The 196,735-nt window shown below is 57.5% G+C and carries 164 protein-coding genes and 7 pseudogenes (1 of these 171 only partly in view); 69 read left to right on the forward strand and 102 right to left on the reverse strand.

All coding sequences use genetic code 11. The features are described from left to right. Together PCPL58_RS27720 and PCPL58_RS27725 are read right to left on the reverse strand one after the other, a co-directional pair. Positions 1 to 961, reverse strand: partial view of a CaiB/BaiF CoA transferase family protein gene (locus PCPL58_RS27720; protein WP_173926092.1) — the 5' portion only. The gene continues 263 nt to the left of window position 1, outside the view; the window shows 961 of its 1,224 coding nt (coding positions 1–961); the start codon lies at positions 959 to 961; its stop codon lies beyond the left edge, outside the window. Positions 962 to 970: 9 nt separating this feature from the next. Continuing rightward, entirely contained in the window at positions 971 to 2,152 is a 1,182-nt protein-coding gene (locus PCPL58_RS27725) for an acyl-CoA dehydrogenase (RefSeq protein ID WP_003368026.1), read from the reverse strand. A 153-nt stretch (positions 2,153 to 2,305) separates the two neighbouring features. On the opposite strand from PCPL58_RS27725, the pseudogene PCPL58_RS27730 reads away from it, so the two are divergent. From PCPL58_RS27730 to PCPL58_RS27775, 10 genes and pseudogenes are all read left to right on the forward strand, one after another. Continuing rightward, positions 2,306 to 3,229, forward strand: a pseudogene (locus tag PCPL58_RS27730) (LysR family transcriptional regulator). A gap of 405 nt (positions 3,230 to 3,634) precedes the next feature. Continuing rightward, a complete protein-coding gene (locus PCPL58_RS27735) occupies positions 3,635 to 4,756 on the forward strand; it encodes a Re/Si-specific NAD(P)(+) transhydrogenase subunit alpha (protein ID WP_003368022.1) in 1,122 nt (373 codons plus the stop codon). Between the two features lie 10 nt (positions 4,757 to 4,766). Continuing rightward, positions 4,767 to 5,090, forward strand: a complete 324-nt coding sequence (locus tag PCPL58_RS27740) for an NAD(P) transhydrogenase subunit alpha part 2 (RefSeq protein ID WP_002555867.1) — start codon at positions 4,767 to 4,769, stop codon at positions 5,088 to 5,090. Next, positions 5,087 to 6,541, forward strand: coding sequence for an NAD(P)(+) transhydrogenase (Re/Si-specific) subunit beta (locus tag PCPL58_RS27745; RefSeq protein ID WP_003432845.1), 1,455 nt, complete (start codon positions 5,087 to 5,089; stop codon positions 6,539 to 6,541). Before PCPL58_RS27740 ends, PCPL58_RS27745 begins: the two co-directional genes overlap by 4 nt. A 179-nt stretch (positions 6,542 to 6,720) precedes the next feature. Beyond that, positions 6,721 to 8,214, forward strand: a complete 1,494-nt coding sequence (locus PCPL58_RS27750) for an acetyl-CoA hydrolase/transferase family protein (RefSeq protein WP_065350924.1) — start codon at positions 6,721 to 6,723, stop codon at positions 8,212 to 8,214. 320 nt (positions 8,215 to 8,534) lie between these two features. Then, complete coding sequence (locus PCPL58_RS27755; RefSeq protein WP_002555870.1) at positions 8,535 to 8,750, forward strand: DUF1127 domain-containing protein; 216 nt, start codon at positions 8,535 to 8,537, stop codon at positions 8,748 to 8,750. 312 nt (positions 8,751 to 9,062) lie between these two features. Next, on the forward strand, positions 9,063 to 9,380 hold the full coding sequence (locus PCPL58_RS27760) for a DUF2388 domain-containing protein (RefSeq protein ID WP_065350925.1): 318 nt from the start codon (positions 9,063 to 9,065) through the stop codon (positions 9,378 to 9,380). 86 nt (positions 9,381 to 9,466) lie between these two features. Continuing rightward, positions 9,467 to 9,772 (forward strand): DUF2388 domain-containing protein, encoded by a 306-nt coding sequence (locus PCPL58_RS27765; protein WP_003368014.1) that lies wholly within the window; start codon positions 9,467 to 9,469, stop codon positions 9,770 to 9,772. A gap of 38 nt (positions 9,773 to 9,810) precedes the next feature. Further along, the gene (locus tag PCPL58_RS27770; RefSeq protein ID WP_003368012.1) at positions 9,811 to 10,131 is read left to right on the forward strand and encodes a DUF2388 domain-containing protein; all 321 of its coding nucleotides are present in this window, start codon (positions 9,811 to 9,813) and stop codon (positions 10,129 to 10,131) included. After that, positions 10,128 to 12,089 (forward strand): DUF7844 domain-containing protein, encoded by a 1,962-nt coding sequence (locus PCPL58_RS27775; RefSeq protein WP_054082245.1) that lies wholly within the window; start codon positions 10,128 to 10,130, stop codon positions 12,087 to 12,089. Before PCPL58_RS27770 ends, PCPL58_RS27775 begins: the two co-directional genes overlap by 4 nt. Here the strand turns inward: PCPL58_RS27775 and PCPL58_RS27780 are convergent, their stop codons facing one another. The 5 genes from PCPL58_RS27780 to PCPL58_RS27800 form a co-directional block, all read right to left on the reverse strand. Further along, positions 12,090 to 12,467, reverse strand: coding sequence for an SCP2 sterol-binding domain-containing protein (locus PCPL58_RS27780; protein WP_065350926.1), 378 nt, complete (start codon positions 12,465 to 12,467; stop codon positions 12,090 to 12,092). Between the two features lie 166 nt (positions 12,468 to 12,633). Then, entirely contained in the window at positions 12,634 to 13,077 is a 444-nt protein-coding gene (locus PCPL58_RS27785) for a hypothetical protein (protein WP_003432842.1), read from the reverse strand. 247 nt (positions 13,078 to 13,324) lie between these two features. Then, the gene (locus PCPL58_RS27790; protein ID WP_003316110.1) at positions 13,325 to 13,600 is read right to left on the reverse strand and encodes an HU family DNA-binding protein; all 276 of its coding nucleotides are present in this window, start codon (positions 13,598 to 13,600) and stop codon (positions 13,325 to 13,327) included. Positions 13,601 to 13,792: 192 nt separating this feature from the next. Next, complete coding sequence (locus PCPL58_RS27795) at positions 13,793 to 14,941, reverse strand: NAD(P)/FAD-dependent oxidoreductase (RefSeq protein WP_065350927.1); 1,149 nt, start codon at positions 14,939 to 14,941, stop codon at positions 13,793 to 13,795. Between the two features lie 63 nt (positions 14,942 to 15,004). Next, positions 15,005 to 15,172, reverse strand: coding sequence for a rubredoxin (locus PCPL58_RS27800; RefSeq protein ID WP_002555879.1), 168 nt, complete (start codon positions 15,170 to 15,172; stop codon positions 15,005 to 15,007). Between the two features lie 188 nt (positions 15,173 to 15,360). Here PCPL58_RS27800 and PCPL58_RS27805 point away from each other — a divergent pair, with 188 nt between their 5' ends. The 5 genes from PCPL58_RS27805 (at position 15,361) to PCPL58_RS27825 (ending at position 20,491) form a co-directional block, all read left to right on the forward strand. Beyond that, on the forward strand, positions 15,361 to 15,921 hold the full coding sequence (locus PCPL58_RS27805) for a chorismate--pyruvate lyase family protein (RefSeq protein ID WP_065350928.1): 561 nt from the start codon (positions 15,361 to 15,363) through the stop codon (positions 15,919 to 15,921). Further along, a complete protein-coding gene (gene ubiA, locus PCPL58_RS27810; protein WP_054082248.1) occupies positions 15,921 to 16,814 on the forward strand; it encodes a 4-hydroxybenzoate octaprenyltransferase in 894 nt (297 codons plus the stop codon). The genes PCPL58_RS27805 and ubiA overlap by 1 nt, the downstream gene beginning before the upstream one ends. A gap of 163 nt (positions 16,815 to 16,977) precedes the next feature. After that, positions 16,978 to 17,667, forward strand: a complete 690-nt coding sequence (gene phoB / locus PCPL58_RS27815) for a phosphate regulon transcriptional regulator PhoB (protein ID WP_002555882.1) — start codon at positions 16,978 to 16,980, stop codon at positions 17,665 to 17,667. A gap of 96 nt (positions 17,668 to 17,763) precedes the next feature. Further along, on the forward strand, positions 17,764 to 19,050 hold the full coding sequence (gene phoR / locus PCPL58_RS27820; protein ID WP_232002964.1) for a phosphate regulon sensor histidine kinase PhoR: 1,287 nt from the start codon (positions 17,764 to 17,766) through the stop codon (positions 19,048 to 19,050). 100 nt (positions 19,051 to 19,150) lie between these two features. Next, the gene (locus PCPL58_RS27825; protein WP_003367992.1) at positions 19,151 to 20,491 is read left to right on the forward strand and encodes a hemolysin family protein; all 1,341 of its coding nucleotides are present in this window, start codon (positions 19,151 to 19,153) and stop codon (positions 20,489 to 20,491) included. Positions 20,492 to 20,552: 61 nt separating this feature from the next. Here PCPL58_RS27825 and PCPL58_RS27830 read toward each other — a convergent pair whose 3' ends face one another. From PCPL58_RS27830 to PCPL58_RS27865, 8 genes are all read right to left on the reverse strand, one after another. Then, positions 20,553 to 21,455: a peptidoglycan DD-metalloendopeptidase family protein gene (locus PCPL58_RS27830; RefSeq protein ID WP_003367990.1), complete on the reverse strand. Its 903-nt coding sequence runs from the start codon at positions 21,453 to 21,455 to the stop codon at positions 20,553 to 20,555. A 190-nt stretch (positions 21,456 to 21,645) separates the two neighbouring features. After that, entirely contained in the window at positions 21,646 to 22,533 is an 888-nt protein-coding gene (locus PCPL58_RS27835) for a response regulator (RefSeq protein ID WP_003432838.1), read from the reverse strand. A gap of 204 nt (positions 22,534 to 22,737) precedes the next feature. Next, the gene (gene phoU / locus PCPL58_RS27840; protein ID WP_002555887.1) at positions 22,738 to 23,499 is read right to left on the reverse strand and encodes a phosphate signaling complex protein PhoU; all 762 of its coding nucleotides are present in this window, start codon (positions 23,497 to 23,499) and stop codon (positions 22,738 to 22,740) included. A gap of 70 nt (positions 23,500 to 23,569) precedes the next feature. Then, positions 23,570 to 24,403: a phosphate ABC transporter ATP-binding protein PstB gene (pstB, locus tag PCPL58_RS27845; protein ID WP_003401255.1), complete on the reverse strand. Its 834-nt coding sequence runs from the start codon at positions 24,401 to 24,403 to the stop codon at positions 23,570 to 23,572. Between the two features lie 66 nt (positions 24,404 to 24,469). Continuing rightward, positions 24,470 to 26,086 carry a phosphate ABC transporter permease PstA gene (pstA, locus tag PCPL58_RS27850; protein WP_173926094.1) on the reverse strand — a complete coding sequence of 539 codons (1,617 nt, stop codon included), beginning with the start codon at positions 26,084 to 26,086 and terminating at the stop codon, positions 24,470 to 24,472. A 69-nt stretch (positions 26,087 to 26,155) separates the two neighbouring features. Continuing rightward, the gene (locus PCPL58_RS27855) at positions 26,156 to 28,441 is read right to left on the reverse strand and encodes an ABC transporter permease subunit (protein WP_054082249.1); all 2,286 of its coding nucleotides are present in this window, start codon (positions 28,439 to 28,441) and stop codon (positions 26,156 to 26,158) included. A gap of 142 nt (positions 28,442 to 28,583) precedes the next feature. Then, the gene (locus PCPL58_RS27860; protein WP_003367977.1) at positions 28,584 to 29,582 is read right to left on the reverse strand and encodes a phosphate ABC transporter substrate-binding protein PstS; all 999 of its coding nucleotides are present in this window, start codon (positions 29,580 to 29,582) and stop codon (positions 28,584 to 28,586) included. 166 nt (positions 29,583 to 29,748) lie between these two features. Continuing rightward, a complete protein-coding gene (locus PCPL58_RS27865) occupies positions 29,749 to 31,038 on the reverse strand; it encodes an MFS transporter (RefSeq protein WP_003432834.1) in 1,290 nt (429 codons plus the stop codon). Positions 31,039 to 31,468: 430 nt separating this feature from the next. Here PCPL58_RS27865 and PCPL58_RS27870 point away from each other — a divergent pair, with 430 nt between their 5' ends. After that, entirely contained in the window at positions 31,469 to 31,870 is a 402-nt protein-coding gene (locus tag PCPL58_RS27870; RefSeq protein WP_065350930.1) for an acyl-CoA thioesterase, read from the forward strand. Positions 31,871 to 31,961: 91 nt separating this feature from the next. Continuing rightward, positions 31,962 to 32,873 carry a D-hexose-6-phosphate mutarotase gene (locus PCPL58_RS27875; protein WP_003432833.1) on the forward strand — a complete coding sequence of 304 codons (912 nt, stop codon included), beginning with the start codon at positions 31,962 to 31,964 and terminating at the stop codon, positions 32,871 to 32,873. 20 nt (positions 32,874 to 32,893) lie between these two features. Here PCPL58_RS27875 and PCPL58_RS27880 read toward each other — a convergent pair whose 3' ends face one another. The 4 genes from PCPL58_RS27880 to purE all read right to left on the reverse strand — a co-directional run bounded on the left by PCPL58_RS27880 (position 32,894) and on the right by purE (position 35,685). Continuing rightward, complete coding sequence (locus PCPL58_RS27880) at positions 32,894 to 33,436, reverse strand: DUF3299 domain-containing protein (RefSeq protein WP_003367971.1); 543 nt, start codon at positions 33,434 to 33,436, stop codon at positions 32,894 to 32,896. Between the two features lie 83 nt (positions 33,437 to 33,519). Beyond that, positions 33,520 to 33,765, reverse strand: a complete 246-nt coding sequence (locus tag PCPL58_RS27885) for a GlsB/YeaQ/YmgE family stress response membrane protein (RefSeq protein WP_002555896.1) — start codon at positions 33,763 to 33,765, stop codon at positions 33,520 to 33,522. Positions 33,766 to 34,101: 336 nt separating this feature from the next. After that, the gene (locus tag PCPL58_RS27890; protein ID WP_003349746.1) at positions 34,102 to 35,184 is read right to left on the reverse strand and encodes a 5-(carboxyamino)imidazole ribonucleotide synthase; all 1,083 of its coding nucleotides are present in this window, start codon (positions 35,182 to 35,184) and stop codon (positions 34,102 to 34,104) included. 9 nt (positions 35,185 to 35,193) lie between these two features. Beyond that, positions 35,194 to 35,685 carry a 5-(carboxyamino)imidazole ribonucleotide mutase gene (gene purE / locus PCPL58_RS27895; protein ID WP_003340324.1) on the reverse strand — a complete coding sequence of 164 codons (492 nt, stop codon included), beginning with the start codon at positions 35,683 to 35,685 and terminating at the stop codon, positions 35,194 to 35,196. Between the two features lie 385 nt (positions 35,686 to 36,070). Here purE and PCPL58_RS27900 point away from each other — a divergent pair, with 385 nt between their 5' ends. Continuing rightward, positions 36,071 to 36,562: a zinc metalloprotease gene (locus PCPL58_RS27900; protein ID WP_232002868.1), complete on the forward strand. Its 492-nt coding sequence runs from the start codon at positions 36,071 to 36,073 to the stop codon at positions 36,560 to 36,562. 166 nt (positions 36,563 to 36,728) lie between these two features. On the opposite strand, the gene PCPL58_RS27905 is transcribed toward PCPL58_RS27900, so the two are convergent. After that, entirely contained in the window at positions 36,729 to 37,640 is a 912-nt protein-coding gene (locus tag PCPL58_RS27905) for a LysR substrate-binding domain-containing protein (protein WP_003367967.1), read from the reverse strand. Positions 37,641 to 37,955: 315 nt separating this feature from the next. On the opposite strand from PCPL58_RS27905, the gene aspA reads away from it, so the two are divergent. From aspA to PCPL58_RS27920, 3 genes are all read left to right on the forward strand, one after another. After that, positions 37,956 to 39,380, forward strand: a complete 1,425-nt coding sequence (gene aspA / locus PCPL58_RS27910) for an aspartate ammonia-lyase (protein WP_003432831.1) — start codon at positions 37,956 to 37,958, stop codon at positions 39,378 to 39,380. A gap of 282 nt (positions 39,381 to 39,662) precedes the next feature. Beyond that, positions 39,663 to 41,114 (forward strand): alanine/glycine:cation symporter family protein, encoded by a 1,452-nt coding sequence (locus PCPL58_RS27915; protein WP_003367965.1) that lies wholly within the window; start codon positions 39,663 to 39,665, stop codon positions 41,112 to 41,114. A gap of 29 nt (positions 41,115 to 41,143) precedes the next feature. Then, positions 41,144 to 42,148, forward strand: coding sequence for an asparaginase (locus tag PCPL58_RS27920; RefSeq protein ID WP_065350931.1), 1,005 nt, complete (start codon positions 41,144 to 41,146; stop codon positions 42,146 to 42,148). Positions 42,149 to 42,203: 55 nt separating this feature from the next. Here the strand turns inward: PCPL58_RS27920 and PCPL58_RS27925 are convergent, their stop codons facing one another. From PCPL58_RS27925 to pdxR, 3 genes are all read right to left on the reverse strand, one after another. Continuing rightward, entirely contained in the window at positions 42,204 to 43,091 is an 888-nt protein-coding gene (locus PCPL58_RS27925; protein ID WP_065350932.1) for a bestrophin family protein, read from the reverse strand. A 119-nt stretch (positions 43,092 to 43,210) separates the two neighbouring features. Continuing rightward, positions 43,211 to 44,422 (reverse strand): YeeE/YedE family protein, encoded by a 1,212-nt coding sequence (locus tag PCPL58_RS27930; RefSeq protein WP_065350933.1) that lies wholly within the window; start codon positions 44,420 to 44,422, stop codon positions 43,211 to 43,213. Positions 44,423 to 44,476: 54 nt separating this feature from the next. After that, complete coding sequence (pdxR, locus tag PCPL58_RS27935) at positions 44,477 to 46,039, reverse strand: MocR-like pyridoxine biosynthesis transcription factor PdxR (RefSeq protein WP_065350934.1); 1,563 nt, start codon at positions 46,037 to 46,039, stop codon at positions 44,477 to 44,479. Positions 46,040 to 46,128: 89 nt separating this feature from the next. Here pdxR and PCPL58_RS27940 point away from each other — a divergent pair, with 89 nt between their 5' ends. The 3 genes from PCPL58_RS27940 to PCPL58_RS27950 are packed head-to-tail and all read left to right on the forward strand — an operon-like array spanning position 46,129 to position 47,894. Then, the gene (locus PCPL58_RS27940) at positions 46,129 to 46,767 is read left to right on the forward strand and encodes an FMN-binding negative transcriptional regulator (protein WP_044310358.1); all 639 of its coding nucleotides are present in this window, start codon (positions 46,129 to 46,131) and stop codon (positions 46,765 to 46,767) included. Then, entirely contained in the window at positions 46,764 to 47,210 is a 447-nt protein-coding gene (locus PCPL58_RS27945) for a GNAT family N-acetyltransferase (protein ID WP_003367956.1), read from the forward strand. Before PCPL58_RS27940 ends, PCPL58_RS27945 begins: the two co-directional genes overlap by 4 nt. A 15-nt stretch (positions 47,211 to 47,225) precedes the next feature. Further along, a complete protein-coding gene (locus PCPL58_RS27950) occupies positions 47,226 to 47,894 on the forward strand; it encodes a GNAT family N-acetyltransferase (protein ID WP_065350935.1) in 669 nt (222 codons plus the stop codon). Between the two features lie 151 nt (positions 47,895 to 48,045). Here PCPL58_RS27950 and oadA read toward each other — a convergent pair whose 3' ends face one another. Together oadA and PCPL58_RS27960 are read right to left on the reverse strand one after the other, a co-directional pair. Beyond that, a complete protein-coding gene (oadA, locus tag PCPL58_RS27955) occupies positions 48,046 to 49,854 on the reverse strand; it encodes a sodium-extruding oxaloacetate decarboxylase subunit alpha (RefSeq protein WP_065350936.1) in 1,809 nt (602 codons plus the stop codon). Between the two features lie 11 nt (positions 49,855 to 49,865). Further along, positions 49,866 to 51,281, reverse strand: coding sequence for an acetyl-CoA carboxylase biotin carboxylase subunit (locus PCPL58_RS27960; RefSeq protein ID WP_065350937.1), 1,416 nt, complete (start codon positions 51,279 to 51,281; stop codon positions 49,866 to 49,868). A 161-nt stretch (positions 51,282 to 51,442) separates the two neighbouring features. Here PCPL58_RS27960 and PCPL58_RS27965 point away from each other — a divergent pair, with 161 nt between their 5' ends. After that, a complete protein-coding gene (locus PCPL58_RS27965) occupies positions 51,443 to 52,393 on the forward strand; it encodes a LysR family transcriptional regulator (protein WP_065350938.1) in 951 nt (316 codons plus the stop codon). Here PCPL58_RS27965 and PCPL58_RS30345 read toward each other — a convergent pair. Continuing rightward, the gene (locus PCPL58_RS30345) at positions 52,347 to 52,532 is read right to left on the reverse strand and encodes a PA3496 family putative envelope integrity protein (RefSeq protein WP_003316061.1); all 186 of its coding nucleotides are present in this window, start codon (positions 52,530 to 52,532) and stop codon (positions 52,347 to 52,349) included. The two genes, PCPL58_RS27965 and PCPL58_RS30345, sit on opposite strands and share 47 nt — an antisense overlap. A gap of 254 nt (positions 52,533 to 52,786) precedes the next feature. Here PCPL58_RS30345 and PCPL58_RS27970 point away from each other — a divergent pair, with 254 nt between their 5' ends. Then, on the forward strand, positions 52,787 to 53,098 hold the full coding sequence (locus PCPL58_RS27970) for a hypothetical protein (protein WP_003432821.1): 312 nt from the start codon (positions 52,787 to 52,789) through the stop codon (positions 53,096 to 53,098). A gap of 302 nt (positions 53,099 to 53,400) precedes the next feature. Here the strand turns inward: PCPL58_RS27970 and hexR are convergent, their stop codons facing one another. Then, the gene (gene hexR, locus PCPL58_RS27975; RefSeq protein ID WP_003367945.1) at positions 53,401 to 54,267 is read right to left on the reverse strand and encodes a transcriptional regulator HexR; all 867 of its coding nucleotides are present in this window, start codon (positions 54,265 to 54,267) and stop codon (positions 53,401 to 53,403) included. A gap of 307 nt (positions 54,268 to 54,574) precedes the next feature. Between hexR and uvrD the strand changes: the two genes are divergently transcribed. The 3 genes from uvrD (at position 54,575) to PCPL58_RS27990 (ending at position 58,341) form a co-directional block, all read left to right on the forward strand. Then, positions 54,575 to 56,758, forward strand: coding sequence for a DNA helicase II (gene uvrD, locus PCPL58_RS27980; RefSeq protein WP_065350939.1), 2,184 nt, complete (start codon positions 54,575 to 54,577; stop codon positions 56,756 to 56,758). A 202-nt stretch (positions 56,759 to 56,960) separates the two neighbouring features. After that, entirely contained in the window at positions 56,961 to 57,803 is an 843-nt protein-coding gene (locus PCPL58_RS27985; RefSeq protein ID WP_065350940.1) for a Tim44 domain-containing protein, read from the forward strand. Positions 57,804 to 57,933: 130 nt separating this feature from the next. After that, positions 57,934 to 58,341 carry an SMI1/KNR4 family protein gene (locus PCPL58_RS27990; RefSeq protein WP_003316056.1) on the forward strand — a complete coding sequence of 136 codons (408 nt, stop codon included), beginning with the start codon at positions 57,934 to 57,936 and terminating at the stop codon, positions 58,339 to 58,341. A gap of 38 nt (positions 58,342 to 58,379) precedes the next feature. Here the strand turns inward: PCPL58_RS27990 and PCPL58_RS27995 are convergent, their stop codons facing one another. Further along, positions 58,380 to 60,143: a cation:proton antiporter gene (locus PCPL58_RS27995; protein WP_003432818.1), complete on the reverse strand. Its 1,764-nt coding sequence runs from the start codon at positions 60,141 to 60,143 to the stop codon at positions 58,380 to 58,382. A 291-nt stretch (positions 60,144 to 60,434) separates the two neighbouring features. On the opposite strand from PCPL58_RS27995, the gene PCPL58_RS28000 reads away from it, so the two are divergent. Then, on the forward strand, positions 60,435 to 60,920 hold the full coding sequence (locus tag PCPL58_RS28000) for an acyl-CoA thioesterase (RefSeq protein WP_003367933.1): 486 nt from the start codon (positions 60,435 to 60,437) through the stop codon (positions 60,918 to 60,920). 46 nt (positions 60,921 to 60,966) lie between these two features. On the opposite strand, the gene pdxY is transcribed toward PCPL58_RS28000, so the two are convergent. Beyond that, complete coding sequence (gene pdxY / locus PCPL58_RS28005; RefSeq protein WP_065350941.1) at positions 60,967 to 61,833, reverse strand: pyridoxal kinase PdxY; 867 nt, start codon at positions 61,831 to 61,833, stop codon at positions 60,967 to 60,969. A 118-nt stretch (positions 61,834 to 61,951) separates the two neighbouring features. Between pdxY and PCPL58_RS28010 the strand changes: the two genes are divergently transcribed. Then, the gene (locus tag PCPL58_RS28010; protein WP_003367929.1) at positions 61,952 to 62,344 is read left to right on the forward strand and encodes a DUF3301 domain-containing protein; all 393 of its coding nucleotides are present in this window, start codon (positions 61,952 to 61,954) and stop codon (positions 62,342 to 62,344) included. Between the two features lie 135 nt (positions 62,345 to 62,479). Here PCPL58_RS28010 and PCPL58_RS28015 read toward each other — a convergent pair whose 3' ends face one another. Continuing rightward, positions 62,480 to 63,451: a CobW family GTP-binding protein gene (locus PCPL58_RS28015; RefSeq protein ID WP_065351124.1), complete on the reverse strand. Its 972-nt coding sequence runs from the start codon at positions 63,449 to 63,451 to the stop codon at positions 62,480 to 62,482. A gap of 52 nt (positions 63,452 to 63,503) precedes the next feature. On the opposite strand from PCPL58_RS28015, the gene PCPL58_RS28020 reads away from it, so the two are divergent. Beyond that, entirely contained in the window at positions 63,504 to 63,878 is a 375-nt protein-coding gene (locus PCPL58_RS28020) for an NADH:ubiquinone oxidoreductase (protein ID WP_065350942.1), read from the forward strand. 3 nt (positions 63,879 to 63,881) lie between these two features. On the opposite strand, the gene PCPL58_RS28025 is transcribed toward PCPL58_RS28020, so the two are convergent. Further along, on the reverse strand, positions 63,882 to 64,532 hold the full coding sequence (locus tag PCPL58_RS28025; RefSeq protein WP_058416441.1) for a DUF1826 domain-containing protein: 651 nt from the start codon (positions 64,530 to 64,532) through the stop codon (positions 63,882 to 63,884). Continuing rightward, entirely contained in the window at positions 64,532 to 65,740 is a 1,209-nt protein-coding gene (gene zigA / locus PCPL58_RS28030) for a zinc metallochaperone GTPase ZigA (RefSeq protein ID WP_065350943.1), read from the reverse strand. The genes PCPL58_RS28025 and zigA overlap by 1 nt, the downstream gene beginning before the upstream one ends. Positions 65,741 to 65,880: 140 nt before the next feature. On the opposite strand from zigA, the gene PCPL58_RS28035 reads away from it, so the two are divergent. Beyond that, a complete protein-coding gene (locus PCPL58_RS28035; protein WP_032609357.1) occupies positions 65,881 to 66,264 on the forward strand; it encodes a hypothetical protein in 384 nt (127 codons plus the stop codon). A gap of 5 nt (positions 66,265 to 66,269) precedes the next feature. Here the strand turns inward: PCPL58_RS28035 and PCPL58_RS28040 are convergent, their stop codons facing one another. Both PCPL58_RS28040 and PCPL58_RS28045 read right to left on the reverse strand, forming a co-directional pair. Then, on the reverse strand, positions 66,270 to 67,496 hold the full coding sequence (locus PCPL58_RS28040) for an N-acetylmuramoyl-L-alanine amidase (protein WP_054082259.1): 1,227 nt from the start codon (positions 67,494 to 67,496) through the stop codon (positions 66,270 to 66,272). 200 nt (positions 67,497 to 67,696) lie between these two features. Beyond that, positions 67,697 to 68,218, reverse strand: coding sequence for a DUF3617 domain-containing protein (locus tag PCPL58_RS28045; RefSeq protein WP_003367913.1), 522 nt, complete (start codon positions 68,216 to 68,218; stop codon positions 67,697 to 67,699). A gap of 169 nt (positions 68,219 to 68,387) precedes the next feature. Here PCPL58_RS28045 and cls point away from each other — a divergent pair, with 169 nt between their 5' ends. Continuing rightward, on the forward strand, positions 68,388 to 69,827 hold the full coding sequence (gene cls / locus PCPL58_RS28050) for a cardiolipin synthase (RefSeq protein ID WP_065350944.1): 1,440 nt from the start codon (positions 68,388 to 68,390) through the stop codon (positions 69,825 to 69,827). Between the two features lie 46 nt (positions 69,828 to 69,873). Here the strand turns inward: cls and cfaB are convergent, their stop codons facing one another. The 5 genes from cfaB to hflK (PCPL58_RS28075) form a co-directional block, all read right to left on the reverse strand. After that, a complete protein-coding gene (cfaB, locus tag PCPL58_RS28055; RefSeq protein ID WP_065350945.1) occupies positions 69,874 to 71,061 on the reverse strand; it encodes a C17 cyclopropane fatty acid synthase CfaB in 1,188 nt (395 codons plus the stop codon). Between the two features lie 236 nt (positions 71,062 to 71,297). Then, positions 71,298 to 73,262: a heavy metal translocating P-type ATPase gene (locus tag PCPL58_RS28060; protein WP_065350946.1), complete on the reverse strand. Its 1,965-nt coding sequence runs from the start codon at positions 73,260 to 73,262 to the stop codon at positions 71,298 to 71,300. Next, positions 73,259 to 74,329 carry a protease modulator HflK gene (gene hflK / locus PCPL58_RS28065; protein ID WP_003367903.1) on the reverse strand — a complete coding sequence of 357 codons (1,071 nt, stop codon included), beginning with the start codon at positions 74,327 to 74,329 and terminating at the stop codon, positions 73,259 to 73,261. The genes PCPL58_RS28060 and hflK (PCPL58_RS28065) overlap by 4 nt, the downstream gene beginning before the upstream one ends. After that, complete coding sequence (hflC, locus tag PCPL58_RS28070) at positions 74,326 to 75,363, reverse strand: protease modulator HflC (RefSeq protein ID WP_065350947.1); 1,038 nt, start codon at positions 75,361 to 75,363, stop codon at positions 74,326 to 74,328. The genes hflK (PCPL58_RS28065) and hflC overlap by 4 nt, the downstream gene beginning before the upstream one ends. Before the next feature lie 11 nt (positions 75,364 to 75,374). Beyond that, positions 75,375 to 77,321: a protease modulator HflK gene (gene hflK / locus PCPL58_RS28075; protein WP_065350948.1), complete on the reverse strand. Its 1,947-nt coding sequence runs from the start codon at positions 77,319 to 77,321 to the stop codon at positions 75,375 to 75,377. A gap of 528 nt (positions 77,322 to 77,849) precedes the next feature. On the opposite strand from hflK (PCPL58_RS28075), the gene PCPL58_RS28080 reads away from it, so the two are divergent. The 3 genes from PCPL58_RS28080 to PCPL58_RS28090 all read left to right on the forward strand — a co-directional run bounded on the left by PCPL58_RS28080 (position 77,850) and on the right by PCPL58_RS28090 (position 83,094). Next, the gene (locus tag PCPL58_RS28080) at positions 77,850 to 79,469 is read left to right on the forward strand and encodes a glucan biosynthesis protein D (protein ID WP_065350949.1); all 1,620 of its coding nucleotides are present in this window, start codon (positions 77,850 to 77,852) and stop codon (positions 79,467 to 79,469) included. A gap of 361 nt (positions 79,470 to 79,830) precedes the next feature. Beyond that, positions 79,831 to 81,114: a hypothetical protein gene (locus tag PCPL58_RS28085; RefSeq protein ID WP_065350950.1), complete on the forward strand. Its 1,284-nt coding sequence runs from the start codon at positions 79,831 to 79,833 to the stop codon at positions 81,112 to 81,114. A 96-nt stretch (positions 81,115 to 81,210) separates the two neighbouring features. Continuing rightward, positions 81,211 to 83,094 (forward strand): acyltransferase family protein, encoded by a 1,884-nt coding sequence (locus tag PCPL58_RS28090; RefSeq protein ID WP_065350951.1) that lies wholly within the window; start codon positions 81,211 to 81,213, stop codon positions 83,092 to 83,094. A gap of 129 nt (positions 83,095 to 83,223) precedes the next feature. Here PCPL58_RS28090 and PCPL58_RS28095 read toward each other — a convergent pair whose 3' ends face one another. The 8 genes and pseudogenes from PCPL58_RS28095 to PCPL58_RS28125 form a co-directional block, all read right to left on the reverse strand. Continuing rightward, positions 83,224 to 83,862, reverse strand: a complete 639-nt coding sequence (locus PCPL58_RS28095; RefSeq protein WP_058398177.1) for a response regulator transcription factor — start codon at positions 83,860 to 83,862, stop codon at positions 83,224 to 83,226. Continuing rightward, entirely contained in the window at positions 83,862 to 84,929 is a 1,068-nt protein-coding gene (locus PCPL58_RS28100) for a sensor histidine kinase (RefSeq protein WP_003432777.1), read from the reverse strand. Before PCPL58_RS28100 ends, PCPL58_RS28095 begins: the two co-directional genes overlap by 1 nt. A 51-nt stretch (positions 84,930 to 84,980) precedes the next feature. Next, a complete protein-coding gene (locus PCPL58_RS28105; protein WP_173926096.1) occupies positions 84,981 to 86,285 on the reverse strand; it encodes an ABC transporter ATP-binding protein in 1,305 nt (434 codons plus the stop codon). A 22-nt stretch (positions 86,286 to 86,307) separates the two neighbouring features. Then, positions 86,308 to 88,062, reverse strand: a complete 1,755-nt coding sequence (locus PCPL58_RS28110) for an ABC transporter permease (RefSeq protein ID WP_065350953.1) — start codon at positions 88,060 to 88,062, stop codon at positions 86,308 to 86,310. Between the two features lie 296 nt (positions 88,063 to 88,358). Further along, a pseudogene (locus PCPL58_RS28115) lies at positions 88,359 to 90,268 on the reverse strand (HAMP domain-containing methyl-accepting chemotaxis protein). A 181-nt stretch (positions 90,269 to 90,449) separates the two neighbouring features. After that, positions 90,450 to 91,319: a methyl-accepting chemotaxis protein gene (locus PCPL58_RS32840; RefSeq protein ID WP_374938114.1), complete on the reverse strand. Its 870-nt coding sequence runs from the start codon at positions 91,317 to 91,319 to the stop codon at positions 90,450 to 90,452. Then, positions 91,320 to 92,480: pseudogene (locus PCPL58_RS32845) on the reverse strand (HAMP domain-containing protein); the annotation flags it as partial. It abuts the gene before it with no gap. A 414-nt stretch (positions 92,481 to 92,894) separates the two neighbouring features. Beyond that, positions 92,895 to 93,119 (reverse strand): DUF6555 family protein, encoded by a 225-nt coding sequence (locus tag PCPL58_RS28125; RefSeq protein WP_003316018.1) that lies wholly within the window; start codon positions 93,117 to 93,119, stop codon positions 92,895 to 92,897. 429 nt (positions 93,120 to 93,548) lie between these two features. On the opposite strand from PCPL58_RS28125, the gene PCPL58_RS28130 reads away from it, so the two are divergent. The 3 genes from PCPL58_RS28130 (at position 93,549) to PCPL58_RS28140 (ending at position 95,266) form a co-directional block, all read left to right on the forward strand. After that, positions 93,549 to 94,430, forward strand: coding sequence for a manganese catalase family protein (locus tag PCPL58_RS28130; protein ID WP_065350955.1), 882 nt, complete (start codon positions 93,549 to 93,551; stop codon positions 94,428 to 94,430). Between the two features lie 35 nt (positions 94,431 to 94,465). Continuing rightward, positions 94,466 to 94,663, forward strand: coding sequence for a hypothetical protein (locus PCPL58_RS28135; RefSeq protein ID WP_003367888.1), 198 nt, complete (start codon positions 94,466 to 94,468; stop codon positions 94,661 to 94,663). 105 nt (positions 94,664 to 94,768) lie between these two features. After that, positions 94,769 to 95,266, forward strand: a complete 498-nt coding sequence (locus PCPL58_RS28140; RefSeq protein ID WP_065351125.1) for a YciE/YciF ferroxidase family protein — start codon at positions 94,769 to 94,771, stop codon at positions 95,264 to 95,266. 68 nt (positions 95,267 to 95,334) lie between these two features. Here the strand turns inward: PCPL58_RS28140 and PCPL58_RS28145 are convergent, their stop codons facing one another. After that, entirely contained in the window at positions 95,335 to 95,853 is a 519-nt protein-coding gene (locus PCPL58_RS28145; RefSeq protein WP_065350956.1) for a DUF4142 domain-containing protein, read from the reverse strand. A gap of 333 nt (positions 95,854 to 96,186) precedes the next feature. Here PCPL58_RS28145 and PCPL58_RS28150 point away from each other — a divergent pair, with 333 nt between their 5' ends. From PCPL58_RS28150 to PCPL58_RS28215, 14 genes are all read left to right on the forward strand, one after another. Beyond that, positions 96,187 to 97,638 carry an iron-containing redox enzyme family protein gene (locus tag PCPL58_RS28150; RefSeq protein WP_065351126.1) on the forward strand — a complete coding sequence of 484 codons (1,452 nt, stop codon included), beginning with the start codon at positions 96,187 to 96,189 and terminating at the stop codon, positions 97,636 to 97,638. Beyond that, the gene (locus tag PCPL58_RS28155) at positions 97,635 to 98,582 is read left to right on the forward strand and encodes a methyltransferase (protein WP_065350957.1); all 948 of its coding nucleotides are present in this window, start codon (positions 97,635 to 97,637) and stop codon (positions 98,580 to 98,582) included. Before PCPL58_RS28150 ends, PCPL58_RS28155 begins: the two co-directional genes overlap by 4 nt. A gap of 159 nt (positions 98,583 to 98,741) precedes the next feature. Then, positions 98,742 to 99,155 carry a VOC family protein gene (locus PCPL58_RS28160; RefSeq protein ID WP_065350958.1) on the forward strand — a complete coding sequence of 138 codons (414 nt, stop codon included), beginning with the start codon at positions 98,742 to 98,744 and terminating at the stop codon, positions 99,153 to 99,155. Between the two features lie 275 nt (positions 99,156 to 99,430). Beyond that, positions 99,431 to 100,210, forward strand: a complete 780-nt coding sequence (locus PCPL58_RS28165; RefSeq protein ID WP_044310272.1) for an ABC transporter ATP-binding protein — start codon at positions 99,431 to 99,433, stop codon at positions 100,208 to 100,210. Between the two features lies 1 nt (position 100,211). After that, entirely contained in the window at positions 100,212 to 101,162 is a 951-nt protein-coding gene (locus tag PCPL58_RS28170) for an ABC transporter substrate-binding protein (RefSeq protein WP_065350959.1), read from the forward strand. After that, positions 101,159 to 102,202, forward strand: coding sequence for a FecCD family ABC transporter permease (locus PCPL58_RS28175; protein ID WP_065350960.1), 1,044 nt, complete (start codon positions 101,159 to 101,161; stop codon positions 102,200 to 102,202). The genes PCPL58_RS28170 and PCPL58_RS28175 overlap by 4 nt, the downstream gene beginning before the upstream one ends. 185 nt (positions 102,203 to 102,387) lie before the next feature. Beyond that, a complete protein-coding gene (locus tag PCPL58_RS28180; RefSeq protein WP_065350961.1) occupies positions 102,388 to 103,716 on the forward strand; it encodes a UDP-glucose dehydrogenase family protein in 1,329 nt (442 codons plus the stop codon). Continuing rightward, positions 103,713 to 104,708 (forward strand): NAD-dependent epimerase, encoded by a 996-nt coding sequence (locus PCPL58_RS28185; RefSeq protein ID WP_044310276.1) that lies wholly within the window; start codon positions 103,713 to 103,715, stop codon positions 104,706 to 104,708. The genes PCPL58_RS28180 and PCPL58_RS28185 overlap by 4 nt, the downstream gene beginning before the upstream one ends. An 11-nt stretch (positions 104,709 to 104,719) precedes the next feature. Continuing rightward, the gene (locus PCPL58_RS28190; RefSeq protein ID WP_054082273.1) at positions 104,720 to 105,463 is read left to right on the forward strand and encodes a glycosyltransferase family 2 protein; all 744 of its coding nucleotides are present in this window, start codon (positions 104,720 to 104,722) and stop codon (positions 105,461 to 105,463) included. After that, positions 105,460 to 105,744 (forward strand): lipid-A-disaccharide synthase N-terminal domain-containing protein, encoded by a 285-nt coding sequence (locus tag PCPL58_RS28195; protein WP_044310277.1) that lies wholly within the window; start codon positions 105,460 to 105,462, stop codon positions 105,742 to 105,744. Before PCPL58_RS28190 ends, PCPL58_RS28195 begins: the two co-directional genes overlap by 4 nt. Further along, on the forward strand, positions 105,741 to 107,270 hold the full coding sequence (locus PCPL58_RS28200) for an ArnT family glycosyltransferase (protein ID WP_065350962.1): 1,530 nt from the start codon (positions 105,741 to 105,743) through the stop codon (positions 107,268 to 107,270). Before PCPL58_RS28195 ends, PCPL58_RS28200 begins: the two co-directional genes overlap by 4 nt. Positions 107,271 to 107,311: 41 nt before the next feature. After that, complete coding sequence (locus PCPL58_RS28205; RefSeq protein ID WP_065350963.1) at positions 107,312 to 108,292, forward strand: SdiA-regulated domain-containing protein; 981 nt, start codon at positions 107,312 to 107,314, stop codon at positions 108,290 to 108,292. Positions 108,293 to 108,642: 350 nt separating this feature from the next. Further along, entirely contained in the window at positions 108,643 to 109,368 is a 726-nt protein-coding gene (locus PCPL58_RS28210; protein WP_065350964.1) for an NAD-dependent epimerase/dehydratase family protein, read from the forward strand. A gap of 98 nt (positions 109,369 to 109,466) precedes the next feature. Further along, complete coding sequence (locus PCPL58_RS28215) at positions 109,467 to 110,273, forward strand: isocitrate lyase/PEP mutase family protein (protein WP_065350965.1); 807 nt, start codon at positions 109,467 to 109,469, stop codon at positions 110,271 to 110,273. A gap of 677 nt (positions 110,274 to 110,950) precedes the next feature. On the opposite strand, the gene PCPL58_RS28220 is transcribed toward PCPL58_RS28215, so the two are convergent. The 6 genes from PCPL58_RS28220 to PCPL58_RS28240 form a co-directional block, all read right to left on the reverse strand. Continuing rightward, positions 110,951 to 112,516 carry an Hsp70 family protein gene (locus tag PCPL58_RS28220; protein WP_044310946.1) on the reverse strand — a complete coding sequence of 522 codons (1,566 nt, stop codon included), beginning with the start codon at positions 112,514 to 112,516 and terminating at the stop codon, positions 110,951 to 110,953. A gap of 550 nt (positions 112,517 to 113,066) precedes the next feature. Further along, positions 113,067 to 113,312 (reverse strand): hypothetical protein, encoded by a 246-nt coding sequence (locus tag PCPL58_RS32475; RefSeq protein ID WP_017683954.1) that lies wholly within the window; start codon positions 113,310 to 113,312, stop codon positions 113,067 to 113,069. A gap of 1,119 nt (positions 113,313 to 114,431) precedes the next feature. Further along, positions 114,432 to 114,551, reverse strand: a complete 120-nt coding sequence (locus tag PCPL58_RS32850; protein WP_110455622.1) for an HNH endonuclease — start codon at positions 114,549 to 114,551, stop codon at positions 114,432 to 114,434. Between the two features lie 136 nt (positions 114,552 to 114,687). Continuing rightward, complete coding sequence (locus PCPL58_RS31290; protein ID WP_144106548.1) at positions 114,688 to 115,098, reverse strand: hypothetical protein; 411 nt, start codon at positions 115,096 to 115,098, stop codon at positions 114,688 to 114,690. Positions 115,099 to 115,107: 9 nt separating this feature from the next. Next, positions 115,108 to 123,942 carry a two-partner secretion domain-containing protein gene (locus tag PCPL58_RS28235; RefSeq protein WP_065350966.1) on the reverse strand — a complete coding sequence of 2,945 codons (8,835 nt, stop codon included), beginning with the start codon at positions 123,940 to 123,942 and terminating at the stop codon, positions 115,108 to 115,110. Between the two features lie 24 nt (positions 123,943 to 123,966). Beyond that, positions 123,967 to 125,670, reverse strand: coding sequence for a ShlB/FhaC/HecB family hemolysin secretion/activation protein (locus tag PCPL58_RS28240; protein ID WP_157893934.1), 1,704 nt, complete (start codon positions 125,668 to 125,670; stop codon positions 123,967 to 123,969). A gap of 452 nt (positions 125,671 to 126,122) precedes the next feature. Between PCPL58_RS28240 and PCPL58_RS28245 the strand changes: the two genes are divergently transcribed. From PCPL58_RS28245 to PCPL58_RS28255, 3 genes are all read left to right on the forward strand, one after another. After that, positions 126,123 to 126,398, forward strand: a complete 276-nt coding sequence (locus tag PCPL58_RS28245) for a BPSL0761 family protein (RefSeq protein ID WP_024419913.1) — start codon at positions 126,123 to 126,125, stop codon at positions 126,396 to 126,398. Further along, positions 126,395 to 127,156 (forward strand): SIR2 family NAD-dependent protein deacylase, encoded by a 762-nt coding sequence (locus PCPL58_RS28250; RefSeq protein ID WP_065350967.1) that lies wholly within the window; start codon positions 126,395 to 126,397, stop codon positions 127,154 to 127,156. The genes PCPL58_RS28245 and PCPL58_RS28250 overlap by 4 nt, the downstream gene beginning before the upstream one ends. A 103-nt stretch (positions 127,157 to 127,259) precedes the next feature. Continuing rightward, complete coding sequence (locus PCPL58_RS28255; RefSeq protein WP_232002869.1) at positions 127,260 to 128,378, forward strand: AAA family ATPase; 1,119 nt, start codon at positions 127,260 to 127,262, stop codon at positions 128,376 to 128,378. Between the two features lie 21 nt (positions 128,379 to 128,399). Here PCPL58_RS28255 and PCPL58_RS32270 read toward each other — a convergent pair whose 3' ends face one another. The 10 genes and pseudogenes from PCPL58_RS32270 to PCPL58_RS28300 form a co-directional block, all read right to left on the reverse strand. Further along, the gene (locus PCPL58_RS32270; RefSeq protein ID WP_232002965.1) at positions 128,400 to 129,128 is read right to left on the reverse strand and encodes a hypothetical protein; all 729 of its coding nucleotides are present in this window, start codon (positions 129,126 to 129,128) and stop codon (positions 128,400 to 128,402) included. A 126-nt stretch (positions 129,129 to 129,254) separates the two neighbouring features. Beyond that, a pseudogene (locus PCPL58_RS32275) lies at positions 129,255 to 129,815 on the reverse strand (TniQ family protein); the annotation flags it as partial. 188 nt (positions 129,816 to 130,003) lie between these two features. Continuing rightward, a complete protein-coding gene (gene istB / locus PCPL58_RS28265; protein WP_005741073.1) occupies positions 130,004 to 130,813 on the reverse strand; it encodes an IS21-like element ISPsy4 family helper ATPase IstB in 810 nt (269 codons plus the stop codon). Beyond that, positions 130,810 to 131,832 (reverse strand): IS21-like element ISPsy4 family transposase, encoded by a 1,023-nt coding sequence (istA, locus tag PCPL58_RS28270; RefSeq protein WP_002551322.1) that lies wholly within the window; start codon positions 131,830 to 131,832, stop codon positions 130,810 to 130,812. The genes istB (PCPL58_RS28265) and istA (PCPL58_RS28270) overlap by 4 nt, the downstream gene beginning before the upstream one ends. A 460-nt stretch (positions 131,833 to 132,292) precedes the next feature. Continuing rightward, complete coding sequence (locus PCPL58_RS28275; RefSeq protein ID WP_065350968.1) at positions 132,293 to 133,858, reverse strand: Hsp70 family protein; 1,566 nt, start codon at positions 133,856 to 133,858, stop codon at positions 132,293 to 132,295. A 610-nt stretch (positions 133,859 to 134,468) separates the two neighbouring features. Further along, on the reverse strand, positions 134,469 to 134,909 hold the full coding sequence (locus tag PCPL58_RS31295; protein WP_147470654.1) for a hypothetical protein: 441 nt from the start codon (positions 134,907 to 134,909) through the stop codon (positions 134,469 to 134,471). 63 nt (positions 134,910 to 134,972) lie between these two features. Further along, the gene (locus tag PCPL58_RS28280) at positions 134,973 to 135,500 is read right to left on the reverse strand and encodes a hypothetical protein (protein ID WP_232002871.1); all 528 of its coding nucleotides are present in this window, start codon (positions 135,498 to 135,500) and stop codon (positions 134,973 to 134,975) included. A 364-nt stretch (positions 135,501 to 135,864) separates the two neighbouring features. Beyond that, positions 135,865 to 136,254: a hypothetical protein gene (locus PCPL58_RS28290; protein WP_083188513.1), complete on the reverse strand. Its 390-nt coding sequence runs from the start codon at positions 136,252 to 136,254 to the stop codon at positions 135,865 to 135,867. A 2-nt stretch (positions 136,255 to 136,256) separates the two neighbouring features. Then, positions 136,257 to 146,096: a hemagglutinin repeat-containing protein gene (locus tag PCPL58_RS28295; protein ID WP_083188514.1), complete on the reverse strand. Its 9,840-nt coding sequence runs from the start codon at positions 146,094 to 146,096 to the stop codon at positions 136,257 to 136,259. A 24-nt stretch (positions 146,097 to 146,120) separates the two neighbouring features. Continuing rightward, the gene (locus tag PCPL58_RS28300) at positions 146,121 to 147,824 is read right to left on the reverse strand and encodes a ShlB/FhaC/HecB family hemolysin secretion/activation protein (RefSeq protein ID WP_157893934.1); all 1,704 of its coding nucleotides are present in this window, start codon (positions 147,822 to 147,824) and stop codon (positions 146,121 to 146,123) included. Positions 147,825 to 148,276: 452 nt separating this feature from the next. On the opposite strand from PCPL58_RS28300, the gene PCPL58_RS28305 reads away from it, so the two are divergent. The 3 genes from PCPL58_RS28305 to PCPL58_RS28320 all read left to right on the forward strand — a co-directional run bounded on the left by PCPL58_RS28305 (position 148,277) and on the right by PCPL58_RS28320 (position 150,309). Then, a complete protein-coding gene (locus PCPL58_RS28305; protein ID WP_024419913.1) occupies positions 148,277 to 148,552 on the forward strand; it encodes a BPSL0761 family protein in 276 nt (91 codons plus the stop codon). Beyond that, complete coding sequence (locus PCPL58_RS28310; protein ID WP_065350967.1) at positions 148,549 to 149,310, forward strand: SIR2 family NAD-dependent protein deacylase; 762 nt, start codon at positions 148,549 to 148,551, stop codon at positions 149,308 to 149,310. The genes PCPL58_RS28305 and PCPL58_RS28310 overlap by 4 nt, the downstream gene beginning before the upstream one ends. Positions 149,311 to 149,796: 486 nt before the next feature. Next, positions 149,797 to 150,309 (forward strand): DUF6367 family protein, encoded by a 513-nt coding sequence (locus PCPL58_RS28320; protein ID WP_162273824.1) that lies wholly within the window; start codon positions 149,797 to 149,799, stop codon positions 150,307 to 150,309. Positions 150,310 to 150,486: 177 nt separating this feature from the next. On the opposite strand, the gene PCPL58_RS28325 is transcribed toward PCPL58_RS28320, so the two are convergent. From PCPL58_RS28325 to tnpA, 8 genes and pseudogenes are all read right to left on the reverse strand, one after another. Further along, positions 150,487 to 151,464: an IS5 family transposase gene (locus tag PCPL58_RS28325; RefSeq protein WP_065348561.1), complete on the reverse strand. Its 978-nt coding sequence runs from the start codon at positions 151,462 to 151,464 to the stop codon at positions 150,487 to 150,489. Positions 151,465 to 152,259: 795 nt separating this feature from the next. Beyond that, the gene (locus PCPL58_RS32855) at positions 152,260 to 152,370 is read right to left on the reverse strand and encodes an integrase core domain-containing protein (protein WP_080268260.1); all 111 of its coding nucleotides are present in this window, start codon (positions 152,368 to 152,370) and stop codon (positions 152,260 to 152,262) included. A 19-nt stretch (positions 152,371 to 152,389) separates the two neighbouring features. Beyond that, a pseudogene (locus PCPL58_RS28330) lies at positions 152,390 to 152,689 on the reverse strand (transposase); the annotation flags it as partial. Positions 152,690 to 152,950: 261 nt separating this feature from the next. Then, positions 152,951 to 153,976, reverse strand: coding sequence for an IS110 family RNA-guided transposase (locus tag PCPL58_RS28335; RefSeq protein ID WP_065350971.1), 1,026 nt, complete (start codon positions 153,974 to 153,976; stop codon positions 152,951 to 152,953). 283 nt (positions 153,977 to 154,259) lie between these two features. Further along, positions 154,260 to 155,267 (reverse strand): hypothetical protein, encoded by a 1,008-nt coding sequence (locus PCPL58_RS31300; RefSeq protein ID WP_157893935.1) that lies wholly within the window; start codon positions 155,265 to 155,267, stop codon positions 154,260 to 154,262. A 91-nt stretch (positions 155,268 to 155,358) separates the two neighbouring features. Then, positions 155,359 to 156,828: a DUF3696 domain-containing protein gene (locus PCPL58_RS28340; RefSeq protein WP_158662836.1), complete on the reverse strand. Its 1,470-nt coding sequence runs from the start codon at positions 156,826 to 156,828 to the stop codon at positions 155,359 to 155,361. 677 nt (positions 156,829 to 157,505) lie between these two features. Next, positions 157,506 to 157,820: an IS66 family insertion sequence element accessory protein TnpB gene (tnpB, locus tag PCPL58_RS28345; RefSeq protein ID WP_032618707.1), complete on the reverse strand. Its 315-nt coding sequence runs from the start codon at positions 157,818 to 157,820 to the stop codon at positions 157,506 to 157,508. Then, positions 157,817 to 158,134, reverse strand: coding sequence for an IS66-like element accessory protein TnpA (gene tnpA / locus PCPL58_RS32860; protein WP_083188515.1), 318 nt, complete (start codon positions 158,132 to 158,134; stop codon positions 157,817 to 157,819). The genes tnpB and tnpA overlap by 4 nt, the downstream gene beginning before the upstream one ends. Positions 158,135 to 158,718: 584 nt before the next feature. Between tnpA and PCPL58_RS30370 the strand changes: the two genes are divergently transcribed. After that, positions 158,719 to 158,964, forward strand: coding sequence for a hypothetical protein (locus PCPL58_RS30370; RefSeq protein WP_015062113.1), 246 nt, complete (start codon positions 158,719 to 158,721; stop codon positions 158,962 to 158,964). 1,225 nt (positions 158,965 to 160,189) lie between these two features. Next, positions 160,190 to 160,384 (forward strand): hypothetical protein, encoded by a 195-nt coding sequence (locus tag PCPL58_RS28350; RefSeq protein WP_065350973.1) that lies wholly within the window; start codon positions 160,190 to 160,192, stop codon positions 160,382 to 160,384. Here the strand turns inward: PCPL58_RS28350 and PCPL58_RS28355 are convergent, their stop codons facing one another. The 4 genes from PCPL58_RS28355 to PCPL58_RS28370 are packed head-to-tail and all read right to left on the reverse strand — an operon-like array spanning position 160,385 to position 161,397. Further along, the gene (locus tag PCPL58_RS28355) at positions 160,385 to 160,594 is read right to left on the reverse strand and encodes a hypothetical protein (protein ID WP_015062117.1); all 210 of its coding nucleotides are present in this window, start codon (positions 160,592 to 160,594) and stop codon (positions 160,385 to 160,387) included. After that, positions 160,572 to 160,850 carry a hypothetical protein gene (locus tag PCPL58_RS28360; protein WP_065350975.1) on the reverse strand — a complete coding sequence of 93 codons (279 nt, stop codon included), beginning with the start codon at positions 160,848 to 160,850 and terminating at the stop codon, positions 160,572 to 160,574. The genes PCPL58_RS28355 and PCPL58_RS28360 overlap by 23 nt, the downstream gene beginning before the upstream one ends. Next, positions 160,847 to 161,092: a hypothetical protein gene (locus PCPL58_RS28365; protein WP_015062119.1), complete on the reverse strand. Its 246-nt coding sequence runs from the start codon at positions 161,090 to 161,092 to the stop codon at positions 160,847 to 160,849. Before PCPL58_RS28365 ends, PCPL58_RS28360 begins: the two co-directional genes overlap by 4 nt. After that, entirely contained in the window at positions 161,089 to 161,397 is a 309-nt protein-coding gene (locus PCPL58_RS28370; RefSeq protein ID WP_015062120.1) for a hypothetical protein, read from the reverse strand. The genes PCPL58_RS28365 and PCPL58_RS28370 overlap by 4 nt, the downstream gene beginning before the upstream one ends. Before the next feature lie 352 nt (positions 161,398 to 161,749). On the opposite strand from PCPL58_RS28370, the pseudogene PCPL58_RS31630 reads away from it, so the two are divergent. From PCPL58_RS31630 to PCPL58_RS31310, 3 genes and pseudogenes are all read left to right on the forward strand, one after another. Continuing rightward, a pseudogene (locus PCPL58_RS31630) lies at positions 161,750 to 161,869 on the forward strand (tyrosine-type recombinase/integrase); the annotation flags it as partial. Positions 161,870 to 162,226: 357 nt separating this feature from the next. Then, the gene (locus PCPL58_RS28375; RefSeq protein WP_015062137.1) at positions 162,227 to 162,889 is read left to right on the forward strand and encodes a hypothetical protein; all 663 of its coding nucleotides are present in this window, start codon (positions 162,227 to 162,229) and stop codon (positions 162,887 to 162,889) included. Positions 162,890 to 164,435: 1,546 nt separating this feature from the next. After that, complete coding sequence (locus PCPL58_RS31310; protein WP_144106529.1) at positions 164,436 to 165,098, forward strand: hypothetical protein; 663 nt, start codon at positions 164,436 to 164,438, stop codon at positions 165,096 to 165,098. Between the two features lie 456 nt (positions 165,099 to 165,554). Here the strand turns inward: PCPL58_RS31310 and PCPL58_RS28380 are convergent, their stop codons facing one another. Further along, positions 165,555 to 167,126: a TnsD family Tn7-like transposition protein gene (locus PCPL58_RS28380; RefSeq protein WP_024669698.1), complete on the reverse strand. Its 1,572-nt coding sequence runs from the start codon at positions 167,124 to 167,126 to the stop codon at positions 165,555 to 165,557. Positions 167,127 to 168,012: 886 nt separating this feature from the next. Here PCPL58_RS28380 and PCPL58_RS28385 point away from each other — a divergent pair. Together PCPL58_RS28385 and PCPL58_RS28390 are read left to right on the forward strand one after the other, a co-directional pair. Continuing rightward, complete coding sequence (locus PCPL58_RS28385; protein ID WP_173926084.1) at positions 168,013 to 168,810, forward strand: PDDEXK family nuclease; 798 nt, start codon at positions 168,013 to 168,015, stop codon at positions 168,808 to 168,810. After that, entirely contained in the window at positions 168,807 to 169,214 is a 408-nt protein-coding gene (locus PCPL58_RS28390; protein ID WP_065350977.1) for a hypothetical protein, read from the forward strand. Before PCPL58_RS28385 ends, PCPL58_RS28390 begins: the two co-directional genes overlap by 4 nt. Before the next feature lie 32 nt (positions 169,215 to 169,246). Here PCPL58_RS28390 and istB (PCPL58_RS28395) read toward each other — a convergent pair whose 3' ends face one another. Both istB (PCPL58_RS28395) and istA (PCPL58_RS28400) read right to left on the reverse strand, forming a co-directional pair. Continuing rightward, on the reverse strand, positions 169,247 to 170,056 hold the full coding sequence (gene istB, locus PCPL58_RS28395) for an IS21-like element ISPsy4 family helper ATPase IstB (RefSeq protein ID WP_005741073.1): 810 nt from the start codon (positions 170,054 to 170,056) through the stop codon (positions 169,247 to 169,249). Beyond that, a complete protein-coding gene (gene istA, locus PCPL58_RS28400; RefSeq protein ID WP_002551322.1) occupies positions 170,053 to 171,075 on the reverse strand; it encodes an IS21-like element ISPsy4 family transposase in 1,023 nt (340 codons plus the stop codon). Before istA (PCPL58_RS28400) ends, istB (PCPL58_RS28395) begins: the two co-directional genes overlap by 4 nt. Before the next feature lie 152 nt (positions 171,076 to 171,227). Here istA (PCPL58_RS28400) and PCPL58_RS28405 point away from each other — a divergent pair, with 152 nt between their 5' ends. Beyond that, complete coding sequence (locus PCPL58_RS28405; RefSeq protein WP_232002873.1) at positions 171,228 to 172,775, forward strand: transposase; 1,548 nt, start codon at positions 171,228 to 171,230, stop codon at positions 172,773 to 172,775. After that, positions 172,772 to 174,106, forward strand: a complete 1,335-nt coding sequence (locus PCPL58_RS31315; protein ID WP_157893937.1) for an AAA family ATPase — start codon at positions 172,772 to 172,774, stop codon at positions 174,104 to 174,106. The genes PCPL58_RS28405 and PCPL58_RS31315 overlap by 4 nt, the downstream gene beginning before the upstream one ends. Positions 174,107 to 174,127: 21 nt before the next feature. On the opposite strand, the gene PCPL58_RS32280 is transcribed toward PCPL58_RS31315, so the two are convergent. The 23 genes and pseudogenes from PCPL58_RS32280 to rpmH all read right to left on the reverse strand — a co-directional run bounded on the left by PCPL58_RS32280 (position 174,128) and on the right by rpmH (position 196,151). Then, positions 174,128 to 174,856, reverse strand: a complete 729-nt coding sequence (locus PCPL58_RS32280) for a hypothetical protein (RefSeq protein WP_232002967.1) — start codon at positions 174,854 to 174,856, stop codon at positions 174,128 to 174,130. Between the two features lie 126 nt (positions 174,857 to 174,982). Then, positions 174,983 to 175,543 (reverse strand): annotated as a pseudogene (locus PCPL58_RS32285) (TniQ family protein); the annotation flags it as partial. A 168-nt stretch (positions 175,544 to 175,711) separates the two neighbouring features. Continuing rightward, positions 175,712 to 177,547, reverse strand: coding sequence for a glutamine--fructose-6-phosphate transaminase (isomerizing) (gene glmS, locus PCPL58_RS28420; RefSeq protein WP_065350978.1), 1,836 nt, complete (start codon positions 177,545 to 177,547; stop codon positions 175,712 to 175,714). Positions 177,548 to 177,556: 9 nt separating this feature from the next. Then, the gene (locus tag PCPL58_RS28425; RefSeq protein WP_003367861.1) at positions 177,557 to 178,324 is read right to left on the reverse strand and encodes a DeoR/GlpR family DNA-binding transcription regulator; all 768 of its coding nucleotides are present in this window, start codon (positions 178,322 to 178,324) and stop codon (positions 177,557 to 177,559) included. Positions 178,325 to 178,657: 333 nt separating this feature from the next. Continuing rightward, complete coding sequence (glmU, locus tag PCPL58_RS28430) at positions 178,658 to 180,025, reverse strand: bifunctional UDP-N-acetylglucosamine diphosphorylase/glucosamine-1-phosphate N-acetyltransferase GlmU (protein WP_065350979.1); 1,368 nt, start codon at positions 180,023 to 180,025, stop codon at positions 178,658 to 178,660. Positions 180,026 to 180,150: 125 nt separating this feature from the next. Next, positions 180,151 to 180,576 carry a F0F1 ATP synthase subunit epsilon gene (locus tag PCPL58_RS28435; protein ID WP_003413751.1) on the reverse strand — a complete coding sequence of 142 codons (426 nt, stop codon included), beginning with the start codon at positions 180,574 to 180,576 and terminating at the stop codon, positions 180,151 to 180,153. A gap of 43 nt (positions 180,577 to 180,619) precedes the next feature. Next, complete coding sequence (gene atpD, locus PCPL58_RS28440) at positions 180,620 to 181,999, reverse strand: F0F1 ATP synthase subunit beta (protein ID WP_002555982.1); 1,380 nt, start codon at positions 181,997 to 181,999, stop codon at positions 180,620 to 180,622. A 27-nt stretch (positions 182,000 to 182,026) separates the two neighbouring features. After that, the gene (gene atpG, locus PCPL58_RS28445) at positions 182,027 to 182,887 is read right to left on the reverse strand and encodes a F0F1 ATP synthase subunit gamma (RefSeq protein ID WP_065350980.1); all 861 of its coding nucleotides are present in this window, start codon (positions 182,885 to 182,887) and stop codon (positions 182,027 to 182,029) included. A 50-nt stretch (positions 182,888 to 182,937) separates the two neighbouring features. Continuing rightward, a complete protein-coding gene (gene atpA, locus PCPL58_RS28450) occupies positions 182,938 to 184,482 on the reverse strand; it encodes a F0F1 ATP synthase subunit alpha (RefSeq protein WP_065350981.1) in 1,545 nt (514 codons plus the stop codon). 21 nt (positions 184,483 to 184,503) lie between these two features. Continuing rightward, positions 184,504 to 185,040, reverse strand: a complete 537-nt coding sequence (locus PCPL58_RS28455; protein WP_003315956.1) for a F0F1 ATP synthase subunit delta — start codon at positions 185,038 to 185,040, stop codon at positions 184,504 to 184,506. A gap of 12 nt (positions 185,041 to 185,052) precedes the next feature. Then, positions 185,053 to 185,523: a F0F1 ATP synthase subunit B gene (locus tag PCPL58_RS28460; protein ID WP_002555986.1), complete on the reverse strand. Its 471-nt coding sequence runs from the start codon at positions 185,521 to 185,523 to the stop codon at positions 185,053 to 185,055. Positions 185,524 to 185,580: 57 nt separating this feature from the next. Beyond that, positions 185,581 to 185,838: a F0F1 ATP synthase subunit C gene (gene atpE, locus PCPL58_RS28465; RefSeq protein WP_002555987.1), complete on the reverse strand. Its 258-nt coding sequence runs from the start codon at positions 185,836 to 185,838 to the stop codon at positions 185,581 to 185,583. Positions 185,839 to 185,976: 138 nt separating this feature from the next. Then, on the reverse strand, positions 185,977 to 186,846 hold the full coding sequence (atpB, locus tag PCPL58_RS28470) for a F0F1 ATP synthase subunit A (RefSeq protein WP_003315954.1): 870 nt from the start codon (positions 186,844 to 186,846) through the stop codon (positions 185,977 to 185,979). 16 nt (positions 186,847 to 186,862) lie between these two features. Then, positions 186,863 to 187,270: a F0F1 ATP synthase subunit I gene (locus tag PCPL58_RS28475; protein WP_002555989.1), complete on the reverse strand. Its 408-nt coding sequence runs from the start codon at positions 187,268 to 187,270 to the stop codon at positions 186,863 to 186,865. Between the two features lie 146 nt (positions 187,271 to 187,416). Then, the gene (locus PCPL58_RS28480) at positions 187,417 to 188,289 is read right to left on the reverse strand and encodes a ParB/RepB/Spo0J family partition protein (RefSeq protein WP_003315951.1); all 873 of its coding nucleotides are present in this window, start codon (positions 188,287 to 188,289) and stop codon (positions 187,417 to 187,419) included. Between the two features lie 9 nt (positions 188,290 to 188,298). Further along, positions 188,299 to 189,090, reverse strand: coding sequence for a ParA family protein (locus tag PCPL58_RS28485; protein ID WP_002555991.1), 792 nt, complete (start codon positions 189,088 to 189,090; stop codon positions 188,299 to 188,301). Positions 189,091 to 189,108: 18 nt separating this feature from the next. Then, complete coding sequence (rsmG, locus tag PCPL58_RS28490; RefSeq protein WP_065350982.1) at positions 189,109 to 189,753, reverse strand: 16S rRNA (guanine(527)-N(7))-methyltransferase RsmG; 645 nt, start codon at positions 189,751 to 189,753, stop codon at positions 189,109 to 189,111. Continuing rightward, complete coding sequence (mnmG, locus tag PCPL58_RS28495; protein ID WP_065351133.1) at positions 189,750 to 191,642, reverse strand: tRNA uridine-5-carboxymethylaminomethyl(34) synthesis enzyme MnmG; 1,893 nt, start codon at positions 191,640 to 191,642, stop codon at positions 189,750 to 189,752. The genes rsmG and mnmG overlap by 4 nt, the downstream gene beginning before the upstream one ends. A gap of 575 nt (positions 191,643 to 192,217) precedes the next feature. Further along, positions 192,218 to 193,588, reverse strand: a complete 1,371-nt coding sequence (gene mnmE / locus PCPL58_RS28500; RefSeq protein ID WP_065350983.1) for a tRNA uridine-5-carboxymethylaminomethyl(34) synthesis GTPase MnmE — start codon at positions 193,586 to 193,588, stop codon at positions 192,218 to 192,220. Between the two features lie 78 nt (positions 193,589 to 193,666). Continuing rightward, positions 193,667 to 195,358: a membrane protein insertase YidC gene (gene yidC / locus PCPL58_RS28505; RefSeq protein WP_003367838.1), complete on the reverse strand. Its 1,692-nt coding sequence runs from the start codon at positions 195,356 to 195,358 to the stop codon at positions 193,667 to 193,669. Between the two features lie 2 nt (positions 195,359 to 195,360). Continuing rightward, positions 195,361 to 195,606 (reverse strand): membrane protein insertion efficiency factor YidD, encoded by a 246-nt coding sequence (gene yidD, locus PCPL58_RS28510; protein ID WP_003367836.1) that lies wholly within the window; start codon positions 195,604 to 195,606, stop codon positions 195,361 to 195,363. Continuing rightward, entirely contained in the window at positions 195,599 to 196,000 is a 402-nt protein-coding gene (rnpA, locus tag PCPL58_RS28515; protein ID WP_002551314.1) for a ribonuclease P protein component, read from the reverse strand. The genes yidD and rnpA overlap by 8 nt, the downstream gene beginning before the upstream one ends. A 16-nt stretch (positions 196,001 to 196,016) precedes the next feature. Continuing rightward, on the reverse strand, positions 196,017 to 196,151 hold the full coding sequence (gene rpmH / locus PCPL58_RS28520) for a 50S ribosomal protein L34 (protein ID WP_002551315.1): 135 nt from the start codon (positions 196,149 to 196,151) through the stop codon (positions 196,017 to 196,019). Positions 196,152 to 196,735 lie beyond the last annotated feature (584 nt).

Here is a 196,735-nt window from a genome sequence, read left to right on the forward strand (position 1 = left end):
CGGCTGCCTCCAGCTCACTGACCCACTGGGCAGTGGCCTTGAACACTGTCACCTGGCGAATCAAAGGAATCAGCTCGGCACGATGAGCCACTCGCAGCTTGTTGGTCAGGAAGCGAGGATCTTCCGCCCACTGCGGCTGCCCCGCCACAGCGGCAAACTTCCTGAACTGACTGTCATTGCCGACAGTAAGGATCAGGTCGCCATCGGCAGTGGGAAAATCCTGATAGGGCACGATGTTGGGATGAGCATTTCCCAAACGCTTGGGCGCTATTCCGGTAGTCAGGTAGTTCATGCCCTGGTTGGCCAGACAGGCCACCTGTACATCCAGCAGCGCCATATCAATGTACTGGCCGATATCGCTTTGATCAAGATGGGCCAGAGCGGCGAGAATGGCCGTCGTCGAATACAGACCCGTCAGGATGTCGGTCAATGCGACGCCGACCTTCACCGGCCCCGCACCCTCTTCACCATCGGGCAAGCCGGTAAGACTCATCAAGCCACCCAGCGCCTGAATCATGAAATCGTAACCCGGACGCCGCGCATACGGCCCGCTTTGCCCAAAGCCGGTAATGGAGCAATAGATCAGCCTCGGGTTGACCGCCTTCAGCGACTCGTAATCCAGCCCGTAAGCCGCCAGCCCGTCGACCTTGAAGTTTTCGATCACGATGTCGGACTTCGCCGCCAGCTCGCGCACCAGCCTTTGCCCTTCAGGGCGCGTGAAGTCGATAGTGACTGACTGTTTATTACGATTGGCGGACAGGTAATAGGCCGCCTCGGTAGTGTTCTGCCCCGCAGCATCCTGAAGGAACGGCGGCCCCCATGAGCGAGTGTCATCGCCGCCCCCTGGGCGCTCGACCTTGATCACATCGGCGCCAAGGTCAGCAAGGATCTGTCCGGCCCATGGCCCGGCCAGGACTCTCGACAGGTCGAGCACCCGGATATGCGAAAGCGCGCCCATGATCAGCCCTCCTTAATAGAAAGCCTGAATGCCGGTCTGCGCACGCCCCAGAATCAACGCATGCACGTCGTGCGTGCCTTCGTAGGTATTCACAACCTCCAGGTTGACCAGATGCCTGGCGATGCCGAACTCATCCGAGATGCCATTGCCGCCCAGCATGTCGCGAGCCATGCGCGCGATATCCAGCGACTTGCCGCACGAGTTGCGCTTCATGATCGAGGTGATCTCCACGGCAGCCGTACCTTCGTCCTTCATGCGCCCCAGACGCAGGCAACCCTGCAAGGCCAGAGTGATTTCGGTCTGCATGTCTGCCAGCTTCTTCTGGATCAGCTGATTGGCCGCCAACGGACGGCCGAATTGCTGGCGATCCAGGGTGTACTGCCGCGCGGTGTGCCAGCAGAATTCTGCAGCACCCAGCGCGCCCCAGGAAATGCCATACCGTGCCGAGTTGAGGCAGGTGAACGGCCCCTTCAGACCGCGCACGTCGGGGAAGATGTTCTCTTCGGGCACGAACACGTTATCCATGACGATCTCGCCGGTGATCGATGCGCGCAAACCGACCTTGCCGTGGATGGCCGGAGCGCTCAGGCCTGCCCAGCCTTTTTCGAGAACGAAACCGCGGATATCGCCGGCATCGTCCTTGGCCCACACCACGAACACATCAGCGATCGGGCTGTTGGTGATCCACATCTTGCTGCCGCTCAAGCGGTAACCACCCTCGACGCTCCGGGCGCGGGTGATCATCGCCCCAGGGTCGGACCCATGATCGGGCTCGGTCAGGCCGAAGCAACCGATCCATTCGCCAGAAGCCAGTTTGGGCAGGTACTTCTGTTTCTGGGCCTGCGTACCGAACTCGTTGATCGGCACCATGACCAGCGAGGACTGCACACTCATCATCGAACGGTAGCCCGAATCGATACGTTCGACTTCACGCGCGATCAGCCCATAACACACGTAATTCAGACCGCTGCCACCGAACTCTTCCGGGATGGTCGCCCCCAAGAGCCCCACCTCGCCCATCTCGCGAAAGATGGCCGGGTCGGTTTTCTCGTGACGGAATGCTTCCAGCACGCGCGGGGCCAGCTTGCTCTGGGCGAACTGCTCGGCCGTGTCGCGGACCATGCGCTCTTCTTCGGTGAGCTGTTGATCCAGCAACAAGGGGTCAATCCAGTTAAAGCTTGCCTTACCGCTCATGCCAGTTCCTCGCGTTCAGATGAAATCCTGCAGTGATCCTAGTCCTGGCCCATGCCAGCGACAAACGAGGTTTTATCAAGCATGTGTGCTAATTTCTCACTCCGAGGCACAGAAAGGCGCTCCAAAACAAAAATACCAGTGAGAAGAAAGTACATGAGACGCAAGATACCCAGCACGATTGCACTGGTCAGCTTCGAGGCAGCCGCCCGCCACGAGAGCTTCACCAAGGCCGCTCATGAGCTGTCCCTCACGCAAGGCGCCGTGTGTCGGCAAATCGGCGGGCTGGAAGAGTTTCTCGGCGTCGAGCTGTTCCGGCGTTAGCGCAGGGGCGTAAAGCTCACGGAAGCCGGGCTTTCCTATAGCCGTCGTGTTTCCCAGCAACTGGACGCGGTCGAGCGCGATACACTGTCGGTCATGGGCCAACAAGGCGCCAATGCCATCGAGCTCGCCGTGGTGCCGACCTTCGGCACTCAATGGCTGCTGCCGCGCCTGAAGGACTTCCAGCACAAGCATCCCGACGTCACGGTCCACCTGACCAACCGCACCCGCCCATTCCTGTTTGCCGACACCGACTTCGATGCCGCCATCTATTTTGGCGATGCCGACTGGTCCGGCACCCAGTCGCATCGACTGATGAGCGAAAACTCCATGCCGGTCTGCAGCCCCTCTTTTCTTGAAGGTCGCGACAGTCTGGGAGCACGTGAACTGGCCGAACTGCCGCTGCTGCAACAGACCACCCGGCCCTACGCCTGGCGCCAATGATTCAATGCGCAGGATCTGGATGTCGCACGCGACATGACCGGTCCGCGCTACGAGCTGTTCTCGATGCTGGCGCAGGCGGCCATGCATGACATGGGCATTGCTCTGATTCCCCCCTTCCTCATTCAACGCGAACTGCAGGAAAAGCGTCTGGTGATCGCGAACACTCGGTCGCTGCCCGGCAGCAAGGCCTATCACCTGATGATTCCTGAGCGCAAAGTTGAATCGGCATCGCTGACTGCGTTTCGTGACTGGCTAATCGAACAGGCCAGGACTTACCAGTTGCCCCAGGAAAAATCCGACCAATATCTCAGGTAGCCCATAGCTGTTGGCACCTACAGATATAAACTTATGTCGCCCTTAAGTAACTTCAGATCGCGCACAGAAAACGGGACATAACCCTTTATTTATAGGGTCTATAGGTCGATACGGCGCATTTATCGGATTTTCGGCAGAAAAACTTTTATCACCTGTTTTTCGTAAGGAATATCGCCGCAACCCATACAGACAAAGGGCCCTGTCGAATAAGTGCGACAATAGGTCACAGTGTGACTTGTAGTTCACCTATAGTTTCGTTACAGAATGTATTGAAGCCTGCAAACTTCGCCTGCAAAATGCCCCGCCCCTGCTGCAAAGGGGTGTGCTGATTGGCCAAGCCAGACGCACCAGCCGTAGTGCACTGGCCTACATACGAACGATAAAAAATCGCGCAGGAGATTTGTCGTGCACATTGGCGTTCCTCTCGAAACACAAGCGGGCGAAACCCGGGTAGCTGCTACTCCGGAAACCATCAAAAAACTGATCAGCCAGGGTCACCGGGTTACGGTGCAAAGCGGCGCAGGCCTTCATGCCAGCGTTCCAGACAGCGCTTACGAGGCTGCTGGCGCGGTGATCGGTGACACGCACCAGACCTATGCGGCCGAACTGATTCTCAAGGTCGTCGCACCTGACGAAGAGGCGCTGAGCCTGATCAAAAGCGGCTCGGTGGTCATCGGCATGCTCAACCCCTTCAACAACGAACTGATCGGCAAGATGGCCGCACGTGGCATTACCGCGTTCGCCCTGGAAGCCGCGCCGCGCACATCGCGGGCGCAAAGCCTTGATGTGCTGTCTTCGCAAGCCAACATTGCGGGCTATAAGGCAGTACTGCTCGCCTCGCATCACTACCCGCGCTTCATGCCTATGCTGATGACCGCTGCCGGCACCGTCAAAGCTGCCCGGGTGCTGATCCTCGGCGCAGGCGTTGCCGGCCTGCAGGCCATTGCCACCGCCAAAAGACTTGGCGCCGTGGTAGAAGCTTCGGATGTGCGCCCGGCAGTGAAGGAGCAGATCGAGTCGCTGGGCGCGAAATTCATTGATGTGCCCTACGAGACCGACGAAGAGCGCGAATGCGCCGAAGGCGTTGGCGGCTACGCGCGCCCTATGCCGGCCAGCTGGATGCAACGCCAGGCCGCCGCCGTGCATGAGCGCGCGAAACTGTCGGACATCGTCATCACGACCGCACTCATTCCCGGCCGCAAAGCCCCGGTGCTGCTCGGCGCAGAAACCGTGGCGCAGATGAAGCCCGGCTCGGTGGTGATTGACCTGGCCGCTGCACAAGGCGGCAACTGCCCGCTGACCGTTGCCGATCAAGTGGTTGTCGAGCACGGCGTGACCATCGTCGGCCACACCAACCTGCCCGCTCTGGTCGCCGCCGATGCATCGGCGCTCTACGCCCGCAACCTGCTGGACTTCATGAAGCTGCTGTTCGACAAGGACGGCACATTCTCGATCAACCTCGAAGACGACATCGTCGCCGCATGCCTGATGTGCCGCGACGGACAAGTTGTCCGCAAGAACGGCTGAGGACACACCAATGGAAGAGCTGATTTCCCCCGGCGTCTACAACCTGATCATTTTCGTACTGGCGATTTATGTCGGCTACCACGTGGTCTGGAACGTCACGCCTGCGCTGCACACGCCACTCATGGCGGTCACCAATGCCATCTCTGCCATCGTTATCGTAGGTGCCATGCTAGCCGCCGCGCTCACGGTCACACCGCTGGGCAAGACCATGGGCACGCTGGCGGTCGCACTGGCAGCCGTGAACGTGTTTGGCGGGTTTCTGGTCACTCGGCGGATGCTGGAAATGTTCAGGAAAAAGGCCCCCAAGGCAAAGGATGAGGCGCCCAAGTCATGAGCATGAATCTGGTTACCCTGCTGTACCTGATCGCATCGATCTGCTTCATCCAGGCACTCAAAGGCTTGTCGCACCCGACCACCTCGCGCCGTGGCAACCTGTTCGGCATGCTCGGTATGGGCCTGGCGGTCATCACCACGATCGGCCTGGTCTTCAAGCTCGCGGCACTGTCTACCGCTGAAGGGACCAGCGCGGGGATCGGCTACATCGTAGTCGGCCTGCTGGTGGGCGGAACCGCTGGCTCGATCATGGCCAAGCGAGTCGAGATGACCAAAATGCCGGAGCTGGTGGCATTCATGCACAGCATGATCGGCCTGGCCGCGGTGTTCATCGCTATCGCTGCAGTCGTCGAGCCTCAATCACTGGGCATCGTTCGCAATCTGGGCGATGCGATTCCGGCCGGCAACCGTCTGGAGCTGTTCCTCGGGGCAGCCATCGGTGCGATCACCTTCTCGGGTTCGGTCATCGCTTTCGGCAAACTCTCGGGCAAGTACAAATTTCGCCTCTTTCAAGGCGCACCGGTACAGTTTTCCGGCCAGCACACGCTCAATCTGGTCCTTGGCCTGGCCACGCTGTTCTTCGGCCTGACCTTCATGTTCACCGGCAGCCTCACTGCCTTTGCGATCATGCTGGCGCTGGCCTTCGTCATCGGTGTGTTGCTGATCATCCCGATTGGCGGGGCCGACATGCCGGTAGTGGTCTCGATGCTCAACAGCTATTCAGGCTGGGCAGCCGCCGGTATCGGCTTTTCGCTGAACAACTCGATGCTGATCATCGCGGGCTCGCTGGTGGGCTCCTCGGGCGCGATTCTCTCCTACATCATGTGCAAGGCGATGAACCGCTCGTTCTTCAACGTGATCGGCGGCGGCTTCGGCGGCGCAACGGACTCGGCAGGCCCGGCGGGTGCAAAGGAAGCACGCCCGGTGAAGTCCGGCTCGGCAGACGACGCAACCTTCTTGCTGACCAACGCCGACACGGTGATCATCGTGCCCGGTTACGGCCTGGCAGTGGCTCGCGCCCAGCACGCGCTCAAGGAACTGACCGAGAAGCTCGTCCACCGCGGCGTCACCGTGAAGTACGCCATTCACCCGGTGGCCGGACGCATGCCTGGGCACATGAACGTGCTGCTGGCCGAAGCCGAAGTGCCTTACGACCAAGTGTTCGAGATGGACGACATCAACTCCGAATTCGGTCAGGCCGATGTGGTGCTGGTGCTCGGTGCCAACGACGTGGTCAACCCGGCCGCCAAGAACGATCCGAAATCCCCTATCGCCGGGATGCCCATCCTGGAGGCGTTCAAGGCCAAGACCATCATCGTCAACAAACGCTCGATGGCCAGTGGTTACGCGGGTCTGGATAACGAATTGTTCTACCTGGATAAAACCATGATGGTGTTCGGAGACGCCAAAAAGGTGATCGAGGACATGGTGAAGGCCGTCGAAAACGCCTAGCCTGACCCCGCTCCATTGAAGCCCCGGCTCGCTTGGCGACCGGGGCTTTTTACATTCCGCGTAACAGTGTTTTGCGCTGGAACCCGCTAATTAGAGCGGTCAAATGCGACCTTGGTAGCAGGACGAAGATCGGCCAAGGCTCTAGACTTGTCGTTCGCTTCTATCTACGAGACAGACCCATGTACCGTGACCGTATCCGCCGGCCCTCCCTGATGAGCAAGGTTATGAGCGCAGCCGACGCTGCCGCCTTGATTGAAGACGGCATGACCGTCGGCATGAGTGGCTTCACCCGTGCAGGCGAAGCCAAGGCTGTGCCCCACGCGCTGGCCGAGCGCGCCAAAGTGACGCCGCTGAAAATCAGCCTGATGACCGGCGCCAGTCTGGGCAATGACCTGGACAAGCAGCTGACCGAGTCCGGTGTACTGTCCCGGCGCATGCCCTTTCAGGTCGACAGCACGCTGCGCAAGGCGATCAACAACGGCACGGTGATGTTCATCGATCAGCATTTGTCCGACACCGTCGAGCTGCTGCGCAATCGGCAGATCAAGGCGGTGGACCTGGCCGTGATCGAATGCGTGGCGATCACCGAAGAGGGCCATCTGGTGCTGAGCACCTCCGTGGGCAACTCGGCCAGCTTTGCCATCCTGGCCAAACAGGTCATCGTGGAAATCAACCTGTCACAGCCACTCGAGCTTGAAGGTCTGCACGACATCTATATACCCAGCTACAGACCGACACGCCTGCCGATTCCAGTCCTGGAGGCAGATTCGCGTATCGGCAGCCACGCGGTGAAGATCGATCCGGCAAAAATAGTCGGCATTGTCATCAGCAACCAGTCTGACTCGCCCTCCACGGTAACGCCGCCTGACGCCGACACTCAGGCCATTGCCAATCATCTGGTGGAGTTCTTCAAGAAAGAAGTGCGCGAAGACCGGCTGACCGACAAGCTGATGCCATTGCAGGCCGGGATAGGCAACATTGCCAACGCCGTGATGCACGGCCTGCTGGCGTCTCCCTTCACCGACCTGACGATGTACTCCGAGGTGCTGCAGGACTCGACATTCGACCTGTTCGATGCAGGCAAACTGACCTTTGCCTCGGGCAGCTCCATGACCTTGTCGGCGGCCAAGCACGCTGAGGTCTTTGCCGACTTCAATCGCTACAAATCCAGGCTGGTACTGCGCCCGCAGGAAATCTCCAACCACCCCGAGGTGATCCGTCGCCTGGGTATCATCGGGATCAATACCGCGCTGGAGTTCGACCTGTACGGCAATGTGAACTCCACCCACATCTGCGGGACTCGCATGATGAACGGCATTGGCGGTTCCGGGGACTTCTCGCGCAACGCGCACCTGGCGATCTTCGTCACCAAATCGATCGCCAAAGGTGGCGCGATCTCCAGCGTCGTGCCGATGGTCAGCCATGTCGACCACACCGAACACGATGTCGACATCCTGGTCACCGAGCAGGGCCTGGCGGACCTGCGCGGTCTGGCGCCACGCGAACGTGCGCGAGTGATCATCGATAACTGCGTGCATCCGGATTATCGCGATGCGCTGAACACCTATTTCAGTGCCGCTTGCGCCGTGGGCGGACATACCCCGCACATCCTGCGCGAAGCACTGAGTTGGCACATCAACCTGGAAGAAACCGGGCGCATGCTGCCAGCCTGAACAGGACAGTTGGAAGTGAGCAAGCGCTTTTCCGATTCACTTTCAGCTGGCACCCAAGGGCTTATGGAAAAACTGTACTGCTGTACCGGTCATAAAACTGCCTTGAAAGGTCAAAATCACCACAATCGACCACAAAATGCACTCATAAAGTGCAGACCGGTACAGTTGCCCCATTTATGAACAAAACAGTGTCCAATCACAGTTAACTGAACCCTCACAATACAGGTGAACTGTGTCTATGGAAGCTGGACGCACGCGAGGAAAATGGGCACCAGTCAAGCAACTCACTTATCCCGCCACAAGCGGAAGGAAGTCACACCATGGAACGTACAATCAGTTCCGATCTGTTCAGCGAAAGCACCGTTACCACCGCAAAAGCCTCTCTGCCTCTGCGCGTATTCGCCAACCTGATGCTCTGGCAGCGTCGCCTGTCCAGCCGCCACCAGCTGGCCCGTCTGGATGCACGCCTGCTGGCTGACGCCGGTATCAGCGAATCCCAGCGTTATGAAGAGCTGAGCAAGCCGTTCTGGCGCTAAACATGCGCCCGCTGGTCCTTGACCTCTAGGTCTCCCACCAGCAACCCGAATTGCTTCATACAAAACCCGTCTCAGGCAACCGAGACGGGTTTTGTCGTTTCAGGGGCAGATTCAGAGCGCGCCCGCCAAACCAGTACAGATTTAACAAAATCAAAATACGGCAGGTACAGTCATCAAATATTGCAAACTGTGTAAGCCGAAACCGTCGACCTTCATGACAACTGCAGTATGGGTGGGATAGTCTAGCGCTCTACCTCAGCCCTTCGGCTTCGCAGGCAGTATGTGCCCACTTTTCCACAACGGAACTCGATCATGTCTCTGCTACGTAACCTTGGCGCTGTCTTTCTGTTGACCGCCGCAGCCGGTGCAAACGCCTCCAGCTTCATCGTCACCACCGACGCAGTGGTCGATGCCGTCAATGCATCGACCCGCGCGACCTCCAACGTGTCCTCGTCCCTGAAAGACGACAAGATCATTCTTGCCGCCCGTGACGACGCCGCCAGCTTCGTGGCCAGCTCCGGCGACATCCGCAGCGCCCGCCTTGAAGGCGCCTTGCAGCATATCCGCCAAGTCCTGCCTGAATTGCAAGCCAGCGACAGCCAGCTGGCTCAGGCCATTCTGGCCATCTGACCGCTGCGCCCCGGCTACGTGCCGGGGTAGCTCTGGCCCGCGCATTGCGCTAGCCTTGGAGCCTGTTTTGCCGGTTCGTGAAAGTCATGCGTTTAGTGCACCTTCTGTATATCGCTCCCTTTGCCAGCCTGATGTACGTCAGTCAGGTTCAAGCGTTCGATACGACCACGCAAGGCCTGGTCAAGACCGCCTATGCCACCAGTCAGGTCTCGACAGGACCGTTCGATAACAAACTGATCATGGCTGCCCGTGACGATGCGGCTGCATTCATTGCCAGCGACGGAGAAATGCGTGGCGCCCGGCTTGAGTCAGCGCTGCACGCCCTGCGTCAGGCAGATGCAAAACTTCATGCCAGCGACCTTGAACTGGCGCAGGCAATCCTCGTCCAATAGCCACTTTCCCCTCTTCGCGTAACTGGAGACGTCACTACATGCGTACCCCGCTGATTGCTGCTTCCCTTGGCCTGCTCTTGCTGGCCGATTTTGCCCAGGCCCAGACTGTTGTGGCCACGAGCAACATCATCGTTCGTGCGTTCGGCCGTACCATCGATTTCACTTCCGACACCACCACATCGATCCGCGACTCCAAGGTCGTTCTCCAGGCCAAGGACGATGCTGCCAGCTACGTTGCTACCGGTGGTGATATCCACGGTGCCCAACTGGATGCTGCGTTCGACACGCTGCGTAGCCGCGTGCCGGAAGCGCGTGATGCAAGCGATCAGACCCTGGCTGAAGCAATCCTCGCATTGTGAGGCGGTTTCGCGCCTGGCTGCTTGCTGGCGCGCTGTCGCTGGTTGGTACGCATGCCTTTGCCAGCCTGAAGCTGGAACTGCACACCGACGGCCTCGATGCGCCCCAACAACAAGCCAGCCAGGCGCTGCTCGACGAAGCCCTGCACGCCTTACCGCCCAGCTTCGTCGCAGCACTGGACCGCACCGTCGAGGTGAGCTGGTCCGCTGACATGCCGCAGAACGCCTACGGTCAGGCCGCCGGTCCCTATCAGCTGTACCTCAACAGCCACCTGCTGACGTCCTTGACGGACGGCTCGGCAGCCACCGCCCAGACGGGCCGGCCACACGGTACGGTGCGCCGGGAGTTGCTCGCTACTGTCCTGCACGAGCTGACCCACGTCTACGACCGCGCCCGCCTGTGGTCTCCCAGCGAGCGAGCGGCGATTTTTCGCTGCACATCACGTAGCAGTTCACTGGGCAAGGTCGGTCTGCCTGACGACTGCCGCGGCCAGACCGAGCGACGCTTCACCCTGAGTGACGATCCACGCTTGCTGGACCTGGCGGGCTGGCAGCAATATGTCGGACGTCGTGGCGAACGCGAGGAACATAACGGCCAGGTCGCCCGCAGCCCGGACATCTACGAAACCACCAGCCCGCTGGAGTTCGTGGCGGTGAACATGGAGTACTTCCTCCTCGATCCGGCCTACGCCTGCCGTCGCCCTGCCCTGTATGCCTATTACAAGGAGCGTTTTGGCTGGGCACCTGCAGCCCATAATGAATGCCCGACGTTTTACCCTTACCTGAATGCCGGCAGCGACTTCGGCCGAGAGCCACTGGGCAAGCTGGACCCGGAGCGGGTGTATGCGGTGGATTATCTACTGGCCGAGGCGAACCAGAACTGGGCAAGCCGCTGGGGCCACAGCATGTTGCGCCTGGTGATTTGCAAACCCGGCCGCCCGCGTGGTCCGGATTGCCGACTGGACCTTGATCAGCACCTGGTGCTGTCATACCGGGCGTTTGTTGGCGACGTGCAGTTGTCCAGCTGGGACGGCCTGATGGGCGCCTACCCGTCGCGCCTGTTCGTCCTGCCACTGGCGCAGGTCATCGATGAATACACCAAAACCGAGCTGCGCAGCCTGGCGTCGGTACCAATCAAGCTGTCGCGTCCGGAAATAGAAGGGCTCGTGCAGCACGCCGCCGAGATGCACTGGAGCTACGACGGCAACTACTACTTCCTCTCGAACAACTGCGCCGTTGAAAACCTGAAGCTGTTGCGCGCCGGTACGCACAACCCCAAGCTCGTCGGCCTGGACAGCATCTTGCCCAACGGTTTGCTTGAAGTCCTCGAAGGCCGCGGGCTGGCTGACACCAGCGTACTGGACGATCCCAAGGAAGCGCTGCGTCTGGGCTATCGGTTCGACTCCTACCGGGATCGCTATCAGGCGATGTTCGAAGTGCTGAAGAAGCACCTGCCGATCAAACAGAACAGCGTGGAAGACTGGATGGCGCTACCCGCCAGTGAACGCAGCCAGTGGTTCGCTAAAGCCGATCTGCGTACCAGCGCTGCGATTCTGCTGCTGGAGCAGGCCAGCCTGCGCAGGCAACTGTTGTTGGCCCAGGACGAAGTGAAACAGAGCTATCTGGGTGCACGGGAGTTGAAAGACGGCAAGGTTTCCAACGCCACCAAAACGCTGCAGGAGATCCTCGCCAGCAGCGGGTTCCTCAGTCGGCCTGCCGAGCTGCTGGGCAGCGACGGGTACGGTTTGCCACAGGCAGGAGAATGGCAGCGCCTTGAAGCAGAAAGCAGTCAGCGCCAGAAGCAGCTCAAGCGTCTGACCGGTGATCTCGACAAGGAAGTGAGGGCCCTGCTGGAGCCTGAGCGCGCCAAAGAGATTGCCGCCAACGAAGCCAACCTCAAACAGGTGTCGGAGCACCTGAGGGCGTTGCACAAGGCTGCAGGCGGGCTGCAGCTGCCGTGATCAGGCTGCTTTCTTTTTCGGTTTGAGGTATTTGACCAGGCCCTGGAACCAGATCACCAGGGCCGGGTTGCCCTTGATCTGAATATCCTTGTCCTGAATGCCCTTCATGAACGCCAGCTGCTTGTTCTTAGCCTGGAGAGTATCAAAGCCAAAGGCTGCATCACGAAACACGATGGCAAAGGCCGGCTCTGCAACCGTACCACTTGCACTGCGGACCCGTTGATCATGGACCACGAAGTGACGTGAAATCTTGCCATCTGCAGTCTGCAACTGAAAGGTCAGGTCCTTGCCAGCCAATTGCTGCTGGAACGCCGGATTGTTACGACTGGCGCGGGCCATCAGCAGGCCCACCATCCACAACAGGAAACGAAATTTCATACACGGCCTCTGAACACGCGGGTTCCGACTCGGAATCGGCGTAGCAGTGTAGCGGGTTATCGGCGCAAAACCTGTAGGACAAAAATGGATTTCGAGGGAGATCGGCACAAAACAGCCCTCGAATATGAGGATGCTGCTCCGCGTGGGGAGCAGCATCACACTGACATCAACGAATGCTGTTGATGCTGCCTTTGTTACCCGTGACCTTTACATCGACCTTCTTGAAGATGAAGTAGTCTTTGACGCTGACTTCGTAGCGCGGCGCAACAATCAGGTCGGCACCGGAGGATTTAACCGCCTTGAAGGCAGCTGCCGCTTTGGTCGTCGAGACAGGATCAGGCAACGCCAGACCCAGGCCGCCACCGCCAGCTGCGCCACCGTAGGTCACGCCGTCGGCGAACTGATTATCGCCGCCGAAGCTCAGGAAATTGAACAGCACGTTGGTGGACGACTCGCCGCTGATGGTGCCGCCAACCTTGACGTCAGCCTTCAGGTCGGTTTTGACCGTGCCTTCCAGCGGCGCGCTTGGCTGGCTGACGTTGTAGCTCACACAACCGCTGGTTGTGGCGATCAGAGCCGCAACAGCAGCAAACTTCCATGGCTTTTTCATTCTGGATTTCCCAAGAGTAATTGAAGGGGTGCAGCAGGGGCGGCACTCTAAGGGAATCAGCAACAAGAAAAAGTCAGGCAAAGCTGGGGCTTTGGAAGGCAATTACACGCAATGGAGTAGGACAATTCTCACAGGGAGCGAGAGGCATCATCGGCGTCATACGGCAGAAACAAGAAACGGGCACCCAATCCGATTGGTGTGCCCGCCTGTGGGTCTTGCGCCTCCCGCCGAGGCGCACACCGGGGTATCAAGGGTTGACGCTGTCTTTCAGGGCTTTCCCCGGCTTGAAGGCAACCGTGTTGCTTGCCTTGATTTTGACCGGCTCCCCGGTCTGAGGGTTCTTGCCAGTGCGGGCGCCACGGTGGCGTTGCAGAAAAGTACCGAAACCTACCAGCGTGACACTGTCCTTGCGGTTCAGTGCGCCAGTAATCTCTTCAAGGATGGCATTGAGAACGCGATTGGATTGCTCTTTGGTGAGATCCGCCTTTTCAGCGATGGCGGCTGCAACTTCTGGTTTACGCATATGAAGCCTCTTTTACGGTTTTTTGTTTTTATGTCCCGCGCCGCTTTTGTAAAACAACGGCCACAAGGCGCCGCGACAGCTCTACGTAGCGGCAGACACGACCGAGGATGGCATGCCGAACTGACCCGCGCCAGTGCATGAGCGCGGTTTATTGGCAGAAATACGGGGTCAATCCGACAAAATGACGAGAAATCACGCCAATAACGCGGGCAGCACCTTGTTGAGTGCGAGTTTTTCCATAACCGCAGCGCCTGTCAGGGCATAGCCCAGCAGATGGCCGTCGGCGTCGTGACACAGCGCCTTGATATCAGCGCCCTGCCCTTCGACGCTCCAGTGGCCATCGCTGCCACGCGGCGGCGGCGAAACCACCAGCGGGCAGGCTGGCGTCTTCACGGTGATCGGCATGGGCCCGTATTTGACTGAGGTCGGGTTTCCGGCCAGCGTCTGGGCCAAGGCACGAGCGCAGCTCATCAACGGCATCACGTAGAGCAGGTTGAGACCATCGACTTCAGCGCAATCACCCAGCGCATGGATATTGGCGTGGGAGGTTTGCAGCAGGCGGTCGACCAGAATGCCGCGCCCAGTCTGCAGGCCGGCAGCAGCGGCCAGCTCGATGCGAGGACGCAGGCCGATGGCTGAGACCACCAGATCGCAGTCAATCACCTGCCCGTCCGACAAGTGCGCTTGCAGGCCCCCACCATTGCGATTCAGACGGGTCAGCACCGGCCCCAGATGGAAACGTGCACCCAGGCTTTCAAGGCCGGTTTTCACCGCAGCCGCCGCTTCAGGGGGCAACAGGGTCGGCATGACCTGTTCGCACGGCGCCACCAGATCCACTTCATAGCCGCCCAGGATCAGGTCGTTGGCGAATTCACAGCCAATGAGCCCTGCGCCGAGAATCAGCACCCGACGCTTGCCCGACGCAGCCGCACGGAAACGGGCGTAATCCTGAAGATCGTTGATCGGGAAAATCGCGTCGCCTGCATCGCCTTCCACCGGTACACGAATGGCTTCGGCGCCCCAGGCCAGCACCAGATCGCGGTAATACACCGCCTCTTCGCCGATCCACAGGCGTTTGTGCCCGGCATCGATCCCGCTGATGCGCGTGTGCGTGCGGATCTCGGCCTTGAGCTGATCGGCCATGGCGCCGGCTTCAGCCATGCTCAGGCCGTCGGCTTCCTTGTTTTTGCCAAAGCCGGTAGAGAGCATCGGCTTGGAGTAGGAACGGCCATCATCGGCCGTGATCAATAGCAGCGGCGTGTCTGCGTCCAGCTTGCGAAACTCCCGAGCAAGGTTATACCCCGCAAGGCCGGTGCCGATGATGACGACAGGTGCGCTCATTGTTCTTCCCTATTTCACTGTGCCTGGTGCTCGTTGTTGCCAGCCCTTGTCTGCAGGCAGCAATCAACCGATTTCGATCATTTCAAAGTCCATCTTGCCCACGCCGCAATCCGGGCACAGCCAGTCTTCCGGCACATCCTGCCAGAGGGTGCCGGGCGCAATTCCGTCATCCGGCCAGCCATCGGCTTCGTTATAGATCAGGCCACAGACGATGCATTGCCATTTCTTCATGTCAGGTTCTCTCGTTTATCAGGCTCAATAGCGTACGACGGTCGGTTGCCGTCTTCTGAAGGGGCGTTGTACTGATCGACAGGCGCGGATGCAAGTCTGATTCTATAACTCAGGCTCTACCGACCGTCGGTCGAGACCGGCAATCATGCTAAGCTCGCGGCCTCGTTGGCTGCCGGAACTGGCTTACCGTGACCCAGCAATCCCCCGCATTCATTGGCCCTGTCTGGTTTGAGCGCGAGCAATTGATCGACGTGCCGGACCCGGTAATGCTCGAGTGGTTGTTCAATCAGGACTCCCTCTCTCGCCGCTTGGACCGTTTGTCTGATGGTCGTTTCAGCGTATTTCCGCAGTTTGAAGGCTGGCAGCTGTTGCGCCCTGACGAGTGCCTGGCGCTGGGCCTGCCAGAGGCTGGCGAGGGCTGGGTGCGCGAGGTGTATTTGCGCGGCAACGGCAACCACTGGGTGTTCGCGCGCAGCGTCGCCGCCCGTAGCGCCCTGCAGGATGGCGGCCTGAATATGGATGAGCTGGGCACTCGTTCTCTGGGTGAGTTGCTGTTCAGCGACCCGGCGTTCGTGCGCGGCACACTTGAGGTGTGTCATTACCCCGAGGCCTGGCTACCCGCTGCCGACGCAGCGCGCGGACTGTGGGCACGCCGCTCGCGATTCGATCGCGGCGCATTGAGCGTGCTGGTCGCCGAAGTTTTCCTGCCAGCCCTGTGCACTGCGATCCACGACAAGGACCACGCCTGATGTACCTGTCCCTCCTCAAATCCCTCAATCGTCTGAGCCCGCGCGCCTGGGACTTCATCCAGCTGACACGCATCGACAAGCCCATCGGCGTCTACCTGCTGCTGTGGCCGACCCTGTGGGCGGTCTGGATTGCAGGCAAGGGCGCGCCCTCGCTGCAGACCGTGTTCATTTTTGTGCTCGGCGTGTTTCTGATGCGGGCGGCAGGCTGTGTGATCAATGACTTCGCCGACCGCAAGGTGGACGGCCACGTCAAACGCACCGAGCAACGTCCGCTGGTCAGCGGCAAAGTCAGCTCCAGGGAAGCGCTGGTGCTGTTTGCGGTGCTGGTCGGCCTGAGCTTTGTGCTGGTGCTGTTTACCAACGCGACGACCATCTGGCTGTCGTTCGGCGGTCTCGCCCTGGCGGCCAGCTATCCGTTCATGAAGCGCTACACCTATTACCCGCAAGTGGTGCTGGGTGCTGCGTTCTCGTGGGGCATGCCGATGGCCTTCACCGCCGAAACCGGCGAGTTGCCCGCTGCAGCCTGGTTGCTGTACATCGCCAACCTGCTGTGGACGGTGGGCTACGACACCTACTACGCCATGGTCGATCGCGACGACGACCTGAAAATCGGCGTGAAATCCACGGCAGTACTGTTCGGCGATGCCGACCGGGTCATCATCCTGACCCTGCAAGGGCTGGCACTGGGCTGCCTGATACTGGCCGGTGCGCGCTTCGAACTGGGCGCGTGTTTCTACATCGGCCTGCTGGCAGCGGCAGGCTGTTTCGCCTGGGAATTCTGGAGCACCCGTGAGCGCGGGCGAGACGCCTGCTTCAAGGCCTTCCTGCACAACCACTGGGCCGGGCTGGCGATATTCCTGGGCATCGTCGCCGACTACGCGGTGCGCGGATAACGACACTGCCAGCCTGCGCACGACTGAAATAAATTCATGATCGCGAGGCCTGCGGGCCCCCGCAGCCTGTCAGCGTGCTAGCCTCATTCAGACCTGTCACACGACTGCAATAATTCCGTTATCTAATGCGCCCCAAGACAGTTAAATGACAAGAGGTTCGAGCATGGCTGGCAGGAGCATCCTGATCGTTGACGACGAAGCGCCAATTCGCGAAATGATCGCCGTTGCGTTGGAAATGGCTGGATACGACTGTATTGAAGCCGAAAATTCTCAGCAGGCCCACGCGATCATCGTGGACCGCAAGCCTGACCTGATTCTGCTCGACTGGATGCTGCCTGGCACATCCGGCATCGAACTGGCCCGGCGCCTCAAGCGTGATGAACTGACCGGGGACATCCCGATCATCATGCTTACCGCCAAGGGTGAAGAGGACAACAAGATCCAGGGCCTGGAAGTGGGCGCCGACGATTACATCACCAAGCCTTTCTCGCCCCGCGAACTGGTGGCGCGCCTCAAAGCCGTGCTGCGTCGTGCCGGCCCGACTGACGGCGAAGCGCCCATCGAAGTCGGCGGCCTGCTGCTCGACCCGATCAGCCACCGTGTCACCATCGACGGCAAACCCGCCGAAATGGGCCCGACCGAATACCGTCTGCTGCAGTTCTTCATGACCCACCAGGAGCGCGCCTACACACGCGGTCAGCTGCTGGATCAGGTATGGGGCGGCAACGTCTACGTCGAAGAACGCACCGTCGATGTTCACATCCGCCGCCTGCGCAAGGCCTTGGGGGATGCGTATGAAAATCTGGTACAAACCGTGCGCGGCACTGGCTATCGTTTCTCGACCAAGAGCTGACAACCGCTGCGTCGATGCAAGGCAATGGCCAGTGCAGACCAGACAAGGATTTACCCCTAATTGAATCAAAATTGGCACGGCACTCTGATACGCCACATGTTGTTGCTGGTCACCGCCTGCCTGTTGGTCGGTCTGATCAGTGGGCAGTATGCCTTGAGCCTGGCCGCCGGGCTGGGACTGTATCTGGCCTGGACCCTCAAGCAACTGTTACGCCTGCACGACTGGCTGAGCAGCCACAAGGCTGACGAGCCGCCTCCGGATGGTTATGGTCTGTGGGGCGAAGTCTTCGACAGCATCTACCACCTGCAACGTCGGGATCAGCGCGTCCGTGGCCGCCTTCAGGCCGTTATTGACCGCGTGCAGGAGTCCACCGCCGCGCTGCGTGATGCAGTGATCATGCTCGACAGCGATGGCAACCTGGAGTGGTGGAACCGTGCCGCTGAAACCCTGCTGGGCCTGAAGACGCCACAGGACAGCGGTCAACCCGTGACCAATCTGGTGCGGCATCCACGCTTCAAGGAATACTTTGCGCTGGGCGACTACAGCGAACCGCTGGAAATCCCGTCGCCAACCAACGATCGCCTGCGCATTCAGTTGCTGATCACCCGTTACGGCAACAACGAACACCTGATGTTGGTCCGCGATGTGACGCGCATCCATCAGCTGGAGCAGATGCGCAAGGACTTCGTCGCCAACGTGTCGCACGAGTTGCGGACACCGCTCACGGTGATCTTCGGCTATCTGGAAACGCTGCTCGACAACGTCGACGAGGTCAATCCGCGCTGGGTACGTGCGCTGCAACAGATGCATCAGCAAGGCGGGCGCATGCAGACGCTGCTCAATGACCTGCTGTTGCTGGCCAAGCTCGAGGCCACCGATTACCCGTCGGACAATCACCCGGTGGTCGTCAATACACTGCTCAAGACCATCACCGCCGATGCAAACGCGCTGTCGGGCAGCAAGAACCAGCAGATCCACCTCAGCCTGGAAAGCGACATGCGCCTCAAGGGCAGCGAAAGCGAGCTGCGCAGCGCGTTTTCCAACCTGATCTTCAATGCCGTGAAATACACACCGGCCGAGGGCGTGATCCGTATTCGCTGGTGGGCCGACGAACGGGGCGCGCACCTGAGCGTGCAGGATTCAGGAATCGGCATCGAGACCAAACACCTGCCGCGCCTGACCGAGCGCTTCTACCGGGTCGATACCAGCCGCGCGTCCAATACCGGCGGTACAGGGCTCGGTCTGGCCATCGTCAAACATGTGCTGCTGCGCCATCGCGGCAACCTCGAGATCAACAGTGTTCTCGGCAAGGGCAGTGTTTTTATCTGTCACTTTGCCAGCGCTCAGTTGTCCAAACCCGCGAGCGACGATTCAGACTACTAGGCAATCCTGCTTCGAGCCGCTACATTGCCGGGTTCATGGCGTCTTCTCTGACGTGACACGACCCTCTTCCTGATTAATACGGACCCTGCAAAACCCCATCATGGACCCTTCCCCTAGTTTTAACCTGTCTTCACTCTTCGCCGATTTCGGCATGATTCTTTTTGCTTTGTTCCTGGTCCTGCTCAACGGCTTTTTCGTTGCGGCAGAGTTCGCCATGGTCAAACTGCGCTCGACCAAGGTTGAAGCCATTGCCGACAAGAACGGCTGGCGCGGGCACATCCTGCGCAAGGTCCATGGCCAGCTGGACGCCTACCTTTCGGCCTGCCAGCTGGGTATCACCCTCGCCTCTCTGGGTCTGGGCTGGGTCGGTGAACCGGCCTTCGCGCACCTGCTGGAGCCGTTGCTCGCGGCGATGGGCGTGGACACACCGGAATTGATCAAGGGCGTGTCGTTCTTTACCGCCTTCTTCATCATTTCCTATCTGCACATCGTGATCGGCGAGCTGGCCCCCAAATCCTGGGCGATCCGCAAGCCGGAGCTGCTGTCGCTGTGGACAGCGGCGCCGTTGTACTTCTTCTACTGGTTGATGTACCCGGCCATCTACCTGCTCAACGCCAGCGCCAACGCCATTCTGCGCATCGCTGGCCAGGGTGAGCCCGGCCCGCACCATGAACACAGCTACAGCCGCGACGAACTGAAACTGATCCTGCACTCCAGCCGTGGCCAGGACCCCAGCGATCAGGGCATGCGCGTGTTGGCGTCGGCGGTGGAAATGGGCGAGCTGGAAGTGGTCGACTGGGCCAACTCCCGCGAAGACATGGTGTCGCTGGACTTCAATGCGCCGCTCAAGGAAATCCTCGCCTTATTCCGCCGTCACAAATTCAGCCGTTATCCGCTGTATGACGCTGAACGTGGCGAGTTTGTTGGCCTGCTGCACATCAAGGACCTGCTGCTGGAGCTGGCAGCGCTGGACCATATTCCGGAGTCGTTCAACCTCGCCGAGCTGACCCGCCCGCTGGAACGTGTTTCCCGGCACATGCCTTTGTCACAGTTGCTCGAGCAGTTCCGCAAGGGTGGCGCGCACTTCGCCGTGGTAGAAGAAGCCGACGGCAAGATCGTGGGCTACCTGACCATGGAAGACGTGCTCGAAGTGCTGGTGGGCGACATCCAGGACGAACACCGCAAGGTTGAACGCGGCATTCTCGCCTATCAGCCCGGCAAACTGCTGGTACGGGGCGATACGCCATTGTTCAAGATCGAGCGCCTGCTGGGCGTCGACCTGGATCACATCGAAGCAGAGACGCTGGCCGGTCTGATCTACGACACGCTCAAGCGTGTGCCGGAAGAAGAGGAACAGCTGGAAGTCGAAGGCCTGCGCATCATCATCAAAAAGATGAAAGGCCCGAAAATCGTTCTGGCCAAGGTACTGAAGCTGGACTGACCCGATCAGCGCCGCCTGCCCAAGGGCGGACGCAGGGCGTGGAGCTATGAATAGCTCCCCCTCAATTCCCGCCGACGGCGAAGTTGGGCAGACTCTGTACCGGTGTGGCGAATTCGTAGGGGATCGAGACCAGTTCGTTGCCCGAGTTGCGCTGCACGACGAAGTGCAGGTGCGGGCCGGTGCTGTTGCCGGTGTTGCCCGAACGTGCCAGCGCTGTTCCAACACTCACCCGTTGACCTTCCCTGACACTCACCGAGCCGCGCATCAGGTGCAGGTAGACGCCCATGGTGCCGTCGTCGTGCAGAATGCGCACAAAGTTGCCTGACGCATTCGAGCCGCGCCCTGACTGGCTGTTTTCGATCTTCACCACCGTGCCGCCGCGCGCGGCAATGATCGGCGTGCCCTCCGGCATGGCGATGTCCATTGCATAGCGCCCCTTGACGCCGTAATGGCTGTATCGGCCATTCGGGCCCTGCGTCAGGCGAAACGGCCCGCCAATCCAAGGCAGCGGGTATTTATAGGCTTGCACCGAGCCCTTGGGATCACCCAGGGTTGAAGTCAGCACCGAGGCGTAGTTCATCGGCTTGCTCCCCACCTTGGGGCTCAAGACCACCACGCGCTGGTTGCTGCGCGCAGGGATCGTGCGACGCAACGTTGCCGACGAGCCAGAGACCCCCAGCACGTTGGTCACACTGGAAAGCCTGAGTTCGACTTCGACCGGGGCGTACAGATCGTTGCGCACATACAGGCTGTGTACGCCCTTTTCACGCCTGACACTCAAGTGCACCTGGCCGTCGATACGCTCGACCATGCGGTCCCGAAACACCATGACCGATGCGCCGGGCGTCGGCCGGTCCGAAAAGGACACCACGCCATTGGCATCGGTGAATTTATAAATCGTGACAGCCCCGGCCGACTGCACAGTCAACGTCAGGGCAAACAGGATAAGCAGGCGTTCAAGCATCGGAGATGTTCGGGTTCAAGGGCACTGGGTGCAAAGCCTAGCAGCCTTGCAGGCAGAAGAGGACGCAAGGGTATCAATCGGACATGAATGAAGCGTCAAGGAAGGCGCGCCAGAGGCTCGGTACGCGGTGTCGTGTAACACCGCGCAAGGCTGACGCGCATGGGCATGCCACTCAGCTCAGAGGCAGATATCAGGCGCCCGGGATGAAGTGCTTCTGCGCCGTGCCACGAGCAATCAGACGCGACAGGTAATCAAGCTTCTGCGCGTCGTGATCGACAAAGCGGAAGGTTACTTGCAACCATTCGCTGTCGGGCTTTTGCTCGAACGCGGCAACAGAGTGCAGATAGCCGTTCAGGCGTGCGACCTCGTTTTCCTCGCCCTGCTCAAGGTCCAGCACCGCGCTATCGAGTACCTGTGGCAGGTTTTCGCTGACGCGAATCACCAGTGTGGCGTCTTTCAGGGTGAGGGCCTTGATCACACACGACTGAGTGCCGTTGGGCAGACGCAACTGGCCCTGGCCGCGACCGGTCGGCTCTGCCGATCTGACGGGTGCAGGGGCTGGCTTGGGAGCAGCGGCGGCGGCAACAGGCGCGGCACGAACCACTTCGGCCTTGCCACCGGTCAATGCGCTCAGCGAGTCATTGAGCGGCGAGTTCATGCGTGCCGGGGCTGTCGACATGACGGCGTCGAGCTTGCCGACTTTTGCCAGTGCTTTCTTGACCTTGGTCAGCAGCTGTTCATTGGTGAACGGCTTGCCGACAAAATCGGTCACACCGGCCTGAATGGCCTGCACGACGTTTTCCTTGTCACCACGGCTGGTCACCATGATGAACGGCACGGTTCTCAGGTAATTGTCTTGCTGACGGCACCATGTCAACAGCTCCAGGCCGGACATTTCTGGCATTTCCCAGTCGCACAGAATCAGGTCGAACGCCTCTTTGCCCAGCAACGTCTGAGCCTTGCGACCATTGACCGCGTCCTCGGTATGAATCCCGGGAAAATAATTGCGCAGCCCTTTCTTGACCAAGTCGCGAATGAAAGTCGCGTCATCCACCACCAATACACTGACCTTACTCATCGACGCTCCTGCGGGCGTGTTCACCTGGAGGCGAACTGCGGTATGCCAACACGCCCTTTGTTTCGGCAAGCATAGCGTTGACCGATAGCCAACTGCCATATTGATTGACTGCGCCGCGACATTTAATCCGCAGGCGACGGGAAATACTGATCTGCGTAACGAAAAACGCCCAGCGCGTGCTGGGCGTTTTTCTCGCAGGCAATCTTACTTATCGTCAGCGTCGCCCGGAACATTAGCGGTTTCGCTCGATATACCCTGCACTTCTTCCTTCATGCGCTTGAGACCCATGTGCCGCACGTCGGTCCCACGCACGAGATAGATCACCAGCTCGGAAATGTTGCGCGCATGGTCGCCGATTCGCTCCAGAGAGCGCAGCACCCAGATGACGTCCAGTACCCGGGAGATCGAGCGTGGATCTTCCATCATGTAGGTCGCCAGCTCGCGCAGGGCCGTCTTGTACTCGCGGTCGATGGTCTTGTCGTACTGCGCCACCGACAGGGCCAGCTCGGCGTCGAAACGGGCGAACGAATCCAGCGCATCGCGCACCATGTTGCGCACCTGATCGCCGATGTGACGTACCTCGACGTAGCCGCGTGGTGCCTCGCCCTCTTCGCAGAGCTTGATGGCACGGCGCGCGATCTTGGTCGCTTCATCACCAATGCGCTCCAGGTCGATCACCGACTTGGAAATGCTGATGATCAGGCGCAGGTCGGACGCCGCAGGCTGACGACGAGCCAGAATGCGCAGGCATTCCTCGTCGATGCTGCGCTCCATCTGATTGATCCGGTCGTCGACCTCGCGAACACGTTGGGCTAGACCGGAGTCTGCCTCGATCAGCGCTGTGACCGAATCGTTCACCTGCTTCTCGACCAGGCCACCCATTTCGAGCAAATGGCTGCGAACGTCTTCGAGTTCAGCGTTGAACTGTTGGGAAATGTGATGCGTATGGCTGTCTTTGTGGATCATGCTGGGTGTCCTTGGAACGTCCGGTTAATTGCGAAAACGCAGCGGTGGTTCAGGGCTGACGAAGCACGTACTACCCGTAACGACCGGTGATGTAGTCTTCTGTCTGTTTTTTTGCCGGGTTGGTGAACAAGGTATCCGTATCACCAAACTCGACAAGCTTGCCCATGTACATAAACGCGGTGTAATCCGACACCCGAGCCGCCTGCTGCATGTTGTGGGTAACGATCACAATGGTGTATTTCGATTTCAGTTCGTAGATCAGTTCTTCGACTTTAAGGGTCGAAATCGGATCGAGTGCCGAACAGGGTTCGTCGAGCAGCAGGACTTCCGGCTCCACGGCGATCGTTCGGGCAATGACCAGACGCTGCTGCTGCCCCCCGGATAAACCCAATGCCGACTCATGCAGTCGATCCTTGACTTCATCCCAGAGCGCAGCGGCTTTCAGCGCCCACTCGACAGCTTCATCGAGCACGCGCTTCTTGTTGATCCCCTGAATACGCAGCCCGTAGACCACGTTTTCATAAATCGTCTTGGGGAACGGATTGGGCTTCTGAAACACCATGCCGACGCGGCGACGCAACTCGGCGACTTCCTCGCCCTTGGTGTAGATGTTGTGCCCGTACAGGTTGATCGCACCCTCGACCCGGCAACCATCGACCAGGTCGTTCATGCGGTTGAAGCAGCGCAACAACGTCGATTTGCCACACCCGGACGGACCGATGAACGAGGTCACCTTCTGCTTCGGGATATTCAGGGCAATATCGAACAGCGCCTGCTTGTCGCCATAGAACAGATTCAGGCCCGGCACTTCGATGGCCACGCTCTCGTCGGCCAGATCCAGACGTTGCTTGTGACGCCTCAGGGCCGACATGTTCATGCCACTCGTCGGGCTTTCATGCTGCATGGATTGCTCCTGTGCGAACTGTTCGCGTCATCGCACGGCCGCGTTTGCCAAAGGGCGAATTCGGGATCAATTGTCGAGCGCCTTGTACTTTTCCCGCAAATGGTTACGGATGCTCACCGCCGACAGATTGAGCAAGGCGATGACCAGCACCAGCAGCAGCGCGGTGGCATACACCAGCGGGCGTGCGGCCTCGACGTTGGGGCTCTGGAAGCCGACGTCGTAAATGTGGAAACCCAGGTGCATGATCTTCTGATCGAGGTGCAGATAAGGATAGTTGCCGTCCAGCGGCAGCGACGGCGCCAGCTTGACGACGCCCACCAGCATCAAGGGCGCAACTTCCCCGGCGGCACGCGCCACCGCGAGGATCAACCCGGTCATCATCGCCGGGCTGGCCATTGGCAGTACGATTTTCCACAGCGTCTCGGCCTTGGTTGCACCCAGTGCCAGCGAACCTTCACGCAGGGTCAGCGGAATGCGCGCCAGCCCTTCTTCCGTCGCGACGATCACCACCGGCACGGCAAGCAGTGCCAGGGTCAGCGAGGCCCATAACAGGCCCGGCGTACCGAACTTCGGGGCCGGCAGCGCTTCAGGAAAGAACAGCCGATCCACCGAGCCGCCCAGCACATAGACGAAGAATCCCAGGCCAAACACGCCGTAGACAATCGCAGGCACACCGGCAAGGTTGTTCACAGCGATGCGAATCAACCGGGTAACCGGCCCCTGGCGCGCATACTCACGCAGGTAGACCGCCGCCAGCACACCGAACGGCGTGACAATCACGGCCATGATCAGGGTCATCATCACCGTGCCGAAGATCGCCGGGAAGATACCGCCCTCGGTGTTGGCTTCGCGTGGGTCGGCGCTGAGAAACTCCCACAGTTTCTCGAAGTAGAAGCCAAGCTTGGTCACCGTGCCCATCGCATTGGGCTGATAGGCACGCACCACTTTGCCCAGGCTGAGCTCGATCTCTTTACCGTTGCCATCGCGTGCGGTCAGGCTGTCGCGATCAAAGGCCTGGTGCAGCCCGTCAAGGCGCGCCTCGATCACCTTGTAACGCGCATCCAGCTCGGCCCGCTCGGCAGCCATGTCCGCTTGCGCGGCGGCATCCAGTCGGCCATCGAGTTCCAGCTTGCGGGCCTGCAGGCGCAGGCGCTCGATACCGTGATTGATGGCACCAATGTCTTTCTTTTCCAGGCTGTAGAGCTCGTCAGCCAGCTTTTCGACGCGTTTGATGCGCTCTTGCAGGACTGGCCATGCCGCCTCGCCTTCGGCCACGACACGCCCGTCTTCCTTGACGTTGACCAGATAGCCGTAGAAATTGCCCCACTCGCGACGCTCCAGCGTCATCAGGTCTGCAGGCCGGCTCTGCCCGGTCAGCCATTCGCCTACCACCCAGTTGAAGTCACTGGGGTTGAGATCGCGATTGCCGACCTTGAACAGCTCGCGGGTCATGAATTCCGGCCCTTGATCAGGCACCGGCAGGCCCGCGCTTTTCAGGCGCGCACGAGGTACTTGCTCCTGCTCGACCCGCTCGCCGACCAGAACGCTCGATTCCTGATTGGGCACCGCGTACTGCGCGCTCACCAGATCGGCGGGCCAGAAATGCCCAAGGCCACGCACGGCGATCACCGCCAACAGGCCGATGGTCATGATCACAGCGATGGATACGGCACCCGCACTCATCCAGACGCCGGGGGCGCCACTTTTGAACCAGTTCCTGAGGGAGTTCCGCTTCACCAACGCCTACCTTCCTTACAGCGACGAGTATTGCTTGCGCAGACGCTGACGAATCAGCTCTGCGAGGGTGTTCATCACGAAGGTGAACATCAACAGCACCAACGCCGCGAGAAACAGCACCCGATAATGGCTGCCGCCCACTTCCGACTCCGGCATCTCCACCGCGACATTGGCCGCCAGCGTACGCATGCCTTCAAACAGGTTCATGTCCATGATCGGCGTGTTACCGGTCGCCATCAGCACAATCATGGTTTCCCCCACGGCCCGGCCCATGCCGATCATCAAGGCGGAAAAGATGCCGGGGCTGGCGGTCAGGATCACCACCCGCGTCAGGGTCTGCCACGGCGTCGCGCCCAGTGCCAGCGAACCCAGCGTCAGGCTGCGCGGCACGCTGAACACGGCGTCTTCGGCAATCGAATAAATGTTGGGGATCACCGCGAATCCCATGGCGATGCCGACTACCAGTGCATTGCGCTGATCGTAGGTGATACCCAGGTGGTCACGAATCCAGGTGCTCATGTCACCCGCGAAGAACCAGTTCTCCAGATGCGGGCTCATGCTCAGTGAAAACCAGCCCACCAATAGCACGACCGGAATCAGAATCGCGCCTTCCCAGCCATCGGGAATACGCAAGCGAAACGAATCAGGCAGGCGGGTCCAGAAAAAGCCCACCAGCAAAATGCCGATCGGCGTAAGCAGCAACAGGCTGAAGATGCCGGGCAGATGCCCTTCCAGATACGGGGCCAGAAACAATCCGGCAAAAAAGCCGAGAATCACCGTCGGCATCGCTTCCATCAATTCGATCACCGGCTTGACCTTGCGGCGCATGCCCGGGGCCATGAAGTAGGCGGTGTAGATCGCGGCAGCCACGGCCAGCGGCGCGGCCAGCAGCATGGCGTAGAACGCCGCTTTCAGCGTGCCGTAGGTCAACGGCGCCAGGCTCAGCTTGGGCTCGAAGTCGGAGTTGGACGCCGTGGACTGCCAGATGTACTTGGGTTCATCGTAATTCTCGTACCAGACCTTGCCCCACAGCGAACTCCAGGAGACTTCCGGGTGCGGGTTGTCCAGCGTCAGCGGCAGCAGCTTGCCAGCGCTTTCAATCAGAATCCGGTTGGCGCGTGGCGATAACGCCAGAATACCGGGCCCCTCGGCGACCTTGTCGATCAGCAGGGTGCGGTGCGCTGTGCTGTGAAATACGCCCAGCTTGCCGGAAGCATCCAGAGCGATGAACCCCTTGCGGCGCTGCTCGGCCTTGATCTGCGCGATCGGTGCGCTGCCCAGGCTGAAATCGCGGATGCGCATCAGGCGCTGCTCACCGTCAGTGTCCCGGGCCATGAACCACTGGGACATACTGCCCTTCGAGTTGCCGATGATCAGCGAAATGCCGCCGACCAGTTGAGCGCTCGCCGTGATCTCGGCGTTGCCGTCTTCCAGCAATTTATAGCGGCCATTGAGGCTGCGATCGCGCAGGCTGAACACATCCGCCTGCGCGCGCCCGTTGATGACATACAACCATTGCTGACGCGGGTCGATGTAGATCGCCTTGACCGCTGCGGACATCTGCGGCAACTCGACACGCGTCTGCTCGCGGGTCATCTCGCCGGTCATCATGTTTTCTTTCTGTTCGAGCGAGATGACATGCAACTGAGTGCCGGTAGACCCTGCCAGCTTCAGGCTGTCGCCATCGGCACTGACGGTGACATGCTCGACCGCACGCCCGGCCTCATCCAGTACCAGGGGCGCTTCGCCGTAAGGCCAGGCCACGCTCGGGGTGATGGTTTTCTGATCGTTCGGGTAGGTCGTCAGGTAAGAATGCCTGAACACCAGCACCTGACCGTTGGACAAACCAAGGGCTATCAAGGGCGCGCCGGGCTGATCCTTGCCGATGGACGCAACGGACACGCCCGCAGGGAGCGGCAAGGCAATGCGCCGCAGCTCTGCGCCGTCCTCGCTGTTGAAAAAAACCACTTCGCCCTTGTCGGAAATGCGCATGCCGATTTGGTTCTGCTCTTCGATGGTAATCATCAGCGGAGCGCCGGCATCCTGCAGCCAGGCGGTATTCAGCGCAGGTTCGGCGGTCAGGCTGGCGCCTTTGAAGAGCGGCGCAACGACATAGGCCAGGTAGAAAAAGATCAGCGTAATGGCAGCCAGCACGGCAAGGCCGCCAATGGCGACGTACCAGTGAGTGAGCCGGTCGGTAAACGCACGGACACGACGCTTGCGCACCATCGCGGGCGTATTGAAATCAATACGCGCTGGAGGCGAGCTCTGGTCCATCGTCGATTTGAACAGCTCATTCATGCGCACACACCGTAGACGCCTTGTATGACAGAAACATTACAGCAAGGTGACGCAAGAAAGCCCGCTGCCTGCGAAACCGGCGGCGGACTGTTCAATTTGTATGCAGGCCAGTCCATTGAGCCCCGCTCCAACGCGTACGTGACTACTTTACCGCCACGCCGCCCGCGCCCTGCAGGCCAAGATCGGCCAGCGTCTTCTCGACGACACGGGCGGGCAGCGGGATGTAACCGTCCTTCATCACCACTTCCTGGCCCTGTCTCGACAGCACCAGTTTTACAAACTCGGCCTCCAGCGGCGCCAAGGGCTGGTTCGGCGCCTTGTTCACGTAGACATAAAGGAAGCGCGACAGGGGATAACTGCCGTTCAGGGTATTGGCTTCGCTGTCTTCGACAAACTCGCCCCCTTCCTTCTTCGCCAGCGGCACAGTTCTGACGTTGGATGTCTTGTAACCGATGCCCGAATAACCGATGCCGTTAAGCGAATTGCTGATCGCGCTGACCACCGAAGCAGAGCCGGGCTGCTCGTTGACGTTGGCCTTGAAGTCGCCTTTGCACAGCGCTTCTTCCTTGAAATAACCGTAGGTACCCGACACTGAGTTACGACCGAACAACTGGATCGGTTTCCCTGCCAGATCGCCGGTCACGCCGACATCACCCCAGGTTTTCGCATCTGCCCTAGCGCCGCACAGGCGGGTCGCGGAAAAGATCGCGTCCACTTGCTGCAGGGTCAGGCCCTTGATCGGGTTGTCCTTGTGCACAAAAACCGCCAAAGCATCCACCGCGACCGGGATGGCAGTGGGCTTGTAGCCATGCTTCTGCTCGAAAGCCGACAGCTCGCCGTCCTTCATCCTGCGGCTCATCGGGCCCAGATTGGCCGTGCCCTCGGTCAGCGCGGGTGGCGCCGTGGAGGAGCCGGCCGCTTGAATCTGGATGTTCACGCTCGGGTATTCTTTCTTGTAGGCCTCGGCCCACAGGGTCATCAGATTTGCCAGGGTATCGGAGCCGACACTGGAGAGATTGCCCGACACACCGGAGGTCCTGGTATAGGCCTGGATGGCAGGGTCGACCGCAGCCAGCGTATTGGCTGCCGTCACTCCGGCGGCAACCAATGTCAGTGCAGTCATCAAACGCTTGAGTGTCATCCTTGCGCTCCTGGCAGGGTGTGTAGGTGTCCACGAGCCTTTTTGGGCCAGTCTTATGACTACTCTATGAATTGATTATGACAATAAGATGAAAAGGCTATCGACCTATGCAGGTAGATAGCCTTTGGCTGTAGCGGTGCCCGAGCGATTCAGCAGCGGCTGATGATCAGCGCTTTCGGCTCAGCAAAAACACACCGATGGCCATGCCCAGACCGCAGAGGATCGCGACATACCACGCCGGCCCCATCGGACTGCTCTTGAGCATGAAGGTCACGACCATCGGCGTCAGACCGCCGAAGATCGCGTACGCCAGGTTGTAGGAGAACGACAGCCCCGAGAAGCGCACCACAGGCGGGAATGCCTTGACCATGACGTAAGGAACCGCGCCGATCGTACCGACGAACAGGCCCGTCACGGCATACAGCGGGAACAGCACTTCCGGATGGCTGCCGAGGATGTGATAGAACGTCCAGGAACTGACCAGCAAACCTGCGCTGCCCAGCAGAAACACCCAGCCTGCGCCGAAACGATCCGCCAGCGCGCCCGCAGCGATGCAACCCACGCTCAGGAAGACAATCGCCAGGCTGTTGGCTTTCAGCGCGGTAGCGGCCGGAAAGCCATAGATGGTTTGCAGGATGGTCGGTGTCATCAGGATCACGACGATGATGCCGGCAGACAGCAACCAGGTCATCAACATCGACAGCGCAACGGCGCCACGATGATCACGCAGTACCGCCTTGAGCGGCACCTCTTCGGCCAGTGCCTTGCGCAGTTGCAGCTCGGCAAACACCGGCGTTTCATGCAGCAGGCGACGCAGATACACCGACATCAGACCGAACACGCCACCCAGCAGGAAAGGGATACGCCATGCGTAATCCGATACCTCGACGGGGGTATAGATGCTGTTGATCGCCGTGGCGACCAGCGAGCCCAGCAGGATGCCCGCGGTCAGGCCCGCGGTCAGGGTGCCGCAGGCATACCCGACACGCCGTGCAGGCACATGCTCGGACACGAAGACCCAGGCGCCAGGCACTTCACCGCCGATGGCGGCACCTTGAATGACGCGCATCAACAACAGCAGAATCGGCGCCCACATGCCGATCTGTGCGTAGGTCGGCAGCAGACCCATGATCAGGGTCGGCACCGCCATCATGAAAATGCTCAGCGTGAACATTTTCTTGCGCCCCAGCAGATCGCCGAAGTGCGCCATGATAATGCCGCCCAGGGGTCTCGCCAGATAACCGGCGGCGAAAATGCCGAACGTCTGCATCATGCGCAGCCAGTCGGGCATGTCCACCGGGAAAAACAGTTTGCCGACCACCGCCGCGAAAAACACGAAAATGATGAAGTCGTAGAACTCCAGCGCGCCACCCAGGGCCGACAGCGAAAGGGTTTTGTAATCGCTGCGAGTCAAAGGCCGCGCAGGCTGCGTGGAACTTGGAGGAACAGATGACATGACAAGGCTTCTCTTTACGTGTTCTTTGAAAAGGGGCGAGCGACAGCAACGCTGGCTGCTGCGGGGTGCCGTGCAGAAGCGATTGTCGGGAGCAACGGCGCAGATAGGCACCAAAATTGCGTGTACAGGCAGTCTTGTCACCTGTAGAGGTCCAGCAAGATAGCAAATTGCTACAAAAAACACATGGCAGAACTGCCACTGACACAAAATGAAGACCCACGGTCGTTCTATGACGCAACGCCCGATATACTCGCAAGTCGTCAACAGCCTTGGGAAGTTGTGCGAAAACGTCTGAATCAGCGGGTTTCGCAGAGTTTCCCTTTGGGCCACACCGGCGCTGAACACATAATGTTCATGCTCATGGTTTTGAATGGCACCTGTTAACCGCGACATACAATAATGAGAGTCATGGGTCAGAGGCACCCTAGGCATGATCGAGCTCGAACAAGAAGATCCAATCCCGCAAGGCGACCTTGCACTGCAAATCACCGCCCTTCCCCGCGAAACCAATGGCTTTGGTGACATCTTTGGTGGCTGGCTGGTGTCCCAGATGGACCTGGCAGGCACAGCTATGGCCAGCAAAGTCGCGGGTGGCCGCGTGGCGACCGTCGCCATTGATCGCATGGCATTTCTGGTCCCGGTCGCGGTCGGCGAACAGCTTTCCTTCTATACCCGCACCCTGGAAGTCGGACGCACCTCGATCAAGATGATGGTCGAAGTGTGGAGCGACGACCCGCTCACCAGCGAATGGCGCAAGGTCACCGAGGCCGCGTTCGTATTCGTGGCCATAGATGCCAGCGGCCGGACGCGCTCGGTTCCCGCGCGACGGTAAATTGTCGCTCGGCTCCAGGTTGGCTGCCCGGTTAAACTCGCCCTGCATGAAGCGGTCTATTTTCGTCACGGTCATTGAGTGAGAACTTTGCATGCCAACATCCCCGGTTGAACCCACCGTTGAATCCATCCTTTACGATGAGCTGAACTGCTGGCGTATTTGCCACGGCGAAGCAGAGCTGCTGGTTGCGCAACAAGGCGCACACATCCTCAGCTATCAAGTGGCCGGGCAGCAGCCGCTGGTGTGGCTGAACGAAGAGGCCGTTTTCAAGCGCGGCAAACCCATTCGTGCAGGCATGCCGATCTGCTGGCCGTGGTTCGGCAATCTGGAGCGCAACCCGCAAAGCGTGCAGGCCATGCGCGACAGCAGCGAACCTGCCAAGGCACATGGCGAAGTGCGAGCGCTCGATTGGCAGTTGCTGGGTATCGGCGCAGATGGCGATGCACTGCTGGTGGAGTTCGTCCTTCCCGAGGCCGAAGGCCACTTGCCGGGCTGGCCGCACAATGTCGCCCTGAAACTGAGCATTCGTCTGGACCACGCACTGAATGTCAGTCTGGTCAGCTACAACTGTGGCACTGAGCCTGTGGTGATCAGCCAGGCGCTGCATACCTATTTCGCAGTCAGCGATGTACGTCAGGTCAGCGTCGAAGGGCTCGACGGCCTGCGTTACATCGAAACCCTGGCAAACTGGGAAGAACGCGAGCAGACCGGCGACCTGACCTTCACAGGCGAAACCGACCGCATCTACAAGGACACACCAGGCGTGCTCAGCATCGTTGACCCGCAGTGGCAGCGACGCATCCACATCCGCAGCACGGGCTCGAACTCAGCCATCCTATGGAACCCGTGGATCGAGAAGACCGGCAAGTTCACCGACATGGCAGCAGACGGCTGGCAGCGCATGGTCTGCGTCGAAACCGCCAACGTGCTGGACGACGTGGTCACCCTGGCACCGGACCAGATGCATGTTCTGGGAGTGAGTATCTGGAGCGAGGCGCTCTGATCAGTAATTGATCAAGCCCATCAAAGGTCCGACTCAACCACCACGCGGACCTTTGACGCATCCATCGCATACGCAGCATCGGCAAGGTCGTTACTGACCTTCTCGATTTTCAGGGTGCCTTCTACCCACAGTGGTGTGTAGATATCATCCAGTTTCAGACCCTTGGGGTAACGCACCAGCACCAGTTGGTTAGGCGGCGGTGGTGGAACGTGAATGCAGGCGCCTGGATAAGGCACGATGAAGAACAGCGTGCTGCGACCCTTGGCGTCGGTTTCGAGAGGCACAGGGTAGCCGCCAAGACGAATCGTCTTGCCGTTCATTGCCGGGACGGTTTTGGTCGAATACATGACTGCAGGCAAACCCTTGCTCTGCTTCAGTCCACCCTTGCTGTCGAACGTGCCCATGGCTTCCGGAGAATTGTGGTCAATCTCGGGCATGGCTTCGAGGGCTTTTTGATCGGACTTGGGCATCAGCTCAAGCCAGTCGGTTTCCGGCAACTGGGCGTATGCGGGACCGCAGAGCGCGGATAACAGCAGAAGAGTCATCAACAGGAAGCGACGCATGATAAAGCTCGGCAAAGGGGTGGAAAGTTGCCGAGCATTCTAGCCCTCTGCGCACTGTAAAACAGAGGGCTGACGCCTAAGCGTTATTTCTTTTTGATCATGCCGTAGATAACCAGCAGGATGATTGCACCTACCAGCGCGCCGAGGAAACCTGCACCCTCGCCTGCCTGATAGATACCCAGCGCCTGACCACCATAAGTGGCTGCAAGCGAACCGGCGATACCCAGCACGATGGTCATGATCCAGCCCATGCTGTCGTCGCCCGGCTTCAGAAAGCGAGCCAACAGACCAACGATCAGGCCGATAAAGATGGTTCCAATGATACCCATGCCATTTCCCTCTGTATTAAGTGAATACGCCCGGGCTGACAGCAGCCCCGACCTACTGCTATCTGAGAACGACGAGAGGGAATGGTTCCGGCGCAATGGCCAGTTTGCTTCGGGGTGGAGAATTCTTCATGAATGACGGGGCTGAACCTACCTGAACGGAGGCTAGGCGTCTCGAACAGTGCTTCAACGCGACGCATCGGCACGACAGTTAGAAACGCTCGTTCCGCAAGCTCTGCGTGGGAATGCAGTTCTCGACGCTCCGCGTCGCAAAAGGACGCGGAGTGTCCTGAAACTGCGTGCCAACGCGGAGCATCGGCACGCTAGCCGTGGGTCTGATCAGCCTTTGATCAGCGCTTCTACCAACTTCACCTGACGATCCAGCGTTGCGCGGTCAGCGCTGCGAACCGTGGCGTGTCCGACCTTGCGGCCAGCCTTGAACGCCTTGCCGTAGTGATGCAGGTGGCAGTCTTCGACAGCGATGACCTTGTCCACTGCGGGTACTTCACCGATGAAGTTGAGCATGGCGCTTTCACCGACCTTGGCTGTAGAGCCCAGCGGCAGACCGGCAACCGCCCGCAGGTGATTTTCGAACTGGCTGCACTCGGCGCCTTCGGTGGTCCAGTGACCGGAGTTGTGGACGCGCGGCGCAATCTCGTTGGCTTTCAGGCCACCGTCGACCTCAAAGAATTCGAATGCCAGCACGCCCACGTAATCCAGCTGCTTCAGGACGCGGCCGGCGTAGTCTTCGGCCAGTGCCTGCAAAGGATGATCAGTGCTGGCGATGGACAGACGCAGGATGCCGCTGTCATGCGTGTTGTGCACCAGCGGGTAGAACCGGGTCTCGCCATCACGCGCGCGCACGGCAATCAACGACACTTCACCGCTGAACGGTACGAAGCCTTCCAGCAGGCACGGCACGCTGCCCAGCTCGGCGAATGTGTCGACCACATCGGCTGCCGAACGCAGGACCTTCTGGCCCTTGCCGTCATAACCCAGGGTGCGGGTTTTCAGCACGGCAGGCAGACCGATGCTGGCTACTGCAGCATCCAGGTCGGCCTGCGACTGGATATCGGCGAATGCCGGCGTCGGGATGCCCAGGTCCTTGAACATGCTCTTTTCGAACCAGCGGTCACGCGCAATGCGCAACGCTTCGGCGCTCGGATAGACCGGTACGAACTGTGACAGAAACGCCACGGTCTCGGCCGGAACGCTTTCAAACTCGAAGGTCACCAGATCGACTTCATCCGCCAACTGACGCAGATGATCCAGATCGCCGTAATCGGCACGCAGATGCTCGCCAAGTGCCGCAGCACAGGCGTCCGGCGCAGGATCGAGAAAGGCGAAGTTCATGCCCAGCGGCGTACCTGCCAATGCCAACATGCGGCCCAGCTGGCCGCCACCGATTACACCGATCTTCATGGAAAAACCTCAGGCGTGGCGTGGGTCTGGATTGTCCAGGACGCTGTCTGTCTGTTCAGTGCGAAATTTCTTCAGCGCTGCGTGGAATTGCGGGTGCTTTGCGCCGAGGATGCTCGCTGAAAGCAGCGCTGCGTTGATTGCACCCGCCTTGCCGATCGCCAGGGTCGCGACCGGGATACCGGCCGGCATCTGCACGATCGACAACAGCGAGTCGACACCCGAGAGCATTGAAGACTGCACCGGAACGCCCAACACAGGCAGGTGGGTCTTGGCAGCGCACATGCCCGGCAAGTGAGCGGCACCACCAGCACCGGCGATGATCACTTCAATGCCACGGCCTTCCGCTTCGTCGGCGTACTGGAACAGCAGATCCGGTGTGCGGTGCGCTGACACCACCTTGACTTCAAAAGGGATGCCGAGCTTTTCCAGCATATCGGCGGTGTGGCTAAGGGTGGACCAATCGGACTTGGAGCCCATGATCACGCCAACCAGTGCGCTCATCGTCGAGCCTCTCATCGGGCGCCCGCAGGCGCGTCTGAAAACAACAAGCCACGCGGGGGAACCGGCGTGGCTTGTTGTACGAATAATGACCGGTTTAACCGGCCAAAGGCCGCGCAGTATACCGCAAAGCGCCAGGATGACAGCCCCCATACGCTCAACCGTCCAGGTTTTTATAGCGGAAGGCAGCACGGAAAAACCCGGCAGAGAATCGGCACTTGTACTGCACACTAATCAAACAAGGGCTACTGCGATAGATGTCGATCCTGATTTCCTGTCAACGCCAGTTGCTATTAGATCTCCGGCACCGGGCTACACACGGCCGGCCACAATCCACCTACTCAAGGATGAGTGCGATGATCAAGAAATATACAAGCTGTCTGCTGCTATGCGCGCTGGCGCTGAGCCACGCGGCATGCGGCATGCGGCATGGGCCAACAATAGCGCCTCCAGGCAACCGTTGACCCTGTACCTGGTTCTCCACAACGACACGTCACATCACGGCACCCAGGAACTACGCCAGGACTACTTCGCCTGGCTCATAAAAGATCTGGAAAGCTTCACGGGTCGTTATGTGCGATTGGCGTTCATTCGCGACGTCCCGGGCCTTACTGACTTCGCTTATCAGAGCGACGATGTAGACGAAACCTATTACGCCTGGAAAAACAGGATGGATCGGTATGTCATCGACAACGGCCTGGAGCGCAACGCGACCACCAAGTACCTGCTGTTGACTCAGAACAGGATCAACTCAAAGACTCTGGGCGCCAGCACCGACAAAAGCTATACAGGCATAGCCTCACTGGAAACATTCGCAATCCCCGCGCACGAGCTGGGCCATATGCTCGGCGGCACTCATGAGGCCGCAGAGGTTATCTAGAAGGGGGGATGGTGGTGTCAGACGAATATCATCGAAAACCACGAAAAAATACGCTCCAATTGCTATGTCTACAGCGACGCCAACAAGCAAATCATTGCTGATCATCTGAACAGATTTCCCTGAGCAGACCAGGGTCGCTCTCCGGCATCGCCAGGAGCGGCGCTTGTCACCGGGAATCTGGCGCCGCCGCACCTTCAAGCTTGCGCCACAACAGGCGCACGTTGGCCTTGCGCACCAGTGCGCAGCGGTACAGGCGGATCTCCAGCGGCACATGCCACTGTGGTCCGCCACACACCACCAGTTCACCACGCGCCAGCTCGGCGCGCACACTCAGTTGCGGCACCCAGGCAATCCCCAACCCTTCCAGCGCCATGCTTTTCAAGCTGTCGGCCATTGCCGTCTCGTAAACCGTCGTGAAGCGCAGATTGCGCTGACGCAACAACAGGTTCACCGACCGCCCGAGAAAAGCCCCGGCGCTATAGGCAAGCAGCGGCACACTGCCCTCGCCTTCCATATCGAATAACGGCCGCCCCTCGGCATCGGCGGCACAGACCGGCAACATCTCGGTGTGGCCCAAATGCAGCGAGGGAAAGATTTCGGCGTCCATCTGCAGCGCGGCATCGGGATCGTAGAACGCCAGCATCAGATCACAGCCACCTTCGCGCAACGCATGCACCGCGTCGCCGACGTTGGTTGCCACCAGCCGGGTGGCAATGTTCAGCCCTTCGTTGCGCAATTGGGCGATCCAGCGCGGAAAGAACCCCAGTGCCAGAGAGTGCGCCGCAGCCACCTGCATGACCTCGCCCTGCCCGCCTTCCAGGTGATGCAGATGACGCACGACTTCGCCCAGTTGCTCGACCACGGTACGGGCCGTGACCAGAAACAATTGTCCGGCAGCGGTCAACTCGATGGGTGTACGCGAGCGATTGACCAGTGTCAGCCCCAATGCCGACTCAAGACTGCGAATACGCCGGCTGAATGCCGGCTGAGTCACGAAGCGACGCTCGGCGGCCTGAGAAAAGCTGCGAGTGGCCGCCAGGGCGCTGAAATCCTCCAGCCATTTGCTTTCCAGATTCATCAGGTCCTCCCGGACAATGGATGACGGCTTCGACAGGCAATTGCGCGTGCCCTGCGGCACCAGTTTGCAGCGTCCTGGTGGGACGCCCGGCGAAGCGAGGCGGATACATACCCTGACGGCGCAGCAAATGTGACCGAAGAAGCGCACCGGTGCGACATTTTGCCCCCTTTACGCACTGAACGGAATCCAGGTCACGCGCTGATTATGCCGTTATTGCATAGGCCAGCGTTTAACAGCATTGGCCAATCGAAGACGGCAAGCCCACTATTCGTGGCGTTCCGGCATTGTCCGTGCCTTTTTGAGACTTTTTTTATCATGTCCTCGCCTGCATCATCGCGCATCGAAAAAGACCTGCTTGGTGTTCTCGAAGTACCTGCCAACGCTTATTACGGCATCCAGACCCTGCGAGCGGTGAACAACTTTCACCTCTCCGGCGTGCCGCTTTCGCACTACCCGAAACTGGTAGTCGCGCTGGCCATGGTCAAGCAGGCGGCAGCAGATGCAAACCATCAGCTCGGACACCTCAATGACGCCAAGCATGCGGCGATCAGCGAGGCCTGCGCCCGCCTGATCCGCGGCGACTTCCATGATCAGTTCGTGGTCGACATGATTCAGGGCGGCGCTGGCACTTCCACCAACATGAATGCCAACGAAGTCATCGCCAACATCGCTCTGGAAACCATGGGTTTCGAGAAAGGCGAATACAAACACCTGCACCCCAACAACGATGTCAACATGGCGCAGTCGACCAACGACGCCTACCCCACTGCGATTCGTCTGGGTCTGCTGCTGGGTCACGACGCCCTGCTCGCCAGCCTGTCCAGCCTGATTCAGGCCTTCGCCGCCAAGGGCGAAGAATTCAACCATGTGCTGAAGATGGGCCGCACCCAGTTGCAGGACGCCGTTCCAATGACCCTGGGTCAGGAGTTCCGCGCCTTTGCCACCACTCTGACTGAAGACCTCAACCGCCTTCGCAGCCTGGCACCCGAGCTGTTGACCGAAGTGAACCTGGGCGGAACCGCCATCGGTACTGGCATCAACGCCGACCCCGGCTATCAGAAGCTGGCGGTCGATCGTCTGGCGCTCATCAGCGGTCAGCCTCTGGTGCCTGCTGCCGATCTGATCGAAGCGACCTCCGACATGGGCGCCTTCGTGCTGTTCTCGGGCATGCTCAAACGTACCGCGGTCAAGCTGTCGAAAATCTGCAACGACCTGCGCCTGCTGTCCAGCGGCCCGCGCACCGGCATCAACGAAATCAACCTGCCGGCACGCCAGCCAGGCAGCTCGATCATGCCCGGCAAGGTCAACCCGGTGATCCCGGAAGCGGTCAATCAGGTTGCTTTCGAAATCATCGGCAACGACCTGTCGCTGACCATGGCTGCCGAAGGCGGACAACTGCAGCTCAACGTGATGGAGCCGCTGATCGCCTACAAGATCTTCGACTCGATCCGTCTGCTGCAGCGCGCCATGGACATGCTGCGCGAGCACTGCATCGTCGGCATTACCGCCAACGAACAGCGCTGCCGCGAGCTGGTCGAGCATTCGATCGGTCTGGTCACCGCCCTGAACCCCTACATCGGTTACGAAAACTCCACCCGTATCGCCCGCATCGCGCTGGAAACCGGCCGCGGCGTGCTGGAACTGGTGCGTGAGGAAGGTCTGCTCGACGACGCCATGCTCGACGACATCCTGCGCCCGGAAAACATGATCGCTCCCCGTCTGGCCCCCTTGAAGGCCTGACAGGGAATGACCTGCGCAACCTGCTCACCAGATTGAGGGCCTAGACACCCCTCAATTTTTTGAGGGTCTGGGAGTGATTCTCCAGACCCTTTTTTTTGCCCGCAGCAAAGGGCTCCGACACTGGACCCAGAGCCTTCGGCACACCACTTTTGCGGAGCCATCCGTGAAAGTATTCATTCATCGTCGCGAATGAAGAATCAGCCGTACAAGAAAGCGACTACAGACGTAAAAACTTTGCACCGGTATAGTGCGCCCCCTCAAAAGTAGCGAGGAATAACAAAAATGCTGGAAATGATTAACGACTTTCTCTCCGGTAAAGTACTGATCGTACTTATCGTAGGCCTGGGTAGTTACTTCACGATCCGCTCGCGTTTCGTTCAGTTTCGACACTTTTTCCACATGTTCTCGGTTTTTCGCGACAGTCTGCGCAGCAGCGCGGGCCAGTTGAGTTCGTTTCAGGCCCTGATGCTCAGCCTTGCGGGCCGCGTCGGTGCCGGTAACATCGCAGGCGTCGGCATTGCCGTGACGCTCGGCGGTCCGGGTGCCGTGTTCTGGATGTGGGTGACCGCACTGGTCGGCATGGCCAGCAGCTTCATCGAGTGCTCCCTCGCTCAGCTCTACAAGCGCAAGGATTCCGAAGGCCAGTTCCGTGGCGGTCCGGCGTTCTACATCCAGCACGGTCTGGGTAAACGCTGGCTGGGCATGGTCATGGCCGTACTGCTGCTGGTGACCTTCGGTTTTGCCTTCAACGGCCTGCAATCGCACGCTGTGACCGACTCGCTGAAAAGCGCGTTCAACGTCGACACCCGAACCACCGGCATCTGTCTGGTCGTACTGCTGGGCCTGGCCTTCGTTGGTGGCATCAAGCGTATCGCGGCTATTTCCGACCTGCTGGTTCCGGTCAAGACCCTGATCTACATCGCGGTCACCATCTACGTCATCGTCCTGCAGATCGACCACGTTCCCGGCATGCTGATGACCATCGTCAGAAGCGCCTTCGGCCTTGATCCGGTATTCGGCGGCCTGATCGGCAGCGCGATCGTGATGGGCGTCAAACGTGGCGTCTTCGCCAACGAAGCCGGTCTGGGCAGTGCGCCCAACGTGGCTGCCGTGGCACACGTCGAGCACCCGGTAGCGCAGGGCGTGGTTCAGGCGTTCAGCGTGTTCCTCGACACCTTCGTGATCTGCACCTGCACCGCCTTGCTGATTCTTCTGTCCGGTATCTACGACATCGGCTACGACGGCAACGGTATCGTTCTGGCACAGAACTCGCTGGCAGCCGTAGTCGGTGACTGGGGCAGAATCTTCATCAGCGTAGCGTTGGCCCTGTTCGTCTTCACCTCGATTCTCTACAACTACTACCTGGGCGAAAACAGCCTGCGGTTCCTGTTTGGCGAGAAGATCCAGACCATCATCATCTACCGTATCGCGGTGCTGGTATTGATCATGTGGGGTGCCGTCGTCGACCTGAAAGATGTACTGGCGTTCGCCGACATCACCATGACCATGCTGGCGTTCGTCAACCTGATCGCGCTCGCAATGCTGTTCAAAGTCGTCAAGCGCATTTTGAACGACTACGATGCGCAACGTCGGGCCGGGGTCAAGACGCCGGTGTTCGATTCCAGCCAGTTCCCTGATCTGGACCTGGACCGCAACGCATGGCCGGCCAATCCGACCCGTCAGTCGACACAGGACGCCGAAGCGGCAGCCAAGCCTGTACCCGAAGCACGATAACCACCGCGACACTACGCCGGAGTAGAGCCATGCCTCATGACGCACAACAACCAGCCCAACGCGTAATGGTTCTTTACACCGGCGGCACCATCGGCATGCAGGCCAGCGCCAACGGCCTGGCACCGGCCTCCGGTTTCGAAGCGCGAATGGCCGGGCAACTGGCCGAGCACCCGGAACTGGTGGTGCCGCAGTGGCACTTTCGCGAGATGTCGCCGCTGATCGACAGCGCCAACATGACGCCTTCCTACTGGTTGCGTCTGCGCGAGGCGGTAATCGAGGCGGTTGAGGTCGACGGTTGCGATGCGGTGCTGGTTCTGCATGGCACCGACACCCTGGCGTACAGCGCAGCGGCGATGAGCTTCCAGTTGCTGGGGTTCAGCGCACCGGTGCTGTTCACCGGCTCTATGCTGCCTGCCGGCGTGCAGGACAGCGATGCCTGGGAAAACGTCAACGGCGCCCTGCTGGCGCTGGGGTCGGGTCTGGTGTCAGGCGTTCAGTTGTATTTTCACGGGCAACTGATGACACCTGTACGCTGCGCGAAAATTCGCAGCTTCGGCCGTCAACCGTTCGCACCGCTGCAACGCTCGCGTGGCGGCCATGCGGTGGTTTCGCTCCCTGACGCATTGAACTATCGCCAGCCGAAGACACTGGCAGAGATCGCAGTATTACCACTGTTTCCGGGTGTCGGTGCTGCTCAGCTGGACGGTTTGATCAATAGCGGTATCCGCGGTCTGGTGCTCGAGTGCTTCGGCAGCGGCACAGGCCCAAGTGACGATACGCAATTTCTGGCCAGTCTGGAGAACGCCCGAGCGCTGGGTGTCTGTGTGGTCGCGATTACCCAGTGCCATGAGGGCGGTGTCGAACTGGATGTCTACGAAGCGGGGAGCCGACTGCGTGGTGCAGGCGTGCTTTCCGGTGGTGGCATGACCCGTGAGGCCGCGCTCGGCAAGCTGCATGCGCTGCTGGGCGCACGCCTGACGACCGAGGAAGTACGGCGCCTAGTCGAACTGGACCTGTGTGGCGAGCTGCGTTAAGCGGCTACTTCTGCTTTACCCGAGGCGTCACGCACTCGCGCGACGCCTCACCCCTTCATGAAGCCTTGCATTCTTCCTGCGCGCCCCTGAGCATCGAATCCAGATTGCGCTCGATGTTTTCGCACAACGCCGTCATCTGAATCTCATGTTCACTGGCACGGAACGGGCTCTGCCGGTCAGTACCGATCTTCTCGATCGCCAACAGCATGAAACCCACCACCGTCGACGCCAGCGGCGTGAACCAGCCAAGGGTCTCCACCAGACCAATCGGTACGATAAGGCAGAACAGCGTGATGAACAGGCGCGGAAAGGCTACGTACGGATAAGGCAACGGTGTATTGGCGATACGCTCCATGCCGCCCTGGCAATTGGAGATGTCCACCATGGTCGACTCCAGACGTGCCAGACGAATGCTGTCCAGCCGCCCGGCCTGATACTCCTTGGCCAACAGCGCAGCCGACGTATTGAGCAGGTCGTTGGGAAAGTTGTTGGTGTCGTGACGACGTTCGAATTCCTCGCGAGGAATCAGCATCTGAACCTCATCACCACATTTGGCGCCCTTCAGGTGCGCAGACAGGCACTTCACATACGCGACATGGCGACGCAACAGTGTGGCCTTGACCGGGTTGATCCCGTCATCATCCTCGACCAGCGTCAGCACTTGCCGAGCGAAGCTGCGTGAACTGTTGACCAGCGCACCCCATAGCGTCCTGGCTTCCCACCAGCGGTTATAGGCACTTGAGTTGCGGAAGCTGGTCAGCACCACCAGCGCCGAGCCCAGCAGGGTCAACGGCATGGACGGCAAGGTGATCTTGCGTTCCAGGTAGAGCATGAAGTCGACCGTGACAATCACGTCCCAGATCAACAGCCAGAAAAGCGACCATCCTACGTAGCCGATGGTCTTGCCGAGAAAACGGATTTTCGAAATGATCGTTTGCTGCAAAAGAACCACCCCATCGAAAAATAAGCGAACCGCATACGCACAGTTACCGCATGGCCTTTGAATACGAAACCGGCAGTTGGTTCGCAAGCGGCCCGCTTGTCTCGGGGTTTCAGACGTTTTCAGCAGCCATTAAGAGCCACCTGTGGACGCTCGCCGGTGAAGAAAATCGGCCGCAGGCGGACACCAATGACGTTACCGGCGTAGGCCGCTACCAGCCACAGCCAGCCGTGCAGGCTGCCGGATGCAATGCCGCTGAAGTACGCACCAATGTTGCAGCCGTAGGCCAGTCGCGAACCGTAGCCCAGCAGCAAGCCGCCAATGACCGCCGCCACCAGCGAGCGCGTGGGGATATCGAGGCTGGGTGCAAAACGACCTGCCAGACCTGCCGCCAGCAAGGCACCGAGCATGATGCCGATGTCCATCACACTGGTGATGTCTTCCCACACCGGAGCCGCCAGCGCCTTGGCGTTGGCAGCGCTCTGCCAGAACACCCAGCTGCCGACGTCTACGCCCAGCCCGCTGGCCGCTTTTGCACCCCACAGCGCGAACGCCGAGGTGATGCCCCACGGACGACCGGCCAACGCCAGCGTTGCGTAATTGAGAAGCGCCAGCGCGACAGCGCCCCAGACCAGAATCCACGGCCCGCGCAGCACACGACTCAGACCGCGATGGTCCGTGGCTGGCGGCGTTTCAAGCTGGCCATGACGGCGCTTTTCGAGCTTGACGGTCACCAGGGCGACCAAACCGAACAGCGCCAGATTGACCAGCAGCGCAGGCAGCACGCCGAAGGTTTTGACCACCGACACCGCCGGGAACGAAGGCAGGGCAAACCACCAGTCGACGTGATGGGTGGCAATCAGTGAGCCGAGGATGAAAAACAGCAAGGTCACCAGCATCCGCGCATTGCCACCACCGGCAGTGAACAGTGTGCCGGACGCACAGCCACCGCCCAGCTGCATGCCGATGCCGAAAATGAACGCGCCGACGACGACCGAAATCCCGACCGGAGCAACCAGACCAGTGACTGGCTGGCCAAACAGCGTGCCCGCGCCCAGTGCCGGGAAAAACAACACAACGGCGACCGCCAGCATGACCATTTGCGCGCGCAGGCCTGCACCCCGCCGCTCGCGGATGAACACCCGCCAGGCCGAGGTGAAACCAAATGCCGCGTGATACAGCGTTACGCCCAACGCCGCGCCGACGATCCACAGCATCACCTGACGGGTGCCGACACTGAGCAGAAGGAACTGGGCGCCCATCAGCAGCAGGAACAGCGCGGCCAGCGGCGCGCCGAACTTGCGTCCGGGTGTTGCAGTAAGAGAGCTGTTCATGGGTATCTCAAGGACAGGTAACAGAAAGCGCAGATTATACGCCTGCCAACGGGACTACTCGGACCAGACCTCGCGCAGCCTGTTCAATGCCTCGACCATCTCGTCCTCGGGCACTGCGGCAAACCCCAGCACCAGCCCGGCCCGGTTATCCACAGGCTCAGTGGAATCAGGCAGCCAGTAATCACTCAGGGCATTCATTTCGACCCCGACGCCATTGGCCTTGGCAATCAGCGCCTGCTCACGCGCCACGCTGTCGACCTTGACCATGACATGCAGCCCGGCCACCCCTCTGGGCATTGTCGCGCATCCCGGAATATCGGCAGGCCAGTTATCCAGCAGCACATTGCGCCGACTGAGCGCCGCGCGCCGCATGCGACGTATGTGTCGCTGGAAATGACCCGACGCAATGAATTGCGCAATGACCGCCTGAACGCCAATTTCGGTATGGCGCATGTCCACGGCCTTGCGCTGGCTGAACATCGGCACCAGTTGCTCTGGCAAAACCAGATACCCGAGGCGCAGCGCCGGGAAGGCGATTTTGCCGAACGTCCCGACGTAGAGCACGGGCGCGTTGCGGTCGAGCGCGGCCAGAGGCGCCAATGGTGAACCGCTGTAGCGATACTCACCGTCGTAATCATCCTCGACAATCCAGCCATGGTGTTTCTCGGCCCAGGCCAGCAATTCCAGGCGTCGCGCCAGGCTCATCACCACGCCGGTCGGGTATTGGTGTGAAGGTGTCACGTAGGCCAGGCTGCAGTCTGCCTGCTCAAGGTCGGCGCAACGCATGCCTTCGTTATCCACAGCCACCCCGTGCAATCGGGCACCTGCCAGTGCAAACGCATGACCGGCCGCCCGATACCCCGGATTCTCAACGGCGACGCCCTCGCCCGGGGCAAGAAGCAACTGTGCACAAAGGCTGATCGCATGCTGTGCGCCACTGGTGATCACAATTTGCTCAGCACTGCAATGCAGCCCACGCGATGAGCGCAGGTAGACCGCAATCAGTTCACGTAACCGCGAGTCTCCCGCCGCCGACCCATAACCGAGCTGAGCAAGGTCCGGCTTGCGCCAAAAAGCGGCATACAGCTTGCCCCACAAGGCAAAGGGGAAAAGATCGAACGCCGGTACGCCTACCCGAAAGGCCCGCGGCCTACCCGTTGGTGGTTCATGCAAACGATGCTTTTCGAGCAGCGCGCGTGTCGGGTTGTGGATAACTTCACAGGAGGAATCTGACGGCATTTCAGCCGCGATTGTGGACAAACCTGTGCGTAACCCTGTGGATACACCTGTGGGTAAGTTGGTGGATAGTTTTTTACGGCTTGCCCGTCGAGGCGAAGCGTTTGCTTCAGAGAGCTGCGCGACATACGTGCCGTCGCCAACGCGCCCTTCAATGAAGCCCTCGGCATACAGCTGGTCGTAGGCCCGTATCACGCTGTTACGGGAGATGCCCAGTGAATGTGCCAAATCGCGGCTGGCTGGCAGGCGCGTGCCGCTGCTCAGGCGCCCATCGAGGACCTGCTGGCGCAACAGGCTATAAAGCTGCTTGCTCAGGCCCTGATTCGGGTCCAGCGCGATACCGGTGAGCGTGGACGGAAACGCAACGGGGACATCAGGCATGCATTGGCCCTATTGAAACTATCAAAAATGGATCTTACATCAGACCAATGCCTTGCCTACGATCCGGTCATCAGCCAAGGATATTCCCCATGTACATCCCCGCCGCTTTCAAAGACAACGACACACCGAGCCTGCATCAGCAGATGGAGCAGACGCGCCTGGCGATTCTGGTCACTGACGGCGCAGAGGGATTGCAGGCGACCCACCTGCCGCTGCTGTTGCGCCGCGACGAAGGCCCCCATGGCACGCTTTACGGGCATCTGGCCAAAGCCAATCCACAGTGGCAGCAGTTGAGCTCCGGCGCCGAAGCACTGGTGGTTTTTCCTGGCGGCGATGCCTACGTCAGCCCGTCGTTCTACCCAGGCAAGGCAGAGCACGGCAAGGTCGTACCCACATGGAATTATGTGGCCGTGCATGCCTATGGGCAGGCCGAGGTTTTTACCGACGTCGCGCACTTGCATCAATTGCTGGCTGACCTGACCCATCGCCATGAATCCGGCCGGGCGCAACCCTGGTCCATTGACGACGCGCCGGCGGACTACATCGCAAAAATGCTTGGAGCGATTGTCGGATTCGCCATTCCGGTGCAGCGGCTACAGGGCAAACGTAAACTCAGTCAGAATCGCAACGCTGCGGACATGGCCGGTGTGCGCGACGGACTCGCCGCAAGCCAGGATGCAAATGACCAACTGATCGCTCGCCTGATGAGCGAAGGAAGCAGCTCATGACCGATGTGCGAATTCGCCCCGTTAGCGTCGACGATCATCACGCGTGGCTGCCTCTGTGGCAGGCCTATCTGCGCTTCTACAACACCGAGCTGGCCGAAGGCGTCAGCGACACCACCTGGCAACGCCTTGTGGACCCAAACGAACCGACTCACTCGGCGCTCGCCTGGCTGGGTGACGAGGCGGTGGGCATGGTGAACTTCATCTACCACCGCTCCAACTGGAGCATCAACAACGCCTGTTACCTGCAAGATCTGATCGTCGCACCCGAAAAACGCGGAACAGGCATCGGCAGGCGACTGATCGAGTTTGTCTATGCCACGGCCAAGGCAGACGGTTGCGACAAGGTGCACTGGCTGACCCACGAAACCAACGCCACGGCCATTCAGTTGTACGAGCGAATCGCCGAACGGCCCGGCCTCATACAATTTCGCAAAGCACTCTGAAACAGGAAGTGACTGATGTCTGACACCCTGCTGGACTGGCAAGCCGCTGCATTGCCCACGCCCCATACACTGACAGGCCGTTTCATTCGCCTGGAAAAACTCGATGTCGCGCGTCACGCCGATGACTTGTGGGCGGCATTTGAAGGCCCGAATGCGGACCCGAAGCTGTGGGATTATCTGCCTTACGGGCCGTTCATCGACCGTAGCGCCTTCGATGCGTGGCTGGCCGGGCATCAGGCAGCCACCGATCCGTGGTTTTACACTGTGGTCGATCAGCAGACCGATAAGGCCGAAGGCGTCATCAGCCTGATGTCGATCGTCGCTGCCCACGGGCGAATCGAAATAGGTCATGTCACCTTCAGCGCCGCCATGCAACGCACGCCCAAAGGCACCGAAGCCATTTACCTGCTGGCCAGAGAGGCCTTCGCACTGGGCTATCGCCGCCTGGAATGGAAGTGCAACGCCAACAATGCCCGCTCCAAACGCGCTGCCGAGCGATTCGGCTTCAGCTACGAAGGCACCTTCCGCCAGCACATGGTGGTCAAAGGCCAGAGCAGGGATACCGCGTGGTACTCGATCCTCGACAGCGAATGGCCTGAATTACGAAAGGCATTTGAAAACTGGCTGGCTGTGGATAACTTCACTGACGGGCAACAGACCAAGGGGCTTGAGGCGTTTCGCTGATCCTGAGGACGCAAGGCGCCCAGAACTGCATTTCCACGTTGGAGCGTGCGGAACGATAGTCGTGACCGCTGGGGCCGCCTGCCAGAATAAAAAAAGGGAAGCCACGAGTGCTTCCCTGAGGTAAACCTTTGGATGATGCGCAGGTGTCAGCTCAACCTTCGATCTCGATCAGCACTTCGCCCGGATTGACGCGGTCGCCCTTGGCGACGTGGATGGCGACGACCTTGCCTGCGACCGACGCCTGAACCTCGGTCTCCATCTTCATCGCTTCAGTGATCAGCACTGCCTGACCGGCCTTGACCACATCGCCCTCCTTGACCAGCACATCGACGATGTTGCCGGGCATGGTCGTGCTGACGTCGCCCGGTGCATGGGCTTGCTTGCGTTTACTGGCCCCGCCGCCGACGAATTCGTTGAGCGGCTCGAACACCACCTCTTCCGGCATGCCGTCTATGGTCAGGTAGAAGTGGCGCTTGCCCTCAGCCTTGACGCCCACACCGGTGATGTCGACTCGATAAGTCTCGCCGTGCACATCAATGACGAACTCGGTCGGTACGCCCTCACCGCCTGCCTTCGCCACGCTTCCGGCTTCGGGAATCGGCAGCAGCACTTCCGGCGCCAGCGTCCCGGCAGCGCGTTCCTCCAGGAACTTGCGGCCAATGTCCGGGAACATGGCAAACGTCAGCACGTCCTCTTCGGACTTGGCCAACGCGCCGATATCGGCCCTTAGCTTGGTCATCTCCGGCTTGAGCAGGTCGGCCGGACGAACATCGATCAGTTCTTCATTGCCGATCGCCTGGCGACGCAGCTTCTCATCCACCTGCCCCGGCGCCTTGCCGTACCCTCCCTGCAGATACAGCTTCACTTCATTGGTGATGGTTTTGTAACGCTCCCCGGCCAACACGTTGAAGAACGCCTGAGTACCGACGATCTGCGAAGTCGGAGTTACCAATGGCGGATAACCGAGGTCTTTGCGCACGCGCGGAATTTCAGCCAGTACTTCGCTCATGCGGTTGAGCGCGCCCTGCTCCTTCAGCTGATTGGCCAGGTTGGAAATCATCCCGCCCGGTACCTGGTTAACCTGCACCCGAGTGTCGACTGCAGTAAATTCGCTCTCGAACTGATGGTATTTCTTACGCACCGCGTAGAAATACAGACCGATTTCCTGCAGCAGTTCCAGGTCCAGCCCGGTGTCGAACTCGCTGCCCTTGAGCGCGGCCACCATCGATTCGGTGCCCGGATGGCTGGTGCCCCAGGCAAAGCTGGAAATCGCCGTGTCGATATGGTCCGCGCCGCTTTCGATCGCCTTGAGCTGGCACATGGCGGCCAGACCGGCCGTGTCATGCGAGTGGATGAACACCGGCAACGACTGCTCGGCCTTCAGCGCCTTGACCAGCTCACCCGTGGCATAAGGCATCAACAGGCCGGCCATGTCCTTGATCGCCACCGAGTCACAGCCCATGGCTTCCATCTGCCGGGCCTGCGCCACGAAGGCCTCGATGGTATGCACCGGGCTGGTGGTGTAGGCGATGGTGCCCTGTGCATGTTTGCCCGCCGCTTTCACCGCCTCGATGGCAACCCGCAGGTTACGCACATCGTTCATGGCATCGAAAATACGGAACACATCAATACCGTTGACCGCCGCCTTGGCGACGAACGCCTTGACCACGTCATCGCTGTAATGCCGATAACCCAGCAGGTTCTGGCCACGCAGGAGCATCTGCAACCGGGTATTGGGCAAGGCCGCACGCAGCTGGCGCAGACGTTCCCACGGGTCTTCCTTGAGAAAACGCACGCAGGCATCGAAGGTGGCGCCGCCCCAGACTTCCAGCGACCAGTAGCCGACCTGGTCGAGCTTGTCGCAGATCGGCAGCATGTCTTCGGTACGCATGCGCGTCGCCAGCAACGATTGATGAGCGTCACGCAGGATGGTGTCGGTTACGAAAATCTTCTTGGACATTTCACTGTTCCTTACAGACCGGCGTGTGCGGCAATGGCGGCGGCGATGGCCAGGGCCAGCTCTTCGGGTTTGCGTTTGATCGAATAATTGGTCAGCTCGGGGTGGCTCTCGACAAAGCTGGTGTTGAACTCACCGCTGCGGAACTCCGGGTTGCGGAGGATTTCCTGGTAATAGGCAGCCGTGGTCTTGACCCCTTGCAGGCGCATGTCATCGAGCGCACGCAGGCCGCGGTCCATGGCCTCGTCCCAGGTCAACGCCCAGACAATCAGCTTCAGGCACATCGAGTCATAGAACGGCGGAATGGTGTAGCCGGTATAAATCGCCGTGTCGGTGCGCACGCCAGGTCCGCCGGGCGCGTAATAACGAGTGATCTTGCCGAAGCTGGGCAGGAAGTTGTTCTTCGGGTCCTCGGCATTGATCCGGAACTGCAGGGCAAAACCGCGATGGATGATGTCTTCCTGCTTGACCGACAGCGGCAGACCGGAGGCAATACGGATCTGCTCGCGAACGATATCAATGCCGGTGATTTCTTCGGTGATGGTGTGCTCGACCTGCACCCGGGTGTTCATTTCCATGAAGTACACCTCGCCCTCGGCGAGCAGAAACTCCACGGTGCCAGCGTTCTCGTAACCAACCGCCTTGGCCGCACGTACCGACAGATCGCCGATGTAGGCGCGCTGTTCGGGCGTCAGCTGCGGGCTGGGGGCGATTTCGATGAGCTTCTGGTTGCGTCGCTGAATCGAACAGTCGCGCTCGAACAGGTGCACCACATTGCCAAAGCTGTCGCCCAGAATCTGCGCTTCAATGTGCTTGGGATTGACGATGCACTTCTCGAGAAAGACTTCTGCCGAGCCGAAGGCCTTGGTCGCTTCGGAAATCACGCGCGGGAAGGCCTGCTCGAGTTCTTCGCGGCTGTTGCAGCGGCGGATGCCACGTCCACCGCCCCCGGAAGTGGCCTTGAGCATCACCGGGTAACCGATACGCTCGCCCTCGGCCAGCGCCTCGTCGATATCTGCCACGTTGCCTTCGGTACCGGGCGTGACCGGCACACCGGCCTTGATCATGCTGCGTCGGGCCTCGGTCTTGTCCCCCATGCGGCGAATCACTTCGGCTGAGGGACCGATGAATTTGATCCCTCGTTCGGCACAGATATCGGCCAGTTCGGCATTCTCGGAAAGAAAGCCGTAACCGGGATGCAGCGCATCGCAGCCGGTTTCCACTGCCAGATTCACCAACTTGCGCGGGTTCAGGTAACCCGCCAGAGGTTCGGCACCAATGCTATAGGCTTCGTCGGCACGTTTGACATGCAAGGCATGCCGGTCAGCGTCGGAAAAGATCGCCACCGAGCGAATGCCCATCTCGGCGCATGCACGCACGATACGAACGGCAATCTCCCCGCGGTTGGCGATCAGAATTTTTGTTATCACTGGCGTTTCCCTCGACCCACACTTGTAACCGTGTATGTGACTGAATGTCGCAGAGCCACCCTATGCCGAATCGAGGATTAACAAAAATGAGTAAAAGTTGGGAGGTGCATAAGTAAAAGCTTATAGTTAGCGCTTCGGTTGGATCGAGGGAGCTTTTCTAAATGCGTAAGTCATTGATGCGTATGACATTGCGTCAGTTGCGCATTTTCAATGAGGTGTGCGATCTGCGCTCCTACAGCCGTGCGGCTGAAGAAATGTCGCTCACACAGCCCGCTGTCAGCCTGCAGATTCGACAGCTCGAAGAGCTGATCGGCCAGCCGCTGTTCGAATACGTCAGCAAAAAGCTCTACCTGACCGAAGCGGCGCAAGCCCTGCAACAGGCCAGCCGGGATATTTTCGGGCGCCTGGAAAGCCTGGACATGCAGCTTTCCGACATGCAGGGCTCACTGCAAGGCCAGTTGAAGCTGGCAGTCGAATCGAGCTGCAAGTACTTCATCCCCCACCTGTTCGCCGCCTTCAAGCGTCAGCACCCGGAAGTCAGCCTGAGCCTGATGGTGGTCAATCGCGCGCAAGTCATCAGGCGCTTGGCAGATAACCGCGATGATCTTGTGGTGATGTCGGCAGTGCCGCTGGACATGGGCCTGGAGTTCTTGCCGTTCCTGAATAACCCGATTGTCGCCGTGGCACCGCCTGACCATCCGCTGAGCAGCCGCACGGCGCTGAACCTGAAAGACCTGGAGCCATGGCCGTTGCTGACCCGGGAAACAGGATCGGGCACGCGACGGGCCTGCGAGGAGTTCTTCAAGGAGAAGCGCGTGCACTTCACGCAGACGCTGGAAGTCTCTTCCAGCGAAGCACAACGTGAATGCGTGGTAGCCGGGCTGGGCTTGGCGATGCTGACCCGACACGCGGTCTGCCAAGAACTCGCCACAGGCGCTCTGGTGGAGCTGCCCGTGGCGGAGTTGCCACTGTATCGAAGCTGGTGCGTGGCTCAGGCCGGGGACAAACGCCTTTCACCCGTGGCACATGCGTTTCTTGCGTTCATCCGCACCGAACGCGCGCAGATCAGCCAGCTTGTCGAGCGTTTCGACGGTCGACCGCGGGCAACTTGATCGTCTGCCAGACAGCGTTATCCATGCCATCCATGTAGTCACACAGCTCCTGATTGAGCTGACGTGCCTCACTGTAGCTTTCAATTGCCCGACGAAACTCCATGCGACGCTGATCTTCCTGCTGACGGCGGGTTTTCACGGTGCTGGTAGGTAAATCATCGTAATGCCGAGCCATATCCTGTCTCCCAATACGTTTTGTGGGAGCACCAGAATGGAGCGTGACAGTGACAATCAGACGGCACGCAGGTGACAGATCGATGAACTTTCGTTCAGCGCTCATCAAAAAAATTTCAAAAAATATATATGTATTGCCGCTCGCTGACGCGCCACACACAAACTTGCCCTGCTGAAAGCAACTCACTCATTAAACAATTACTAGCAAGGAGCTACCCAATGACGACCAAAGACAAAAACTGGATCGCGCGTGATGACAGAACGCCGGAAGTTAATACGCTGACCGTGGCTGGCCTGGTGCCTACATCCGCCAGTCACTCTCTCCCATGGCTGAGTCTGCGCAACATACCGAGTGAAGCGGGCCAATTGAATCTGGACCTCAACTACTACGCGACAGGTCTGGGGCCGTGGACAGGGCGCGAGACACCCGCCGTATACGCCCAGCCCAGCGATGCATCCATCACCTCCGTCCGCATCTATCAAGACGACGAGTTGCTGGTAAGCATCGATGAGCTGACCGTTATACAGTGATCAACAAGTAACAGATTCAGTAAAGCCCTCGCCAGACGCCTCAGGGTTTCCGGGGAGGGCTTTCTTCGTTGCGCAAGCTGACTGCAGCGAACACATGACAGTCTGGTTAATTCTTGTAACGTGATAGCCGGAAAAAAACGCCAAAAATATACAATTACCGCATCTCGGGAGCCGAATCGATAGAAACTGGCCCTGCAGGATGCAATTCACTCATTACCTCAATTAATCCAGTCGCGGGCCCCTGCCAATAAACGCAGGTCATTGGCGGGACTCTTGACGTCGTTTTCAAATTGAAAACAACGTCAATCTTCGTGAGCCTTGATCGACTTCGGCGACAGGCGCAAACCACGCAGGCTGCGTTTGACGCTTTTGAGATGGTTCACCAGACCGGGGCCGCGCGCCATTGCAACGCCCATTGCCAGCACATCAATGACCACCAGGTGGGCAATGCGAGAAGTCAGCGGCGTGTAGATTTCGGTGTCCTCATGCACGTCGATGGCCAGATTGACCGACGACAGCTCGGCCAGCGGCGTCTGACTGGGGCACAGGGTGATCAGCGTCGCGCCGCTCTCGCGGACCAGATTGGCGGTGATCAGCAGATCCTTCGAACGCCCTGACTGCGAAATGCACACCGCGACATCGGTCGGCTTGAGCGTAACGGCTGACATCGCTTGCATGTGCGGATCGGAATACGCCGCAGCGGTCAGCAGCAAACGAAAGAACTTGTGCTGCGCATCAGCAGCTACTGCACCGGACGCGCCAAACCCGTAGAACTCGACCCGATTGGCTCCGGCCATGGCCGTGACCGCCAATTGCAACGCATGGGGGTCGAGGTTTTCGCGCACTTCCATGAGCGTGTGCAGCGTGGTGTCGAAAATCTTCAGGCTGTAGTCGGCGACCGAATCGTCTTCGTGAATCGCGAACTGCCCAAAACTTGCGCCCGCCGCGAGACTCTGCGCCAGCTTCAGCTTGAGGTCCTGAAACCCGGTGCAACCGATGGCGCGGCAGAAACGCACGATGGTCGGCTCGCTGATACCGACGCTGTGCGCCAGGTCTGCCATGGAACTGTGCATCACGGCCGCAGGGTCGAGCAGCACATGGTCGGCTACCTTGAGCTCCGATTTGCGCAGCAAATTACGTGACTGGGCGATGTGTTGCAGCAGATTCAAGGGGCAGACTCGGCAAAAGAGAGGTGGGCTGGGTTGTAGCTTTCTTGTAGTTATACTACATGACCCGCCAGCCGCCCAGTTAAACGAAGCTGGAACGTGCCGTGCGGGCGTTATCAGCGGCAATTGTGGGAATAATCCTACATTAAGCCAAATCGCCCGTCAGACACTGCCTGCTCACCGGTAAAGGTAGACGCAACGCATTCGCTCCCGGCAACAGGCGACGACCGGTCGTCAGCGCCCCGCCATTTTTATTGCCTGACGCAAAGCATGGTTTGCCCGTCATCGCGCGGCACCCTAGAATGCGCTGATGCGCGATGATCTCTCTCTTCTTCTGAATTCCCTCAACGATGCCCAACGTCAGGCCGTAGCCGCCTCTCTGGGTCGTCAGTTGGTCCTGGCTGGTGCTGGCTCCGGCAAAACCCGTGTGCTGGTGCATCGCATCGCATGGCTGATGCAGGTCGAGCAAGCCTCCCCGCATTCGGTCCTGTCGGTGACGTTCACCAACAAGGCGGCTGCCGAAATGCGCCACCGTATCGAGCAGCTGATGGGCATCAGCCCGGCTCGCATGTGGGTGGGCACCTTCCACGGGCTGGCCCACCGCTTGCTGCGTGCGCACTGGCAGGAAGCCGGGCTGGTACAGACCTTCCAGATTCTCGACAGCGATGACCAGCAGCGTCTGGTAAAGCGCGTGATGCGCGAGCTGGGTCTGGACGAACAACGCTGGCCTGCACGCCAGGCCCAGTGGTTCATCAATGGTCAGAAAGACGAAGGCCTGCGCCCGAAACATATTCAGGCCAGCGGCGACCTGTTCCTGACCACCATGAAAAGCGTCTACGAAGCCTACGAGATCGCCTGCCAGCGGGCCGGCGTCATCGACTTCTCCGAACTGCTGCTGCGCGCACTCGACCTGTGGCGCGATAACCCGGGCTTGCTGGCGCATTATCAGCGCCGCTTCCGTCACGTCCTGGTGGACGAGTTCCAGGACACCAACGCCGTGCAGTACGCGTGGCTGCGCCTGCTCGCCCAGGGCGGTGACAGCCTGATGGTGGTCGGCGACGACGATCAGTCCATTTACGGCTGGCGCGGCGCGAAGATCGAGAACATCCACCAGTATTCCTCTGACTTCCCGGACACCGAAGTCATCCGCCTTGAGCAGAACTATCGCTCCACGGCGAGCATTCTCAAGGCTGCCAACGGCTTGATCATCAATAACAGTGGTCGCCTGGGCAAGGAGTTGTGGACCGACGTTGGTGATGGCGAGCTGATCAATCTGTACGCCGCGTTCAACGAGCACGATGAAGCGCGTTACGTGGTCGAGACCATCGAGAGCGCGCTGAAAACCGGTATTTCGCGCAACGACATCGCCATTCTGTACCGCTCCAACGCCCAGTCGCGGGTACTCGAAGAAGCCCTGCTGCGTGAGCGTATTCCGTACCGCATCTATGGCGGACAGCGCTTCTTCGAACGCGCTGAAATCAAAAACGCCATGGCCTACATGCGTTTGCTGGAAGGCCGTGGCAACGATGCGGCGCTGGAGCGGGTGATCAACGTTCCGGCGCGCGGCATCGGTGAAAAGACCGTCGAAGCGATTCGCGAACATGCGCGTCATGCCGACGTTTCAATGTGGGAAGCCATGCGCCTGCTGGTGGCCAACAAGGGCCTGACCGGACGCGCCGCCACTGCCTTGGGCGGGTTCATCGAGCTGATCGAGAACCTCGCGGCCAAGGTCATGGAAATGCCGCTGCACCTGATGACCCAGACGGTGATCGAACAGTCCGGGCTGATTACCTATCACGAGCAGGAAAAAGGCGAGAAAGGTCAGGCGCGAGTAGAAAACCTTGAGGAACTGGTCAGCGCGGCCCGTGCTTTCGAGAATCACGAAAGCGAAGAAGACCTGACGCCACTGGCAGCGTTTTTGGGGCATGCCTCGCTGGAAGCGGGCGACACCCAGGCCCAGGAGCATGAAGACAGTATTCAGCTGATGACCCTGCACAGCGCCAAGGGCCTGGAATTCCCGCACGTGTTTCTGGTGGGCATGGAGGAAGGGCTGTTCCCGCACAAGATGAGTCTGGAGGAACCGGGCCGTCTTGAAGAGGAACGGCGCCTGGCTTACGTCGGTATCACCCGGGCCATGAAACAGCTGGTGATGACCTACGCCGAAACGCGTCGCCTGTACGGCAGCGAAACCTACAACAAGGTCTCGCGTTTCGTACGCGAGATCCCGCCTGCGCTGATTCAGGAAGTCCGACTGTCCAACAGCGTCAACCGTCCGTTCGGTGGCACGCCGAAATTCAACAGCAGCAGCCTGTTCAACGGCACCGGCATTCCGGAAACCGAGTTCACCATGGGCCAGCGCGTCCAGCATGCGGTGTTCGGCGAAGGCGTGATCCTCAACTTCGAAGGCGCTGGCGCCCAGGCCCGGGTGCAGGTCAACTTCCCCGAGGGCAGCAAGTGGCTGATGATGGGCTACGCGAAGCTGGTGCCGTTGTAGGCCGGTCGATCATTGTCCATGCGCCCATGACTATCGTTCCCACGCTGTGGCGTGAGGAACGATAATCCTCGTACACATCTTACGAAGCGCGTAGAAAAGTCCTACGCTGTTTATGTAAAAGTCCGAAACACTAACGCGCTGGTCATGTCGCCATCCGCTGTGCAACATGGCGCGCGTGCAATCATAAAACGGGAATACCCTTATGCAACGTTTTCTAAGCATCGCGATGGCGCTGTGCATCGGGCTCACCATGAGCCTGGATGTGAACGCCGCGCGCTTCGGTGGCGGCAAGAGCATGGGCTCGGCGCCTACGCACCAGACACGTCAGGCCGCCCCCTCCACGCCTGCGGCAGCGCCCAACGCTGCGGGCCGTCCTGCCCCTGCGGCAAGCGGTGCTTCGCGCTGGCTGGGCCCATTGGCCGGTATCGCTGCCGGCGGCCTGCTCGCGTCGATGTTCATGGGTGACGGCTTCAACGGCCTGCAACTGTTCGACATCCTGATCATGGGCATCATCGCCTTCCTGATCTTCCGCTTCATTGCGCGTCGTCGTCAGCAGCAACAGCCGAAAATGGCCGCTGCCGGTGCGCCGTACCAGCGTGAAACCAGCCAGCCTGCGCAGAACCCGATCTTCGGCAGTTCTTCCCCGGCCTCCGCTGCGCCAGTGATCAACGCACCGGCCTGGTTCAATGAACAGCGCTTCCTGGACGCTGCTCGCGGCCACTTCCAGTCGCTGCAGCAGCACTGGGACGCCAACGAAATGGACAAGATTGCCGAGTTCGTCACTCCGCAAATGCTGCAGTTCCTGAAAAAGGAACGTGCGGACCTGGGCGACGGCTTCCAGTCGACTTACATCGAGAACCTCAATGTCCAGCTGGACGGTGTGGATGACCGGGCCGACAAGACCATCGCCACGCTGACGTTCTCGGGCGTGTCCAAGACCTCGCGTTTCGACCAGGGCGAAGTGTTCAGCGAAAGCTGGAACATGGAACGCCCGCAAGGCGATAACCAGCCCTGGCTGGTGGCAGGAATTCGCCAGAACGGTTGAACCAGAACCCGTTCTCGCGTTCAGAACCCCGGATATGTCCGGGGTTTTTGTTTATCCGTTCGGATAGTTATTTTGAGAAAGGCTTTACGCTACTGTATAACCCGCGCCATCAAGTGAGAGGATCTGTGTCGTGGAAGAAGTCATTGAACAACTGCGTGAAGCAAATGAACCGGTTCCGGTTCCGCTTGAGCTGCCTGACGAAGACCAACTGGTCGAGATCGAGGAACAGCTGTTCATCAACATTCCGTTTGTCTTCAAGGAATTTCTCCTGACAGTCAGCGATGTGGTGTATGGCAGCCTTGAACCCGTCACGGTGACCGACCCGCAGTCGCACACCTACCTGCCAGACGTGGCTGCCACGGCCTGGGATCTGGGCGTGCCGCGCGAGCTGATTCCGATCTGCCAGGACGGTGACGATTATTACTGCGTCGAGGAAGACGGCACGGTGCTGCTGTGGTCCGCCGAGGAAGAACTGGTTACCGAAGACAGCTGGGAATCGGTCTGGCACTGGGCTCGGGATGTCTGGCTGGAAAGCTGAGACACCCCTGCTGCGCAGTATTCAAGAATCTCCGGGCCTCAGTGCCCGGAGTTCTCTTGATGGTTACCCAGTGTTTCCAGTAACGCAATCTGCATCCGCGTATGCACGCGGATCAGCCAGCGCCACAGCAACGCGGCGACCAGGGCGGCTATCAGTCCAACCACCAGCAGCAGTTCGTTGGCCGGCAGAATGCTTGCCGACAATGCCGCCAGCATCACGAAAATCACCACCAGCGATAACAGCGGAATCACCTCGGCCACGACCTTGCGCACGCGCACGGTATGCCGGCCCGCCATCTCGGGTTTCACCCCCATCTCGGCCAGCAGCATCGACAGCGCCTTGAGCTTGCGATACGCGGCAATCAGAAACGGCAGTGACAGCAGCAGCGCCGCGCCGCAGATCCAGGCTTTCTGATGGCTGATGTCGGCCACCCACTCGCTCATGTAGCCGCCAAGACGCTCGGCAAAATAGCCACCGCTGAAAAAGATCGCCATCACCAGCGCCAGGTTGACGCCGACCTGCAAGAGAATCCGCCTGATCATCCCGGCAAGGACTGCACTCTGGCCTTGCGGCTGAATGCTGCGCAACCACTCGCCGTACATGCCGAACACCCGGGCAACGCGCCGAGGCATGATCGCCGCCAGCTTGAGCGACAACGGGTCTGCGCCGCGAATCAGATACGGTGTCAGCAGGGTGGTGATGGCGGACACGGCGACTGCCACCGGGTACAGAAAGTCGCTGGTGACCTGCAGGGTCATGCCCAGCGCCGCGATGATGAAGGAAAACTCGCCAATCTGTGACAGTCCCATGCCCACGCGCAGCGAGGTACGGCCATCGTTGCCTGCGATAAAGGCACCCAGACCGCAGGACAGCATCTTGCCCAGCACCACGGCAACGGTAATGACGGCGATCGGCCAGGCGTATTGCAGCAGGATGCCCGGATCGATCATCAAACCGATGGCCACGAAAAAGATGGCACTGAACATGTCGCGAACCGGCTCGATCAGGCGCTCGATCTTCAGCAGCTCACGCGACTCGGCCATGATTGCGCCGATCAGGAAGGCACCCAGTACCATGCTGTATTCCAGTTTGACCACCAGCAGACAGAAGCCGAAACACAGGCCCAGCACGGTGATCAGCAGCATCTCGTTGCTTTCGAACCTGGCGACATAGGACAGCAATCGAGGCACCACGAGGATGCCGACCACCAGCGCCACGATCATGAACAGCGACAGCTTGCCGACGGTGGAGAACACTTCCCCGGAACTGACCGAGCCGCTGACGGCGATGCCGGACAACAGCGCGATGATGCCGATGCCGAGAATGTCTTCCACGATCAACACGCCGAAGATCAACTGGGCAAAGCGCTGGTTCTTCATCTTCAGGTCGTTGAGCGCCTTGACGATGATGGTGGTGGAGGAGATCGCCAGAATCGCGCCGAGAAACAGCGAGTCCATGGTTTTCCAGCCAAAGAACTGCCCGATCTCGTAACCGATCCAGATCATCAGGGCAATTTCCAGAAAGGCCGCGATGAACGCCGTAGCGCCGACCTTGAACAGCTTGCGCAGGCTGAATTCCAGGCCCAGGCAGAACATCAGGAAGATCACCCCCAGTTCGGCCAGAATTTTGATGGTTTCTTCGTCATGGATCAGACTGAACGGCGGAGTGTGCGGACCGATGATGAACCCGGCAACGATATAGCCCAATACCACCGGCTGCCTGAGGCGATGGAACAGAATGGTTACCACGCCGGCCACCAGCATGATCACTGCCAGATCCTGAATGAAATTGATGGCATGCATGGTGGCGAAGCTCCTTGTGATGATGACGTTGCAAACCGATATCGCCGTGCCCTACAGGGCGACAGCTATCCTTTTCGTCATTAAAATCCGATAAAGACGCAGGAAAAACCCCGATCCACAGGTTTTTGCAGGTTAACACCGCCCCCTTCGACATAAAGGCGGTGCAATATATGGAAACAGATAGTTATGACGCGTGACGGCCGCCTGTTGGCCAGCGTCCCGATAACTGTCACAAGCCCCTTGAGCGCCAGCATAGGCGCCCCTTGAACACCTTGACCGTGTGAGTACGCTATGGAACCCGGAAACGCCCAGCTGTCGATGACTGTATTGATGACCCCGGACATGGCCAACTTCTCTGGCAACGTACACGGTGGCACGCTGCTCAAGTACCTGGACGAAGTGGCCTATGCATGTGCCAGCCGCTACGCCGGACGCTACGTGGTGACGCTGTCGGTAGACCAGGTGATTTTCCGTGAGCCGGTGCATGTCGGCGAACTGGTGACCTTTCTCGCCTCGGTCAATTACACCGGCAACACGTCCATGGAGGTGGGCATCAAGGTGGTCACCGAAAATATCCGCGAGCGGTCGGTACGCCATTCCAACAGCTGCTTCTTCACCATGGTTGCCGTGGACGACAATCGCAAGCCCGCCAGCGTGCCGCCCCTGGAGCCCGAATCGGCCGATGCCAAGCGGCGTTTCATCCAGGCGCAGCAACGCCGCCAGATCCGCCAGGAACTGGAAAAGCGTTATCAGGAGATCAAGGAAGAAGCGTTGTAATTTTCTGGCTCGGGCATCGATGCCCGAGCCTTTGAGGGTATGGCGCTTACAAACGCACGGCTTCGAACTTTACCCGTGGGTGCGCGATGCGATCCTGAGCGCGCACCAGTTCCAGCTCGTAGCTGCCACAGGCCTGGGTTTCCAGCAGCACCTCATGGACGGCGGCCGCAGCGAACTCGAATGCTGCAACCAGATCGTCGCCCAGCAGCACACGCGACAGGAACAACCCGGAGGTCAGATCACCCACGCCGACCGGCTGACGCGGAAACGCCAGTAACGGGCGGCGCAGGTGCCAGCTGGCCTCGGCGGTGACCAACAGCATTTCAAAGCCATCGGCGGCCTTGCCGGGGTAATCGAGGTGTTTCACCACCACCGCTTTGGGGCCACGCGCCAGCAAAGCCCGCGCCATCGCCAGGCAGTCGTGCAGTGATTCGGGCTTGCGCCCCGAGAAGCTGTCCAGCTCCAGTTGATTGGGGCACATGAAGTCCGCCATGACCGCCGCTTCCTGCAGCAGGAAGTCACTGACTTCAGGCGCTACGATGCAGCCTTTTTCAGGGTGGCCCATTACCGGGTCGCAGAGGTACAGTGCCTTCGGATTGGCCGCCTTGATGCGTGCCACGCCGGTCAGAATCGCCCTGCCCTGCGCCGCACTGCCCAGATACCCCGACAGCACCGCGTCACAGTTGCCCAGTTCGCCAATGGCGGCAATCCCGTCGATCAGCGCAGGAATCTGCTGCGGAGCCAGCACTTCACCGGTCCACTGCTTGTATTGCGTGTGGTTGGAGAACTGGACCGTGTTGAGCGGCCAGACGTTAACCCCGATACGCTGCATCGGGAACACCGCTGCGCTGTTGCCGGCGTGGCCGAATACCACATGGGACTGGATAGCGAGCAAATGAGGCGTACGTTTCATGGGGAGCGGAATCCTGAACACGATGCAAATGCAATAATGAGAAATATAAGTCGCGCAGTATGGCTGTAAATCACTCAGGACAGTTAAGCTGACGACTCCTACGCTGGAGCACTCCGTCATGCTGACCCTGGGAAACATCTTCGTGCTGATGCTGTTCGCGAGCGCCGCGGCCTGGTGGTGGCACGCCCATGGTCTGCGCGAAAAAGCGCTGGCACGCGTCAAGCAGCACTGCGAACGCCTTGAGCTGCAACTGCTGGACGACGCGGTTGCCCTGCGCCGACTGACCTTCGCGCGCGACGCTCAAGGCCGCAAACGCCTGGCCCGCGTGTATGGCTTCGAGTTCACGGTGACCGGCGAGCAACGTCACCCTGGCACGATCACCCTGTTCGGCGCGCACACTGCGCAAATCGAACTGGCACCCTACCCGTTTGAAATCAAAACACCACCGCCCAGCGCTGAAGTTATTCAGATGAGCGAATGGCGTCAATCGCATCAGAAATGGAAGCAGTAGCCGAGCACGACGCTCGCTGCCGCGATTCAGCGCTCATCCTTACACAAGTGCGCTTTGACTATCGTGCCAATGCTCTGCGTTGGCATGCCGTTCCGGACGCTCTTCGTCCTGCCTTCAGCTATTAACTGGCAGCCGTCACGCCAGGCATCCCGCCATCTGCGCCTGCAACTTATCCACATCCTGAGCGGTGGCAAAGATCAACTCGAGGCGTGAGTCCTGACGCCATTCGCTGACTTGCCAGGCCAGCGGAGCCCCATCAACCACGTTGCCGGAATACCAGCCGCCCTCGCTGTGGATAACCATCTTCGCCCGCCGCCAATCAAGGCTTTCCAGCCAGTGCAGGATGCGCTGCAGATCGAAGCGCTGCGAGGGATGCCAGCGCCAGCCGATGCTCCAGCCGTCGGCACTGACCTGACTCAGACAGATCGGCACCTTCGGGTCGGTCCATAGCGCGGGCAAGTGGCCGACGCCGTTGGGCAGCATCAGCTTATCCACAGCCTGTTTATCCACAGCAGTACCGCTGGCAAACCCCGGCACACGGTTCAGGAGCAGCTCCCCATGTCGGGTCCAGATCAAGGCGTGTGGCAGCAACTGTTCGGCCAATGCCTGGCGAGAGACATCATCCAGTTGCTCGGACTTGTTCATGACCACCAGCCCGGCATGTGCCAGCGCTTCCTGCTGAGTACTCGGCAACGGCTGTCCGGCGAGCATTGCCCGGGCGTCCAGCACCACCACGCCGGGCTGCACATCCAGGACGCCGCGCCACGGCGCTTCGCGCAATTGCGTCATCAGTTGCGCGGGATGGCCCAGCCCTGAAGGCTCGATCAATAAACGATCAGGCCGCGCCTTGCGCAATAAACGCCCCAGGCCGATCTGGAACGGCACGCCATTGACGCAACACAGGCAGCCGCCAGCCACTTCGCCAAGTGCGATACCATCGGCATCCGTGGTCAGCAGGGCGGCGTCCAGGCCGATCTGCCCGAATTCGTTGATCAATATGGCCCAGCGCTCATGGGCAGGCTTCTGCGCCAGCAGGCGCTTGATCAGGCTGGTCTTGCCGGCGCCCAGCGGGCCACCGATGACATGCGTCGGTATGTTTTGCAGCATGAGATCACTTTTGGCGAATGCGTGGTTCATTGAAGAGCAAGGAAGGATAACGATGCAAGTAATGCGGCTGCCTGCCCGCCTGGTGTTGATGTTGCTGACAGTGTCTTCCGGTTCGGCGTGGGCCGAAGCGTGTCTGGTCCACAGCCAGGCCGAAAGGCTCGACGTGAAGGTCTGCCAGGAAAATATCAACATCCCGGCAAACCTGTTTCACGACAGCTTCTGCCAGCCGCAACTAGCCGGGCAGAAGACCGAGACCACTTACTCGCAACAGTGCCCGGCAGGCCCCTTCGGTGTCTGCCGCAATGCGCAGGTTGCCAATATGCCGTATCGCGAGCATATCCACTATTACGGCGTCGCCGGTGACGCGCTATACCTCAAGCCTTTCTGCGAAGGCCAGAGCAAGGGGCAGTGGATAACTCCTGACTGATCTTCAAGCCAGCCAGTCCAGCGTCAGAATCAACCTGCGCTCGTTGCGCAGCAGTTGCGGCGAGCGATGGATCAGGCCAAAACCTTCATTGCCGTGCCAGCGTTCGCCCTTGAGCAGCGCCACTTCACCGCTGTTGATCTGCTGGATACGGGCAGCATCCGTCGGCTCGGCGTCCAGACACCCCAGTTGTTTACGGTCCATCACCCCTTCATGCAGCCATTGACTGCCAACCCCGCCATAAGTGGTGATAAGACGTACCGGCACATGATCGACATGGAAGCGCGGGCACATGGCCTTGTCGAGCACCCGCAAACGCAGGCCAACGCACTCGGCACCCAGCAGACAGGCATAGGCGCTGACCAGCCAGGAAACGTCGGCAACGAACCCCTGATAGCCCAGCAGGTCGGAGTAGCCCGATGCCAGCGCGCTCAAGTCAGGCTCGACCTCGCCGCCCCGCACTTCCAGGGTCATGGACTCGGCCAGAGGCTCGTTCATCGACAGTAGCAAGGCGCCGAAGTCCTCTATGTGCGCAGGCAATTGACGCTGCCAGAGCGCAAGGTTGACGCCGTCCTGCAGAATCTCGCTCAACACGTCGGGCGTATCACCGTGCGCCTGGCGGACTGCGGTTTCAGGTTTAAAACGATAAGCCAGCATCAGGCAGCCACCTCTTCGTACCAATCGCCAAACGGATCGGCCAGCGTACGCCAACGCTCGACACCCGCCTCCATCTCCGCATCAGTGAGCAGGCAGTTATCCAGCTCGGCGGTCAGCTGCACAAAATCGATGTTCTGGCCGATGAACACCAGTTCCTGCCGACAGTCGCCGGTTTCAGTCGACCAGTTCTCCAGAATGGATTTGACGCTTTCCTTGTCCTCGGGCCAGCTGTCTCGGTTCACGAAACGCCACCAGCGTCCGGCAAAGCCATGGCGCATCAAGCCGCCTGCCTGCGACCAACTGCCTGCGTCCTTGTATTTGCTGGCCAGCCAGAAGAAGCCTTTGGAGCGCAGCAGCTTGCCGTTGCCCCAGGGACGATTGATGAAATCGAAAAAGCGCTCCGGATGGAACGGTCGGCGGGCGCGATAGGCCGTTGATGCTATGCCGTACTCTTCGGTTTCCGGCGTGTGTTCGCCACGCATTTCCTTGAGCCAGCCCGGAGCCTGGGAAGCGCGCTGGAAGTCAAAACGACCGGTGTTGAGAATCGTCGCCAACGGCACCTGGCCCATCACCATCGGTACGATCTCGGCCTCCGGATTGAGGTGCTTGAGGATCGCCATCAGCTCTTCACGCTCACTGGAGCTGATCAGGTCGATCTTGCTGATCAGGATGACGTCGGCAAACTCGATCTGCTCGATCAGCAGGTCGGTGATCGAGCGATCATCGTCTTCACCCAGGGTTTCACCGCGTGTGGACAAGCCGTCTGCCGCCTCGTAATCGAGCAGGAAGTTTACGCCGTCGACTACGGTGACCATGGTGTCCAGGCGCGCCAGGTCCATCAGGCTTTTGCCGGCCTCGTCGCGGAAGGTGAAGGTTTCAGCCACGGGCAACGGCTCGGAGATTCCTGTGGATTCGATCAATAAGTAATCAAAACGACCGTCCTGAGCCAGACGGCTGACCTCTTCGAGCAGGTCCTCGCGCAGGGTGCAGCAGATGCAGCCATTGCTCATCTCGATCAGCTTTTCTTCGGCACGGTTCAGGCTGACATCACGCTGAACTTCGCTGCCGTCGATGTTGATCTCGCTCATGTCATTGACGATCACCGCAACCCGCAGGTTTTCACGGTTGCGCAGCACATAATTGAGTAAAGTGCTTTTACCGGCCCCGAGAAAACCGGACAAAACGGTAACGGGTAGAAGATTTGCCATCAGGACTCTCCAGGCAGCTGCAAGGCTTGAACCTTGTTCATATCGACTGCGACGAATCCCTCAGGCAGCCAGCTCTAATCACATCCGGATGTTATAGTATAACAACCAAAAATAGCTATGGCCTTGGTGAAGGGATCTTCATGAGACGGGTTTCAACAGGTTTGATGGCGATGCTGATCAGCGCGCATGTGATGGCTGCACCTCCAAGCCCCTCCGCCGACCTCGCCACCTGTACGCGTAGCGCGACGGTATTGGCGTGCAGCGATGCGCAGGGCAATAGCTACAGCGTGGCCACTGCCGGATCGACGACCTGGTTGAAGGGATACGAAGTGCGCGACAAGCGCCGCTGGGCGCAGACCAACAGCCGCTATGGTCAATTGACGTTTTTTACCGGGTTGGCTTCTGATGGCGAGGCTTGGGCAGGCACTGTGCAGCGTGTGGGCTGGACGACCATCACTCGGGTATCCAGCTCAAGCGGCACGCGCAGCAAGATCACCTGCAGCCGCTTGAATGGCTGCAGGTGAGCCGATCAGACCGGCAGTTCCTGCTTCTGCGCCTGCAGCCAGGCCATGTGCGAGTCCACTGGCGGGTTACGCTGAAAATAGCGCTGCAGGCCATCGAACAGGCCATCGGCAACGGCTTGTTGATGACGCGCAGTGACCAGGCGCTGGCTGTCGCGGCTGTTGGAGATGAAGCCGGTCTCGACCAGAATCGACGGCACATCGGGTGATTTGAGAACGGCGAAACCGGCCTGTTCAACGCGTTTCTGATGCAGCGTGGTGATACCTTCGAGACTGCCCAGAACGGTGTGGCCCAATTGCAGACTGGCTGCAATAGTGGCGTTCATCGACATGTCGAGAATCACCCCGGCGAGCATCGGGTCCTTGTCCTTCAGATTGAGCAGCGACGTGGCACCCAGCAGGTCCGCGCCGTTTTCCCGCTGAGCCATGAAGCGCGCCGTTGCCGACGTTGCCCCGCCTTCGGAAAGGGCAAACACCGACGCACCCGATGCCGTCAGACGAGGCGCAGCATCGGCGTGCACGGAGATGAACATGTCGGCGTTGGACTTGTGCGCGAACTCGACGCGCTTGCGCAGCGGTACGAAAAAGTCATCGTTGCGCACCAGGCGTACGTCGAAGCCTTTCTCGCGCTTCAAACGTCTGGCCAGCAACTGAGCGATGGACAGCACCACATCTTTTTCGCGTTCACCCCGCGAACCAACAGCGCCAGGATCCTTGCCGCCATGACCGGCATCGACCACCACCATGATGTCGCGTCCGGTGTGCGCCTTGCTGGTCGGGATTGGCACAGGCACCGGCGGCGGCAGCTCAGCCATCTGCACCGGCGCATGGACCGTGGAACTCATGTCCAGGACCAGCCGATGCCCCTGCCCGCCTTCCGGGCCGAGCAGGAAACTGTTGAGCTGTACCGGTGCGGTGAGGTCCAGCACGATACGTGTGTCGTCACCCTGGCCGTAATGCCCGGAGCGAATCGATTTTATAACGGTGCGGTCCAGCGCCAACTGACTGAAGTCGCCGGTCAGCCGCGAACCGCTGACGTCGATGATCAGGCGGTCGGGGGCTGTCAGGGTGAAAGTCTTGTATTGCACCGGGCCGCTCAGGTCGAGGACCAGTCGCAGCTTGTCGTTGGTACGCCAAAGGCGGGCGTTACGAATTTGCGTGGCATAGGCACCCAACGGCAACGTCAGGGCCGCGCTGGCAAGCAGCATGTTGAGCAACACTTGGCGTCGGTGCATGGAACGTCTCAAAGAGCAAATTGAGCATCCCGGCTCACGAAGGGTTCATCCACATCATTAGTAACAATATAACATGCAGTTACGGACGAAAGATGAGGCCCTTCATGAAGATTAAGTTACCTGCCACACCATCAGAGGTGACAAAAAATCATCACCTCTGCGCAGCGTGTTCCACGTGGAACATAACTCTATGAATTTGATCAGGTACGCGGGGCGACGTTGCCACATTGCGGCCCGAGCCAAACCGCGCGGGTGTCCATGCTGCCGTTCTGTTGCTGCCCGGTGGCATTGAACGTGCCCACCACGTTGGTGGTGAACTCGCGATCACTCAGGAACTGCGCCTGTCCGGTGCCCTTGGCTTTCGGGCAGCTGAACTGGAAGTTCCAGGTCTTGCCGTTGCGCGCAGTAATCTTTTGCGTGCATCCGGATGCCGGGTCAGTCAGCGGAATGTCGTCCGACTGCACCTGCGCCTGAGTCAGGCAGGCCCTCACGCCTTTGCCGCCAAGGGTGACGCCCTGCTTCTTCATCATCTGTTCCATCATCGCACGCTGCTCGGGCGGCAGATTCTGCAACTGTCCCAGCATCAACTGCATGTCCGGCAGCTGTTGTCCGTCCACTTTCATATTGCTGGACGTCAGCTCCCACAAACCCGGTTGCAGCATCTGCGCCTGAGCCATAGGAGCCGCCAGACAAAACATCCAAGCCAACATGCGTTTGTTCATTTCAAGATTCCTGATCGGGCACTGCGGATGAAAACGAGACTGGAATAATCCAGCCAAAAGATAAACCTTAGACGGCACACATGTCGCCCAGTTGCACCCGGAATTAAATAGCGACATTCCTGTTCAGCTGTGGTCTGTTAGGCAGCAAAGGCGAGGAGCATTGTTCCACATGGATTATCACGACCCGTACTTTTTCGGTTATGTCCTGGGTTTCATTCATTTACTCGGTACAGGCGCCGCCATCCATGCGTTGCTGACTGTGCGCACCTCCCAAGGCGCGATTGCCTGGGCGATGCCGCTGCTGTTCATTCCCTATTTCACCCTGCTGCCTTACCTGGTGTTTGGCCGAAGCTCATTCGACGCGTACATCAAGGCGCGTCGCCAGGCCAACCAGGAAATGCGGATCGCGATCGGCAGCCTCAACTGGCGGCCGTGGATGGAAGAAGCCGTGGCTGCGCGTCGGTCAGATGCCTATGCGGCGCTGCGTGCAATGCCCAAGCTGGGCAACATGCCGGCGCTGGCCAACAACAAGGTCAAGTTGCTGATCAATGGCGAGGAAACCTTCGGAGCCATTTTTCAGGCTATCCGAGAAGCGAAGAAGACCATCCTGATTCAGTTCTTCATCATTCATGACGACAAACTCGGGCGCGAGCTGCAAGCGCTGCTGCTGGAGAAAGCGGCCGAAGGTGTGGCGATCTTTGTACTGTACGACCGCATCGGCAGCCACGCCTTGCCAGGCAGTTATATCGATAAGCTACGCGACGGTGGCGTGCAGATAAAAGCCTTCGCCACACGCGGCGGCTGGCTCAATCGCTTTCAGATCAACTTCCGCAACCACCGCAAGATCGTCGTTGTCGATGGCCTGAAAGGTTATATGGGCGGTCACAATGTGGGTGATGAGTACATGGGCCTGAAGCCGCCGCTGGCTCCATGGCGCGACACCCATGTGCAAGTCATCGGCCCGGTGGTCGCCTGCTTGCAGGAGTCGTTCGCCGAGGACTGGTTCTGGGCCACCCGCGAACTGCCTCCGTTAAGCCTGCCTGATGAGTTTCCCGAAGACGGTGTGCTTTGCCAACTGTTGACCAGCGGCCCGGCTGACGCGCAGGAAACCTGCTCGCTGTTCTTCGTTGAAGCCATCCACGCAGCCGAAGAGCGCGTGTGGATCACCAGCCCCTACTTCATCCCTGACGAAGCCGTGACCGCTGCGCTGACCCTGGCAGTGTTGCGCGGCGTGGACGTGCGCCTGCTGCTGCCGTCGCGCCCCGACCATTACGTGGTCTACGCCGCTTCAAGTCTGTACGCCTTCGACGCCGTACGTGCCGGGGTCCGAGTGTTCCGCTACGAGCCGGGCTTTCTGCATCAGAAGGTCGTCCTGGTCGACAACGAGATCACCGCCATCGGCAGCGCGAACCTCGACAACCGCTCGTTCCGCCTCAACTTCGAATTGATGCTGCTCACGGTCGAGAGCGACTTCTCCAGCCAGGTGGAATCCATGCTCACCGCCGACTTCAACCTCGCACGTGAAATCTCCGTGCAGGAAAGCCACGAAACACGGCGTCTGCATCAACTGGGTATGCGCGTGGCGCGGCTGATTTCACCGATTCTGTGAGACCTCTGTGCACTACGCTGCCTGTCTTGAAGAGACGAGCGGGACTTCACCCATAAATATCCTCGCGCGTCAGTGGCAGTCCGGTGTTGCCGTCGGCGAAGGGTTTCACGGCGAGTATCTGGTGCAGGTTGATCCAGCCCTTGGTGAATCCATAGGCGCAGCCTGCGAGGTATAGCCGCCAGATCCGCAGGGTCTGTTCGGGTACGATTCGCGCGGCTTCGTCGAGCCGGGATTCCAGTCGTGCGCTCCAGTGCTCCAGGGTTTTCGCGTAGTGCGGGCGCAGGCTTTCCACGTCGACCACTTCAAGCCCGGCTTCGCTGATATGGGCGCTGATCATGGCCATGTGCGGCAGCTCGCCATTGGGGAAAACATAGCGGTCAATGAACTCGCCGGCACCACGCCCCACAGGACGACCGTCGGTGTGCCGCGCGGTGATGCCGTGATTCATCACCAGGCCGCCCTCCTTCACCGCGCCGAACAGGCGTTGCGCGTACAACGGTAGGTTGGCGTGCCCGACGTGCTCGAACATGCCGACACTGACCACTTTGTCGAAGCGCGCATCCTGCGGCAGGTCGCGGTAGTCGAGCAATTGCAGGTCGACCTTGTCCTGCAGACCTTCGGCTTGCACGCGTTCGCGGGCCAGTGCCAATTGTTGCTGGCTCAGCGTGATGCCAAAGACCTTCACGCCGTATTCGCGAGCCGCAAAACGCGCCAGCCCCCCCCAGCCGCAGCCGACGTCCAACAGGTATTCACCGCGCTTGAGCCGCAACTTGCGGCACAGGTGGTGGAATTTATCCTGCTGCGCCTGCTCCAGCGATTCGTCCCCGGTCTTGAAATACGCGCAGGAGTAGACCATCTCCCTGTCGAGCCAGAGCTGGTAGAAGTCGTTGGAGACATCGTAGTGATAGGCAATCGAGGCCGCGTCAGTGTCCTTGTCATGCTCGACCCGGATCGGATTGCCAGCGCTGTCGTCATCATCCACCAGCGCGTGGGTCAGTTCATCGCAGACCCGGACCACTTCGCTGATGGAGCCCTCCAGTTCCAGCCGCCCCTCCACAAACGCGCTGCCTAGCAGGCCCAGACTGGGGTGACTGAAGTCGGAGACCAGTTGCGGGTCCTTGACGACTATCGTGACGCTGGGCGCAGGCCCGAGGTCCATCTGATGACCGTCCCAGAGCCTGAGCCGCAACGGCAGATGAAGGTTCTGCAAGGTCGTTGGAAGTTGTGCAAGCATTTCAAAATCACCCCCTTATCCAGAAACTCAAAAAAGAGTAATCCAGCAAAGGCCCCGCAAAAGGGCCCGAAAAGGCATTGGCGACGGCAAAACTGCTATGAATCAACTGCGGGGGAACAGCCCTGTGCCCTCTGATTCGAGCCGAGAGTCAGCCTGAATTTGGATCACACAATGAAACACAGCGCTTAATCTGTAACAGAATTAGTCAAAGCTCAAGCCGTTTGACGCACTGATCATCAGTGCAGGCGTGAGACCTGATGCTGCACACTCACGTCTTCGAGCTTGAGCAATGGCTCCTGAAAGCGCAGCAAACGTCCGGCGTTGCCCAATACCAATAGGGTGCTTAGATTGTGCAGGATAGCTGCGACCATCGCGCCCGCAGCGCCAAGCAGACCAAAGGCGGCCAGAGCCACGATGGCCAGCGTCCAGCCCAACCCAATGATGACGTTGACCTGCAAGGTGTGACGGCACTGGCGACTGAGTCGCACACAGGTGCCCAGGCGGCGCAGATCGCTGCCGATCAGCACGATGTCGGCGGATGCCAACGCGATATCCGCCCCACCCGCGCCCATCGCCACGCCGACCACGCCCGCCTTCAGGGCCAGCGAATCGTTGACCCCGTCGCCGACCACCATTGGCCGGAAACCACTGGAGATCTCGCCCATGACGCGGTTGAGTTTGTCTTCAGGCAGCGCCTGCGCCTGAACGTCAGCGATGCCGATATCGTGCGCCAGATTGTCGGCCACGCTCTGCCGGTCACCGGTCAACAGCAATTGTCGGCCCAGGCCCAGGCCGCGCAATTCCAGCAGCGCCGCCTGAGCTTCGGGTTTGACACTGTCGGCCAGCAGCAGCCAGGCCAGAAAAACCCCGTCCAGCGACAGACCGGCCAGCGGGCCGTCATGTGCAGGGACAGCAGGCGTGACGATGCCCATCTGTGCGAACAACTCCGGGCGGCCCAGTGCTGCATCGCCCTGCCCGGTCGAGGCCACCACACCCAGGCCCTGGCGCTCACGGGTGTCGGTCAGCGGCAGCAGTCGGGCATTATCCACCAGCCCGGCCAAGGCCCGACTCACCGGGTGACTGCTGGCAGACCCGAGGCTCGCAGCCAGCTCCAGCAATTGTGGATGCTGCGAACCGTCAGCCTGCACGGACTGCAGACGCAGACGGCCGTAGGTCAGGGTGCCGGTCTTGTCCACAACCAGTGAGTTGAGGTCAGCCAGTTCTTCAAGAAACGCCGAACTGCGGATCAGAATCCCGTGCCGCGCCGCGACCGCAATACCTGCGATGGCGGTGGCCGGGGCCGAAAGCACCAGCGCACAGGGACAGGCTGCGACCAGCACTGCCAGCATCGCCTGGGCATCCTGAGTGATAAACCAGGTGAGCGCCGCGATCAGCAAGACCAGCACCATGTAACTGCCTGCGTAGCGCTCCAGCAGACGCGTGATAGGCGGCTTGGAACGCTCTGCGCTCTGCATCAGCGCGATGACCTTGCCCAGCGTCGACTGATCGCCGATGCGGGTCACTTCGATGCGCAGCAGGCCGTCGAGGTTGATGGCGCCACCGAACACCTCGACCCCGACACTGGCTTCCAGCGGGACCGATTCGCCAGTGATCGACGACGTATCCAGACTGGCTTGCCCGGACAGCACCCGACCGTCCGCCGGAACGCGGTCGCCCGCCCGCACTTCCACCTGATCGCCGGCTTTGAGCGTCGCGTTGTCGACCTCGCGCACGCTGCCGTCGGCGCCGAGCAAACGCGCCTGGCTGCGAGTCAGGCGTCCCAGCGCTTCGATGGCCTCCTGCGAGCCGATCACACTGCGCTCTTCCAACACATGACCTAAGATCATGATGATCGGCAGCAACGCGGCGGTCATCAGGTCACCGGTGGCCCAGGCACCGAGCATCGCCAGTGCGATCAACTGATCGGTGATGCCGTGCAGGCTCGGATGCCGCAGGCTGTGCCAGCCGGCGCTGATCACCGGTATCGCCACCAACAGTGACGCAGCGCCCAACAGCAACTGGCTGACACCTGCCTGCTCCGGGGCGAAAAACCGCCAGACCAGTCCCAATCCCAGCAAGCCCAAGGCCAGCATCGCGAGGGTCAGTTGCCGGGCGGCACTGCGCTGCTCTGCGCTGCTCAGCAGACTGCCAGGCGCCTGCGGTTGACCAGCGTCGTGGGTGTGAACGGCTTCGCCACTCATTGTGGTGCTCCCTGAATGATCAGGCGGGAATCGTCTTTGGGATCGACCGTGGTCACCGAACCCGCCTGATGCAGAATGACCGGTACGCGTTCACGGTAGAGACGTTGCATCAGGCCGGGATCGCTGCGGGTTTCGGCTGATTGGGTCAGGCTGACAACGGTTGCGGTAGCCGACTGCGCCTTGGCCAGACGCTCGGACGCCTGTGCATGCGCCACTTGCAGGGTTCGGTCGGCCTGTTGATTGGCGGTCTGGGTCAGCTTTTCGGCCTCCGTGCGCGCGTTGGCCACGGCCTGATCGGCCTGCTGACTGGCCGTCAGCACAGCATTGAAAGCGTTGACTGCCGAGGTCGGCAAGCTCGACTGCACATCCACCCGAGCGACCTCGACACCGATGCCCATGCCGGTCGCCTTGAGCTCGGCCAGACGCTGATTGATGCCGCGCACCAGATCGCCACGCAGCCGCTCACGGCGTTCGGCGGCCTGGCTGTCAGCACCGATCAGCTCGGGACGGGCAACCAGAATGGTGTCCAGATCCCGCGCCGCCGTCAGCGCCACAGCGCTGCGATTGACCAGCCGGTCCAGCGCGGGCAATACATGCTCGCCCTGCAACACGAAGGCAGTGGGGTCAGTCACTTTGTAAAACACCGTGACGTCCAGTTGCACCACACCGGCATCGCCAGTCAGCAGAAAACCGGAGCCTGCCAGTGCATCGCTCATGGGTGCCGACAGGGTCGCGACTTCATCGGCTTTCAACGCGGCAGGCGAACGCAGCAGGGTTTCCACGCGCCGCTCTATCACCCGATCAGCCGAAGGCAGCAGCACCACCTGTTCGAACGGCTGCGGCCAGGCGATCAGCAGCCCTGCGTTCTGAACCCGCTCGATCGCGCCGAAGTGCATGACCACCGCGCGGTTCTGTGGATCGATCTGGCGTATGTTGGACGTCGCCCAGGCAAGCGCGGCGAGCAATGTCACGCCATACAGCCCCAGAAACGCCAGACGGCTCGCCTGCAACCAAGGGCTGTTTACCGGCGGGCGCTGCGCCACGGCTTCGTCGACCGGCTGGCTCATGGCTGCGTTCCGCTCTTGCCATCCAGCGTCGGCGGGCCGTCCACCAGCACGCGGAACGGCGCCGCGTCGGTGCGCAGTATCAGGCGGGTGCCGGGCGTCACGATAGTGCCCAGCGTATCCAGCGAGCGCAGCAGGTTGTAGAGCTGCGGCGAGCCCGCATAGGCACGGCCATAGATCTGCGCGGCTTCAACCCGCGACTGTGCTTCGATATCGGCCGCCTTGACCGTGGCATCGGCTTCGACAATCCGTGCATCGCGCTCGGCGGCCGAACGAATCTGCGCCGCCTCACGCTTGCCCACGGCGGTTCGCTCGGTGGCGATGGTCTCGCGCTCGGCGCGCATGCGGTCCACGGTAGCGTTGAGCGTTACCGAAGGCAGGGTCAGTCGCTCCACGCCGACCTGCAGGACACGCACCCCGTAAGTCGCCAGCAGTTGCTGATCGATCTGCTGGCGCAGCTGATTTTCGAAGGCAGTGATATTCACCTTGCTGGCGTCGGTATTCACCAGGCTGGAAAGGTCGAAACTGCTCGCGGTGGTTTCCAGCGCCGAGCCGACAAAGGTACGGATCTGCCGCGCCGCCTCGTCGGGCTGGTTCTGTACCGCGCGCATGAAGCGCTGCACGTTGTCGGCGTCGCCCTGCACCTTCCACGCCACGTAGGCCTGAACGATGATGCGCAAGCCATCGCGGGTACCGACGTCCTGCAGACCGCTGGAAGTGGTTCGCAAGCGCAGATCCACCGGGATGGTCGCCTCGAACGGTGCCGGCCAGCGCCAGTTGAGGCCCGGCTCAAGCAGGACGCGGGACGGGTTGCCGAAGCGTGTGACGACGGTCGCCTCGCCCGAACGCACCTGCACCAGGCTCGCTGCTGCAATCACAAACGCGATCAGCACCGCAGCCAGGCTTGCCCGCCGCCAGGGGAACGCTGCCGGGCCGCTCGCGCCATGATGATGGTGGTGATGACCATGGCCGCCATGGCCGTGACTGTCATGGCTATCGTGGTCGGCGTGATCGTGATGATGATGGAACAGACTCAAGGGACGACTCCTTACTGAACGGCTTTACGCGGCGCCGTTGGGTCTGCCGGTGGGGTGAAGGTACGCAGGTCGATGGTCGGCGCACTGTCGCCGCCCAGACGGTGGTCGAGTATCAGCAACTTCGCATTGCCCAGGCCCTCGGTCAGTTGGGCCAGGTATTGCTCCAGCAAAAACGCCTGGCCTGCCTTGGCATAGGCCTGACGTTCGGCACTGAAGCGCAGGTCTGCACCCTGTGCGCCGGCCAGAATCTCGCGGGCGACGGCACTGGCCTGATCACGCGCCACGCTGGCATTGAGCTGCGCCTGATTGGCCCTGTCGCTGGCCGCGCCGCGTTCGCGAGAGATCAGCGCCTGTGCACCAATCTGCGCAGCCTGCACAGCATGATAGGCGTTGGCCGCACCGGCAGGCGGGTGGATGGCTTCAACCACCGTGGCGAGCAATTCGACGCCGCTGTCCAGCCGCTGCAAGTCGGCCTGCACGGCCTTGCCGATGTCATCGGCCAGCTCGCTGCGCTGTTCGCCGAGCAGTTCATCCAGCGTGCGCGAAGCAAAGTCATGCACCAGCACCCGGCTGGCCGTGCTGCGAATCAAGGCTGGGATGTCAGCGCTGTTATAGGTCGACGCCATGGCTGCGGCATCTGTCAGGCCGATACGGTAGACGAACCGCACGTCCATATTGACGATCTGAAAGCTCTGCTTGTCGCCTGCACTGCTGGCAATGACCTGGGATTTTTCGTTGATATGGCTGGCATCCCACAGACGGTTGGCGCTACCCGGTGGCGGGCCTTCGGCCGGGTCCAGCGTTTGCTCGGCCGTGTCGGCAGCAGAAACGCTGGTCGCCAGTTCATGAACCACGCCGTTTTCAACGGCCAGCACACGCCCGAACGGCCAGGGCAAACCCACGTGCAGACCGGGCCCGGACACGTCGACCGGCTTGCCGAAGCGTTCATAAATGCCCCGCCCCTGCATGGGAATTTCATGCACGCCGCTCAGCACCCAGCCCAGCGCTGCGACCACCGTCAGCACCGGCAAAAAGGCGCGACGCATGTAGGTAAAGGCCCAGATCTGGCGCAGATCGATGCCAAAGCGGTTGTGCAGTTCGTGCTGCAAGGCGAGCAGCGGACGCGGCGGCCAGCGCAACAGGTCGGCGATGAAACTGGCGGCCAGCAGGCGCGGTTCGCTGCGTGGGTTGCGCGGGCTGAACACCGACAGCACAGCGCGCAGCAGAAACTCCAGCGCCACGCCAAACGGCAGCAGGCCGATCAATACCGCCAGCCGCGCAGGCCAGACACGTTCTGCACTGGAGAAAAACAGGCACAGCGCGCCGACCAGCAGGACGATCAGCGTCATGCGCACCAGTTGCGCCAGCGCACCGGCCTCCGGCGACTGACTGTCGGACTCGCTGCTCAGTTGTCGCTCGATGACCAGCAGCCCGAATGCCAACAACAGCATGACGCTGCCGGCCAGGCTACCGGCCGTGGAGAGGTCGACGCCGGACAGCGCCAGGTTCCAGAAGGCACGAACGACGATCAACGCCAGCACCGCCCAACCGGCAAGCCACAGGGTCGAGCTGCCCACGTGCCTGACCAGCGATTTGCCGGAGTCACTCAGCCGTTCAAGCAGGCGCTCGTACCAGCCGCTCTCGTCGCCAGCAGACAGGTTTTCGTCGAGGGTGTCTGCGTCCGGCGAACGCAACGCGCGAGCCCGCCACAGCGCGACATGCCGCGCCGACTGCAAGCCCGCCGTGAGCAGAAACAACGCCGCCGAGGCGTTGCACAACACGGCCATCCACAAAGAGCCGGGGGAAAACAGATCGATGGACAACGCCAGCAGCAGCCCGAACGCCCCTGCTCCACCGGTCACATACATCAATCGTCCCAGACGCCGAACCTGTTGCACCGCCATTTGAAAACGTGGCAGGCCTTCAAGGCCTTCGTGCTCATCCAAATCAACCCGCATCACTACCCCGGCACCCGCTGATTTATCGCCCTTTGGAGAGCCCTGCATTGGCATCTGAATGCCAGTGAATCATAGCGTTACGATATAACACGCGGAATGAAACTTTCGTCAGGACTATTAGCTGAACGGATGTGAGATAGCGGTGTTGCCCAGCGGGCGAATCGACCTGAAGTCGGGCAGAGAGCGAGCCCGCGCGCCAGCAAAATGATTGCTGAATATTGCCTGGCGAAAAAAGTTTTCGTGTCGGTCGAAGACGTCGAGTTGATCAGCGTTTCTTGCCCCGATCGTCTGGAAGCCTTGCGCCAAGCGGCGATGCGCTTAATCGATTAGTCTGCAGCGACGCAAAAATCAACGTTATAGCCGCCAACACGCCGGATTCATTAGCCATGATCGGCGTTTTTTTTTGGCCGATTTCCGAACCGTATCTCGTCTTTGTTATCTGTTGTGGGTAGTTTGCGTTCGGCAAGGAGTCGTTGGCGCGCCATTTTTTGTGCAGGACGCACAGAATTACTCAGAGGCTTCACCTTTATGAATCGCAGAAATCTCCTGAAAGCGTCCATGGCGTTAGCCGCCTACGGCAGCGTATCGGCCTCAGGGCTTTTTGCTGCGCGGGCACTGGCCGCCGCAGCCGATGGCGAGATCGAACACTTCGATTTTGCTGAGTTGCAGGCGCATGCCAAGAAGCTTGCGAGCAAAGGGTATGTGAGCAACAAGCAGGTGCTGCCACCGGTACTTGCGAACATGACGCCGCAGCAATTCAATGCCATCCGCTACGACCCGAATCACTCGCTGTGGAAAGACGTCCACGGCCAGCTCGACGTGCATTTCTTCCACGTCGGCATGGGCTTCAAGACGCCCGTGCGCATGTACAGCGTCGATCCGCAGAGCAAGCAGGCGCGCGAAGTGCATTTCCGCCATGACCTGTTCAACTACGAGAACAGTGGCATCGACAAGAACCTGGTCAAGGGCGACCTGGGCTTTGCCGGTTTCAAACTGTTCAAGGCGCCTGAAATCGCCATCAATGACGTCGTTTCGTTCCTCGGCGCCAGCTACTTCCGCGCCGTGGACAGCAACAAGCAATACGGCCTCTCGGCCCGCGGCCTGGCTATCGACAGTTACGCCAAACGTCAGGAAGAATTTCCGGACTTCACCAAGTTCTGGTTTGAAACGCCGGACAAGAACGCGACACGCTTCGTGGTTTACGCACTGCTCGACTCGCCGAGCGCGACCGGCGCCTATCGCTTCGACATCGACTGTCAGGCCGGCCAGGTGGTCATGGAAATCGACGCGCACGTCAATGCGCGTACCGATATCCAGCAGCTGGGCATTTCGCCGATGACCAGCATGTTCAGCTGCGGCACTCACGAACGCCGCATGTGCGACACCATCCACCCGCAAATCCACGATTCGGATCGCCTGTCGATGTGGCGTGGCAACGGTGAGTGGATCTGCCGTCCGCTGAACAACCCGGCCAAACCGCAGTTCAGCGCGTTCTCCGACACCGATCCGAAAGGCTTCGGGCTGGTACAGAGCGATCACGAATTCTCCAGCTATCAGGACACCGTTGTCTGGTACAGCCGTCGTCCAAGCCTATGGGTCGAGCCGATCACGGCGTGGGGCGAAGGCGAGGTCAGCCTGCTGGAACTGCCGACCACGGGCGAAACGATGGACAACATCGTGGTGTTCTGGACACCGAAGACGCCGGTCAAGGCCGGGGACTCGATGAACTACGGCTACAAGCTGTTCTGGAGCCCGCTGCCGCCGGTAAGCACGCCGCTGGCACTGGTCCACGCGACACGTTCAGGCATGGGCGGCTTCCTCGAAGGCTGGGCACCGGGCGAGCATTACCCGAAAACCTGGGCACGCCGCTTCGCGGTGGACTTCAACGGCGGCGGTCTGGATCGCTTGCCGGAAGGCACTGGAATCGAGCCCATCGTCACGGTCACTCATGGCAAGGTGCAGGACTTCAACATCCTCGTGTTGCCGGACATCAAGGGCTACCGCGTCACCTTCGACTGGGTACCGGACAGCGACTCGGTCGAGCCGGTTGAAATGCGCATGTTCATCCGCACTGGCGACCGTACGCTGAGCGAGACCTGGCTATATCAGTACTTCCCGCCTGCACCGGACAGACGTAAATACCCGTAATCCGCAGATGGGTGACGCAGAGCGTCACGAAGGGCATTACCACGCGGAGCGTGAGGAACGATAGGTGTCTGCAGGATCGCGTCCGCAAGAACACCATCGTGCCCATGCGCCAGCGTGGGCACGCCGTTCTGGACGCTCCGCGTCCTGTCCTGGGCACTAAGTGCAGCGCATAACCATTAATCCCGACTAATTAATTGACAGTTGCGCCAACTGCGACTGATATACCTGTTGTCATGCCGTTGCGAGCGTCCGCTCCAGACCCCCATCTCCCAAAGCTTCCCTGTGTCGACACGTCCCCGTGATCGTCGGGCGGTAGCTTTGTCCGCGCAATTCCCCTGACGTATTTCACAAGGCAGCCAGCATGGCGTTGAATACTGCGAACGGCGTCGACGCCAGGTCGTCGTTGATGTCCTTTGACAAGTCCACGGTGGTGGTGTGGGTCGCCATCAGCCTGATTCTGGTCGAGACCTTTTCCGGAGCCTTGCGCTTCTACTTCGACCAGGCAGGCATAAGCCCCCTGCTCTATCTGCCCAAGGCCGCCTGCATCCTGCTGTTTACGCTCGAACTGCGCACATTCAGAGCCGGGCGGTTGTTCTGGACGTTCACGATCCTGTGGCTGATTTCCGCGCTGCTGGCCATGCTGCATCGCGCCAGCGCGCACAACCTGGCGTTCAGTCTGTTCGCGCTGAGCCCGCTGGTGTTCGGCCTGGTATGTGGCCGGCACCTGCTGCATCGCCGCAAGCTGTTGTACCGCGCCATTGCTTTCTGCCTGCTGGCCTCGCTGTTGGGGATTGCCCTGGACAAGCTCACCTCCGTGCCATGGAAGGGCTACAGCTACAGCGTCGGTGAAACCCAGTTGAGCGCCAATACCTCATGGAGCGCGGACGAGGTGGACCGCATTGCCGGTTTCGCCAGGGTGTCCAACGTGCTGTCGATCATGATCGCCTTCTACACGCTGTACCTGATCATGTTCCTGCGCTCGCGCCGGATGATGATGTTGCTGAGTGCGGTGGCGCTTTACGCCATCGTGCTAACCACCAGCAAAGCGCCAGCCGCGGCCTTCGCGCTGACCATCGTGCTGCTGTTATTGCGGCGGATGAGCTGGACCTGCAGGACGGTGTGCACCGTGGTGGTAGGCATCGGCCTGCTGTTGCCGGCACTGGGCCTGATTGTGAGCCCTGACGCTTACGCGGTCAGCAGCGGCGGCTCTCTGGCCTCGCTGTATGACCGGCTGATCAACACCTGGCCCGGCCTGATCGATGCAATGAGTCGCGAAGGCTGGATGATCAGCGGCGCAGGCTTCGGCATGGTCGGCAGCACGATGGGGTTGTTTCCGGTGGACGGTGCCGGGGTATTTCTCGGCATGGACAGCTCCGCCCTGTACCTCTGGGCAATGCTGGGCGTGCTCGGCCTGCTGCTGTATGCGCTGCAGATTCCGCTGTTGTTCCGCCTGATCGATGATCAGACCCGTATTGGCCATATGCTCCTGGCGATCAGCTTTTGCTGGTGCCTGATCAGCTGGACCACCGACATGTTCGAGGTCGCTGTTGCCAACCTGTTCATCGGCCTGGCCATTGGTCATGTGATGGCCGGCAAAGAATCTTCTACGGGCCATGTGCCCGGGCTGACGTCGGCTGCACGCTGATCAACCAGCACAATCACCACAACGCTGGCTGCCGATAAGCTTCGGCTGATCCCCGGCCCCTCCCCCTCACGATCAGCCAACGGATGGCTTTCTCAAATGGACTTTAGAAAAGACATCAATGGCCTGCGCGCCATCGCAGTGATCGCAGTGCTGCTCTTCCACTTCCACCCCGACTGGCTGCCTGGCGGCTTTGCCGGTGTCGACGTGTTTTTCGTGATCTCGGGGTATCTGATCACCGGCATCATCCTGCGCGGCTTGAGGAGCGGTAGATTCAGGCTGGCGGCGTTCTACACGTCACGGGCCAAGCGCATCGTCCCGGCCCTCGCTGTGTTGTGTTTTGCCTTGCTGTTGCTCGGCTGGTTCGCTCTGCTGCCGCTGGACTACAGCGCGCTGGGCACACATGTGGCGAGCAGCCTGGGGTTCGTTTCCAACTTCGTCTATTGGCGTGAGGCGGGGTATTTCACCGCCAGCGCCCATGAGAAGTGGCTGCTGCATACCTGGTCGCTGTCGGTGGAATGGCAGTTCTACCTGCTGTACCCGATTGCGCTGCTGATGCTCAGTCGCTTCGTCGCGCTGCACAACCTGCGCTGGTGGGTACTGGGCGCAAGCCTGACAGGCTTTGTGGTGTGCGTATCTGCCTCCTCGCAATGGCCGGAGGCAGCGTTTTACCTGCTGCCGACCCGCGCTTGGGAGTTGCTCGCAGGTGGCGTGGCCTGCCTGTTCCCGCTGCAATTGAAGGCCCTGCAGCAGCGCGTTCTGGAACACTTAGGACTGACGCTGATCGTGGCCGGCTTCTTTCTGCTGTCCGTGCAGGACACGTGGCCGAGTTATCTGGTGTTGATGCCGGTGCTGGGGGCGTTCGCGGTGATCGTCGCCGCACGCAACGACTCGCTGCTGACCTGTAACCCGCTCGCCCAATGGGCCGGCACACGCTCGTACTCGTTGTACCTGTGGCACTGGCCGGTGGTGGTGTGGATGAATGACGCCGGGTTACTGGGCGAGATCCGCGCAGTGCTGGTGGGCATCGGCGTGGCCGTGATGCTGGGTCTGGTCTCATGGCGACTGATCGAGCAGCCCGTCAGCAGGCCGTCGTCTGATCAGCGCAGCAGACGTGCCACGTTCGGCACGCTGATCGCTCTGCTGTTCGTCGGCGGAACGCTGGTGAGTGCAACCGGCGGCGTGATTTCTCCCCTGCGCCCGGTGAGTGTTTCGGACAAGGCGCGTTTCATTCAGGAGTACGCTGATCGCCAGCACAACCTGTACGAGCCCTACTGGCTGAAATGTGACGCCTTCTCCGCCCTGACCCAGCGCGGCCAATCAGGCATCGATGAAGCCTGCACCCGCAAACAAGGGGTGGGTGGCGTGTTCCTGTGGGGCGATTCTCATGCACAAGCGCTGTCGCTTGGCCTGCGTACCTTGCTGACACACAGCACGCCTTTCTATCAGGTCGCCTCGGCCAGTTGCCGTCCCGCTCTGAGGGACCAGCAAGGACGTACCTCTGCGACCAGCAGGGCCTGTGACTACTCCAACAGAACGGCCCTGCAGGGCATCGAAAGGCTCCGTCCGGACATCGTGGTCATCGCGCAAAAGGATGGGCACGACAAGACCGACTGGACGCAGATCGCGGTTCGGCTCAAGGGCCTTGGTGTGAAGCAAATCGTGCTGATCGGCCCGGTTCCGCATTGGAACCCGTCGTTGCCCAGCGTCATCGCCAACCGTCATTGGGGGCTGAGCGAATCGTACATCCGCGATCCGGCTCTGGATCAAAGTGTCATGCTGGTGGATCAGGCAACCCGCGCACTGGCCGCATCGGCAGGCATCCAGTTCGTGTCGCTGATCGACAAACTGTGCATCGCCGATGCCTGCCGGGTACGCCTGGAAGACAACCGCTCTCTGCTGCAGATCGACTCGGGGCACTTGAGCGCAGAAGGTTCGCTGTACGTCGTGCGCAACTACGTACTGCCGCAGTTGGTGAATTAGTCAGCCGCTGAGTACAAATGTCCTGTTTCTGGAGGCTGTAGCGGCCTCTTCGCGCCTACTCCTACCGCCGCCAGCCAGAATCAAAAGCGGACTTGTGTAAAACGATGAGGGCTCGGCGTGGGCCGGTGATCAGTGCAGCTCTTTGAGGCGCTCGGCAAACTTGACGAGGTCGGCCAGGGAATCGGCTTCCATCTTGCGCATCACCGAGCCACGGCGGACCTTGACGGTGATTTCGCTCACGTTCAGCCGGGCTGCAATCTGTTTGTTGAGCAGGCCGCTGACCACCAGCTCCATCACCTGCTGCTCACCGGAATTGAGGCTGGCGTGGCGGCGCTGCAGTTCGGCTTCGACCGCGGCACTTTTGCGTCGACTGCGATCCTGCGCCAACCCCTGCTGAATGGCGTCGAGCAAGTCCTGATCGCGAAAAGGCTTGGTCAGAAACTCCACCGCACCGGCCTTCATGGCCCGCACGGACATGGGAATGTCGCCATGCCCGGTGATGAAAATGACCGGCAGGGAAATCCCCGACCTGGCCATATGCTCCTGGAAGTCCAGACCACTCATTCCAGGCATGCGAATGTCCAGAATCAGGCAGCCCGGCGCGTCAGGACGCGGCGTGTCCAGGAACTCGCGGGTCGAGCCGAACAGCATGCTGCGCAACCCGACCGAGGCCAGCAGATCCTCCAGCGAGGAGCGCACCGACAGGTCGTCATCAAGGACGTAGATGATCGGCTCTTCGGCCTGTGATGCGGCGGCAACTGTGCTCATCAGGTTTCCATCTTTCCGGTGGGCAGGGTGAAGTGAAACGTAGCACCGATTGCAGGGTTGGGGGTGACCCAGATGCGCCCGCCATGAGCTTCGATGATCGAACGACTGATCGCCAGACCAATCCCCATCCCTTCCTCCTTGGTGGTGTAGAAAGCATCGAACAACCGATGGATGTTTTCCGGTGGCACGCCGATACCGTTGTCGCTGACCGCAAATTCGATATCACCGCCGTCATGCCAGCCCACCCGAATCTCCAGTTGCGCCTGATCCGCCTCGAGCTTTTTCATCGCATCGACGCCATTGAGCATCAGGTTCAGCAACACTTGCTGGATCTGCACCCGATCAGCCAGCAGCGGCGGCAGGCCCTCCGGAACGTCGACCAGCAGTGCGACGCCCTGCCCCTCTATCTCGCTGTGTGCCAGCGCCACGATCTCGGCGACGGTATCGGCCACGCTGATCCACTCCTTGTGAGTGGACGAACGCTTCGCCAGCGCGCGCACCCGGACGATGATGTCCCCGGCGCGGTTCGCGTCACTGATCATGCGGTCGACGGCCTGCCGGGCCTTCTCCAGATTGACCGGCTCGGTGGCCAGCCAGCGCTGGCAGGCATTGCCGCTGGTGACAATGGCCGACAGCGGCTGATTGACCTCGTGAGCAATGGACGCCGTCAGTTCACCCAGTTGATTGACCCGTGCGATCCGCGCCAGCTGTGAGCGCGCTTCATGTACCGAGCGGATGGCCAGCGCCATGCGCAGCGCCAGCCAGGTGGTCATGGCGATGGCCGCCAGGCTGATGATGCAATTGATCAGCCCGGACGCCTCACTGCCTCTGGAGGTCGTCATCTCGTAACTGATCACGGTCAGCACCATGCACAGCAACGCCATCGCGATAACGCCTGTGGACGGCAGGAACCTGACCGCCAGCAGCACCACAACAATCTGGAATACGCCCACGGCGATTTCCAGGTCGGTCAAGGTGTCGGCAACTGCAATGACCAGCGCCAGCATGAGCAACGCGATCAGCCGCACCGCCATAGCAGCCTTGCCGTAGGATTCCGGTTCACGCATGCGCATCATCCAGCTGGTTGCAAAAGGCCTGTTGAGTATGTCCTACAAACCTCAGGACGGGTTGTCCAGGCTGAACTGATCGGTCAGTTCGTCATAGGCGAACAACTCCGCGTAGCGCCCCCATTGAATCACTGCGTTGAGGGTCTGCATGGCATCGCTTTCAGACATGAAGTCTTCGAGTTGATCACGAAAGCGCCGTACCGGTGCCGTGTGCGTGGGACGGTCATCCAGCACCCGACGGATATGCGCCACCAACGGCACAAAGCTCAGCAGATGCTGGGCGAATAGTTGCTTGCGCTCGTCGACATCCGCCAGCGCATAGCGATTGGCGGCAGGCAGCAGGCGAATGTCGCCGCCCTTCAGTTCAGCGAAGCGCAATAGTTGCAGCACCTCGGCAATCGGGAACAGCTCGTCGGCGTTGTAGTGCAGCGCAGCGGCCAGCTCCGGCAGGTCGGCTTTGAGGCTGTAGGGCGGCGCGTGAATCGCCTCGATCAACCCTGCCAGTGCGTTGGTGGAAACCTGTGGCAACACCATTCCCAGCCCGGTGCCCGGAAACACGCCCTGACGAATCTCGCCGGCGTCGTTGTCCTGGGTCATCAGCACGTAGATCTCTTCCACCAGCGCCCGAAAGATCGGGTCCTGGCGGTTGCGCGGCTGGGGCAGATCGACCTTGATCTCGCTGATCACCCGGCCAGGATTGGAGGAGAACAGCAGGATGCGATCGCACATCAGCACGGCTTCGGCGATGTTATGCGTCACCATCAGGATCGACTTGATGGGCATGCGCCCCTCGCTCCACATGTCCAGCAAGTCAGTACGCAGGGTTTCGGCGGTGAGCACGTCGAGCGCGGAAAACGGTTCGTCCATCAACAGCACGTCAGGATCGATGACCAGCGCGCGCGCCATGCCGACCCGCTGACGCATGCCTCCGGACAGCTCTTTGGGGTAGGCGCTCTCGAAACCGTCCAGGCCGATCAGATCGATGGCCGCCAGTGCGCGCTTGCGGCGTACGGCGGCAGGCACACGTTGCGCTTCGAGACCAACTTCGACGTTTTCCAACACCGTCAGCCAGGGAAACAGCGCAAAGCTCTGGAACACCATGCCCACCGACATTGCCCGTCCTTGCACACGACGAGGGAAATTCACCTCACCTTCGGTAGGCACCACCAGCCCGGCGATGGAGCGCAACAGGGTCGACTTGCCCGAGCCGGACCGGCCCAGCAGGCCCACTATTTCGTTCTCATTGAGCGTCAGGGTCACGTCATCCAGCACCAGGCGCTCTTTGCTGCCTTTGCCGTACACATGTCGGACTTTCTGAACATCTACCAGGCAACGCGTTTCGACAGCCATCATGATGGCGCCCTCCCCTTACACAAGATCAGACAAGACTCAGACGTCGCTCGGCGAACCCGTACAGCGGGCGCCACAGCAACCGGTTGAACGCAATCACGAAGACCGACATGACCACGATGCCCAGCGCAACGCGCGGAAAGTCACCTGCCTGGGTCGCATTGGCGATGTATGACCCCAGGCCTGCCGCTTCCAGATGCTGATCGCCCCAGGAAACCGCTTCGGCAACGATACTGGCGTTCCACGAACCACCCGACGCGGTCAGCGCACCGGTGATGTAGTAGGGAAACACGCCAGGCAGCGCGACACGCCGCCACCACTGCCAGCCGCGCATGTTGAACATGGTCGCCGCTTCGCGCAGGTCAGTCGGCAAGGCGCTGGCCCCGGCGATCACGTTGAACAGGATGTACCACTGGGTGCCGAGCACCATCAACGGCGACAGCCAGATATCCGGGTTCAGGTGCAGGCCGACAATCGCGATCACCGCAAAAGGAAACAGAACGTTGGCCGGGAAGGCCGCCATGAACTGCGCGATTGGCTGCAAGCGTTCGGCCCAGACCGGACGCAAGCCGATCCAGATACCGACGGGCACCCAGATCAGGCTCGCAATGACGATCAGTACGATCACACGCACCATCGTCGCCAGGCCCAGACCAAAGGCAGTAACCATGTCGCTGACGCCAAGAGAGGCTTCGATGAACCTGAACAGGTACACGCTGCCAGCCAAGCAGGCGGCCATGACCAGGCCCAGCCACGCGTAGTCGAGCACGCGGACGACGCCTGGGGTGAGCTTCACTTTCCACAGCCGGGAGAACACGCGCCAGTCGATCAGCATCAGGCATTTCCACGGCGCAACCAGGATCGAACCCAGCATCGGTGCCACACGGGAGCGGCCCAGCACGCTGTACATCCACGAGCGCGGACGCTTCGACGATGCGGTTTGCTCGAAGCGGAATTTGTCCGCCCAGGCGACGATCGGCCTGAACAGCAATTGGTCATAGGCCAGAATCACCAGCGCCATTGCCCCCACTGCCCAGGCAATCGCCGCCAGGTTTTTCTGCTCGATGGCCAGCGCCAGCCAGGAACCGATGCCCGGCAGATTGACCGTGGTGTCGCCGACCGAAATGGCCTCGCAGGCGACCACGAAAAACCAGCCGCCGGACATCGACATCATCATGTTCCACACCAGCCCCGGTATGGCGAACGGCAGTTCCAGGCGAGTGAAGCGCAGTACCGCAGACAGCCCGAACTGACGGCTGACCTCGTTAAGGTCACTCGGTACGGTGCGCAGTGACTGATAGAAACTGAACGCGAGATTCCAGGCCTGGCTGGTGAAGATGGCAAAGATCGCTGCGCATTCGACGCCCATCTGCCGACCGGGAAACAGGCCCATGAAGAAGGTCACGGTGAACGTCAGAAAACCCAGCACCGGCACCGACTGAAGAATATCCAGCGCCGGGATGATCACTTGCTCGGCCTTGCGGCTTTTGGCGGCCAGCGTGGCGACGACAAAAGTGAAGATCAACGAAGCGGCCAGCGCGATGAACATACGCAGTGTGGTGCGCAATGCGTATTCGGGCAGGCGCGCCGGGTCGAGGCTCATGGGACTCGAATTCAGCACCGCGAGCGGCTGCATCATCTGGCCAAGGCCGTAGATGAACAGACCAATGAACAGGGTCAGGATGGCCAGGCAAATACCATCGGCCCAATAAGGCGTGCGTGCACCGGGTTTTACAAAACGGGGCGTCCGCAGGCTTTTACCGAATTCAGATATCGAATGCATTGCTCACCTCGAGCCGGCCGCGCAGGCGCAGACCCACCTGCTTTATAAACAAACAGGCAGTCAGCGATAACAGATAAAGGCCGTGAGTTAATAGTTGCCGGACAGTGAGGTAAAGCTTATAGCGTTTCGATCAACAGTAGAAACCTGCAAAAGTAGCTCATGTTTATCTGTCAGTATGAGTGAGGTATACCAACGTATAGTTATATAACTATCACCCCGTTATTCAGGCCAGTTAAGCGTCGCGCAAAAGAACATTATCGTGCCCATGCTCCGCGTGGGCACGACTGTCGGGTGGATCACACCCGGAAGTGGCTGACCATCATCTGCAGCTGGCCACCGAGGCGTGCCAGTTCGACGCTGGAGGCTGCGGTTTCTTCGCTGGCTTCGGCGGTCTGTTCGGATACATCGCGAACGTTGACGATGCTGCGGCTGATTTCGTCGGCCACCGAGCTTTGCTGTTCGGCGGCGGCAGCGATCTGCTGGTTCATCGCCTGGATGCTCGACACCGTACGGGTGATGCTTTCCAGCGATGTACCGGCCCTGCGCGTCAGTTCGACACTGCTGTCTGTCAGCGTGCGGCTGCCGAGCATGATGCCCGACACTTGGCGCGTGCCGTTTTGCAGCGCCGCCACCAGCCCTTCGATTTCTTCGGTGGACTGCTGGGTACGCTGCGCCAAGCCACGAACTTCGTCGGCCACCACGGCAAAACCCCGGCACGTGCTGCTTCGATGGCGGCATTGAGGGCCAGCAGGTTGGTCTGTTCGGCGACCGCCTTGATCACATCCATGACCTTGCCGATCTTGTCACTTTCCTGCTCCAGCACGTTCATTGCGTCGGATGAGCGAACCACTTCAGCGGCCAGTCGCTCGATCTGCTGGATGGCCTCGCCCACGACCTTGTCGCCATCACGCGCCTGTTTGTCGGCATCGGAAGCCGCCACGGACGCCTGTTCGGCATTGCGTGCCACTTCATGCACCGTCGCAGACATTTCATGCATGGCCGTGGCCACCTGGTCGGTCTCGACTTTCTGGCTGTTGACCCCTGCACTGGTCTGCTCGGTAACTGCCGACAGTTCTTCAGCCGCGCTGGCAATCTGGGTAACGCCGTCGCGAATACCGGAGATCAGTTCGCGCAGGGTTGTCCCCATGCGCTGGATGCCTTGCTGCAACACACCCAGTTCATCGCGTCGGGTGACCGCTTCGGTGTGTGTCAGGTCGCCGGATGCAATACGTTCGACGATGGCCAGCGTATCGCGCAATGGGCGAGTGATCTGACGCGTAATGACCACAGCGGCAAGAATGCCCAGCAACATGACCAACACCACACACCCTATCTGCAGGCTGCGCGCCTGAGCAGTGTCTTCCTTGCCCATCTGCATCTGCAGGCCGTACAGCTCTTCGCCCAGTTTGACGATGGTCGCACCTTGAGTGGTCAGATCCTTGCGCACGCTCGCAGCTGTCTGAGTGGTTGCCTTGAAGGCATCGACCGAGCTGCGGTAATTGCGCAGAGCGCTTTCAAACTGTGCGATCTGTTCGCGATCGGCGGAACCAAAAGCAGCCTTGAGCCTGTCCAGACGACTGATCGCGCTGTCCAGTTGCTGGAAGGCTGCTGCCTCGGTCTTGTCATTCGGGTTGCCGGTATAGCCGCGCACTTCATAACGCACGAGGATCAGGTCTTGCCGAGCGCTGTTCGCCAACTGAGCCAGATCGAAGCGTGCCGGATCAGAAGGATCGATCTGCATGACCGCCTTATTCAACGACTCGACAGCCTGCATGGCCGCGGTCCCATTGGCGGTCATCTCGTTGCGCACTTTGGCCCCGGCCTGGTACACGGCGCGCATGCTGTTCAGGGATGCTTCATAGTCGCGAGTGACATCGGCCAGTTCGCGCAGCGGCTTGAGGTTGACCGGATTGTTGAAGCTGACGAGCAGTGATTGCTGCTGCGCCTTGAACACATCCAGCTTGCCTTGCATGTTCTGTGCTGCGGTTTCATCGCCGTCAGTCAGCATGTATTGCAGACGCGCGATTCGCAGGTTGGTCAGGTTGTCACTCAGCTCGGTGATATCGCCGATTCTGTCGGTGCGATTGATGAGCTTGTCGAGGCTGGTCCAGCCAACGAGGGCGAGCACTGCCGTGAAGAAAAGAACGGTCCCAAAGCCCAATGCCAACTTCATGTTGACGCTGATATTCGCAAATCTGCTGTTCATAAAATCTCCTGAAAATGCTTTTTTGTGCGCAACGAAAGAGCTGAGATTTGTTTTTATAGACAGCAAACCCGCGCGCCAGAGCTATCGGCCGCAGAAGAGCAAAACTTGATCGGAAAAAGGCAATCCGCGCGAAAGCGCCGATTCGGGAGGGAAATCGGGGGCTGAACGGCCCCCGATTCAATCAGGCAGTCAGTTTGAAACGTGCCACAACATTGCGCATATCGCTGGCGACGCGCGCCAGTTCATCGGCGGTAGCCGCGTTATTGTCGATCCCCAGCATCAACGTCCCGGAGCTGTTACGAATCTCCATGACATTGCGGTTGATGTCTTCGGAGACCGCATGCTGCTGCACCGCAGCACTGGCGATCTGCGTGTTCATCTCGACGATGCGCTCCACGCCCTGACTGATGCTCGACAGGCTGCCCGAAGCATCACTGGCGGCACTGATGCACGCATGAGCCTTCTGCTGGCCGGCCTGCATCTGTTGCACGGCAGCATCGGTCGCACCTTGCAGTTGCTGGATGATGCCGCGAATTTCTTCGGTCGACGCCTGAGTGCGCGAAGCTAGCGTGCGGACTTCATCAGCCACCACGGCAAACCCGCGACCCTGCTCGCCCGCCCGCGCTGCTTCGATGGCGGCATTGAGGGCCAACAGGTTGGTCTGATCGGCAATGGTGCTGATGACCTGGATAACGCCACCAATCGACTGACTGTGCAGAGCCAGCGCCTGAACCTTCTGAGCACTGACTTCCACTTCTTCGGCCAGAGCCTGAATGGTCGAGTGTGCCTGGTGCATGATGCGCAGACCGTTACGTGACGCGGTGTTCGCTTCATCGGCGGCCAGTGCGGCACCTTCGGTGTTCTGCGCCACGTCGGCGACGCTGGCGGTCATCTCGTTGATCGCGGTCGCCACTTGCTCCGTTTCAGCCTGCTGCGCGTTCATCGACTGCTTGGCCAGGCCGATGGATGAGCCCAGACGGGACGCTACATCAGACAGTTCATAAGAGGTGCGGTCCATGTGCGAGATAGAACTGGCGAAGGCCTCGGCCATCAGGTTCAGGCCATTGGCGATATCAGCCACTTCGTCCTTGCTGACGACCGTTACGCGTGCACTCAGATCGCCCTCGCCCAGACGGCGGGTGACGCCCAGCAGGCTGTCGATGGTCAGGCGCAAGGCACGGTAAATGCTGCAGAACGCGTAGAGCAGCAACAAACCCATGATCACACACATGGCAATGACTATTTCGCGCTGCAGCACCAAGGCGTCATAGCGCGCATTCAATTCATCCTGAAGCGCAGTCTGAATTTCGTCCTGAGCCTTGTAGAGTCCCGAGACAACCCCGTTGCCGCGCGCGCTCAGCGACTGCCCCTGCTGCACCGAAAACTCTGTGCCCTTTATGTACGCGTGCAGGTCGCTGCGAAAGCTGTCCATCGCTGCAGTAGCGGTAGTGATCGGGTCACTGATGCGCGTTGCGAGCTCTGGCGAACGGCGCTTGAGCAGTCGAATACTTTGCTCCAGCTCGGCCCGAAATTGCAGTTCGATCTTCAGCAGGCTCTCGAGCGAGCCGCGCATCGATACACTCAGCCCCTGGCCGGTCATCAAACCTGCCGTGATGCCGCGGATCTGACCGGCAACGTTGATTTCCCGGGGCATACGAATGGTGCTCAGATCAATCAGAAACAGCGAGGCGTAATCTTCGTCCAACACCATGCCCGAGGTAGCCGAGACGTAGTAGATAAAGTTGAGTGTCTGGGCCAGTTGCTCATTCCACTGGGCGAACACGTCATCCTGAGAGAGGCCTGGCTTGATACTGTCCATCAGGGAACGGGCGCTTTCACGCAGGCGCTGTACGCGGTTCTCGGTTTCCAGTTGCTGCCCCTGTCGTGCATCAATATCGGCAAGGTTGGCAAGCGCGGTTTCAAGCTGAGCGCGGTTGCTGATCACATCCTGAGCGGCGGAGGCATCGCCGGCCAGCAGACGGTTGCTGGCCGCGCGCTGCAGCATGGAAAATCGCAGAACGGGCGTGGTCATTTGCAGGTACTCACGGCCAACGCGCTCTTGCGCGACCGTGTCGATGCTTGCATTCAGACTGTTGAAAACCCGAAGACCGAGAACGATCAACGGGATGACCATAATGATGGCTAAAACGGCAAACTTGGCAGGGAAACGCAGACGGTTGGTGAGGTAGATACCAGGCGAAAGGATGTTCATAGCATTCTCTTTTTAATTAGGGTGTCCGATCCGGGCGGAAAAGCTCCTTTCTTTGCATCACGGGTAATACGGGCAGCTATGCCGCGCTGAACGAGGTCATCCGTTCAGATGGAGGCATATTGACATCACTTCAGAGCAATGGCTTTTCAGGAAGTTCAATGGGTGCCATAGCCTGATAGTCCGGCTATCGGCCAGAGCACGTTTAACGTGAGGTCATGGGTATCGGGCAAATGAAGAAAGGGAGAGACTTGCGGGTACGAGGCTTGCGGCAGGCATATCCGAATGAGGGTATTCAGGCGGGAAACAAAGGCTCATCTGACGGATCTGGCGACCGTAGACTTTTCAAAGGTAATACCGTCGTGCGGCATCGTGACGCACGACGGTAGGCGTCGTATCGAGGTGATTCGAGGGCTTTCAAGCCCTCGCCCACTCCACGTTCGACAGACCGAGCTTTTCAGCCTGAGGCTTGCTCAGCTTGGGTACCGGGTCGGAACGGTACTTGGGGATCGCACCGAACCCGGCATCCACTGAAGCCCAGTGCCAGGCCTCTTTGTTATCCATGGCACCTGCTCGTATGTAGAACGTCTTGTAACTGCCATGCAGCAGGTAATCGATACGGTAGTGTTTTTCATCAGCCATTGTGTTGCTCCTGCTTTGTCGACTTGCAAAACAGATCGCAGCAGTTTCAAAAAATTCAAAATATTAATGCCATAATCTAAATGATGTCATGCTGCCATCTTATGATGTATGTTTATACCTGAACCGAACGGTTTAGTTAGCGATAGAGTTTGTTTATAACTGCAGTTTTTACCCTCTTTTCTTGCGTAAAACAGTAACGGCCTCCAGACCCATTCAAATAGGCTTCTTCGCCACTATGAACGAACATTCAGCCACGCAAGAGGAATAATCAAATTCTATTGAACGGTGGTTTTAACACCGCCGGTCCTCTTTAAAAAAGTTAGCAGTAACGATCGCACTCCTTAGTCTCTCATAACCTGTGACTGCGTTGAATCAAGCCCATGCACATGGGTTGACGCTTCCCGAGAGATCAAAGCCTGAGGATACGACATGTTCATGTATAACAAGCGACTTCAATACACCGTCCGTGTAGCAAGACCCAATCCTGGACTGGCCAACCTTCTGCTTGAGCAGTTCGGCGGGGCTCAGGGTGAACTGGCCGCGCCCGGACGGTATTTCACTCAAGGGCTGAGTGAAGATGATCCAGGCCGTAAAGACCTGCTGATGGATATTGCCACTGAAGAACTAAGCCACCTTGAAATTGTGGGCTCCATTATTGTCATGCTCAATAAGGGTGCCAAAGGTCAATTGGCTGAAGGTATTGAAGAAGAAGGCGAGTTGTATCGCTCTATCAACGGTAACGGCAATGACTCACATATCACCAGCCTGCTGTACGGGTCCGGTGCGCCGTTGACCAACTCTGCCGGCGTGCCTTTTACAGCGGCTTATATCGATACTATCGGTGAACCGACAGCAGACTTCCGTTCCAATATCGCCGCAGAATCCAGAGCCAAGATTGTTTACGAACGCTTGATGAACGTGACCGATGATCCGGGCGTTAAAGAAGCGCTGGGGTTTCTCATGACTCGGGAAATTGCGCACCAGTTGTCTTTTGAAAAAGCCCTCCACGCCATCCAGCCCAACTTCCCACAGGGCAAACTGCCGGGCATGCCGGAATTCACCAACAAGTACTTCAACATGTCCGGCGAACCCAATGTACGCGGTGCGTGGAATCAGGGTGGTGACTGGGAATATGTGGAGTCGCCACAAGCGGCCGTCGATGGCGGCGAAGGCACGGCCTCGGTCACGCTGGATGAAAAGGATACAGAGGTGCTGGAAATGTTGAAGGAGCGGACCCAGTCCGATCCGGCCGCCAATCCGATTACCGGTGCGGATCTGGGTTCTGGCTTTGTCCAGGGCAAAGATGCCTGAAACGGCAACCCTTGTTCTGTTCAGGAGAATGAATCATGAAAAAGCTCAGCTCCCGTCAACCTCTCACGCCTCGCGACGAGTTGGATAGCGCGTTGACCGACAGGGTATTTGTAAAAGGGCTTCGTGCCTTCGAGGCGCAGGCGCTGCTTGCGCGCAGAGGCTTTCAGGTGGTGATGGCAACCAAGGGTTTCGGCGTTGGAACCCTGCTTGAAAACAGCCTGCCACGGCGCTGATCACACCGATCATCAACGCTACGCGCTCCATCAAACTTGTCCACAGGTCGGCAGACAATCAGCCCACGTGTGGACAAGTCTCTCTTCGCTGAAAAGGGTAAGAACATGACTCGCACGACCATAGAAGATTTGTTCATTCACGAACTTTCAGACGTTTACAGCGCTGAAAAGCAAATTACCAAAGCACTCCCGCGTCTCGCACGCGCTTCGACCAATCCGCTTCTGGCAGAAGCCTTCAAGGCGCATCTTGAAGAAACCCAAGGTCAGATCGATCGTATCGATGAATTGGTGGAAGGTGCTGGTCTGAAGCTGAAACGCATGAAATGCGCAGCCATGGAAGGTCTGATCGAAGAAAGCAAGGAATTGCTGGAAGAGATCGAGAAAGGCGCAGTACTCGATGCGGCCCTGATCGGGGCATGCCAGAAGGTCGAGCATTATGAGATCGCCAGTTACGGCACACTCATCGCCATGGCCAAATATCTGAATATGAAAGAAGCCGCCGCTCTGCTGAGTGCCACATTGGCAGAAGAAAAAGGCGCGGACGAAAAGCTGACGGCGATCGCTGAACAGGGCGGAACCCAGGCGGCCACTTCGAAAAAGTAATGATGATTTCCAGCGGTACCCACATGACGGTCTACAGGGTGTAGATCCCGTCATGCGGTGCAGTGGATTTACTTTTTGGCGGCATCACCGCCATGCGCAGCAGCGAGTTTTTTCGCGTGCTCCAAATGCTTCTCCAGCGTAGGCAACGTCGCCTTTGCAAAGGCCTTCAGCTCTGGATCCTTGCCATTCTCGGCCTCTTCCTTGTACAGCTTGATCGCCTGCTCATGTGCGGAGACCTGATTGTTGGCATATGCCTGATCGAACGACCTCTCGCGCATCTCCAGAATCATCGCCTTGGCCTTGTCCATCAGCATAGGGTCTTCGGACACTTCAAGGTTCTTGCTTTTTGCGATCGCAGCCAGCTTCTCATTGGCGGCGGTGTGGTCCGTGACCATCTGCTTTGCAAATTCCTTCACATCTGCAGAGACGCCTTTCTCATCCTGTGCGAGCTTGCCAACCTGAACTTCGGCGATGCCTTTAGCAGAGGCATCTTCCACAAAATCATCAGCGTCCTGAGCAGCAACAGCCATTTGCGAACCTAGCGAAAGTGCCAGGGCAATGGCGCTCATGCGAAAATAATTGTTCATTTTCGGTCATCCTTTTATGGGCTGAATACATCATCGTTATCGATGACATGAACGTTACGACCTGCTTCAAATACCTGCGTTCAGCCTTTTGATCGGACACGGCATACGCCGATACCACGGTCACCTTTTGCGGATGTAAACCCGGACCGGCAATGCATTTTTTCCGCGCGACCATCGCCCCTTGGAATAAGCGCGATCACCACCTATCGGTGCCGGGGAAATTACGCTGAATTTCCCTGTATCGAGGCACTCACTTATCTACGTTGCACAAAAAAACAGAAAGTCCCGAATGACCGCGTCAACGTGATGTTCAACTGCCGAGGTACGATTTTCATGACGTCTCTTCAAGTGATGACCGGCAACGCCGTCGTCAAAACCGTCGTTGAAGAAGCCCGTTCAAAAACCGTCTATCAATCATGGATGAATGAACGTGCTCCGGAACATCAACACGATGCGGTCCTGTTTCTGAACCACTGCCTGGCCCTGGCCGAGCGGGAACACTGCGACCTTCCGGCCCAGCCCGAAGCGCTTGAACAGTGGATGGAGCAGAACGTAGGGGTCGTGGCTGATCAATATGCACTCTATCTTGAGCAACGCCGCGCTGGAAAACCGAGACGGTTTTTCAAGAACAAAGCGCACGCGATGTATTTCATTCAGCAGGTCGCACCGACCAAAATGGTCGACGGCGCCTGGCTATACGGATTGCTGCCGCGCTGGGCAGACTACCGCTTTCACGGCCTGATTCGGACCTACCTTGAAGAGCTTGGTGACGGCGAACAAGCACAGAATCATGTCTCGCTGTACCGGAAACTGCTGGCGGATCTGGACTGCGATACCAGCGCGCCACTGGCAGACGATGCCTACCTGCAAGGTGCGATTCAGCTGTCACTGGGGCAATTGAGCGAGGAATACCTTCCCGAAGTCATTGGTTACAACCTGGGCTATGAACAGTTGCCGCTGCACTTGCTCATCACATCATTCGAGCTGAATGAACTGGGCATTGACCCTTACTACTTCACCCTGCATGTGACGATCGATAATGCCAGCACCGGCCATGCGCGCAAGGCTGCGCAGAGCGTCCTTGAACTGATGCCTGTTGGCCAGGAGCGCGACGAGTTTTATCGTCGTGTCGCCAGTGGTTATCGCCTCAATGAGCTGGGCATGGGTTCAACTCAAGTGATCCAGTCGTTCGACCTGGAGCAGGAAGTGATCGCCATGCTCGAGCGCAAGCGCACGTTCGGGCAGCACATGCATTCCGATTACTGCCGTCTCGACGGCAAGACCGTCAACGAGTGGCTCGCCGAGCCCGACCAGATCCCGGAATTTCTTGCTGTGCTGCAGAACAGAGGCTGGATCAAGCGTCATGAAGATCCCCTGCACAGCCGTTTCTGGAAGCTGTTCGAAGGCGCCGGTGCGCCAATGTTTGGCGTCTTCAACGGTTATGAAAAGCAACTCGTGCACGACTGGATCGCCGGCGACTCACTGTCCGATGGCAGTGCTCAACCCACGGTCGGCAAACGGCTTCCGGAAGCCTTTCGCTCGCGTTTCCGCAACCTGCAAGACGGTGCTCAGCCCTCCCCCGCGCTTGCGGTGCCTGCTTCAGCAGATGCTGATCCGGACGTGCGCGAACTGCACATGAGGCTGGAGTCTGCGGCCTCCTCCGAGAAGATGACTACGTTGATCGAAAGCATGTCGCCAGCAAGACACGCAACGGCTGCCGGTCTACACGCGACGCGTCTGTTTGTGAGCAGCATGGCCGAGCGAATGACGGGAGCGCACGCATGAGTCATGCCCTCCCCGACAGCGCCGCGCTCATTGCCCTGGCGCAGCGCCTTGAGACCAGCGGCTATCGCTTTATCACGCCCACCCCTTTGACCCATCAATACGTCAATCAACGCTCTGGAAATCGTCTTGCCGCGTCGCTACGCGATGTATTCGGCTGGAGCCGGCTGATACCGGAATCCATGCTGCCGGTCGAAGAGGCTCAAGGCCTGCTGGCTGCCGGTATTCTGGAGCGCAAGGAAGACGGCTTGAAAAGCCGGGTGAGATTTTCCAACCTGGATGATCTGCTGCTGGTGCATTCGGCGTTTCCTACCGCAGATGAAGACTCGGTATTTTTCGGTCCGGATACCTATCGCTTCGCGCAGTCCATCAATCGTCACCTGCAAGGCACGTCGCACCCGATCAACCGCGCCGTCGACATCGGCTGCGGTACGGGTGCCGGCGCCATGTTGATTGCGGTCGCCCGTCCACAGGCTCAGGTGCATGCCGTCGACATCAACCCCAAGGCACTGCATTTCGCGCAGACCAATGCCGCGGTTGCCGAGCTGAAGAATATGGAGTGCTGCCACAGCGATATTCTCTCGGGCCTGAACGGAAACTTCGACCTCATCGTCGCCAACCCGCCCTACATGAAGGACACCAAGCAGCGCGCCTACCGCCACGGTGGTGATGCATTGGGCGCAGACCTGTCCGTGCGCATCCTGCGCGAATCACTGGACCGCCTCACTCCGGGCGGTTCGCTGGTGCTTTACACCGGCGTGGCCATGGTGGGCGAGCACGATCCGTTCTTCGAGGCGGTGCAGGCCGATATCGACCATGCGGCACTGGCATGGACCTACCGTGAACTGGACCCGGATGTCTTCGGCGAAGAGCTGCTTGAAGAGGGCTATGAGGACGTGGACCGTATTGCAGCGGTGGAGTTGGTGGTCACCCGACGCTCTGCATGACCCACCGAAATAGCTTCGATAGTTCATGCTTATAGCGCGCATAAGAACCGAGCATTGGTCAGCCTCTCGGCATCCCGGTGAAACTTGTCACGAGCCGTCGATCAACACCTCACTGTTGATCGATACAGGCTCGTCGCACACCGAAAAGGATGACGACACATGCCACGCCTGAACAGGATTATCGAAACAGCCCTCTACGTAGAAGATCTGGCGAACGCCAGGGAATTCTATTCCGACACCCTTGAACTGGAAGTGATGTTCGAAAGCGCGACATTGGTGGCGTTCAACGTCGGAGGTGTGAGCACCCTGCTGCTGTTCAAGCGCGGCGCTTCACTGCAGACGCAGTACCTGAGCGGCGGAGAGATACCGCCCCACGATGCCCAGGGCCGGATTCACGTGTGCTTCGCCATCAATGCCGACGAGATGCAACTCTGGGCTGATCGCCTTGCCAGAGCCAGCATCGCCATAGAGGGCCGCACAGAATGGCCCAAGGGCGGATCGAGCATCTATTTCCGCGACCCTGACGAAAATCTCGTCGAACTCCTCACGCCCGGCTGCTGGGCGATTTATTGAATCGTCAAGGTCACACGTTGCGCTGCAAAGGTGGGTCGATAAAGCGGGGCAATCGAATGTTGATACGCGGGTGTGCTGCGCCTCAAATGTTATGTTATAACAATTGAGCATTTTTAACTCAGCCTCCCCCAGCGATCTTCCCACGCCATGATCAACCCTGTTTTCCAATTCCTCCCCGTAACTACCAGACACGCCATGCAGGCCGGTCAGCACATTCGGCAATGGATACCGGTTGAGCCGCCCTCGCTGCACGTCATTATAGGCCCGCGTGTTTGATGCTGGCGCTGGAACGCCTCGCGTGGGCACCGGAACAGACGTCAGTCTGCACGCACGAACACTTTGCCTTGAAGGATATCGACCTGCAGATCGCCGCAGGCGAGTTCGTCGGCCTGATCGGGCCCAACGGCAGCGGCAAAACCAGCCTGCTGCGTTGCGCATTCCGCTACAGCCGCCCGCACAGCGGCAAGGTCGCAATCAATGCTCGCGATATCTGGTCCTGCAGCCCGCGCTGGTGCGCCCGGCATGTGGCGGTGGTTGCCCAGGAGTTTCCCGATTCGTTCGGCCTGACGCTGCTGGATGTGGCAAACATGGGTCGCGCTCCCCATCAGGGATTCTTTGCCGCAGACAGTGACCACGACCGCGCGATTGTGCAAAACGCGCTGAACGCCGTCGGGCTGGCGGGCTATGAGCAGCATCGGTTCGACACGCTCTCCGGTGGCGAAAAGCAGCGTTGTCTGCTGGCAAGGGCGCTGGTGCAAGAACCCCGATTGATGGTGCTGGACGAGCCCACCAACCACCTCGACCCGCGCCATCAACTGGAATTGCTCGGGCTGGTCAAACAGCTCGGCATGGCCACGCTGGCCAGTATCCATGACCTGAACCTGGCGGCGGCATTCTGTGATCGCCTGTGTGTCATTCATCACGGCCGGCTCATTGCGCAAGGCACGCCGCGGGAGGTGCTGACCCCGGAAATGCTGCTCAGTGTGTTCGGCGCCAAGGCGCTGGTCGACAGCCACCCTCTGCGTGACTACCCACGCATCACCTGGATACCCTGACATGAACTGCCTGTCCGCCCGCCTGGCATTGGCAACGCTGCTATGCAGCCCGATGGTGCATGCCGCCTACCCCGTCACCGTGCAAAGCTGCGACCGCTCAGTGACGTTCACGGCTGCGCCGCAGCGTGCCGTCAGCAACGATGTGAACCTCACCAAAATGATGGTTGCCCTGGGTTTGCAATCGCACATGGTCGGCTACAGCGGCATCACCGGCTGGAACAAGCCCGATCAGGCGCTCTTACGCGACCTGGGCAAACTGCCCGAGCTGTCCAGTAAATATCCGTCTCTGGAAACGCTGCTCAATGCCAACGCCGACTTCTATTTTGCCGGCTGGAACTATGGCATGCGCGTGGGTGGCGATGTCACGCCGCAAAGTCTCGCCCCGCTGGGCATCAAGGCCTATGAACTGACCGAATCCTGCGCCCAGATAATGCCCCGCACCGAAGCGACGCTGGAGGATGTCTACAACGACCTGCTCAATCTGGGCCGGATATTCGACGTGCAGACCCGGGCCGAAACACTGGTCGCGCAGATGCGCCGCAGCGTGACCGACATCGAGAAAAGCGTGGCAGGCAAATCGCCGCCCAGGGTATTTCTGTATGACAGCGGCGAAGACCGGCCGATGACCGCCGGGCGCCTGGCGATTCCTCAGGCGTTGATCAGCGCTGCAGGCGGCCGCAATGTCATGGGCGACGTCGCAGCCAGCTGGACCCACGTCAACTGGGAGTCGGTCGTGCAAAGCAATCCCGAGGTGATCGTGATCGTTGACTATGGCGAAGTCAGCTCTGCGCAGAAACAGCATTTCCTTGAAAGCAATCCGGCACTGCAATCCGTGGACGCGATCCGCAACCGACGTTATGTCTTGCTGCCCTATGTGGCGGTGACGCCCGGCATCGACAATGTCACGGCCATCGAGACGCTTGCAGCGGCATTTCATGACGTGAAGCGATGACGCTGGCGCAGTGGCTGACTGAACGGCCGCGTCGTTATCTGGGCCTGTTGATCGCTCTGACGCTTTTGCTGTTGGCGTCGTGCCTGATGTGCATCACCTTCGGCGCGGCCCCTGTGCCCTTGAGCCGGGTGATGGCTATCCTGATGTTCAAAGTCTCGGGTTCTGCCGAACATCCACCGCTCTGGACCGCGGGTCAGGAAACCATCGTCTGGCTGATACGTACGCCCCGCGTATTGCTGGGCGCGCTGGCAGGCGCAGGACTGGCGCTGATTGGCTGCGTTCTGCAAGCCGCGACCCGCAATCCGCTGGCCGATCCGCATTTGCTGGGAGCGACCTCGGGCGCCACGCTTGGCGCAGTGATCGTGGTCATGCACGTGGGCGAAGTGTTTGGCACGCTGACATTGCCACTGGCCGCCTTTGTCGGCTCGCTGGTCAGCCTGTGCCTGGTGCTATGGCTTGCCATTCACCAAGGCAGGCTGGACAGCCAGCGCCTGCTGCTCGGCGGCGTGGCCGTGTCCTTCGTGATGATGGCAATCGCCAACTTGTCATTGTTTCTGGGCGACCACCGCGCCAGTTCCTCCGTGCTGTTCTGGATGCTCGGCGGGCTGGGTCTGGCCCGCTGGGAGTTGCTTGCGGTGCCGTTTATCACGGTGCTGTGCGGTTGGGTCCTGCTGCAAGGGCTGGGTCGTTCACTGAACGCGCTGATGGGCGGCGACCAGACCGCCGTGAGCCTTGGCCTGCAAGTGCGCAACGTGCGCCTGCTGGTTTTTCTGATCGCCTCACTGATGACCGGCGTACTGGTTGCCCTGTGCGGCTCCATCGGTTTTGTCGGCCTGATGGTGCCGCACATGGCCAGACGTCTGGTGGGCTCGGAGCATCGACGATTGTTGCCTGTCGCCACCCTTCTGGGCGCATTGTTGATGGTCTGGGTGGACGTCATCTCCCGCACGCTGATCGCCCCCGAAGACCTGCCGATAGGCATAACCACCGCCTTGTTGGGAGGGATTTTTTTCATTTTCATGATGAAGCGCGGTCAGTGATTGGCAGTCCTGCTTGCGGCGGGCAAACAGGACTGCCCGCCGCCCTTCCTGCTACATGACAAACTCGTGTCATCGTTTCTTAACACCTTTATGACATTTATTTTGCGCTGGTTATTTCAGGCTGCCGAGGCACCTGAAGACAAACTGGCTCATCCATTCATGTCATGAGGCGGAAGGAGCGACACTTGAAAGTGACAGTGTTCGGAACCGGTTATGTGGGGCTTACCCTTGCCGCCTGTCTGGCTGAGGTAGGTCATACCGTTTGTTGCATGGATGTCGACAGCAAACGCATCGACGCGCTGCGCGATGGTATATGTCCGATATTCGAGCCCGGTCTTGGCGAACTTCTGCGCAACGGCCTGGACTGCAAGAGACTCAGTTTCACAACCGATGAAGTACACGCCAGTCGCTTTGCAGAGTTGGTATTCATCGCAGTCGGTACGCCAGCGCAAGCCGATGGCAAGGCGGACCTGAGCCAAGTGTTTGCCGTACTGGGTTCGGTAATCAGACACGCCGAAAGTGCCCGGATCATTGTCAACAAGTCGACCTCGCCAGTGGGCACCGTTGACCGCCTGCTCGCTGAGATCGCTGCCAGTCCGCGACGTGATGACGGCTTTGAAGTGATCAGCAACCCCGAGTTTTTCAAGGAAGGCTGCGCGGTCAGTGATTGCCTGCGTCCGGATCGCATTATCGTCGGCGGCGCCAGCCCGCGGGCACTGGAGCAGATGCGCGAGTTGTATCAGCCCTTCAGTCGCAACCGCGAGAAGTTTGTGGTCATGGATGCGCGCAGCGCGGAGCTGTCCAAATATGCAGCCAACTGCCTGCTGGCGACCAAAATTTCGTTCATCAACGAGATGGCCAACCTGGCTGAACAGGTGGGGGCCGATATAGAGCAAGTCCGGCTTGGCATCGGCTCCGACCCGCGCATTGGATATGACTTCATCTACCCGGGCTGCGGTTTCGGTGGCTCATGCTTTCCCAAGGACTTGCAGGCGCTGATCGGCACAGCCAGCGAGCACGGCGTGGAAACGGCGTTGCTCAACGCCGTGGAACAGGTCAATCGCCGCCAGAAGCACCGTCTGTTTGAAAATATCCACACGCATTATCGCGGTGATCTCAGGGGCAAGGTGTTCGCCGTCTGGGGACTGGCCTTCAAGCCCAATACCGATGACATTCGCGAGGCCTCCAGCCATACCCTGCTCAAAGCACTCTGGGCAGCCGGTGCCAGGGTTCAAGCACACGACCCTCAGGCGATAGAAGCGGTCAGGCATCATTACGGCGAGCGAAACGACCTGAAACTGGTGCACTGCAAGCAAGATGCCCTGGAAGGCGCAGACGCTTTGGTGGTGGTGACCGAATGGCAGGACTACCGGATGCTGGATCTGGACCGGCTCGGCGAAAAGCTCGGTGATCGCGTGGTGTTCGATGGCCGCAACCTGTTCGATCCGTCGCAACTGCATGAGACGGGCTTTACCTACTACGGCATTGGTCGTGGCCGGGCGGCTCAACCATGACGGTACTGGTGACAGGTGCTGCCGGATTCATCGGGTTTCATGTCGCCAAGCGTCTGTGCGAGCTCGGTGTGGAGGTCGTCGGCATCGACAACCTCAACGATTACTACAGCGTCGAGCTCAAGCAATCGCGCCTGGCCATCCTCCAGCGCCTGCCAGGGTTCACGTTCCACAGGCTGGACATCACCGATGCCGAAGGCCTGGCCGCGCTCTTCGCGCAAAACGCCTTCGAACAGGTCATTCATTTGGCGGCTCAGGCCGGTGTGCGTTACTCGCTTGAACAGCCAAATGTTTACGCCCAATCCAATCTGGTCGGCTTTATCAACGTGCTCGAGGCCTGTCGGCAGCATCGACCGGCGCACCTGATCTACGCGTCGAGCAGCTCGGTCTACGGCGCCAATACGCGCATGCCGTTTCAGATTGAGGATGCCGTCGACCGGCCGCTGTCCCTGTACGCCGCCACCAAGCGCGCCAACGAACTCACTGCCTACAGCTATTGCCACTTGTACGGCCTGCGCGCCACAGGGCTGCGCTTTTTCACCGTCTACGGACCCTGGGGCCGGCCGGACATGGCGCTGTTCAAGTTCACAAAAGCCATGCTGGCCGGGCAGCCTGTGGATATCTACAACCACGGCGAAATGGCGCGCGACTTCACCTACATCGACGACATTGTCGAAAGCATCCTGCGCCTGCGCCTGCTGCCGCCCGACACGGTTGGCAGCGAGCCGCCCCATCAACTCTTCAATATCGGCCGGGGCCAGCCCGTCAAGCTGCTGGAGTTCGTCGACTGCCTGGAGGCCGCGCTAGGCCTGCGTGCCGAACGACGCTACCTGCCCTTGCAAGCGGGCGACGTGCTGCAAACCTGGGCTGACGTCAGTGCGCTGAGCCAATGGATCGACTTTCAACCACAGGTCTCGGTCGACACCGGCGTCAGGGCCTTCGTCGACTGGTATCGGGAGCACTACCAGGCCCGGCTCCGTGTGCCACTTCAATAACAAGGACTTCCATGACCACGCCCACTTTTCTATCCGTCGTGATCCCGGCCAAAAACGAAGCCGATAACCTGCCCAGCCTGATCAAAGAGATTTGCACAGCGCTGGACGGGGAACGCTACGAGATACTGGTCGTTGACGACGGCAGCACAGACGACACCTTGAAAGTGCTGACGCACCTCAAGGACAGCGGGCTGACCGTGTTGCGGATCCTGCGCCACGAGCGATCACTTGGGCAGAGCACCTCGGTCTATCACGCGGCACTGGCGGCCAACGGCACCTGGCTGGCGACCCTGGACGGTGACGGTCAGAACGACCCGGCGGATATTCCCGGGATGTTGGCGCTGGTACGCGCTCACGCAAACGGCTCCGGGGCGATACAGCTGGTGGCCGGCCACCGAGTGAATCGGCGCGATACCGCCAGCAAACGCTGGGCCTCGCGCTTCGCAAACGGCCTGCGCAGCCGGCTTCTCAAAGACTCGACTCCAGACACCGGGTGCGGCCTGAAACTGATCGAGCGGGCCGCGTTTCTGCGCCTGCCGTACTTCGACCATATGCACCGGTTCATTCCAGCACTGATTCAGCGACATAACGGCCGTATGGTCACGCACCCCGTCAACCACCGCCATCGCCAAGCCGGCGTGTCCAAGTACGGCAACCTGGACCGCGCGCTGGTGGGCATTCTTGATCTGGTCGGCGTCTGGTGGCTGATCCGCCGGACTCGGCTGGAGGTTCAGGCACAGGAACTGCGGCCATGAAGCCGGACAACGAGACCTTCTGGCTGATCCTCGGCTTTGTCGGGCAGGCCGTATTTACCGGCCGCTTTGTCCTGCAATGGCTGTACAGCGAATTCAAGAAGCGCAGCATCATCCCGGTGGGCTTCTGGTACCTGAGCATGCTGGGCAGCACGATCCTGCTGGCCTACGCCATTTACCGACAGGACCCGGTCTTCATCGCCGGCCAGGCCTTTGGTCTGCTGGTGTACATGCGCAACCTGCAGCTAATCAGCCGACAGTCCAAGACATCCGAGGAGCAATGATGGTGCGAACTCACCTTTCGCCTCGCCTCGAGGGATGGCTACTGGTCGCGCTGGCCGTTTTACTGGTCGGGGGCGGCTTGGGCGTGCGTCTGCCGCAGAACGTGGATGAAGAGCGTTTTCTCGGCGTTGCCCTGGAAATGCTGCAGCACGGCTCATGGTTCGTCCCGCACCGGGCCGCGGAGATCTATGCCGACAAACCGCCGCTGTTCATGTGGGCGACGGCATTCTTCATTTGGCTGACGGGCAGCCCGAACATCGCGCTGTACCTGCCTGGGCTGCTCTCTGCAGGCGCGACCACCGCAGTCCTCTACGATCTGGGCAGCCGCCTGTGGAACCGGCGCATCGGTCGGTACGCCGCCTTGTTATTCCTGGCGACCTATCAAACCTACAGCATCCTGCGCACCGGACAGATCGACAGTTTTCTGTGCCTGTGGATTGCGCTGGGCTTCTACGGTCTGGTTCGCCACGTGTTGCTCGGACCGGCCTGGGGCTGGTTCTATTTCAGCTGTGCGGCGATGGGCCTGGGCATTATCACCAAGGGCGTCGGTTTTGTTCCCGCGTTGATGCTGATCCCTTACGCCTATGCCGCGCGTAAAGGTTGGCACGGTGTGGTGGCGATGCCAGGACAGGCCGCGCGCTGGGCGCTGGGGCTGCTGGCGTTATTGCTGGCCTGCTGCCTGTGGCTGGTGCCGATGATTATCTCGGTCGTGCGTGACGGCGGCCCGGAAGGGTTCGCCTACGTGCAGGAAATACTCTTGCACCAGACAGCCAATCGATACGCCAGCGCCTGGGATCATCGCGAGCCCTTCTGGTATTTCTTCGTCAAAGTCATCCCGCAGTATTGGCTGCCGCTGGTGTTGGTGCTGCCCTGGCTGATCCCGGCCTGGCGCCGACAGTTGAGCAAGCGCGATGGCCGGGTTCTGGTACTGCTCGGCTGGGTGTTGCTGGTGCTGCTGTTCTTCAGCCTCTCCAGTGGCAAACGCAAGATCTACATCTTTCCAGCGCTGCCCGGCCTGGTACTGGTGGCTGCCCCCTTACTGCCCTGGTTGTTGAAACGCTGGTTCCACGACCGCGTCAGGGCTCGGCGAATTGTCCCGGCGGTGGTGGTTATCTGGCTTGGTCTGTGGTTCGCCAGAGGGTTCGTCGAACCCGTCATAGAGGGCCAAAACCCACACAAGGAACTGATGGAGCAGGCCGCGTACGTCACTCAAGGTGCCGATCTGGTGCTGGTCAACTGGCGCGAGGGGCACTGGCTCTATGCACGCCAACCCATTGTGCATTTCGGTTTTGCCAAGCCGTCGGCAACCGAACAGGCTGCCCGTTGGCTAAGAGAACACCCCGGCACCTTTGCGCTGGTGCCAGGCGAGCAACTGGCCAATTGCTTCTTGCCGGAAAAAGCCCGGCCGCTGGGCCAGACCTCCAGAGCTGACTGGTTCATCGTCGATGCCGATGCCGACAACGGCCGGTGTAAACCGGAAAGTCCTATGCAGGCCTATCGCTTCGCGTGGCAGCAAAATGTTGATTAATCGCCCGCCCAGCCGCCCAACACGCGGGAGTGCCTGATGCCATGCAGTTGGAAACGATAAAGGCAAAGCGCCTGACGTGGTCGAACGTCGCACGAAGGCAGGTATCACTCGCACAACTCGTGCTGAGTGCAGGTGCTCTCGGGCTGCTGATCCTGGCCTATGCCGTGTCGACACACTTTCAGGTCCACCAACAGCTGTATCAGTACGGTCGCACCTGGTTAAAGGGCAACACGGCAGCCGACAAGAATATCTGGCTGCCGGATTTCCATGTGGTTATCGACGCCAAACCACTTGCCCCGGACGTCGCCAATATCTCCGGGATCACCTACGACTACGACAATGACCGACTGCTGGCAGTGACCAACAAAGGCCGCATACAACTGCTGGCGCTGAACGTGAACGGCGACATAATCGCCCGCTACCCATTGATCGGTTTCGACGACACCGAAGGTGTGGCTTATCTGGGCAACGGACGCATCGTGCTGTGCGATGAAGATCTCCAGCAACTGGACATCATCACGTTGCCGACGCAGGCACGCCCCATCCTCGTCGAGGAAGCTCAGTTCATTGCGCTACTGATCAATCCCAGTATTCATAACAAGGGATTCGAAGGCGTAACCTACGATCGCGCCAACGACCGCCTGTTCGCGATAAAGGAACGCGATCCACGCCAGATGTTCGAGGTTTCCGGCGTCCTGCACTCCATCGATCAGGGCCGCTTGCAGATCAAAGTTGCCGACCGGCTGGACTGGATCACGAAAAGTGTCGCTGCACGCGACCTTTCAGACGGCTACTACGACCCGCGAACCGGCCATTTACTGCTGCTCAGCGACCAGTCGCACTCGATCACGGAACTGGACAGCAAGGGACGATTCGTCAGCATTCGATCACTGCTGGCTACCTTCTCCGACCTCAAGCACAGCGCCCCCCAACCCGAAGGCCTGACCATGGATCGCGCAGGCAACCTGTACGTCGTGAGCGAGCCGAATCTGTTTTACAAGTTTTCGAAAGTGCCGGAATAGGTAGTGAAGAAGCCTGGCCTTGAGGATGACTTTCGGGGAGTGGGGGTAGGGTCTTTTTTGGGAGAGCTAATGGAATTCGGAAAAATGTGCGAGTTGCTCAGGACGTGAGCCGTGACAGATCGGGTTTCGCGATAGTTGCCATGATGAAATGCTCCTGATTGTCACTCGATTCAAAGTTAATCACAGTAAATAATCTAGCATCCTCAAGCGCGCTGTCAGGTCGAGCCTATTCCTAGGCCTAGTCGATAACCGACCCGATAGAATCCACGGCTTTTATTAGAGGGTATCGACACAGTATCAGGCGAGTGACTGCCTTGCTTCTGCAATGAAACCTCAAGGAGATGAGTGCAATGTCGCGTAAAGTTTTTGTAGCCGGCGCATCCGGTGTAATCGGCAGAGCCCTGCTCAAGCTCTTGGTGGCTGCGGACTACAGCGTATATGGCGCTACCCGTCGCGCCGAAAAAGTGAAGGACATAGAGGTCACAGGTGCTACGGCAGTGGTGGTTGATGTCTATGACGCCGAGCGTTTAAACGAAGAGTTGGTCCGCATCCAGCCATGGGCTGTTATTCATCAACTGACAGATCTGCCTCGTGGCCTAAGTCCCGAATTGATGGCAAAAACGGTCGAGAACAACGCACGTATCCGTACAGAAGGAACGCGTAATCTGGTAGCCGCCGCTCGAGCTGCTGGCGCTACCCGTCTGATAGCTCAAAGCATCGCCTGGGCCTACCGTCCAGGCGACACCCCTTATCTCGAAACATGTCCTCTGGACGTGGAGGCACACGGCAGCCGTGGCATCAGTGTGGGGGGTGTGGCGGCCTTGGAGCAGCAAGTGCTCAGCGAGCCTGCATTGAACGGAACCGTCTTGCGCTATGGCCAGTTATACGGACCCGGCACTGGCACTGACGAGCCGACAGGCACCAGCCCTGTGCATGTAGAAGCCGCTGCACGCGCCGCACTGCTGGCGTTGCAAACAGAGCGAAGTGGTATTTTCAATATCACTCAGGACAGCCCGACCGTCAGCAACGAAAAAGCCAAGCGCATACTGGGGTGGTCTCCTACCGTGGAGGCTTGACGCCCCAACGCAGCTACTCCGTACGAAGGCAGGCTTTCTATCTCCAGTCGCTTGCCTACCACGCTCAATGGATGGCAACTTTCAGACAGGAAAGTGTTATGAAATCACTGGACAATATTTTTCATGAGTTACACAACCATGGTCTTTTGATCCTGGCCAATGTCAGCGATGCAGGCGGGGCAAAAGTCGTAGAGTCATTGGGTGCCACCGCGATCGCCACCAGCAGTGCAGGCATGGCGTGGGCGCATGGTTACGCCGATGGCAACCAGCTCCCCCTTACGCGTCTGGCAGCCAGCGTTGAATCCATGACGCGAATACTGCACGTCCCACTGACCGTAGACATTGAGGCCGGTTACTCCGACGACCTCCAACACGTTGCCAGGGTTGTCGAAGCGGTTGTCGCTTCAGGTGCCGTGGGTATCAACATCGAAGACGGTTCCGCACCACCGGAGGTACTTGTGCGCAAAATCGGAGTTGCCCGAGAAGTCGCCAACAAGCACGGCGTTAACCTATTCATCAATGCGCGCAGTGACGTCTACCTGAAAAGCCTGGTGCCACCCGTACAGCGTCTCGATGAAATCATCCGGCGTGCAGCGCTTTATGCACAGGCAGGAGCCAACGGTCTGTTCGCCGCCGGAATGGTCACACCGGCCGAGATTTCCACACTGTGCAACAACTGCACGCTACCGGTGAACCTGCTTGCCCGCGACGGGCTGTCGGCGCCCGACGATTTGCAGCGCTTAGGCGTTAGACGCCTGAGCGCCGGTTCCAGTATTGCGGAGTTTCTGTATGGAGCGCTGGAAGGGCTGGCGCGCTCTTTCATCGAGCGCGGGCAGCTGGATACGCAAGCGCTTACGGGTTTTACGTATGCAAAGTTGAATGGATTAATGGGAGAGCGTGGATAAACTTACACGCCCACAGGCAGAGTATGTGGTGATGCCCAGGGGCCACAGCCCAGGCGTGCTGGGGAAACGCCTGCTGGCTTGGAAAGGTCCTGAAGCACACTACCGGGTCATGAACCGAGCGGTTAAACGGCGCCACCCCGGATCTAAGAAGCAGCGCCGACTGTACGTCGCGCTAGCCGAGTAGCACATCAGCAACCTTGCTGCTCGGCTAGTTGCGGCTGGCGCCAAAAAGAACCGCATAAGCGAAGAGGCAATTTTAGAGAAATCTGCAGCAGTTTTAATTCACATGCCACGGTTTTAATTTTCGAAAATCAAGTGAAGCTAAGGAATAAAAACTGTCGCGAAAAACCTAGCAAACACGGGGTATGGCTGAAACCCAAACCAGCTCCAAAAACTGTCGCTACGTCCAAAAACGGCCATTCCATGAGTTGCTCTAGGTATTAAAAACTGTCGCGAGCATTTCACAGCCATCAATTGGCTCGATTCGCCGATAGGGCGGACCGGCTTTGCCAACCGTCATCACGGCTGACTATCGCTCTTAACCTCCTCCTGGTGCCGATAAACGGCCAAATCCGGCATCCGCCCGTATCTGCGAAAATACGGGGTTGCCTTGCTGAAGCTGATCTAGCATCTCAAACTGGTCAGTCGCGGTGCGAACAGCCATCGGTATGGATACGCTAGTCACGACACAGGATTTCTTCAATGCTCAGCCCTTTGTCCGCACCTTCGTACGTATGTGGAGCAGGCTGTCCCGGCCCCTGTGCTGCGGCAAACTGTGCCAACCCTGCCACTACTCCAAGCGAAGCATCACCCATCACCACCTCTGATCCGGCAAACACCTCGCATACGCATGCCTGCACATATGGTGCTCGTGACATCCCCCCCGTCATGAAGACCACCGGCACAGCGTTGGACAATTCTGCGCGAACTTTCTGCAACAGCATTCGAAAATCTTTTAGAAAACGACGTGTACTTGTTTCCAGCACATTGCTGTCTGCAGTCACCCTCAATTCAGGCTCTATGTAATCCAGCTCCCGACTTGCGTAACTATCGCCGCTCAGGTCAATCTTGAGCTGTTCAATATCTCGATTGAGCCGAACGGTGGTGCCCTTTTCCTTCAGGCGTTTCAGCCGTGTCTTGAAGGGCTCGATGACCCGCGCCAAATCCTGTTTAACGAAGTCACGTTGCAAGCTCAGAGCACTGATCTGCGCAGCGCTGCGATAAGCGTGTAGGGGCAAGCCGTGTTTATCATCCTTGCCGAACATCGGCATCGCCGCGCTGATGGAGAGATCGACATCGACATCGGTACCACCAAAGCCCTGACCCCAGACCTGATGGATAACCGGCTGTGCTACTTCACCGCCTACTTGGGCATAAGCGATATCAGTGGTTCCGCCACCGATATCAATGATCAATGCAGCATGGGCATGAGGGGATTGCATGTGGTAAGCGTAAGCTGCGGCGGAAGGCTCGCGCAGGAATTCGACGTCAGCGAAACCAGCCTCTTTGGCCGCGCGCTCGAGCAGATCCTGTGTCTGCTGATCGTCACGACTACCGACAGTGCCGCGAAACTCGACGGGGCGCCCGAGTACGACAGCAGTGACTTCCTTGTTCAACTGCCGGCTTGCAGTGTTACGAATATGCGCTAGCACCTGACTGATTACACCGACCACCACGTCACGATGATGCGGTTCCAAACGATAACCAAGCATGGACTTGGGGGACTGGAAAATCCGTCCGTCCTCATCGTTATACAGTGCCTCAATGGCATCCTCACCAAAGATGCCATTGGCCTTGCGCACGTCAAGGCCTTCTTGGGCAATACTCTCGCGCTGCATGCTGACCCAGCGCCGGCGCAACATGTTGATAGTCGATTGACGAATATCCTCATCAGAAACTTTCCTAGGCTTGGCCACCCGCTCGCGCAACAGCGCCTTCTTCGCAGCCGAATAGCCATCACGACCATAGCCGCCGGCCATGCCTCCTTTATCGATACTCTCCAAGCGCGCTCTATACAGGGCCATTTGAGAGTTGTAGAAGCTCTTCTGAGTGGCTATAGCACTGTCGATCTCATGCTCATGCTTCGCCGTCAGCACAAACTGTGAGGGATCGACGTAGCGATCGGGAAAGAACACCGCCGTGCGAAATTGCTGATCGTTGCCAAAGGTGATTGGCTGCACCTCCCCATTTACAAAAAACGCCGCACTGGAAAAACTGGTTCCGAAATCAACACCGATCTTCACACTCTACTCCTGTCTGGCCGCAGCCTAGTCCCTTAAACTCATCTGCAAGTGCAACAGAATCTACCTGCTCATCGCGATAGAATCCATCCACTCGCTTGGTTAACGGCCTTGAGGTTAAGGCAGGTCATGCGAGGTGAGTCATGAAAGTCGTTAGACCAGTTGAAATCATTTCTGTCTTGGATGTGCAGTGCCATGCATGTGGGTCCTCCACCAAACTGGACACTGGCACCCTCCAGCTTGCGAAGCTTCAAGCCCGCCGGGGTTTTGGTGCGGATCACGTCCACTGCACATCTGCCAATGTCGCAGGTAAGCGTCCGGCCGAACTCATCTTTCAAAGTCCGAGAGAGTACAAGGCCACCATACGCATAATGAACTGTTAGCAATGTGCAAAATTTGCATATTGCATTTGTCGTCCGGGCATCACTCTTGAATGCGTCATTGGCGTAGGTACATCATGGTGATAAGGCGGTCGTGTCCGCTAAAAGTGGGCACATCCATTACCTCCAATGCTGGAGTCCTGAAAGTCTGTTCACTGGGTGCTTTGTTGACGTCAGTCAGTGGCTTCAACCTCAGAGGAAACCTCAGTCGCAGCTTCCCTGGCCTTGCTCAGAAGCTTCTCCTGCCTTTTGTTCATTGCCTCAAGCTTCTTGAACGACTCGAACTTTGACTGAATCAACTCATAACATTTATGGGTGGAATAGACTTCATCCAGCACGCGACTCTGAATCTCAGCATGGTTCTTGGCTTCATAGAGCTGCCAAACGCTTTTGCCCGGCTCGAATTTCGTCCCGTACATGTATTTATTCAGAATGTGATTTTTGGATTTTGGATATAAGAGGTTGCTAGGGTTGTTGAACGTCCCGATAACGAGCAGGGAAAGGTCTACGACCCGAAAACTGTTTTGGAACGCGAAGGCTTCCTGATTCGAAAGGATATGAAAGCGTTTGAACAGCTCGAACAGAATCGGAATGTCTGATGAGGTAATTCCAATCCCGCACAAAATTGCGGACACCGCACCATCGTGGGCGTTTTTCACCTGGTCACAAGCTGTTTTGAGCAAGGCATAGATATGCTCAAGCATCTCCTTCTCTGTCGCATGCTCCCATAGCCAGAAGGATTTGGTCTTCTTAAAGACCTCGGATTTTGCGATGCTGAAGTCCCGCTCGGGATTAGCCACCAGGAATGAGCCACCGATGAACCTGCAATCCTTGTCCCATGGGTTGTAGCAGAAACCCGATGCTGTGCGCTTCTTCTCAGGAACGTAAAACTCCAAATCGAAGAACACTACTTTGCATTTTCCTGGCCTGAGTCGACCTTTTTGACTTGCCATCCTTGCTTGCCACCTTCCACGTTGCGCCAGTCACAGGGGGTCGTATCATCGCAATGAACACGAGTAGCGGCAAGCTCAGCCGCATGTTCAGTGAGCCAGTTCGCTTTGACGGTGCCGCGCGGGTGCTGAATTTCAACACAGATGTTCGATGCTGCCGGGCGCAAGTTCGCCCCGGCCAGCGACACAGGTAGCGGAACATGCTCCTGATTTCCTGCGAAGGTTTACCCCAACCGCCAAGCTCAGGCAGGCATCAGCCGATGCTTCAGACAGTTGGTGACCGGCGCTGGCCGCCAGGTCCTTGGTTATGCTCGACTCGCCAGGGAACGTGTCAAGGTTAAAAGCAGCCTCTACCCGACCAGGCTGGTCGGATGTGAAGACAGAGTTGATCTGACTTTCCCGAGTCGCACGCGCCCACCAGTTGCTGCGTGCCTAAAAGGCCTAAGCCTGCCGGCAAAGCGCAGGTCACGACGCCTACGCAGGCCGGCGGCACGGCCATCATGCCAGCATAACTGCCTACGCCACCGACAATGCCTGAGGCGGTGTCCACGCTCGCATCCGCAGCTTGAACAACGTTGCCGTGGGCATTCAGGAAGTCATCGCTGCGATCTGTCCAGCTACGACCTGCGGCATAGTTTTTGCATTTTCAACGTGGTGCCATACATAGCCATCCGGGGTACTTTTGAGACCTACCGCCTTGTTGGCCATTGCTGCATCTTTAGCATAGCTTCCAGTCAAACCATTGATATCGACTTGAGCCTAAGTACAAGTCGAAAATTAGGAAATACTTGCTCGTCAAAGCTGTTTTAAAGCACGAGCAAACTGTATAAAAGGCTCTAAAACCTCAACTCCATCGCACACCAACACAACAAGAGCCTCCTTTCGGATCCAGGTAAGAAGTTATAACTCCCCAAAAAAAATCATAAGAAATCATATTCTCATTTTTTTTATTAGGCTTACCTAGCAAGTCTTCAAGAATTTTGTCATGCAATTCCCTAAGAGCATTGAGATCAGAGTTTACGGAGCTGATAACTGTAAATTTAAAACCAATCAGTGCATCACGATAAAAATCAAACTGCATATTTGATCTTTGTCCAAAAACCATGTGTGGACCGCTTACACAAGATGACCAATCTCCATTAATGCTTGATTCGATATAAGCACCCAATCCCTTTTCAAGCTCAACCTTCGTCAGCCGAGGTTTAAGAGTAAATTTATTATCAATTAAAACATAACCATCTTTAGTATTTACCATAGATGACACTCACTTACTTTTAAAAGGAATAGAATACAGGGGTACAAGTATATTCTCAAAATTCGGAACGAATATCTGATCAACATTTCCAGTACCCAGATTAGGGTTAGCCAATGCGACTCCCGATGCAGCATCCGCATCCGAACTCAGCCTGTAGACAGTCACACCTTTTCTATATTTTGGATAAGCTGGATTAGTTGTATTAGGGGCGATCTGAAGCCCATCGTAATACCCGGCAGCTGTGCCATCTGTAGTTTTAAAACCTTGTATCGTTGTGTAGTAGGGTGACTGACCTGGTGCTGCGCCAACAACTAAATCTCCCTCGCGAAGTTTAACATCACTATAGACGTCTACACCAAAATAAGGATCAGATCCTTGCCAGCTTGCCGCAATTTTTGAGGGAGATTGGGCTTTTGGCCCTACAAAGTCGGAATCTCCGGGAACCGGAATCGGCTTGATAGGCGGCGTATCAAAAAGCTCTTCGGTAGACTTTCCTGCAAAGCCGAATTCGTCACCCCCCTTGGCAACCGCTCCCCACTTACCCAGCGAAACGACCCGCTCTACCGGTACAAGGTTCAGCCCAAACTCCACATTGCCCTGATTTCGGATCGCAGCAGCCGCTTCGTTATTGCCCTGCATCTGGAAAGCAGTTGCCAGGCCTTCCTCGCTCTGGCTTGACTCCAGACTGTTCCATGCGGATGTCAGAGGGTTTTTGGTCAATGACATCACGCCATTGGCCAGTTGCTCACTGCTCTGCATCGGGCTGTTCAACAACGACCAGGCGGAATTCACTGTATTGGAAATAGCTGCCTTGGTGCCCTGCCATGTGCCCGAGAGCCCACTACTGACCGTATTACCCAAGTCGTAGGAAACTGCGATGTTTCTGTCGTAGAAACGGGAGTAGTCGTACGTCAGGTCCCCAGTATAAGCACCCTGAAAGTTGATCGAGTTGATTGAAGTGTCGGTGTACCTTGCTGGATTGGTCTCCGCAAACTGGTCGAGCAGCGTGGACGTTTCAGCCGGGTTGTATGCTCTTTCAGCCTGTGTAGTCGGCACATCGGATGAAGTTGACGCAGCGTATTGGCCAGCCATTGGTGCCAATGCGTTACCCAGATATTTAAGGGTGGTTGCGTCCGGCACCGTGCCGTTCTCGGTCATCACTCCGTTCCAGTTCTTGTCGGTGTAGTAGACCGCAGCTTGGGCCAGACGCTGCTCGGCTTCTGCTGGGGAGATATTGGTGTCAGCCGCGAATTGCGGCGCTTCCTTCTTGATCAGCTCCACCGCCCTCGGGTGCAGTTGCTCGTTATAACGCTCAACATTCCCCGCCACCCACGCAGCCTCATTCGGATCGCCGTTCACCAGTGAGCCCGCCGCAATGCCGACGATCTGGGCCGTCGCGACCCGGAACTGATCGTCCGTCACAAAACGGGTGTCCAGGTATTTGCCGAGATTATCCGTCGCGACGCCCGTCAGCCCCTCAGCCGCTCCGGCAGCAATTGCGCCGGTTTTGAAGTCTCCCCCACGGGCGGCTGACAGTGCGCCGCCCAGCATGGCGTGCAGAAAGATTTTCTCTGCCGAGCCGGGGCTCAGATCCATGTAGTCTGCAAAGTCACCTAGGTTTTTGTTGCCAACGGCAGCTGCCAGATCAAAACCTTGCGATACCAACGCAGAGCCCAGATTGTCTTTCAGGCTACCGCCGTTAATGGCCGTGGAGATGCCGCTCTCGATAACCGCATGCGTGCCGCTGCGCACGACTGCATCCTGCGCTTTCTGCCAACTGAGCCATTCGCTGGAGTAACCCGGATTTTGCACCGGCCCACCTGTGATGACCTTCGCCCCATTTCCGTTGGCCGGGCTTGCACCCTGAAACCAGGTGCTGTCGGCATAGTTCAACGCACCGGCAGTCAATGCGCCAATGGTGGCGTTCTTCAGGCTGTCGCTGCCAAAGGTATCCTTGAGAGCAGTGCCCAGATTGCCCTTGTTGTTGATGACGCTCACCGCGCCGGTGCTAGCCATAGACGTCAGTGCTGCCGTGGCCATTACGTTACCCCAGCCGGCAGCTGTATAAGAAGCGCCAGCTGCGAGAGCTTGAGTGGTGGTTGCTGCCGCCATGGCGCTTCCCGAACCTGCGGTCGCACCTGCTGCGCCTCCTGCCAGCGCACTCGCCCCGCCTGCCGTTAAAACTGTGACGATGATGATCACCGCCAGCATCGCTCCCTGGCCCATGCCCGAGTGGCTGTATTTGAACGAGTCGTGAAGCTCTTTCACCTGCCGCCAATCCACATCCCCACGCTTCTCCGCTTCCTTGATCCAGGCCAGTTGCGGGTCGGCCTTGACCATAGTGTCAATGGTCTGGCTGACGGTTTGCTGATTGACTTGCTTGACGTCGATCTTCAGCCCGTTTACGGCCTGGATCACGGTCTGGCCCTGGGAGACCAGTTTGCTCTGTCGCAGGGTTTCGTCGGTGTTGCCTTTGCCTTTCATCGAGAACCAGGCCATGTCGCTCTTGCTCTTGGTATGGCTCTCGTCGTGCAGGTCTTTCACGCCTTCGAAGGTGACCGCGCCGCCGCTTTGCAGGGTCAGGTCCTGGCCGCTGTTCAGCTTGGCGACCTGGTACAGCTGGTCGCCGTTGCTGCCCAGTGTGAGGTTGCCAGCAGTGCGGATTTCAGTACCGACGTTGGTGGTCTGGGTGACTTCGTCGCGCTGGGCTTTTTTCGCCCCGAAGCTGCCCTTTGCCTTCATGTCGTACAGGGTGTGTGTGCTGTCCTGCGCAGCGAGCAGGCTCAGAGTGTTGCCGCTGTACAGGTACGCTTCGTTGCCGGCGGTGATCTTGCTGGCGACAAGCGTGGTGTTGCGGCCAGCCTGGACGCTCACGTTGTTGCCCGCTGTCAGCTCGCTGGCGAGCTGGGTGGTGCGGTCGTTGGCTTCAGTGATGCGTTTTTTACCGTCCTTGGTTTTGGTCGCGATGTTGTGAACATCGCCCGCCGAACTGACGTTGATGTCCTGACCTGCTGCCAGCCTCAGGTCGTTGCCCGCCCTGGCCTGACTGGCCAGAACATTGATATCCCGCCCCGCATCAATCCCAAGATCGCCGCCCGCTGTAACGGTTGAACCCAGGTTTTTCACATCCGTGGTGATGACCGACTTGTGCCCGCCATCGAACAGTTCGTGCTTTTCGCTGCTGTCGGTTTTGGCCAGCAGATTGATGTCGTTGCCGGCCTTGAGTGACAGATCGCCACCAGCGCTCATGGCTCCGTAGTTGGTGATGTCGCGACCGGCGTTGAGGGCGAGGTTTTCACGGGCAGTGATGGTGCTGCCCGCGTCGGTTACGGTGCGCATACCCGCGCCGTCACGCACCTGGATGGCGGTGCGGTCGTTGAGGATGTCGCCTTTGACGGCGGTGAGGCTGACTTGTCCGCCACGAATCTCGCCGGCCATCGCGTTGCGAATGCTGTCCTGCGCGATCATCTGCAGGTTATTGCCCGCGTCTACCAGGCCACCCTGATAAATGCTGCCACCGCTGCTGACGTTGAGGTTGTTACTGGCGCGCAGGGTTCCTACGTTGATCAGGTCGCCGCCCGAGATCAGGTTCAGGTCGCGGCCCTGGATGAGGCTGTTCCCGCGCAGGTTGCGTGAGTCTGCCTGTGCCAGGTACAGCACCGGTACAAGGACTTTCTGGCCGTCGACGACACGGTTTTCCATCCACACGATGTCGTGGGTCAGGGCGCTGACCTGTTCGGCGTTCAGCGCGACGCCGAGGCTGAGATTCAGGGCGCTTTTGCTGGCCAGCGCGTTGTCCATGAGATAGCGATACTGGTCGTAATCGCTGGTGAGGCCGTCGGCGAGGAAGCGCTGTCCTGTTTGTGCCAGTACTGCGTCGCGTATCAGGCGCTGTTCGTACAGGCCGTCACCCAGACGACGCCAGTTGCTGTCAGGGTTGATGTTGAGGCGACTGAGGATGTAGTCGGAACCAAGAAACTGCGACAGGTTGGTCAGGTTCGGGTTGGTTTCGATCAGGTAGTTACTGGTCGGATCGGGGTTGCGAATGAACAGTCCGTAATCGCCTTTGGGCAGCTGGAAGGTCGCGCCAGCGGTCGGGTCCACGGCGGCGAACGGAATGCCGCTGTAGTCCACCGGAGTGAAAACGGTCTGCACGCTGCCATCGGCGGCGACGCGCTGGACGGGCTTGACCGACGCCACGGTCGCAGTGCTCGCGTCGGTGGCCTGTTTGTTGATGGTGATGTCGATGCCACCGACCTTGATACCTGTCTGATCCTCACCCAGCTTTCCGGTGAGTATTTCCGGGGTGTTGTTGGCGCGCAGCGAGCCGTTTTGCACAGTGCGGGCGACGTTCAGGTTGACCGTACCACCCGCCTGAAGCGTGGCGGCGTATTTGGGCTGCGGGCTGTCTGTCCACACAGTGACGTTGCTTTGTTCTTCAAAGCGACTGTCGGAGGAACGAGCCTTCAGCACTTCAAAACGTGCCAAGTCAAAGTTGCCAGCAGCCACAGCGGCTTTGAAGGCCGGGATGTCGACAAACTCCATCTGGTCCCAGTAGCCGGTGTCGATCCGACCTGGTGTACCGATCGAGATGCTGTTCTGCCCGGTGCGCTCTGAGGCGCCCTGGTTGAGCAAGTCGTTGGCAGTGATGCTGAGGTTGCCATTGGCGGCCAGCAGGCTGTAACGGTTCTGGACGTTACCCGCCTGAATGGTCAGGTCCTTGCCTGCGACCAGTCGGGCTGACGGGGAATCCTTGACGGCGGTTTCGAGCAGCGTCTGCTCAATGGTAATGGCGCCGCGCTTGAACGAGTCATGCCCGTCGCAATGCTGGCCGCACTGCCAGTTCAGGCTGCCGCTGACGATTTTCTGGCCCAGCTCGAACTCGGCCTTGGCGTTTTCCACAGCGGTGGCATTGATGGTGATTGCGCCTTCGCTTTCCACCGTGCCGGACAGGTTGCTGAAGCGTTGTGCGGCGCTGCCGTCAAGATTGGCCACGCTCAAATCGCCACGGCTGTAAACGTCGCCGTACAGGTTGCTAAACGTGCCGGTGCGCAAGGCCATGGCGCCGCCGCTGAACAGCAATGAATCAGCGCTGTTGGTGAGGGCGTTGCTGGCATTGAGGTTAACGGCGCCCTGTGCGCCCAATGTGCCGCGGTTGTCGATCTGTGCCGCGTCGATGCGCATGTTCTGGCGAGCGGTCAGGTAGCCGAGGTTGTCGAGGGTGCCGCTGAGGTTCAGGCGCGTGTCGCTGCCCGCGCCAATACGGCCACCGTTCTGGCTGACGTTGTTGGCGGTAATGGTCAGCAGGTTTTGCGCAGACAGGCGGCCGCTGTTGGTCAGATCACCTTTCAGGTTGAGGGTCAGGTCGCCATCGCTGAGCAGTTCGCCGCCGTTGTTGAGGCTGTTCAGGTTGAGGGTCAGACCGGTGCCACTGGCCAGCCGGTCACCGGCCAGCAGCGCCAACGAATCGCTGGTGTAGGTCAAGGCGTTGTTGAGCTGCACATTGCCCAGCCCGTCGACAGCGCCGAAATTCCAGTCACCGCTGCCCAGCGCGGTAATGCTGCCGCCCGCACCGCTCACCCGATTGAAGTCCAGGGTCAACAGGCCGGTGCTGGCGTGCTCGATGCTGCCTGCGCGGTTGTCCAGAGCATTTGCCTTCAGAGCAAAGTCGGTGTTGCCGACTTCGATACGGCCGCTCTGGTTGATGATGCTGCCGGTGAAATCGAAAGTGCTGGTGTCGGTGGTCAGGGCACGCAGTGCGCCGGTGCCTGTGTTGTTGATGCCAGCATTGTTATTGACCACGTTGCCCAAAGCGCGCAGTTGACCCGAGGTGTTGTCCAGCGAGCCGCCTTGCAGATTCAGCGTGGTATTGGATTCGATCAGGCCGCCGCGGTTGACCAGGTTGGTGGCGGTGAGGTTGACGCTGTCACCGCTGAGCTGGGCGCCATTGATGTTCGACAGTGTGGTGCCAGTCGATACCAGCGAGGTCTTGGCGAAGAGTTTGCCCGCATTGCTGGTCAGCGAGCCCACGTTCAAGGTCAGGCTGTCGACCAGACTGGAGACCATGCCCGCCTTGCTGCCATCGCTGCTGGTGTCCAGCGAAGCGGCGGTGATGTTTACCGTGTCGCCCTGAATCGTGCCGCCGACGTTGCTGACGGTGCCGCTGCCCAATTCCAGTCGCGTGGTGCCGCCACTGCTGAGCAGCGTACCGCCGGTGTTATCCAGCGCGCCGCCGGTGTAGATCAGCCCGCCGCTGCCCGCGACCAGTTGGCCTTGCTGGCCGTTGCGCAGGGTGGTTGCTTGCAGGCTCAGCTGTTTGCCACGAATGCTGCCGCCCTGGTTGTTGAGGTCAGACGAACCGCTGATCGTGACCAGGCTGCTGCCCGCATCGATGATGCCGGTCATGTTGCTCAGCAGGTTGCTGACTTTCAGAGTCACGTCGCCGCCATTGCTGACCACTGCGCCGTTGTTGTCGTTGATAAGCCGTGGTGCGTCGATCAGCACGTTCTGACCAAGCAGCGTACCGGCGCTATTGTCCAGCCATGCGCCGCTGACCCGCAGGCCGGCATCGCTCTGAATCTGGCCGCCGCGGTTGAGCAACTGAGCCTGGCTCGCCGTCGGGGCAAAGCTCAGGGCCATGCCCTGCGTGCCGGCTGCCAGCAGGCCTTGCTCGCGGTTGTCGAGACCGGCGGCGTTCAGGTCGATACGGTCACCAACGATCCTGCCTCCACGGTTATCGATCTTCGCACCGGGCGCGCTTACGTTGACGCCGGCCCCCAGCACGCTGCCGCTGCGGTTATCCAAGCCTGTCGCGTTAAGGTCGAGATTGCCGGTGACCGCCAGCAGGCGGCCAGTCTGGTTAAGGACATTGCCACCGGTGATGCTCAGCAGGTTTTGCGCCTGCACGGTGCCGCCGGTGTTATCCAGTGTGCGGGGCGCCATCACCCATGCATCGCCCGCACGGGCCGACAGCAGGCCGGAGCGATTATTGAGCGAAGTGGACGCAACGGTAAGGCTATTGCCGTCAATCTGACCCGCACTGTTATCCAGCGCATCCGCACCGATCGTCAGGCTGCCGCCAGATGCCTGAATCAGGCCGCTACGGTTGTCGATTTGCGCGCCCGGAGCAGTCACGTTGATACTCGTCCCCAGCAGGCTGCCGCTCTGGTTAAGAACATTGCCACCGGTGACGCTCAACAGGTTCTGCGCCTGAACGGTGCCGCCGGTGTTATCCAGCGTGTTGCGCGCCGTCACACGTGCATCGCCCGCACGAGCTGACAACAAGCCGGAGCGGTTGTTGAGTGTGGTGGACGCAACCGTAAGGCTACCGGCGTCGACCTGACCGGCACTGTTGTCCAGTGCGCCCGCGCTGATCGCCAGGCTGCCGCCCGTTGCCTGAATCAGGCCTTCGCGGTTTTCAAGGCTGTCGAGTTGCAGGCTGGCCGCCTGCCCGGTAGCAAAACGAATCACGCCGGACAGGTTGACGATGGCCGGGGTCGAGATGAACAGCGACTGTTCACCAACGAGACGTGCCGCCAATCCCTGATTAATGATCTGACCGCTGGCCAGGTTGACCGCGCCGCCCTGCACCACGCTCTGGTTGTTGAGGGTCTGAGCCGCATTGATAGTCAGTGCGCGACTGGCTTCGATGCTGCCGGTGTTGACGACCACCGGCGCGTTGATCGTGACGTCACCGCTCGCGTTGCGGCTGTTGTCGGCTTCGATGCCCGAAGCGATGGTCCCCGCGTTAGTGACTTTGCCCGCGTTGATCTCGACCCGCTCGCGTGCCGCCAGGCTTTGCTGGTTGACCAGCTCGCCGGCGGTGCGCACGTTAACGCTGCTCGCATAGGTTTTGCCGGTCATTTCGACGCTAGGTGCATTGACGTTCAGCGCAACCTGCGCCGAGGCCTGCGCCATGTTCAGGTGACCGTTGGCGTCTATCTGAATATCGCCGCCACTGGCAGCCATATTGCCTGCCGTCTTTACGCCGACACCCTGTTCGGTGCCGACCAGCTTGATCGCGTTGGCGTACATACCGCCAAGCGCAGAGGAATCAATGGCCAGTTGCGGCTTGTCGGCGGCATTGGCAGCACGCTGTGTGGTCGCCAGCGTGTCGGCGTTGACGTCGTTGGCACCGGTGACGATGTTGAGTTGTTTTGCGTAGATATCGGCGTTGATCTTCGCAGAACGGGTGATCAAATCGAATTGGTCGACTGCGCTTGCATCCAGGCCTTTGCCATCAATCGTGACGCTGCCGCCGTCCACGGCAAAATGGTCGAGTTTGCCATTCGCATCGAGTACCGGCTTGCCAGTGCTGAGGGTGACACGAGGCGTGTTGATAAAGCCGCAGCCGCTGCAGGTGACGCCATAAGGGTTGGCAATGATCACGCGGGCTGCCTGCCCGGCCACCTCGGTGTACCCATTCAACTGGCTGGCGTTGGCGCCGGTCACTTCATTGAGGATGGTGCTTGCGGCGCGCCCGCCTAACTGATTATTGCCAAGGATATTGCCGCCCAGCTGTGTGGCTTGTATGGCATTGGTGGCGTTGTTGAGAATTACACCCTTGCTGTCGACGTTGTACTGCTGGTACTGGTTATGCGAAAGCCCTGCCGCGTTGGGAGCGGCAATGTTGATGACCGGCACACCGTTGCCTGCCTGGCCTACGGACGTATTGGTGGTACCGCTGACTGCTATCCCGTCGGCCTGCGCCCAGATCGGTTGCCAGAACATGACATTGGCCAGCAGTAATGCCAGCAAACGTTTGGGTATGCCCATGAATTTCAAGCGCTCGGCTACCGCAGCGGACGGCTGACGTGCCAGCAGAGCCATTTGATGAAAGTCCATGTGGGCGACCTCGGAGCAGCGTTATTAAAGGAAAAAGTCCATGCGGAAATAGATCGGCGCTTCGCGCTCGATCACGTCGGGACGCTCCAGGGAATGGGCAAAGGTGACGGACGCAGCGACGTGCTGGCCGCGGGTAAACAACTCAAATGAGTTACTGGACAACCGACCATGGTTTTGGCCGTTATAACGATCATTGCGGATAACCCCCTGATCGTAGCCAGCAGCAGCGCCGTATTCAGTGAACACCGGGCGTAGCCAGTCGAGCGCAACCGGACGCGTCAGACGTATTTCGTTGCGCCAGTAGCCGCCGCTGTCGCCGGACAGAAATTCGTCCTTGTAACCGCGTACCGATGACGAACCACCAAGGCTCAGACGTTGCGGACTGAACAGCACGTCCTCGCTGCGTTGCCCTGTGGCCAGGCTGGTGAAGGCCAGATTTTCGCCCCATAGCTGAAACGGATGCAGGTAGCTGATGGTGCCGGTGTATTTGCGATAGCGCGCATCGGCCTCGCCCGGCCCCGGATCGTGATTGCCTTGAGCATCCAGTAAGCCGATGCCCTGCTGCATGCCCAGGTCAATGTTGACGAATGCAGGCCCGACTCGTCGGCCGTGGTTGATGCCGAATTGTGCTTCGGTGATGCGGTTGCTGCTCAAGGCCAGCTTGCTGTCCTCGACGTAGTTGTTGGTGCGCAGGTACGCGAGACCAGCGTTAAGCGAGGTCTTGCTGACCGAATCGCGGTGGATCACGCGCTCGGCACGAAACTGATGGTTCTGGCTGTCGCCATTCTGTTTGAACTTGAAACCATCGGCTTCGGCCTGCGAGCGATATTCGGTTTCGCTATACAGATAGCTGAAAGTCCACCAGCCCCACGGCAGGCTGTATGACAGAAGGCCGTTGTGCGAAGCTTGCTGGTGGTCGCTGACCGCATCATGACCGCCGCGCAGACTCAACTGATCGGCAAGACCCAGCGGGCTGTCCCAGTCCAGACCCACGTTCCACTGCTGCTCGCCAGTACTGCGCTGGCCTTCGTTATTGCGCGAAAGGTTGGCACGCCAAGGCTTCTGCGGGGTATTTTTGACCACGACATCGCTACCGCCAACAGCCTGGCCCGGAGTCAGTTCCATTTGCGCCTGATTGGACGGCAGGCGGTTGAGCTGATCAACCATCTGCTCGATTTCCCGCAGATTGAGTAACTCGCCCTCTTTACCCGGAAAGGCCATGGCCAGTTCGCGATCCGAGAGGCCGCTGGCAGCGTCACTGCGCAGATTCTCTAGTTTGCCTTCGATGACCAGCACCTGCAGGTCACCCTTGGACAGATCCTGCTGCGGCAGATAGGCCCGAGTGGTCACCAGACCTTTGTCGATGTAATGGTCGGTGATGGCCTTCAGCAGTTCATTGAGCTGGGCCACGCCCAGGCATTTGCCCTGAAACGGCTTGATCAGTGCATCACGCTCAGCGGGCGACAAGGAATCCGCGCCTTTGAGTTCGATGCGATTGATAGTGAAGCAGCGGGTGTCGGCGGGCGTGGCGAGTGTTGTCGGCGTGGTCTGCTTGCCGGGCAGGTCCTTTAGCTCTTCCAGGCGACGGCGCTGCTCTTCGAGCAAGCGGTCCTGGCGATCACGTATGAGATCCTGTTCGCCGGGGGTTGCAGCCTGAACAGGCGTCAACGCTCCTGTGGCCAAGAGCAGCGCACACAAACCCAGCCATGTCCTTTTAAAGGCAAGCATAAATATTCCATTAGAAGCGCTAGTGGCGAGAGGTACGCCTGTTCGGGATTGGTCAATACGACGTTCAGTGCCATGCCAGATAGCGGCAAATTGGCATCACGTGTAACCATCGTGAAACAGACTACATAGATATCAGAAAATTCCCATCAATTTCTATTTTGGCGCTGATTTCTGATTACTTATGCAGTTCCTAGTGAATCGCACACTTCTGGCCACGCTGCGGTATGTAAAGAGTTAATGGACCGCTCGATCAGACAGTCCCGGTGTTAACCGCCGCGACCCCGACCGGTCGCTTGAGCATATGGAAGCTTCAAGGCCTTTCGTTCCCATCACGGATCTGAGGGAAAACGATCCCCCCTTCGCCCTTAACTCAGCTCGTAAGAGCTAAACTGAAGACAATGTTGAGCATTGGTAATCAAGCACTGCTGCGAGACAACTCTGAGGGGATCGCCATGACCATGCCAAATGAACGCACGCGGGCAGTCATCCAAACTGGTAAGTTTCTGCTTGAACTGTCCCGAGATTCATCGCTGCCCGAACGGATACGACGTGATGCCAAATTTCTCCTACGTCACTATCCAGATCAGTTCCAGATGCTGCTGGCGGGACGTATTGAAGAAGGTTCAGACCCTTTAATATCGCCAATGGGGCCAGTGTTCAGCTCTTCCATCGAGAACAGCGATTACTCCCCAATCTGCGACGCAGCAGACGCCCAAAGCCCGAAATGAACGACTTGGATAGGGCCATCGAATCCTTGGCGGCCGCTCGAAAGGTTGTATTTTTCACCGGTGCCGGCATCTCTGCGGAAAGTGGAATTCCAACATTTCGCGACAAGCTCACAGGCGTTTGGGCGAAACACGACCCCGAAAGGTTGGAAACGGCACGTGCTTTTCGAGAGAACCCTCAAATGGTTTGGGGGTGGTATCTGTGGCGGCGTTTCCAAGCTGGCCAAGCCCAACCAAACGCCGCTCATCTTTCTATTAGTCAACTGGCGAGCACCGGCAAAAAGGTTTCGATCATCACTCAAAATATTGATGACCTGCACGAGCGAGCGGGGTCTCAGAACGTCGTGCATTTGCATGGCAGCTTGATCAAGCCGATCTGCTTTGCGTGCAAGCGTCCAGCGTTACTCACGACTGATCAATTTCAGGTTTCTGCAGAGGAACAATGGGTCGAGCCGCCCCGGTGCACTCGGTGTAACGGTAAACTCCGACCGGGTGTTGTGTGGTTTGGAGAGGACCTGCCTGCTGGTGCTTGGAAAGTAGCAATGGTCGACGTCAAAAATTGCGACGTTCTGATCTCCGTGGGAACGTCAGGATTCGTAAGGCCTGCGGCGGATATTCCTGAAATTGCATTGGCATCTGGCGCGACAGTTATCCACGTCAACATCGCAGACGTTTGCCTGGGAGCCCCAAACGAGTTGATGCTGACGGGCTCGGCCGCGCAAATGTTGCCTGCGCTATTGCAGGCGACAACCTCAATATAACGATGGCAGCAGCTCAGCAAGATGTGTGAGTGCTTTCATAGCACCTACTTTGCGGGCGCTCGCGGCTTAGGCGACCCTTTGGATTCGAACAGCAGTCGGCTGTATGCATCCTCCAAACCCTCCCGAGTTTGCTTGGGTATCCTGCCTCTACAATCCCCCAGCAAGAGAGGTGTTCCCGATATGCTTCACCGGTCTTGCCGGTGTTGGCAAGAGCGCAACCATCACAGCTTTGCGCAAGGTGTTGCCTAGTCCTCAGGCTTTGAAAATTGACCACTATGTAGAAGAAGCTGTAGTCGTATCACACTGGTATGCGAGTGCGCGAGAGAGTAGTTTGGTGAGGCAACTGCTAGCAGATCTTCTGAATCAGACTATCTCATCAAGGGACAGCGTCGCAGAGCTGATCGCACGGTGCCGTCGTCGTGCATACGCAGAGGGTGTTTCAACAGTGCTACTTGATGAGATGCAGTTCGTGAACCTTGGTCAAGGTGCCGCACGTGTGACAGATATTCTGCTGAGCATGGCCAAAATCGGCGCCCCACTAATCTACGTCGCGAATTACAGCCTCGTCCATAAGCTGAAGGAGCGTAATAGCGAGGACACCCAGCGTCTCCTGAGCGAACCGCGCATCATGCTCCCTGATACATTGGATTGTAAATCTTGGCATGAGTACATGCGTGAATGCCTGGCAGCCTGCAATGACCGACTTAAGATCGAGGCAAAAATTCTCGCTGAAGATCTGTATCGCTTCACGTTCGGTATCAAACGCTTTGTCGTTCAACTTTTAAAACTAGCTTATCTGGAAGCACGATCAGCAAGCCGCTTTTCTATCGAGCGTAGAGACCTGCAAGCGGCCTTCGTTTCCAGTGGTTACTCCGTACACAAGATTGCCGTCGAAGAGCTTGTACGCGAAGCCATACAGAAATCGAGCACGGGGATCAGAAAGGATCTAAAGTGCCCGTTTACTATTCCACTACGTTCAAGCGTTATTGAGTTCTCTCGCAAAGACCGCGAACAGCGCGTCGCTACTAAAGTGCTCGTATCAGCACTTACTAAGACAGAGTTATCTGGCTTACAGGAAGTAGCGCCAAATTTGGTTGCTACCAATCTGCCGAGCAATGTTAAGAAGACCTCAGTCCGCAAGACATCTGACGAAGAAATGGCCAAGAATCATGCCAGATTACTAGCTAAAACACTCGATTCAAAAAATAAGCCTAATACCTGACTATCAAATTAATTACAACGACTATATTGATTTTCCATATTGTATTTCTAGTAAATTTTCTAGCTCTTGGAATTCATCCTCAGTTATAGTATTTTCTTTTCTGGGACTTACAACAACCCTAGAAGAAAAGCACTTTAACGTCTCCATTAGCCCACTAGATCGAGAAAATTCATCTACTGTTTTTTTTCCTAGCCTAGGTATACTAAACATTGAGGCACGTGCAGGGCCATCGGATATGCAATTACCTTCAAAGCTACCGCAGGGAATTTCATTATCAAGCTGGATATCATGCCTGTAGCCTTTGTAAATTCCTTTCTTCTTGGGTGCCGCAAAAAAGAAAATTCCGATTCCTGAGCGATAATCCTCCTCTACATACGCATCTTGATCAAGAGAGGTATAGAATTGATGTGTTAGCCATAAGTCATTGATTTTTATCATCTCACTGGCGTCACAACCGATACTGACGACAAAATCATCAAAGCTTTCAAAGCCATAACTCAAAGCTTTTAAAAAAGTATCAGTGCACTCTATGCTTTGGCTAGTTAGGGGCACTTTATAATATCCGTAATGGACGCAAAACTGATTAACCATATTGAAAAAGCTTTGATCAACATCTAGAACTGCTTTATCTTCTACTAAAGTATTTATTCGGCTATTAATTATGTCCAGTGCCATCTGTGCAGGCAAGTGATACCTAAATTCACATATATCATGCGCATCTCGTGCAGCTCTCAGCGCAGACACATCCATGTTGGGGCTTGAGGAGGACTCAGAGACGTAGTGCCCATTACACCCTGACCAAAGAAAGTTTAAGGCGTGCCTCCCAAACTTAAACGGCTCGTCACAAAAAAGGCAGCGGTTTATGAGTTTTACGTTATGTCGTGCGCAGACCGACCAAGGTTGTCTATGAAGCCTACGCCAGTAAGTAAATCCAATATTATCAAGGTCTTCACGGACACAGTCAGGACAATAACTAGCTGGAGAATCTTCGTATCGAAAATGCTTCATAGAATAAGCTGAGCCTGAATAAGCGAGCTCATTATACTGCTTCAGTAGCGCACGAATAGGAAAGTCGGAGTGGCAGTGAAGCAGTCGATTGAAACCATAAACTCCAGGCCATTTTAGTACGCTGGCAATCTTCCTCAAATCCATCATATCAAAGTACGAAGTCGAAATTTTATGTAGAGCTTTAGCGATAGGCTCGCCTTGACTCACGAAAATAGTTCGCTCGACAAAGGAACGGATCGATTCATCTTTTTGGATTGTGACTAGCATCTGGGATTGCCGCTTAGGCGAACCGAATGGGTAGTCAGTTCGCAGTAGCTTGGATATCAAGAATCGACAGTTCCCCAAATGAGGAACCACCCGAAAACAGTGCTGCTGAAACGCGTATTTCAGCTCATCGCGGACGGGGCGCCATAGGTTTTTTTGGGGCATCCCCCCCGCAGCGCGAGCCGCGAATCAGGAGATCGATCCCTTAATCTAATCATAGGTATACAAATTGCCGCAGAGTGATGCCGTGTAGCTATCACTCTGCGACAGTTTTTAATACCTAGCGACAGTTTTTAATACCTAGGTGTCAACGCCAACTAAAAAGTGACCCCCTTCCGTGCTAAATCGCCAACTTAGTTTTGACCCCCCTCGGGTTCATATTTTCGAGCCGGTTCGGCCCGAGAAGATTTGGTTCCTGCTTTGCGCTTGTCCTTGAGTCGATAGCTTTCACCTGTCATCTGCACGATATGGGCATGATGTAACAGCCTGTCCAGCATGGCCGCTGTCAGTGTTTGATCATCCGCAAAGGTTCCGGCCCACTGGGTAAACGGCAAGTTACTCGTGAGGATCAGGCTGCCTTGCTCGTAGCGCTTGGCGACAACATTGAAGAACAGGTTGGCTTCATCACGACCAAACGGCAGGTAGCCGATTTCATCGATGACCAACAACCCAGGGGCCATCACCACACGACTGAAGTATTCCTTGAGCCGTTCCTGGCGGTGCGCAGCGGTCAGTTGCAGCATCAAGTCAGCCGCCGTGACGAAGCGGGTTTTGATACCGGCCATCACTGCCCGGTAGGCCAGGGCGATAGCCAGGTGGCTCTTGCCTACACCACTAGGCCCCAGGAACACGATGTTCTCGGCACGTCCAACAAAACTCAGTGCTGCCAGCTCCTGGAGCTGTGCCCGGGGGACGCCGGTGGCAAACGCGAAGTCGTATTGCTCCAGCGTTTTCACAGCGGGCAGCGCGGCAGTTTTCAGCAGGGCCTGTCGAGAGCGTTCACTTCGGGCATCGGTCTCGGCAGCCAGCAGCTTTTCGAGGAAGTCGGCAAAGCTGTCTTCGCCGCTTGCTGCTTGTTGGGCCAGGTGCGGCCAGTCCACCCCGACGCGCTCAAGCTTTAGCCCCTTGCATAGTTCTGTCAGGCGAGCATGTTGAAGGTTCATGCTCTCACCTCCAGCAGTTGCTCATAAACCGACAGCGGATGCTGCAAGCTCTCGTACGGCAGGACCCGTCCCAGGCGTAGGCCTTGGGCGGGTTGTGGGCGCAGGCTCTGTGTTGGCAGTGGTAATAGTACCTGCTGCTCTTGGGCCAGACGTACCGCCGGTTGAACACCCGTCGTGCCGTGAATCCGCTGATGAGCGACTTCGTCGAGCCATTGGCCGATATGTGCGTTGGCCGTCACCACATCCAGCGTCAGACCCGCACTCTTGAGCGTAGCGGCCAACGGGGTAATGAAACTGCCCTTCAGATACCCGTTGAAGCGCTCAACCTTGCCCTTGGTCTGGGCACGGTAAGGGCGGCAGACCTTGGGAATAAAACCAAACTCATCGGCCAGCGCAGCCAATCGGGGATGCCAACGGTGCTGGCCCTCCCCAAAAGCATCTCGCTCGGTGATGATGGTTCCGGCGTTATCAAACAATGCCTGCTCGGGCACGCCGCCAAAGTAAGCGAACGCCTCCCGAAGCCCTGTCAGCCAGGCTTCGCTGTCCTCTCGCTCGGAGAAACGGACAAAGCTTGCTCGACTAAAACCAAGTGTCGCCACGAACGCCTTAAGCGGCTGACGGCCTCGTCGAATGGTGGTGAAGTCCACCTGTATCTGCTTGCCGGGCAGTGTCTCGAAACGTACCACCGGCTCTTCTGCCTTACGTTTGAAGGGGCGAATATAAGCCTTCAGACGACTGACGCCGCCGCTGTACCCCAATGCCGTGATCTCACGCAGCAGGACGGTCGCCGGAATCCAGTGTGGGCGCGCCGCCTCAATACGCTCGTGCAGGTAGTCCTTGAAGGGGTCGATTTTGCACGGACGTGCGGGTCTCACCTTGTCACTGGGTAGCGACCGGGCCTTTCGCAGGTACTTGCGCACGGTGTTACGCGAAATACCCAGCTCACGGGCGATGAATTTGATGCCATGGCCCTGACGGGCCAACACTTTAATTTCCACAGACTGCTCCTGGGTCAACATATTGGCAGCTCAAAGCCGCCAGTTTTACCCAGGGGGGTCAATTCTAGGTTGGCGTTAGGGGGTCATTTTTACAGTGGCGGTGACACCTAGGACCACAAGCTGAAGCTAAGGAATAAAAACTGTCGCGAAAAACCTAGCAAACACGGGGTATGGCTCAAACCCAAACCAGCTCCAAAAACTGTCGCGACGTCCAAAAACGGCCATTCCATGAGTTGCTCTAGGTATTAAAAACTGTCGCGGGTATTTCACAACCATTAATTGGCTCGATTCGCCGCTAGGGCGGACCGGCTTTGCCAACCGTCATCACGACTGGCTATCGCTCTTGACCTCCTCCCGGTGCCGATAAGTGGCCAAATCCGGCATCCGCCCGTATCTGCGAAAATACGGGTTGCCTTGCTGAAGCTGATCTAGCATCTCGAACTGGTCAGTCGCGGTGCGAACAGCCATCGGTATGGATACGCTAGTCACGACACAAGATTTCTTTAATGCTCAGCCCTTTGTCCGCACCTTCGTACGTATGTCGAGCAGGCTGTCCCGGCCCCTGTGCTGCGGCAAACTGTGCCAAACCTGCCACTACTCCAAGCGAAGCATCACCCATCACCACCTCTGATCCGGCAAACACCTCGCATACGCATGCCTGCACATATGGTGCTCGTGACATCCCCCCCGTCATGAAGATCACCGGCACAGCGTTGGACAATTCTGCGCGAACTTTCTGCAACAGCATTCGAAAATCTTTTAGAAAACGACGTGTACTTGTTTCCAGCACATTGCTGTCTGCAGTCACCCTCAATTCAGGTTCTATGTAATCCAGCTCCCGACTGGCGTAACTATCGCCGCTCAGGTCAATCTTGAGCTGTTCAATATCCCGATTGAGCCGAACGGTGGTGCCCTTTTCCTTCAGGCGTTTCAGCCGTGTCTTGAAGGGCTCGATGACCCGCGCCAAATCCTGTTTAACGAAGTCACGTTGCAAGCTCAGATCACTGATCTGCGCAGCGCTGCGATAAGCGTGTAGAGGCAAGCCGTGTTTATCATCCTTGCCGAACATCGGCATCACCGCGCTGGTGGAGAGTTCCACATCGACATCGGTACCACCAAAGCCCTGACCCCAGACCTGATGGATAACCGGCTGTGCTACTTCACCGCCTACTTGGGCATAAGCGATATCAGTGGTTCCGCCACCGATATCAATGATCAATGCAGCATGGGCATGAGGGGATTGCATGTGGTAAGCGTAAGCTGCGGCGGAAGGCTCGCGCAGGAATTCGACGTCAGCGAAACCCGCCTCTTTGGCCGCCCGCTCGAGCATATCCTGTGTCTGCTGATCGTCACGGCTACCGACAGTGCCGCGAAACTCGACGGGGCGCCCTAGTACGACAGCAGTGACTTCCTTGTTCAACTGCCGGCTTGCAGTGTTACGAATATACGCTAGCACCTGACTGATTACACCGACTACCACGTCACGATGATGCGGTTCCAGACGATAACCGAGCATGGACTTGGGGGACTGGAAAACCCGCCCGTCTTCATCGTTATACAGCGCCTCAATGGCATCCTCACCAAAGATGCCATTGGCCTTGCGCACGTCAAGGCCTTCTTGGGCAATACTCTCGCGCTGCATGTTGACCCAGCGCCGGCGCAACATGTTGATAGTCGATTGACGAATATCCTCATCAGAAACTTTCCTAGGCTTGGCCACCCGCCCGCGCAACAGCGCCTTCTCTGCAGCCGAATAGCCATTACGACCATATCCGCCGCCCATGCCTCCTTTATCGATACTCTCCAGGCGAGCTCTATACAGGGCCATTTGAGAGCTGTAGAAGCTCTTCTGAGTGGCTATAGCACTGTCGATCTCATGCTCATGCTTCGCCGTCAGCACAAACTGTGAGGGATCGACGTAGCGATCGGGAAAGAACACCGCCGTGCGAAATTGCTGATCGTTGCCAAAGGTGATTGGCTGCACCTCCCCATTTACAAAAAACGCCGCACTGGAAAAACTGGTTCCGAAATCAACACCGATCTTCACACTCTACTCCTGTCTGGCCGCAGCCTGGTCCCTTAAACTCATCTGCAAGTGCACAGAATCTACCTGCTCATCGCGACAGAATCCATCCACTCGCTTGGTTAACGGCGGCCTTGAGGTTAATCCGTGAAAAACATAGATACTAACCACTGCGTGCCGCTATGGCCTAGGTCGAAGGGGGACGAGCTGTTGTTCCAGTAGATGGTTCTCGATGGAAGAGTCGCGGATGTTGACGCTGATTTAAAACGCCGATCAGTCAGTAGCCTAAAAAAATAGCGGTCTACTTCAGGCCTTCCTTGGTAAAGATGAAGCGCAGGGGTGATTACGGCAAATGTACTAGCTGTAGCCCAACGGTATTATCGCTGATCCAGAATTGACCCATATGCCGACTTGGCGCTGCCCCATAAGTATTCAGCCCAAAGTCAGACCTGCAAACTCTTTACGAAGTAGAAGCTTGGGTCAGCGAAATTTCGGCAGCTGGGTCAATTCTGCATCAGCGGCGACATAGGTAGACCGAAGGTCGTCAGGCTGGGGTGCAGAAAGGGTGCAGCTGCCACTGAAAATACCGGCGCAAGAGTGCGCCGGATCTCAGACAAAGCATAATACCTGCTGATTAATACTCTGGCAAAGCCGAAAGTACTGCTTTAAAAATATAAGTTCCATCATCAACTGCTGATGATGCCTCGTATATTGCTTCGGTCGCTGTCATAAGCGAATCCCCTCCACCAGCTAAGGACAGCGCCGATACAGTGCGGGCTTGGCTAAACAACTGAAGTCCTTCTACATTTAAGTTTTGTCCTTCATCCAGGCTGTCTTGCAAGTCAAAATACTTCTCATCTAACTGTGCAGCTAAGGCATCTAGCCCAGAAACCTGATCAGACGTGAGTTTATTACCAGATCGTAGCTGCCCAAGAGATTCGACAACAATAGGCACCTCTACTGGGCAGGCCTGTAAAGCAAGTTCGCAAGCCACTCTTACAGCACGTCTTCGTTGTTCCTCACTGACTACCTTAAGTTTTTCTACAAGGATTTCCTCAACCATTTCTAAACGCATAATTATTATTTAGCCTCTGGCAGTGGTTTTAATGGCGCGGACGCATCCTGTGCGCTCTTTAAACTACGACTGCCAGAATGTCAGACAGACACCATATTCATCGAGAAGATCGTCAGCAATTTCAAACTGAAATACCTTCTCTGGAAAGGTATCGGATAACGCGCGTTTCCAATATCTAGTGATCTGTTCAGCAAATAAATGACAAAGACGATAATCTTCTTCCGACAGGCCCACTTTAAATACGGGTCGACCCGGTGCATCCTCCCACTTTGAAAAGAACTGATTTATTGAAAAAATATTTCTGTATCGTTCAACGTCTTTACGCGATGTACTTTGTTCCAACACACTAGATTCGGTCTCAACCAGCCCGTTCAAATGAAATTTTTGCGGATCGTATTGCTGAGCGTTAGGCAGCCAGAAAATATGACCATTGACCTCAATAAAATCAGGAGAGAGCAAACCCAGAACAGAAATTGCCTGTTCTAATGAAACCAAGTGCCCTACATATGAAAAAAACTCCCCGGAGCCAATATCTGAAACAAACAGACTCAACGACTCTTTAGAAATATTACCCTGATAAACTTTCATCATTTCAACCCCAAGCTATCAAGAACCGACTGAGGAACATTTCCCTCAAAAACTTTTGTATCACTTCCCTTCTTGGGGAAATATGTTCCATTCGGAGCTTGGTTCCATTCGACCACCTTAATCCGAGAGCTAGACACATCATATAGTGCACGCCCCTCAGGACCGTAGACAACAACATGTCCATTTCCAAGATTTGCATAAGAATCGGAAGTTTGCCCTTGCAACGGATACTGAATACCACCATGCGTTCCCGTGACCGTCACATTCGTTTCCCTGAGTCCCTTGGTATAATCTAAATCAATAGTATTACCGGCAGAGTCCGTAATGAACCTGGGTGTATTTGGAGCGTTAGTAGTTGCTTTTGCACCTACAAGTAATCTAGCCAGTCACCGGACCTAACATTCTGTCTCTTCTTGAGGAAATCCTCGTACCGAGCTTTATGTTTTTCAACAGCACCCTCAACATCTATAGAAATAAAACCACGCCCTCTCTCCTCTACAGATAAAGCTGTTGGCTTAATCTTCATCGGCGAAAGCTCTATCAAGACCCCTGAAACCTTAGACTTATGAAATATAAAGCTCTTTCCTCCGGCCAAGGGAAGGATTTCATCCATCACAGAAAACATTATTTCAGGGTTAGACATCTCAATTTTTTCACCATCTTCATAACTTTCTGAATAGTTCTCTGGGATGAGGAAAAGCTTATAATCAATAATAACCAGCCAGCCATCTAGCTCAACAATATCGCCGATATTCATTATCACTTCCCTATCACAATGGCATTAACGCCTGTTGACATTGCGCCATCTAACAACCCTTGCTGAACACCTCTTGGCCCGACATACGGGTCTCGTGTCATATAGTAACTTACGCCATCAATAGACTTAACACTATCAACAATAATGAAGTGTTTTCCTTGGCCAGCGGGAACCTGAACGATAACACTCGCTCCTTCTTGCAGTGCTTTGTTTAACTGCTCAGGTAGCATTGTAGTGTTTACAGTATTTTTAACTCCCGCCTTAGATATCACATCTGATAATTCCAAAGTGTTAACGCCGGTCGGCCTGACCCCGTTTACAAAGCTTCCAATTGCATTGTCAAGGCTAATAGCCGCACCCGTTTTGTCAGTAATTGTCATTGCTGCGCAGGCTGGTCCGCATACAGGGGCGTCACCTTGTAAAACAACCGAGCCCTTTGGTTCATATGGGATCGTTTTAGGCGCAACAACAATACCGCCTGCGCCATCAACAGAAGCACCTGCTGTCGCTTTTGCACCAACCGCTGCACCATCATACACCGCACCAAACAGCCCTAAACCATTAAGCAGAGCCTGAGCCCCATACATGACCCGCTCAGAAGACGTTGCCTGATCGCCTGAAACCGGGTTCGAACCGCCACCCGCCATGTACAGCTGGCACCCGATTCCGGCCGGGCCTATTCCTCCGCAGCCCGCAGCGAAAAGCTCTTTCGAGGTTTCTGAGAGGGTTGCTTTGGCCGTCGCCAGTTCAGTGGCTGACTTCGCGTTGTAGATCTCTGATTGCTCGTAGCTGGCAGGCTCCAGCGCCCATTCCTGTCCCAGGTCGGTTTTGATGGTATTGCTGGAGACAACGCACACACCGTTGCCGGATGTCGAACACTTGACCAGTTGGCCTGGTTCAGTGGTCGAAGCAGGTGTCTTCAGGAAGTCGTCTGCAACGGCCTCGGTTTCTTTGAGTACCGAGCTCGCTTTCACCAATAGCTCGTTGATATCTTTCGACAGATTGTCGCAGCTTGCGGACGATACCCCACTGCAAGACTCCGCAAACTGACGTTGCTTCATCAACAGCGTGAGGTCTTCCGCGCCCCTTAGCTGGTTGTTCTCAACCGCGTTTTTCGCCGCTCCTGCGCCCGCAAGCGCATCCGCTGAGTCGCCTCCAGCCAAGCCTCCGGCCAAGCCACCTGCCAAGGTCGACAGTGCGGATATTTTCTGCTTTTCAGCTTCAGTCAGTTGGTCCGCAGACTTCCCGGGATAAAGCTGGCTGGCGACCAGTTCGCCAATGCTTGCTCCGGCAGCACCGGCTACAGCAGAGTTCTGTTGAGACTTGGCCAACACGGCGCCAAGCAACGCATGGGCCATTATTCTGGCTTCAAGATTATCGCCCGTGCTCTCTTTGATAACGCCAGCAATGTAAGGTGCTGAAGCGCCTACCGCAGCCTGGCCAAGATTTCCCGCGGCCAGTCCCTGAATGGCTGCAGTAGCGGCCTGAGCGGCTCTTTGCAGATCGCTACCTGTTCCGTAGGTCGCCATGGTTTTCTTGTAGGCATCCGTGCCCTGTAATGCCTCGACGTAGGCCTGACGGTCTTTGTATGAAGCGTTCGGGTCAGCCCCCGGCATGTTTTTGTCTTTCAGTTCCGCCTGGGCTGCTTTCGCAGCTTCGATGGTTCCTTGAGTACGAATGATGTCCATGGACTGATTGGCAATATCACCAATCAACTGCGCCTGACGCAGTCGCGTCTGCTCTTTTTCCTTGTCGAAAATAGGGCTCAACGCGTTATTAGCGTGCTCGACATCACGGCTCAGCGCAGTAACGTCCTGCTGTTGTTTGTCCTGATCGCGGACAGTCAGCTCGCCATCAGAAACAGCGGCGTAGGTTGTGCTGCTGTCTTTGCCTTTGTTGTTGGAGCCGACCAGCAACAGGCTGCCCATGTTGCCCATGAACTGCGAGCCGACGTCCCCTCCCGTGCCGCCGCTGACACTTTGGGACTGGCTGGAGAAGTTGGCTTTGTTGCCGATGTTCATCCAGCCGAGCGTGCCCGTATTCAGCGTGTTTTTGTCAGCGCTGGCCGTACTGCCGATAACGCCGCCGTTGAGTTGGGTATGTTCTCCTACGTTGATCTGATAACCGTCCTTGCCAGCAAACAGACCCGTTTGCTCCTTCACGCTGTCAAAGTTGGATTGGATCTTGCTCTGGCTGACGCTAAGCGAGCCGCTTCCCGTCATGGAGCCGAAGGTAAAGCTTCCTCCGCCACTGACGTTGGACTGCTTGGTGTCATAGCGGTCGGTGTCCTGCTGGCTGCTGACGGTCAGATTACGTTTGATGTCGGCGACGATTTTCTGAGCGCTGACTTGGGCGCCTTCGAGCGTGGTGTCGCGGCCGCTGTTCATCGTCAGCTGGTTACCGGCATTAACGCTGGTTTCAGTCCATACCGTGCCATCACCCTTTTCTTTGCCGGTGCCCGAGTTGGCATTAGCGAAGATACTGAGGCCTGCGCCACTGGAACCGACCCCAAGGCTGGCACCTACCGCGCCACCGCCGCTCTTGTTTGAGCCGTCCAGCCTTTGGGTATTGATGCCTGAGCGCAGGTCAATGTCTCTGGCAGCCGACAACAACAAGTTGTTACCTGCCTGAAGTTTGCTGCCCCGCACAGAAAGATCGCCGTCCGCAGCGTTTGCCTGACCGGTTCCGGTTGCAATGACGCTGATATCGTTACCAGCGGTGAGGTTGCTGCCTTGGCTGACGCTTTGTTCTTCCAACTGGCTGGAGCTGGATTTTTGAGTGCCCAGAGAAAGTGCGATACCCACGAAGCTGCCAGCTTGTGCACCTGACTCAAGCGCCTGTGCGCCCTGCCAGGCCTGGTATCCAGACAGCCCTGCCTTGACGCCCTGAAGCGCCGACAGACGAGTGTCGTCTTCATGCTTCGCATCTTTGGCGGTCTGTATCGTAGTGTTTACCGCTTCCCCTACTACACCGGACAGTGCGAGCGTCAGACCGCTCTTTTTGCTTTCCTGGGCTGAGCGAGTGGTAGCGTCGTTCGCAGCATCCACAATGCTGACGTTTTGCCCGATAAGCTTGATGTCTTTTCCTGCGACAACGTCCGATGCCTTCACGGTAAGGTCTTTACCGGCGATGACATTCACGTTGCCCAGCACACTGCCTACCGTGCTGCCTTTTTGCGTCTGACTCTCGGTCTCTTGCTTATAACTATTTTTCGAGGAGCCCAGTGTGACGCCGATTCCGCCAGTGCCCATCAGCCCTGACTTTTTCGTTGATTGGCTGTGTTGGGCGTTGAATGTCTCGGCAGCGCTTTCGATACGGACATCGTTGCGCGCCTGCACATTGGTTTCGTCTGTCGAAACAATATTGCTGCCATAGGCGACAACATCACGACCGGCCTGCACCAGTGTCGTGTTTCCGCTGAGAGTCGAGCCGGTCAGCGAGGTTGTGGTCGCCGAGTCGTTACTCATTTTGCTGGTGCTGGAAAAGCCAAACCCGCCCGACTTTGACTTAGCAGACGCGCTGAACTCGGTATTCCGGGCTGCACTCAGATTGACATCGTTGCCCGCCAGTACGGTCAGCGCGCCTTTGTCGCTGTTGATGGTGGAGCCGTCAAGATTGATGTCATTCACGGCTACAACTGTATTTTTACCTTGCGACTGAATGACCGATGACACCGCCTGGACGCTTTCGCTTTCCGTCATTCTCGCGCTCTTTTTACCCCAGGAACCTTTCTTGGTTTCGGAGTAGAAAGAGGACTTGGCGTTATCAGCCGTTTCTAGATTCAGATCATTATTGGCATACAGATACGCTTCATTTCCTGCGGTGATCTTACTTGCGACCATCGTCGTATCGCGCCCAGTCAGACTTGTGAAGTCATTCGCGGCGGTTAGCTCGCTCGCCACCTGCGTCGTCTGGCCATTGGAGGTCGCGATGCGCTTCTTGCCGTCTTTGTCTTTGCCATCGATGTTGTGTACGTCACCGGCCGAAGCCACATACAGATCACGTGCAGCCTGAACGTTCAGGTCCTTGCCGGCAGAAGCCTGACTGGCCAGAACATTAATATCCCGCCCCGCATCAATCCCAAGGTCGCCACCCGCTGTAACGGTTGAACCCAGGTTTTTCACATCCGTGGTGATGACCGACTTGTGCCCGCCATCGAACAGTTCGTGCTTTTCGCTGCTGTCAGTTTTGGCCAGCAGGTTGATGTCGTTGCCCGCCTTGAGCGACAGGTCGCCACCGGCGCTCATGGCGCCGTAGTTGGTGATGTCGCGACCAGCGTTGAGGGCGAGGTTTTCACGGGCGGTGATGGTGCTGCCCGCGTCGGTTACGGTGCGCATACCCGCGCCGTCACGCACCTGGATGGCGGTGCGGTCGTTGAGGATGTCGCCTTTGACGGCGGTGAGGCTGACTTGTCCGCCACGAATCTCGCCGGCCATCGCGTTGCGAATGCTGTCCTGCGCGATCATCTGCAGATTATTGCCCGCGTCTACCAGGCCACCCTGATAAATGCTGCCACCGCTGCTGACGCTGAGGTTGTTACTGGCGCGCAGGGTTCCTACGTTGATCAGGTCGCCGCCCGAGATCAGGTTCAGGTCGCGGCCCTGGATGAGGCTGTTCCCGCGCAGGTTGCGTGAGTCGGCCTGGGCCAGGTACAGCACCGGCACAAGGACTTTCTGGCCGTCGACGACACGGTTTTCCATCCACACGATGTCGTGGGTCAGGGCGCTGACCTGTTCGGCGTTCAGCGCTACGCCGAGGCTGAGGTTCAGGGCGCTTTTGCTGGCCAGCGCGTTGTCCATGAGATAGCGGTACTGGTCGTAATCGCTGGTTAGGCCGTCGGCGAGGAAGCGCTGTCCTGTTTGTGCCAGTACTGCGTCGCGTATCAGGCGCTGTTCGTACAGGCCGTCACCCAGACGACGCCAGTTGTTGTCGGGGCTGATGTTGAGGCGACTCAGGATGTAATCGGACCCGAGGAACTTCGACAGGTTGGTCAGGTTCGGGTTGGTTTCGATCAGGTAGCTGCTAGTCGGGTCAGGGTTGCGAATGAACAGCCCGTAATCGCCCTTCGGCAACTGGAAGGTTGCGCCTGCGGTCGGGTCTACGGCGGCGAACGGAATGCCGCTGTAGTCCACCGGAGTGAAAACGGTCTGCACGCTGCCATCGGCGGCGACGCGCTGGACGGGCTTGACCGACGCCACGGTCGCAGTGCTCGCGTCGGTGGCCTGTTTGTTGATGGTGATGTCGATGCCACCGACCTTGATACCTGTCTGATCCTCACCCAGCTTTCCGGTGAGTATTTCCGGGGTGTTGTTGGCGCGCAGCGAGCCGTTTTGCACAGTGCGGGCGACGTTCAGGTTGACCGTACCACCCGCCTGAAGCGTGGCGGCGTATTTGGGCTGCGGGCTGTCTGTCCACACAGTGACGTTGCTTTGTTCTTCAAAGCGACTGTCGGAGGAACGAGCCTTCAGCACTTCAAAACGTGCCAAGTCAAAGTTGCCAGCAGCCACAGCGGCTTTGAAGGCCGGGATGTCGACAAACTCCATCTGGTCCCAGTAGCCGGTGTCGATCCGACCTGGTGTACCGATCGAGATGCTGTTCTGCCCGGTGCGCTCTGAGGCGCCCTGGTTGAGCAAGTCGTTGGCAGTGATGCTGAGGTTGCCATTGGCGGCCAGCAGGCTGTAACGGTTCTGGACGTTACCCGCCTGAATGGTCAGGTCCTTGCCTGCGACCAGTCGGGCTGACGGGGAATCCTTGACGGCGGTTTCGAGCAGCGTCTGCTCAATGGTAATGGCGCCGCGCTTGAACGAGTCATGCCCGTCGCAATGCTGGCCGCACTGCCAGTTCAGGCTGCCGCTGACGATTTTCTGGCCCAGCTCGAACTCGGCCTTGGCGTTTTCCACAGCGGTGGCATTGATGGTGATTGCGCCTTCGCTTTCCACCGTGCCGGACAGGTTGCTGAAGCGTTGTGCGGCGCTGCCGTCAAGATTGGCCACGCTCAAATCGCCACGGCTGTAAACGTCGCCGTACAGGTTGCTAAACGTGCCGGTGCGCAAGGCCATGGCGCCGCCGCTGAACAGCAATGAATCAGCGCTGTTGGTGAGGGCGTTGCTGGCATTGAGGTTAACGGCGCCCTGTGCGCCCAATGTGCCGCGGTTGTCGATCTGTGCCGCGTCGATGCGCATGTTCTGGCGAGCGGTCAGGTAGCCGAGGTTGTCGAGGGTGCCGCTGAGGTTCAGGCGCGTGTCGCTGCCCGCGCCAATACGGCCACCGTTCTGGCTGACGTTGTTGGCGGTAATGGTCAGCAGGTTTTGCGCAGACAGGCGGCCGCTGTTGGTCAGATCACCTTTCAGGTTGAGGGTCAGGTCGCCATCGCTGAGCAGTTCGCCGCCGTTGTTGAGGCTGTTCAGGTTGAGGGTCAGACCGGTGCCACTGGCCAGCCGGTCACCGGCCAGCAGCGCCAACGAATCGCTGGTGTAGGTCAAGGCGTTGTTGAGCTGCACATTGCCCAGCCCGTCGACAGCGCCGAAATTCCAGTCACCGCTGCCCAGCGCGGTAATGCTGCCGCCCGCACCGCTCACCCGATTGAAGTCCAGGGTCAACAGGCCGGTGCTGGCGTGCTCGATGCTGCCTGCGCGGTTGTCCAGAGCATTTGCCTTCAGAGCAAAGTCGGTGTTGCCGACTTCGATACGGCCGCTCTGGTTGATGATGCTGCCGGTGAAATCGAAAGTGCTGGTGTCGGTGGTCAGGGCACGCAGTGCGCCGGTGCCTGTGTTGTTGATGCCAGCATTGTTATTGACCACGTTGCCCAAAGCGCGCAGTTGACCCGAGGTGTTGTCCAGCGAGCCGCCTTGCAGATTCAGCGTGGTATTGGATTCGATCAGGCCGCCGCGGTTGACCAGGTTGGTGGCGGTGAGGTTGACGCTGTCACCGCTGAGCTGGGCGCCATTGATGTTCGACAGTGTGGTGCCAGTCGATACCAGCGAGGTCTTGGCGAAGAGTTTGCCCGCATTGCTGGTCAGCGAGCCCACGTTCAAGGTCAGGCTGTCGACCAGACTGGAGACCATGCCCGCCTTGCTGCCATCGCTGCTGGTGTCCAGCGAAGCGGCGGTGATGTTTACCGTGTCGCCCTGAATCGTGCCGCCGACGTTGCTGACGGTGCCGCTGCCCAATTCCAGTCGCGTGGTGCCGCCACTGCTGAGCAGCGTACCGCCGGTGTTATCCAGCGCGCCGCCGGTGTAGATCAGCCCGCCGCTGCCCGCGACCAGTTGGCCTTGCTGGCCGTTGCGCAGGGTGGTTGCTTGCAGGCTCAGCTGTTTGCCACGAATGCTGCCGCCCTGGTTGTTGAGGTCAGACGAACCGCTGATCGTGACCAGGCTGCTGCCCGCATCGATGATGCCGGTCATGTTGCTCAGCAGGTTGCTGACTTTCAGAGTCACGTCGCCGCCATTGCTGACCACTGCGCCGTTGTTGTCGTTGATAAGCCGTGGTGCGTCGATCAGCACGTTCTGACCAAGCAGCGTACCGGCGCTATTGTCCAGCCATGCGCCGCTGACCCGCAGGCCGGCATCGCTCTGAATCTGGCCGCCGCGGTTGAGCAACTGAGCCTGGCTCGCCGTCGGGGCAAAGCTCAGGGCCATGCCCTGCGTGCCGGCTGCCAGCAGGCCTTGCTCGCGGTTGTCGAGACCGGCGGCGTTCAGGTCGATACGGTCACCAACGATCCTGCCTCCACGGTTATCGATCTTCGCACCGGGCGCGCTTACGTTGACGCCGGCCCCCAGCACGCTGCCGCTGCGGTTATCCAAGCCTGTCGCGTTAAGGTCGAGATTGCCGGTGACCGCCAGCAGGCGGCCAGTCTGGTTAAGGACATTGCCACCGGTGATGCTCAGCAGGTTTTGCGCCTGCACGGTGCCGCCGGTGTTATCCAGTGTGCGGGGCGCCATCACCCATGCATCGCCCGCACGGGCCGACAGCAGGCCGGAGCGATTATTGAGCGAAGTGGACGCAACGGTAAGGCTATTGCCGTCAATCTGACCCGCACTGTTATCCAGCGCATCCGCACCGATCGTCAGGCTGCCGCCAGATGCCTGAATCAGGCCGCTACGGTTGTCGATTTGCGCGCCCGGAGCAGTCACGTTGATACTCGTCCCCAGCAGGCTGCCGCTCTGGTTAAGAACATTGCCACCGGTGACGCTCAACAGGTTCTGCGCCTGAACGGTGCCGCCGGTGTTATCCAGCGTGTTGCGCGCCGTCACACGTGCATCGCCCGCACGAGCTGACAACAAGCCGGAGCGGTTGTTGAGTGTGGTGGACGCAACCGTAAGGCTACCGGCGTCGACCTGACCGGCACTGTTGTCCAGTGCGCCCGCGCTGATCGCCAGGCTGCCGCCCGTTGCCTGAATCAGGCCTTCGCGGTTTTCAAGGCTGTCGAGTTGCAGGCTGGCCGCCTGCCCGGTAGCAAAACGAATCACGCCGGACAGGTTGACGATGGCCGGGGTCGAGATGAACAGCGACTGTTCACCAACGAGACGTGCCGCCAATCCCTGATTAATGATCTGACCGCTGGCCAGGTTGACCGCGCCGCCCTGCACCACGCTCTGGTTGTTGAGGGTCTGAGCCGCATTGATAGTCAGTGCGCGACTGGCTTCGATGCTGCCGGTGTTGACGACCACCGGCGCGTTGATCGTGACGTCACCGCTCGCGTTGCGGCTGTTGTCGGCTTCGATGCCCGAAGCGATGGTCCCCGCGTTAGTGACTTTGCCCGCGTTGATCTCGACCCGCTCGCGTGCCGCCAGGCTTTGCTGGTTGACCAGCTCGCCGGCGGTGCGCACGTTAACGCTGCTCGCATAGGTTTTGCCGGTCATTTCGACGCTAGGTGCATTGACGTTCAGCGCAACCTGCGCCGAGGCCTGCGCCATGTTCAGGTGACCGTTGGCGTCTATCTGAATATCGCCGCCACTGGCAGCCATATTGCCTGCCGTCTTTACGCCGACACCCTGTTCGGTGCCGACCAGCTTGATCGCGTTGGCGTACATACCGCCAAGCGCAGAGGAATCAATGGCCAGTTGCGGCTTGTCGGCGGCATTGGCAGCACGCTGTGTGGTCGCCAGCGTGTCGGCGTTGACGTCGTTGGCACCGGTGACGATGTTGAGTTGTTTTGCGTAGATATCGGCGTTGATCTTCGCAGAACGGGTGATCAAATCGAATTGGTCGACTGCGCTTGCATCCAGGCCTTTGCCATCAATCGTGACGCTGCCGCCGTCCACGGCAAAATGGTCGAGTTTGCCATTCGCATCGAGTACCGGCTTGCCAGTGCTGAGGGTGACACGAGGCGTGTTGATAAAGCCGCAGCCGCTGCAGGTGACGCCATAAGGGTTGGCAATGATCACGCGGGCTGCCTGCCCGGCCACCTCGGTGTACCCATTCAACTGGCTGGCGTTGGCGCCGGTCACTTCATTGAGGATGGTGCTTGCGGCGCGCCCGCCTAACTGATTATTGCCAAGGATATTGCCGCCCAGCTGTGTGGCTTGTATGGCATTGGTGGCGTTGTTGAGAATTACACCCTTGCTGTCGACGTTGTACTGCTGGTACTGGTTATGCGAAAGCCCTGCCGCGTTGGGAGCGGCAATGTTGATGACCGGCACACCGTTGCCTGCCTGGCCTACGGACGTATTGGTGGTACCGCTGACTGCTATCCCGTCGGCCTGCGCCCAGATCGGTTGCCAGAACATGACATTGGCCAGCAGTAATGCCAGCAAACGTTTGGGTATGCCCATGAATTTCAAGCGCTCGGCTACCGCAGCGGACGGCTGACGTGCCAGCAGAGCCATTTGATGAAAGTCCATGTGGGCGACCTCGGAGCAGCGTTATTAAAGGAAAAAGTCCATGCGGAAATAGATCGGCGCTTCGCGCTCGATCACGTCGGGACGCTCCAGGGAATGGGCAAAGGTGACGGACGCAGCGACGTGCTGGCCGCGGGTAAACAACTCAAATGAGTTACTGGACAACCGACCATGGTTTTGGCCGTTATAACGATCATTGCGGATAACCCCCTGATCGTAGCCAGCAGCAGCGCCGTATTCAGTGAACACCGGGCGTAGCCAGTCGAGCGCAACCGGACGCGTCAGACGTATTTCGTTGCGCCAGTAGCCGCCGCTGTCGCCGGACAGAAATTCGTCCTTGTAACCGCGTACCGATGACGAACCACCAAGGCTCAGACGTTGCGGACTGAACAGCACGTCCTCGCTGCGTTGCCCTGTGGCCAGGCTGGTGAAGGCCAGATTTTCGCCCCATAGCTGAAACGGATGCAGGTAGCTGATGGTGCCGGTGTATTTGCGATAGCGCGCATCGGCCTCGCCCGGCCCCGGATCGTGATTGCCTTGAGCATCCAGTAAGCCGATGCCCTGCTGCATGCCCAGGTCAATGTTGACGAATGCAGGCCCGACTCGTCGGCCGTGGTTGATGCCGAATTGTGCTTCGGTGATGCGGTTGCTGCTCAAGGCCAGCTTGCTGTCCTCGACGTAGTTGTTGGTGCGCAGGTACGCGAGACCAGCGTTAAGCGAGGTCTTGCTGACCGAATCGCGGTGGATCACGCGCTCGGCACGAAACTGATGGTTCTGGCTGTCGCCATTCTGTTTGAACTTGAAACCATCGGCTTCGGCCTGCGAGCGATATTCGGTTTCGCTATACAGATAGCTGAAAGTCCACCAGCCCCACGGCAGGCTGTATGACAGAAGGCCGTTGTGCGAAGCTTGCTGGTGGTCGCTGACCGCATCATGACCGCCGCGCAGACTCAACTGATCGGCAAGACCCAGCGGGCTGTCCCAGTCCAGACCCACGTTCCACTGCTGCTCGCCAGTACTGCGCTGGCCTTCGTTATTGCGCGAAAGGTTGGCACGCCAAGGCTTCTGCGGGGTATTTTTGACCACGACATCGCTACCGCCAACAGCCTGGCCCGGAGTCAGTTCCATTTGCGCCTGATTGGACGGCAGGCGGTTGAGCTGATCAACCATCTGCTCGATTTCCCGCAGATTGAGTAACTCGCCCTCTTTACCCGGAAAGGCCATGGCCAGTTCGCGATCCGAGAGGCCGCTGGCAGCGTCACTGCGCAGATTCTCTAGTTTGCCTTCGATGACCAGCACCTGCAGGTCACCCTTGGACAGATCCTGCTGCGGCAGATAGGCCCGAGTGGTCACCAGACCTTTGTCGATGTAATGGTCGGTGATGGCCTTCAGCAGTTCATTGAGCTGGGCCACGCCCAGGCATTTGCCCTGAAACGGCTTGATCAGTGCATCACGCTCAGCGGGCGACAAGGAATCCGCGCCTTTGAGTTCGATGCGATTGATAGTGAAGCAGCGGGTGTCGGCGGGCGTGGCGAGTGTTGTCGGCGTGGTCTGCTTGCCGGGCAGGTCCTTTAGCTCTTCCAGGCGACGGCGCTGCTCTTCGAGCAAGCGGTCCTGGCGATCACGTATGAGATCCTGTTCGCCGGGGGTTGCAGCCTGAACAGGCGTCAACGCTCCTGTGGCCAAGAGCAGCGCACACAAACCCAGCCATGTCCTTTTAAAGGCAAGCATAAATATTCCATTAGAAGCGCTAGTGGCGAGAGGTACGCCTGTTCGGGATTGGTCAATACGACGTTCAGTGCCATGCCAGATAGCGGCAAATTGGCATCACGTGTAACCATCGTGAAACAGACTACATAGATATCAGAAAATTCCCATCAATTTCTATTTTGGCGCTGATTTCTGATTACTTATGCAGTTCCTAGTGAATCGCACACTTCTGGCCACGCTGCGGTATGTAAAGAGTTAATGGACCGCTCGATCAGACAGTCCCGGTGTTAACCGCCGCGACCCCGACCGGTCGCTTGAGCATATGGAAGCTTCAAGGCCTTTCGTTCCCATCACGGATCTGAGGGAAAACGATCCCCCCTTCGCCCTTAACTCAGCTCGTAAGAGCTAAACTGAAGACAATGTTGAGCATTGGTAATCAAGCACTGCTGCGAGACAACTCTGAGGGGATCGCCATGACCATGCCAAATGAACGCACGCGGGCAGTCATCCAAACTGGTAAGTTTCTGCTTGAACTGTCCCGAGATTCATCGCTGCCCGAACGGATACGACGTGATGCCAAATTTCTCCTACGTCACTATCCAGATCAGTTCCAGATGCTGCTGGCGGGACGTATTGAAGAAGGTTCAGACCCTTTAATATCGCCAATGGGGCCAGTGTTCAGCTCTTCCATCGAGAACAGCGATTACTCCCCAATCTGCGACGCAGCAGACGCCCAAAGCCCGAAATGAACGACTTGGATAGGGCCATCGAATCCTTGGCGGCCGCTCGAAAGGTTGTATTTTTCACCGGTGCCGGCATCTCTGCGGAAAGTGGAATTCCAACATTTCGCGACAAGCTCACAGGCGTTTGGGCGAAACACGACCCCGAAAGGTTGGAAACGGCACGTGCTTTTCGAGAGAACCCTCAAATGGTTTGGGGGTGGTATCTGTGGCGGCGTTTCCAAGCTGGCCAAGCCCAACCAAACGCCGCTCATCTTTCTATTAGTCAACTGGCGAGCACCGGCAAAAAGGTTTCGATCATCACTCAAAATATTGATGACCTGCACGAGCGAGCGGGGTCTCAGAACGTCGTGCATTTGCATGGCAGCTTGATCAAGCCGATCTGCTTTGCGTGCAAGCGTCCAGCGTTACTCACGACTGATCAATTTCAGGTTTCTGCAGAGGAACAATGGGTCGAGCCGCCCCGGTGCACTCGGTGTAACGGTAAACTCCGACCGGGTGTTGTGTGGTTTGGAGAGGACCTGCCTGCTGGTGCTTGGAAAGTAGCAATGGTCGACGTCAAAAATTGCGACGTTCTGATCTCCGTGGGAACGTCAGGATTCGTAAGGCCTGCGGCGGATATTCCTGAAATTGCATTGGCATCTGGCGCGACAGTTATCCACGTCAACATCGCAGACGTTTGCCTGGGAGCCCCAAACGAGTTGATGCTGACGGGCTCGGCCGCGCAAATGTTGCCTGCGCTATTGCAGGCGACAACCTCAATATAACGATGGCAGCAGCTCAGCAAGATGTGTGAGTCTTTTCATAGCACCTACTTTGCGGGCGCTCGCGGCTTAGGCGCCCCTTTGGATTCGAACAGCAGTCGGCTGTATGCATCCTCCAAACCCTCCCGAGTTTGCTTGGGTAGCGGAACATGCTGCTGATTTCCTGCGAAGGTTTATCCCAACCGCCAAGCTCAGGCAGGCATCAGCCGATGCTTCAGACAGTTGGTGAACCACAAGGCCGGCATTTATCTGTGATGCGTCAGAATTCAGCATGAGAAAGCAAGAATGAATCCCAATGACAAAGCCGCCTGGCGCGCGATAATCACAGAGCGCATGGCTGATTATGAGTCTCAGCAAGGTGCCGTTGAGACTGGCCCGGCGACAATCGAGGATTATGTCCAAGCGTTGCAGCAGGTAGAACCACGGGTATCAGTTGACCACTACAATACAGACAGAGCAGAAACCCATAAAAATAGGTAGGGGAGAGACGTGAGCCTAAATGATCACTTGAAAAAAGCATTGAATTCCGATTCCAGCGACGAGCTTGATGAAATCATCGACCTGTATGTGACGTTGTCTGCAGAGGTCTTCAGTTGCTTGACCATTTCGCTCGAAGGGAATTGGAAGGAAATTGATAGCGTCTGGTCTGCTCGGTTAGACGCAGCAGATTCAAAAAATAATACAAAATGTCACGTCCATATCGCCAAAACCAAGCATCGATCCTCAAAAAGCAAACAGGTTTCTTGGAACAGTGATGGTAGCCGGCATGATAAAAAAACATTCGATGTTACGCTGGGGCAGAGCAGAAAGGCCCAGGCGATAGCTAGGAAATGTTTAGGCCTTGGCGAGTCCATAAGCCTTGAAAGCAAAGATTCCAAGCAGATGGTTGAAAGACCTCTACTCAGCACCGCGACATCCTTTTCGAATGATGGAAAGGAGGTGAAGGTCGAGTTCTACGTGGAAGAATCCACCGCCCTCCTTCCCGCATGGTTACGATGGTAGCGGTTGTTGAAGTACGTATAGGGGGAGCTTAGGGAAGGTCTGAAGTAGGCAGACTTTTTAACCCTCCCGTTGCTTCAAAGTTTCAAAAAACGTCGTTTCAATCGAAAATCAGACCTTTGCCTCGCCCAACTCCTCTTTTTTCTTCGGACAAGCGCTTTTTAGCGTCAATTGTCCACATTACAGGCGCACCTCTCCTGTATTCAGCAGTCGTTTTCGCATCATCCACAGATTGGACAGAGCAAATAGCGTGGTCTGCTGCGCAGTGTTTTTCAGCAGGCCTCGGAAGCGTACTTTCGTATAACCAAACTGGCGTTTGATCACTCGAAACGGATGCTCAACCTTGGCGCGCAGTTGAGCTTTCGCGTATTCGATTTTGCGACGCATGCGCCCGATCAGACTTTCCTTTGCATGCTTTTTATAACTGCTGGGCCGCGCTGCAATCGACCATATCATTTGGCGATTTTGATGCTCGGGACGCTTTTCGACACCGGTGTAGCCCGCGTCGCCAGAGACGTAAGTTTCTTCTCCGTGCAGTAACTGGTCGACCTGAGTTACGTCAGCTACATTCGCCGCCGTGCCCACCACGCTATGCACCAAACCGGATTCGGCATCGACACCGATGTGCGCTTTCATCCCGAAGAAATATTGATTTCCTTTCTTCGTCTGGTGCATTTCAGGGTCACGTTTTCCGTCCTCGTTCTTGGTCGAACTCGCCGCATGGATGATCGTTGCATCGACCACGGTGCCCTGGCGCAGCAACAAACCACGGTCGCCCAAATAGCCATTGATGACCTGCAAAATCCCACCGGCCAGCTCATGTTTCTCCAGCAGTCGGCGGAAATTGAGGATCGTGGTTTCGTCCGGAATCCGATCCAGGTGCAGTCCTGCAAACTGTCGCAGAATTGTGGTTTCGTAGAGCGATTCTTCCATGGCCGGATCGCTGTAGCCGAACCAGTTTTGCATCAGATGAACCCGCAACATCGCCATCAACGGATAGGCAGGGCGACCACCTTCGCCCTTTGGATAGTGTGGCTCGATCAGTTTGACCAAGCCATTCCAGGGCACGACCTGATCCATCTCGATCAGGAAGCGTTCACGGCGGGTTTGTTTGCGTTTGCCAGCGTATTCGGCGTCAGCGAAGGACATCTGCTTCATCGGGACTCAACCGTTCAGTGCTTGGGACTGGCGTATTTCACCAGATTTGGAAGTCTTTTTCAGAGTTTCCTTAGGTCTCCTACTGCCGTCAGAGGGGCATGCACAATTGCGAGCACATAGATAATGTTGACAGCTCCGTTTCGCACGACCTCCGTAAGCGTCTGGCAATCAGGTCTTGCAGGCCGGTTTACTTATTGCCGTCTGCCTACGGAGCGTCGCGCATAATCATTCCACTCCAACGCATCAGCAGCCCTCTCAATCTCCAGAATCGCTTCCGATACGTACCCGCTTGTGTATGCCTGGTCTGAGATAAGTCGTTCTGCTGTAGTTTCGGTGAGTTGGTCAACGTCGAGACCTTGGTCTCGAGCCGTGTTCAAACGCTTTTAAGTGCCATACGCAGCGACATTTCCCTTTCTGTGCTCATCAGAACTCCTCGTTGTGTGGGGCGAAGTGTAGGCCACGAGTTGACCAGCCGCATGCATTCGTCGACTGGGTATGATAATTTGAGGCCTACCGAATGCGAGAACTCCGTAAGCGTATAGCCAACATACGTTCACCTAATCGACGGTGTGTGGTTCAGCCCATCGACTGCATCCAGTATTTGCCGTACCCGAACTGTAACGGACATGTCCCCTTCAAGCTTTAAGACAGCGCAAGTAAGCACAGACAGCCATTCCTGATGCCTAGCCAAGCTCCGTCCAGGGACGCCTCCCTCATCATACTGAGCTGCCCAAGCCAGAAACTCCGGTTTTGCTTGATGGACTTGCCCCTACCAGACCGGACACCAACTCCCCGTTAAATTGATGCTGCTGCCAAACGTCTAAATTCTCGCGGCGACCGATATTTCAGGGCGCTGTGCGGATGCTGCTCGTTGTAATGCTCGAAGGCAATCGTCAGATTGCGCAGCGCCGTTTCTCGATCGGGCTTCCATCGTCTTCTTGCCCAACATCCGCTGCAATTCGCGGATCTGCTTGAGCGCGTCGCTCAGCTCCGACGCTGGTACCACCGCTTCGCCAGCACTGACCGCCGACAGGCTTGCGTCCTGGTACAGCTTGCGCCATAAGAACAGCTGGTTGGCATTGATGCCGTTGCGCCGGGCCACCACGGATACACTTTGTCCGGGTTCGAGGCTCTCGCGAACCATGGCCAGCTTCTGGTCGGTGCTCCAGCGGCGTCGGCGTTCCTGGCCGAGCAGCTCGCCACCCTTATCATTGCTGTTAGTCATAAACATTCTATGGTCACGCCCATTTTTGCAATGCTGATTAACGGGCGATGTGGTGGTTTGCTTAAATCTATCCGGCGTCTGTTGGGGCAAGCCCCGCGCCACGATGAGAGTCGCGCCTGGCGATCCTTAAAAACCCGTGCGGCTTCAAAAGCCAGATGTTTATCCAGGATCTTCGCCAGGCCGGTTGGCCGTTCACATCATCTGTTGTTCAGCTATCGCAAAACCTGAAAGTTGAATCGTGGTACAGCAACAACCGCAGGCTCAGGCTTTCAGCACGTCTGGCCCTACTTCGTATTGGGTATGGTGCGCAGAAATTGCCCAGGCTATGCGGGCCAGCTTGTTGGCCAGCGCGCAGGCAACCACGTTGGAATGCCGCCGGGTCAGCAGCGATCGCACCCAATCGGCCAACGCGCCCTTTTGGCGCTCCAGATGCCGCATATAGACTCTTGCGCATTGCACTAATAGGCTTCGTAGGTTCTTGTCTCCCCGCTTGCTGATTCCTAACAAGTTGGCTTTGCCACCCGTGCTGTACTGCCTTGGCACTAGGCCTAGCGAAGCCGCGAAGTCTCGACTACAGCCGTACTGCTGGCCGTCGCCCATTTCCACAGCCAGCAGGCTGGCGGTGATCGGGCCGATACATGGCATGCTCAGCAAACGACGACCTAGATCATCGTCAGCCAGTTGGCTCGCCAGTTCTTTATCCAATTGCTTGACTTGCTCGTCCAAGTAGACGAAATGATCATGCAGGCGCTGCAGCAACACCGTCAGCCGAACAGGCAACTCATGCTCCGCCAGAACGACCGACAGGCGTTTCATCACGGCCAGGCCTTGCGGCAGACTGATACCGAACTCGAGCAAGAAACCGTGCATCTGGTTGACCGCCTTGGTGCGGTCTCGGATCAGCGATTCGCGCAGCCGATGCAATACTGAAAGAGTCTGTTGGCCTTCGGTCTTCGGCGAAACAAAGCGCATCGTCGGGCGCGAAGCGGCCTCGCAGATAGCCTGTGCATCGACGAAATCATTTTTGTTGCCTTTGACGAAGGGCTTAACGAACTGCGGGGAAATCAGCTTGGCCTGATGCCCTAAGGCGGTCAGTTCGCGTACGACGAGGTGCGCTCCGGCGCAGGCTTCCATCACCACGGTGCACGCGGGCAGGTTGGCAAAGAACCGCATCATCTGCTGTCGTGAAAGCTTCTTGCGAAACAGCTCTCGCCCAGGTTTGTCCTGGCCGTGCAGATGGAAGGTGTGTTTGCCGAGGTCGATACCGACCAGTGCCAAATCGCTCATGGTGATGGTCTCCGAATTAAAAACACCCTACGAAAGCGTAGCCTTCGCAGGATGTCGGGGGTAACCATCTCATTACCCGTTTGCCTATCCCTTATCTTAAGGGGGGAACGGTGTCCTGTCTTTCATGGGGCTCGTTCAATCGAGTCAATGTGATCAGCTGCAGAGTATGCGTATCAGGTTTTACATAGATCGTTGATTAGTAAATTCAAAACTTACCGCCGGAGCTCTATGTCTCCTGCGGTAGTTTTCAATAGCGGACGAAAAGCTAGTATCGACACTAACCTTATACGCTACTCATGCGATCGCCGGAACATGCCCACGAAAAAAGGTTTCTGCTGACTGCTGCCCATTCAGAAAATAAGCTGTGATCATCAAAAACAATGTCGGAAAGATAAGGGAAATTGTTCTCTTGGAGGTGGATGGCTACTCTAGATAGGGTAACTGATGCCAACGGGGTAAACGTGGCACAATGATTTGTTACGCATATTGGATGGCTCGCTAAGGTTGGAAAGCTGGTGCGTTTAGCATGCCAGTATGAACCTTTAGGAGTGTTAGGAGAAAAGTCCATACATGTTTTTTGTTGTTTTAATGCAAGGAACATCCAAAAATCTTGTTTGAAGTAGTCTGAGATTTGAATATACCAATTTTCCCGTCCATTTAGCTTTAATGCGTGTTTCAGTAATACCGGATGAATTAAGTTTTCTGCTGAATAGCAATTTAGTATTATCGATTTCGAAGTCACGGGTGGGGTGGCTTGGTCCATCGCATAGATTGGAGCCGCTGTATTGTTGCCGTAAGATGCCCCGTCAAAATCAACATCGCTGTCCACCATGCAAAGAGTTAATTGCTGTGTAGATTTTAGGTTCCCATATTCACGCGGCGTCTGGCTTCCACCACCTGCGACAATTTCATAATTGAGATGAACGTTTTGCCAGTTCGCTTCACGACGAAGCGCCAACATCGCTAAACCTCCATAAAATAGTCCATCGGTTCTGTTTTCAACCAAAAAACGTGTTTTGTAGAAGAATTCATCAGAGATTATAACGTCTGATGAAACTTGAATTTCCTCCTTGCCGTTAGGGAGGACTAACTTTCTGAAGGTTCCCGACATAGCCACTACCCGCACATAGGTGGTGCATGATTCAAATATAGCCAGCTTTCCTCTAACTCTTTTTGATACTTTCACTAAAGTTGCACATGTTCTTTGCCCTAAAGAATTGATTTGCGCAAGGTGCTCCAGAGTTGGGATATCAGAAAAATAATATGTCGACCATTCTTCCGCGCTATGCATAGATTTTCCATGAAGTCGACGAAGTGTGGCTGGACGTTGCTGTCGTCTACGCTTTTTAAACTACCATCGAGATAAAAAATCATAAGAATCCTTAAGAGTCAAAAAAGCCATAGGGCCATTTGGTTAAGAATCCTTTGTCGTCGAAAGTTGATTCGGTAATGTGCGTAATACCATCAGAATCCCCTTTGTCGAATAAATAAATTCCGACATCGCTGGATTTGAGCGCTTTATTATCAATCGCCTTTCCGAGTTGATTTATGAAAGTTTCGCTGTGTGTCTCAATAATCAATTGTATACGTGATTTTTTATCTTCCTGAATTGCTGATATCAAGACATCAGCGAGCCGTGCCTGCATCTTTGGATGAAGATGAAGCTCTGGTTGTTCGAGTACGTAACATATAGGGTCCGAGCGTCTGTCCGCCGTTTTAGCCTTCCAGATTTGAGCCAATATCGGAATGACCTGAGAATATCCAAAGCCAGTATCCGCCATGTTGATTTTTTTGTTGTTTTTGTCTGAAATCAGGATTGATGCATGTCCTTCGGTACTTTTAGCCGTTACAGAAAACCCCATATTTTTCTGAATCCAGTCAGAAAAATATTTCGCATCATGCGTCGATAGACTGTGCAAGAACATTGCTAAGTTCGCACCTTGAGGGTCGAGCTCTTCTACGGACAGACCTTGGATCCTGTAGTAACGCTCTGCTGATGCCCTAATAGGTGTGACATACTGGACATTAGCTGTGAAACGATTGACCTGATCCCGTAACGAATCCCAAATATAAGGGATTGATTTTGTTAAAACGTAATGGCCAGCCAGCATCAGAATTGTATCGTTAATCTTATCTTCGCTGATTTTAAGATACTGCGCTAGTGTCGCTTTGTCGCTGCATCTCTGGAATGTCAGCTCACTTATTAATAGGGAGTCAATGGAGGACTCACCATCTAACTCTTTTAGTAGTTCTCTTAGTAAATCCTCGGCTAGGATTGGTGCTTCGCCAGGCTGCTGAGGGAATAACAAAGGTAGTAGGCCGTAGTGTAAGTAGAATGTGTAACCAAAGTTTGCTTTTGCGAGATAATCAATTCCGTCGATATCAAATTCTTTCAGCACCACGTTATCAGCTACCGAGAATGACATTACGTAATTTTTGATGGTTAGCCTAAACTTAGACAACCTTTGACTGTCCTTCGAAACCATAGCCGTAATTTCCACTCGGCCAGGTTTAATAGCCTGCGGGTTTTTGATTTGAGTTTTGGTTGGTAAGAAAACATGTTCGTCTTTGACTTCTAAGTTGTCAATTACGAATGTAAAATCAATAGTATTTTTGTCAGTGTCTGACAAGTTGCAGGTTGCTTCTTTGAAGGAACCAAAGTCCACGTACTTTCCGTACCACAATATTCCTGATTTTGTCCGCTCTTGTAAACTTTGTTTCAGAAGGGGGAGTGTTCTTACAAAGGTACTTTTGCCGGAGCTATTTTGGCCCAAGAAAATGTTAATTCGCTTCAGCTTTATATAGCCCGTATCTTTTAAGCTTCGTAGGTTTTCAATTCTAATTTCGTCCACGCTATAGTCCTTATGCGTCTTTGTCATTCCGATTGGTCCGAAAATGACACATTTCAAAAATCTGTGTATGTAGTCCATTTCTCGAGGCACGAAGCTATCGAAATGCCATCATTTTGTCGAGTGCTTTTGCAGAGCGTATCAAGTGATTACAGTTATTGGCACCGGTCGTCGCCAGTTCCGGAAAGCATTGGATTGCGTACGCGTAAATAGTCTGGTCACTGCGGACAACGCCAAATGTCGCGGCGCGCAATAAATCCAGCGGCAAAACGCACTTACCCCCCTCCCGCCGACGGACTTCGCTTCGATTTTTTATGCAAACCCGGACGCAGTGCAAACAATCCTCTAGCCCAGACAGGCCGTGGGCCTCTGCAGGTAGTGTGCGATTACACACAGTGCAAAGTTTTGCAAAGAAGTGCAGCGCGGTTGCACGGCAGCCCCGAGAGCTGTAACGGCGCCGGTGGTGCGCAAGCCCCGGTTTCATTGGAGGAAAAATAGAAAAAGGATTGCTGAGGCCTGTTTTCCAAATCTTGCTCGGTCAATTCGAGCGGGTAAAGCCTACCTACTGAATAGGCCGCTGAAAGCAGTCGAGGTCAGGCGGGGCAAGGTCTGCAGTCGCTAGCGACGATTTCACTAGCTCTCACAGTTCAGCCTGGAGCTATGCCCATTTTTATCAGAGCTCAAAAACCGACTCGTTGCCAGGGCAATCCAAGTACCAGCGCTTGGAGTTGTTCGGGGTCGAGTTCGACCTCCAGCCCAAGATGGATGCCCGGCCAATGAAATTTGCCTTGGTTCAAACGCCGCGCCGCCAGCCAGATACCGACGCCGTCGTGCACAAGCACTTTCATGCGGTTGGCCCGGCGGTTGGCAAAGAGGTAAGCGCAGTGCGGCTTCGCCGCACTGAACACCGCGACCACTCTGGCCAATGCGGTTTCAGTGCCGGCACGCATGTCCATGGGCTCGGTGGTGAGCCAGATGGCATCGACGCGAATCATTGGGCCAAGCCACGAATGAAACACGCGCAACCGTCCGGATCCGAGGCTGGCCACTTTACGGTGATGGATTTATCGCCCAGAGGCAGCGAGATGATCACTGTTTCGTCTATTGCGCGCCTTGGTGCCTGTTTTACAGGAACGAACGCTGGCAGGGTTGCGGGTGATTGATCTCGGTAAATCGGTAGCCACTTGCGGATCACGTTGGTGTTGATGCCGTGATGGATGGCTACGCTAGAAATTGTCGCCCCATGTTGCAGGCATTCCTGGACCACCTGGGCTTTGAATGGTTTGGGATAAGAGCATCGTTGGCGCATGGAAATCCTGGAGGGCAATCGCGTCCGCTTATGAATACGCGGACACCATCGCCCTTAATGCTGGAGTTCGGTAAGGGTGTGATGGTACGACTGTTGCCGCTGATGCAGAATTGACCCAGCTGCCGAAATTTAGCTGACCCAAGCTTCTACTTTGTAAAGCGTTAGCAGGTCTGACTTGGACTGAATACTAATGGGGCAACGCCAAGTCGGCAGCTGGGTCAATTCTGCATCAGCGATAACAATCCTCAATCCTCCAGCACAAAAACCGCATTCTCAGGGCGGTTTTTTTTCGTCTGCGCTTTGTGACGCGCTGCGCGCCAGCAGGGCGTCAGGCTGTGAAGTCACTTGCGCCGCGCTCAGCGTGCCGGACTGGGAAGTGACTTGCCGACGCGCTCGACACGCTTGTCCCAAACATGGCGCGCAGCGTCTCTTTCTGAATACCTTGCTACATCTGCCCCTTCTTGCGGTAAAGAACATCAATACAAGATGGCTAATAGCTTAATGTCATCAGCCAGCCAGTAGACGGTTTTTAGGACTGTCCGCATAATGATGTCTTCTGGCCACCAACAAAAAAGGGACACGCTATGGAAGACGAACAGAAGGCAACGGCTGCTGCCGGTGCAGGCGCCACGGCAGGTGGGGCGGGGGCAATTGGTGCTGTTGCAGCCTTGGGTGTTCCAGGCTTAGGGGCTACAGGTATCACTTCGGGTCTTGCAGCAGTCGGGTCAATTGTCGGCGGTGGTATGGGTGCAGGGTTGTTGGTAACTGCTGCAGCACCAGTGGCGGTAGGCGCAGCGGTCTATGGCTTGTATAAATGGCTTAAAGACTAACGGTTACGACGCTCAGTTTATGGTTTGGGCCTGCTCCTATAATAGCGCAAGCCCAAACGCTCAATCGCGATTAACGACTGGTTCGCATCCGCCGTTCCCACTTGTTGTAGTAATGCGAATGGTCTTCGTCCCGGCCACCCGACTCGATCCAATCTTCATACTCTGGGCTATCTTCAATGAGCCGAATCAACGCCGAATGAGCCGGCGTTATTATCCGTGTACGTATTGCGCAACACCGAGATCGTAATTTATCCTCATTTCGTCAGCGCTTTCAGCGAACCGCAAACCGAACTCCAATTCGGTAAGCACGAAAAACCGCCTCTCCAAGGCGGTTTTTTTGCCTGAAAACCAGCTGCTTTTTTTCAGTCGAATCTTGACGAAGCTTTGACGAACGTCAGAGCAGTTCGTGACAAACCCAAGGCGAGCCCAAGACGGATTTCGACTCGCTCCGGCACGCAGCTTTTCAAAATGCAAAAAAAAACCGCTAAGGCCAATGGCCAAAGCGGTTTTTTCCTCAGTTCGATCCGTTAAAACAGATCGTCCCAATGGTCTCGCAGAAATTCATAGAGACGGTAAGCCCCTAATCCATTCCGAACGAGATCCCAAGTACGCTTCGCAAGCTTAGACATACTTTTGGCCCTCCCGTGGTTGGGCCAAACCTCCAACAGCTTATCCGGCTTAACCACTGTCTTCGGGAATACACGCGAATGCATCCACTAAGGCGGCCGAGGTTAACCCCCCAACTCGCACCGGTACGGCTACTAACCCGTATCGAAGGGCTTGAAACTGTTTTTTCCACAGGCTCAAACCTTAGTGGACGACTCACCCATAGGGTTCTCGTCTGAACGCATAGTAGCGCACTTTTGCAGCGGCGAAAGGCCAAAAGCCAGCATTTAGAAGACAAACCAGCGCAGTGCGATTAACGGCCCTGAGCAATTTTATAAAACGTTAATTCCTCTAGGCCGTGCCTCCCTGCACCAAAGCGCGGGAAACGCCTTGGCGGTGCATCAGGCGACGAATAACACGATATCGTATTACTTTATGCAGAATTTGCGTTGTCACATGCGTCAACTTTCTAGTAGGATCAACCACACGCGAATGCATCCACCGAGGATGTGCAGGCGTTGGCCTTGCCAAGTCCTGCAACTAAAAAACCGCCCTACTAAGGCGGTTTTTTTTCGTCTGGACCTTTTCCCGTTACGCATAACGCCGTCGAGATAGCCCGATGTTGATCACCCTGGAGCTGTCACCCTTTGAGCTGCAAACCCTGTCCGACTTCCGCCGCCTGTACGCGCAATCCCAGCGCCCCCCATCGAGCGCGCCGGAACTTGAGCTGACGGCGCTATACAGCTCGCTCAGCACCTCGGCGCAGACCCTGGCCGAAGCCCTGGACAAAGCCGCCCAGGCCCAGGGCCTGTAGTCACAGCTCCACGCTAAAGCTGGTGATGCCCACCTTGTCGGCAAACTTGACCACGACTTTTAAGCTGGTCCAGATCCGCAAGGGTTCGCGCCGGCTGCGCACCGGCACCAGACGCGCCGTGGGGTCGCCCAGGCGCACCGATAGGGTCCACTGCGCGTTATCCCCTTTGATCCGGCCGACCACGGCTTCATGGATGGCGTGCTGGGCCACCAGGTGCGCTAGGGAATCGAGCTGTTAATGTCGTCAGTTCCTGCCGGCGATCAGTAGCGGCATTGTCGACCGCATCAAGCAGCGTCTCGATCCTGGCCGCGTCCAACACACCCGCTGCCTCTACGCCTTCGATAAAACCTTGCGCGCGTTCCTGGGCCAGCTCCAGGGCGTGCAGATTCGGTGCCTGCTCAACGCACGCCAGGTGTTCATCCACCTTAATGCGAACCCCGTGAGGCAGATGCACTACCTTGTTCATACCGCCACCGCCGGCAGGCCGACCAGCAGGTCCCGCAGCTCGATCCTGGGATGCTGGGCAAAGTCGCCAGCCTGGGCGCAGCCGTCGACGTGCACGAACGGCCTGGCCGCTTCGCGGGCAAACTGGGTGGCCTGGCAAGCGCTGCACACCACATCGGTGCCGTCCAGCTGCCAGCGCTCGCGCCAGAACTCAAGCCCACCCTCAAGCCGGTACCGGGCCGCGTTACGGTCACGGGCGCTCATGGCACGCTGACCAGGGAGGCCAGGGCGTTGGATAGCTTGCCCTGGATATACCCTCGCAGCGCCTCGGCGTCCGCCTGGCTGATTTCTTCCATCATGCGCAGGGTCAGCAGCACGCCTTCCAGCTGGTACACGTAGCGGGCGGCCACCCCTTCGTCGACCGCCTGTTGCATCAGATGCAGTTGGCCCTCGATCAGCTCGTAGTGACCTGGGCACAGCTTCACACCGCCCAGCTCAAAGCGTCGCGATGCGTCCTCGTCGCTGGTGAAACTGTAGTGTTCTGAACCTGCCAAGCCTGTATCCGTCATGGGGCAATTCCTTTTTAGAGTGTAGGGGTGTCAGTGCGTAAAACCACTCTAGGGTGTGTGGTACGCCAGTCTAGGGGGGGTTGGCTACCGGATGTCATAAAAAAGGGGGCCACACCCTGCCCAGGTGTACCCCCCTTTTTTACATACCAACCACTTTCTCTGGATCTGATGGCAGATAAAACCAGCAGCCCTCAGGTTCTGAGCGATCGTTATCCTTGTGCACGTAAAATCCAACGCCAAGGCCAGGCGCGGCCTCTAGCAGGGACGAGTCAGACCCAACGGCGTGGAAGTCATTAACACGGATTGGAGTCCTCTCACCGTCGATGCTTATGGAGGTTACAACCTCATAAAAAAGGCCCGTATTGCCAAGGTTCAAGCTTGGCTGGGCCACGCGAATATTAGTACCACCCGGATCTACGATCGCCGGCAGCTGCGGGCAGAGGATTCACCAACCTTCAAAGTCCACTACTGAGATCACCCCAACACAGACTTCTCTGAAAATTTCAGGGAGGGTTAGCGAATCTCAAGCCCCTCTTCCCACACCCTACACCCATCAGCACACCGAGCACATACAGCACGCCGAGTACATTCAGCACACCGAGCACCGAAGAATCACCATAACTTTATGAAATTGAACAATTTTTTTAGTCTTTTTTGCGCGATATCGCGCAATACGAATAAATTAATTAGGCTACTTCATGCAATTGAGTTCTCTGTATCGTCAATTCACGTGCATAGTAATGCGCGATATACGCGTGTAATGACGGTTTGCCATCGTCAACGAATGCCGGGAAACTGGACCCAACAGAACACGGATAAGGGCTACACAATGGCCAACGCAAAACAGTCAGCAAAACGCCGCTTAACGATGGCGGAACGTGCTCAGCAATTGATGCTGGTCCACTTCCCTGACGTTTCCGAGGCGTTGAAATGGACGCGCAAAACCCACGACGGCTTCAGCACGATTCCTCGGACCCTGCCCATAACCATGCAGATTATTGACGCCGATTCGAAGGGACAACCCGCAGGGCACGTGCTGTTTTGTCTATGGGCGCGTATGCCCGATCATCCGGTCATAACGATCGAGAACCCCAGCACGTTTGCTGCCGAAGCGGGGTTTCTCGGGGAGCGTGCCGTGGACACTTGGCGTCGCCGGATGAAGAAGCTCCGGGAGCTGAACTTCATCATGACCAAGCCCGGTGCATCCGGCGAATTTCACTATGTGATGCTCACCAATCCTAACGCTGCAGTCGAGTGGATGCGTAAGCGCAGCAAGGTTCAGGATGGCCTGTATAGCCGCTTCATCGAGCGACTCCCGGAGATCGGTGCCTATGGCGATATCGAGGCATTCCAGGCTCATTGGGCAGAACTCCAAAAAGCAGAGAAGGCGATCGCAGCCGCGGCCGCAAAAAGCAGCAAAAAAGCATCGCCACCTCCACCGGCTCCATCCAGCAAGCCCAAAAGGACAGCGAAGGCCAAGGCAAATGATTAAGAGAGCTACGGGCATCGAGTGCCAATCCACCCACCTCGATGCCCTCAAAAATAAAGCCCTGGACCAGCTGAGGGTCGAGTCTTGACTGGTCAGGGCTGTGGTGGTGCAACGTTTAGCTGACAACCGATACGACCTGCAGGAGGCCGAAAATGCAGTTACTGAGGAGAAGAGTCACGGGCATCGGGTGCCAATCCACCCACCTCGATGCCCTCAAAAATAAAGCCTTGGACCAGCTGAGGGTCGAGTCTTGACTGGTCAGGGCTGTGGTGGTGCAACGTTTAGCTGACAACCGATACGACCTGCAGGAGGCCGAAATGCAGTTACTGAGGAGAAGAGTCACGGGCATCGAGTGCCAGTCCACCCACCTCGATGCCCTCAAAAATAAAGCCCTGGACCAGCTGAGGGTCGAGTCTTGACTGGTCAGGGCTGTGGTGGTGCAACGTTTAGCTGACAACCGATACGACCTGCAGGAGGCCGAAAATGCAGTTACTGAGGAGAAGAGTCACGGGCATCGAGTGCCAGTCCACCCACCTCGATGCCCTTAAAAATAAAGCCCTGAACCAGCTGAGGGTCGAGTCTTGACTGGTTAGGGCTGTGGTGGTGCATGTGAGACCTGCAGGCCTCGACCAGCAGTCTAGCAGCGAGCCAGGTTGCTTTGAAAGAACCTGGCTTTTTAGTCCTTACCAGGTAAACACATTACGGCTTCATCTGAACAGCAAGAAAGGTGGCTGTTGCCGCTGATGCAGAATTGACCCAGCTGCCGAAATTTAGCTGACCCAAGCTTCTACTTTGTAAAGCGTTAGCAGGTCTGACTTGGACTGAATACTAATGGGGCAACGCCAAGTCGGCAGCTGGGTCAATTCTGCATCAGCGATAACAACCAAGGGACATCATTTTAACCAAGGCGACTTTTCAGACAAAACCTAGGGTGACGTACCCCGTACACCCCTAGATCCACGAACAACGGATAGGCCCGTCAATGGCGGGCATAGGCACACAAAGCCGATGTGTCGCACTGGAAACGATCAGTCTCCCGGCTTGTGCTTATGCGGTGGCAGGGTGGGGTGTTTTTTCTCGCCAGGCGGATTTACATGCCGTCTGCGATCATCCTGACCGTCCTCGCGCTTTGGTTTCGGGCCCGGTTTGATATTAGTGAACATGGCGTACTCCTATAATGACTGGATGAGTCAATTAAAAGTAGCCTATCGTCATTCGATTGGCGAATTGAATGGCGCAGTGTCGGAAAAGTCGTTCAACTGCACCCCGCGCCCAGCCGTCAAACCGCTGGGCCGAGTCAATAGAAGGACGCCCATTTTCGCGTCCGCGAAAAGGACAGTGACAATGAAGATGAAGATGAAGGTTAAAAAACAGGTTTGGTGCAGCGCAGTTACCCAAGCAAGATCGCCTTTGTGCTTTCAGCGTTTCTGGTTACAGCACTGGCGTTGACGTACCGCTACGGCCTTTACCTGCCTGTGAAGCGAGAAAAAATCACGCTTCGGGCTGACAAGCAATCCAGAACATTAACTGATAGTTATCAAAGGAAATAATGTCAAACTTAAAAATAAGTCGAAAAATAAAAAAGCACGCTATCAAGGTTTTTCAGTTTGCTATGGCATTAGGGTTTGTAAGCGTAGCCATTACCACAGCATACAACTTTATTGTTGAGGATGTGTCGCTGAAATTTGTAAAACCTTTCGGTCGTTATTCTATATTCGAACTTGAAAATGACTCACCTAGCGATCAAACAATAGAAAGCTTTACGGTAACTTTTCCTGAAGGACAACCTTTAGTGGCTCGAACAACGAGAGATGTTTATGGAAATCAATCAGATACCGGAAAGATAACGTTGCCAGGTGGCAATGCGGGGTGGATACCCACCGTCGAATTTTCTGAGCTTAATGGCCAGATTATAAGCGCTAACAAGAAAAAAACATTCAGACTGCCTCCCGCCAGCAGTATTGATTACTTGAAATTAGAAGCTGGAGTTTTCGATATAAAGTATTATACCCATCCGAATAATAAAATACTAAGATCTATCGACGATGGATTGAAATGGATAGGCTTGAAAAACACAGATACAAAAATTCGCTATCTAATGGTTAATAACTATTGGTCCCCTACGACATCGACTTCTCTAAACGAGGCGCTTAAGCTAGCTTGCAGAGACGATCGGTCACTCGGTGTTGGCGTTCGATGTCCTGGTGACTAACAGTTAACTGTAGCGGCTCGCGTTTGGAAACACGCGGGCTCGCAATAAGCGTAATTTTCGGTTCAGATTATTTGCACCTATCCGGTGCAGCTGGCTCAGGTCCTAAGCGTTTCAGAGGGTGCTGTGCGTATCCAGATTGAGGCCCCGGTGTTATCGCTGATGCAGAATTGACCCACCTGCCGACCTGGCGTTGCCCCATTAGGATTTAGCCCAAAGTTAGAGATGCTACCGCTTTACGAAGTAGAAGCTTGGGTCAGAGAGGTCTCGGCAACAGAGTCAATTCTGCAAGTGGCAACAACCTCGGCAAACCGGGGTCAATTGACCTTTGGCGCCAGCACATATCGTTAGATGTTGAAATCTCCATAGTCGTTATCCTTCGAATTCCGTATCAGTTGTTCCGCATACAGCATTGACTAGCCTTTCCTACTACCACAAATACCAACAATGGGCAAGAATTTATTTTTTTCTCAATAGACCCGCGATATACGCCCTGGTGCAGGAATAATGACGACTGCTCTCCAGACTGCTTGCAAGAATAGGCACCAAGGAGAACAAAAGTGACTTGGAGAGCGGAACGCATTGGGGGCCGACTGAATAGAAGCTATACAGGCTAGATTCCACCAAACCCCTCAAACGGATGTCTCTTCCCTCCCAATCGACGGGCCTAATGATCCGCGCATGCGCGGAATTTTTTATGCAGTGCTGAGCCATCAGCCAGTCTCTATCGTTCCGGTACAACCAAGCATAGGTTGCTGGAGAGAGCGCCCTCAAGGCTTTAATTCCGCTGCCTGCATGCAGGTCACTGATTTTGGCCCACAGGCTCCGCATTGCATCAAGCTGCTGCCTGAACTGAGCATTCTGCCAGGCAACTTTCAAGCTAGACTCCATCCTGAGCAGCTTATTAACTGTTGAGACGGTGATCGAGAACTCAGTACAGACAATCTGCTTCGATGTACCTTGAGCTAATGCCTCCATAACCTGATTCCGAATAGATGTTTTCAGCTTCTTCGGCCTTGGTTCGCCCTTTGTAATCAAGGAGTCAGGTTGAATGGCATCACTGGTACGCGGCTCTGTGACAGCATTGCGGGATTGCAAACTGCTAATGACCTCGAAGTAGCATTCAGTGAAGGATTTTACGGTGCCAAACAACCACGTGATCATGAGAAGGTGCTTCAGCGGGTGATAGCGGCGCCGAGGCTTGCGAGTCATCAGTTTGATAAAACTCATAGCGTCCTCATCTGAAGCGGGAAGCCTCTCAAACGGGTGAAAACGACGAACCCGCGAGACGTGACCTATGAACGAGCCATCGGTCACCAAATGACGCCGGTAAGTTAGGCTCACTGCCAATGGATCAAACCAGATTTGAAATCCCAAAGCTGCCAAGGCGAGAACCCCTTGAGCGAGCCCTGTCAATAAAGCAATTTCATTGTCCTTAGGCTCTTCGATGATTGAGGGTGCAAGTGTTGCCTTGCTCGGCAAGCCCCAAGAGAAGCGCTCGCACCAATGGCGGTTGTGGATGACCTCACAAAGAAATGAACCGTGAACCGGGCAGAGCAGAACGCCTGGATATTGGTGCGCCAAACGCCAGTAAGGAATACCTGTCACTCGAATGTCCTCTTCCAGGCACTCGTTGCAGACCTTTAATGGATGCTCGGCACCAAACCCTCCGGTCACAAGTCCGAGACGATATTTAAGCGAGCCAAGGTGGTTGCCTTTGAGGGTAGCGACTGCGGATTGCATCGTAGCTTGCGATTGAAAAGGTGCGAAGAAAGGCAAGATAGTGCGGGTGGTCAAGATGGAATCCGCTGTTCCCCAAAAGCCTCTGGTTCGTTGCTCAAAGGCATCAAGTCCGTAAGCCAAGTCGTGCTTGATGCAGCGCTGTGATAAACCGAAAAGCTGTCTAGAGGTCGTAACCGATAGCCAATTTCCTGAGCAAACGTGTTGTCGGCTGCACAAGCTGAAAAGGGTCTCATCAGGTAACCAGTTCACGAGCGGGGTGCACGGCGCAGTATCAAAAAATGTCGACATGCCTGATTACCAAGTGTGGCCCATCATTCACAACAATAAACCCGCGCAACGCCAAGCGTTAAACCATTTGTGAATAAAGTGAGAAATTAGAGCGGGATAAAGCTCTAAGCTGTGGATAAATATTTTTTATCCACATTTCGCCTTGAAAAGGCTGAGGCCTTGCTTTCCGAGGGTTTCAGAGGGAAGTGGCGCTCTGCTTGAAAGCCCAGGACTGCGCCAATCAGAGCTGATTTCCGCCTGATCAGGTTTGGTCATAGCTAATATTTTTCTATTGTAAAATTTTATTTTATAACGGTAACATGCCCCCCCACTCTTCAAGACGGATAGACCAACACGATCTAATCCGACCTTAATTAGAAGTGCATAGCCATACCGTTACACTCATATACAGAGCATAGCGCAGAGATCAGAAGCAGATTACCTGCTCTATGCGATAGGCCGAGAGGTAAAAAACATGGAAACCGGATAGATTTTCCGGGAGCCAGATAGACAAAGGCCCAAGTTTGCAGCTTGGGCCTTTGCGGAGATTTCAGAGTTTATCGGCCCTGATTTCCCCATTCTCTATCCCAGTGTGCAGGACGTCAAGTCTTGCACGGCTCCGTTCATCCCGAGAAAAGTCAGATCGTGATCAACGAGGCTTCCTGCTGCCTGTCTGTCCGGTCTATTAAATCTCCTGTCTGACTCGCGCTGTTGAGCGGTTGGACATGTGTTTCAGGGCTGCACGATGATTACATATCAGGGTTTACAGAGAATTTGGACACGCCAGGCTGGATTCAGATGGGGCGATAAATATGTGCCTTCAACGTTGGCGGTCCCGGGAGAGGCGCCCAAGATCTCACGAGCATGCAGGATGAACAGTAGAAAATTGGGAAGGACCATTCACCTGATGTCCATCCCAGAAAGAGTGTTTGCTCAGTTGGCCCTGTTCAATCCGGCAGTGTTCGACCTTCATGAGCAGAAGATGCTGCACATCGACTCTGCTGTGCATCCGCTTTTCGGTCACCCCCTAGCAGTCGGTATAGCCCTACAGTCTTTCAGAGGTACGAGCGAGGTTGCTGCCAGAATTGGCATGAGGCATGCGCGGATTACTGTTGAGGATGAAGGCGATCGATTTCCGGTCCCGTATAACTACATCGGTGATCTGTTGCTTTATCTGCGCACCGAGGATGGGTACCCCTATGCAGTTAATTGGAGTATCAAGGCCGGTAGAAATGATTTTCACGAACGGCGTCGGTCCACAATCAAGGGGTTTGCTCAGCAACGCACAGATCAAGAGAAAGCCAGGTTAAGGAATCTGCTTGAACAGGAGTATTACCTGGACGCTGGAATCCATACCCACCTGCTGTCTCTTGATGATGTGCCTCCCATGGTAGCAGCCAACTTGGACCTCATGTACGGCTACCACGACCTACCAATGGATCTAGACCCGGTACTGCTTGACGATTACAGCGATGATCTGCTGGAAAAAGCTCTTCAGGGCACGCCCCCTGCCTTCATTGCTATTGAATACGCGAAAAAATGGGGCCGTAGAGATCTGTTCCTCTCAAAAATCTATCAAGACATCTGGTCCCGCAAGCTACCGGTCGATTTACATAGCCCCATCCTAGTAGACAAACCTCTATGCATGAGAGGTAAACAACTATTGGAAGTTTACGGCCATTTGTTTAGGGATTCGCCGACATGATCCTGGGATCTGCGATACGTGCGCCCAACGGGTTCGGTCCGCTATCGAGTGAATCCGTCGTTTATTTCCTTACCAGCGACGGCATACGCAATCGATCCAGGGTTGTCGTGTTCGACGACTATGGCAAACAAGCGCACATTGTCACCTTCACACGGCTGGAGTTCGAGGACGCAATCAGATCGGGAGTACTGGTAGAAGATTTCAATCACGATTGGTATCCGCCGTGGTTGCAAAGAACCAATGGGATCAGCCAGCAGCATCTTGAGAGTGAGCGTGTGGCTCCTCGGGAATCCTACGATGCCAAGCTTAATCGCCGATTCGCTGCCATAGCGCATTTAGTGGCCCGAGCACCCGCCATCTTGTCTGACGAAAACCTTGAGTCACTCATTGTCAACGCCAACTAAAAAGTGACCCCCTTCCGTGCTAAATCGCCAACTTAGTTTTGACCCCCCTCGGGTTCATATTTTCGAGCCGGTTCGGCCCGAGAAGATTTGGTTCCTGCTTTGCGCTTGTCCTTGAGTCGATAGCTTTCACCTGTCATCTGCACGATATGGGCATGATGTAACAGCCTGTCCAGCATGGCCGCTGTCAGTGTTTGATCATCCGCAAAGGTTCCGGCCCACTGGGTAAACGGCAAGTTACTCGTGAGGATCAGGCTGCCTTGCTCGTAGCGCTTGGCGACAACATTGAAGAACAGGTTGGCTTCATCACGACCAAACGGCAGGTAGCCGATTTCATCGATGACCAACAACCCAGGGGCCATCACCACACGACTGAAGTATTCCTTGAGCCGTTCCTGGCGGTGCGCAGCGGTCAGTTGCAGCATCAAGTCAGCCGCCGTGACGAAGCGGGTTTTGATACCGGCCATCACTGCCCGGTAGGCCAGGGCGATAGCCAGGTGGCTCTTGCCTACACCACTAGGCCCCAGGAACACGATGTTCTCGGCACGTCCAACAAAACTCAGTGCTGCCAGCTCCTGGAGCTGTGCCCGGGGGACGCCGGTGGCAAACGCGAAGTCGTATTGCTCCAGCGTTTTCACAGCGGGCAGCGCGGCAGTTTTCAGCAGGGCCTGTCGAGAGCGTTCACTTCGGGCATCGGTCTCGGCAGCCAGCAGCTTTTCGAGGAAGTCGGCAAAGCTGTCTTCGCCGCTTGCTGCTTGTTGGGCCAGGTGCGGCCAGTCCACCCCGACGCGCTCAAGCTTTAGCCCCTTGCATAGTTCTGTCAGGCGAGCATGTTGAAGGTTCATGCTCTCACCTCCAGCAGTTGCTCATAAACCGACAGCGGATGCTGCAAGCTCTCGTACGGCAGGACCCGTCCCAGGCGTAGGCCTTGGGCGGGTTGTGGGCGCAGGCTCTGTGTTGGCAGTGGTAATAGTACCTGCTGCTCTTGGGCCAGACGTACCGCCGGTTGAACACCCGTCGTGCCGTGAATCCGCTGATGAGCGACTTCGTCGAGCCATTGGCCGATATGTGCGTTGGCCGTCACCACATCCAGCGTCAGACCCGCACTCTTGAGCGTAGCGGCCAACGGGGTAATGAAACTGCCCTTCAGATACCCGTTGAAGCGCTCAACCTTGCCCTTGGTCTGGGCACGGTAAGGGCGGCAGACCTTGGGAATAAAACCAAACTCATCGGCCAGCGCAGCCAATCGGGGATGCCAACGGTGCTGGCCCTCCCCAAAAGCATCTCGCTCGGTGATGATGGTTCCGGCGTTATCAAACAATGCCTGCTCGGGCACGCCGCCAAAGTAAGCGAACGCCTCCCGAAGCCCTGTCAGCCAGGCTTCGCTGTCCTCTCGCTCGGAGAAACGGACAAAGCTTGCTCGACTAAAACCAAGTGTCGCCACGAACGCCTTAAGCGGCTGACGGCCTCGTCGAATGGTGGTGAAGTCCACCTGTATCTGCTTGCCGGGCAGTGTCTCGAAACGTACCACCGGCTCTTCTGCCTTACGTTTGAAGGGGCGAATATAAGCCTTCAGACGACTGACGCCGCCGCTGTACCCCAATGCCGTGATCTCACGCAGCAGGACGGTCGCCGGAATCCAGTGTGGGCGCGCCGCCTCAATACGCTCGTGCAGGTAGTCCTTGAAGGGGTCGATTTTGCACGGACGTGCGGGTCTCACCTTGTCACTGGGTAGCGACCGGGCCTTTCGCAGGTACTTGCGCACGGTGTTACGCGAAATACCCAGCTCACGGGCGATGAATTTGATGCCATGGCCCTGACGGGCCAACACTTTAATTTCCACAGACTGCTCCTGGGTCAACATATTGGCAGCTCAAAGCCGCCAGTTTTACCCAGGGGGGTCAATTCTAGGTTGGCGTTAGGGGGTCATTTTTACAGTGGCGGTGACAACTCATCAGCCAACATGCCAAAGACCAAGCTCCACAGCAAAACTCCACGCGGCTGAAGTTATGGTTTTTGGCCTATATGATTTTCGGGCAGGACAAGCGCGCGCTGATGCCAAGACTGCATCAGATTGGACATTGGGACAGAAGCTCGAAAACAGAGAAACGATTGGGCCGTCGGGGCAAACGTGCACCTGACGGCGGATATCCCGTAACCGAGGATATGAAATCGAAGATCCTCTCAGGCTTTTCAAAACATAATTCCCCTGAGAAAAGCGAAAACACGATTTATCGCAAAATTTTGGTCGATACATTTGGCTGTATTGTCATCGAAGGCTCAACCGGAGTGGAATTTTGGCACCCTCATGGGCAGCCCTTTCCCAGCTTCGATCAGTTCAAGTACTGGATCATTGAGCAGACTACAGCCAGAGATCGTACCCGTGCGCGACTGGGGCCCAGCAAAGCCCGATCTCTGGCAGGCTTCATCGGACGATTTTCGGACAGCCTGTGCAACGTAAACCAACTCGTTGAGTTCGACGGGTTTTATCCCTCTGCGAAACTGTCAGGCGTCACCGAAGGTAGTGCTCAAGACTCATTCTGCGTTGTTCGAGGAACTTGTGTGAAATCGGGAGCGGTGGTCGCGCTGGGGTTTGCCCGAGGCCATGAAACCATGGAGGCTTACCGGATGGCGTTGTTTTGCATGGCTATTGGCAAGGAAAAATTCGCGGAGTTGTTCGGGGTCACGCTCAAAGCAGGTGACTGGAGCAGCGTAGGACTCAGCAAAGCTTTCGTTTTCGACAGAGGCCCCGCCGCCGCCATGAACTGTGAGGACGCAATCGACTGGTTGAGTCGTTTAGAGCTCACCCCGACGCACTCTGGCCAGTCCAAGGCCTCCGTTGAATCCTCTCATCCTCGCGAGAAGCAAAGCGGCGATCAGCCGACTCACTTTCAAAGTAACTTCAACTTCGTCATGGCTGCCCGCGCTGAAATCTATCGAGCAATTGAGGACAACCGGATCTCTGACGCAAGCGGCCGGATGACGGAAGAGGACTGGCTCGAAGGCTTTGCCCCATCACCTAACAATATTTTCAAGCGTTACGACAGCCTCGGAAGAAACAGTGCTGTGAACATGCCTTTTGAAAAAGCTGTCCGAGTATTCTTGACGCCGTACCCTATTAGCATCCGGCGTGACGGCGTTTACCTCTACAGCCGTCGGTACAACTCACAATCGGTCAGCGACACTGGTGTATTCGATCGTATAGCGCGCAATGGAGTTATTGAGATTCAGGCATACGTGCTCACGATGTGCGTACGTCACATTTGGATTGAGCTAGACGGTGAGCTACATGAATTGAGCATGGTGCTTTCTGCTGGTGTAGAACCTGACAGTTCAGATATCACCCTCGACGACCTTGCACTAATCAATGAGGCGCGGCTGCAAGCCCAGTCCCTCTTAAGGGTGCAGAAGATGGCAGTACCAGAGGAGTTGGATCAGCGATTCCAGCAAGACACTGGGCAGTTACGTCACAGCGGCACGCGCAAACTTGGGCGCCCCAAAAAGGACGCCGCTTCGAAGCGAGATGAGGAGGACTTCAAGGCCGTCATGGGAGGCAAAAAATGATCGACATTCTTACGACCCGCTTTCAACCATCCTTGGATGACAAGCACCTTAGGGAAGCAATAACGGTTCGGCCTGAACCGGTCTTGGGCTTGGAAAATCTAAACCGCTACGTAGCCGCTGAGCGCTTATCCGAGACGCTTAAAAAGGTATTCATCCCAACTGCGTTTACCCTCGACCTGATCCAGGAAATGCTGGGCAGAGCCCAGAGTTTTTCCGTCGACAACTTCTCTACTGAGCAACAGTACCTATCCTGCCTCTACAATCCCCCAGCAAGAGAGGTGTTCCCGATATGCTTCACCGGTCTTGCCGGTGTTGGCAAGAGCGCAACCATCACAGCTTTGCGCAAGGTGTTGCCTAGTCCTCAGGCTTTGAAAATTGACCACTATGTAGAAGAAGCTGTAGTCCTATCACACTGGTATGCGAGTGCGCGAGAGAGTAGTTTGGTGAGGCAACTGCTAGCAGATCTTCTGAATCAGACTATCTCATCAAGGGACAGCGTCGCAGAGCTGATCGCACGGTGCCGTCGTCGTGCATACGCAGAGGGTGTTTCAACAGTGCTACTTGATGAGATGCAGTTCGTGAACCTTGGTCAAGGTGCCGCACGTGTGACGGATATTCTGCTGAGCATGGCCAAAATCGGCGCCCCACTAATCTACGTCGCGAATTACAGCCTCGTCCATAAGCTGAAGGAGCGTAATAGCGAGGACACCCAGCGTCTGCTGAGCGAACCGCGCATCATGCTCCCTGATACATTGGATTGTAAATCTTGGCATGAGTACATGCGTGAATGCCTGGCAGCCTGCAATGACCGACTTAAGATCGAGGCAAAAATTCTCGCTGAAGATCTGTATCGCTTCACGTTCGGTATCAAACGCTTTGTCGTTCAACTTTTAAAACTAGCTTATCTGGAAGCACGATCAGCAAGCCGCTTTTCTATCGAGCGTAGAGACCTGCAAGCGGCCTTCGTTTCCAGTGGTTACTCCGTACACAAGATTGCCGTCGAAGAGCTTGTACGCGAAGCCATACAGAAATCGAGCACGGGGATCAGAAAGGATCTAAAGTGCCCGTTTACTATTCCACTACGTTCAAGCGTTATTGAGTTCTCTCGCAAAGACCGCGAACAGCGCGTCGCTACTAAAGTGCTCGTATCAGCACTTACTAAGACAGAGTTATCTGGCTTACAGGAAGTAGCGCCAAATTTGGTTGCTACCAATCTGCCGAGCAATGTTAAGAAGACCTCAGTCCGCAAGACATCTGACGAAGAAATGGCCAAGAATCATGCCAGATTACTAGCTAAAACACTCGATTCAAAAAATAAGCCTAATACCTGACTATCAAATTAATTACAACGACTATATTGATTTTCCATATTGTATTTCTAGTAAGTTTTCTAGCTCTTGGAATTCATCCTCAGTTATAGTATTTTCTTTTCTGGAACTTACAATAACCCTAGAAGAAAAGCACTTTAACGTCTCCATTAGCCCACTAGATCGAGAAAATTCATCTACTGTTTTTTTTCCTAGCCTAGGTATACTAAACATTGAGGCACGTGCAGGGCCATCGGATGTGCAATTACCTTCAAAGCTACCGCAGGGAATTTCATTATCAAGCTGGATATCATGCCTGTAGCCTTTGTAAATTCCTTTCTTCTTGGGTGCCGCAAAAAAGAAAATTCCGATTCCTGAGCGATAATCCTCCTCTACATACGCATCTTGATCAAGAGAGGTATAGAATTGATGTGTTAGCCATAAGTCATTGATTTTTATCATCTCACTGGCGTCACAACCGATACTGACGACAAAATCATCAAAGCTTTCAAAGCCATAACTCAAAGCTTTTAAAAAAGTATCAGTGCACTCTATGCTTTGGCTAGTTAGGGGCACTTTATAATATCCGTAATGGACGCAAAACTGATTAACCACATTGAAAAAGCTTTGATCAACATCTAGAACTGCTTTATCTTCTACTAAAGTATTTATTCGGCTATTAATTATGTCCAGTGCCATCTGTGCAGGCAAGTGATACCTAAATTCACATATATCATGCGCATCTCGTGCAGCTCTCAGCGCAGACACATCCATGTTGGGGCTTGAGGAGGACTCAGAGACGTAGTGCCCATTACACCCTGACCAAAGAAAGATTAAGGCGTGCCTCCCAAACTTAAACGGCTCGTCACAAAAAGGGCAGCGGTTTATGAGTTTTACGTTATGTCGTGCGCAGACCGACCAAGGTTGTCTATGAAGCCTACGCCAGTAAGTAAATCCAATATTATCAAGGTCTTCACGGACACAGTCAGGACAATAACTAGCTGGAGAATCTTCGTATCGAAAATGCTTCATAGAATAAGCTGAGCCTGAATAAGCGAGCTCATTATACTGCTTCAGTAGCGCACGAATAGGAAAGTCGGAGTGGCAGTGAAGCAGTCGATTGAAACCATAAACTCCAGGCCATTTTAGTACGCTGGCAATCTTCCTCAAATCCATCATATCAAAGTACGAAGTCGAAATTTTATGTAGAGCTTTAGCGATAGGCTCGCCTTGACTCACGAAAATAGTTCGCTCGACAAAGGAACGGATCGATTCATCTTTTTGGATTGTGACTAGCATCTGGGATTGCCGCTTAGGCGAACCGAATGTGTAGTCAGTTCGCAGTAGCTTGGATATCAAGAATCGACAGTTCCCCAAATGAGGAACCACCCGAAAACAGTGCTGCTGAAACGCGTATTTCAGCTCATCGCGGACGGGGCGCCATAGGTTTTTTTGGGGCATCCCCCCCGCAGCGCGAGCCGCGAATCAGGAGATCGATCCCTTAATCTAATCATAGGTATACAAATTGCCGCAGAGTGATGCCGTGTAGCTATCACTCTGCGACAGTTTTTAATACCTAGCGACAGTTTTTAATACCTAGGACCACAAGCCCCCACCCCTGTGGATAACTCACTCCACCGTCACCGACTTCGCCAGATTCCGCGGTTGATCCACATCCGTCCCTTTCAGCACAGCCACGTAATACGAAAGCAACTGCAGCGGGATGGTGTAGAGAATCGGTGCCAAGGCATCGATGATGTGTGGCATGGCGATGACGTGGGTGCCCTCGCCGTTCTTCATGCCGGCCTGCTCGTCTGCGAACACGATCAACTCGCCGCCGCGGGCGCGCACTTCCTGCAGGTTGGATTTGAGTTTCTCCAGCAGTTCGTTGTTCGGTGCGACGGTGACGACTGGCATGTCGGCGTCGACCAGCGCCAACGGGCCATGCTTGAGTTCGCCGGCCGGGTAGGCTTCGGCGTGGATGTAGGAGATTTCTTTGAGCTTGAGTGCGCCTTCCATTGCCACCGGAAACTGTGCGCCGCGCCCAAGGAACAGGGTGTGGTGCTTCTCGGCGAACAGTTCGGCGACTTTCTCGACCGTGCCGTCCATTGCCAGCGCTTCGCCGAGGCGGGTTGGCAGGCGACGCAGTTCTTCGACCAGTTGCGCTTCGACGCCCTGCTCCAGCGATCCCTTGACCTGCCCCAGCGACAGGGTCAGCAGCAACAAGGCGACCAATTGGGTGGTGAAGGCCTTGGTCGATGCCACGCCGATTTCCGGGCCAGCCTGAGTCAGCAGGGTCAGGTCTGATTCACGTACCAGTGAACTGATGCCCACGTTACAGATCGCCAGGCTGGCCAGAAAGCCCAGTTCCTTGGCGTTGCGCAGCGCTGCGAGGGTGTCGGCGGTTTCACCGGACTGCGAGATCGAGACGAACAGGGTGTCCGGCTGAACCACTACCTTGCGATAGCGGAACTCGCTGGCCACTTCGACCTGGCAAGGGATGCCGGCCAGGCCTTCAAGCCAGTAACGCGCGACCATGCCGGCGTGGTAACTGGTGCCACAGGCCACGATCTGAACATTGCGTACTTTGGCGAACAGCTCGGCAGCCTGTGGACCGAATGCGTGGACCAGCACTTGCTGTTGCGCCAGACGACCTTCGAGGGTGCGCTGCACAACCTTGGGCTGCTCATGAATTTCCTTGAGCATGAAGTGACGATACTCACCCTTGTCGGCGGCTTCGGCGCCTTCATGGTATTGCACCACTTCGCGCTCAACCGACACACCGTCGACGTTCCAGATCTGCACGCTGTCGCGACGGATCTCGGCGATGTCGCCCTCTTCCAGGTACATGAAACGGTCGGTTACCTGACGCAGCGCCAGTTGGTCGGAGGCCAGGAAGTTTTCACCCAGGCCCATGCCGACAACCAGCGGGCTGCCACTGCGGGCGGCCAGCAGGCGATCCGGCTGCGCGGCATTGATGACCGCAAGCCCATAAGCACCGTGAAGTTCTTTCACCGCAGCCTTCAGGGCAACCGCCAGATCGGCGGTGTCCTTGAGCTTGTGGTGCAGCAGATGGACGATGACTTCAGTGTCGGTATCGGATGCGAAGACGTAACCCAGGCTTTTCAGCTGTTCACGCAGCGCTTCGTGATTCTCGATGATGCCGTTGTGGACAACTGCCAGCGTGTCGGCCGAGAAGTGTGGGTGGGCGTTACGCTCACACGGGGCGCCGTGGGTCGCCCAACGCGTGTGGGCAATGCCCAGACGACCGATCAGCGGCTCGCCGGCAAGTGCCTGTTCCAGCTCACTGACCTTGCCAGAGCGACGGAGGCGCTCAAGGGTGCCTTCGTTGCTGAAGACTGCCACGCCCGCGCTGTCATAACCGCGGTATTCAAGGCGCTTGAGGCCTTCGAGCAAAATGGCCGTGATATTACGTTCAGCAACGGCGCCGACGATTCCACACATGGTTATCTCCTAGCTGACAGCAGCACAAATCAGATTGATGCCGCGGGCCTGTATCTGATCGCGCGCCTCACTGGGCAGGCGATCATCAGTAATAAGGGTGTGGATACTGCTCCAGGGCAGTTCCAGATTGGGGATCTTGCGACCGACCTTGTCGGCTTCGACCATGACCACGACTTCCCGGGCGACTTCCGCCATGACCCGGCTCAAGCCCAGCAGCTCGTTGAAGGTGGTGGTGCCACGAATCAGATCGATGCCGTCGGCACCGATGAACAGCTGATCAAAGTCGTAGGAGCGCAGTACCTGTTCAGCGACTTGCCCCTGAAAAGACTCCGAGTGCGGATCCCACGTTCCGCCCGTCATCAACAGGACCGGTTCGTGCTCCAGCTCGGTCAGGGCGCGCGCAACATGCAGGGAATTGGTCATGACCACCAGGCCGGGTTGCTGGCCCAGCTCAGGAATCAATGCCGCCGTGGTGCTGCCACTGTCGACGATGATTCTGGCGTGCTCGCGAATTCTGGAAACCGCAGCGCGGGCGATGGCCTGTTTGTAGCGGGAAACCGGCTGACTGCCATCGCTTATAAGCTCGTGAGGAAGCGGCACTGCGCCCCCGTAACGGCGCAACAGCAGGCCGTTGGTTTCAAGCGCAGCCAGGTCCTTTCGAATCGTAACTTCGGAAGTTTCAAAGCGTCTAGCCAAGTCGTCCACACTGACTTCACCTTGCTCGTTGAGCAGGGCGAGAATGTTGTGGCGACGCTGCGGTGTATTACGCTTCGACATGACTGCCTTAAGTTTCGTTTCGAAAGATAACGAAGGCAATCAAAACCTATTTTTTGGTTTTGGTCAAGGTTTCGGGATGGGGCGGCGCAATTTCTATCGGATACTCGTGACACCGGCGTTTGAGCCTGGGGTGTGACGTGAAGCGTCACGAACGGCATTCCTACGCTGGAGCGTGAGGAACGAGAGGTGCTCTCAAGATCATCGTACCCATGCTCCGCGTGGGTATGCAGTTCTGAACGCTCCGCGTCCTGGCTTGACTGTCAGGTGTGGATAGTTATGGACGCGTGCCAATGTTGAGCATTGGCACGCGGGTCATCATGGACTGTGGATAACTCAGTCTTTCCTGATTTTCACCGGCCGCTTCCAGCCTTCGATGTTGCGCTGGCGGGCGCGGGCTACGCCGAGTTGTTCAGCAGGCACGTTTTGCGTGATGGTCGAGCCAGCTGCAGTCGTCGATCCGTCCAGGATATCCACAGGCGCAACCAGAGAGTTGTTGGAACCAATGAACACGTCTGCACCCAACGTCGTCTTGTGCTTGTTGGCACCATCGTAGTTACAGGTGATGGTGCCGGCGCCGATATTGGTGCGTGCGCCGACCTCAGCATCACCAAGATAAGTCAGGTGGCCAACCTTGGCCCCCTCGCCCAGGTTCGCATTCTTGAGCTCGACAAAGTTACCCACATGCGCCTTGGCACCCAGCACGCTGCCTGGTCGCAGGCGTGCAAACGGGCCGGCATCGCTGCCCTCCCCCAGAATCGCACCGTCGATGTGGCTGTTGGCTTTGACGACGACACCCTTGCGCAGGGTGCTGTCCTTGATGACGCAGTTCGGACCAATGACCACGTCATCCTCGATCACGACCTTGCCTTCAAGAATCACATTGATATCGATCAGCACATCGCGCCCGACGCTGACTTCACCGCGCACATCGAAGCGCGCAGGGTCACGCAGGGTCACGCCAGCCGCCATCAGACGACGGGCTTCACGCATCTGGTAATGACGCTCCAGCTCGGAAAGCTGCTTGCGATCATTGGCGCCCTGCACTTCCATCGCGTCGTGGGGTTGCTCTGTGGCAACCACCAGGCCGTCATTAGCTGCCATGGCGATCACGTCGGTGAGGTAATACTCGCCCTGGGCATTGTTGTTGGACAACCGCCCCAGCCAGTCAGCGAGATGAGCAGCAGGCACCGCGAGAATTCCGGTATTGCCTTCGGTGATAGCCTTCTGCGCGTCGCTCGCGTCCTTATGCTCGACGATGGCACAGACACGATTCTGCTCATCGCGAACGATACGGCCGTAACCGGTAGGGTCATCCAGCGTAACGGTCAACAGGCCCAGTTGCCGTAGGTTGACCAGTTTGAGCAGGCGCGAAAGCGTCTCTACTTCGATCAACGGGACATCGCCATAAAGAATCAACACGGTGTCAGCCGTCAGCGCGGGCAGCGCCTGAGCAACCGCATGGCCGGTACCGAGTTGCTTGTCCTGCATCACGAAATTCAAGTCATCGGCTGCCAGCTGTTCACGAACAGCATCAGCGCCGTGTCCGATCACGACGTGTATTCCACTTGGGGATAACTGGCGCGCGCTGTGGATAACATGACCCAGCATGGAATTGCCGGCCACGGGGTGCAGGACCTTGGGCAGCGCGGACCGCATCCGGGTACCTTGGCCAGCAGCGAGAATAACGATATCGAGAGACATGATAGGACTACCAACTGAGCGGCAACCGGACCGAAGGCGGGCTGACTTGAAAGAGGAAATCTGAAAAAAGAAAAAGGGTAGCCGAGGCTACCCTTTTTCTCAATCGCGCATCGAGTGCAGCGGGGTTAGCCGCCAAACTTCTTGCGAATTTGCTGAACGGTGCGCAGCTGAGCTGCAGCCTCGGCCAGACGAGCAGTTGCAGATCCGTAATCGAAATCTGCGCCCTTCTCGTTCAGGGCCTTCTCGGCAGCCAGTACGGCAGCCTGAGCAGAAGCTTCATCCAGGTCGGCAGCACGTTGCACAGTATCGGCAAGCACCTTGACCATGTTCGGCTGAACCTCAAGGAAACCACCGGAGATGTAGAACACCTCGGCTTCCCCACCCTGCTTGATCAAGCGGATCGGGCCCGGCTTCAGATCAGTGATCAGCGGCGCGTGGCCTGGAGCGATACCGATATCACCCAGGTTGCCGTGCGCAATCACCATCTCGACCAGACCGGAGAAGATTTCCCCTTCCGCGCTGACGATGTCGCAATGGACTGTCATAGCCATTTGCTTGCCTCAACCTAATAGCGCCCGTTGCCGGGCGCCGGGATTACAGTTTCTTGGCTTTCTCGATCGCTTCTTCGATGCCGCCGACCATGTAGAACGCTTGTTCTGGCAGGTGGTCGTAGTCACCGTTGAGGATGCCTTTGAAGCCAGCAATGGTGTCTTTCAGGGAAACGTATTTACCCGAAGCACCGGTGAAGACTTCTGCCACGAAGAAAGGCTGGGACAGGAAGCGCTGGATCTTACGAGCACGGTTAACCAACTGCTTGTCGGTCTCCGACAGCTCGTCCATACCCAGGATCGCGATGATGTCTTTCAGCTCTTTGTAGCGCTGCAACACGTACTGAACGCCGCGAGCGGTGTCGTAGTGTTCCTGGCCAATGACGTTCGGGTCCAGCTGGCGCGAAGTCGAGTCCAGTGGATCTACCGCGGGGTAGATACCCAGGGAAGCGATGTCACGGGACAGTACGACGGTGGCGTCCAAGTGGGCAAACGTGGTCGCTGGCGACGGGTCAGTCAAGTCGTCCGCTGGTACGTATACGGCCTGGATCGAGGTGATCGAACCATTCTTGGTGGAAGTGATGCGCTCTTGCAGAGTGCCCATCTCTTCAGCCAGGGTCGGCTGGTAACCTACTGCGGAAGGCATACGGCCCAGCAGTGCGGATACTTCGGTACCGGCCAGGGTGTAACGATAGATGTTGTCGACGAACAACAGAACGTCGTTACCTTCGTCACGGAACTTCTCGGCCATGGTCAGGCCGGTCAGTGCTACGCGCAGACGGTTACCCGGCGGCTCGTTCATCTGACCGTAGACCAGTGCCACTTTGTCCAGAACGTTGGAGTCCTTCATCTCGTGGTAGAAGTCGTTACCCTCACGAGTACGCTCACCCACACCGGCGAACACGGAATAACCGCTGTGCTCGATGGCGATGTTACGGATCAGCTCCATCATGTTTACGGTCTTGCCGACACCGGCACCACCGAACAGACCGACTTTACCGCCTTTGGCGAACGGGCAGACCAGGTCGATAACCTTGATGCCGGTTTCCAGAAGGTCATTGCCGCCTGCCTGCTCAGCGAAGGACGGTGCAGGACGGTGAATGCCCCAGCGCTCTTCGGTGGCGATCGGGCCAGCTTCGTCGATCGGGTTGCCCAGCACGTCCATGATCCGGCCCAGCGTCGCTTTACCGACCGGTACGGAGATGGCTGCGCCAGAGTCTGTTACTTCCAGACCACGCTTCAAGCCCTCGGTGGAGCCCATAGCAATGGTACGAACCACGCCGTCGCCCAGCTGCTGCTGAACTTCCAGGGTGGTTCCTGCCGCGCTCTGAACTTCCAGCGCGTTGTAGATACTCGGTACGCTATCGCGTGGGAATTCCACGTCGATCACGGCGCCGATGATTTGAACGATACGTCCGCTACTCATTAGCTGGTTCCTCTAATATTTGAACCGTTAAACCGCGGCAGCGCCGCCGACGATTTCCGAGATCTCTTGGGTGATCGCTGCCTGACGCGCCTTGTTGTAGATCAGCTGCAAATCGCTGATCAAATCACCGGCGTTGTCTGTGGCGTTCTTCATCGCGATCATCCGCGCTGCTTGTTCAGCTGCGTTGTTCTCGACCACCGCCTGGTACACCTGCGATTCCACGTAGCGAACCATAAGGCCGTCTAGCAGCTCTTTGGCATCGGGTTCGTAGAGATAGTCCCAGTGGTGCTTGAGCCCTTGATCCGGGGTTGCCACCAGCGGAATCAATTGCTCCACTGTTGGTTGCTGGGTCATGGTGTTGATGAACTTGTTGGATACCACGGACAGGCGATCAATACGGCCATCCAGGTAGGCATCCAGCATCACCTTGACGCTGCCGATCAAGTCGTTGATCGACGGCTCTTCGCCCAGGTGGCTGATCGCAGCGACGACGTTACCGCCGAAGTTGCGGAAAAATGCCGCACCTTTGCTGCCGACCACGCACAGATCGATCTCTACACCGTTTTCACGGTTCACCGCCATGTCCTTGACCAGAGTCTTGAACAGGTTGGTATTCAAGCCACCACACAGACCACGGTCACTGCTCACTACGACATAACCGACGCGCTTAACAGGGCGCTCGATCATGAACGGGTGGCGGTACTCCGAGTTGGCGTTTGCCAGATGACCAATCACCTGACGAATGCGCTCCGCGTAAGGACGGCTAGCAGCCATGCGCATTTGAGCCTTGCGCATTTTGCTGACCGCCACTTTTTCCATGGCGCTGGTGATCTTTTGCGTGCTTTTGATGCTCGCAATCTTGCTGCGAATCTCTTTTGCGCCTGCCATGTAACACCTATCAGGTTAGCAAGCGGGAGCCTTGCGGCCCCCGCTGCGGCTTACCAGGTTTGGGTGGCCTTGAACTTCTCGATGCCGGCTTTCATGCCAGAATCGATTTCGTCATTGAAGTCACCCTTCACGTTGATCTTCGCCATCAAATCGGCGTGATCGCGGTTGAAGTAAGCAATCAGCGCTTGTTCAAAGCTGCCGATCTTGGCGATTTCGACGTCAGTCAGGAACCCACGCTCAGCGGCATACAGCGACAGCGCCATGTCAGCGATCGACATTGGTGCGTATTGCTTCTGCTTCATCAGCTCGGTAACGCGCTGACCATGCTCAAGTTGCTTGCGGGTCGCCTCGTCCAGGTCAGAAGCGAACTGGGCGAATGCCGCCAGTTCACGGTACTGAGCCAGAGCGGTACGGATACCACCGGAAAGCTTCTTGATGATCTTGGTCTGAGCGGCACCACCCACACGGGATACCGAAACACCGGCGTTCACAGCCGGACGGATGCCGGAGTTGAACATGGCCGATTCCAGGAAGATCTGACCGTCGGTGATGGAAATCACGTTGGTCGGAACGAACGCGGAAACGTCGCCAGCCTGGGTTTCGATGATCGGCAGTGCGGTCAGGGAACCGGTTTTGCCGGTCACTGCGCCGTTGGTGAACTTCTCTACGTATTCTTCGGAAACACGCGATGCGCGCTCCAGCAGACGGGAGTGGAGATAGAACACGTCGCCTGGGTAAGCTTCACGGCCTGGTGGACGGCGCAGCAGCAGGGAAATCTGGCGGTAAGCCACTGCTTGCTTGGACAGATCGTCATAAACGATCAGCGCGTCTTCACCGCGGTCGCGGAAGAACTCGCCCATGGTGCAACCCGAGTACGGTGCAAGGAACTGCAGCGCTGCGGATTCGGAAGCACTTGCAGCCACGACGATGGTGTTAGCCAGTGCGCCGTTCTCTTCGAGCTTGCGAACAACGTTGGCAATGGTCGATTGCTTCTGACCGATTGCTACGTAGACGCAGAAGATGCCGCTGTTCTTCTGGTTGATGATTGCGTCGATGGCCAGAGCGGTTTTACCGATCTGACGGTCACCGATGATCAGCTCACGCTGGCCACGGCCGACAGGAATCATGGCATCGACAGCCTTGTAGCCAGTCTGTACAGGCTGGTCTACCGACTTACGCCAGATCACGCCTGGAGCAACTTTCTCGACCGCATCGGTCTCGGTGTTGTTCAGCGGACCTTTGCCGTCAACTGGGTTACCCAGTGCATCGACAACGCGACCCAGCAGTTCCTTACCAACCGGAACCTCGAGGATGCGGCCTGTGCACTTGGCGCTCATGCCTTCAGCCAGAGTCGTGTAAGCGCCCAGTACAGCGGCACCCACGGAGTCTTGCTCAAGGTTCAGCGCCATACCGTAGACACCGCCCGGAAACTCGATCATTTCGCCGTACATTACGTCGGCCAGACCATGAATCCGCACGATACCGTCAGACACGCTGACGACTGTGCCTTCGTTACGGGCTTGGGAGGTTACATCGAGCTTGTCGATGCGACCCTTGATGATTTCACTTATTTCGGAAGGATTGAGTTGCTGCATTGCTCTGCTGCCCCTTCAAACTCAAGATTTCAATGCTTCGGCTAGTTTCGCGATCTTGCCACGAACTGAGCCATCGATAACCAGGTCGCCGGCGCGGATGACGACACCCCCTATAAGAGAGGCATCCTCCGCAGCATGCAGGCGCACTTCCCGGCCGAGCCGTGCACTGAGAACCTTGGCGAGTTTGTCTTGCTGTTCTTGGTTCAATGCGAAAGCACTGGTGACATCCACATCGACCGATTTTTCCTGCTCGGCCTTGTACAGGTCGAACAGTTCGGCGATCTCCGGCAAGAGCGGGAGGCGGTCGTTTTCAGCAACGACGTGAATGAAATTCTGTGCCTTGGCATCGAACTTTTCGCCACACACTTCAATAAAAGTGGTGGCCTTTTGTGCGCTCGTCAGTCGCGGGGCCTTGAGCATGCGCTGCATGGTGTCGTCTTGCGACACCGCAGCAGCCAGGCCGAGCATGGCTGACCAATTGGCCAGCTGCTGGTGGGCCTGCGCATGCTCGAAGGCCGCCTTCGCGTAAGGTCGGGCCAACGTGGTCAGTTCTGCCATGATCGCCCTCGCTTAAATTTCAGCAGCCAGTTTGTTAACCAGCTCCGCGTGCGCGTTTTGATCGATTGTGGCACCCAGAATCTTCTCTGCGCCATTGACTGCCAGGCTACCCAACTGGGCGCGCAAGGCATCTTTGACACCGTTCAGTTCCTGCTCGATCTCGGCCTGAGCCTGAGCCTTCACACGGTCAGCTTCAACGCGTGCCGTTTCACGGGCTTCGTCGACAATCTGGGTACCGCGTTTCTTGGCTTGCTCAATGATCTCGGCTGCTTGAGCTTTAGCTTCGCGCAGTTGTTGACCCGCTTTTTCTTGGGCCAGCTCCAGGTCGCGAGCTGCTCGGGAAGCAGCGTCCAGTCCATCCGCGATCTTCTTCTGACGTTCGTGCAAAGCCGCGATGACCGGAGGCCACACGAACTTCATGCAGAAAATCACAAAAATGAAGAACGCAACGGACTGGCCAATCAGGGTTGCATTAATGTTCACGCCAACACCTCGCTCGTTCGTTGTCCATCACACCAATCAACTCGAAAATTCGAGTGATCAGCCAGCGAGTTGACCAACGAAGGGGTTCGCAAAGGTGAAGAACAGAGCGATACCAACACCGATCATGGTCACGGCGTCGAGCAGGCCCGCAACGATGAACATTTTAACTTGCAGCATTGGAACCATCTCCGGCTGACGCGCCGCGCCTTCCAGGAACTTGCCGCCCAACAGGCCGAAACCGATTGCAGTACCCAGTGCGCCCAGGCCGATCAACAGTGCAACAGCGATAGCGGTTAGACCAACTACAGTTTCCATCTTTCCTCCCGACTTTTACGTCGTATTGGTTAGGTTTTTTTAATTGAAGCGGTAAAACAAAATCGTTTCTACATCAGCCCTTGCGGGCACCGCCTCGCCAGTGGCGAGACGGTCATCAGACGCGTCCTGAGACGAATCTCAATGGTTATCTTCGTGAGCCATCGACAGGTAGACGATGGTCAGCATCATGAAGATGAACGCTTGCAGGGTGATGATCAGGATGTGGAACACAGCCCACGCCCACTGCAGCACTACACCCAGACCGCTGAGCCACAACAGACCGCTGCCGAACATCACGGCGATCAGAATGAAGACCAGCTCGCCAGCATACATGTTGCCGAACAGACGCAAAGCCAGGGAAATCGGCTTGGCGATCAGCGTCACGAATTCCAGCAGGAAGTTGACCGGGATCAACAGCGCCTGAACGAACAGGTTCTTGCTGCCAAACGGGTGAAGGGTCAGTTCGCCGATGAAACCGCCGATGCCCTTGACCTTGATGCTGTAGAAAATGATCAGTGCGAACACGGACAGGGCCATGCCCAGCGTGGCGTTCGGGTCAGTGGTCGAAACGGCACGGAACGGAATGTGCGAGTCACCCGAGATCATCATCGCCAACTGTGGAATCCAGTCCACCGGTACCAGGTCGACCGCGTTCATCAGGAATACCCAGACGAAAATGGTCAACGCCAGTGGCGCGATGACCGCGCTGCGGCCGTGGAAGCTGTCTTTCACACTACCGTCGACGAACTCGACCAGCACTTCGACGAAGTTCTGCAGTGCGCCAGGCTGGCCGGAAGTTGCCTTCTTGGCCGCCATGCGGAAGATCAGAACGAAAATCAGACCCAACGCAACCGACCAGCCGAGGGTATCGACGTGGAAGGCCCAGAAACCCATTTCCTTGGCTTCCGCTGCGGTGTGGGCAAAGCCCCATTCGCCATTGGGCAGGTGCCCGAATGTAAGGTTCTGCAAGTGGTGCTGGATATAGCCCGAAGCTGTCTGCTCTGCCATGGTTGCCTCAAACGCCCTAAGGTCTCGAAAGTCTTGTTCTCGTAAGCAGGGGAGCGAACCAGTTGACCACCTGGATCAACATGAACACGCCGAATACAGCCAGCGGCGCCAAAGGCTTCACACCTGCGAACGTCAATGCAAAAAGCACTGCCGTGAAAATCAGTTTGCCTGCCTCGCCGGCGTAGAACGACCGAACGATGGCTTGCGCTGCTCTGGCCCCGGAAAACCGGAATGCCTTGTGAGCAAAGTATAAATTGGGTAGCCAGGCTATCAGGCCTCCGCAGAGTCCCGAATATCCTGCAACGACTCCTTGCCACTGCCACAGCACCAATGCGGCCATGAGCAGCACGATCAATTGAGCCAGCAAAAGCGGGAAAACCGCCAGGCGATAGAACGGCAAGCGGTCTGGCATGCGGGATTCCATCGCAACTGCTCCTTTGATGTCGGTCGCCATAATCAATAACTTGGCATAATTTGTGCCGACAAAATGCGCGCAGAGTATAGGGGCGGTTAAGCCCCTATTCAACAGTCGGGTAGTGATTTCCGACTATACGCTACAGAGCAATTGTTTCAGCGGATGTGAGCGAGCACTCCCTGAAGCTCGTCCAGCGAGTTGTAACGGATGACCAATTGCCCTTTGCCCTTCTGACCATGACGAATCTGCACCGCAGAGCCCAGACGCTCGGCCAGACGCTGTTCCAGGCGGCTGATGTCCGGGTCGGTCTTCACCGGCTCGGCAGCCTCTGCCTTGCCGCTCAGCCACTGCCTGACCAGTGCTTCGGTCTGGCGCACGGTAAGCCCGCGTGCGACAACGTGTCGCGCACCTTCGACCTGCCGATCTTCACCCAAGCCGAGCAAGGCACGCGCATGGCCCATTTCCAGGTCACCATGAGACAGCATCGTCTTGATGGCCTCCGGCAAGGCAATCAGGCGTAACAGGTTGGCGACACTGACTCGCGATTTGCCGACGGCATCGGCCACCTGCTGCTGGGTCAGTTGAAACTCCTGCTGCAAGCGCTGCAGCGCCATGGCCTCTTCGATCGGGTTGAGGTCCTCACGCTGGATGTTCTCGATCAGCGCCATCGCAATCGCGGTTTCGTCCGGTACATCGCGGACCATCGCCGGGATCGTCTCGACACCTGCCTGCTGGCTGGCACGCCAGCGACGCTCGCCCGCAATGATCTCGAAGCGGTTGTCACCGATAGGACGCACCACGATCGGCTGCATCACGCCCTGCGACTTGATCGACTGCGCGAGCTCTTCGAGTGCCTGCGGGTCCATGTCACGGCGCGGCTGGTACTTGCCGCGCTGGATCAGGTCCAGCGGCACATGCTGCAACTCACTTGGCGGGGCCTTGACGGCCTGTTCTTCCAGCGAACTGACGGTTGGACTGCTCAGAAGCGCGTCCAACCCACGTCCGAGACCTCGTTTCTTGACGGCCATGGGAATTCCTTAGGTTGGCTGAGCGGTTTTTGCGCCGCGACGTTGACGACGAACCAGTTCGCTTGCCAGGGCCAGATAGGCCAGCGCACCGCGAGACGACTTGTCGTACGCCAGCACGGGCATGCCGAAACTCGGTGCCTCGGCCAGACGGATGTTTCTCGGGATCACGGTGTCGTACAGCTGCTCGCCGAAATGTTCCTTGAGCTGCGCCGAAACGTCGTTGATCAGGCTCAGCCGCGGATCATACATGGTGCGCAGCAGGCCTTCGATTTTCAGCTGCGGGTTGAGCAGTTCAGCAATACGCTTGATGTTATCCACAAGGTCGCTGAGACCTTCGAGTGCAAAGTACTCGCACTGCATGGGGATAATTACGCCGTCTGCGGCGACCAGCGCGTTCAGGGTCAGCATCGACAGCGAAGGTGGGCAGTCGATGAGAATGTAATCGTAATTCTCGCGGATGGGCGCCAGCGCATTGCGCAGACGACTCTCTTTCATCTGCATTTCCAGCAGAACCACTTCGCCCGCCGTCAGATCACGGTTGGCCGGAAGCAGTTGATAACCACCGTGCTCGGAAAACTGCATGGCCTCGCCCAGATCGCATTCGCCGATCAACAGGTCGTAGACGGAGTTTTCCAGGTTGTGTTTATCCACACCGCTGCCCATGGTCGCGTTGCCCTGGGGATCGAGATCGATCAGCAGCACACGGCGCTTGGTCGCGACCAGCGATGCGGCGAGGTTGATGCATGTGGTGGTCTTGCCGACCCCACCTTTCTGGTTCGCTATCGCGAATACCTTAGCCATTCTTGCTTGTGTTCCCAGTCATGCCGTGCGGCGCAGTATCAGCAGATGGCGTTGGCCTTGGCAACCCGGAACGGTCAAGGCGTGTGCGCTATCGAGGTGAAAATCTGAGGGCAATGCTACCAGCTCATCGTCAGGATGCAGCCCTTTCATTGCCAGCCAGCGTGTATTGAAGTCGCCCATGTGACGCGTCCAGCCGGTGAAGTCTTCCAGGCTGCTGAATGCACGGGAGATGATCCCGTCGAAAGGCACTTCGGGCTGATAACTTTCTGCACGGCTGTGGATAACTTCAAGATTATCCAGTTTCAGCTCAAGTTTGACCTGGGTCTGAAACCGGGTTTTCTTGCCATTGCTGTCCAGCAGCGCCACTTTGCGCTCCGGAAACAGGATGGCCATGGGAATGCCGGGCATCCCACCGCCGCTGCCAACGTCGATCCAGCGCGTACCTTCGATGAAGGGCACCACACTGAGACTGTCGAGCAGATGCCTCGATACCATTTCGTCCGGGTTGCGTACCGCAGTCAGGTTGTAGGCCTTGTTCCACTTGATCAACAACGCCAGATACGCCAGCAATTGCTCGTGCTGGGCCGGGCTGAGGTCAATCCCCAATTCCCGGGCACCGGTGGATAACTCTTGGGCGTGTTGCGGGGTGACCATAGAACTCAAGCGCTTTGCTCCAACTGACGGCCCGCGCCGCGTTTTTTCAAATGGATCATCAACAGCGATATCGCTGCAGGCGTGACGCCGGGGATACGCGATGCCTGTCCGAGTGTTTCCGGACGAGTTATCCCCAGCTTGCTTTGGATTTCTTTCGACAGGCCGGAGATCGCGGCGTAATCGATGTCTTCCGGCAGACGGGTGTCTTCACTGGCGCGCAGACGGGCAATTTCGTCCTGCTGGCGATCAATGTAACCGGCGTATTTTGTCTTGATCTCTACCTGCTCGGCGACCTGGGGATCGATGCAGCCCTGGCCAGTGATTGAAATCAGGCTGGCGTAATCGATTTCCGGACGGGTCAGCAGGTTGAGCAAATTGTATTCGTGGGTCAGTGGCGTGCCGAAGTGTGCAGCAATCGCATCGCCCTGCTCGGTACCGGGACGTACCCAGGTACTTTTCAAACGCTGCTCTTCCAGCTCGATGCTTTCACGCTTGGTGCAGAACGCAGCCCAGCGGGCGTCGTCGACCAGGCCCAGTTCGCGGCCTTTTTCGGTGAGTCGCAAATCAGCGTTGTCTTCGCGCAGGATCAAACGGTATTCGGCCCTGGAGGTGAACATCCGGTAAGGCTCTTGCGTACCGAGCGTGATCAGGTCGTCGACCAGAACGCCGATGTACGCTTCATCGCGACGCGGGCACCAGCTGTCTCGACCCTCTGCGCGCAGCGCGGCATTGGTCCCGGCCAGCAAACCCTGGGCACCGGCCTCTTCATAACCGGTCGTGCCGTTGATCTGGCCTGCGAAGAACAGACCGCCGATGACCTTGGTTTCCAAGCTGTATTTCAGATCACGCGGGTCGAAATAGTCATATTCGATGGCGTAACCAGGGCGAACGATGTGTGCATTCTCCATGCCGCGAATCGACCGGACGATCTGCAGTTGCACATCGAATGGCAACGACGTGGAGATACCGTTCGGGTACAGCTCATGCGTGGTCAATCCTTCCGGCTCGATGAAGACCTGATGGCTTTCCTTGTCGGCAAACCGGTGGATCTTGTCTTCGATCGACGGGCAGTAACGCGGACCAATACCTTCGATCACGCCCGAATACATCGGCGAGCGATCGAGGTTGGACGCAATGATTTCGTGAGTCCGCGCGTTGGTGTGCGTAATCCAGCAACTGACCTGCGGCGGATGCTGTTCCTTGTTGCCCAGGAACGACATGACCGGAATCGGTGTGTCACCTGGTTGCTCGGTCATCACCGAAAAATCCACAGAACGTCCGTCAATCCGTGGCGGGGTCCCGGTTTTCAGGCGGCCGACGCGCAGCGGCAGTTCACGCAGTCTTTGCGCCAGTGCGATCGAAGGAGGATCACCTGCCCGACCGCCCGAATAATTTTGCATACCGATGTGGATAAGTCCGCCAAGGAACGTCCCTGTGGTCAACACCACTGAATCGGCAAATATGCGCATACCCATCTGGGTCACGACGCCGCGTACTTGATCCTGTTCAACGATCAGGTCATCGCAGGCTTGCTGAAATATCCACAGATTCGGCTGATTTTCCAGGGTTTCACGAATGGCTGCCTTGTACAGCACGCGATCAGCCTGCGCACGGGTGGCACGTACGGCCGGCCCCTTGCGGCTGTTCAGCACGCGGAACTGGATACCGCCCTTGTCAGTAGCCATGGCCATGGCACCGCCCAAGGCGTCGATTTCCTTAACCAGATGGCTTTTACCGATACCACCGATGGCCGGATTGCAACTCATCTGGCCGAGTGTTTCCACGTTGTGGGTCAGCAACAGGGTTTTGACACCCATGCGTGCCGACGCCAGTGCGGCCTCGGTACCGGCATGACCGCCACCGATGACGATCACTTCAAAACGGGAAGGGAAATCCACCACGCACCTCGTGCCTGTTGTCGATGAGAAATTGGGATAGCTGACAAGTATAGGGACTTACCCCACCTGAATGAAACCCGTTGGACAAAATTTAACCAGCTGTGGAAAAGTCGCGATAAAGAAAATAAAAAGGAAAGAAAGTTTATAAAGCCTTGTTTTTATGTTTATTTTTACTGAGCTACCTTTCTGTGGATAGATCTCTACGAGCCTTTATTTTCAATGTGTACAGAGATTCAAAAGTCTGTGTTCATGTGGGGATGAGGGGTTTGGATAACCGTCCTGAGCCTGTTGATAAGATAGCCAATTGTCCACAGGGGCATTTATCTTCAGGTTTGCACCCTGCTTACCCACCGAGCTAAAGGGCAGTTATTCACAGGGCTTAATCCACAAAAAACCGGCTCTTCATCAAAAATCAGGCACAGAAAATCCTTCCCTCAGGCATTTCTGTTGGTCAGATTCAGGTGTCGAAGCAAAGTTAAAGGAGGAAAAAGCCGAGTATGTGGATAACACTCCAGCTGAACGAGGCGTCTCGTGGTACTTGAAGGCATGACCCAGGCCGGGCCATGCCAGAAGGTTTACTTGCCGATGCAGAAGCTGGAGAAGATTCTGCCAAGCAGGTCGTCGGAACTGAATGCGCCGGTGATCTCGCCAAGCGCTTGCTGTGCCTGACGCAGATCTTCGGCCAGCAGCTCTCCGGCCCCCGCCAGGGTGAGTTGAGCTCTGCCGTGTTCCAGAGAGTCACTGGCATGGCGCAGCGCTTCAAGGTGGCGTCGGCGCGCGCTGAAGCTGCTTTCCGAGGTTTGTTCATAGCCCATGCAGGCCTTGAGATGCTCGCGCAGCAGTTCAAGCCCTTCGCCACCAGACCTGGCGCTCAGGCTGATGGTGACGTGGCCATCTACGCTGGTTTGCAGATCGACGGGGTCTCCACTCAGATCTGCCTTGTTGCGGATCAGCGTGACTTTCGACGGGTCCGGGCGCTGCTCGAGGAATTCCGGCCACAGTGCGAACGGGTCTGCTGCCTCCGGAGCGGTCGCATCCACCACCAGCAGAATCCGGTCAGCTTCGCCGATGGCCTTGAGTGCGCGCTGCACGCCGATCATTTCCACCTGGTCTTGAGTATCCCGCAGCCCCGCTGTGTCGACGACGTGCAAGGGCATTCCGTCTATGTGGATATGTTCACGCAGTACATCGCGGGTTGTGCCGGCGATCTCGGTGACAATTGCCGCCTCCCTGCCCGCCAAAGCATTCAGCAGACTGGATTTGCCCGCATTGGGGCGTCCGGCAATCACTACGGTCATGCCGTCGCGTAACAGGGCACCCTGCCCGGCTTCACGCAACACTGTGGATAACTCGGCACGTACGTCATCGAGCATGTTCAGAACGTGGCCATCGGCAAGGAAGTCGATTTCCTCTTCGGGGAAGTCGATTGCAGCTTCCACATAGATGCGCACGCTGATCAATTTCTCGGTCAAGTTATCCACACGCCGCGAAAAAGCACCCTGCAAAGAGCGCAGTGCATTGCGCGCTGCCTGTGCAGAACTCGCCTCGATCAGGTCGGCAATGGCTTCTGCCTGGGCAAGATCCAGCTTGTCATTGAGAAAGGCGCGCTCACTGAACTCGCCCGGACGAGCCAGTCTGCTGCCCAGTTGCAGGCAGCGCTGCAGCAGCATGTCCAGAACGATGGGACCGCCGTGGCCCTGAAGTTCCAGCACGTCCTCGCCGGTAAACGAGTTGGGTCCCGGAAAATACAGCGCGATCCCTTCATCGAGTACCTGTCCGGCATCATCGACAAAAGGTCCGTAATGGGCAAATCGTGGCTTGAGGGTCCGACCGATAATGGCTTCGGCGGCCCTGCCCGCCAGAGGACCTGACACCCTGACAATACCAACACCGCCCCGCCCCTGGGCTGTGGCGATGGCGGCAATGGTTTCACGAGGAACGTTCATGCTCCGGCTCCCGGACAAATGACGGATAGCAAAACGCCCCACGAGGGGGCGTCTTGTAGAACTTATTCACAGGTTAGATCAGACAGCTGCTTTCTTGGTAGCCGCTTCGATCTTGCGAGTGATGTAAGCCTGCTGAGCGATCGACAGGGTGTTGTTCACAACCCAGTACAGAACCAGACCGGCAGGGAACCACAGGAAGAAGAACGTGAAAATGATCGGCATCATTTTCATGACCTTGGCCTGCATCGGGTCCGGTGGAGTCGGGTTCAAACGCTGCTGGATGAACATGGTCGCGCCCATGATGATCGGCAGGATGAAGAACGGGTCCTTGATCGACAGGTCGGTTATCCACAGGATCCACGGTGCCTGACGCATTTCTACGCTTTCCAGGAGTACCCAGTACAGCGAAAGGAAAACCGGCATTTGTACAAGAATCGGCAAGCATCCACCCAGCGGGTTGATCTTCTCTTTCTTGTACAGCTCCATCATTGCCTGGGACATCTTCTGACGATCATCGCCATGCTGCTCTTTCAGCAATGCAAGCTTCGGAGCCACGGCGCGCATGCGTGCCATCGACTTGTAGCTGGCTGCGGAAAGCGGGAAGAAAAGGCCTTTGATCAGCATGGTCAGGACAATGATCGACCAGCCCCAGTTGCCGAGGATGGCGTGGATATGTTGCAGCAGCCAAAAGATAGGCTGGGCAATGAACCACAGGAAACCATAATCGACGGTCAGCTCCAGACCTGGGGATAACTCTTTGAGTACCGCCTGGCTTTTCGGACCTGCATACAGGGTAGCGCTGGTTTCACCTTGTGCACCGGGTGCAACCGAGAGAGTCGGGCTGGTGAAGCCGATGATGTAGTTGCCCTGGCTATCTTTGCGGGTCTGAACAGCGTTGGTGGCATTGTGATCGGGAATCCACGCAGTCACGAAGTAGTGCTGCAGCCATGCAACCCAACCGCCCTGGACAGTTTCCTTGACCTGGCCCTTGTCGATATCTTTCATCGACACTTTCTTGTATGGCTCGGCCGCAGTCCACAGGGCAGCGCCCAGGTAGGTAGCGGTGCCAGTAGCAGTCGTCGAAGAAGGATCGGAGCTGGCATCGCGCTTCAATTGCGCGAACAGATTACCGGACCAGGGTTGTGCGCTCTGGTTATCCACAACGTAAGTCATGACCAGATCGTACAGACCGCGCTTGAAGGTGAAGCGCTTGATGTAATTGACGCCGTTTTCCGAGAATTTCAGATCCACGACCATCGTGTCCTGGCCATCAGCCAGTTGATAAGTCTTTTGTGTGGAGGTGTAAACCGGACGACCGGCAGCGCGTGCATCCGGACCATTGGTCCCGGTCAGGCCGCTTTGTGCCAGAAAAGTACGCTCGCCGCCGTTGTCGAACAACTGGAACGGAACGTCAGGACGATCCTGACGACGCGGGTACAGAGGCAAACGAAGCTGAACGACGTCGCCACCCACCGGATCGATCGCCAGATCGAGCACATCGGTCTTGACGTGGATAAGGTCTTTGCTGGCTACGGCCGGAGTTTCAAGAGGTGCTGCAGCCGTATTGGCAGTAGCGCTTGCGCTTGGAACATCGGCACTTGCAGAACCATTAGTACCAGCGGCCGTGTCCGGAATACCCGGTGCGGTGCTGCTGGCTGCAACATTCTGGGTCGGCATGGCAGCCTGGCCATAGTCTTGGTTCCATTTCAGAACCCCGACGTAGGTCACGATTGCCAGGGCGACGATCAGGATCGTGCGTTTAATATCCATGATTACTCGGCCATCGAAGAAGAACGGGAGGTGGGGATAGCTGGAACCGGGTCATAACCACCGGGATTCCATGGGTGACAGCGACCAAGACGACGAATTGACAGCCAGCCACCGCGCAAAAGGCCATGATTTTCGATGGCTTCATACGCGTAGCAGGAGCAACTGGGGTAGAAACGACAGTGACTGGCCATCAGCGGGCTAATGGCATAGCGATAGAACTGGATCGGAACGAGTGCCAGTTTACGCATCTGGACTGTCTACCCCTGCAGGTTCGGATTTTTCTTCCGGAATGGGTCGGCTACGCGCCAGACGTTTCCAGAGCTTGCCGAAATGCTGAATCAGTTCAGGGTTTTCTACGTCACCCAAGCCTTTGCGCGCGACGATAACGATATCCCAACCGACCAAACTGTCTTGGTGTTGGCGAAATGATTCGCGCATCAGGCGTTTCAAACGATTGCGCTCGACGGAGAGCTTCACGCTCTTTTTACCTATCACAAGCCCCAGGCGGGGATGATCGAGGTCGTTGTTGCGCGCAAGGAGCAGGAGATTTTTCCCCGGAACCTTGCCGGTAGGGGAGTCAAAGACTGCCTTGAAATGCCGGGGAGTGAGCAAACGCTTTTCCCGACTGAAGTCTCGACTCACCTCCTGTGCCGATTTATCAAACTGCCAGACGCTTACGGCCTTTGGCACGACGACGCGAAAGAACTGCGCGGCCGTTTTTGGTGGCCATGCGTGCACGGAAACCGTGGGTGCGGGCGCGCTTGATAGTGCTGGGTTGGAAAGTACGTTTCATGGCGTGTTACCTGGTTCGTCCACTACGGGCCGGAATGGCCCCCGTTTTAAGAGACCGGGGATTCTAGAGAAAGCAGGCTCGCAGGTCAATTTCCAACCAGCTTTTCTTCATAGGCATCTTTTTATAGCTGGGCGCCCCCTTCCTTTCGTTCACCGCTACGCTAACCCGCTCCGGTTATAGAAATAAAAGGAAGAGAGTATTTAAAGCTTCTTTATAAAGCTTATAACTCTTACGCAGCGCCTTTCTGTGGATAACATCTTACAGCCCTTGTTATTCAATGTGTACAGAGGTCAGAAAGGTTGTCGAGAAGCGGTGCCCTGCCTGTGCCGGACCTTCGGAAAAGCTGTGCATGGAACGCCTTTTTATCCACAGGCGAGTTATGCACAGAGTTTACGCCTGACTTATGCAATGGGCTGAAGATGGGTTATCCACAGAGCTTATGTGTTGACCGTTTGTCGTCTGCTTCATGCATAAATCGTTGATTTATAGCTCTCTGTGACCAACCTACATGTGGATAAGTCGCCTCTGGGTCGTTACAATGGCGGCTGTTTTTGCCTCACCGGCTTTCAACTCAGGGGATATCC

Source organism: Pseudomonas cerasi, from assembly GCF_900074915.1.
Taxonomy (GTDB): Bacteria; Pseudomonadota; Gammaproteobacteria; order Pseudomonadales; family Pseudomonadaceae; genus Aquipseudomonas; species Aquipseudomonas cerasi.

Coding starts and splice junctions, on each gene's coding strand:
- PCPL58_RS27915 (WP_003367965.1), top strand. CDS start 39,663: ATGCTGGAAATGATTAACGACTTTCTCTCCGGTAAAGTACTGATCGTA.
- PCPL58_RS28025 (WP_058416441.1), bottom strand. CDS start 64,532: ATGCTGGCTTATCGTTTTAAACCTGAAACCGCAGTCCGCCAGGCGCAC.
- PCPL58_RS31290 (WP_144106548.1), bottom strand. CDS start 115,098: ATGGTAAATACTAAAGATGGTTATGTTTTAATTGATAATAAATTTACT.
- PCPL58_RS27900 (WP_232002868.1), top strand. CDS start 36,071: ATGCGCGCTGGCGCTGAGCCACGCGGCATGCGGCATGCGGCATGGGCC.
- PCPL58_RS28165 (WP_044310272.1), top strand. CDS start 99,431: ATGCTGGCGCTGGAACGCCTCGCGTGGGCACCGGAACAGACGTCAGTC.
- PCPL58_RS28290 (WP_083188513.1), bottom strand. CDS start 136,254: ATGAATATCGGCGATATTGTTGAGCTAGATGGCTGGCTGGTTATTATT.
- PCPL58_RS27780 (WP_065350926.1), bottom strand. CDS start 12,467: ATGAAATTTCGTTTCCTGTTGTGGATGGTGGGCCTGCTGATGGCCCGC.
- PCPL58_RS28255 (WP_232002869.1), top strand. CDS start 127,260: ATGCATCCTCCAAACCCTCCCGAGTTTGCTTGGGTATCCTGCCTCTAC.
- atpD (WP_002555982.1), bottom strand. CDS start 181,999: ATGAGTAGCGGACGTATCGTTCAAATCATCGGCGCCGTGATCGACGTG.
- PCPL58_RS32840 (WP_374938114.1), bottom strand. CDS start 91,319: ATGGCCGAGGCCTTCGCCAGTTCTATCTCGCACATGGACCGCACCTCT.
- ubiA (WP_054082248.1), top strand. CDS start 15,921: ATGTACCTGTCCCTCCTCAAATCCCTCAATCGTCTGAGCCCGCGCGCC.
- yidC (WP_003367838.1), bottom strand. CDS start 195,358: ATGGATATTAAACGCACGATCCTGATCGTCGCCCTGGCAATCGTGACC.
- PCPL58_RS28010 (WP_003367929.1), top strand. CDS start 61,952: ATGCTGACCCTGGGAAACATCTTCGTGCTGATGCTGTTCGCGAGCGCC.
- PCPL58_RS28295 (WP_083188514.1), bottom strand. CDS start 146,096: ATGGACTTTCATCAAATGGCTCTGCTGGCACGTCAGCCGTCCGCTGCG.
- PCPL58_RS28125 (WP_003316018.1), bottom strand. CDS start 93,119: ATGGCTGATGAAAAACACTACCGTATCGATTACCTGCTGCATGGCAGT.
- PCPL58_RS27885 (WP_002555896.1), bottom strand. CDS start 33,765: ATGGGTATCATTGGAACCATCTTTATCGGCCTGATCGTTGGTCTGTTG.
- atpA (WP_065350981.1), bottom strand. CDS start 184,482: ATGCAGCAACTCAATCCTTCCGAAATAAGTGAAATCATCAAGGGTCGC.
- PCPL58_RS27920 (WP_065350931.1), top strand. CDS start 41,144: ATGCCTCATGACGCACAACAACCAGCCCAACGCGTAATGGTTCTTTAC.
- istB (WP_005741073.1), bottom strand. CDS start 170,056: ATGAACCTTCAACATGCTCGCCTGACAGAACTATGCAAGGGGCTAAAG.
- PCPL58_RS28100 (WP_003432777.1), bottom strand. CDS start 84,929: ATGCGTGAACCGGAATCCTACGGCAAGGCTGCTATGGCGGTGCGGCTG.
- PCPL58_RS27930 (WP_065350933.1), bottom strand. CDS start 44,422: ATGAACAGCTCTCTTACTGCAACACCCGGACGCAAGTTCGGCGCGCCG.
- PCPL58_RS27795 (WP_065350927.1), bottom strand. CDS start 14,941: ATGAGCGCACCTGTCGTCATCATCGGCACCGGCCTTGCGGGGTATAAC.
- PCPL58_RS28365 (WP_015062119.1), bottom strand. CDS start 161,092: ATGAGCGCCCGTGACCGTAACGCGGCCCGGTACCGGCTTGAGGGTGGG.
- PCPL58_RS28300 (WP_157893934.1), bottom strand. CDS start 147,824: ATGCTTGCCTTTAAAAGGACATGGCTGGGTTTGTGTGCGCTGCTCTTG.
- PCPL58_RS28085 (WP_065350950.1), top strand. CDS start 79,831: ATGGCGTTGAATACTGCGAACGGCGTCGACGCCAGGTCGTCGTTGATG.
- PCPL58_RS28080 (WP_065350949.1), top strand. CDS start 77,850: ATGAATCGCAGAAATCTCCTGAAAGCGTCCATGGCGTTAGCCGCCTAC.
- PCPL58_RS31300 (WP_157893935.1), bottom strand. CDS start 155,267: ATGCATAGCGCGGAAGAATGGTCGACATATTATTTTTCTGATATCCCA.
- phoB (WP_002555882.1), top strand. CDS start 16,978: ATGGCTGGCAGGAGCATCCTGATCGTTGACGACGAAGCGCCAATTCGC.
- PCPL58_RS28045 (WP_003367913.1), bottom strand. CDS start 68,218: ATGAACAAACGCATGTTGGCTTGGATGTTTTGTCTGGCGGCTCCTATG.
- PCPL58_RS28250 (WP_065350967.1), top strand. CDS start 126,395: ATGAACGACTTGGATAGGGCCATCGAATCCTTGGCGGCCGCTCGAAAG.
- PCPL58_RS28370 (WP_015062120.1), bottom strand. CDS start 161,397: ATGACGGATACAGGCTTGGCAGGTTCAGAACACTACAGTTTCACCAGC.
- PCPL58_RS28425 (WP_003367861.1), bottom strand. CDS start 178,324: ATGTCGAAGCGTAATACACCGCAGCGTCGCCACAACATTCTCGCCCTG.
- PCPL58_RS28020 (WP_065350942.1), top strand. CDS start 63,504: ATGCAAGTAATGCGGCTGCCTGCCCGCCTGGTGTTGATGTTGCTGACA.
- atpE (WP_002555987.1), bottom strand. CDS start 185,838: ATGGAAACTGTAGTTGGTCTAACCGCTATCGCTGTTGCACTGTTGATC.
- PCPL58_RS28200 (WP_065350962.1), top strand. CDS start 105,741: ATGATGGTGCGAACTCACCTTTCGCCTCGCCTCGAGGGATGGCTACTG.
- PCPL58_RS27855 (WP_054082249.1), bottom strand. CDS start 28,441: ATGAATGAGCTGTTCAAATCGACGATGGACCAGAGCTCGCCTCCAGCG.
- PCPL58_RS28380 (WP_024669698.1), bottom strand. CDS start 167,126: ATGTCGACATTTTTTGATACTGCGCCGTGCACCCCGCTCGTGAACTGG.
- PCPL58_RS28170 (WP_065350959.1), top strand. CDS start 100,212: ATGAACTGCCTGTCCGCCCGCCTGGCATTGGCAACGCTGCTATGCAGC.
- PCPL58_RS27875 (WP_003432833.1), top strand. CDS start 31,962: ATGCCAACATCCCCGGTTGAACCCACCGTTGAATCCATCCTTTACGAT.
- PCPL58_RS28240 (WP_157893934.1), bottom strand. CDS start 125,670: ATGCTTGCCTTTAAAAGGACATGGCTGGGTTTGTGTGCGCTGCTCTTG.
- PCPL58_RS31295 (WP_147470654.1), bottom strand. CDS start 134,909: ATGCGTTTAGAAATGGTTGAGGAAATCCTTGTAGAAAAACTTAAGGTA.
- atpB (WP_003315954.1), bottom strand. CDS start 186,846: ATGGCAGAGCAGACAGCTTCGGGCTATATCCAGCACCACTTGCAGAAC.
- PCPL58_RS28160 (WP_065350958.1), top strand. CDS start 98,742: ATGCCACGCCTGAACAGGATTATCGAAACAGCCCTCTACGTAGAAGAT.
- PCPL58_RS28185 (WP_044310276.1), top strand. CDS start 103,713: ATGACGGTACTGGTGACAGGTGCTGCCGGATTCATCGGGTTTCATGTC.
- mnmE (WP_065350983.1), bottom strand. CDS start 193,588: ATGAACGTTCCTCGTGAAACCATTGCCGCCATCGCCACAGCCCAGGGG.
- PCPL58_RS28145 (WP_065350956.1), bottom strand. CDS start 95,853: ATGAACAATTATTTTCGCATGAGCGCCATTGCCCTGGCACTTTCGCTA.
- hflK (WP_065350948.1), bottom strand. CDS start 77,321: ATGCGGGTTGATTTGGATGAGCACGAAGGCCTTGAAGGCCTGCCACGT.
- PCPL58_RS27970 (WP_003432821.1), top strand. CDS start 52,787: ATGACGACCAAAGACAAAAACTGGATCGCGCGTGATGACAGAACGCCG.
- PCPL58_RS30370 (WP_015062113.1), top strand. CDS start 158,719: ATGGAAGACGAACAGAAGGCAACGGCTGCTGCCGGTGCAGGCGCCACG.
- PCPL58_RS27865 (WP_003432834.1), bottom strand. CDS start 31,038: ATGTCATCTGTTCCTCCAAGTTCCACGCAGCCTGCGCGGCCTTTGACT.
- cls (WP_065350944.1), top strand. CDS start 68,388: ATGGATTATCACGACCCGTACTTTTTCGGTTATGTCCTGGGTTTCATT.
- PCPL58_RS28060 (WP_065350946.1), bottom strand. CDS start 73,262: ATGAGTGGCGAAGCCGTTCACACCCACGACGCTGGTCAACCGCAGGCG.
- PCPL58_RS27890 (WP_003349746.1), bottom strand. CDS start 35,184: ATGAAGATCGGTGTAATCGGTGGCGGCCAGCTGGGCCGCATGTTGGCA.
- PCPL58_RS28000 (WP_003367933.1), top strand. CDS start 60,435: ATGGAACCCGGAAACGCCCAGCTGTCGATGACTGTATTGATGACCCCG.
- PCPL58_RS28095 (WP_058398177.1), bottom strand. CDS start 83,862: ATGAGCACAGTTGCCGCCGCATCACAGGCCGAAGAGCCGATCATCTAC.
- PCPL58_RS27905 (WP_003367967.1), bottom strand. CDS start 37,640: ATGAATCTGGAAAGCAAATGGCTGGAGGATTTCAGCGCCCTGGCGGCC.
- PCPL58_RS32280 (WP_232002967.1), bottom strand. CDS start 174,856: ATGGATGTGTCTGCGCTGAGAGCTGCACGAGATGCGCATGATATATGT.
- PCPL58_RS27760 (WP_065350925.1), top strand. CDS start 9,063: ATGTCTCTGCTACGTAACCTTGGCGCTGTCTTTCTGTTGACCGCCGCA.
- tnpA (WP_083188515.1), bottom strand. CDS start 158,134: ATGCGCCAACGATGCTCTTATCCCAAACCATTCAAAGCCCAGGTGGTC.
- PCPL58_RS28475 (WP_002555989.1), bottom strand. CDS start 187,270: ATGGAATCCCGCATGCCAGACCGCTTGCCGTTCTATCGCCTGGCGGTT.
- PCPL58_RS27835 (WP_003432838.1), bottom strand. CDS start 22,533: ATGAGTAAGGTCAGTGTATTGGTGGTGGATGACGCGACTTTCATTCGC.
- PCPL58_RS28155 (WP_065350957.1), top strand. CDS start 97,635: ATGAGTCATGCCCTCCCCGACAGCGCCGCGCTCATTGCCCTGGCGCAG.
- PCPL58_RS27830 (WP_003367990.1), bottom strand. CDS start 21,455: ATGCTTGAACGCCTGCTTATCCTGTTTGCCCTGACGTTGACTGTGCAG.
- PCPL58_RS28245 (WP_024419913.1), top strand. CDS start 126,123: ATGACCATGCCAAATGAACGCACGCGGGCAGTCATCCAAACTGGTAAG.
- PCPL58_RS28190 (WP_054082273.1), top strand. CDS start 104,720: ATGACCACGCCCACTTTTCTATCCGTCGTGATCCCGGCCAAAAACGAA.
- PCPL58_RS28335 (WP_065350971.1), bottom strand. CDS start 153,976: ATGAGCGATTTGGCACTGGTCGGTATCGACCTCGGCAAACACACCTTC.
- pstA (WP_173926094.1), bottom strand. CDS start 26,086: ATGAGTGCGGGTGCCGTATCCATCGCTGTGATCATGACCATCGGCCTG.
- istA (WP_002551322.1), bottom strand. CDS start 131,832: ATGTTGACCCAGGAGCAGTCTGTGGAAATTAAAGTGTTGGCCCGTCAG.
- PCPL58_RS28130 (WP_065350955.1), top strand. CDS start 93,549: ATGTTCATGTATAACAAGCGACTTCAATACACCGTCCGTGTAGCAAGA.
- PCPL58_RS27965 (WP_065350938.1), top strand. CDS start 51,443: ATGCGTAAGTCATTGATGCGTATGACATTGCGTCAGTTGCGCATTTTC.
- PCPL58_RS28210 (WP_065350964.1), top strand. CDS start 108,643: ATGTCGCGTAAAGTTTTTGTAGCCGGCGCATCCGGTGTAATCGGCAGA.
- PCPL58_RS27870 (WP_065350930.1), top strand. CDS start 31,469: ATGATCGAGCTCGAACAAGAAGATCCAATCCCGCAAGGCGACCTTGCA.
- PCPL58_RS28305 (WP_024419913.1), top strand. CDS start 148,277: ATGACCATGCCAAATGAACGCACGCGGGCAGTCATCCAAACTGGTAAG.
- PCPL58_RS28195 (WP_044310277.1), top strand. CDS start 105,460: ATGAAGCCGGACAACGAGACCTTCTGGCTGATCCTCGGCTTTGTCGGG.
- PCPL58_RS27755 (WP_002555870.1), top strand. CDS start 8,535: ATGGAACGTACAATCAGTTCCGATCTGTTCAGCGAAAGCACCGTTACC.
- PCPL58_RS28455 (WP_003315956.1), bottom strand. CDS start 185,040: ATGGCAGAACTGACCACGTTGGCCCGACCTTACGCGAAGGCGGCCTTC.
- hflK (WP_003367903.1), bottom strand. CDS start 74,329: ATGAGCCAGCCGGTCGACGAAGCCGTGGCGCAGCGCCCGCCGGTAAAC.
- PCPL58_RS27985 (WP_065350940.1), top strand. CDS start 56,961: ATGCAACGTTTTCTAAGCATCGCGATGGCGCTGTGCATCGGGCTCACC.
- PCPL58_RS28310 (WP_065350967.1), top strand. CDS start 148,549: ATGAACGACTTGGATAGGGCCATCGAATCCTTGGCGGCCGCTCGAAAG.
- PCPL58_RS27770 (WP_003368012.1), top strand. CDS start 9,811: ATGCGTACCCCGCTGATTGCTGCTTCCCTTGGCCTGCTCTTGCTGGCC.
- uvrD (WP_065350939.1), top strand. CDS start 54,575: ATGCGCGATGATCTCTCTCTTCTTCTGAATTCCCTCAACGATGCCCAA.
- PCPL58_RS28205 (WP_065350963.1), top strand. CDS start 107,312: ATGCAGTTGGAAACGATAAAGGCAAAGCGCCTGACGTGGTCGAACGTC.
- PCPL58_RS27860 (WP_003367977.1), bottom strand. CDS start 29,582: ATGACACTCAAGCGTTTGATGACTGCACTGACATTGGTTGCCGCCGGA.
- cfaB (WP_065350945.1), bottom strand. CDS start 71,061: ATGCTTGCACAACTTCCAACGACCTTGCAGAACCTTCATCTGCCGTTG.
- PCPL58_RS27800 (WP_002555879.1), bottom strand. CDS start 15,172: ATGAAGAAATGGCAATGCATCGTCTGTGGCCTGATCTATAACGAAGCC.
- PCPL58_RS28390 (WP_065350977.1), top strand. CDS start 168,807: ATGATCCTGGGATCTGCGATACGTGCGCCCAACGGGTTCGGTCCGCTA.
- PCPL58_RS28280 (WP_232002871.1), bottom strand. CDS start 135,500: ATGATGAAAGTTTATCAGGGTAATATTTCTAAAGAGTCGTTGAGTCTG.
- PCPL58_RS28385 (WP_173926084.1), top strand. CDS start 168,013: ATGTCCATCCCAGAAAGAGTGTTTGCTCAGTTGGCCCTGTTCAATCCG.
- purE (WP_003340324.1), bottom strand. CDS start 35,685: ATGAGCGCACTGGTTGGCGTGATCATGGGCTCCAAGTCCGATTGGTCC.
- PCPL58_RS28035 (WP_032609357.1), top strand. CDS start 65,881: ATGAGACGGGTTTCAACAGGTTTGATGGCGATGCTGATCAGCGCGCAT.
- PCPL58_RS28480 (WP_003315951.1), bottom strand. CDS start 188,289: ATGGCCGTCAAGAAACGAGGTCTCGGACGTGGGTTGGACGCGCTTCTG.
- PCPL58_RS27940 (WP_044310358.1), top strand. CDS start 46,129: ATGTACATCCCCGCCGCTTTCAAAGACAACGACACACCGAGCCTGCAT.
- glmS (WP_065350978.1), bottom strand. CDS start 177,547: ATGTGTGGAATCGTCGGCGCCGTTGCTGAACGTAATATCACGGCCATT.
- PCPL58_RS28015 (WP_065351124.1), bottom strand. CDS start 63,451: ATGCTGCAAAACATACCGACGCATGTCATCGGTGGCCCGCTGGGCGCC.
- istB (WP_005741073.1), bottom strand. CDS start 130,813: ATGAACCTTCAACATGCTCGCCTGACAGAACTATGCAAGGGGCTAAAG.
- PCPL58_RS27745 (WP_003432845.1), top strand. CDS start 5,087: ATGAGCATGAATCTGGTTACCCTGCTGTACCTGATCGCATCGATCTGC.
- PCPL58_RS28350 (WP_065350973.1), top strand. CDS start 160,190: ATGTTGATCACCCTGGAGCTGTCACCCTTTGAGCTGCAAACCCTGTCC.
- zigA (WP_065350943.1), bottom strand. CDS start 65,740: ATGGCAAATCTTCTACCCGTTACCGTTTTGTCCGGTTTTCTCGGGGCC.
- PCPL58_RS27995 (WP_003432818.1), bottom strand. CDS start 60,143: ATGCATGCCATCAATTTCATTCAGGATCTGGCAGTGATCATGCTGGTG.
- PCPL58_RS27740 (WP_002555867.1), top strand. CDS start 4,767: ATGGAAGAGCTGATTTCCCCCGGCGTCTACAACCTGATCATTTTCGTA.
- PCPL58_RS27825 (WP_003367992.1), top strand. CDS start 19,151: ATGGACCCTTCCCCTAGTTTTAACCTGTCTTCACTCTTCGCCGATTTC.
- PCPL58_RS28325 (WP_065348561.1), bottom strand. CDS start 151,464: ATGAAGCAGATGTCCTTCGCTGACGCCGAATACGCTGGCAAACGCAAA.
- phoR (WP_232002964.1), top strand. CDS start 17,764: ATGTTGTTGCTGGTCACCGCCTGCCTGTTGGTCGGTCTGATCAGTGGG.
- PCPL58_RS27880 (WP_003367971.1), bottom strand. CDS start 33,436: ATGCGTCGCTTCCTGTTGATGACTCTTCTGCTGTTATCCGCGCTCTGC.
- PCPL58_RS27945 (WP_003367956.1), top strand. CDS start 46,764: ATGACCGATGTGCGAATTCGCCCCGTTAGCGTCGACGATCATCACGCG.
- PCPL58_RS28375 (WP_015062137.1), top strand. CDS start 162,227: ATGGCCAACGCAAAACAGTCAGCAAAACGCCGCTTAACGATGGCGGAA.
- PCPL58_RS28090 (WP_065350951.1), top strand. CDS start 81,211: ATGGACTTTAGAAAAGACATCAATGGCCTGCGCGCCATCGCAGTGATC.
- PCPL58_RS27950 (WP_065350935.1), top strand. CDS start 47,226: ATGTCTGACACCCTGCTGGACTGGCAAGCCGCTGCATTGCCCACGCCC.
- PCPL58_RS31315 (WP_157893937.1), top strand. CDS start 172,772: ATGATCGACATTCTTACGACCCGCTTTCAACCATCCTTGGATGACAAG.
- yidD (WP_003367836.1), bottom strand. CDS start 195,606: ATGCGTAAACTGGCACTCGTTCCGATCCAGTTCTATCGCTATGCCATT.
- glmU (WP_065350979.1), bottom strand. CDS start 180,025: ATGTCTCTCGATATCGTTATTCTCGCTGCTGGCCAAGGTACCCGGATG.
- oadA (WP_065350936.1), bottom strand. CDS start 49,854: ATGTCCAAGAAGATTTTCGTAACCGACACCATCCTGCGTGACGCTCAT.
- PCPL58_RS28135 (WP_003367888.1), top strand. CDS start 94,466: ATGAAAAAGCTCAGCTCCCGTCAACCTCTCACGCCTCGCGACGAGTTG.
- rpmH (WP_002551315.1), bottom strand. CDS start 196,151: ATGAAACGTACTTTCCAACCCAGCACTATCAAGCGCGCCCGCACCCAC.
- PCPL58_RS28360 (WP_065350975.1), bottom strand. CDS start 160,850: ATGAACAAGGTAGTGCATCTGCCTCACGGGGTTCGCATTAAGGTGGAT.
- PCPL58_RS32270 (WP_232002965.1), bottom strand. CDS start 129,128: ATGGATGTGTCTGCGCTGAGAGCTGCACGAGATGCGCATGATATATGT.
- PCPL58_RS27765 (WP_003368014.1), top strand. CDS start 9,467: ATGCGTTTAGTGCACCTTCTGTATATCGCTCCCTTTGCCAGCCTGATG.
- pdxY (WP_065350941.1), bottom strand. CDS start 61,833: ATGAAACGTACGCCTCATTTGCTCGCTATCCAGTCCCATGTGGTATTC.
- PCPL58_RS28435 (WP_003413751.1), bottom strand. CDS start 180,576: ATGGCTATGACAGTCCATTGCGACATCGTCAGCGCGGAAGGGGAAATC.
- aspA (WP_003432831.1), top strand. CDS start 37,956: ATGTCCTCGCCTGCATCATCGCGCATCGAAAAAGACCTGCTTGGTGTT.
- PCPL58_RS27785 (WP_003432842.1), bottom strand. CDS start 13,077: ATGAAAAAGCCATGGAAGTTTGCTGCTGTTGCGGCTCTGATCGCCACA.
- atpG (WP_065350980.1), bottom strand. CDS start 182,887: ATGGCAGGCGCAAAAGAGATTCGCAGCAAGATTGCGAGCATCAAAAGC.
- PCPL58_RS28140 (WP_065351125.1), top strand. CDS start 94,769: ATGACTCGCACGACCATAGAAGATTTGTTCATTCACGAACTTTCAGAC.
- pdxR (WP_065350934.1), bottom strand. CDS start 46,039: ATGCCTGATGTCCCCGTTGCGTTTCCGTCCACGCTCACCGGTATCGCG.
- istA (WP_002551322.1), bottom strand. CDS start 171,075: ATGTTGACCCAGGAGCAGTCTGTGGAAATTAAAGTGTTGGCCCGTCAG.
- PCPL58_RS32850 (WP_110455622.1), bottom strand. CDS start 114,551: ATGGCCAACAAGGCGGTAGGTCTCAAAAGTACCCCGGATGGCTATGTA.
- PCPL58_RS28485 (WP_002555991.1), bottom strand. CDS start 189,090: ATGGCTAAGGTATTCGCGATAGCGAACCAGAAAGGTGGGGTCGGCAAG.
- PCPL58_RS27725 (WP_003368026.1), bottom strand. CDS start 2,152: ATGAGCGGTAAGGCAAGCTTTAACTGGATTGACCCCTTGTTGCTGGAT.
- pstB (WP_003401255.1), bottom strand. CDS start 24,403: ATGCAGCATGAAAGCCCGACGAGTGGCATGAACATGTCGGCCCTGAGG.
- PCPL58_RS28040 (WP_054082259.1), bottom strand. CDS start 67,496: ATGCACCGACGCCAAGTGTTGCTCAACATGCTGCTTGCCAGCGCGGCC.
- PCPL58_RS28110 (WP_065350953.1), bottom strand. CDS start 88,062: ATGCATTCGATATCTGAATTCGGTAAAAGCCTGCGGACGCCCCGTTTT.
- PCPL58_RS28150 (WP_065351126.1), top strand. CDS start 96,187: ATGACGTCTCTTCAAGTGATGACCGGCAACGCCGTCGTCAAAACCGTC.
- PCPL58_RS31310 (WP_144106529.1), top strand. CDS start 164,436: ATGTCAAACTTAAAAATAAGTCGAAAAATAAAAAAGCACGCTATCAAG.
- PCPL58_RS28215 (WP_065350965.1), top strand. CDS start 109,467: ATGAAATCACTGGACAATATTTTTCATGAGTTACACAACCATGGTCTT.
- PCPL58_RS27790 (WP_003316110.1), bottom strand. CDS start 13,600: ATGCGTAAACCAGAAGTTGCAGCCGCCATCGCTGAAAAGGCGGATCTC.
- tnpB (WP_032618707.1), bottom strand. CDS start 157,820: ATGATTCGCGTCGATGCCATCTGGCTCACCACCGAGCCCATGGACATG.
- PCPL58_RS27750 (WP_065350924.1), top strand. CDS start 6,721: ATGTACCGTGACCGTATCCGCCGGCCCTCCCTGATGAGCAAGGTTATG.
- PCPL58_RS32475 (WP_017683954.1), bottom strand. CDS start 113,312: ATGTACGGGACGAAATTCGAGCCGGGCAAAAGCGTTTGGCAGCTCTAT.
- PCPL58_RS28235 (WP_065350966.1), bottom strand. CDS start 123,942: ATGGACTTTCATCAAATGGCTCTGCTGGCACGTCAGCCGTCCGCTGCG.
- PCPL58_RS28175 (WP_065350960.1), top strand. CDS start 101,159: ATGACGCTGGCGCAGTGGCTGACTGAACGGCCGCGTCGTTATCTGGGC.
- phoU (WP_002555887.1), bottom strand. CDS start 23,499: ATGATCCACAAAGACAGCCATACGCATCACATTTCCCAACAGTTCAAC.